The sequence below is a fragment of the Flavobacterium sp. CECT 9288 genome (assembly GCF_918731615.1).
Taxonomy (GTDB): Bacteria; Bacteroidota; Bacteroidia; order Flavobacteriales; family Flavobacteriaceae; genus Flavobacterium.
The window spans coordinates 288,358-519,043 of the sequence record NZ_OU957226.1 but is presented as its reverse complement, the minus strand read 5'-3'; the positions used below and the strand labels follow the sequence as shown (position 1 = coordinate 519,043).

Sequence of the window (230,686 nt, the reverse complement as noted above, 5' to 3'; positions counted from 1 at the left end):
CGGTGTCCTTATTACAGGAGAACGGCATCACGCAACCCTTTAAGGCTGCAGCAGAGTACCTGATGGACGACCAGTTTGTCACACTCTTTAAAGAAAAGTCTTTACTAACCTTGAAAGACAATTACGTGCTGGTAGAGATGTCTTACATCAATGCCCCTATTCAACTGTATAGTATTTTATTTGATTTACAGGTTGCTGGATACATTCCCGTTTTGGCACATCCTGAACGATATCTTTTCTATCACAATAATATGAAGGAATACGACAAACTTATTAAAGCAGGTTGTTTGTTTCAGCTTAATTTATTATCCGTTGTAGGCTATTATGGATCAGGTATTGCTCAAATTGCCGAACAATTACTTCAAAAAGGAATGTATACGTATGTGGGTACCGATGCGCATCACGCCAAACACATTGCTGCTTTTGATCAAAAAATCTTAATTAAAGACAGCGCACCTTTAAAAGAAGCAATTGCCAACAATCAATTTTTTAAACAATAACATAAACACTGAACTGTTAGTCTTAACGACTCACTTACCCCAAATAAAAAAAGCTTACAGAGTACGATACTCAGTAAGCTTTTTTTATTTAAGATATGTCTAGTCCTGAAAAAGTGATACAGGATTAATAAAAAATAAAAGTACAATTTTAGACAGTAGCAAGCTCTGGTTTGCTACTGTTTTTTGTTTTATAGGTTCTCATTTTAATTTTGTTTTGGTGATGCATCTGATTTGGAGTAAGCATGTAATTAGAATAATGAGGTCTGATTTCATTATAGATATCAATAGCTTCTTTTACAATTTTTTGCATGATTTCTGCTTTTTGATTGTATTTGTCAATCCTAAATTCCTGTTTTAAAATACCATTGATCCTTTCTGCCACTGCATTTTCATAAGGGTCAGAGTTTTGTGTCATACTGCATAGAATTTTATTTTTATTAAGTTGCATTTGGTAGTCATTAGCACAATATTGAATCCCTCTGTCTGAATGATGTATCAATGGTAAGTTTTTGTTGTTTCTGTGTTTAAGAGCCATTTTAAAAGCCTTCAAACTGCTTTCTGTATTCATGTTATCGGCAACATAATATCCCATAATCTTTTTAGAATAAGCATCTGTGACTAAGCTTAAATAGCAAGGATTATCTCTTTTACCTATATAGGTTATATCAGAGACCCAAACTTGCTCTGGTCTGTTAATTTCTAAATCTAGAATTCGATTTTGATGTTTATTAAATCGATGATGTGAGTTAGTCGTTACATGATAACTTCGTTTAGGATGTATCAATAATTGATTGGCTCTGAGTATATCAAAGAACTTATCTCTTCCAATTTTCATTAATTGAAGTTTATCCAACAAAAGATAATATAGTTTTCGAGTACCTATTCTAGGCATTGTCTTCCTGATATTATTCACCATCAAAATCACTTCTTTGGCTTTGTTTTGTTTGGATGCTATTCTTCTAGTCTTTCGATAATAAACCTGTCTGTCTATCCCGAACAAATAACAGGTAAACGCTACTGTTTTTTGTTCTTTTGCTCTAAAGCGGGTGATTGTTCGGGTGCAGAGTTTTTTCGGATATCGATATGATATTCTTTCTCAGCTAAATCAATCATCATGTCAAACAAGATTGCTTTTTTATCTGCAACGTAAGCTTGTCGTTCTAAAAGAGCCTTTTGTTTTTCTAATAGCTTGACTTGGGCTTCAAGTTCCATAATTTTTTGTTCGGGTGACTTTGCCATATTCAAAGGGGATTGGTTTTCCCAATCAAAGTTACCAAATTTTCGTAACCAGCCCAAAACTGTAGCATGGCTTTGAATGCCATATTGTTTTCTAATTTGGGTAATTGATGAACTACCTTGCTCAACTTCTCTAACGATTTGAAGTTTTAAGGACATGCTGTAATCTCGCTGGGTGCGCTTTACATAATTCGTGTATTCTTCCATAACGATTGTTTTTGTGTATCGCTATTTCAGGACGGGACAATATGTATTTTGACTACTTCATATTTAACAGCCTTTTATACCATGCTTTTTGTTCTACTTGCATACCGTATCCATAGCCGTAACCATAGCCTTTAGACGAATCGGTATCATTTAACAACAAACACATGTTAGGTAATTTATGTTCTTTATATAAAGTATTTGGAATGTTCAACATTCTTTTTTCTAAGACATTCGCACGTGCTACATAAATAAAACAATCTGCATTATTAGCAATTAACAACGTATCAGTAACCAAAGCTACAGGAGCCGTATCTACAATGATATAATCGTATTTCTTTTTAAGATTCTCAAACATCGTTTCTACCTTTTGGCTCATTAATAGTTCAGCTGGATTAGGCGGAACGATACCTGCAGGAAGAATATCAAAATGTTGAAATCCATCATACTTTACAATAAAATCCTCTACTTTTAAATCTTTAGACGATAAATAGTTTGTTACTCCGTCATCTGGAATCGTTAAATAATCGTCCAAACGCGGGCTTCTGATATCCATTCCTATCAACAGCACTTTTTTACCAGAAAGTGCAAAAGTAGCTGCCAAATTTACGGATACAAACGTTTTTCCTTCTGATGGAAAAGTCGAGGTTAAAAATATGGTTTTAGCTTGACCATCAGGAACACGACTCAGCATAAACTCTAAGTTAGTTCTAATGATTCGCAACGCTTCAGCACTACTCGTTCTGCTTTCGGAACGAATCAACTCGTTTGGAGAATCAGAGGAAGGAACATCACCAATAAAAGGAATCAATGTTTTGCCTTCCAAATCCAAACGACTTTTAATTTTAGTATCTAACAAATCTTTGACATATATCACTCCAAAAGGAACTAAGAGTCCTAGCAACAAAGCCGCCAAATAAATGATACTCTTTTTAGGCGATACAGGAACTTCAGATCCTTTTGCCTCATCCACAACACGTGCAATAGCCTCTGTGGCCGCCATGGCAATAGCCGTTTCTTCACGTTTTTGCAACAAGTACAAATACAGTTCTTCCTTCACTTTTTGCTGTCTCGCTATTACGCGAAACTGTCGTTCTTGTACCGGAATTTTACCAATTTTACTATTTAACAATCCTTCTTGACCGTTCAAATCTCTTTTCTGGATTTGTAAATTGGACTTCATTCGAGTCAAACTAGCTGATACATTAGACTTTAAAGACTCAATTTGCGCGTCAAGTTTAATAACAGATGGATTCGACTCTGTAGCCGATTTTAAAATTCTATTGCGGTCTAATACCAATTTGTTGTATTCACCAATCAACTCCGTAGCTTCACCACTGATAATATTGTTTGGCAACAAATCTGCCTTTTTGCTTTTTTTCATAAAATCAAGCATAGAACCGATCATGTTCAACTGTATATCGGCTTCAACTCCTTTTTTATCGTACTCGCTAGATCCCTCTATAAAAAGCTTGGCTTCAGTTTCAATATCCGTCAACCTATTAGAATTTTTGAAGTCTTGAACATTTTGCTCTACTCCATCCAATTCTTCTGTAATCAACGCCAAACGATTGGCAATAAAACGAGAGGTGTTTTCTGAGATGAAATTTTTATCTGCTGCAGCGTCTTCGTTGTAATTTTTAACCAATTTATTTAAGAAATCCTCTGCTTTTTCCAACACTGGATCTGAGATAGAAAGCTCTACTACACTACTTGTCTTGCTTAACGGATTTACAGTCAACCGAGACCTGTAGCTGTTTACTACTTTCTCCAGAGGTGTAATGACAATCTGAATCGTAGTGGCCGATTCTCCATGAGATAACGGATTCACCAGTGATTTGTTAATCACAAAAGCACCTAACTTAGAAGGAATAGATTCTCCATAACGGAACGTCTTTTTGGATGTAAGTAACATTTTATTATCTGCTTCTTCTTGTAATTCAAATGAATTGGTTGCAGTCGCCTTAAATTCAAAGGCAGCAGTCCTATCTTCAAAATCTTGCTTCTTATTTAAAAAAGTAACAATGATGGGTGCATTTTTATACAAATCACTGCTGATGATTTTTCCTTGTGACACTAAGGTAACCGCAAGATTCATTTTCCTCAGCGTACTTTCTACAAGGGTGCGTGACTTTAAAATCTCAATTTCATTATCTAAATTATTTTTTGCTCCACCAATTCCCATATCTGCAAAAGCTGACAACTCAGAAGAAAGTCCGCCTTTTTTTTCATCTTTAACTAATATGGTAGTGGCCGCTTTGTATTGGGGTGTCGTGTATCTTAAATAAACGTATGCAATTGATAAACTGATCATCATGCCCAACAAAAACCACCTCCAATGCGCAGCATATTGATCTACAATGGCTCTAATATTAAAATCTTGTTCTGTGTTATCAGTTTGAATACTATTTTCCATTCGGGTTTAATTTGAACTTGAAACGATAAGCGTTATTAAAGTAATTAGTAAAGAAGAAATAGAGATGATTACTCCTGTATTAGGCCCTACTGCAGCTGCATTGATGCGGCTTTTATTAGGCTCTACATAGACCACATCATTTTGTGCTAAGTAATAAAAAGGAGAATTCAAAAAGGCAGCATTGGTAATATCCACCCGATTGAATGATTTCACTCCATTCGTTTCTCTAATAATCAGGATGTTGTTTCTCTTTCCATATATGGTTAAATCTCCAGCCAAAGCAAGTGCCTCGATCAGCGTGATACGCTCGGAGTTTACAGGAAAAGAGCCAGGATTAATTACTTCACCTTGTATGGATACTTTAAAATTAGCAATACGTAAGTTGATAATAGGATTTTTAATATAAGTTGAAATTTTCTCATGTAGCATTTGCATGACCTCAGTACGGGTAAGTCCACTCACTTTTAACTTTCCTAAAAAGGGAAATTCAATATTGCCTTGAGTATCTACTAAATACAATTGCATAGTCATTTGACCACCAACATTGTTCAAATTATTACTTTGTTGTGTAATAACCGAACTCAAGTTAAAGGGTGCAGCAATTTCAGGATCTTCTGCTGACACAATAATAGACAACAAATCATCTTGTTGGATCTTGATCTCATAAGAGCTGCTGTTGGATTGGGGGGTCATGGCATCAATATCTTGGTAGTAGACCACGTCTTTTCTTTGGGCACAAGAAAACAACAAGCCTATAATCAGGAAAGGTATGGCCCGTTGGAGTACATAATAATATTTCATTTTCAATGATTTGGGTATTAACGGTGCAAATATAAGAAAACACTACTTAAATCGCCCTTTTAATGCTACTAATTTAAAATCTTCTACAAACCAATGCCACGGTATCAACAAACACTTACACGCTGAAGCTTTACCTTAGATTACCATCAAAAACGCAAAAAAGGGTATAAAATTGCCTTCCTGATTTCGTATTCCAAATAATACTGGAGTTTATCTAACGTAGTTGTTAATACCTCTTATTATTTAGCTGCAAAAATACCGTAACCGTCTAAACTTAAGAAATTTAATATTGTAAAGAATCCCTTAAAGAAGTGCCACCGAACGTATACCATAAAAAAAACACTCGAATTGACTATTTCTTTAATCGAAATGGACTGCTCGAGTGCTTGTTTGCTTTGTATATCACTATGCTATTAAGGATGTACTTCTACCGTATCTAGCGTTTCAAAAGTAGAGTTCATACTTTTAAACTCAGGTACAATTTTTTTCATCTGCGCCACCATGGCATCATTGGTATACCTTTCTGCAATTTGAATCAAATCACTCACATCTTGATGTAAGGTCTCGTATTCTTCTTGCAATTCTTGGGCAATCATAATTTTAGAATGGTAGGTTGGTAAGGACTTGGAGGTGTCATTTAACAATTCTTCGTAAAGTTTTTCACCTGGCCTCAACCCCACAACCTGTATTTTAATATCTCGTTCTGGTATAAAACCAGCTAACTTGATCATTTTTCGAGCCAAATCTATAATTTTCACAGGCTTGCCCATATCAAATATATAAATTTCGCCACCCTTGCCCATAGCTCCAGCTTCTAAAACTAGTTGGCATGCCTCTGGAATCGTCATGAAATACCGAATAATATCCTTGTGAGTAATGGTAACAGGCCCACCTTCAGCAATTTGTTTTGTAAAAAGCGGCACTACAGAGCCATTGGAACCCAATACATTTCCAAAACGAGTGGTAATAAATTTGGTGGCTTGCTCCCCTTTTTCTTGTTGGTTTTTCAAATGTAAGGACTGTACGTACTTCTCTGCAATGCGTTTGCTGGCCCCCATTACATTACTTGGGTTTACCGCTTTATCAGTAGAGACCATTACAAATTTTTTGACGTTATAGGCGCAAGCTAAATCCGCTAAATTTTTAGTTCCTTTGATATTCGTAAAAATAGCTTGACACGGATTATCCTCCATCAACGGAACGTGCTTGTAGGCAGCTGCGTGAAAAACAACATGCGGTTTGTAGGTTTTAAAAACCACATCCATCGCTTCCCGGTTTCTAATATCTGCAATTACAGTTCTAATTTTAACGTCGGTACTAATTGCGTCCGTTTCCAATTGCAAATGGTGTAAAGGGGTTTCAGCTTGGTCTAGTATAATTACTTTTTTAGGATTAAAAGTCAATACTTGTCTCACAATTTCACTACCAATAGAGCCCGCTGCACCACTAATCAAAACCACTTTGTCTTTCAATTGTTTGGAAATGGATTTGTTGTCCAAAACAATTGGTTTCCGCTCCAGCAAATCTTCAATTTGAATGGTTTTAACCTTTTGAGAAATCTCGCGTTGGTTCTCCCAATCCGAAATCAAAGGCACGGTAAAGACTTTTAAATTGTACTCCAAACATTGATCTACGATCACAATTTGCTCCTCTCTCGTCAATGCTTTGTCAGCCAAAATCACACTGGTTGCTCCCACAGAACGCATCATAGCAGGTAATTTCTTTTTCTGAACCAAAATAGGCAAATCCAACATCCTTTTAGAAGCATTTTGATTGTTTTTGTCTATGAAACCTACAATTTTAAAACGCGTTGGCGTTTCAAATTTTAACGCATTCGCTACCGATATCGCATTGGCATCTGTACCATAAATAACGGTTCGAATCAAGTTGGTGTTTTTATTTTCAGAAAAATAGAGTTCAAAAGTTTGTTTTACAATCACACGGTATAAAAACAACCCACAAAAAGACAGTACTATATTAATGAATAAGGCCGTATTCAAAAAAACTTTTTCACCTTGAGCAAATTCAAACAAAAAATTAACAATCAAAAAGATGATTAAAACGGATAGTTGTGAAAACAATAATTTTACTGCATCAATATTTGAGGAATGTCGAATGATACCTGAATACGTTCGGAAAAGCCAAAAGAAAAAGATATTGCACAGCACTAGTGAAGAGAAATACCATCCGGAATGACTGGTTATCACATAATCCAAACCGGTACCTTTAAAAATAAGGTAGGTAAAAAAGAACGATAAAATAAGAACTACCAAATCAATGGAAACAATAATCCATCGTGGTAAATATCCCAAGTTGTGAATATTCAAACGCAAATTCAAATTGGAATAATATTCACTAAACAATGCGGCAATTTTTTTAGTTAATGGACGACTCAAATTCGTAGGTTTTAAAATGGTATTATTATCATTCGTATAGTAAAATCAAAGATAAGGAAAATTTTGTTCTTACAAGTTTCCTTCAAAAAATGTGTTTTCGATTTTTACTGTTCAGTTTACAGTGTTCAGATTACAGTGTTCGGTTCACAGAGTTCACAGTTTTTAGTGTTTAGTAGACAGTTATCAGTAATTAATCGATAATTTAGACCATAAATTCTCTGGAAATCATTTTGAAAAACCCGCCCTAAATTCAAACATCAAAAAAAACGAGAAAAAGCAATGGTAGCACTCTGCGAGCTAAGGGAGAAAAGTGTGCGGTATTCAGTACTCAGTGATCAGTAATTAGTTCTTAGTAAAGAAAGCTTAGTTTCAGGTTTCAGGGTTAAAGTTTGAAGGTTAAAGTTTCAGGTTAAAGAATAACGTCTACTGAAAGCAATACGGAAAAAACGCCCTTAAATAAAAGTCGTCTATAACTAATACTTAAAAGCTTTGTTTCTCATTAACTTGCTATTAATTATAAAAAGGTTCTAAAATCGCAGTCAATACCTTTGTAATCCGTTCTCTATCCGCATCAGATAAATTAGATCCTGACGGCATACACAATCCCGTATCAAACAAGGTTTCAGAAACAGAACCTCCATAATACGGATACTTTTCAAAAATAGGTTGCAAATGCATCGGTTTCCATAATGGTCTTGATTCTATATTTTCAGCTTCTAATGCCAATCGCAAGGTCTCACGTGTTAACCCATTTGCTAAAAGAGGATCTACAACAATAGCACTCAACCAATAATTCGCAAAATAATCTTCATTAGGTACAGTAAAAACCGAAATCCCTTTATAATTCTGAAAGAAATCAGCATAAAAATCATGCATCGCTCTGCGTTTGGCCACGTGTGCCTCCAGCACTTCCATTTGCCCTCTTCCAATTCCGGCACAAATATTACTCATGCGGTAGTTGTACCCAATGGCACTGTGCTGGTAATGTGGTGCATCATCTCTAGATTGAGTCGCATAGAAAACGGCTTTTTGCTTTAGGGCTGCGGTAGGAGTCACAATAGCACCGCCGCCAGAAGTAGTTATGATTTTATTACCGTTAAAAGACAATACCCCAATATCTCCAAAAGTACCGCATTTTTGTCCTTTGTAGGCGCTCCCTAGTGCTTCCGCACTGTCCTCTAAAATTGGGATTTGGTAGGCATCGGCAACCGCACGCACCGCTTCAATTTGATACGGAACCCCATACAAGTGCACGGCAATAATGGCTTTTGGTTTTTTGCCTTTGCCCATTTCACTAACGATGGCTTGCTCAAGAGCAATCGGGCAAAGATTCCAGGTTTGTATTTCACTATCTATAAAAACAGGTGTAGCACCTTGATACAAAATAGGATTTGCAGATGCTGAAAAGGTCATGCTTTGACACAACACCACATCCCCTGTTTGAACTCCTAATAAAATCAAACCTAAATGAATTGCCGCCGTACCCGAACTTAATCCTGTTACAAAAATAGGTAGCTTAAAAAAGTGTTGCAACGCAATTTCAAAGGCATTAACATCTGGTCCTCCAGAAGTTACCCAATTATTATTTATAGCATCTTGCACAAATTGAAGTTCTGAACCACTGCACTGACCTAATGACAAATAAATGCGTGGATTAGTCCCCAATTTTCCAGTTATTAACATCGAATCTCACGTCATCACTAGAAACTTGATCCAAGGGAAGCGTAGAAAAAGACAACAATCTAGAACCTTTCTCTAAAGATTTTATAGCATTAGCATAACCACAGGGTATATTTAAGACGGCACTAACTCCTGCTGATAAAACCACTGATTCCACTATTAAATCAGAGGAAGGATTTTCCCAATTATCAACTTTTACAAATGAAATTTGAAAGGAACCTGCAATGCAATAAAAATTTTTAGAATCAAGCTTGTGACCTTGCCAAGCTCGTATTGGATGCATTTCTGAGTTTTCTATAATATAAAAACGTTCAATCCCTAAAAATTTAAAATCATTTACAAAAGAGACAGATCCTCTTTGATCAGTAAAAATATTTCCTTCTATTATAGTAGCCTCCATTAGTACTTAATTTTTTTTAAGAGATAAAATTTTACAGAATATAGTACTAGCAAAGGCAAAAGAACCAATGCAAATAGGATAAAATCTTCAATATGTGAATAACCATAAATAACTACAACAGATACTAAACCTTGAAGACCAGCATAAATCATAGCAACAATACGATGTTGTATTTTATAGCCGTTACTCAAAACTTGGTACAAATGCCAACGATGTGCCTCAAAAATATTCTCTTTCAAATGAATTCTATGGGCAATCGTAGTAATTGTTTCAACACCATAAACTCCTAAAAATAAAAGCCATACTAACGATTCCGTTTTTAAAATCAATTGCAATAGTAAATAAATAATCCAAAAAGCGATAGAAATACTTCCTACATCACCTGCAAAACATTTTGCTTTTTTTCTAAAATTGAAAAATAAGAAAACTGCACTTGCTACCATAGGGTACACAATAAAATCAAAAGAAGTAAAACCAGCTACGTATTCGTTTACATATAACAAAGAACTTAATACAGCTAAAGTGTATAAACCTGTGATACCATTAATGCCATCCATAAAATTATAGGCATTAATTATGCCAATAGCCAATATATAGGTTAACACAATACCCCAAACCGGAACTATATCAAAGAAACCTAAACTATACAGTACAAGACTGATTGCTAAAAATTGTGTAATTAATCTAATTTTATTCGGAAGACTTCGAATATCATCCCAAAAACTGACTAAACTTACTGAAGTGATTCCAACAAAAAATAAATAATGTCCCTCGAAATGTTGAAGAAAATACAGAACAGCTGCAAACCAAAAAACAACTCCACCGCCGCGAAGTGTAATTTCGGTATGGGCACTTCTATGATTGGGTTTGTCTACAATATTATAGCGGTCTGCTATTTTAAAATAAAGCAACATAAGAGCAAATAATACACTTATTAAAATTAAGTATTCCATCTTATTTCATAAAGCTTTTAATCGTTTTTTTTAATCCCTCAGAAGCACTTATTGGTAAATTTTCAATACCAATAGCCTTTTTAATTTTATCATTTGAAACCCTATAATTTTCAGTAAGCTTCTTGACCGTTTCAGAGTTCAAGGGCAATTTAATCTTATCTCCAATCTTTGCTCCTGTAGTGATAAGTACTTTTGGGATTTTAAGCAAATGAGCCTTTTTACCCGATACTTCTGCAATGATCTCTACTAATCTATTGGTTGAAACTGCGTCATCATCAGCGAAATTATATACTCCAGAAAGTATATTTTTATCTGACAAAATAGCATCTATCATAAAATTAAGATTGTCTATGCCTAAAAAAGAGCGTTGGTTTTGAAAGGAAGCTAAGGGATATGGAATACCTTTTTTTACAATATTATATAATAAATTTAAATTTCCTTTATTTCCAGGACCATGGATCATGCAGGGACGAATGATAAAAACTCTCTTATCTTGTGGTAATTTCTGCTCTAAAATATATTCCTCCGCTTGATGTTTAGCAATGCCATAATGGGTTTGGGGATTTGGTATTTTGTCCTCGCTAAGTATTCCTTTAACCTCATCGGCCACAGCCTTTACCGTGCTCATGAAAATAAACACAGTAGCCTCCGAAATTAAAAAAGCATTAAACAGTTGCTTGGTTAACTCATAATTAGCTTCGTAATAATCTTGAGGATAGGCTACTTTTTTTAAATCATGAGCTTTGCCGGCAAGATGAATAATCACATCTCCCTTTATTTCAAACTGCTGATTTGATAAGTAACGAACGCTCATAGTTTCGATTTCGTGTGAAGTCTTCAAATAATCTTGAAGATTCTTACCAACAAAGCCAGTGGCTCCTGTTATTGCTATTTTCATTTATTTAAATTGAGACAATGCCTTCTTATTTATTTTCTTTCTCTCTAAATCAAAAAACCATCCCCATTTATTGAAGTAGGTTATGGCAGAATTTAAAAATATTTTAAATAATTTTTTACTTTTATTGGCTCCTGATTCATATGCGTGTATCACCGAAACCTGAGGAAAATAAATCGTTTTGTAATATTCATGCATTCTTCTTGATAAATCCCAATCTTCAAAATACATAAAAAAAGAATCATCATACATCCCCACTTTTTTTATTGCATCTATATTCAACAAGGTAAAACAACCCGAAAGTACTGGAGCATTATAAATAACATCTTTCGACACGAATCTCAACTCATATTCGTTGATGAATTTTTGATACGCTTTCGCAGGTATTTTAATTTTTCGTTTTAATATGCTAAAAGGACTTGGTAAAAGTTTAGGCAAATTCTGAATTGTCCCATTTTCATTTAAAATCTGTGGCATCATCATTCCAATTGTTGAATCATTTTCCATATACTCTAACATTGGTGCAATCACATTACCCTCAAAATAAATATCAGGATTTACTATAAAATGATATTTTGACCCCAGCTCAATAGCCTTCTGAATTGCCACATTGTGAGAAGCACCAAATCCAGGATTAGCCGGATTGTGGATATATTTTATCTTTGAATCGGTAACCAATATATTTAATTCGTTAGTAGGCGAATTATCTACCAAAAAAACTTTCCCTATATCATCTAATTTCAAAATAGATTGAACTGCATTCTGTAACATAATGAGGTCATTTCTGTACAAAACAATACAAGCTGTAATATTTTTTTTATCCATTTTTTTTATTAACACAAATAAAATGTAGTTAATATAACTTATATTACCACAATAGATTATAACTTCAATCTATTAATACTAATATAAGTTATATTAAATAATATTTTAATTGAAAGCATAAATGTTAAAAACCTATTTTTTATAAATGTGCTTTGTCTCTACAATTCTCTTCCCAGTAATACTTCTAATAGTCTGTCTTAAGAAGGCATCTGCTCTCAAAAAAATATTCTTGACAGCTTCTTCTGGTCTACCATAAAAAGAAGTTACATGGAAATACTCAGAAGCCTCAGCTGGTTTTTTAGAAAAATAATAATTTGACACGCAACATCTTTTACCTAAGGCTGTAACTTTACTTACTGAGTGTATTGAAGTTTTATTGGTAATCATTAGTACTAAACGATTAAATTTCGAATGAATCACTCTTTGAACTTCACCCATACCGTTATCCCACAGTTCCAAATTTCCACCGTTATTTAAGTCCCATTCTGGAGTTACATAATACAGCAAATTCAAAACACGGTAATTTTCTCTATCATTATCATGTGAATTATCTAAATGGGGATTTAAAAAATTACCTGTAGCCATCAAACTAATTCCTCCTGCATAAAGATGCTCATCTGGAGTCATTTCTTTTAAGCCTGTTATCTCTTCAACTATTCTTACTATTTTTTCATCCTGGAAAGCAAAAACCGCTTCTTCTAACAAAGGATTATATAAGTCCATTTGAGCTGCAATTCGCTTATTTTCTCTCAATGATTTATGCAATGCCATTTCCTCTGGAGAAGGATATGCTTCATAAATTTCTCTAGCTACAGCTTCTGGCAATAGATTATCAATAACACATGAATTAATTCTTCCACTTTGATTGAATTCTTTCTTTAATTCCTCTTTGTGAATTAATAATTTATCAAATATCAATTCAGCTAAATGAGACCTAGTTAGTTGCATAATAATTTTATTTTTTTATCCATTTATTAATTTCAAAATCGTACTCTTTTATAACTTTGGCAGGGCTTCCAACCGCTATTGAATATGGAGGTATTGACTTAGTGACTACTGATAATGCGCCCACAACGCATCCTTCCCCAATGGTTACTCCTGGCAACACACAAACGGATTCTCCCAACCAAACATTATCTCCAATTACTACTGGCTTACAAATTGCTTTTCTATCAACTGGTAAACTCATAGGGTGATCACTTAATAACTCATCATAACTACCGTGGTTATGATCAGAAATATAAATCTTACTTGCCATCAAAACATTATCTCCAATTGTAATAGACCCAACAGCTCCAATATGAACATAATCATTTATTTGTACATTATTACCAATTGAAATACAAATTTGACTTTCTTTATTCAACGGGAAAGCTTCGACTCTACAACCAAAACCTGATGTGAAATTTTTACCAATTTTTATATTTCTTTTATTTCTTATATCAAATGGCAAACGAATAAGCCTCGCTTGTCTGTAAAATATTTTTGTGTATAATAATGATACCAGTAATCGCAACGAACCTAAAATCCCATATCTCTTTACCATAATTAGCCTTATCTTGTTTTAACAATCACTATTCTTCTGAAATATTTCAAGATTGAAAACACAACCAAACACGAATATTCCAAAACATTAATAATTTTTAAATTTAATGCGTCTTTTAAATTCTTCAACTCTCCTTTTTCCATTTCTTTTAAATTCCCCGAAAGTCCTGAATGTCCAAAATGTGCTTTACCATCTCCAGTTAGTACTAAACTTTCGTTCAAAAGAAAACAATTATATTTTTGAGCAATTCGTATAAAATAATTTCCTTCTTCAGCATACTTTTGAGTTTCATCAAAATAACCAACATCAGAAATAATCTCTTTTTTAAAAATTACTGTAGGAACAACAAAAATAAACTTAATCATTAACAACTTAGGAGAAATTCTTGTTAAGACACTAAGCTTTTTCCACAAAATTTTATCAAAATATTCTCCATTACGATTAGTTCCTAAAAAATCAATTTCAGGATTCTCGCTTAGTACTTGAATTTGTCTTTCTAGTTTATTAATTAACCATTCATCATCGCTATCTAATAAAGCAATCCAATCTCCCTTCGCTAATTTAATCCCTGCGTTTCTTGCTGTAGAGACACCACCATTTGTTTTTTTGACTAACTGAATATTCAAAGTTGAATTATTGGAAATAAAATCTTCAACAATAGTCGATGATTCATCCAAACTGCCATCGTCAATTATTATTACTTCATAAGGAAGTATTGTTTGCTTTTTTATTGAATTTAATGTCATCAAGATAGTCTTACTTGAATTGTACATTGGTATTACTACAGAAATCTTCATGTTTAATTATTGAATTCCATTAATCCTAACTTTCAAATACTTTATCTAAACTATTTAACTGATTTTCTTCTGTAAAACTTGTTTTTACAAGATTGTAACCATTGTCAGCTATAAAATTGTATAGTTTTTCATTCCCGATAAGTTTTTCAACATATTCGGCATATTCCTCTGCAGAATTGTGATGTGGTAAAAACCCTGTAAAACCGTTTAATATGTAATCCGAAACACCACCAACAGCATTGGCCACAACAGGTTTTTTCAATATCATAGCTTCCATTATAACTCTTGGCAAACCCTCAGTTTCTGATGGATGTACTAAGATATCACAAGCATTAAAATATGTTATTACATTCGGTTTGTTTTTAACAATTTCAACAACGTCATCTAATTTATACAGTCGTACCAAATCAACTACCTTATTGTAAAAAACTTCCGATTCACCTCCTTTATATACTAATCCAGCAAGAACCAGTTTGAAATCTACTCCTTTGCCTTTTAATATTTTCGCCATTTCTAATGACACTAATTGACCTTTGTCTTTTAAAAAACCTCCAGCATGCAATATTATCTTGGTATTTTCTCCTTTTTCAATAACAGCAACTTCTTTAGATAATGCAACTTCTGAAATGGCATTATGCACAACATACAAATTATCTAATGAAGTAAGACCTCCACAAAAAAGTGCCTGTTTAGTAGCATTTGAAACACATACAAATTTATCGACTAGATATTTATAAAGCAATTTATCAAGTTTGGAAATTTGACTTAGAATAAACCAACCTCTGGCGAAAAACAAAACCTTAAATTTTTTATTTGGAAAGTAAACCAATGACGACAAAACCTTAGAATTATTAAGAACAATATAATCAGGTTGTATTTCCTTTATTATATTTTGAACTTTTTTTCTTATCCCAATTAAATGAGGAATAAACAACAGTGAGTTAATTATTTTTATTAATAAAACAGGTGAAGTGTTAATAATATAAGGAGTCTCTCTTTTCTCAATAATACGCAAGTCTATTCCTCGCTTTGTCACATTCTCTACAAAAGGAGTACAAGAACCATAAAAGTCAATTATTGTTACCTTATGCTTCCTAGACAATCTTTCAGCTAACTCTACAGCACTAATTCTAGCGCCACCATAATCTTGTACAGCCTCTAAAAAAACAATTTTTTTTATTTGTTCCAAATCAAAATAACTTTTATAATAAATTTAAACTTCACTTGCATGATGAAGCATTTTTTTTCTTTTAAAAAAACTTTCAAGCAAAAGGATGTTCCATATTCTTTCAGTATGATCAACTTTATGTTCTTGATGTTCATCCCATATTTTAAATACCAATTTTCTATCCCAAAAAGTTGAGTCAAATGGTATTTGCTCTATAATCTTAAGACCCCAATCTTTCAAATCATTTCTCAACCAAAATGTTAGAGGAATTGAGAAACCTTGTTTTGGTCTATCAACAATTGATTTTGGAACATAATCATATAGGATGTCTTTTAAAATTCTTTTCGAAATATTATTTTCGTATTTAAATTCTTTGGGTAGGCTTATTAAAAACTCAAGTACTCTATGGTCAAGAAAAGGCGCACGAGACTCTAAGCTTACCGCCATAGCTGCTCTATCAACTTTAACAAGAATGTCGTCTGGCAAATAAGCAAGAGCATCGTAATAACCCGCAAAATTAAATCCTAAATCTTTTGTCTTTAAAAAATCATCTGAGAATGAAATCAAGTTGTTTTTCAAAGGTAATGGATTATTTCTGAATTTGTTTCTCCATTCTGCATGAGCTTCATTTAGATTTTTGCTGTTTTTTAAAATAGTAGTTAGAGACAGAAAATTTTGAATTCTATTTAAAATTCCTATTTTGCGAAATGGCTCAAATTTCATAACAAAACCAAAAAATTTATCCACCCCTAAAATAGATGCTATTTTAAAACTTGCATATTTATCATAAATAGGATGGTCAGAATAACCATAGACAAACTCGTCTGCACCATCACCACTCAAAGAAACCGTTACTTCATTTTTTGCCAATTCTGAAACAAAAAAAGTTGGAATTTGTGAACTGTCTGCAAAAGGTTCGTCCCAATAGCTGATAATCTCATCTACTCGACTAATAATTTCATCAGTATTTAATTCTTTTGATTTGTGAATTGTTCCTAGGCTATTGGCTACTTTTTCCGCGTGTACAGATTCATTTTGCCCAGGTTCTGGCATTGCAATTGTATAAGTATGCAAATCGCTTTTTACATACTTTTTTAATATTGCACAAACCAAAGAAGAATCAATCCCTCCAGATAAAAAAGCTCCTAATGGTACATCTGAAATAGACTGATTTTTAACAGCCTGAATTAGTAATTGTTCTAATTTATCTTTTGCTTCTTGATACGTTCCTTTGAAATTATTCTTCTCTAATTCCTTAACTTTATCAACTAAAGACCAATAAACAATTGGTTCAGGTAAAGTTTGTTTTTGAATTATATCAAAATCAAATTCCATGATTGTACCTGGAATAACTTTGTAAATATTTTTATATATTGAAAGGTTTTGAGGCACGCAACTTCTAAGTAAAAAACCAACTGCAGCGTCAATATTTAAAACTTTTTCAAAGTTTGAATGCACTTCAAATGCTTTCAATTCAGACGCAAAGACAAATTGACCTCCTTGAAACCCATAATACAATGGTTTTTCTCCAATTCTATCACGAACTAAGCAAAACTTCTGCAGTTCATTGTCCCAAAGGCCGAAAGCAAACATTCCGACTAATTTAGAAACACACTCTTGCAAGCCAAAAAGTTCAAATCCTGCCAGAAGTACTTCTGTATCAGAACTTCCTTTCCATAAAATTTCGGGCAATCTTTCTTCTATTTCTTTCTTAATGTCTAAGAAATTATAGATTTCTCCATTGAAAACAATCGTAAACCTTCCACTTTGGCTATTCATAGGCTGGTTACCCGCGCTAGATGTATCAATTATTGAAAGTCTAACGTGTCCTAAATTAACAGAATACTCCTTATTTATTTCTAAACTAGAAAAATCAAAGTGATCTGGACCTCTATGATTCAGGCTGTTTTTCATAACCAGTAAATCCTCTCTACTCCCCTGATATTTTTTTCCTAAAAAACCAAAAATTCCACACATTAATATATATTTTTTTTTACACAATTAACACTTAACTATTCAATGTATAATCTACTATCACTATTTATTTTTATCTTATTACTAACTAAAATAATACTTAGCACAAAAAAAGGAAAAACATACTGAAAAATAAATGGTTCTTTAATTTCAATCGTAAACATTATGAATAAGAGAATATAAAGAGATTTACTGCTTGTTCTATTAATCTGATTCCTTAAAAAAAGAATATATATAGTGTAAAAAAATACTGAAATTAATAAGCCTAAAGAATAATACGTTTGAATGTATCCCGAGTCGTTGCCTGAAGCATTTCCGATTCCTGATTCATGAACAACTCGACCCGTCCCTATTATTGTCTGAAGATTAATTGGAGGAATAGGCATACTAGCAAGCGCTTCACTAGTATCATTATTCTTTAATTTAAATGCATTCTCTATCCATTCTGTAAAAACATCAACACTAAAACCATTAATTCCTGAAGTAAGATTCTCTAAGATACTAATTAAATTTACTTGATAAATAGTAACGCTAATCAAACTAATTAATACTATGTTTTTAATTTTTTTTATTTGATTGATAAAATATATTATGAGACTAAAAAATGAAATAAACAAACCTGTCCGACCAATCAAAACAATTGAAACAATTATAATAATTATAATAAACCAAAGTAAAATAGTCCTATAAAAACCATTATTATTTATTTTTAAAAGTACTAATGATGATATTACTCCTATGCTTTGAATTACAGACAAGCCAGCACCACCAATTGAAGCAAATGCAACAGCTCTTAATACTTGATCTTCGTCAAAATTAGAGGTAAATATTATTAAATTATAAAATAATGCTTTTATTGATGGATTTATAAAAGAAAGTATAGTAAGGATAGCTTGTAATGCAACAGTAAAACTAATTAAGTATAATAGCTCATTTCTACTTTTAATAAAACTAATAAAAAGAAAAGGAGCAATTATACTATAAAGCGTAAACCATAACAGTCTTGAAAGTTGAGCCGAGTCAGATGAAAAAGAATACTGAATTAAAGCAACTAAGAACACTAAAGATAAAGAAAATAAAAAATTGTAAAATGTTTTGGCAAACACTTTTTTTTTATTGACACTTACTAAAAGTAAAACTAGAAAACATATTCTTGCTGTTGTAATGCTTGGTAAAAAAGTAAAATTTATATCAAAAAATATTGAAAATATAAAAATAAACTTCAAAAGAAAATTTAGTTTTCCATGAGGAAAAATGGTTTTATTTATTTGAGATTCGATCACTACTTACTAATTTTTTTTAACGAGACAAAGTATAAAATATAAGCAACTAAACTTTTCATATTAAATCCAGCACAAAAACTAACTTTTATCCAATTGAGATAATTTTCTTTTTCTTTATACCTTAATGCTCGTAAATTTTCAGAATATCTATATAAAATTACATTTTGTAAGTAAGGATACTTAGTTAAAAGTATGTTACAAGAATTAAGATGGTCTATATATGCATTGTAATTCTGCTGTGACGTAACATTATTACCATGACGTCTGTATCTTCCTAACACTTCATCAAGATATCTAATTTCACCGCCGTTACCAAGTGCTTCAACCCAATACATCCAATCGCTAGCTATTGGCAATCTTTCATCAAATCCATATTGAGGAGCCTTACTCCTTCTAAGCATTGTTGAAGAACCTCCATTAAAAGAACCATATTTGATTAAGGTCTCAACATCTCCTTCTTTGGCATTTCTTTTTGAGTTTAATAGATATGATTTTTGAATGCCATCTGAAAAAAAAACTTCTAAATTGTGATATAACAAGGTACAGTTTGGATGAGCCTCCATAAAGCCTACCTGCTTAATAATTTTCCCAGGCATCATTAAATCATCACCTCCCATCCAAGAAATATATTTTCCTTTACATGCGTAATGTGCAACATTATGATTTTTCGTTATACCTAAATTATTTTTTGCCAATTTTAAGATAAATAAATTTGGATATTCCTGTTCATATTTCAATAACATCTCTTGTGTCCCATCGGTCGAACCATCATCGGCAACAATTATTTCTTTATTTTCATAATCTTGCTTTAATATAGATTCTATACATTCTTTTAAATATTCTTTTTGGTTATAGGTAACAATTGCAATACTTACTAGTGGAGTCATAATTAATAATTTTTATTGAATATTAACTTTCTAAATATGAACAACATAGTTAAAAAATATAATATATAGTTTAAGGCAAAAGCAATTGTTATACCTATTAATTCTAAATGATGAACAAATACAAAACCAAGGACAACATATAATACTGTGAATAATACTTCTGTGAATATAAAAATTTTAACCATAGCCTTTGCCAACATCAAATATGATAATATCCACGCTGCCATCTTAAAAAAATCACCAACCAATTGCCAAAAAAATAATGTTTCCATCTGTAAAAACGAAGGAGTATATAAAATTTTTATTATAAAAAACCTCAAGTAATAAATTATAACACAACCAAAAAATACTATTGGCAAAATAATTTTATATCCTTTAAAAATTTCATTTCGCAATTCTTTATTTGTTTTTAAAGATGATAATTTAGGTAAATAATATGTACTGAGCGATGTAACAATTAGTAACAAGTATCCATCAGAAACTTTCATCATTCCTTGCCAATAACCGGCTCCATCAATTCCAACTTTATCAATTATTAAGTTTCTTAATAAAATCTGCGAAACTGGAACCAAAATTGCAGTAACGATAGCCATTAGGCTAAATCCCCCTAATTTTTTGGCTAGTACTTTATTAAATGGCTGAGTGAAATAACTCCACGAAAACCAAGGGCTTTTTACAATTAATGATAATGTAATAAAGAAAACTATTGACTGAGATAAAACTAATGCATATAATGCACCATCAACTTTAAAAAAATATACTAGAAAAATTGTAAATAACAATCCTACTATACTTCCTATTGTATTTACTATGGTATATGTTTTAATTTGATGCCTTCCATTTAAAATGGCTATTAATAAACTATTTAAAGAATATAAAACAATACTAATTCCTAAAACACGAATCGCATTTGTATATATATTATTTGTCAATATCCAAGTTGAAAAAATTGGGGCGAAAATAATTAATATTGGTCCAAAGATTATGGAACAATAAATAGAAATTTTAAAGGAGGTACTAACCAGTAATTTTTGTTGCACCTCATTTCCCTCATATTCTGAAGTATACTTTATTACACCATTATTAATTGCTCCATTAGCAAAAGTTAATGCTATAGCAATAAAATTTGTAAAAGCACCTATTAGCGCTACTCCTCCTGGACCAGTGTATATGGCTACCACTTTATTAGCAATAAAACCAGACGCTAATCTAATCACAGTAATTATTGCTGAAAAAAAAGAAGTCTTTAATAATTTCAAAATAATTAAAATTTATTTAAAGCCATTACCACTTTCTCTATTTCATCAATATTCATCACAGGACTGATAGGTAAACTCAACACTTCCTGATGTATCTGCTCTGTTATAGGCAAAGAAATATCCACCATATAGGAGTAACATTCCTGTTTGTACAAAGGAATAGGATAATGAATTAATGTTTGAATTCCATTTTCTTGCAAATAGTCTTGCAATTCATCCCGTTTATTGGTACGAATTACAAAAAGATGCCAAACATGTTCATGAAGATCCCCAGCATTTGGCAAGACTAATTTATCACTCTTGATATTCTCAATGTAGTAGTTTGCAATCTCTTGACGACGTAGAGTTTCATTCTCCAAATAGCGTAATTTAACATTTAAAAATGCAGCCTGCATTTCATCCATACGACTATTTAAACCTTGGTATTGATTCACATATTTCTTAGAAGAACCATAATTTGCCAAAATGCGAACGGCTTTAGCTAATTCTGCATCTTTTGTGGTTACAGCTCCAGAATCTCCTAATGCTCCCAGATTCTTACCCGGGTAAAAACTAAAACCGGCAGCATCCCCTAAATTTCCAGAACGGGTACCATTCCATAGCGCTCCTATGGCTTGTGCATTATCTTCAATAATTTTTAAATTGTGTTTCTTAGCCAACGAAACTAATTCGTTACTCCAACATACACGCCCATAGAGGTGAACCACCATAATAGCTTTGGTCTTTGAAGTAATTTTACTTTCAATTAAATTCAAATCTAAATTGAACGTGTTCAAATCAGGCTCAACTAAAACTGGAATTAATTTATTATCTGTGATCCCCAATACAGTAGCGATGTAAGTATTTGCAGGTACAATTACTTCGTCTCCTTCCTGCATAAACCCTAACTCCATATAGGCTCTTAAGATAAGACGCAAAGCGTCTAATCCATTAGCTACTGCAACAGCATGTCCTCCTTCTTGAAAAACTTCTAAACCAGCTTCAAACTGTTTCACTTGTTCACCCTGCAAATACCACCCACTATCAATAACTTCAGCCGCTACTTGTTTCAAATCAACTGAATACTGTGCATTTACTTTTTGTAAATCTAAAAACTTAACCATCTATTTACTTTTTATTAGAATCTTCAAGCCACTTTTCATAACCAATATTAGCCCAAGGCATACCTCTTTCAAATCTTTGAGGCCATGGATAATGAGGCTCATCGGTCTTCCTTGATTTAATTTCTCTTACATCTTTAATAAATTTAGCAGGACTACCTAATACTAATTGATAATCCCCAACATCTTTACCTACTATACTTCCTGCTCCTACAAGACAATGCTCACCTATCTTCACCCCAGGTAATAAAACGCTAAAAACAGCAATTTGTGAATAATCCCCAACTGTTGGTCCATTGCAAATGTCTGAGGGTGGAGTAGGGTCATTTGTAAGAACTACATAGGGATAAATAAACACAAAATTCCCAATCGTAGAACCTTGACCAATGTGAACATTTGAATGCAACCAACAATAATTCCCAAATTGAACAAATCCTTGTATATCAGATAATGTCCCTACTCTACAATTATTACCAAATTTTGAATTTTCTCTAATAGTAACTCTATGTCCTGATGAAAAGTTTTCTCCAAAAACGGATCCAGCATAAAATAAACAATGGCTTCTAATAAAAGAGTTTTTCATTATCTTCGTAACTGGATTATCATACAAAGCATCAACATAATAATCATTTAATGGTTCGCCTATGATACAATCATTACAAATTGTAACATTATCTTCAATTTCTACATTATCATAGATTACCGTATTATCACCAATTCGAACATTTTTACCTATTTTAGCTTTAGCACTAATTCTTACATTTACATTATTAAATTTCATGATTTTTTGTAGTTTAACTATTAATTATATTTTCTGATGTAATTTAACTGAATACAAAATTATATGTCTAATGGAAAAATTTCTAATTTCTCTCCAAAAACTGGGCTAAATTTATGATTCTTTTGCATATTTAATCATAAGGTTAAAATATTTTTCGCATTATTATACTACCATTTTCATTACTAACTGCTTGAAAATCAAAATTCACATATAGCTTAATTGCCTCATTGTTTTCCTCCAATACTTTTAGATAAATACTTTCTAGCTTTAACTCATGATAAGCTATTTGAAGTAATTCGCTTAAAATAAATTTACCTAAACCTTTACCCCAATATTGTTTTTCTCCAATATATCCCCAATACTCAGCCCTTCGCTCTAAATAATTTATATTTTTAAACCCAAAAACCCCAATAGGGATTCCATTGAAACTTACACCCCAAATTTTGTAACTTGGGTTTTCATCAATACCTTCAAACCATTTTTTTTGTTGTTCCTGTGTAAAATCAGCAGTATCAGTTAAAGATTTTATCTGAGGATCATTCAGCCACCTCCATGATTTTTTTAAATATTTCTCATCATATTTCTCAAGTTGAATCATTTTTTATAATCTAAAAATTCATTATAATCTCTAATATAATCAGATTCTACATATTCATGCGATGCTAAAACTAAACAAATAGAACCACTAGAAAAATTTTTTATTTCTCTCCAAATACCTGATTTTATATGCAATGCTTTTGAAGGGTCATTCAAGAAAAATTCTTTTTTGTTAATTCCATCGTCGAGAACAAAAGTAAAAGATCCACTTGCGGCTACAATATATTGTTGCAGTTCATAATGTCCATGTCCTCCTCTTTCAGACCCCATAGGTACATCATATAAATAATAAATTCTTTTAACATCGAAAGGGATATTATTATTATTTTCTAATGCTGTAATATTACCCGATTCATTGTGAATTTTAGGCAACTCAACTATCTCACAATCAATCACACTATACATTCCTTAATATTTTAAACTCTTCAAAATTTCTTACGTAATCATTTTCGTCAAAATTTTTATCAGATACAATAAGCGCCAAAGCGTTCGTTGAGAAATTCTCTAATCTTCTCCAATACCTTTTTGGTATAAAAAGTCCATAATAAGAACGGTTTAATGAATATTTAATTTCCTTAAAGCCATCATGGAGAACAATATCAAAGCTTCCAGATAGAGCAATGATAAACTCTTGTTGTTCTTTAAACGCATGACTACCTCTTATTTCTCCACCAGGAACATCATAAATCCAATAGGTTCTTTTAATTTTAAAAGGCAATTGGCTTGGGCTTTCAAAAAAAGACAAATTACCTCTCAAATCATGTATTTTAGGTAATTCAATAATCTTTGGTTCCATAAATAATATGAATTATAAATTATAATTTCCCATCAACTACATTACCAATAATACCTTTAACATCATACAAAACACTATTATCATTTAGCAATGATGAAAAATCTACATTTAAAAATTCTTTATGTGCTACACCTAAAACTACAGCCTGAAATTTTTTAATAGGCAAAGTTATAGTGGTATTTAGCCCATATTCATGTTTTACTTCATTTGGGTTTGCCCAAGGATCGAAAATAGTAACTTTAATTCCATAATCAGCTAAAGCCCCAATTACATCTACAATTTTAGTATTACGTACATCAGGACAGTTTTCTTTGAAAGTAATTCCTAACATCAACAGATCCGCACCATTAATGGTAATTCCTTTTTTAATCATTAACTTAACCACTTGTGAGGCTACATACTCTCCCATAGAGTCATTCAAACGGCGTCCAGCCAAAATTATCTCTGGATGATACCCCATTTCTTGTGCTTTTTGTGCTAAATAATAAGGATCTACTCCTATACAATGTCCACCAACCAATCCAGGCTTGAATGGTAGAAAATTCCATTTGGTGCCCGCTGCTTCCAAAACAGCATGCGTATCAATATCCATTAAGTTAAATATTTTTGCAAGTTCATTAACAAAGGCAATATTGATATCACGTTGTGAGTTTTCAATTACTTTGGCAGCTTCAGCAACCTTAATGCAAGGAGCTAAATGCGTTCCTGCAGTTATGACACTTTTGTATAAATCGTTTACTTTCTGTCCTATTTTAGGAGTTGATCCTGCTGTTACTTTCAGTATTTTTTCTACAGTATGTTCTTTGTCTCCCGGATTGATTCTTTCTGGCGAATATCCTGCAAAAAAGTCTACATTGAATTTTAAACCTGATATTTTTTCTAAGACTGGCACACATTCCTCTTCAGTTACTCCCGGATAAACCGTAGATTCATAAATAACAATGTCTCCTTTTTTTAGAACTTTACCTACCGTTTCACTTGATTTGTACAAGGGTGTCAAATCTGGGCGATTATTTTTATCTACAGGAGTAGGAACAGTAACGATATAATAATTACAGTCCGCAATATCATTTAGCGTAGCCGAACATAATAATCCATTTTGATTATTATTAAAGTCATCGACCAATACTTGTTGCAAAACTTCATCCGAAACCTCCAAAGTGCTATCCGTTCCAGAACGCAATCCATCAATTCTGTTTTGATTGATGTCAAATCCAACCACTGGATACTTAGTTGCAAACAACCTCGCCAATGGAAGCCCCACATAGCCTAAGCCTATAATTGCAATTTTTATACTCATTCTTGTTTTTGTTAATTAGTTGATTCGCTTATTTTAGTAAACAAAATTGCTTTTATACTTTGCCCTTTATTTTAAATTTTCCCAATACCAATTAACAGCCTGCTCTAAACCCTCTTGCATCGAAAATTCAGGATCATAGCCTAATAACTGTTTCGCTTTATCGATACTGGCCAAAGAATGCGGTATATCTCCGGCTCTATTTGGTCCATATATAGTCTCAACATTTGCAATAGCAGGATCAAAAACGGATAAGTATTTTTTTAACGAAGCCATCAGATCATTTAATGTGGTTCGATCACCAAAGGCAGTATTGTATACCGTGTTAAGAGCTACTGGATTTTCCGTAACCATAGCAAGTACATTCATCTGAATCACATTGTCGATATAGGTAAAATCTCTTGAAAAATTACCGTCGCCATTGATTATCGGACTTTCGTGTTTCATTAGCTGCATCACAAACTTTGGGATTACCGCAGCATATGCACCATCAGGATCTTGTTTTCTTCCAAATACATTGAAATAACGCAATCCGATTGTATCTAGGCTATAAGTACGCTGAAATATATCAGCATACAATTCATTAACGTATTTAGTGATTGCATAGGGCGATAATGGTTTACCAATCGTATCTTCAACTTTTGGTAATGCTTCAGAATCTCCGTAAGTTGAAGAACTGGCGGCATAGATAAAGCGTTTCACTTTGGCATCCCTTGCCGCAACAAGCATGTTTAAAAATCCAGAGACATTAACATCATTACTGGTAATAGGATCATTTATCGATCGTGGAACAGAACCCAAAGCTGCTTCGTGCAGAATATAATCAACTCCTTGAGCGGCTTTGTGACAATCAGCAAGATTGCGGATATCTCCAATTATTAATGTAAAATTAGGATTTGTCAATAAATGCTGTATGTTCTGGGTTCTGCCTGTAGCAAAATTATCAAGACACACCACTTTATTATTAAATTCTAACAAATGTTCACATAAGTTCGAACCGATAAAACCGGCACCACCTGTCACTAAAATTGTTTTATTTTCTATTTGTAGCATAAGTTTATTTTATAGCATTCTTTTCGCCAAACGCAACAAATACTGACCATACTCATTTTTACGCAATAACGTTGCCTGCTCAATTAATTTTTCTGCAGAAATGTAACCTTTTTCAAAAGCTATTTCTTCTAAGCATGCTACTTTAAGCCCTTGTCTTTTTTCTATGGTTTGTATAAAATTACTCGCTTCAAGTAAGGATTCATGAGTTCCAGTGTCTAACCACGCATACCCACGCCCCATTAACTCTACCTTTAAATCTTGTGAAGCCAAATACACTTGATTGACAGTGGTAATTTCTAACTCCCCTCGGTCACTAGGCTTAATTTTTTTGGCTATTTCTACCACAGAATTGGGATAAAAATACAATCCTACCACGGCATAATTACTTTTGGGTACTTTTGGCTTTTCTTCAATACTCACCACAGTACCAGTGGTATCAAATTCAGCCACACCATATCGCTCAGGATCTTGTACATAATATCCAAAAACAGTGGCCTTATTGTCAACGGTGACATTATTTACGGCTGTTTTGAGCAAAGCAGTCAATCCATGACCATAAAATATATTGTCTCCTAAAATCAAACAAACTGGATCGGTACCAATAAAATCAGCTCCAATAATAAAAGCTTGTGCCAATCCGTCTGGACTGGGCTGTTCAGCGTACTGAATGGTAATCCCAAAATCACTTCCATCTCCCAACAGGTTTTGAAAATGAGGCAAATCATGAGGGGTGGAAATTAACAACACTTCAGTAATCCCCGCCAACATCAAAACCGATAATGGATAATACACCATTGGTTTGTCATAGATGGGCATTAACTGCTTGGATATCGACTTGGTTAAGGGATACAACCGGGTCCCGGACCCGCCTGCTAATATGATTCCTTTCATAATGTTTTAGTATTAGATAACATTTACTTGATTAATTGCTTTATACATTTTTCAAGACTATCTCTATAATGAGGTATGGTGATACCAAAGGTGTTTTTTATTTTTGAGGTATTTAATAAAGAGTAGGCTGGTCTTGTAGCTGGTGTGGGATAGGATGCTGATGGAATTCCAAAAAGTTCACATTTTCTTCCTGCTATTTCTTTGATGGCTTTAGCAAACTCAAACCAACTGATGATTCCTTCATTAGCATAATGAAAGATTCCCGGCTTCCATTCATCTGAATTGATAATTTTCAGTATCACTTCAGCAAGATCTTTGGCATAGGTAGGACTTCCTATTTGGTCTTGAACCACATTCAAATGATCTCGCTCTTGCATCAAGCGCAACATGGTTTTGACAAAATTAGCTCCAAATTGAGAGTATACCCAAGAAGTCCTAATAATAATCGTTTCTGGATTGGCATTTATTGCCGCAAGTTCCCCTTTTAACTTTGATTTCCCGTATTCGTTTTGCGGATTGGTCGCATCTTCTTCTTTCAAAGGAAATGTTGCTATACCCTCAAATACATAATCGGTGGAAACATGTAAAAATTGTGTGTTGTGCTGAAAACTCCATTCTGCCAATACGCCCACTGCTAGATGGTTGATGGAGTCGGCCTTTTCGGGCTCTTGCTCCGCTTTGTCTACTGCAGTATAGGCAGCGCAATTGATGATACAATCGGGTTGTAAATCCTGAAGAAATGATACTATACTTTCTGGCTGCTCTAAGTTTAATTGCGAACGGTCAGGGAAAATAAATTCATTTTGGGAAAACCCCATTGACAATACCTTCAATTCACTACCCAGTTGCCCAGAGCCTCCTGTGATGAGTATCTTTTTCATCCTTTATTTCAAATCATTAAAAGGACACAGAACACGGTCTTTATCCGATACTATTGCCTCAGCTGCATTTACTTGCCAATTGATGGCTAAAGTGGGATCATTATATTGGATTCCGCTTTCGCTTTCTTTATGGTAGACTTCATCTACTTTATAAGAGACAATAGCATTCGCACTTAAGACCGAAAAGCCATGTGCAAATCCCTTAGGAACTAGGAGTTGTTTTTTATTTTCGGCTGACAATTGAATACTAAAATGCTGTCCATAGGTTACCGAATCTTTCCTAAGGTCTACGGCCACATCTAAAATTTCGCCTTTTAATACTCGTACCAACTTGGTTTGTGCATAAGGTGCTTTTTGAAAATGCAGTCCGCGGATCACGCCTCTTTTAGAAAACGATTGATTGTCTTGTATGAATGCGTAAGATAATCCATTCTTCGCAAACGACGCCTCACTATAGGACTCAAAAAAATAACCTCTTTCGTCCTCAAAAATAGTGGGAGTTAGTACTAAAAGATCTTTGATAAATGTGGTTTCGACTGTCATTATTTAATTACTATATACTTGTTCTTGCTCTCGCAAAATTATATTTTTTATCTTGTTCTAAATGAATTTGCTTGTGATGGTTTTGCTTCTTTTTAAAGCTTAACGATACACTACGATTCGTATTGTTTTTGATAATAGGTAGCATAATTGCCAGAAGTCACGTTTTTCAGCCATTCTTCATTGGACAAATACCAATCTATAGTTCGTTCTAATCCTTGTTCAAAAGTTACAGAAGGCTTCCACCCCAACTCTGTATTTATTTTAGAGGCATCGATAGCGTAACGCAAATCATGACCTGGACGATCTTTCACGTATGTAATCAGCTTTTCAGAAGTACCATCTGGTCGCCCTAATTTATGATCCATTTGCTGACACAGCAGTTTCACTAAATCAATGTTCTTCCATTCGTTAAAACCTCCTATGTTGTAGGTTTCGTGATTTTTACCTTCGTGAAAAACCAAATCGATTGCTACCGCATGATCTTCTACAAAAAGCCAATCACGGGTGTAATTACCGTCTCCATATACGGGCAAGGCTTTGTTGTTGATGATATTGTTAATAAACAACGGAATTAATTTTTCAGGAAAATGAAACGGCCCGTAGTTGTTCGAACAATTGGTTAATACATACGGTAATCCGTAAGTTTCACCATAGGCACGCACAAAATGATCGGAACTGGCTTTTGAGGCCGAATAGGGTGAATTAGGATCATAGGCTGTACTCTCTGTAAACAAGCCTGTTGCTCCTAAGGAACCGTATACCTCATCCGTGCTGATGTGATAAAAACGCTTGCCTTCGCTATTGTTTTTCCACAATTCCTTGCACGCATTTAAGAGATTCATAGTTCCAATTACATTGGTTTTCACAAACGCTAAAGGGTCTTTAATGGAGCGGTCCACATGAGACTCCGCTGCCAAATGGACTACCGCATCAAATTGATACTGTTGAAACAAATTATCCACAAAAGTAGCATCTACAATATCCCCTTTTACAAAAGTATAATTGGTATGATTCTCAATATCTTTGATGTTTTCTAGATTCCCAGCATACGTCAAAGCATCTAGATTTACGATTGTATATTCTGGATATTTAGTCACAAAACGACGTACCACATGCGACCCTATAAATCCTGCACCTCCTGTAATTAGTATTTTCATAACACTATAATTTATATATTTTTTATATGCCTCTTACAAATTTCATTTATAAGGATTGGTCTATTCTATTTTTATAAAATCTATTGGCATTTGTTAATAACGTGCTGCCTACTTCCAAATAAAAAACTAATTAACACTCCAAAATGCAACTAGTAAACATGGCTTCGCCATTGCAAGTCCCATTTGAGATTGCTTTTTTTCTAGTTGTGGCAAATTTATAGTAAATTATCCAACAAAGTGAAGATTATCTAAGAAAAATATGCTTGACTCCCTAAATTTAACTTACAAATTACATAGTCTTTTCTTGCAAATTGTATAGTAATTGGTACTTAGTAGTTAGTCCTCAGTAATTAGTCTTTAGCGCAGCGGGCTCAGTTTTAAGTTTTTGGTTTCAGGTTTCAGGTTTCAAGTTTACAATTCACAGTTTACAGTTCACAGTTTTAAATTAAGAAAAAGAACTACTTCACAAATCAGGTCGAAAAAACCGTACCTCTTTTAACATTAAATTTATAAATAACACCGCCACATATTGAAACTTTTCGCTACATTTGAACTCTGATTTAACGAATAACTGGAATTATTCGAGGTCTTAAATTCACTCCATTGCTCAAAAAAACAGGGTTCTAGTCCGTATTTTTGAGCTTTTTTTATGGCTAAAACCCATCCATTTGACCTAATTTAAACAAATAATCTTACATAAAATCTTCCAGTTTTATGGGATACAACAGAAATACAGACACTACTAAATATTTTTTTGATACAAAAAGACTTAAAAAGGATATCAAACACTTTTTAATAAATCAACTTGACGGTATTTTCACATCGTCTTGATGAACTTTTTACTTCGTCAAGACGATTCTTTTGTTCCATCAAGACGATTTGAACGTTATTTTGACATTATTGAGCATAAAAAAACCTCGAATACTGGAATATTCGAGGTCTTAAACTCAGTCTTTTACTACTGAACAGGGTTCTAGCCCACTTTTCTAAAAGATAAATCCTTTAGCATACTGCGCATTTTCTTACCAGGACGGAAGAGCACACGCGTTTTTTTGATGGCTGCTGTTGATACCTCATCAGCAACATCTTTACCTTCAGAGCTAATGCCCACTTGAAAGTTGCCTAAGCGGCCTAACTTCACAATGCGACCTTGACCTAGTTCGCCAATGATGTTGTGTTCTAAAGAAGCGAGCACGGCATAACAATCAGAAGCAGTTAAGGTACTCTGATACGAAATCAACTCTGCTAGTCTTTCGAAATCAACATCGCCATCTGCAACTGCAGCAGCATAAAACTTTTCCGGAGCCACTAAGTCTCTCGGGTTCTTCCTTGGAAGAATTTTGTATTTAATAGCCATAATTTTTGGTATTAAATTAATAAATAAGTTTGTCTTAGTATACGTACTAAAGTATCTAACTGACTTTACAAACATAACATACTTTTACTGTAAGTAAAAGCCAAACTTATTCACAATTGAGGCTTGTTTTTAACAACAAAAAGAAAAGTGTAAATAAATACAAAAACCTCAACAACAGTATTTTAATTTTATAAAAAACTCGTTAAGCCCTGTCAAATATAGGTTTTCCCGCAAAGACGATCAAGAAACGTATTTGAGGCAGCATAATGACATTACCACTTACAGCATAAAAAATCTAGAGCATTTTTAAGTTACTTGCATCAAACGTATTCAAACACACTGAAAACCTACCACAGGAACTTAAGCGAGAGCCCCCAGAACCTGAAATAGATTCAATTCACATACTTGTTTTACTTCTTTATCTCATAAAAAACACTAGATTTTAAACATTTTTACACCATGATTTCTAAATGTCCCATATGTCATTTTTCAATCATCTTTTAGAGCGTGTTTAGTTGATTAGTCCTTAGTGCAGCGTGTTCAGTTTCAAGTTTCAGGTTTAAAGTTTAAAGTTTAAAGTTTAAAGTTTCAGGTTTCAGGTTTCAGGTTTCAGGTTTCAGGTTTCAAGTTTTAGTTCACAGTTCACAGTTCACAGTTCACAATTTACAGTTCACAACTTACAGTTCACAACTTATAAATAGAACTGCTACATAAACGAATTCGAAAAAGCGCCCTTAAATTAAAAACGTAAAAAACAACGAAAAAACGCAGTGGCAGCAGTCCGCGAGTTGAGGCTGAAAGCCGAACGGCTCGGGCTGCGGAACGTAGTTTTGAGGTAGTTTTTAAGTTTTTAATTTTTAGGCTTGATCTTTTGTTTCTTTTGCATCAAGGCAAAAGAAAAGAATAAACTCGAAAAATGAAATCGTCTGCTACAATGAAGAATATGTAGAAATGCTTCGTCCCTCAGCATGAGAGAATGGGGAGAGTTGACAGTTGAAAGTCATCAGTATTCAGTTTTCAGTAAATAGTCCTTAATGCAGCATGTTCAGTTTCAAGTTTAAAGTTTAAAGTTTCAGGTTTAAAGTTTCAGTTTACAGTTCACAATTTACAGTTCACAACTTACAGTTCACAACTTATAAATAGAACTGCTACATAAACGAATTCGAAAAAACGCCCTTAAATTAAAAACGAAAAAAACAACGAAAAAACGCAGTGGCAGCAGTCCGCGAGTTGAGGACGAAGGACGAACGGCTCGGGCTGCGGAACGTAGTTTTGAGGTAGTTTTTAATTTTCAGGCTTGATCTTTTGTTTCTTTTGCATCAAGGCAAAAGAAAAGAATAAACTCGAAAAATGAAATCGTCTGCTACAATGAAGAATAAGTAGAAATGCTTCGTCCCTCAGCATGACAGAATGGGGAGAGTTGACAGTTGAAAGTCATCAGTGATCAGTAATTAGTAGTTAGTCCTTAGTGCAGCGTGTTCAGTTTCAGGTTTCAAGTTTCAGGTTTCAGTTCACAGTTCACAGTTCACAGCTCACAGTTCACAGTTCACAATTTACAGTTCACAATTTACAAATAGAATTGCTACATAAACGAATTCGAAAAAACGCCCTTAAATTAAAAATGTAAAAAACAACGAAAAAACGCAGTGGCAGCAGTCCGCGAGTTGAGGACGAAGGACGAACGGCTCGGGCTGCGGAACGTAGTTTTGAGGTAGTTTTTAAGTTTTTAATTTTCAGGCTTGAAATCGAAGATTCATGAATACCAAAAAAACAATATTAACCCGTGAATAATTTTTGTTTCTTTTGCATCAAGGCTAAAGAAAAGAACAAACTTGAAAATATAAATTTCCTAATTAAAGCAAGACACTTGAAAAAAAACTTATTTCTTCTCTACTTTTAGCACACAACCCAAAGATTCCAACACCAGCAAATAATGGTTTTGTTTGACTTCTTGAACTGTAGCCTCTTGATCTATAAATGGCCCAGACTCTAAAACAACTTTATCTCCTTTTCTCCACGTATCAATGACAACATCAAATGTATCTGGGGCAGAAAGCCAGTTCTGAATCGTTTCAATCTCTTTGTCTTTAACAATTGCAGGTTTCCCTAACCAGAACAAGTAACGCACAACACCTGGAACATCAAAAACACTATTTCGCTCTTTTTCTGTAAGTCGAACAAAAATATAGGAATTGAACAAGGGTAGCTGTACCTTTTTTTTTCGATCAGACCATTGCGTAATTTTAGTAATTATTGGACAATAGGCATTAATTCCCATTTCCGTCAAACGTTCTGCTACTTTTTTTTCCGATTTTGGTTTGGTATACAGTACATACCAATTCATCATTACATCCATATCCATTGTACAATTCAAGAATGAACAAATATAATACTCCAATTGCGATAATATAGCAGTTGTAGTTGTTTTTTAAGATGAATATACTGAGATTTTGAACACTTCTATAAATACCTGGGGTTTAAGTAAAAAGTTTTCAGTATGCAGTAGTTAGTACTTAGTACTTAGTCCATTGTTCAGTTTCAGGTTTCAGGTTTCAAGTTTCAAGTTTCAAGTTTCAGTTTACAGTTTACAGTTTACAGTTCACAATTTACAAATAGAATTGCTACATAAACGAATTCAGGAAAAGCGCCCTTAAATTAAAAACGTAAAAAACAACAAATAACGGAGTGGCAGCAGTCCGCGAGTTGAGGCTGAAAGCCGAACGGCTCGGGTTGCGGAACGTAGTTTTGAGGTAGTTTTTAAGTTTTTAATTTTCAAGTTTCAAGTTTCAGGTTTCAGTTCACAGTTCACAGCTCACAGTTCACAATTTACAGTTCACAATTTACAAATAGAATTGTTACATAAACGAATTCAGGAAAAACGCCCTTAAATTAAAAACGTAAAAAACAACGAAAAAACGGAGTGGCAGCAGTCCGCGAGTTGAGGCTGAAAGCCGAACGGCTCGGGCTGCGGAACGTAGTTTTGAGGTAGTTTTTAAGTTTTTAATTTTTAGGCTTGATCTTTTGTTTCTTTTGCATCAAGGCAAAAGAAAAGAATAAACTCGAAAAATGAAATCGTCTGCTACAATGAAGAATATGTAGAGATGCTTCGTCCCTCAGCATGACAGAATGGGGAGAGTTGACAGTTGAAAGTCATCAGTTTTCAGTAAATAGTCCTTAGCGCAGCATGTTCAGTTTCAAGTTTCAAGTTTCAAGTTTCAGATCACAGTTCACAGTTTACAGTTTACAGTTTACAGTTTACAGTATATAGTTCACAATTTACAAATAGAACTGCTACATAAACGAATTCAGGAAAAGCGCCCTTAAATTAAAAACGTAAAAAACAACTAATAACGGAGTGGCAGCAGTCCGCGAGTTGAGGCTGAAAGCCGAACGGCTCGGGTTGCGGAACGTAGTTTTGAGGTAGTTTTTAAGTTTTTAATTTTCAAGTTTCAAGTTTCAAGTTTCAGGTTTCAGGTTTCAGTTCACAGTTCACAGCTCACAGTTCACAATTTACAGTTCACAATTTACAAATAGAATTGTTACATAAACGAATTCAGGAAAAACGCCCTTAAATTAAAAACGTAAAAAACAACGAAAAAACGGAGTGGCAGCAGTCCGCGAGTTGAGGCTGAAAGCCGAACGGCTCGGGCTGCGGAACGTAGTTTTTAAGTTTTTAAGTTTTAGGCTTGATCTTTTGTTTCTTTTGCATCAAGGCAAAAGAAAAGAATAAACTCGAAAAATGAAATCGTCTGCTACAATGAAGAATATGTAGAGATGCTTCGTCCCTCAGCATGACAGAATGGGGAGAGTTGACAGTTGAAAGTCATCAGTTTTCAGTAAATAGTCCTTAGCGCAGCATGTTCAGTTTCAGGTTTCAGGTTTCAGGTTTCAGATCACAGTTCACAGTTTACAGTTTATAGTTCACAATTTACAAATAGAACTGCTACATAAACGAATTCAGGAAAAGCGCCCTTAAAATAAAATGTAAAAAACAACGAAAAAACGGAGTGGCAGCAGTCCGCAAGTTGAGGCTGAAAGCCGAACGGCTCGGGCTGCGGAACGAAGTTTTGAGGTAGTTTTTAAGTTTTTAATTTTTAGGCTTGATCTTTTGTTTCTTTTGCATCAAGGCAAAAGAAAAGAATAAACTCGAAAAATGAAATCGTCTGCTACAATGAAGAATATGTAGAGATGCTTCGTTCCTCATCATAACAAAAGCTCTCCATAACAAAACAACCCGACAATCAAAACGAAAAATTTAATCGCTTGATTATTCCATAAACATGCATAAAAAAAATGTACCGAAAACAACTTATTAAAAAAAGTCTTTTCGGTACATTTTGATAAAGAGAAAAATATTACTCTAATAAATCAGAATTACTTTTTTCTAATTCCGTATAAATATTTTTTACTTCTTGTGAGCTTTCTTTTTGCAAAATCAAATTGGCATTCTCCGTATGTACAAAAATTGCATTCTTTAACCCCACAAAAGCAGTATATACATCTGTTCCAATAACCATATTCCCGTTGCTATCAACCACCTGTCCTTTTGAAACCAAATAATCATAAACAGATTCAAAAGACCCTAAATCAGACCATTTAAACTCAGACGAAACCACTTTAATTTTCTTACTGCGTTCCATCACCGCATAATCCACACTAATGGACGGAATAGCCATTGACAATTCTAAATCCAATTGCCCTGCTTTGTTGGCTTCCCAAACCTGCTTGGATTTTTCATATACTTCTGCATTATATACTTTCAACTCTTCTAAAAATACAGCAGCTTTAAAACAAAACATTCCACTGTTCCATAAAAAGTTACCATTCTTTATAAAATCTTTAGCAGACACTTTATTGGGTTTTTCTCTAAACGAAATTACATCATCTCCAGAGCGCTCTATATAGCCGTAGCCGGTTTCGGGTTTAGTAGGAACTATACCAAAAGTAACAATATACCCTTGTAATGCCTTTTCCACTGCTTGGTTAATCGCACTTTCATAGGCTTCCGTCCCGTCTATAATATGATCGGATGGGGTAACGATTAAAATTGTGTCAGGTTCTGAGGCAAATGCTGCAAAAGCAATTGCGGCAGAAGTATTTCTTGGCGTCGCTTCAATAATATCAATATATGAAGTACCTGACTTATCTAAAACTTTTTTACTTAAATGACAATTATCTGTGTTTCCAACCACCATCACGGTGTCTGCCAAAGACCGGTTTCGATCTACGGTCATTTCAAACAAAGACTTACCATCAAACAAATCCAAATATTGTTTGGGTTGGCTTTTACGTGATAAAGGCCATAGCCTGCTTCCCACTCCTCCTGTAAGGATTACATGTGTAACTGAATTTGCATTTTTCATAATTAAAGTATATTTAATTGGTAATCTTTATTTTTTTCGAATAATACTAAACTTTATTCTTTCAAACACCTCACATTTACAGCGATTTTACCCCCTTACAAACGTCCATCCGCTCGCTCTCCTAAAATGCCTTTCACATCGTACAGCAAACTTTTTTCACATTGCAAAGAAGAAAAATCCAGATCTATAAAAACAGTATGTGCTACCCCCAATACCAGAGCATCAAAACGTTCTGTTGGTAAAGTAGTTGTAGTGGTTAAATTGTATTCTCTTGACACCTCAACAGGGTTTGCCCATGGATCATAAATTGTAATTTGAATGCCATAATCGGCTAAAGCCTTTATAACATCCACAATCTTAGTATTGCGTACATCAGGACAATTCTCTTTGAAAGTAATGCCTAACATCAATAATCTAGCACCATTGACAATAACTCCTTTTTTAATCATTAACTTCACCACTTGCGAGGCCACATATTCTCCCATACTGTCATTCAAGCGGCGTCCTGCCAAAATAATTTCGGGATGATAACCAAACTCTTGTGCGCGTTGTGCCAAATAATACGGATCAACCCCTATGCAATGCCCACCTACCAATCCGGGTTTGAAAGGTAAGAAATTCCATTTGGTACCAGCTGCTTCTAGTACTGCTTGAGTATCTATTTGCATCAAGTTGAAAATTTTGGCCAACTCGTTTACAAATGCAATGTTGATGTCCCGCTGGGAATTCTCTATTACTTTTGCTGCCTCGGCCACTTTAATGGATGGTGCCAAGTGTGTGCCTGCAGTTATCACCGATTGATACAATTCATTTACTTTCTGACCAATGACAGGAGTCGAACCTGATGTCACTTTTAGAATTTTTTCAACCGTATGCTCTTTGTCGCCTGGATTAATTCGTTCTGGAGAATACCCTGCAAAAAAGTCCACATTGAACTTCAATCCAGACTTTTTTTCCAATACAGGAACACATTCCTCCTCGGTCACACCAGGATAAACCGTTGATTCATAAATGACAATATCTCCTTTTTTTAAAACTGAACCTACCGTTTCACTGGATTTAAACAAAGGCGTTAAATCAGGTCGGTTGTTTTTATCAACTGGAGTCGGCACGGTAATGATAAAATAATTACAATCGGCTATAGCTGCTATATCCGCTGTGCAATACAGTCCGTTTTCATCACTTGGTGCGGTTCGCAAAACCTGTTGCAAGGTGTTATCATCTACTTCTAAAGTACTATCAGTGCCCGCAGACAGACTTGCTATACGCGACTGATTGATATCAAAACCTACAACAGAGTACTGGGTAGCAAACAATCTTGCCAAAGGAAGACCGACATACCCCAAACCAATTACCGCTATTTTTATGTGTTCGCTCAACTTATTCCTAACTATTTATTATTTAAAAGTACGCTTTTTAGCGTTGCCATACTCGGCTTTATGTTTTTTAGGGTTGCACTTTCGCATCATTCATTGCTTTTCCTTAAAGAAAAAACTCAACTAGCCGTTCCCTTTTATTATTACTTTCGAAAAAAAGCCTTAAAAAGCATTTCAATTTTGTTTCTTGGTACACAAATGTAGCTAAAATAAGGTCTATTTCTGATACCGTTCAACGATGCTTTATGATACTTGGTGTCTACAAAAGAACAAACAACCGTTTAGGAGCCGATTCCTTGGTACACAAATCCAATGGCACGAAGTTGTGCTGCATCCAGCACATTGCGTCCATCAAAAATAAATGCTGGTTTTTGCATCCCTTCAAATATTTTTTGCCAATCATAATTCGCAAATTCATCCCACTCGGTAAGAATGGCTACCGCATGGGCATTTGCACAAGCCTCATAAGGATTTGAAAAAGTAGTCACACACTCGCTATTTTGCTCTGGACTGCGTGTTTCTAAATAATTAAGATCCTCTAGTATCTTTTTAGAGGATACTTTTGGATCATATACCGCAATTTTTGCATGCTCATTGATCAAATCATCGGCCACAAATATTGCTGCCGATTCTCTAGTATCATTGGTATCTTTCTTGAAAGCCCAACCCAAAAAAGTAATTTTTTTATCTGAAACCGTATTGTACAGTGTTTGTACAATCCCATTAGAAAAACGTCTTTTTTGATGATCGTTCATGATAATTACTTGTTCCCAATAATCAGCTACTTCATGCAATCCGTATGATTTAGCAATGTATACTAAATTCAAAATGTCTTTTTGAAAACAAGAACCGCCAAAACCAACTGAAGCTTTTAAGAATTTAGGTCCAATCCTACTGTCCATTCCTATTGCTTTAGCCACTTCATTAATATCAGCACCTGTTTTCTCACAAAGTTCAGACATGGCATTTACAGATGAAATACGCTGTGCCAAAAATGCATTGGCAGTAAGCTTAGATAACTCAGAAGACCATACATTTGTAGTTAATATTTTTTCTAAAGGGACCCAATTAGAGTAAACTTGAACCAGTGCCTCCATTGCCTTTTTCCCTTCTGGAGTAGCGTCACCACCAATTAAGATACGATCTGGCTGCAATAAATCAGTTACGGCCGTACCTTCCGCTAAAAACTCAGGGTTGGAAAGAATTTGAAACTGAACCCCGTTTCCGGTATGATCTAAAATACTTTTGATGGCCTCTGCCGTTCGAACCGGAAGTGTTGATTTTTCGACAACAATTTTATTATCTTTAGCTACGCGTGCAATTTGTCGTGCACACAATTCTATGTATTTCAAATCAGCCGCCATTCCCTTCCCTTTACCATAGGTTTTGGTAGGGGTGTTTACAGAAATAAATATGATTTGTGCTTCATCAATGGCTTGTTCCACTGCCGTAGAAAAAAATAAATTTCTACCTCGAGCGGTAGCAACTATTTCGCTCAAACCAGGTTCGTAAATAGGTATATTATCCGTATTTGGGTCGTTCCAAGCGGCAATTCGCTCTTCATTCAAATCCACAACGGTTACTTGTATATGGGGACATTTTTGTGCAATTACAGCCATGGTAGGACCACCTACATACCCTGCTCCAATGCAACAAATTTTTGTAATTTCCATTCTTTATCTATTAAGCGCTTATTTTAATTTTCTTTTTTATTTTTTTTGAAGTTTGAGAAGATTCTATTTTCTCTACTCCATCTTATTTTAGATGCTCCCAATACCACCCCACTGCCTCTTGCAAGCCTTTTTGCAATGAAAATTGCGGATTGTAGTGCAATAATCGTTGTGCTTTTTCAATGCTAGCCAAAGAGTGCGGAATATCTCCTGCGCGGTTAGGACCATATTCCACGGCTACATTTTTAATTTCTGGATCGTAAACGGATAAATACTGTTTTAAATAAGTGACCAAATTATTCAACGTATTCCTATCCCCGAAAGCAGTATTGTATACCGTATTAACGGCTTCTGGATTTTGTGTGAGCATGGCCAACTCATTCATTTGTATCACATTATCAATATACGTGAAATCTCTAGAATAGTTGCCATCCCCATTTATTTTAGGACTTTCGTGTTGCATCAACTGCATAACAAACTTAGGAATCACAGCAGCATAAGCGCCATTAGGATCTTGTTTCCTCCCAAAAACATTGAAATAACGCAAGCCTATGGTTTCTAAACCGTATGATTTGCTAAATATTTCGGCATACAATTCGTTGACATATTTAGTAATGGCATAAGGTGACAAAGGCTTTCCGATAGTTCCCTCTACTTTTGGAAGGCCTTCTGAGTCTCCATAGGTAGACGAGCTGGCTGCATACACAAAACGTTTTACTTTATGATCTCGAGCAGCGACTAACATATTCAAAAAACCAGAAACATTTACTTCATTACTGGTAACAGGATCGTTTAATGATCTTGGTACCGAGCCTAAAGCAGCTTGGTGCAACACATAATCCACTCCGTTTACGGCTTCCATACAAGTGGTTGCGTTACGAATATCACCTTCTATCAATTGAAAACTAGGATTATTTAAACAGTTTTTTAAATTATGCAGGTGTCCCGTGGCAAAATTGTCCAAACATACTACTTGGTACTTTTTATCTAAAAAATACTCGCATAAGTTAGATCCAATAAAACCCGCTCCACCGGTAACCAATATCTTTTTTTGCACTTCGTTTGCCATGCTATATTTTATTTCACTGCTATTATACGTTGTTCTTTTTGGCAATGTCTTTTATTTTTTGGAACCAACTTTTCGGCTTTTCCTCTTCATAATAAGATTTATCATAAGAGCCATAACCGTAGCCATAGCCTGTTCCGTATTTAGCTTTGTTTTCTTGACCGTTTAAGATGATACTTGTATTGTTCAATTCCCCGCGCTTAATGCGGTTATTCAATAAAGCAATCATGTCTTTTTTAGTGTAATTTTGACGAACGATATATAAAGTAACATCACAATATTGTGCTAATTCAAGCGCATCCGAAACTAATCCTACTGGTGGCGTATCCAATATTATATAATCGTATTCTTGCTTCAAGGCGTTAATCAAGTCCTCCATTCCCTGACTTATGATCATTTCTGAAGGGTTAGGCGGTATTGGTCCAGATAATATTACATCTAAATAAGGTATGTGCGTTTTATTGACAATCTCTTGAATTGATTTTTGTTTGATAATGTAATTCACTACCCCTACATCATTTGACAAATTAAACTCTGTTGCAAGTCTAGGTTTACGTAAATCCAATCCAATTATAACGGTCTTTTTTTCGCTCAAAGCAAAAACCGTAGCGATGTTTATGGAACAAAACGTTTTTCCTTCACCACTTATGGAAGAGGTAATCATCAACGTTTTAGCACCATCTACATTTTGTTGTTTGTACAAAAACTGCAAAGAAGATCGAATGGCCCTAAAGGATTCTGACAATGCTGATTTTGGTTTGTCAAAAACTGCCAAGTTAGATTTCTCTTTATTAACCCCAACCACTCCTATCAATGGGATCTTAGTCATCTTATTAACATCATCGCTATTTTGAATTGCATCATTAATAAAGAAAATAAAAAAAACGGCTATTAACGGAATCAGGATTCCAAGGAAAAGTGCCAAAATATAATTTACAGATGTTTTAGGACCCACTAATCCGCCACCTACATCTTTAGCAGGATCAATAAAATGAATGTCTGATAAGTTGGCTGCTTTTACAATATCTGCCTCAGAACGTTTTTGTAAAAAAGTATTGTATATGTTATCACTTAAGTCATACTTTCTTTTTATTTTTATAAGCTCTTGTTGGTCATCGGGTAGTTTTTTGATAGTACCTTCTGTGGCATTGATCTTACTGCTTACTAAAGCCAAATCATATTGTAAAGAAGATTTAGCTGTGATAATATTTTCTAGCAGTACTTTTTTTATAGCTTCCATTTGGATATCAAACTCTTGAAAAATCTTCTCGCTTTTTACCGCATAGGCCATCTCAGACCTTTGTGTAGACAAAGCAATTAATTTGGAAACATTTACTACTATGTTAGGATCATCAATTCCTGCCACAGATGGTGCTGGTAGTTTTGCGTAATTCACACTGCTATTTAAATACGATTTAAGGGAATTGTAATAAACAATCTTACGATTGATTTCATCCTTCCTAACATCGTATTCTAAAATTTGTTCCGAAAACTTAGTCCCTCCATCCTCAACATCGTAAATATTTTTACCTTTTCGAAATGATTTCAACTCATTGCCTGTTTCTTTCAGTTGAGACTCCATGGCTATCAAAGTACTGTCGATGAAAGCAATTGTATTGGTTGCAAATTTATTTTTGCTATCCAACTGTCTTTTAATTAACATCTTGACTGTAGCATTCAAATATTCAACCAAGCGGACTTTATTAGTTCCTTGCATGCTCAAAGTAATAATTGACCCTGCTTTTTCATTGGTTTGAACGTTAATTCCTTTGTATGCAGAAACTGTTCCGTCAAAATCATTGAATTGAACAAAGTATTCATTTCCCTTGTACATTCCTGGATTTTCATTTAGTTCCAATTGCCAGTTGAGGAAAGGCAAAACTACTTTTTGTCCTACTTTATATCGCTTTACAAACTCACCCGCAACTACATTAGTATTGCCATACGTGTGGGTATCGTATTGAATAACCCCTACGCTTGTGTTTTCAAAAGGAATTTTGATTTCATATTCATTCTCAGTCAAAAATTTAATACCGATTCGTTGACCTGCCAGTTGTCCTTTGGTTTTGTCAATACGTACAAAAAAAGGAACTGCTCCGTAGGCATCTGTAAAATTATATTCTCCTTGAACTAAATAACTAATATAGTACTGCAATTGATCTACAACGAGCTCATTGTGAGATCTTGATTGCAGTGTAGTGGCAATGGTTTGTACTTGATCTGAGGTGCCTCCCCAATTAAATACCAAACTCGTATTTGAGGTAAACAAAGGATTACTTTCTTCTTTGATGGCAATCATGGTTTCCATGCCATAGATTTTCTCTTTTCGAATGTTGACTTGATAAGCAATAGTCAATGCGATGGCTAGACTGATTAAAAACCAACGCCAATAACTGCCAATTTTAATCAGAAAGCCTTTAAAATCAAAACTGACTTGGTTTTCGAAAATTGAAAAATCCTTAATATCTAACATGTATCTTGTACCTAATTAATTTCTTAACAATAAAAAAGTAGTTGTTGCTAATGACAACAAGGTTATGATTGTCCCTAAGGATTCTATACCTGTTTTCCCGGTACCCCAGGTTTTCTGTTTGAGCGGTTTGACATAAATATAGTCATTGGGTTGCAAATAAAAATAAGGAGATTGCATGACATTAATATCCGTAAGATCAATATCAGCCATTTGTACTCCGGTAGGCGTTTTTCGGATTACAGTAACAGCCTTCCTGTCTCCCGTTATGGTAATATCCCCAGCATTAGCAATGGCTTCCATAATATTTACCTGCTCTTGAAATAATATTTTGGTACCCGGAGCACCTATTTCTCCATTCATAGTAAAACGCAAACCTGCTAATTTTACAGTTACAAACACATTAGCTTCTTTAGTAAAATAGTCGGATAAAAGTTGTTTCTCTATTCGAAGTCGAATGTCATCAAGGGTGTACCCAATAACATTTAGCTCTCCCAAAACCGGGATACGAATGTTTCCATGGTCATCTACCGTAAATCCATCAAAATACAAGCCTGTATCGGACTGACTTGGTTTTCCCCCATCATTTGCAATCGTAAAAATAGATGCTAGCTTTGGATCAATGGTTTTTATAGAAATGCTCAATACATCATTTACTTGTAAACGGTACGGTTTAGAAGCCACCATAGCAATAGGAACTTCTACTGATCCGTCTTTTTTTTGCAAATAAATTAAATCTTGCGTAGAGATGCATGACGTCATCAAAACACTGACTAACAATATTAAACAGCCTACAAATTTGTTCATTATTACTATTTTTATCCACAAATATAGCTTTTCATTTACGATATAAAAAGCCTCCTTATGGGATTGCGTTTATTAATTATTTTTTAATGATTTCTCAAAAGGTACTCGATGTAAAATACTGCGTCCCAACGTCACTTCATCAGCATATTCTAACTCATCACCCACAGCTATCCCTCTAGCAATCGTTGATACTATAATATTGCTCGATGCAATTTGCTTGAAAATATAAAAATTGGTTGTATCCCCTTCCATAGTAGAGCTCAAGGCAAATATAATTTCCTGTACTGCTCCCGATTTGACTTTTTCAACTAATGCTGTAATGTGCAACTGGCTGGGACCTACACCATCAATAGGAGAAATTTTTCCACCCAAAACATGATAAATACCCCTAAACTGATTCGTGTTTTCAATAGCCATAACATCTCTAATGTCCTCTACCACACAAATCACGTGGTGATTTCTACTACTATTAGAGCAAATCTCACACAGATCACTATCCGAAATGTTATTACAACTCACACAGTATTTGATATCTTGCCTCATTGAAAGTAGGGCTTGCGCCAAAAATCCAGTTTGCTCCTTAGGCTGTTTTAACAAATGCAAGACCAATCGCAATGCCGTTCGCTTACCAATTCCCGGAAGTTGCGACATTTCGTTGACTGCCTTTTCTAAAAGTTTTGATGAAAATTCCATACCTGCAAATGTAGCAATTTGTTTATTTGTTCCGCGCCATTATTCCCAATTCCTAAACATTGATCAAGCTATATTGAAGGTTTTATTTCTCCAGGAACACACAGTCAAAAACTTTACAAAAAAAATATAAAACCTGCCCTTACATTCCATTTCACAATATCCTACTGTTGACAGTTTATGACAGCGTCGCATTGGCTTAAAGCCAAAAAAAACGGAAATAGACAATAAGTAGTTTCTATACCCTTTATGTAAACAATAGTCTTTTTAAAGACTTAATTTAATTTCGTACTAAGGGATAAACCGGAACGATACAATCTTAAGACTTGAAATGTACGGCAAAAAGCTCTCTTTTTGATTAAAAAAAATTCCGTAACCGATTAACTAATTAAAATCAATATAACTTGCGACTATTAGTACTGATTGGTAGCCAATAAAACCAATGTACAAGCCACTTCAACCTTAATATTGTTCAATTGTAACAACTGGTAAAACTCGGGATTCTCTGTTCCTGGATTAAAAATGACACGTTTGGGTTGTGCCTCAACTATATAATTGTAATAATCGCGTTGACGTGTTGGGTTAAGATATAACGTAACAGTGTCTATGTTTTTAAGTGGAATGGCTTTCGTTTGGATTTTGATTCCAGCTACTTCTCCTGCATTTTGTCCTACTGCTAGTACTGAATGTCCTTTTTCAACTAACTTCTGTACTGCTTTGAACGCGTAACGATCCGTTTTGGTCGTGGCACCCAGTACCAATGTTTTTTTATTCTTCATCCTTATCATCCTTTTATGAGTGACAAAAGTAAGCAAAAAGGTTCACCTTATGTAGTGATTATGGTAATTGTTACGGTGCAATAAAAAAACATTGCGGTAACAGTCCCAAACAAAAAATGAGTATTTTTGTGGTACTAAACAACAATTATGGATCTCTTTATTTATCTTTTTGTCGCGCTTTTCTCTGTATTAAATCCTATAGGTACGGTTCCTATATTTGTAGGCCTGACTCAAAATGACCCCAAAAAAGAACGCTCGCGTATTTCTTTATGGACAGCCATAAACGTTTTCATCATATTAATAGTTTCTTTTTTTATCGGACAATATGTTTTGCTTTTTTTTGGAATCAGCATTGATGCCCTTCGCATTGCAGGAGGCCTTATCATTGTAAGTTCTGGATTTTCATTGCTCTCTGGTAAGTTTACCAAAAAACGAGGTATCAACAAAAAAGCCGAAACGGAAGCGCAACAGCGAAACGATATTGCACTAACCCCACTTGCCATCCCTATGCTGGCAGGCCCAGGATCCATATCGCTCCTGATTGCTTTTTATCAAGAACACAACAGCACCACAGAAATCATTATTTCTACGCTAGCTATTTTAGCCATTGCAGTAACTATTTTTATCATCTTACGCAGCGCCCATTACCTTGCCAAAATATTAGGTGCTTCTGGGATTATTGCTATTTCCAGAATTGTAGGCTTTATTGTAATCGCCATTGGGATACAATACATTGTAAGCGCCATCATTAACATCATCAAAGTGAATCTTTCATAAAAATATGAAGCGGATTATTCAGTGAATAATCCGCTTCTTTTTTAAAGTGTGTTTTTTTTAGCTTCTTGGCAAGAAAATCTCAGCCATCATACATCGGGCGCTTCCGCCACCACAAGCTTCAATGGTATCTAGACTTGAACTCAGTATTGTAGCATGCTTTTCTAGTTGCGCCACCTGCTTCTCTGTAAGCGCTTGATGAGCAGCAGCACTCATAATCAAGAATCTTTTACCAGCAGTTCCTTGCACTTCAAGCATGTTCCCTGCAAAACTATTCATTTGATCTTCTGTTATTAAGACAATCTCTTTATTGTTTTCTTTTAAATTATCCAAAACCATTTTGCGTTCTTTTTTGTCGTCTATGCAATCCGCACAAATCACTGCGAAGGTTTCGCCCAAACACATCATGACATTGGTATGGTAAATCAATTTTCTTTCGCCATCAACAGTCTGAAACGCTTCAAAAAGAACTGGAGCATAATCAAAATCTTCACAGAACTCAATAAACAGCTCCTCATCTGCACGAGGTGATAAAGCACAATACGCTTTAGAATTGGTTCTATCCAAAAGAATACTACCCGTACCTTCTAAGAAAAAACCATCCTCTTCTGCTGATGTGTAATCTACTATATTGTGTATGACAAAACCTTTATCTTCTAACAGGTCTAATAAATCCTCACGGCGTTCTTGACGTCTGTTCTCAGCAAACATTGGATATAATGCTACATCCCCATTTTCATGAAAAGATATCCAGTTGTTTGGAAAAATACTATCTGGCGTATCTGGATCTAGCGTATCGTTAACTACGGTAACATCTATACCTGCAGCAACCAATTTGGCTACAAAATCATCAAATTCTTGCTGTGCTTTCGCATTTACAGTTGCCGGTAATAAGCCATCTAGCACTTTTTGATAGTAATTATTCACAGCCGTTTGCTCGTTCATTCTAAATGCTACGGGCCTAATCATCAAGATGGAATTGGTAGTTTGTTTCATGTATTTTTAGTTTAAAGTTGAGTTGTTTAAAGTTGAATATTGCAATCTGTTTCACTTTAAACTTCAAAACAAATATTTATTCTCTAATTAAAGGTAAGGTCGAGCATCGCAACAAGCCTTCTTGTTTTGCAATCTCGGCATAAGGAATTTCTTCTACTGTAAAGCCGTTTTCTCGAAGCCAATTGTTGAGTCTCGTAAAATTCCTTTCCGAAACTACAACACGAGTATCAATTGAAAAAACATTGGAGTTCATGTGGTACATTTCTTCGCGGGTTAAATGAAAAAGATTTTCTTTACCAAAAAGATCTACAAGAAACATATAATCGGCTTCTTCTCTAAACCCGTTTTTGTAGATAATTCCTTTATTATTTCCCAAAGGTTGAAAACAACAATCCAAATGTAAGGCATTGTCTCGAGCTTCAATTTTTGATTTAACCAAATCGAATTCTTTGACAATCTTATTTGGAAATAAATCTCTAATATACTGAACTCCTTGCGCATTGGTTCTTGCCGTAATGTAATCTTTATAATCACTTCCTTTATAAGTTCCAATAAAAATATAATCGTTCCACAACATAACATCACCGCCTTCTATATGCACTTCTTCTGGTGGTCGTACAACATTTTCTGGTTTTATTTGATCAATTACATATTGAATTGCATCGAGCTCTCGCTCCCTATCTGGCAAAATATTAGACTTGACAAAAGTGTTTTCGATCACAAAACCAATATCTCTAGTAAAAATTTGGTTGTAATTCTCAATCATTTCAGGTCGATACACCTGTACGTCATACTTTTCCAACACCTGCTTGAAAGCATCCATTTCCTGTATCATGTCCTGCTCAAGTGGATAGGTACCGGCTAGAATATGCTCTAGCGATTTTGGATCATAAGCTTCTTCTGCTGTGGGAGTCGGTCCATTGTGAAGTGCTGATCCCAGTACTACAGCACGGAGTCTTGCTGTTTCATTTTTAACATTAATTGGTAACATGTGTGTTTTCCCTTTTTAGCAAATATAAAAAAAAGCTTCACTAAATAGTGAAGCTTTTAAAGTGTTTTTATCTTTTATCTGCGGTAACAAAATCACGTAATGGATGACCTGTATAAACTTGTCTTGGCCTACCAATAGGTTCTTTATTTTCACGCATTTCTTTCCATTGTGCAATCCATCCTGGCAAACGTCCTATGGCAAACATTACCGTGAACATATCTGTAGGAATACCTAAAGCTCTGTAAATAATTCCAGAATAAAAATCTACGTTAGGGTATAAATTTCTAGATTTGAAATACTCGTCTTCTAGCGCTGCCTCTTCTAGTTTTTTAGCAATAGCAAGAATTGGATCTTCAACTCCTAAAGTTGCTAAAACTTCATTAGCTGCTTTTTTGATGATTTTAGCTCTTGGATCAAAGTTTTTATACACTCTGTGACCAAATCCCATCAAACGGAATGGATCATTTTTGTCTTTGGCTTTAGCCATATACTTATCAGCATCACCACCGGTTGCGTGAATTTCTTCTAGCATTTCAAGTACTGCTTGATTAGCACCACCATGTAACGGACCCCATAATGCTGATACTCCAGCTGAGATAGAAGCAAATAAACCTGCATGAGAAGAACCTACCATTCTTACTGTAGAAGTAGAACAATTTTGCTCGTGATCTCCGTGAAGAATAAATAATTTATCTAACGCATCAATAACAATTGGATTTGCTTTGTAAGGCTCTGTAGGTAATTCAAACATCAAATGCATGAAATTCTCAACGTATCCTTTCGTATTATCATAATAATTCAAAGGATAGCCCATGCTTTTTCTGTACGTCCAAGTTGCAATCACAAGGAATTTCCCCATGGTTTTACAAACCGCTTCATACATTTCTTTTTCATTGTCAACATTTACCGATTTAGGGTTAAATGCTGTCAAAGCACTAGTTAAAGCAGATAAAACACCCATTGGGTGAGCTGTTTTTGGAAAACCGTCGATGATGTTTTTCATCTCTTCGTTTACCAAGGTATATTTTCTAATATCCGTTTCAAACTGAGCCAACTGTTCTTTACTTGGTAATTCTCCAAAAATTAAAAGATATGATACCTCAAGAAAATCAGCTTTATCTGCAAGATCTTCAATAGCATATCCTCTATAACGAAGAATTCCTAATTCTCCATCAAGAAAAGTAATATCACTTTTACAAGATCCTGAATTTTTGTATCCTGGATCAATAGTAATGATACCAGATAAATCACGTAATTTGTTAATATCAATGGCAACTTCATTCTCACTACCTACTACAACAGGAAGTTCAAACTTTTTTCCATCAATCTCTAATGTGGCTATTTTTGACATAATATAATTGGAAATAAACTTTTAAAATAATAATTTCCCAAATCTATGAAAATTAACACTAATTAAAAAGAGAATACCGGAATGAAATTGTTAAATATTATACAAAAAGCCATTCACAAAATGTGAATGGCTTCCCATCATTTAGCAAAAAAGCTATTATTTTATTTTAAAAGCATTCTTTCCAGGAAAATAGGCAGATGTACCCAATTCTTCTTCAATGCGTAACAATTGGTTGTATTTTGCCATACGATCAGATCTAGATGCCGATCCTGTTTTAATTTGTCCACAGTTTAATGCTACAGCTAAGTCAGCAATAGTATTATCCTCTGTCTCTCCAGAACGGTGTGACATTACCGAGGTATACCCTGCATTCTTGGCCATATTTACAGCAGCAATCGTTTCTGTTAAAGTTCCAATTTGATTTACTTTAATCAAAATTGAATTTGCAATACCTTTTTCAATACCTGTTGACAAACGCTCTACATTAGTTACAAACAAATCATCCCCAACCAATTGCACTTTGTCACCTATTTTTTCGGTAAGCAATTTCCAACCGTCCCAATCGTTTTCATCCATACCATCCTCAATAGATATAATTGGATATTTAGCAACCAATTCGGCTAAATATTCAACTTGCTCAGCAGATGTTCTTACTTTACCTGTCTCACCTTCAAACTTTGAGTAATCGTATTTTCCGTTTACATAAAATTCTGCAGCAGCACAATCTAAAGCGATCATGATTTCATCGCCAAAAGAATAACCCGCAGCTTCAACTGCTTTTTTAATGGTATCCAAAGCATCCTCTGTTCCGCCAGCAAGATTTGGTGCAAAACCACCTTCATCCCCTACAGCTGTTGAAAGACCTCTATCATGTAAAACCTTTTTTAAACTATGAAAAATCTCCGTTCCCATTTGCATGGCTTGTGAAAAAGTAGTTGCTTTCACCGGGAAAATCATAAACTCTTGAAATGCAATAGGAGCATCAGAATGTGAACCTCCATTGATAATGTTCATCATTGGTACCGGTAAAGTATTCGCAGAAACACCACCCACGTAACGATATAATGGCAATCCAAGTTCATTTGCCGCTGCTTTGGCTACAGCCAAAGAAACACCAAGAATAGCATTGGCACCCAAACTAGATTTATTAGGAGTTCCGTCTAAGTCTATCATCATTTGATCAATCTGATTTTGTTCAAATACAGAAACACCAACAAGTTCTTCAGCAATTACAGTATTTACATTGTTCACTGCATTCATAACTCCTTTTCCAAGATACGCTTTACCACCATCTCGTAACTCAACAGCTTCATGCTCTCCGGTTGAAGCTCCTGATGGAACTGCAGCTCTACCCAATACACCATTATCTGTAATTACATCTACCTCAATAGTAGGGTTACCTCTTGAATCAAAAATTTGTCTCGCGTGAATTTTTATAATAATACTCATAAACTGAATTTTTTAAATTTTACATTACAAATATATTCTAAGTTTTGGAATGATTTTATGAAAATACTGAATGTTATTAACGAAAACGTTATAATTTGATTTCCAAAGAATCAATTTAATAACTAGAATAGCATAACAAGTCAAATTCTTGTATTTATAGTCTCTAACTGAATGTACGAAACAAGGAACGGGTTTGACTTTTTAAATGTCAAACCCGTTTCTTATTTATCAGCAAAAATTGAATCTATCTTTTTAAGTTATCAACAAATTGATCAAATAAGTAAGAAGAATCATGCGGTCCCGGACTAGCCTCAGGATGGTATTGAACTGAAAAACAATTCTTGTTTTTCATACGCATACCTGCAACCGTTCCGTCGTTAAGGTGTACATGTGTGATTTCCACCGCATCATTTGAGTCAAGATCTTCTTTACTAACTGCAAAACCATGATTTTGCGAAGTAATTTCACCTTTTCCAGTAATTAAGTTTTTAACAGGATGATTGATCCCTCTATGCCCATTAAACATTTTATAGGTCGAAATACCATTCGCCAAACCAATAATTTGGTGCCCTAAACATATACCGAATAAAGGAGCGTTAGCGTCTAAAATATCTTTAGCAACCTGAATAGCTCCTGCTAATGGTTCCGGATCTCCAGGTCCATTAGAAAGGAAATAACCGTCAGGATTGAAAGACTTTAAATCCTCAAAAGTGGCATCATATGGAAAGACTTTGATATAGCAATCTCTTTTAGCAAAATTGCGTAGAATATTTTTCTTAATACCTAAATCTAAAGCAGCAATTTTATATTTTGAATTTTCGTCTCCATAAAAATAAGGAACAGTCGTAGAAACTTTAGAAGCCAATTCTAATCCTTTCATATCAGGAACATTAGCCAAAGCTACTTTTAAATCTTCAAGCGGTGTTCCATCTGTACAAATCACAGCATTCATAGCTCCATTATCTCTGATATAGTTAACTAAAGCTCTCGTATCTACATCCGAAATACAGATCAAATTTTGCTTCTTAAAATAATCTTCCAAACTTTCTGAAGCATCTGATCGAGAATAATTGAAACTGAAATTCTTGCAAATCAAACCAGATATTTTGATAGATTCTGATTCTACTTCGTTTTCATTTACACCATAATTACCAATGTGAGCATTGGTAGTAACCATTAACTGTCCAAAATATGATGGATCAGTAAAAATCTCTTGATATCCAGTCATGCCCGTATTAAAGCAAACTTCTCCAAAAGTAGTTCCACTAATCCCGATTGATTTCCCATGAAAAATAGTTCCATCACTTAGTAAAAGGATTGCAGATTGTCGTGTTGTGTATTTCATTAGTATAGTGTTTGTGTAATATACTAACCTAAGTTAGCATGTATTGATAATAAATACTTCATAAAGAAGTACAACTATTCACCCCTTTATAACATCATTACAAAATTATAAAAAGGATAAAAAAAAAGGATAAACTATAAATAGCTTATCCTTGATTTTATTGAATCATTATTTTCATAATTACTCAGCAGTCTCAGTAGTAGAATCCGTTTCAGCAACAGGAGCTTCAGTAGCCTCATCAGCTTTTTTAGCTTTTCCACCACGACGGCTTTTAGCTTTTTTCACTTCTTTTTTACCACCATTGTAAAGTTCATTAAAATCAACAAGTTCGATCATTGCCATATCAGCATTATCTCCCAAACGATTTCCAACTTTAATGATACGTGTGTATCCACCTGGACGGTCTCCTACCTTAGCAGCTACGTCTCTGAATAAATCAGTTACAGCATATTTACTACGTAAGTAAGCAAAAACAATACGACGATTGTGAGTCGTATCCGCTTTAGATTTTGTTATTAATGGCTCAACAAATTGTTTAAGCGCTTTTGCTTTAGCAACAGTAGTATTAATACGTTTGTGCTCAATAAGAGAACAAGCCATATTAGCTAACATAGATTTTCTATGAGCTGTCTGTCTGCTTAAGTGATTGAATTTTTTTCCGTGTCTCATGACGTGTTTTTTTTAAACCTTCATCTTGCTACAATCCTCTTTGGAGAGCAAAATACGAAGTGGTTTATTCTTTATCTAATTTGTATTTTGCTAAATCCATACCGAAGTTTAAATTTTTAACTGCAACAAGTTCATCAAGTTCAGTTAAAGATTTTTTACCAAAATTTCGGAATTTCATTAAATCATTTTTATTGAAAGATACTAAATCACCAAGTGTATCAACTTCAGCCGCTTTCAAGCAATTTAATGCTCTAACAGAAAGATCCATATCAACAAGCTTAGTTTTAAGCAACTGTCTCATGTGTAATGACTCTTCATCATAAGATTCTGTTTGTGCAATTTCGTCAGCCTCGAGTGTAATTCTTTCATCAGAAAACAACATAAAGTGATGAATCAAAACTTTAGCTGCTTCAGTAAGCGCATCTTTAGGATTTATAGAACCATCAGTTTTAATTTCAAAAACTAATTTTTCATAATCTGTTTTTTGCTCTACACGGAAGTTTTCAATAGCATACTTTACATTTTTAACAGGCGTAAAAATAGAGTCTGTAAAAATAGTTCCTATTGCAGCATTCTGCTTCTTGTTTTCTTCAGCAGGAACATAACCTCTACCTTTTTCGATAGTTAAATCGAAATTTAGTTTGATTTTGCTATCTAAATTACAAATTACAAGATCTGGATTTAGAACTTGAAAACCTGAAATAAATTTTTGAAAATCACCAGCAGTTAACTGATCTTTACCTGAAACAGAAATAGTAACTGATTCATTATCTATATCTTCTATTTGACGTTTGAAACGTACTTGCTTAAGATTAAGTATAATTTCGGTAACGTCTTCAACAACTCCTGAAATAGTAGAAAACTCATGATCTACACCTTCAATACGAACAGATGTAATTGCATAACCTTCTAATGCAGAAAGCAAAACTCTTCTAAGTGCATTACCAACGGTCAATCCATATCCTGGTTCTAAAGGTCTAAATTCAAATTTACCTTCAAAATCGGTTGAATCGATCATGATAACTTTATCGGGCTTCTGAAAATTAAATATTGCCATAAATTTCGACTAAGTCAATTATTATTTGTTGTACAACTCTACGATTAATTGTTCTTTAATGTTTTCTGGAATTTGAAGTCTTGCAGGAACAGATACAAAAGTACCTTCTTTAAGATCGCTATTCCATGTAATCCATTCATAAACATGACTTGAATTAGATAAAGAACGTTCGATAGCCTCTAATGATTTAGATTTTTCACGAACAGCAACTTTATCACCAGGCTTAAGGTGGTAAGAAGGAATATTTACAACTTCACCATTAACGGTAACGTGTCTGTGAGAAACTATTTGACGAGCACCTCTTCTAGAAGGAGCAATACCCATTCTAAAAACAACGTTATCTAATCTTGCTTCACATAATTGTAATAAAACTTCACCAGTAACCCCTTTAGTAGCTGATGCTTTTTCGAATAAGTTTCTGAATTGTTTTTCTAAAATTCCATAAGAATATTTAGCTTTTTGCTTTTCCATTAACTGAACAGCATACTCAGACTTTTTTCCTCTTTTTTTAGCCATCCCGTGTTGTCCAGGAGGGTAATTTCTTTTTTCGAATGCTTTATCATCACCGAAAATTGCTTCGCCAAATTTACGAGCTATTCTTGTACTAGGACCAGTATATCTTGCCATTTTAAATTGTTTAAGATTGAGATTATGAATTCAGGTCAAATCCTTCGATAATCGAAATTCAATCTAGGTTATACTATAAATATTATTTTTGAGTATTATACTCTACGTCTTTTAGGAGGACGACATCCATTGTGAGGCATTGGAGTAACGTCAATAATTTCAGTAACTTCAATACCACCATTGTGTAAAGAACGAATTGCAGACTCACGTCCGTTTCCTGGTCCTTTTACATAAACTTTAACTTTTTTAAGTCCAGCTTCAAGAGCTACTTTACTACAATCTTCTGCCGCCATTTGAGCTGCGTACGGAGTATTCTTTTTAGAACCTCTGAAACCCATTTTACCAGCTGAAGACCATGAAATAACTTCACCTTTTTTATTAGTCAAAGAAATGATAATGTTATTGAAGGTAGCAGAAATATGAGCTTCACCCGTTGATTCAACGATAACTTTACGTTTTTTTGCTGTTGCTTTAGCCATATTACTTATTATTTAGTTGCTTTTTTCTTGTTAGCAACAGTTTTTCTTTTACCTTTTCTTGTTCTAGAGTTGTTCTTAGTTCTTTGTCCTCTTAAAGGAAGACCAGTTCTATGACGAATACCTCTGTAACATCCAATATCCATTAAACGTTTGATGTTTAAAGAAACTTCTGAACGCAATTCACCTTCAATTTTGAAAGTAGATACCGCGTCACGAATTGCTCCGATCTCTTCATCATTCCAATCTTGAACTTTTTTGTCTTGGCTAACTTGAGCTTTTTCTAAAATCTCAACAGCTCTACTTCTACCTAATCCGAAGATATAGGTTAGTGCAATAACACCTCTCTTATTTTTTGGGATATCTACCCCTGCTATTCTTGCCATAATTATCCTTGTCTTTGTTTAAATCTAGGATTCTTTTTGTTTATTACGTACAATCTCCCTTTTCTTCGCACAATTTTGCACTCGGGACTTCTCTTTTTTACTGAAGCTCTAACTTTCATTTTTGAATATCCTTTAATATCTATAAGTAATTCTCGCTTTTGACAAATCGTAAGGACTCATTTCTAGTTTCACCTTATCACCAGGTAATAATTTAATGTAATGCATACGCATTTTACCAGAAATATGTGCAATTACAATATGTCCATTCTCTAACTCTACACGGAACATTGCATTTGATAATGCTTCAATGATTGAACCGTCTTGTTCTATTGCTGATTGTTTTGCCATAAATTAAGCTACTGCTTTTCTATTTTTACCACTTTTCATTAATCCATCATAATGCTTATTCAACAAGTATGAATTGATTTGCTGTACAGTGTCAATGGCTACTCCAACCATAATAATTAATGAAGTACCTCCAAAAAACATTGCCCAAGATTGTTGAACATCCATTACGCTTACAATTATCGCAGGGAACACAGCGATCAAAGCAAGAAATATTGACCCAGGGAATGTGATTAAAGACATCACTTTATCAAGATAGTCAGAAGTCTCAACACCAGGTTTAACACCAGGAATAAAACCACCACTTCTCTTTAAATCATCAGACATTTTGTTTGTTGGAACCGTAATGGCTGTATAGAAAAATGTAAATACAATAATTAAAGTTGCAAATACAAAATTATACCAAAAACCAAACATGTTACTAAATGCACCCACTATTGACTGTGAAGTATCTGAATCAGATAAACCAGCTAAAGCAGCAGGAATAAACATAATTGCTTGCGCAAAAATAATTGGCATCACTCCAGAAGCATTAAGCTTCAAAGGTATCCACTGTCTATTACCATTCATCATGTCTTGTTCAAAATCACCTGATGTAGTACGTCTTGCGTATTGAACAGGTATCCTACGAACAGCCATAACTAATAGTACACAACTAATAATTACCAATAACCAAATAATAATTTCGATAACCAATAACATTGGCCCTCCATTGTTATTTGAAACTCTTGAAGTGAACTCTTGCATAAACGCCTGAGGCAATCTAGCAAGTATCCCTACCATGATCAATAAAGAAATACCATTACCAATTCCTTTGTCAGTAATCTTTTCACCAAGCCACATTGCAAAAATGGTACCTGTAACAAGAATTACAACAGAAGAGAATAAAAACTCAAAAGAATTAAAACCTAATAAAAAAGCATTACCAGGAAGAGTTCTATATAAGTTATAGATGTAGGTAGGACCTTGAACTAAAGTAATTCCAATTGTCAACCAACGTGTAATTTGATTTATTTTTTTTCTACCACTCTCTCCATCACTTTGTAGTTTTTGCAAATAAGGAATAGCAATTCCCATCAGCTGAACCACAATAGATGCAGAAATGTATGGCATAATCCCAAGTGCAAAAACAGAAGCTTGAGAAAATGCACCACCAGTAAACATGTCAAGAATTGAACCAATTCCTTCTTTGGTTTGTCCGGCTAAATTAGCCAATTGAGTTGCATCAATACCCGGTAAGGTCACTTGAGCACCAAAACGATAAACTAAAAGAAGACCAAAAGTAATTAGAATTCTATTTTTTAGTTCTTCAATTTTCCAAACATTACCTATTGATTCAATAAATTTCTTCATATTAACAGAAAATTACATTACTATAGCTTCTCCACCAGCAGCTTCAATAGCAGCTTTTGCAGTAGCAGTAAATTTGTGAGCGGTTACTTTTAATTTTGCTTTCAATTCACCTCTACCTAAAATCTTAACGATCTCATTTTTGGTAGCCAAACGGTTAGCAACATAAACTGACATATCAACGGTATCTTGAACAATTCCATTTTCAACTAAAAGTTGAAGAGTATCAAGATTAACACCTTCGTAATCTTTACGATTAATGTTTGTAAAACCAAACTTAGGTACACGTCTTTGAAGTGGCATTTGCCCTCCTTCAAAACCAATCTTTTTAGAATAACCAGAACGAGATTTTGCTCCTTTATGTCCTCTTGCAGAGGTACCACCTTTTCCAGAACCTTCTCCTCTACCTAATCTTTTGTTTTGATTGTGCGTAGAACCTTCAGCAGGTTGTAAGTTACTTAAATTCATAACAGTATTTGTTATTTAGCTTCTTCAACAGAAACTAAGTGTTTAACTTTATTTATCATACCAAGGATTGTAGGATTTGAATCATGCGCTACAACTTGTCCCATTTTACGTAGACCTAAAGCTTCTAATCCTCTTTTTTGTGAAAGTGGACAGTTGATTTTGCTTCTAACTTGTTTTACTAATAATTTAGCCATAATTTCCTTGTATTAACCTTTAAAAACTTTCTCTAAAGAAACACCTCTTTGTTTTGCAACAGTGTAAGCACTTCTCATTTGTAATAAAGCATCAAAAGTTGCTTTTACCACGTTGTGTGGATTTGAAGATCCTTGTGATTTTGAAAGTACATCATGTATACCAACTGATTCTAAAACTGAACGAACAGCTCCACCAGCAATAACTCCAGTACCATGAGATGCAGGAATTAAAAATACGCGTGCACCACCAAATTTACCTTTTTGTTCGTGAGGTACAGATTGACCATTTAAAGGGATCTTTACTAGATTTTTCTTAGCATCTTCTACTGCTTTAGCAATAGCCTCAGAAACATCTTTAGATTTACCTAAACCGTGACCAACAACACCGTTTTCATCACCTACAACTACAATAGCAGAAAAACCAAAAGCTCTACCACCCTTTGTAACTTTAGTAACACGATTTACACTCACCAAACGATCTTTTAATTCAAGACCACTAGGTTTTACCAACTCTACATTTTTGTATTTACTATTAGACATACTATATTAGAATTTAAGTCCAGCCGCTCTCGCGCCTTCTGCTAATGATTTAATACGCCCGTGATATAAGTAACCTCCTCTATCAAAAGTTACAACTTCTATCCCAGCTTTTAAAGCTTTTTCAGCAACTAATTTCCCAACTGCTGTAGCAACTTCAATATTCGTACCCTTACCTATTTCTTTTTCTCTTGAAGAAGCTGCTAGCAAAGTAACTCCGTTTACATCATCAATTAATTGAGCGTAAATTTCTTTGTTACTTCTAAAAACAGATAGTCTTGGATTAGTAGCAGTACCACTAATTGTCTTTCTAATTCTGAATCTAATTCTTTGTCTTCTTTCAGGTTTTGTTAATGACATAATCTTATTTTTTAAGCTGATTTACCTGCTTTTCTTCTTAATACTTCACCCACGAATTTAACTCCTTTTCCTTTGTATGGCTCTGGCTTACGGAAACCTCTAATTTTCGCAGCTACTTGTCCTAAAAGTTGTTTATCAAATGATGTTAACTTTACAATTGGGTTTTTACCTTTCTCAGATATAGTTTCTAAAGTAACTTCAGGAGCAATCTCTAAAATAATATTGTGTGAAAAACCAAGAGCTAAATCTAATTTTTGTCCTTGATTTGAAGCTCTATAACCAACTCCAACCAATTCTAATGATTTAGTAAAACCATCTGTAACACCAACTATCATGTTGTTGATAAGTGAACGATACAAACCATGTTTTGCTCTTTGATCCTTATGATCAGATGACCTGTCAACTTGAACTTGACCATCTTCAACTGTTACAGTAACGTCCGAAAACTCCTGAGTTAGTTGACCGTTTTTTCCCTTTACTGTAATAATTCCATTTGCTACTTCAACAGTAACACCTGCAGGAACTATTATAGGATTTTTACCTATTCTTGACATCTTATTATAGTCTTTAAATTAGTATACGTAACAAATTACTTCACCACCTACATTCAATTGCTTTGCTTGTTTACCAGTCATCAAACCTTTTGAAGTAGAAACAATAGCAATACCTAAACCATTTAAGATTCTTGGTATATTAGCAGAACTTGAATATTTACGTAAACCTGGTTTACTAATTCTCTGAATATCTTTGATTACAGACTCTTTAGTATCTTTATCATACTTCAAAGCGATTTTGATAGACCCCTGAACAGCGTTGTCTTCAAATTTGTAACTCAAAATATAACCTTGATCAAATAAGATCTTAGTTATTTCTTTTTTTAGATTAGATGCAGGAATTTCAACAACTTTGTGGTTTGCAGCCACAGCGTTACGAACTCTTGTCAAATAATCAGCAATAGGATCTGTATACATGTGTATTAATTTGCGGTCTTGGTTTTCAACAAACAATTTATTGAACCTTAAACCAATTTATAAATATTAAAGATACAGACTAAACAAATGTTAAGTCTGTATCTGAAAGCAAAACTATGCTATTACCAAGATGCTTTTTTTACACCAGGAATTAATCCGTTATTTGCCATTTCACGAAATGTAACACGTGAAATACCAAATTGACGCATATAACCTCTTGGTCTTCCAGTTAATTTACAACGATTGTGTAAACGAACAGGTGAAGCATTTTTTGGTAACTTTTGCAAACCTACGAAATCTCCAGCTTCTAACAAAGCTTTTCTTTTCTCTGCATACTTTGCAACCGTTTTTTCTCTCTTAACCTCACGGGCTTTCATTGATTCTTTAGCCATGTCTTAGTTCTTTTTAAAAGGTAAACCTAATTCTGTTAATAACGACTTAGCTTCTTTGTCAGTCTTTGCGGTAGTTACGAAGGTAATATCCATACCAGAGATTTTATTAACTTTGTCAATATCAATTTCTGGAAAAATAATTTGTTCTAAAACACCAAGGTTATAATTTCCTCTACCATCAAAACCTGTAGCTTTAATTCCGCTGAAATCTCTTACGCGAGGTAACGCAGAAGTAATAAGTCTATCAAGAAACTCATACATTCTTTCTCCACGCAAAGTAACTTTAGCACCAATTGGCATTCCTTTTCTCAATTTAAAAGACGCAACGTCTTTCTTAGAGATAGTTGAAACTGCTTTCTGTCCAGTGATCTTAGTTAACTCATCAACTGCATAGTCAATAAGTTTTTTATCAGATACAGCTGCACCAACTCCTTTACTTAAAACGATTTTGTCCAATTTAGGAACTTGCATTACGTTTACGTATCCGAATTCCTCTTTAAGAGCAGCAATTACTCTGCTCTTATATTCTTCTTTTAGTCTAGGTATATACGCCATTACTATAGTACTTGATTAGATTTTTTTGAAAATCTTACTTTCTTATCTCCTTCTACTCTAACCCCTACTCTTGTTGTTTCCTTAGTTTTAGGATCAATTAAAGAGATGTTAGATATTTGTATTGGAGCTTCTTTCTTTACAATACCACCTTGAGGGCTTTTTGCACTTGGTTTCGTATGCTTAGAAACCATATTAACACCTTCAACAATTGCTTTGTTCTTTTCACGATCAACGCTTAATACTTTACCTTCAGCACCTTTATGGTCTCCAGCAATTACTCTAACGATGTCACCTGATTTTATTTTTAGCTTTATCATCTTAAAACGAATTAAAGCACTTCTGGTGCTAATGATACAATTTTCATGAATTGTTTTTCACGAAGTTCTCTTGCTACCGGACCAAAAACACGAGTTCCTCTCATTTCACCAGCAGCATTCAATAATACGCAAGCGTTATCATCAAATCTAATGTATGAACCATCGGCTCTTCTTACTTCTTTTTTGGTACGTACAACAACTGCAGTTGAAACAGCTCCTTTTTTAACGCTTCCGTTTGGAGCAGTATCTTTGATAGAAACTACAATCTTGTCACCAACAGAGGCATACCTTCTTTTGGTACCTCCTAAAACACGGATAGTTAAAACTTCCTTTGCTCCAGTGTTATCTGCTACTTTTAGTCTTGATTCTTGTTGTACCATAATTATTTAGCTCTTTCTAAGATTTCAACTAACCTCCAACATTTTGTTTTACTTAAAGGACGAGTCTCGCTAATCCTTACAGTATCTCCAACGTTACAGTCGTTCATTTCGTCGTGTGCGTGATACTTTTTAGTTTTCAACACGAACTTACCGTATAATGGGTGTTTTACTTTACGAACTTCAGCAACAACAATAGATTTATCCATTTTGTCTGAAGTTACAACACCAATTCTCTCTTTTCTTAAATTTCTTTTTTCTTCCATCTTTCAGCAGACTACAGTTATTGTCTTTTAGTAAGTTCAGTAGCTAATCTTGCAACAGTTCTTCTCACACCTCTAATTTGAAGTGGATTCTCAATTGGTGAAATAGCGTGAGCCATTTTAAGATCAGCATATGTTTTCTTAGTCTGGCTAAGTTTCTCTTGCAACTCTGCTGCAGAAAGATTTTTTATTTCTGATTGTTTCATAATATAGTATAAATTATGCTTCGAAATCTCTTGCAACAACAAATTTAGTTTTTACTGGAAGCTTTTGTGCTGCTAGACGTAACGCCTCTTTAGCAACTGACAAAGGTACTCCTCCAACTTCAAACATAATTCTTCCGGGTTTAACAACGGCTGCCCAGTATTCAACTGCACCTTTACCTTTACCCATACGTACCTCAAGAGGTTTCTTTGTGATTGGTTTGTCTGGAAATATTTTAATCCATAATTGTCCCTCTCTTTTCATAAAACGAGTGGCAGCAATACGAGCTGCTTCTATTTGACGAGAAGTTAAAAACATTCCATCTTCATGTACAGATTTAATACCAAACATTCCATTAGAAAGTTCATGCCCTCTTTGAGAGTTCCCTTTCATTTTACCTTTCTGTACCTTACGGTATTTTGTTCTTTTAGGCTGTAACATTTTTCTTTACTTTAAAAATTACTTTCGTTTACGAGCGTCTGGTTTTCCACCTTTGTTAAAAGGTTTTCTATCTCCTCTAGGAGAATCACCACCTTTACCTCCAGCACCAGATTGTTTTTTGTCCATTCCGGCTAGTGGAGAAAGATCTCTCTTTCCATAAACTTCACCTTTCATGATCCATACTTTGATACCCATTCTACCATAAGTAGTATGAGCTTCAGCCAAAGCATAATCAATATCAGCTCTGAAAGTTGATAGAGGAATTCTACCTTCTTTGAAACCCTCTGAACGAGCCATCTCAGCACCATTCAAACGACCCGAAATCAAAACTTTGATACCTTCTGCGTTCATACGCATAGAAGCAGCAATAGCCATTTTGATTGCACGTCTGTAAGAAATTCTGCTTTCGATTTGACGACAGATGCTTGTAGCAACTAGATACGCGTCAAGTTCAGGTCTTTTAATTTCAAAGATGTTAATTTGAACCTCTTTGTCAGTAATTTTCTTAAGTTCTTCTTTTAACTTGTCTACCTCTTGTCCACCTTTACCGATAATAATACCAGGTCTAGCAGTAGTGATAGTAACGGTTACAAGTTTTAAAGTTCTCTCGATTATTACTTTTGATACACTAGCTTTTGATAAACGAGCATGGATGTACTTTCTGATTTTGTGATCTTCGGCAAGTTTATCACCGTAATCATTTCCACCATACCAGTTTGAGTCCCATCCTCTGATGATACCAAGTCTGTTTCCAATTGGATTTGTCTTTTGTCCCATGCTGCTTAAGAATTGCTTTGTGTGTTATTGATAGCCCCTAACACGATTGTAACGTGATTAGAACGTTTTCTTATTCTATGTGCTCTTCCTTGTGGAGCTGGACGAAGTCTTTTCAACATCATACCACCATCTACACGGATTTCCTTAACAAATAAACCAGCTTCTTCCATATTAGCTTCAGGGTTTTTTGCTTGCCAGTTAGCAATTACAGATAAAACCAATTTTTCTAATTTTCTTGAAGCTTCTTTAGAACTAAATCTTAGTATGTTAAGTGCTCTTTCTACCTTCTGACCTCTTACTAGATCTGCTACTAAGCGCATTTTTCTAGGTGAAGTAGGGCAGTTATTTAACTTTGCGAAGGCCAAAGACTTATTTGCCTCTTTTCTTGCATCTGCTGTTTCTCTTTTACGAACTCCCATTGCTTCTTATTTTTTACCTTTATTTTTTGCTCCAGCATGACCTCTAAAAGATCTAGTTGGTGAAAATTCTCCTAATTTGTGACCTACCATGTTTTCAGTTACATAAACCGGTACAAATTGACGACCGTTGTGAACTGCAATAGTTTGTCCAACAAAATCTGGAGTAATCATAGAAGCTCTAGACCAAGTCTTAACCACTCCTTTATTTCCACCTGCAATATTTTCTTGAACTTTTTTGTCTAATTTATAATGAACAAAAGGTCCTTTTTTTAATGAACGTGCCATATCTTATTATTTCTTTCTACGTTCTACGATATACTTGTTACTCGGGTTTTTCTTAGAACGTGTTCTATAACCTTTTGCTGGTATTCCATTTCTTGAACGTGGATGTCCACCAGAAGAACGTCCTTCACCACCTCCCATTGGGTGATCTACAGGGTTCATTGCTACAGGTCTTGTTCTAGGTCTTCTACCTAACCATCTAGTTCTACCAGCTTTACCAGAAACAACTAATTGATGATCAGAGTTAGATACTGCTCCAATTGTTGCAGAACAAGTTAACAAAATCAATCTTGTTTCACCTGAAGGCATTTTAATTGTAGCGTATTTACCATCTCTTGCCATTAATTGAGCAAAAGTTCCAGCAGAACGTGCAATAACTGCACCTTGACCAGGTCTCAATTCAATACAAGAAATTACAGTTCCTAGCGGAACTCTACTTAAAGGTAAAGTATTACCAATCTCAGGTTGAGACTCTGGACCTGAAACAAGTTTCTGACCAACTTTCAATCCGTTTTGAGCGATAATATAAGTTTTCTCACCATCAGCATAAGCTAATAAAGCGATAAATGCAGTTCTGTTTGGATCATATTCGATTGATTTTACCGTAGCAGGAATTCCTTCTTTAGTACGTTTAAAATCAATAATACGATATCTCTGCTTGTGACCACCACCCGTATAACGCATGGTCATCTTTCCCTGACTATTTCTACCACCAGAGTTTTTTATCGGCGCTATCAAAGAGCGTTCCGGCTTATCAGTTGTAATGGCGTCATAACCATTCACAACTCTAAATCGCTGACCTGGGGTAATAGGTTTTAATTTTCTTACTGACATTTTATCTTAGATATTGTTGTAAAAATCAATTGTTTCTCCTTCTTGTACTTGAACAATCGCTTTTTTAATTGCATTTGTCTTTCCACTGATTAAACCACTTTTAGTGTATTTAGTAGTTCTATCTGGTCTCACATTCATTGTGTTAACACTAACAATAGTTACACCATAAGCAGCCTCAACAGCTTTCTTAATTTGAACTTTGTTTGCTTTTCTGTCAACAACGAATCCGAAGCGATTTAAAACTTCACTTTCTTTGGTTACTTTTTCCGTTACTATAGGCTTAATAATGATGCTCATACCCTATTATTTACTTAAATTTTCTTCAATTATCTCCAAAGAACTCTCTAAAAGTACTAAATTATTAGCGTTTAATATAGCATAAGTACTTAATTCTAAGCTACTTACAACGCTAGAGCTTTTCAAATTACGTGACGACAAATATACATTTTTATTTGAATCACCCAATACAAAAAGGGATTTTTTATTCTCTAACTCTAAAGCTTTCAAAACGTTGATGAAATTTTTAGTGTTTGGAGTTTCAAAATTAAAGTCTTCAAGAACGATAATGTTTGACTCTTTAGCTTTGATAGAAAAAGCAGATTTTCTAGCTAAACGCTTTAAGTTTTTATTCAATTTGAAAGAATAACTTCTTGGTCTTGGACCAAAAACAGTTCCCCCGCCTTTAAATAAAGGGTTTTTAGCACTACCAGCACGGGCTGTACCTGTACCTTTTTGCTTTTTTATCTTACGAGTACTTCCCGCTACTTCAGCTCTTTCTTTAGCTTTGTGCGTTCCTTGTCTTTGATTAGCAAGATATTGCTTTACATCAAGATATACTGCGTGATTGTTTGGCTCTATACCAAATACTGAATCAGAAAGTTGCACTTTTCTTCCAGTATCTTTTCCGTTGAAATCTAATACTTTTGCTTCCATTACTTCTGAATGATTACATAAGAGTTGTTATGACCAGGAACACATCCTTTAATAACAAGTAGGTTCTTTTCAGCCACTACTTTTAAAACTCTAAGGTTTTGAACTTTTACATTGTCTCCTCCCATACGTCCAGCCATACGCATTCCTTTGAATACTCTAGATGGATAAGAAGAAGCTCCCACAGAACCTGGCGCTCTTAAACGGTTGTGCTGACCGTGAGTTGCTTGACCAACACCACCAAAACCGTGACGTTTTACAACCCCTTGGAAACCTTTACCTTTAGATACACCTTGTACATCTACAAATTCACCTTCAGCAAAAATAGAAACATCAATAAGATCTCCTAATTTTTGTTCAGTTGCAAAATCTTGGAATTCAACGACTTTTTTCTTAGCTACAGTTCCAGCTTTTTTAAAGTGACCTAAAGCCGCTTTTGTGGAATGTTTCTCGTTTTTGTCATCGAAACCTAGTTGCAACGCTTCGTACCCGTCAACACCTTTGGTTCTGACTTGGGTAACAACACATGGACCTGCTTCGATTACCGTACAAGGAATATTCTTCCCGTTTTCGTCGAAAATACTAGTCATGCCGATTTTTCTACCAATTAACCCAGACATAAATATTAATTATTAATTACTAAAACTCCCTTCAATTTAAAAACAACAGCTGTTCTCAAACAGGGAGTGCAAAAGTATACATTAAAATCGAATATACCAAACAGTTACAAAAATTAAATAACTCATTATCAAAAAACAAACTTTTCGAAATTAAATAATCAATAGATCCATCATACAACACATAATTAGATTGATGCTATATTCAAGAATTAAATACTAAAAAATATTCTATGAGAATATCCAATATAATATGCTCATACCTTATAAATCAAAACATTTGGCTTTATTCCAAAAAAAAAGCGGAACAAAATGTTCCGCTTTATAATAAAAATATACTTATACTTTAATTTCAACTTCTACTCCACTAGGCAATTCTAGTTTCATCAAAGCATCAATAGTTTTTGAAGAAGAAGAGTAAATATCAATCAATCTCTTGTAAGACATTACTTCAAACTGCTCTCTAGCTTTCTTGTTTACGTGCGGTGAACGCAATACTGTAAACAATTTTTTGTGAGTTGGCAACGGAATAGGACCAGTTACAACAGCACCAGTAGTTTTTACTGTTTTTACAATCTTCTCAGCAGACTTGTCTACTAACATGTGATCGTAAGATTTTAATTTTATTCTGATTTTTTGACTCATTTTCTTAAAGATTAAGCGTTTCCTTTTGCTTTTTTAATTACTGCTTCTGAAATATTAGAAGGCGTCTCTGCATAGTGAGAGAATTCCATTGTAGAAGTTGCTCTACCAGAAGATAACGTCCTTAATGTTGTAACATATCCAAACATCTCTGATAAAGGTACATCTGCCTTAATAGTTTTCGCACCATTTCTATCTCCCATGTCACTCACCTGACCTCTACGACGGTTAATATCACCAACGATATCTCCCATGTTCTCTTCTGGTGTAATAACCTCCATTTTCATGATTGGCTCTAAAATTACAGCACCAGCAGCTTTCGCTACCTCTCTATAACCCATTCTTGCTGCTAACTCAAAAGAAAGCGCATCAGAATCCACAGGGTGGAAAGATCCGTCTAATAAAGTAACCTTTAAACTATCTACTTGATATCCTGCTAAAGGACCTTGTTTCATTGCTTCACGGAAACCTTTTTCAACTGAAGGAATATATTCTTTAGGTACATTACCACCTTTAACAGCGTTAATAAATTGCAAACCTACAGGAACTTTACCATCAACTTCATCAGCTGGCTCCAATAAAAATACGATATCACCGAATTTACCACGACCTCCAGATTGTTTCTTGTAAGTTTCTCTGTGTTGCGCTGATTTTGTAAACGCTTCCTTGTATTCAACTTGAGGCTCACCTTGGTTTACTTCAACTTTAAATTCACGCTTCATACGATCTACCAAGATATCTAAGTGAAGCTCACCCATACCAGAAATAATCGTTTGCCCAGAAGCTTCATCAGTTCTAACAGTAAAGGTTGGATCCTCTTCAGCTAATTTAGCCAAAGCCATACCCATTTTATCTACGTCAGCCTTAGTTTTAGGCTCGATAGCAATACCAATTACTGGCGCAGGGAATTTCATTGACTCAAGAATAATTGGGTGTTTTTCATCACACAATGTATCTCCAGTTTTGATATCTTTAAATCCAACTGCCGCTCCAATATCCCCAGCCTCGATATACTCAATTGGGTTTTGTTTGTTTGCGTGCATTTGGTAGATACGAGAAATTCTTTCTTTGTTTCCAGAACGAGTGTTCAGAACATAAGAACCAGCATCTAAACGTCCTGAATAAGCACGGAAGAAAGCTAAACGACCTACGAATGGGTCAGTAGCAATTTTAAATGCCAAAGCAGCGAAAGGCTCTTTAACATCTGGCTTACGCAAGATTTTTGTTTGATCTTCTTCTAAAAGTTCAGCATCATCAGGATGAATCCCTTCAATACCTTCTTTATCCATTGGAGATGGCAAGTATTTACATACTGCATCTAACATGAATTGAACTCCTTTATTTTTGAAAGATGAACCAGCAATCATAGGAATAATTGCCATATCCATTACAGCTGCTCTTAAAGCGATGTTGATTTCTTCTTCCGTGATAGAATCTGGATCTTCCATATACTTATCAAGCAAGTTTTCATCATAATCAGCAACTGCCTCAATAAGGATATCTCTATACTCTTTTACTTCATCAACCATATCAGCAGGAATATCAACAACTTCATAAGTTGCTCCCATTCCAGCATCATCCCAAACAATAGCTTGGTTTCTTACTAAATCTACAACACCTTTAAAATCATTTTCTTCACCAATTGGCAAAGTGATTGCAACTGCGTTTGATTTTAACATATCTCTTACTTGCTGACATACTGCCAAGAAGTTAGAACCTTGTCTATCCATTTTATTAACAAAACCAATACGAGGAACTCTATATTGATCAGCTAATCTCCAGTTCGTTTCTGATTGAGGCTCAACACCATCAACAGCACTAAACAAGAATACTAAACCATCAAGTACACGCAAAGAACGATTTACTTCAACTGTAAAGTCAACGTGTCCTGGAGTATCAATGATATTAAAGTGATAAGGCAAGGTCTCAGGTAAAATCTTACCTTGAGTAGTTGGAAAATTCCATTCACAAGTTGTAGCTGCAGATGTAATAGTAATACCTCTTTCTTGCTCTTGTGCCATCCAGTCCATTGTTGCAGCACCATCATGCACTTCACCAATTTTATGTGATTTTCCTGTATAGAATAATATACGCTCCGTTGTTGTTGTTTTACCAGCATCAATGTGAGCAGCAATACCTATGTTTCTTGTATATTTAAGTTCTCTAGCCATTTCTTAAGGATTAAAATCTAAAGTGAGAGAAAGCTTTGTTAGCTTCAGCCATTTTGTGAGTATCCATTCTTTTCTTAACAGCAGCACCTTCCTCTTTAGCAGCAGCTAAACACTCTGATGCTAATCTTTGAGCCATTGATTTTTCGTTTCTTCTTCTTGAATAAAGAATTAACCATTTCATCGCCATAGAAATTTTTCTATCTGGACGAATTTGCATTGGAATTTGAAATGTAGCTCCACCCACTCTACGTGAACGAACTTCTACGTGAGGCATAACGTTTGTTAATGCATCTTTCCAAATTTCTAATGATGGTTTTTCAGCATCTTGTTTTTTAGATTCAATAATGTCAATTGCATCATAAAATACTTTAAACGCTGTAGATTTTTTTCCATCCCACATTAAGTTGTTTACAAAACGTGTTACCAGTTGGTCATTAAACCTTGGATCTGGTAAAAGTGGTCTTTTCTTTGCCGCTCTTTTTCTCATGTCTTTTTTTTAATTTGTTGTCATTAACACATAACTTAGTTATAGAATTAAAAATTCTAAATTAGTTACAAGCAATTAACTTTTTAAATTACTTTTTTGCTTCCTTTGGGCGTTTAGCTCCGTACTTAGATCTTCTTTGCGTTCTTCCTGCTACTCCTGACGTATCAAGTGCACCACGAACGATGTGATATCTAACTCCTGGTAAATCTTTTACCCTTCCACCCCTAACTAATACTATCGAGTGCTCTTGTAAATTGTGTCCTTCACCTGGGATGTAAGCATTCACTTCATTACCATTTGTCAAACGTACACGCGCTACTTTACGCATTGCAGAGTTTGGTTTTTTTGGTGTTGTAGTGTAAACACGCGTACAAACCCCTCTTCTTTGAGGACAAGAATCTAAAGCAACCGATTTACTCTTCTTAGTTATCTGAGTTCTTCCTGTTCTTACTAATTGTTGAATTGTTGGCATAATTAATACTAAAAATTTCTTATTATATTAAATTCCCGCTTTTTACGGGGTTGCAAATGTAGAAAATATTTTTTACTCTACAAACGTTAAACTATTAATTTTCAATTAGATTATTTAGAACTTTGAAAATCATTACAAAGATCTCATATTTGTATCACTAAATTTGCACAATGAGCAATAAAAAAAAAAAACTTCTTTTATTTATATTTCTAATATTAGAAAGCTCATGTTACGCTCAAGAGTTTCGATTACAAATCATTGGGAATTCAAAAGAAGAAACCAAAATAATAGACTCCTTAAATTACCAAACCAAACATAAAAATGTAAGTTCTATAAATGATGAAGTAGAAAACTTTCTCAAAAAAGCTTCTTTTATAGGTTATATTGAAGTAAAAACATTTCAACTAATTAAAATTAACGACTCTACTTTTCAAAAAAAAATTAATTTAGAACAAAGAATTAAAAAAATCATCTTAACCATTCCAGATCTTGAAACAATAGGGTTATTAAGACTACAAAAAAATACAATTGAAATTCCTTATCCTGAAATCGAGACATTTCTAATTCAAACGATACACTTATTACAGGATAACGGATATGTTTTTGCAAAAGCAAAACTCAAAAACATAATTCGACAGCAATCTCTTTTACTTGCTGAATTAGACATTCAAAAAAACTCCACCCGAAACATCAATGCAATAGTCATAAAACAGGAAGAAAAAAATAAATTCCCAAGAGGTCATCTAAGTCAAATAAACCGAAAATATAAAAACAAACTATTTAATTTAAAAAGTCTTGAACAAATCCATTCTGATTTTAATAAACTCAACTTTGTCAATCAAATAAAATACCCTGAATTTTTAGTAACCAAAGATACAACCAAGGTATATGTGTATCTAGAAAAGAAAAATTCGAATACATTTGATGGATTTATTGGCTTTAGCAATAACGAAAGTCGTTTTACACTAAATGGCTACTTAGACATACAACTTGAAAATATTTTAAATAAAGGAGAACAAATACAAATATTTTGGAAGAGCGACGGCAATGATCAAAAAACATTCAAAGCGAGTTTAGCTTTACCCTATCTTTTTAATTCTCCGATAGGAATTCAAACAGACTTAAAAATTTTCAGGCAGGATAGCACTTTTCAGAATACAAAAACAACTTTAGGCTTAAATTATAGATTAAAAAACAATTCTGAAATAAAGTTAGGATACCATTCCACACAGTCCAGCGTAATTCAAAACAGCAATTCCAACTTAAATGGCTTTAATAACAATTTCATCACAATAGGATTTGAAAATAAAGATCTCTTAATAAGAAAAAATAGTTTTACACCTCGATTTAGCTTTTATGCTTTACTGGGAGCTGGCAAAAGATTCATAGAAACAGAATCAAAACCGATCAAACAAATTCAAATAGAGATTAAAAACATTATTCACTTAGAAATTAACACCAAAAACTCCTTTCACATTAACAATCATAACTATTATCTTAGTAGTAAGATATATGTAGAAAATGAGCTGTATCGTTTTGGAGGATTTAAAAGCGTACGAGGTTTTAGAGAAAACAGCCTTTCAGCTTTTTTGTCATCTACATTTATAACAGAATACCGTTATGCATTGACTAGTAAGTTTTATGTTCACACCATTGCAGATTTAGCTTATTTCAAAACCAATACACTCAATGTTACAAGAAACAACCAACTGATAGGCGTTGGCTTAGGTTTAGGCGCACAAACAAAAAACGGACTACTACGTATTGCAGTTGCAAGTGGTGCTTTAAATTCTCAGAGAATTAAAACTGAAAACGGAATCATGCATCTAAGCTACAACATCACATTCTAAATTTTAACATTTTAAAACGATTTTTCATTAGGAATGTTAAGATAATATTAAGATGTTTGTAAGACTAATTCAAAATATTAAAAAATGAAACTAAAGTTTAATGGATTACTAGTACTACTTTTAGTATTGGTGGCGCAAATTACATTTGCCCAAGAAAGATCTGTTTCAGGAACTGTTTCTGATAATGCAGGATTGCCTTTACCAGGCGTGAGTGTATTAGTGAAAGGAACTAAAACTGGAACGCAAAGTAATTTTGATGGAACTTATACTATCAAAGTTAGTCCAACACAAATACTAGTGTTTAGCTACATTGGTATGAAAACCCAAGAAGTAAAAGCTACTTCAACTAAAGTTAATGTCATTCTTAAAGACGAAGCAAACGAACTTGAAGCTGTTGTAGTAACGGCATTGGGAATCAAAAAACAAGAAAGAGCTTTAGGTTATGCTACTTCTGCTGTAGGAAGTAACGACATCACGAAAGGTGGAAGTCAGAATTTTGTAAATGCACTCGGTGGAAAAGTCGCTGGTTTACAAGTAATTGCATCTGGAGGTGCTCCAGGTCAAGCAAGTAGACTAGTTATTAGAGGTGGAAACAAATCACTTACTAACTCTAATGAACCATTGTATGTTATCGATGGTGTTCCAATTTCAAATTCAAATGATGGAAATGGAGATACAGTTACTGGCTTTGCAAGTCCAAACAGAGCATCAGATGTTAATCCAAACGATATAGAAACCGTAACAGTACTTAAAGGTTCTGCTGGAGCAGTGCTATACGGTAATAGAGGTTCTAACGGTGTAATTTTAATAACTACTAAAAGTGGTAAAAATAATAGTGGAGGACCAGTAATTGAATTTACTAGCCAAGTTGCAGTTGATGAGGCTTTAGTTTTGCCAGACTATCAAACTGAATTTGCTCAAGGAAATAATGGCGTAACTTATGCCGAAGGAGGATCTCGTTCTTTTGGACCACGTATTACAGGACAAACTGTAAATAGTGCGGGAGCTGGAGCAGCAAGAGGATTAGGACCGCAATCAATTCAATTAAAAGCATTTGATCCAAGAAAAGATTTCTTAAATACAGGTTTCACAAACAATAATAATGTATCATTATCTAATTCTTCAGATAAGTACAGCATGTTTGTATCATTGGGAAATTCAAGACAAACTTCTATTATACCAAATCAAGGTTTCAATAAAATCAACGCTCGTTTTAATGGAAATTATAAGTTTAACGATAAATTTAGCGCTGGTGTTAACTTCTCATATAACATTTCTAATGGAGATTTACCTTTTACTGGTCAAGATGGAAACAATCCAATTTTTGCCTTGTTCCATACACCTGTATCATGGAACCTTTCTGGATATGGATATGAAAGACCTGACGGACGCCAGATAAACTCTCGTGGTGGGTCATTTGACAACCCATATTGGACAGTTAATAAAAACTCTGCATTAAGTGACAGTAAGAGATATATAATGAGCTTAAATTTAGCTTACAATGTTGCAAGCTGGATGAAAGTTAACTACAGATTGGGTAATGACAACTTAATAGACAACAGAAAACTTTTCAGAGATAAAAATAGCGGAAGTGCTCCTAATGGTTTCCTATCATTTGATGACGTATCAAGAAATGAAATTACATCAACATTGTCATCAACATTCAACAAGAAATTTGCCGATAAATTTGAGGCGACGTTATTAATAGGTCAAGACATAAACACGCGAACATTTAGACAAACTATTATTACGGGATCTCAGCTGGTTTTACCTGGAATTCAAAACACTAATAACATTCAAACTTTTGACCCTGCATTCAATTCTACTAGTAAGCGCAACTTGATTGGAGCATTCGGAAATTTAACATTAAGCTATAATAATTATTTATTTCTAGATGTTGTAGGAAGAAATGAGTGGAGTTCAACACTTCCACAACAAAATAGAAGCTTCTTTTATCCAGGAGCAAGTGCATCGTTCATATTTTCAGATGCACTGAACATAAAAGGAGACGTTTTTAATTATGGTAAATTACGTGTAGGAGCATCAAAAACTGCTCGTGACGCGGGAGTTTACTTAACACAACAAACATTTCAACTAGGTCAATTTGCAGATGGATTTACAGATGGAATAGTTTTCCCTTTCAATGGCCTACCAGGTTACACGGTAAACAACACAATTGCCAACGCTAATTTAAAACCAGAATTTACTACAGAATACGAGATTGGGATCGAATTAAAAATGTTAAAAAACAGACTTGGTTTCGACGCATCTTATTTTAGAAATGTAAACACAGGAGGAATTATTCCTTTAGATATTTCTCCAACTACGGGAGCTCAACAAACTATTATAAACAGTGGTCAAACCAATTCTAGAGGTATTGAATTGGCTTTAAAAGCAACACCTATTCAAACTAAAGATTTTAAATGGGACATAAACGTAAACTTTAGCAAGATAAAATCCAACGTTGACCAAACTTTTCCAGGAATTGACAAAATATTCGTAGGAGGATTTGCAGGAAATCCTGCCATTTTTGCGGTACAAGGTGAACGTTACGGAAGTATCATTGGATCTGCATACGCAAGAAATGAAAGCGGAAAAATACTTACGGATGATGATGGCTACCCAGTTTTTGAAGATGGTAAAAATCTAGGATATGTTGAACCAGATTGGACAGGTGGATTAACTAATACCTTTACTTATAAAAATCTTTATATTTCTGCTCAATTTGATACTAGGCAAGGTGGATCAATTTACAGCGGAACTGAAGAATTATTGGATTTTTACGGAGTTAGTGCTAAAACTGCAAGTAGAGAAGATGACTACACATTCCCTGGGGTTAACCAAACAACCGGAAACCCAAATGATGTTGTTCTTAAACGCGATGCTGTTTGGTACGGTAGCGCATACCCTAACGAAGAATACGTTTACGAGAATAACTGGATCAAATTACGTGAAGCTTCAATCGGTTATACATTCAAATTAACTAAGAGTAGTATAAAAACATTAGATGTAAGTTTATACGGACGCAACTTAGCTTTATGGACGAAAGTTCCTCATATCGATCCAGAATCAAGTTCATTCGGTACAGGAAATGCACAAGGTGTTTCGAGATTCGCTTTTCCTACAACTAGAACAATTGGTTTTAATCTAAGAGTTCAATTTTAAAAATATAAAAAGATGAAAAAAATAAAATTTTTTGATCAGATAATAAATACTAAAAATCTTTTTGTTGGATTTTTTACAGGTATATTATTACTCTCTTCATGTACAAGCGAACTAGATATAAACAGTGATCCTAATGCTCCTACTGCAGTTCCTAATTCTACATTACTTACTTCTTCTGAAGTCAATTTAGGATACATTATTGGGGGAGAGGCTACACGTATCCCTTCAAATATAGTACAGTATTATGCCGGACATAGAGGTCAACCAAACGAATATGCTCGTTATGATATTACACCTTCATCTACAGATGGACTATGGACTAATATGTACAATGTGTTAATTGATTTAAAAACTATCGAAAATAACACAAGTGCAACCAATGATAAATTATATCTAGGAATATCACAATTACTGCAGGTGTATTCTTTTAGTGTTTTAACAGATGCTTTTGGAGATATTCCTTATTCAGATGCTTTAAAATTGTCATCTACTTTGACTCCTGCTTATGATAAACAAGAAGATATTTACAATGATCTGTTAAGAAGAGTTGATCTTGGAATTGCAAATGTAATTACAAACACGGGAGCTAATCCGGGTACAGCGGATGTAATTTATCGCGGATCAGCAACAAAATGGGCTGCTTTTGGTAACTCTCTTAAGTTACGATTATTAAACCATTTAAGTTTAAGAAGACCAACAGCGGCTTTAAATTTTCTACAAACAAACCCTACATTAATTAATGATACTGCTAATGATGCAAAATTAGTTTTTGGAATAAGCGCTTCAAACTCTAACCCAATCTATCAGTTTGACGTACTATCTGGAAGAAAAGACAATGCTGTTGCAAATACTCTTGTTAATAAAATGAAATCATTGTCTGATCCAAGAATATCGGTATATTTCAAACCGATAGTAAATGGTGCATTAGCTGGACAAATTTTAGGTAATATTCCAGGCGATGATACTGACGACTCAGGTGAAAGTTTATTTTCAAGAACTGGATCTGCATATGCATCGACTGATTCACCAGTTATTTTAATAAGTGCAGCTGAAGTAAATTTTATCAAGGCAGAAATTTATTTCAGAGCTTCTGACGCAACTAACGCTCTATTAAATTATAACAACGCAATTACTCAAGATTTAACATCCCTTGGTCTAGCAGCATCAGCAACTACATACCTAGGTAATCCTCTTGTAGCATACAATAATACATTGGAAAGAATTATGGAACAGAAATGGATCACTATGTACCAAGGTGCATATGAATCATTTGTTGATTGGAGAAGAACTGGTTTCCCAGTACTAACTCCTTCAGTTAATAACAGAACATCAAATGCTATTCCAGTTAGGTTATCTTATCCTCAAATTGAGATTAATGTGAACACTGCATCACTTCAAGCAGGTCCTGGTATTCCGTTACCATATGTATCATTAAGCAACAAAGTTTGGTGGGATTTGTAATCAAATCTTAACTATAAAAAACCATCAGCGCAGCTGGTGGTTTTTTTTTTACAAACCTTTTACCTAACTTTGAGCCATGGAAAAAGAACATCAAATATTCGGGATTAGAGCAATTATAGAAGCAATTCAATCTGGCGCAACTGTTGACAAAGTGTATATTCAGAAAGAAGCGAGCAGCGAACTTATGAAAGACTTGATGAAAGTAATGAAGCGCGGTAATATTAACTTCTCCTATGTTCCAGTTGAAAAACTAAACAGATTGACCCCCAATAACCATCAAGGTGCTGTGGCTACCATCTCTCCTATTTCGTTTTTTGATTTAGAGACCTTAATTGATACTGTACTTGAAAATGGTAAAAAACCTTTGTTTTTAATTCTGGACCAAATTTCAGATGCTAGAAATTTTGGAGCCATCATAAGAACTGCTGAATGTACAGGAGTAAATGGAATTATTGTTCAAAAAGCTGGATCGGCGCCTGTGAATGGAGATACTGTTAAAACATCTGCGGGAGCAGTTTTTAATATTCCTATTTGTAAAGTAGAACACATCAAGGATGCGATATTTTTATTGCAAGCTAACGGAATTAAAACAGTTGCTGCTACAGAAAAGACGGAGCAAAACATATATGACATCTCTTTGAACGAACCTGTTGCAATAATTATGGGATCAGAAGACAGAGGTGTAAATCCATCTGTATTGAAAATTGTAGATGAAAAAGCTAAGCTACCTATGTTTGGGACAATTGGCTCCTTAAATGTATCTGTAGCATGTGGCGCTTTTTTATATGAAGCTGTAAGACAACGTTCTTAAGAAGATATACGCTTTAAAATTTTAAATGAGTTGAAACTATGGTTTTAACTCATTTTTTTTAATTAAATCATACTGGACAGGTATACTTGAAGTGTAATATTCATAAATAGGAGATTCCTCAATGGGGATTTCAACGGGTAAATTCACGAAGTTTCCATTTTCGTCAAATCGTTGCATGAATTTATCTTGAGAAGGATCATAATCTGGATGTTCCCAATCGTATTTTATAGTTCTCTTTAACTCGGGGGTAGTATATAGAAAAGACAACAGCAAACCCGAAATTAAACCTCCTAAATGACCTTCCCACGAAATTGACTTTTCAGTTATTAGCTCTGGACTTGGAAAAACATACCATACTAAACCACCGTAAATAATAATCACTGTGAGAGATAATGCTACTAGTCTATGGTTTTTAGTTTGAATTCCTTTGAAAAAAATAAAACTAAAGAGTACATAAATTAGACTGCTAGCGCCTATATGAAAACTCTCTCTACCGATAATCCAAGTAATCATTCCTGATAATAAAACTCCATAAACAACAACTTGAACAGACTGTCTAGCATAAAAAAACTGCAAAGCTGCGAGTAAAATAAATAGTGGTATACTGTTATTATACAAATGTTCTAAATCACCATGGATGAATGGACTTAAAAAAATACCTTGAAGTCCTGAAAAGGTTCTGGGATAGATACCGTTTTGATAAAAATCAAAGTCAAATTTTATTTGCAACCAATAAACGAACCACAATAACACTATTGCAAAAAATGGAAATAATACAACTGCATTTGTAAACTTAAAATGTTTGTCTAAAGAGGCTTCTGGAATCATTTAATACTATTGTAGGTGTTTACCATTTAAGTACAAAAATGCAACCAAATAAAATAGGATGAAATTTTGTCATGCTGAAACATCCTCCTCTACTTACGATACACCCTAGCCCAGATGGGAATGACATCCTTTTATATCTTGTTTTTTACAAGATATAAAAGATAGAATGTACAGCTGGAAAAAGCTCCAAATAAAACTGTAATTTTGTATTCATAATAAATAGGTAATTGCCAACTGAATTTAAAATATGGAAGCACCACTTGCAGAACGAATACGCCCTCAAAAACTGGAAGATTATGTAAGTCAGTCCCATCTTGTGGGACCAAACGGTTCATTAACACAGCAAATTAACAAGGGAATAATTCCGTCTTTGATTTTCTGGGGACCTCCTGGCACTGGAAAAACTACTTTGTCCCAAATTATTGCGCAAGAATCTAAGCGTCCGTTTTATATTTTAAGTGCTATTAATTCTGGGGTTAAAGACATCAGGGAAGTTATTGAAAAGGCAAAACAAAGTGGCGGATTATTTACTGCCAAAAATCCTATTTTATTTATTGACGAGATTCACCGCTTTAGTAAATCGCAACAGGATTCCCTACTTGCTGCTGTTGAGAAAGGCTGGGTTACCCTTATAGGCGCCACAACTGAAAATCCTAGTTTTGAGGTAATTCCCGCCTTACTGTCAAGATGTCAAGTCTATGTGTTAAATCCGTTTACAAAAATAGATTTAGAGACCTTGCTGGAACGTGCCATGAAGAAAGACGTACTGATGTCTCAAAAAAATATTGAGCTCAAAGAAACAGAAGCTCTATTAAGGCTTTCGGGCGGTGATGGCAGAAAATTATTGAATGTTTTTGAACTTGTGGTAAATGCATCTCTTGATGACAAAATAATCATTACTAATGAACGTGTGTTTGAAGTAGTACAGCAAAATACGGTGCTGTATGACAAAACGGGCGAACAACATTATGATATAGTGTCGGCATTTATAAAATCTATTCGTGGTAGTGATCCTAATGGAGCTGTGTACTGGCTGGCACGTATGATTGAAGGCGGCGAAGATGTAAAATTTATTGCAAGAAGAATGCTTATTTTGAGTAGTGAAGATATTGGCAACGCCAATCCTACAGCTTTTATCATGGCAAACAACACTTTTCAAGCTGTAGCAACGATAGGTTATCCTGAGAGTAGAATTATTTTGAGTCAATGTGCAGTATATCTAGCAACTTCACCTAAAAGCAATGCCTCTTACTTAGCTATAGGCACCGCGCAACAGCTTGTAAAACAAACTGGAGATTTACCCGTACCGATTCATTTGCGAAATGCCCCAACTAAACTCATGAAAGAACTAGGCTATGGCGAGGAGTACAAATACTCTCATGATTACGCTAATAATTTTGCAGAACAAGAATTTTTACCTGATGATTTGAGCAATACTCCAATTTATGTACCTGGGAATAATTCAAGAGAAAACAGCATTCGTGAATTTTTAAAAAACCGTTGGCAAGATAAATACGGTTATTAAAAAATGCCTCTGCAACATGGTCACAGAGGCATTAAAAAATTTAGATTCCATTTAAAACTTGACAGCAACCTTTTCTGAAATTAGCTGATCATTTTTATAATACTCAAAAAACCATTGATTGTCCTTAAGAATCAAAGATCCTTGCAAATCATCTTTGACAGCAATAAATGAATTCTGCTGAGAAGTTTTTAGCAATTTCATAACCACTTTTGGAGTTTTATCAATCAATTGATAGCCTGTAGCTGTAGGTTGAGCATACAAAAGATCAGCTGTATCTACTGTTGCTGGTGGCGCACTGGTTACCAAGGCAGAAGAAGCTGGACTTGATACGATTTTTTGTTCGCTTTGCGGAGCTATTACTGGATTAGCTTGGATATTATTTTGTTGTACTGCAACGCCACTGTACTTGTATTTTAAAGAATTTACAGATAAAAAAGCTTCATTTATAGCTTCGGCATATGCCGCATTAAAATCTTTCTCTCTACTTTTACCAACTTCCGATTTAAAAACAAGCTTCTCATTACAATCTTTAAGAGTTACAAAAAGTTTAGTAATTAAAAATCCATTCTCTTTTTCCACATTTGCATAGAGCAAATCACACCTGTTACTATATTCATTAGGTAGATTTTCTTTATTATAAAAAGCTGTAAATCCAGCTTTTTCTAGATTGAACTTTGTTAAAGTATTCACTCGGTATTTATTTTCAGTTTTTAACCACTCAAACTTTAAGGGAACAATTACCGCTTTATAATTGTTTACCGATTGGCCAAAAGAAATACTTACGAATAAAAGTAAAATGCTTACTGCTAATTTTTTCATCTTATAAAAATTTTTTAAGTTCTAATAAATTGTTGATCTGCTTGATGCTCTGGTCAACACTTGCATTGCTTTCGTTAAAATAAATTGCATCTAATCCTGCATTGAGCGCTCCTAAAACATCGGCATCATAGCTATCTCCTATCATAATGCTAGATGCAACAGCTGCATTAGCTTGTTTTAGCGCAAAATTAAAAATTGCTGGATTAGGTTTTTTTACACCAGCCATTTCAGAGTTTGTTACGGTTTGAAAATAACTTTGAATTTTTGCATTGTACATTTTTCTAGATTGCACTTCGGCAAAGCCATTAGTAATGATATGCAAGTTGTATTTTGGCTTTAAATACTCTAAAATTTCAAAAGTCCCGTCAAATAGGTGATTGTTATCCGGTAAAAGTCTGATGTATTCATCGGAAATTTTATTTATTTGGGCATCCGAAATGGAGTAGTCAATAGCATCAAATGAATGTTTCAATCTGTTGTAACGCAATTCCTCATGCGTAATTTTGTCAAACTGATATAATTTCCAACATTCTTGATTTATAGGTACATATTTATCAATGAATAGCTTAGCATCAACTTCGGGGTGATTGTTTTTAAAAATAGTATTGAAAGTAAGTTCTGAATTTTTATCGAAATCCCATAATGTATGGTCTAGGTCAAAAAAAACATCCGTTAATTTTGTTTTCATATTTTGCGATTAAATTATGCCTTCATCGGCAAAGCTAAAATAACTGTTTTCAGTCACTATAAGATGATCTAGGACTTTAATTTCTAAACTTTCTCCTGCTTGTTTTAATTTTTTGGTGATGTGTTTGTCTGCATCACTGGGTACAAGTGTTCCTGAGGGATGGTTATGACATAAAATTAAGGCAGTTGCACCATTTTCTAAGGCTGTTTTAAAAACAAGTCGCACATCAACTAGTGTTCCAGTAATACCTCCTTTACTCAGTTGAGATTTCGCAATAATTTTATTAGAATTATTCAAAAAAATAATCCAAAACTCCTCATGTGGCAGCTCTCCTATTACGGGTTGCATGATTTCAAAAATCACTTTACTTGAGGTTACTTTTTTTAACTCCACAGTATCCTCTGCTCTACGTCGTCGACCCAATTCAAGAGCTGCAATAATTGCAATAGCCTTTGCTTCTCCCATCCCCTTAAAAGTGGTTAATTGTGCTAAGGATAATTTTCCTAATGCATTTAAATTATTGTCAACACTGGATAAAATTCGTTTGCTTAAATCAACAGCGGACTCATTCCGACTACCTGATCCTATCAATATAGCTATTAACTCCGCATCGCTAAGAGCACTTTTACCTTTGAGCATCAATTTTTCACGTGGTCTATCATCTTCGGACCAATTTGTGATGGGAAAATTAGTTTGTTCCAAGTCGTAACTTTTTAAAATTAAGCATAATACAATAGTAAAAATAGCGTTATTTTAATTAAAGATAAAAGATGAAGGCAATTTATTTCTTACTAATTATTAGCATTTTAATGCCTTATGAATCAAAGGCGCAGCAAGCCAGACCAAATATTTCGTTTGAAACACGACTTTCAAATGCGGCTTTATCCATTATAAACCCCAAAATCATTTATGATCCAACGTATAAATCCATACCCTATCCTAAAGGAGATGTATCTAAAAACAAAGGAGTTTGTACGGATGTAGTCATTAGAACTTACCGAAAGTTGAATATTGATTTACAAAAAGAAGTACATGAGGATATGAAAAATCATTTTTCGAAATATCCCAACCTTAAAAAATGGGGCATGAAAGGGACTGATACAAATATAGATCACAGAAGAGTTCCAAACTTAGAGGTTTTCTTTGAAAGAAAAGGTAAAAAACTACTGGTAACCGATGAAGCTCAAGATTATAAAACAGGTGATATTGTTACTTGGATAATTAACGGAAAACTACCCCACATAGGCATTGTAACTCATAAAAAAACGAGTGACGGCATGCGCCCACTACTTGTACATAACGTGGGAGCTGGACAAGTACTAGAAGACTGTTTATTTAAATATAAAATAGTGGGGCATTATCAATATGAAAAATAAAAGGCGCCATAATAATGGCGCCTTAAAGTTTATTACTGCATTAGATTTTTAACCTCATCAAAATTTAATCCGCCATAATTTCCAGAACTCATCAACAACAAAGCTGAATTGTCTAAATCAAGATTAAACAAATAGTTTTTAAAATCTTGTGGATTGGTATAAATAATCAAATCTTCTCTGTTAAAAGCTTTGGCTATTTGATCATAAGTTACTTCTTCCAGTTGTTTGATTTTTACAGCATCAGGCGAGTAAAACACAACTGCTACATCAGCATATTCCAGCGCTCCTTCATATTCTTTTAAAAACTCCGCATTCAAACTACTGTAGGTGTGCAATTCTAAACAGGCTACTAATTTACGATTTGGGTATTGTTCTTTTACTGCTTTAGTTGTGGCTGCTACTTTACTTGGTGAGTGTGCAAAATCTTTGTAGGCTACTTTTCCTTTTCCTTCGGCTATTTTCTCTAGACGCTTACTTGCTCCTTTAAAACTAGCGATTGCTTCGTAAAAATCAGCTTCATCAACACCCATGTTTTGGCAAATCCATTTGGCACCAGCCAAATTATTTAAATTGTGCGCACCAAACACTTCAATCGGCATGTCCCCTTCTGGAGTTTCTAAAAGTGTTACTCCATCACTAACTATATATTGAGGTGTAGCATAGGCTAATTTACGGATCGGATTTGTTGCAGCCTCAGCAACGCGCTTCACTTCGGCATCGTCTTCGTTGTACACTAATATTCCACCGTTCGTAATTTTATCAATAAAAATTTCAAACTGCTCCACGTAATTTTCATAAGTCGGGAAAACATTTATGTGATCCCAAGCAATACCTGAAATTAGAGCAATATTAGGCTGATACAAATGAAATTTAGGACGCCTGTCTATAGGTGACGACAAATACTCATCCCCTTCAAGTACCATAAAATCATTTTCTTCTGTCAAGTGCACCATCGTATCAAAACCCTCAAGTTGCGCTCCTACCATATAATCTACAGCAATATTATGATAATGCATCACGTGCAAAATCATAGATGTTATAGTAGTCTTTCCGTGAGAACCTCCTATCACTACGCGAGTTTTGTTTTTTGATTGCTCGTATAAAAATTCTGGATAAGAATATATTTTTAACCCTAAAGCTTGTGCTTGTAGTAATTCAGGATTATCAGCTTTGGCATGCATACCCAAAATAATTGCTTCAATATCTTGTGTTATTTTTTCGGGAAACCAACCCATCTCTTGCGGAAGTAATCCTTTTTTTTCTAACCGTGATTTCGAAGGCTCAAAAACTGCATCGTCACTACCTGTAACTTTATATCCCTTGTTGTGCAAAGCAAGTGCCAAGTTATGCATGGCGCTACCTCCTATTGCTATGAAATGGAGATGGTTGGATGTATTTGAACTTAATACTGATTGGTTAGAATTTGGATGTGTAGTTTCCATATTTATATTTTTCTGAATTTTATTTGCGCATTGGCCACAGCCAAATAACGGAGTGAGATTATTACGTTTTCTTTAATTTATGTTTGTATAAATTGTCTAATTTTTGGGAACCTACTTTTGTACTACCCGCCTGAATGGCTTTTTTATATTGATTTTCTGCAGCAGCGTATCGTTCAAAATATTCATCAATATGCCCTCTTGAAAGGTAGCCGTCTACAGGTGATAATTTTGCTAATTCATTGGAATATTTAATCGCTTTAGACTCGCTTCCGCCAACAATTCCAGGCAACTGAATATACAATTCTATCAATGCCCATCGGGAGTCAATATGCTTTGGGTTTAATACAATGGCTTTTTCAAATGAAGATTTAACCTCATCAATCATTCCAAGCGCTTTAAACTTATTCACGGTCTTGGCTTTCATACCAAGCGCACCACCATATTTATAATGATAATCTGCCTCAGTAGGCTTAAGCACTTTGAGCTTTTTATAATAGACTATCGCTTTATCCCATGATTTAGATTGACCCGCAATATCGCCTAGGTATTCTATAACCTTAGTATCAGTAGGATTGGTTTTCAAAATACCTTCAAAAAGAACTTCTGCCTGACTGTATTTTTCATCCTTGAAAAGTTTCTCTGCTTTTTCAAAATTGGATTGAGACCACATCATCATTGGTAGCAATAAAAAAGAATAAAGAATTTGTTTCATTTTTCAAAAATAAGAAATTTATATAAGGATGTGAAAAGATTATGAGCCAACATTACAACTAAAAGTATAATGAAATAGAAAACTTAAAAAAACTTTCCCATAACATGTTACTATTACTTTAGCTAGAGATTATATGTCATGTTATTAATACTGCTATTTCACAAACAAAGTTCTTGCCACAAAGCCAACTTAGGATAAATGAATTAGTAATGAGGGTCTATTTTTCGCAACCAAAAAAACAATATGAAAATATTTTATGCCATTCAAGCCACAGGAAACGGCCACATCAGTAGAGCTACACAATTATACCCATATTTACTTCAATACGGCACAGTAGATTTCTTCTTGAGTGGCAACAATGCAAGCTTAGATCTTAAAATACCTATTCGCTATAAAAGCAATGGTTGCAGTTTGTACTACAGTAAGTGTGGCGGACTCGATTACTGGAATATTGCAAAAAACATAAAACCACGCCAAATCTATAAAGACGCTGATGCACTACCACTTAAAGACTACGATGTGGTAATCAATGATTTTGACGCCATCACATCTCTAGCTTGTAAAATGCAAAACGTCCATTCGGTTCAATTGGGACATCAAGCCAGTTTCCTCTCTAAAAACACTCCCAGACCCGATAAAAAAAACATCATGGGCGAACTCATTTTACAGCATTATGCTAAAGCGCCAAAGAACATTGGCTTGCACTTTGAAAACTACGACAGCTTCATAAGGCCTCCCATGATCAAGGACAAAATAATTGAAGCCAATCCCCAAAATTTACAACATATCACTGTTTATTTACCATCTTTTGACCAAGACTGTCTCGAAAAAGCGTTTCAAAAGTTACACGATGTAACATTTCATTGGTTCCTTAGCAGCGTAACTCACAAACACACCATTCAAAATATTACCTATTATCCCGTTAACCAAAAACAATTCAATAAGAGCCTCATCACTTGTGACGGAATTATTACGGGCGGCGGTTTTGAAACTCCTGCCGAAGCACTATACCTCAAGAAGAAAGTATTGAGTATCCCAATTCGCAATCATTACGAGCAAGAATGTAACGCCGCAGCATTAAAAAAACTTGGCGTTCCGGTAGTGTATACCGTCGATAAAGAATTTGATAGTATAATTTCAAACTGGCTAAACCTCAAAATTACCTATCCCGAAATGCAGGCCAATAATATTCCCGAAACGCTTCAATACCTTTTTGATACCTATCGAGATTAAAATTAATTTTGGGGAATGCCCCGCAAAAAAAGCGGGTCGGGCTATACAGTACAATCTTTTTTGCGAAAAAAACGCAAAAAAGGATTTCCCTTTCTATCCCTCATTCAAAAACGGCAATAAATAGCTATAACAACCTTATATCCAAACAGCAAAAAATAAAATATTTTAGCAAAATCTAATTTTTTTATTACTTTAGTAAAAAATAAATTATGAAAACACTAGCAGAATGGTTTGAGGAATATAGCGTAAGCCACAAGAACCTGACCAATAAAAAGATTCATTATATCTGTGTACCACTTATCTTTTTCTCGGTGGTAGGTTTGTTCATGAGTATCCCAAGTGGCGTTTTATCTCCCCTAGCCTCCCTAAATCCTGCGCTTGCCAATTGGGCTTTTGTAGCATTACTACTTGTTTTGTTTTTTTACTTTAGACTTTCCTTAGTAATGGGTTTAAAAATGACCTTCTTTACAGCTATTTGTCTCATCGGAAATTATTTAGTTTCCCAATACGTACCACTAGTTTGGTTTTCTATAATTGTATTCACCGTAGGATGGATTGGACAGTTTTATGGCCACAAAATCGAAGGTAAAAAACCATCCTTTATCAAAGATCTACAATTCTTATTAATTGGTCCTGCATGGGTAATACACTCGGTGTTTAGCACCAAATAAGAATAATATAAAAAAGAAATTTTTCTACTTTGTTTCTTCAAAAGAGTAAATGGAGAGGATCAAAAAATTATAAAACAGCAACTTAAACAATAAAGTTGCTGTTTTTTTTATGCCTAGCAGTCCCAAAAAAAATCTAGTAAACTCTTTATAAATTGCATTCAAAAAAAGTGTAATTTGTAGCGCAATTCAATCAAGACAAAACTTTAATAGACACAGCCATTTACAATGAAAAAATACATCTTAATTTTATTTTTTATGACAGTAACCGCCTTCTCTCAGCAATATGAAAAGAAATGGTCACAGATCCTAGTCCAAGAAAATAAAGGCAAAATAAAAACATCAACTGAACTTGTTGATGCTATTTACAAAAAAGCAAAGAAAGAGAATAATGAAGTTCAAATCATTAAATGTTTTTTTTACAAGTCAAAATACCTGCAAGTTCTTGAAGAAGATGCACAAAGTAAAATCATTCGCAATCTTAAAGCCGAAATAAATACCGCAACGATACCTTCAAAAGCAATTTTGAATTTAGTGTATGCGAAGTGTTTAATAGCGTATAAAAATAAAAACTCCTATTTGATATACAATAGAACAAATACGACTAGTCTTGAGGATGATTTTCTGACTTGGACTGCTAAAGACTTCGAAAAAGAGATCTCTTCTTCGATATCAAAAACGCTAGCAGACGAAACCATTTTAAAAAAAACACCATTAACACAATATGAAGCAGTATTTGATTTTTCGAAAAACCAAGACACAAATGAATCCTTATATGCTTATATATTGGGTGAAAACATAGACTATCTTAAAACAAATCTTAATTATTGGCAAAGCAGAAATAACAAACAGCTGCAAGCCATGAAGGAAGAACTTTTTCAGGATTCAGAAAAATTTGTACAATTAAATTTTGATTTTTTAGAAAAGGAACCTATAAAACTTGTACTTCAGTTATACCAAGAACTGGAAAAAGAACACAGCACTAGTGAGAAGCAACTCACCCGCATGAAATTCATCCAGGCTTACGTAAATATTTCACATGAATTATATTTGAAATTCATAAACCAAATCAAAACGAAACCCACTGACACCATTAGCAAAGAAAAAATTCAAATAGAAAACGCTAGTATCCTTCTTGCAAATGCCTCAAAAAAGAATTTTCCTGATTACAATAAAAAAGCACTCGCATTACTGGATAGCATTATAAAAAACAACAGCAGGACTAATGCTTTTAAACAAGCAGTACAACTGCACCATGCAACCACATTAAAAACACTGACAGTTCAACTTCAAAAACAGTCTTATACCAATGAAAATACTAGAGCCTTTGTACAATACAAAAACGTAAACAAACTCAAGGTTACATTTTATAAAATAGGCCAAAAAACAAATCAAATTTTACAAAACGCGAGTTATAACAAAGATAGCTTAGTTCAAACCATTAGAGCTAAAAAAGAAATTGCAACTAGAGATTATGATTTAGAAAACAAAAAAGATTATTATGAATACACTACAGAAATCCTCCTGCCACAACTAGAGACAGGAACTTATTTAGTATATCTAGAAAGTGATTCTTTTGATGCAAATGAAAAAGCCTATGCATTTAAAACTCTAACTGTTACTAATATTGCTGTATTGGCCACGCATAAAAATAATATGCATTGGTACCAAGTTTTAGACAGAAAGACAGGGAAACCTCTTGAAAATGTTTCTGTTAAATCACCACGTGAAACACTAACCACTAACAAGAAGGGAATTGCAATCGCACCAAAAGAAAAAGACAATGACAATGATGAAATCATAGAATTCTCCTTTAAGAATGACACTTTATCATTAGAGAAACAATATGTTTACAATACCTATGATTACGAAATTAAAGATGATGCCCCAGAGGCAATGGTAGAATTCTTTTTAGACCGCGCTATTTACAGACCCGGACAAACTGTTTACTACAAAGGGATTGCATTCCAAAAAAACAATAACACCTCTCAAGTTGTATCCAAAACTAGTTTTCATATTCGACTAAAAAATGCAAACTATGAGACTTTCAAAGAATTTGATGTCACTACAAATGAATTTGGTTCTTTTTCTGGAGAATTTAATATCCCAAAAACAGGTTTAACCGGTGAATTTAGGATAGAGGCTGAAGAACCCGATGATTATGAAAAAGATGTAATTTATGACACCATAAAGGACGAACATCCATTTTGGGATGTTGTAGAATTCAACCATAGTGTTGCTACATTTCAAGTTGAAGAATACAAACGTCCCAAATTTGAAGTGACTTTTGAGCCGTTTACCAAAACGTATCAAGTCAATCAAAATATTTTGGCAACAGGTCAAGCCAAAGCTTTTTCGGGGAGTTCAATATCAGATGCTATCGTTAAATACGAAGTGAAATTAATTACTTTGTCTGGCAGAAATGGATACGATTTTAATTTTGATAATGAAATAAAATCCATTTTAATTGGCGATACTAAAACCGATGCTTCAGGAAAATTCGAAATCAATTTCATAGCCAATCCCTCAAACAACATAAGCAAAGAAGAGCTTCCACTTTTTAAATACCTCATCCATGCAACTGTTACTGACATTAATGGTGAAACACACACAACTCAAACAGAAGTGATTGTTGGGTACCACACTTTAAAGTTAACGGCATCGGTACAGCCAAGTATAAAAACTAGTGATAAAAACCAAATCACATTAAACAGCACCAATCTTAACAACGCATTTATTCCCACGCAAGGAGAGATTAAACTGTATTATGTTAGTCCGTTTGCCACTAAATTTAAACCTAGAATTTTTAGTCAACCAGAAATTGTATCTATTCCTGATGAGGAATTTGAAAGACTTTTTCCTTATGAATTGAACGAAAAACAAAATGCAGTAAAGCCAACCGAAACCTTAGTTTTTTCTAAAAAAGTGAATACTGAAAAGGATAAGGAATTAATTTTAGATTTTATTTCTGATTATAAATCTGGTAATTACAGAGTAGTTTTTTCAGCTGTAGACAACTTTAATAATCCAATAGAAACGAGTTCAAATTTTCAAATCATTCAAAGTAAAGACAAATTTGATTCCAGCAAATTATTTACGGCAAAACAACTTAATGAAGATCCAAAAAAAGATGGATTTGTGCTGGTAAAACTATCCTCTACTATACCTGATTTGTACATCAACACAACAGGAAACTATCATGGCTATATCTATTTTGAAGATGTGTTTCATTTAGAAAACAACGAAACTATTATCAAAATTCCTCTAAAAAATGAATTCGAAAATGAAATCTGTATTGGTTTTGAATCTGTATTTGAAAATAACACTTTCCAAGATCGTTTAGAGATTTACTTAAAAAAGGTAGAACCTAGTTTAAATTTCTCCATAGAAAGTTTTAGAAATAAAATAGAGCCTGGAAGTAATGAAAATTGGTCTTTCCAATTAAAATCATCCAATACCATTCAAGAAGCTGAAATTTTAGCCTCAATGTATGACAGCTCTCTTGACCAGTTTACGAAGAAAAACTGGAGTGAATTAAAAATAAATAACTACTACTCGAATTCATTACGCTTCAAAAATAGTTTGGGTTTTGATAAAGAATACATTACACTTTTAAATTTAAATCCCTTTTTGAATCGCATTACCTTTGATATTGAAAACACGAATTTAATGTGGTTTGGTTTTGACTTTAATGACTCCTTTACTTCAAAAAATATTGACGAATACCGCAAGCAAATCAACAATAAAAGTAAAAAACCACTGAATGCCAAAATGATTTCAGGTTATGTTTTTGATAAAAACGAACCTCTTCCAGGAGTTGTAATCCAAATTGACGGAACAAATCGAGGTACACAATCAGATTTTGATGGATATTACCAGATTGAAGCTGCACAAGGGGAAGAATTAACCTTCTCCTATATTGGTTTTGAGGCAAAAAAAATTACCGTAACCACAAAGGTAATTGATGTTCAACTTGAAGAGTCAAGCTCAAGTTTACAAGAAGTAGTGATTACGGGATATGGCAGTCAAAAAGGTAAAGCGTCAACTGGTGTAGCCGCAGTTGTTGAAGAAGCACCAGACAACGCCATTTACGCTACCGCAGGAATAGACAAACAGCTAGCCGGAACCGTAAAAGGTTTACAAGTATCCGGAGCAGCAAATAAAATAATTATTAGAGGTGCGAACAGTACATCTGCATCCATTGACGCACTTTGTATCGTTGACGGAGTACCCATGACCATGGAGCAAATAAAATCAATTGCACCAAATGACATTATTGACATCGAAGTTTTAAAAGCCGACAAAGCCATAGCTTTATATGGCGAAAAAGGCAAAAACGGAGTCATCATCATCACTACCAAAAAAGCACTTGAAGCCTTAACACAAGTAAAAGCAAGAAAAAATCTATCTGAAACTGCTTTCTTTTACCCACATCTAAAAACCGATGACAAAGGGAAACTGAGCTTCAGTTTTAGCACACCAGAGGCTTTAACCAGTTGGAAACTACGTTTGTTAGCTCATAACAAAGCCGCTGTTTCAGGGTATTTAGAAAAAATGACCGTTACTCAAAAAGAACTGATGATTACTCCTAATTTTCCTCGTTTTTTTCGAGAAAAAGATTCAATCGTGATTACAGCCAAAATTGCAAACATCACCAATGAAACTAAAAAAGGAATGGCCGTTTTACAACTTTTTGATGCTACTACCATGCAAGAAGTTGATGTTAAAATGGCAAATAATAACACCGTCAAAAACTTCACTATTGCAGCATTTGGCAATACATCTGTAAATTGGAAAATCTATATTCCTGAAGGTTTACAAGGAGTTCAATATAAAATAGTAGCAAAAGCAGGAGACTTTTCAGATGGCGAGGAAAACATTGTACCCGTTTTAACGAACAACTTGCTTGTCACAGAGAGCATTCCTATTTGGGTAAGAGACAATTCTAAGAAAGAGTTTTCACTTGAAAATTTAAAAAACAACACCTCTACTACTTTAAAAAACCATCAATTTACCTTTGAGTACACCTCAAATCCTACTTGGCTCGCCATACAATCCTTGCCATACTTAATGGAATACGAACACGAATGTGCTGAACAAACATTTGCACGTTTCTATTCGAATGCGTTGGCGTCAGAAATCATTTCAAGCAATCCAAAAATTGAAAGTCTTTTTAAAACTTGGACAGCAAACAAAAAAACTGACTCCAAACTGGAGGAGAATGAAGAATTAAAGTCAATAATTCTAGCCGAAACACCATGGATCAATGATGCAAAAAGTGATGCCGAGAAAAAGAAAAACCTAGCTTTACTTTTTGATTTAGAAAAAATGAAAAGTGCGCAAGAAATTGCTTTTTCCAAATTAAAACAGAAACAAAAACCTTCCGGAGGCTTTGGCTGGTTTGACGGCGGAAATGAAAGCGAATACATTACAAGACATATCTTAGCAGGTCTAGGGCATTTATCAAAATTAAGCACAACTATTAACAGTACTGAAAAAATAGCACAAATTGCTAAAACAGGTATTCCATTTTTAGACCAAAAGTTTTTAGAGCAACATAAGAATAGAATGGCAGCATCAACTCCATCAGAAAAAATAATTTGGCACAATCCGTACTCTGAATTGCATTACCTCTATACGCGTAGTTTTTATGTTGAGCAGCAACCTCTTTCTGATACAATAAAGAAAGTCTCAAAATGGTATATAGAAACCGCAAAAAAAGATTGGCTATCCTATTCCTTATACGAAAAAGGTTTGGCAGCCATAACATTAAATCGATTTGGTGAAAAAGATACCGCAAAAAAAATAATAGAAAGCTTAAAAGAAACAGCCTCTAACAATGAAGATTGGGGCATGTACTGGATTGCTAACAAAGCAGGCTGGTATTGGCATCAAGCACCTATTGAAACGCAAGCTTTGCTCATTGAGGCTTTCGCCGAAGTGACAAACGACAAGAAAGCAGTAGACGAAATGAAAGTTTGGTTGTTAAAAAACAAACAAGTTAAAAATTGGCCTACCACAAAAGCAACGACCGAGGCTGTCTACGCACTACTAATGCAAGGAACCGATTGGTTGAGTGTAAAAGACAATACCGTGATCAAAATTGGTGACGAAAAAATACTTACCAAAAAACTCTCCGAAAACGAAAAAGAGGCCGAAACTGGTTATGTAAAACTCAACTGGAAATCAGATGAAATCAAAAAAGAAATGGGAACTATTAGCATTCAAAACAAATCAAATGTCCCTGGATTTGGCGGAATCTATTGGCAATATTTTGAAGAATTAGATCAAATAAAAAATAATTCGGGAGGTATTTTATCGGTTGCAAAAGAATTGTTCATCAAAAAAAACACAGCTAATGGTGATGTTTTACAAAAAATAAATGCAGCAATTCCATTACAAATTGGAGATTTAGTTACCGTAAGATTAATCATTACGGCAAAGGAAGACATGGAATTTGTTCATTTAAAAGACCTAAGAGCCTCTTGTTTTGAACCCGTAAATGTACTATCTGAATACCAATACAAAGGAGGATTAGGATTTTACAACAGTACAAAAGATGCTGCGACTCATTTCTTTTTTGACTCCATAAACAAAGGAACCTATGTATTAGAATATGATATTCGCGTCAATAATGCGGGAGCATTTTCAAATGGAATTACAACTATTCAAAGTATGTACGCCCCAGAATTCAGTAGTCATACCAAAGGGATTCGTATAAAAGTTAAAAACTAAATATATGCCACAAAAAAAATCCGCTTCAATTTCTTGAAGCGGATTTACAATTTAAAAAAGTGAAATTAGTCGTTCAACATTTTCCACAATTTGTCTTTTAATTCTGTAAGTCCTTGTTGCGCTACAGAAGATATAAACATATACGGAATATCTTTGAAAGACGCATCAAGTTCTGTTTTCAATTCTGCTTTTAACTCATCATCCAGCATGTCGCATTTAGAAATAACTAATAAACGCTCTTTATCTAGCATTTCTGGGTTGTATTTGGTCAACTCATTCACAAGAATATCATATTCTCCTTTGATATCTGGTGTATCAACAGGAACTAAAAATAACAATGTAGAGTTACGCTCAATGTGTCTTAAAAAATAATGTCCAAGACCTTTACCCTCAGCAGCTCCTTCAATAATTCCCGGAATATCAGCAATAACAAAAGATTGAAAATCTCTGTACGCCACAATTCCTAAATTAGGTTTTAAAGTTGTAAAAGGATAATCAGCAATTTTTGGCTTAGCCGAAGTCAAAACAGATAATAAAGTTGACTTACCTGCATTAGGAAAACCAACTAAACCTACATCAGCAAGTACCTTCAATTCTAAAATAACATCCATTTCTACTCCTGGCAAACCTGGCTGAGAGTATCGTGGCGTTTGATTGGTTGAGCTTCTAAAATGCCAGTTTCCTAATCCACCTTTGCCACCGCGTGAAAGGACTTGTTTTTCGCCATCCTCAGTAATTTCAAATAAAATTTCTCCTGTTTCCTTATCTTTAACTACAGTACCAAGTGGCACCTCAATGTATTTATCTTCCCCATCAGCTCCAGTACTCCTATCTCCACTTCCATCGCCGCCATTTCCTGCTTTGATATGTCTTGCAAATTTCAAATGAAAAAGCGTCCATAAACTTTTATTCCCTACAAGATAAACGTGTCCACCTCTTCCACCATCACCACCATCTGGTCCACCATATTGTATGAACTTTTCTCTATGCAAGTGCGTAGATCCTTTTCCACCTTTTCCAGATGAAACATATATTTTAACGTAATCTACAAAATTTCCCTCAGTCATTTTTTTTAGTATTCAGTTTTAATTCTAGTTTAAATAGTAATTAACTAACTAGCGTAAAACTATTTTAATCTTTTAAGGCTTTCACCATTACTTTATCAATCTTCACACCATCCATATCGATAACCTCCAATTCAAATTTTTGCCAAATCAATTTCTCACCTTGTTTGGGTATGTGTGACAGTTCAGTCATTATTAAACCACTTAGCGTAGTTACTTCATAATCATTTATTAATTCGTCCAATTCAAAATAAGTCAAGAAGTCATGTAACGAATAATGGCCATCTACAAGCCAAGAACCATCTTCTCTTTCTATCAATTGAAAATCATCCTTATAAAAATCAGAAGCATCACCTACCAATGCTTCAAGAATATCATTCAATGTAATTACTCCTTGAAAAACACCATATTCATCAGACACAAATGCATAATGAATCCCTGATTTCTTGAAATTTTCTAGCGCGACATAGGCAGTTGTTTGCTCCATCATAAAAGGAGCTTCGGTCATGATTGATGCTAAATTAAACTCATCGTTTTCAAAATGAGCAAAAATATTTTTTAAGTTAACCACACCTACTATGTCATCGTAATTTTCATTAAAAACAGGATAGATTGAGTGTAATTCCTTGAGCATAAACTCTCTTACCTTTTCCTTATCTGCATGCAATGGCAAGAAAACCACTGACTTGCGATGTGTCATTAAAGAATTGATTTTTCGGTCGCCAATATGAAAAACACGCTCCACAATATCTTGTTCAATTTCTTGAACTTCTCCGCCCTCAGTTCCCTCCTTAATAATAGCTTTTATTTCTTCCTCGGTTACTTTTCCATCAGCTGTTGGTTTAATTTGCAAAACATCTAATAAAAAATCTGTAGATGTAGTAAGAAGCCAAATAAAAGGAGCTGTCACAATAGATACCATTTTCATTGGCAAAGCAACTGCCTTAGCAATCCCTTCTGGATGATTTAGTCCTATTCGTTTAGGTAATAATTCCCCTAAAACCAAAGAGAAAAAAGTCAATACTACCACAACTAAACCTACTGAAACTGGCTGTGCGTAGGGTTTTAAAAATTCAAAACCACTTACAAAAATTTCTACATCTTGAGTAATCTTATCACCACTGTAAATACCCGTTAAAATCCCAATCAGAGTAATACCTATTTGTACCGTTGATAAAAATTTATTGGGAGAATTTGCAAGATCCAATGCTATTTTAGCACTTTTATTGCCTTTTTTTGCTGCTGTCTCTAATCGGTTTTTTCGAGCTGAAATCAATGCTATTTCTGACATTGAGAACACTCCGTTTAGTAATATCAGAAAAAATATTATTAGTATTTCCAATTTTTTAATGGATTCGTTTATATCTCTTGTTCTGCGTATTTGAAATTATCAATTATAAATTATCAATCACTGCACTTACTCTTTCCGTAATTTCAGCAATGGAACCAATCCCGTCTACGATGAAAAACTTGTTTTGATTTTTATAAAAATCCATCAAAGGAGCGGTTTTTTCATTGTACTCTTGGTATCTGTTTCTGATTTTTTCTTCGTCTTGATCATCAACTCTACCACTTGTTTTACCTCTTTCAAGTAAACGCTGAATTAAAATCTCGTCGTCAGCCTCTAGCGCTACTGTAGCTGCAACTTTTGACCCAATAGATTCTAAAAAAACATCTAATGCTTCTGCTTGAGAAAGTGTTCTTGGATACCCGTCAAATAAAACACCATTTGTATCTGGATGTTTATTGACTTCATCAATTAGCATTTTAGTAGTTAATTCATCAGGCACAAGATCTCCTGCATCCATATAAACACGGGCTTGTTTGCCTAACTCGGTATCATTTTTTAAATTAAATCTAAAAACATCACCAGTTGAAATGTGAGTTAACTTATATTTTTCTTTTAAAAACTCTGCTTGAGTTCCTTTTCCAGCTCCTGGTTTGCCAAATAAAACGATATTAATCATGTTGTTTTGTAGTTATTCTTTTAATTTATATACTTCAGGTAAGTTTCTTCCAAGTCCGTCATAATCTAAACCGTATCCTACAATAAATTTATTAGGAATTCGAATTCCGATGTAATCAATTTTGATGTCTTTCTGATATGCTTCAGGCTTAAAAAAAAGTGTTGCAATTTTAAAATGTTTCACATTTTGTTTTTTAAACAATTCTTTTAGTTCAACCAAAGTATTCCCAGTATCTACTATATCCTCAATAATAACAACAGATCTACCAGTAAAATCTTGATTAATTCCTATCAATTGCTTTACCTCATTCGTTGTTGAAGTACCCTCATACGAAGCCATTTTTATAAACGAAACCTCACATGGTTTTTTATATTGTTTTACAAAATCAGCTACTACCATAAAAGCACCGTTAAGCACTCCTACAAAAATAGGCGTTTCATCAGCAAAATCTGCCTCAACTTGTGATACCATTTTAGCTATAGCAAAATCAATTTCTTTTGCCGAAATAAATGGAACAAATTGTTTATCGTGAAGTTGTATCATTATTTTTGTATTTAAAATAATGGGCAAAGATAGCAATTTCTCACTTTACATCTTAGAATAATTGTTACAAGAATAGGTATACTTTAAAAATTAAAATAATTCATTTATGGTAAATCAAGAGTTATATCAAAAAATACAAGAAAGCACGGCTCATGTAGCTAGCAGAGCAGTAAATTCTCAATACATTTTGAGTAATCCAGACTTGATGCCAGATTTTTTTGAAATTGTTCTTTCAACATCAGACAAAAATCATCACAAAGCTTGTTGGATCCTGGAAATGATTTTAGAAAAAGACTTGCATCTACTTTTTAATTATTTAGATCAATTTTGTGAGACCTTACCTTTATATACAAACTACAGTGCTTTAAGATCCATATCAAAAATTTGCATGTTTCTATCACTGCATGCTTCCCTTAACGAGAAACAAGAAAAACTCTTGATAGAAAGTAGCTATGACTGGCTCATAGACCCTGATGGAAAAGTAGCCACAAAGGCTTATGCCATAAGAACACTTTACCAAATGGGTAAAAAAAATACAGAAATCCATGCTAATCTGGCCAGAATACTAACTGATGATTACACTAAATTCTCTTCCGCTTACAAAGCCGTTGCAAGAGAAATCATGAAGAAAATTGCTTAGCATTTTTCGGTTTGACCTTTTACAAGTATCTTTGCGACACACACAACTACTACTTACTAATAACCGCAACACGTTATTTGTAAAGAAATAAAACAACAACACAATGAACTACTTTTCATCTGATTTTAAATTAGGAATTCTAGGAGGTGGACAATTAGGCAAAATGCTATTGACCGATACCCGAAAGTTTGACATACAAACCTTGGTTTTAGAACCAAATGAAGAATCACCTGCAAGATACAGTTGCAATGCTTTTTACCAAGGAAGTTTAATGGATTATGATACCGTTTATCAATTTGGAAAAATGGCAAATCTATTAACTATTGAAATTGAAAATGTAAACCTAGATGCTTTAGACGCACTAGAATCAGAAGGTTTACCAATATTCCCATCGCCAAAAACATTGCGAATGATTCAGAATAAAGGTCATCAAAAAGATTTTTATGTCGAAAATAACATTCCAACTTCACCTCATCAACGATTTGTAGATTTAAATGATTTGAGAAAATCATTAGAGAAAGACCAATTAGAATTTCCTTTTGTATGGAAATGTGCTCAATTTGGCTATGATGGAAACGGTGTAAAAGTGTGCCGTTCAGCAATAGACTTAGTTAAATTACCAGATGTTGAATGCATAGCGGAACAAATGGTTCCGTTCAAAAATGAGTTGGCAGTTATTGTTGTTCGCTCTGCTTCGGGCGAAGTAAAAACGTATCCTGTTGTTGAAATGGAATTCCATCCCGAAGCCAATCAAGTTGAATATGTGATTTGTCCCGCCAGAATTGATTCGACAGTTGCCCAAAAAGCAATCGAAATAGCGTTAAAAGTTTCTGAAGCGTTTGATCACGTTGGATTATTAGCTGTAGAAATGTTTCAAACCGAAGACGATGAAATTTTAGTCAATGAAGTCGCTCCAAGACCACACAATTCAGGGCATTATTCTATTGAAGCAAGTTACACCTCTCAATTTGAAAATCATTTACGCGCCATTTTAGACTTACCTTTAGGAAATACGGATAGCAAAGTCGCCGGAATTATGGTAAATTTGGTTGGCGAAGAAGGTTTTTCGGGTCAAGTAGTTTATGAAAATATCGAAAAAATAATGGCAATTGACGGCGTTACACCTCACATTTACGGCAAAAGAGAAACAAGACCCTTCCGAAAAATGGGTCATGTTACGATTGTAAATGCAAACATGGTTGAAGCGAGAAGAATTGCGGAAGAAGTTAAGAATAGTATAAGAGTGATTAGTTTTTAGTTTCAGTTGATAGTCTCAGTTTGTTGTAGTAATAAAAAGTAGCACTAATCAGTTTTTCAGCATCAGTTACAACACTTTACAAAAGCTATTGTTTTTTAATTAAATTTGTAAAAATCCAATAAATGAAAATTACAAAATTACATATTGACCAGTTTAGACATTTAGAAAATCTAGATTTTGATTTTACGTATCAAAGTGGCGAACGCAAAGGTCAACCTTTGGATAAAATATGTTTTATTGGACAAAGTGCTACTGGGAAGACTAGTCTGTTGGAGTTGATTTATGAACAGTTTTCTTTCATAAATAATTTATTCGTTGACGACGAATTTTATTCCGATTCAATTGGTACAAAATCCATTAATGGGATTATAAATTTCAATTCAGACGATTATTCCATTATTTTAAATAACAAAAATTTAAAAATTAACAAAAAAACTTACATAAATAGAAAGCCAAAATTAGAACATTTATACCAATCAGGTGAATTATTTAAAACACCTGATGAAAAAAAACGAATTTTCTATTTTAAAGCTAATATAATTTCCGAGCAGAATTTACAATTTTTCACAAAGAATCCGTTGGATTTGATTGAAAAATACAACAATGAGATAGAAGATACAATCCGATTTTTCAAGTATGACCATAATAAGGAATACCTATTCAATGAACAAATTAATGAAAGTATATGGCTTTCTATTTTAAGTGAAATTTTACGCTATCGTAAAAACCACTATCAAAAAATGTCTGAACTTATCCATAAAGGTCTGCTTGGCAATACAAATAAATTAACCTCAGAATTCAATAAATGGCAAAACGATAACCCAAATACTTTAGAATCATTTGCAAAAGTGTTCAACCCTCTTTTAGAAAAATTAAATTTAGAGGTTGATATGATTAATACAGAATATTCTATTCCAATTAAAAATAAAAAAAATGACGAAATAATTCCAATCCAAAATACAAGTACAGGAACAAAAGGATTATTATTATCATTCTTGCCCTTATTCAAATTTAACACTGTAGATTCAATTATTCTAATAGACGAACCTGAACGTTCCTTATATCCTGATATGCAAATGGATTTAATGGATCATTACCAGAATCTTGCTCCGGATGCCCAATTTATTGTTGCTACTCATTCTCCATTTATAGCAGCATCATTTCAACCTGAAGAGCGTTTTATTTTGTATTTTAATGAAGAAGGAAAAGTTGCCGTTAGAAGAGGCACCTCCCCTATTGGTGACGATCCAAATGATATGCTTTATAACGATTTTGGCATCAATTACATAAATAAATTTGGTCAAGCAAAATATGATGAATATTTAGACTTAAAGCAAAAGATATATTTTGAGAAAGATGAAAACATCAAAAAAGAATATTCTGAAAAACTAGAAAAAATTGGGGAAGAATATAATTTTTAAGATATGAAGAGAATTTTAAAAAATCCTGATTCTGAAATCATTACCTCCGCCATTATTTACAAAAAAAGTAATAACAAAAAATTAGCTGCCATTTTATTAAAAGAACAAAAGAGCTTCTGTGCTTATACCGAAGAACACATTGGTCCTAATGATGCCGTAGACATTGAACACTTCAATCCTTTACTTAAATATTTAGAAATAGATAATTACCAAAATTGGTTTATGGTAAAACACAAACCAAACAATTTAAAAAGAACCACTTGGATTGAACCTATTTTACATCCAACTTCCGTAGATTTCGAACGAAGATTAATATATTTTGATGGCTATTTTCTAAACCAACCCGAAGATATTGAAACTAAAAATCTAATTGATTTATTAAATCTTAATGATGAAATCTTTGTGAAAAACAGAAAAAAATATATTGAAAGAAGAAAAGAGAGAATCAAAGAAAAAGCTATTTCTGAAAAAGAATATTTTCAAGAAAAAATCAATTCGGAACTCGATTCTATTAAATATTTAAGAGCCATTCAAGAAGAATTCAAAATTGAAATTTGGGATATGATTCCAGAACCAAAATAAATAAAACAAAATGAGCAAAGTAGCCATAATAATGGGAAGCATTTCGGATATGCCGGTAATGCAAGAAGCCATCGACATATTAAAAGGATTTGACATCGAAACTGAGGTTGATATCGTTTCAGCACACAGAACACCTGAAAAATTATTTGATTTTAGTAAAAATGCTCACAACCGAGGTATCTCAGTAATCATTGCTGGTGCTGGTGGTGCGGCGCATTTACCCGGAATGGTGGCTTCCATGTCGCCACTTCCTGTTATTGGCGTTCCTGTAAAATCGAGTAATTCTATTGATGGTTGGGATTCGGTTTTGTCAATACTGCAAATGCCCGGTGGCGTTCCAGTAGCAACAGTTGCGCTTAATGGAGCCAAAAATGCCGGAATCCTTGCCGCACAAATCATTGGAAGTCACGATCAATGTGTGTTAGACAAAATCATTTTTTATAAAGAAGGATTAAAACAAGCTGTTGATAAAGCGGCATCTGAATTGAAAAAATAATTATCTTTAATAAAAAGAAAACTATGAATATTCAAACTTCAAAAATTGAGTTAGCCAAAGTTATTTTGGATATTGAAAACCCAAAATTGATTGAAGAAATTATTCATTTGATTCAATCTAAATCTACTTTAACCGAAAAACAAAAGAATGCCATTGATGAAGCTATTATTTCTTTAGAAAACAAGGAAGGGATTGCTCATGATATGGTCATGGAGGAAACCAGAAATCGCTATTCAAAATATTTCAAATAGTGATTGTTATTTGGTCGCCACAAGCTAAAAAAGACTATTGGCAAAACATTGATTATCTTGAAGCTGAATGGTCATTTCAAGATGTTGTAAATTTTATAGACAAAGTAGACAACACAATTGCTCTATTAGTAAATAACAACATTGAATTTATTTCTACAAATTACAAAAGCGCAAACAAAGTTGTAATTACGAAACAAATAACGGTTTACTACAGAATAAATTCTAATACCATCGAATTACTCCGATTTTGGAATACGTACCAAGATTTAGAAAATTTAAAACTTTAAAACGTAAGGACAGTTCCGACTTGTCCCTTCAAATAAAATTATGAAAACACTTACCTCAACATTCAATACCAAACACAATACAGCCCCATTTTCGGCAATAAAACTAGAAGATTACAAACCTGCTTTTATCGAAAACATCGCTGCCGCAAAAGCTGAAATTGATGCCATCACTACTAATTCTGATGTTCCAACCTTTGAAAACACGATTGTTGCTTTAGATTTTGCTGGTGAACAATTGGATAGATTATCTTCGATTTTCTTCAATTTGAATTCAGCTGAAACTAATGACGAAATGCAAAAAATCGCTCAAGAGGTTTCTCCGTTGTTGACAGAATTTAGTAATGATATTGCCTTAAACGAAGATTTATTCAAACGAGTAAAAGCCGTTTATGATCAAAAAGATTCGTTGATATTAACTACGGAACAAGCTACTTTATTAGACAAAAAATTCAAAGGATTTTCTAGAAATGGAGCCTTATTGAATGAAAACGACAAGTTAAAATTACGAGAAATCGATACCGAATTAGCCAAAATTAAATTGACGTATGGCGAAAATGTTTTGGCTGAAACCAATAATTATCAATTGCATATTACTAACGAAGATGATTTAAAAGGCTTACCGGATGGCGCCAAAGAAATGGCCGCAAGTTTGGCTAAATCAAAAGAATTGGAAGGTTGGGTTTTTACTCTTGATTTCCCGAGTTACTTGCCTTTTGTGACCTATGTTGACAATCGTGAATTACGAAAAGAAATTGCCATTGCTGCCGGAAAAAAATCATTTCAGGACAACGAATTCGACAATAAAGAGAACGTAAAACGTATTGTTGAATTACGTCATAAACGCGCTAATTTATTGGGATACAAATCACATTCTGATTTTATTTTGGAAGAAAGAATGGCTCAAAATCCTGAAAAAGTACTTTCGTTTTTGAATGATTTGTTAGAAAAAGCAAAACCAGCAGCCCAAAAAGAATTTGCTCAATTAACCGCTTTCGCAAAAGAATTAGACGGAATTGATCAATTAGAAAAATGGGATGGCGCTTACTATTCAGAAAAATTAAAACAAAAATTATTCAACTTTGATGATGAGATTTTAAAACCTTATTTCAAATTGGAAAATGTTTTAAATGGAGCTTTCACTATTGCTGAAAAACTATTCGGAATTACTTTTAAAGAAGTTTTTGATATTGACAAATATCATGAAGATGTTCAAACTTTTGAGGTTTTGGATTTCGAAGGACAATTAGTTTCTGTTTTCTATGCTGATTTTTTCCCGAGAAAAGGAAAACGTAATGGCGCTTGGATGACTTCTTATAAATCGCAAGCCATCAAAAACGGCATCAATGAAAGGCCACATATTTCTATCGTTTGTAATTTCACACCGCCAACAGAGACTAAACCTTCACTCCTAACTTTCAATGAAGTAACCACTTTATTCCACGAATTTGGTCACGCATTACACGGAATGTTAGCCAATACGACTTATCCGAGTTTATCTGGAACTTCAGTTTATTGGGATTTTGTAGAATTGCCAAGCCAAGTAATGGAAAACTGGTGCTACGAACCAGAAGCATTGGCTTTGTTTGCAAAACATTATGAAACGGGTGAAGTTATCCCTCAAGAATACGTAGAAAAAATCAAAGAAAGCGCGAGTTTCTTAGAAGGAATGGCAACTTTAAGACAGATTAGTTTTGGACTTTTAGACATGACTTATCACGGCAAATCTCAAACCATTGAAGATGTAAAAGCCTTTGAAAAACAAGCTATGGCAGGCACAAGTTTGTATCCTGATGTGGCTGAGAATTGCATGAGCACCTCGTTTTCGCATATTTTTCAAGGCGGTTATTCCTCAGGATATTACAGTTACAAATGGGCCGAAGTTCTAGATGCCGATGCGTTTGCTTATTTCCAAGAAAAAGGAATTTTCAATAAAGAAGTTGCTACAAAATTCAAAGACAACGTACTTTCAAAAGGTGGCACCGAATTACCGATGGAATTGTACAAACGTTTTAGAGGTCAGGAACCAAAAGCAGATGCGTTGTTGAAGCGTGCTGGGTTGCTATAGATCAATGTTAAAACACATAGTAAGTTATAAAAGGAAGTCGAGGTAGCAATATCTCGACTTTTTTAATGGAATTTGCGTTAGGGATTGCAGTGAAAAGCCCACAGCAAGGAGGAACGACGCAGCGAGGACTTGCAACGAAAAGCCCGACCTGAAAGGGAACGCCAAAAAAGAAAATAAACTTTCATTTTTTATTGAAAGTTCGAAAACATTATTTATCTTTACATTATTTATCTTTACATTATGACAATGAGCATTTATGCGATTTGCATTTGACCGTTTGAAAAACAATAAAATCCACAAATGAAATTCAAAGAAGCAAAAAATAAATTCGTTCAAACCTGGGGTGCATTAGGCAGTCAATGGGGTATTAACAAAACCATGGCTCAAATTCATGCGCTTTTGATGGTTTCACACGAAGCCGTTTCGATGGAAGACATTATGGAGGAATTGCAAATTTCGCGCGGCAACGCATCTATGAATTTACGTGCCCTGATGGATTGGGGAATTGTTTACAAAGAATACAAAGCGGGCGAACGACGCGAATTTTTTACAGCTGAAAAAGACTTAGACGAATTGGCTGTGAAAATTTCAAGAGAAAGAAGCAAACGCGAAATCAAACCTGCGTTAAAGGTTTTAAAAGAAGTGTCCTCCATAACATCAGACAATACTCCAGAAGAAAAACATTTTGTAGATCAAACAACTAAATTGTATGATTTTGTTCTAAAAGCAGATAATGTTTTGGACAAAATGACGGAATACAAAGACAATTGGTTGGCAAAATTGGTTGTAAAAATAATGAAATAGAGTAAAAAAATTTAATCAAAACTTTCATTTTTTTCTGAAAGTTTAAAAATAAAACCAATATGAAAACGATAAAAAAGATAAATACTTTCGCAATTGCATTGCCTTTCATAATAGGTGTCTTTGCAGTTTTAAATGAAAACTTGTTAATAATTGCACTATTATCAACTATGGTTACTGGTTTTATTCAAGTACTAATTTCTCTGTATTTGTTAGTACAAGAACCTAGAAACAAGCACTTACAAATTTATTTGGGTATCGTTTTATTATTTTTTGGCTTGTGGTTTATCAACGTAAATTATCATTATTCGGATAAACTGATATTTTTACTTTTTGCATTACCAGTTGCATTAGCTTTTTACCTTTCACTTATTATCCACAAAAATTTAAAATTATGAGCTTCTTAACCGCAGAATGGAATGATTTAGCGATGTTCAATTACGAAATCGATCCGAAAATTTTAGAAAGTTATGTTCCAAAAGGAACTGAACTCGATTTATGGAACGGCAAATGCTACATCAGTTTAATCGGATTTATGTTTGAAAACGTGAAAGTATTAGGAATTAAAGTTCCGTTTCATGTCAATTTTGAGGAAGTCAATTTACGCTTTTATGTAAAAAGATATGAAGATGGCATTTGGAAACGTGGCGTAGTTTTCGTTAAAGAAATTGTTCCGAAGCATGCTATTACGATAGTAGCAAATACTTTATACAACGAACATTACCAAACCTTGAAAATGCGTCATTCAAGAACTGAAAACGAAACTTCTAAATCTTTTCAATACGAATGGTTCAAGGATGCAAAATGGAATTCCATCTCCATGATTACTGGAAAAAATCCGATTCCGATTGAACTAAATTCAGAAGCCGAGTTTATTACTGAGCATTATTTTGGGTACACCAACTACAATAACGATAAATCAATTGAATATGCTGTTTCGCACCCAAGATGGGAACAATTACAAGTAATTGAATCCAAAATTGATGTCGATTTTGAGAGTATTTACGGCAAGAATTTTAAATTTTTACAAGACCTAAAACCTACCTCTGAATTTCTTGCAATTGGTTCAAAAATAACGATTGAAGGTAAAAAAACGATACGATGAAAACCTTAACTAACCAAACCTTATTATATGATGAAGATTGTCCGCTTTGTCGCGTGTATACTTCTGGATTTATAAAAGCTGGAATGTTGGACAAAAATGGCAAGAAACCATACTGTCAATTATCTGATGAAGAACAAAACTTTATTGATGTCCAACGCGCCTCAAACGAAATTGCATTAGTCGATAACAAAAACAAAACCGTCATTTATGGAATTGACAGTTTGCTAAAAGTAATCGGATTTTCATTTCCGTGGATGGAGAAAATCGGAAATCTAAAACCAATAAAGTTTTTTCTGAAAAAATTATATTCCTTCATTTCTTATAATCGTAAAGTAATCATTCCGAGTAAGATTAAAAAAGAAATCAAATTGCAATGAATTCCTGATTTTAATTATCAGTATCGAATTTTGTACATTTTGTTTGCAACGACAATTACCACATTTGTCTTGTATAATTTTTCAGATTCTATTAGCATTTTACCGAATTCTACTATTACAAGAGAACTTATTCTTGTATTTGGTCAAATAGTTTTTCAAAGTTTATTTTTGATAAAATTTGACAAGAAAATAATCTTGAATTACATTGGAAACTTAATGACTGTTTCGTTAATGGGCTCTTTATCGTTACTTCCTATATCGATTCTGAATTTAATTTTTAATGTCTCAGATTCATTAACTTTAGGTTGGTTTGGAATAACAGTTTTACTAATGTTTGTAGAACATTCACGAAGAATCAAATTATTGGAATTGCCTTTCTACTTATCTATAACTTGGGTTATTTATCGAATAATTGCCTTGGTAATCATATTAAATTTAAACTAATGAAAAAGCTAATCATTGCAGCAGGAACAGGATTTTTAGGTCAAGTTTTAGTAACACATTTTAAAGATAAATTTGATGAAATTGTAATTCTAACTCGAGGAACATCTAAAAGTATTAATTCCATAAAATATGTGAATTGGGATGCCAAAACGCTTTCTGGTTGGGAAAATGAATTAGAAAACGCTTCTGTTTTAATAAATCTTGCCGGAAAATCTGTTGATTGCAGATATACCACAGCCAACAAAAAAGAGATTTACGATTCTAGAATTGACAGCACAAAAATTTTAAATGAAGCGGTTTTAAGTTGTAAAAATCCACCCAAACACTGGCTGAATTCATCAACATCTACCATATATAGGTTTTCATTAGACAAACAAATGGATGAAGTTACTGGTGAAACTGGCGATGATTTTTCCATGAATATTGCAAAAAGTTGGGAGAAAGTATTTTTTGAAACTGAAACTACAAAGACATTAAAAACGGCTTTGCGAACTTCCATAGTTCTAGGAAAAAATGGCGGCGCTTTTGTTCCGATAAAAATGCTTGCGCAATTTGGACTTGGTGGAAAACAAGGAAAAGGAAATCAATTTATAAGTTGGATTCACGAAAAAGATTTTGCAAGAGCAATTGAATTTGTTGTAGAAAAAGAGCTAGTAGGAGTTGCAAACATTGTTTCTCCAAAACCAAGCACTAATTCTGACTTCATGACAACGCTTAGAAAAACAATTGAAATACCATTTGGCATACCAACAAATAAATTATTGCTAGAAATCGGATCTTTTTTCATTAGAACGGAAACAGAATTGGTATTGAAAAGCCGGAATGTAATTCCGAGAAGATTACAGGAAAATGGTTTTACATTTGAGTATGATACTTTAGAAAAAGCATTTAAAAACTTAACCAAGAAATGACAACCATACAACTAACAACTAAAATAAACGCACCAATTGAAATCATTTTCGATTTATCAAGAAACATTGATGTCCATCAACAATCCACTTCTAAATCAAATGAAACCGCTATTGATGGAATAACTTCGGGTTTGATCAATTTAAACGAAACCGTTACCTGGCGTGGCAAACATTTTGGCGTTTATCTGAAACATAAAAGTTTAATATCAGCGATGGAAAATCCAACGTACTTTGTGGATGAAATGCTTGAAGGCAAGTTTAAATCCTTCAAACACCAGCATACTTTTATTCAAAAAAACGGATTTGTTATCATGGAAGATAAAATTCAATACGAAACACCGTATGGTATTTTTGGAAAACTGTTTGACCTGTTAGTATTAAAAAACCATTTAAGCACGTTCATTGCTGAAAGGAATTCTTTTATCAAAACACTAGCTGAAAAGCATTAAAAATAACCACCAAAAAACAGGAATACTTTCCACCCAAAAAGAAGCGTAATATCTGGAACGGTTCTGATTTGCGTATACTAAAAATAATACTGTCGTGATTGCCAATCCTGTTTTTAAAGCTAAAAATTCGATTCTAAAATCATTGGATAAAAACTCTAACAGTACAAATAAAAACATCAATACAACTCCTACTCTCTTTGTCTGCGATACTCCTATTTGTTGCGGAACGGTTTTTAAATGTGGGTCATCCCATTTTAGATCAACTATTTCAAAAATTAAAATCAAAACGAAAATCAGGATATATCGTTGTATTGCGACTAAAAAAACAAAACTTGTGCATTCCACATTATTATTAACGATGGGTAAAAAAAGCGTCACTCCTACCCAACATAAAGCCACAATATAGATTTTAATTCCAGCCCAGTTTCGGGCATTTTTCTTATTCGGAAAGAAAGGCAACGTATAGAGCAATACGATAATTAGAAAAACAAGACCAATAATTTGTGTGAATCTTTCTAATTGAAAAAAATAATAACCCGTAGCTATCAAGGATAGAAAACTGAGAAACGCAATCCATTGGATCTGAGCATTAACTTTTACTATTTTATCTCTAACCAAAGCATCATATTTTACAAAATTATAGCCCACTATGGTTCCAAAAAAAGTGAAGAAAGCCACGCTGGTGTTATTAGAAATGTGGAACATACTAAAGGTGAGATGAACCAGCGCAAAACAAGATAATGCCACGTGAATGCTGCTATTGATGTAAAACTCAAAAATGTTTTTAAAATATCGCATTAGACAAAATTAATCAATGTGTTAATAAGAAAGGCTTTTAGTTGAAAAATTCATAGAAAATCAACTTAAAAAAGGTTATTTATAGCATATTAATATTTAATTTTACAGCCTTAAATTAAGAAACACACAACCCATTAGACATACAATGAAAACAGACGCTTTTGCTTTAAGACACATTGGCCCTAGAGAGAATGATTTAACGCATATGTTAAAAACAATTGGTGCCGACTCACTAGATCAATTGATTGATGAAACCATTCCGAGTGACATCCGATTAAAAGCTGATTTGGACTTAGAACCTGCCATGACAGAGTACGAGTTTGCAAACCACATTTTTAACTTAGGAAACAAAAATAAAGTATTCAAATCATATATAGGTTTAGGATACAACGCTGCTATTATTCCTGCGGTTATTCAAAGAAATATCTTTGAAAATCCAGGTTGGTATACGGCATACACGCCTTATCAAGCAGAGATTGCTCAAGGTCGTTTAGAGGCTATTTTAAATTTCCAAACAACAGTAATTGAACTTACGGGAATGGAAATTGCAAACGCATCTTTACTTGATGAAAGTACAGCTGCAGCCGAGGCAATGGCGCTTTTATTCGATGTTCGCTCTCGTGATCAAAAGAAAAACAATGTTAATAAATTCTTCGTTTCTGAAGAAATTTTACCACAAACCCTATCGGTATTGCAAACTCGTTCTACTCCTATTGGCGTTGAGCTTGTTGTAGGAAACCATGAAGATTTTGATTTCTCAAAAGAATTTTATGGTGCAATTTTACAATATCCAGGGAAATTTGGTCAAGTAAATGATTATGCTGGTTTTATTGCTAAGGCAAAACTAAATGAAATTAAAGTTGCAGTTGCTGCTGATATATTGAGTTTGGTAAAACTGACTCCACCGGGAGAAATGGGAGCCGATGTTGTACTAGGAACTACACAACGTTTTGGAATTCCGTTAGGATACGGCGGACCGCACGCTGCTTACTTTGCAACTAAAGAAGAATACAAACGCAGCATGCCTGGTCGTATTATCGGTGTAACTGTTGATACTGACGGAAATCGTGCTTTACGTATGGCTTTGCAAACGAGAGAACAACATATAAAACGTGACAAGGCAACATCAAATATTTGTACTGCTCAAGTATTATTGTCTGTGATGGCAGGAATGTACGCTGTTTATCATGGTCCAAAAGGATTACAATACATAGCTGATAAAGTTCATGCTTCGGCAGTAACATTGGCAAACGAAATAGAAAAACTGGGCTTGTACCAAACCAACACTTCGTTTTTTGACACTATCGTTATCAAAACTAACGCTCAAAAAATTAAAGAAATAGCAGAATCAAAAGAAGTAAATTTCTTTTATGCTGACGAAAATACTGTTTCAATTTCTTTAAACGAAACAACTAGCATTGCTGATTTGAATACCATCGTTTCTATATTTGCTGAAGCTACTGGAAAACCAGCTACAACAATTTCAGAATTAGCAACCGAAAATCAAATTCCGTCTCAATTAGAAAGAACATCTACGTTTTTAACACATGATGTTTTCAATAAACACCATTCAGAAACGGCTTTGATGCGTTACATTAAAATGTTAGAGCGTAAAGATTTAGCGTTAAACCATTCCATGATTTCATTAGGATCTTGCACGATGAAATTGAATGCAGCCTCTGAAATGTTGCCTTTAAGTATGGCACAATGGAACAACATTCACCCGTTTGCACCATTAGATCAAGCAAAAGGATACCAAGAAATGCTAGCTAAATTAGAGCAACAACTTAACGTAGTAACTGGATTTGCAGGAACTACATTGCAACCTAATTCTGGTGCTCAAGGAGAATACGCCGGTTTAATGGTTATTCGTGCCTACCACCAATCTCGCGGTGATCACCACCGTAATATTGCTTTGATTCCATCATCAGCTCACGGTACAAACCCTGCATCTGCTGCAATGGCTGGAATGAAAGTAGTGGTTACTAAAACTCTTGAAAACGGAAATATCGATATTGATGATTTACGTGAAAAAGCCATTCTTCATAAAGATAATCTGTCTTGCTTGATGGTTACTTATCCTTCAACGCATGGTGTTTTTGAAAGTGCTATTAAAGAAATTACCCAATTGATTCACGATAATGGTGGACAAGTATATATGGATGGTGCTAACATGAATGCACAAGTAGGATTGACAAATCCTGCAACCATTGGTGCTGATGTTTGCCACTTAAATTTACACAAAACGTTTGCAATACCTCACGGTGGTGGTGGTCCTGGTGTAGGTCCTATTTGCGTTGCACCACAATTGGTTCCATTTTTACCTACAAATCCAATAATACCTACAGGTGGCGAAAATGCAATTACAGCAATATCTGCTGCTCCTTGGGGTTCTGCGTTGGTTTGCTTGATTTCGTACGGATACATTTGCATGCTTGGTGCTGAAGGTTTGAAAAAATCTACTGAGTACGCTATATTAAATGCAAACTACATCAAAGAAAAACTAAACGGTCATTTTGATACGTTATATTCTGGAGAAATGGGTCGCGCTGCACACGAAATGATTTTAGAGTGCCGTCCGTTTAAAGAAAAAGGAATTGAAGTAACTGATATTGCAAAACGTTTGATGGATTATGGCTTCCATGCTCCTACCGTTTCATTCCCAGTTGCAGGAACTCTTATGATTGAACCTACTGAAAGTGAAAACTTAGAGGAACTGGATCGTTTTTGTGATGCTATGATTTCTATTCGTAAAGAAATTGAAGTAGCAACATTGGAGAATCCAAACAACGTATTGAAAAATGCACCGCACACCTTGACAATGGTAACTTCTGACACTTGGATTTATCCTTATACACGTGAGCAAGCTGCATTCCCATTAGAATACATTGCCGATAATAAATTTTGGCCAACTGTACGTCGTGCCGATGAAGCTTACGGAGATAGAAACCTAGTATGCTCTTGCGCTCCAATTGAAGCGTATATGGAAAGTTAATTTTCTAATAATATATAAATAATAAAAATACCTCGATATATCGGGGTATTTTTATTACTATTGCATTGGAAAATAATTCTTACAACTAGATTTTGAAAACAAACCTATTATTATTTTTATTGCTATCCTATTTTGGAACATGTCAAGCCCAGAATTCTGGATTTAAATATTCCCCTGAAAGTATTGATTCACTGGAAAATTACATTACTAAAATAACGAATAATAAAATAAACGAGTTCAGCTCTATTCAACAAAAAAAGGCAAAAGAAATACTTTCAGATCGTAAAGTATCTTTCTTAAAAGATATAAAAGACAGCACATTTATTTTTGACAAAACCATCAATGGATTTCTTAAAAAAATACTTGTCGAAGTATACCAATCTAATCCACAAATTGATTCAAAAGATTTTTATTTTCTGATTAACAAATCCTTAATACCTAATGCTGGATGTTATGGAAACGGTATATTCTCTATCAATTTAGGCTTATTTTCACTTATTGAAAATAATGATGAAATGGCATTTATTATTTGTCATGAATTAGCACATTACATCTTAAAACATAATGACAAAGCACTTATAGAGCATCTCGAAACATTCAACTCTAAGGACTTCAAACAACAACTAAATACCGCCTCCAATAAAAAATATGGTCGAAGGTCTGCTGTAACTTTATTATTAAAGGATTTAAAATTTAATTTTATGAAACGAAGCAGAAGTGCAGAGACACAAGCTGACTCACTTGGTTTTATAATGTTTAATAATACTAAATACAACAAGCAGGCTTCCATAAACATTCTAAAAAAACTAGATTTGACTGATGGGATAATTTTTAATAATCCAACCGATTTAAAACAAAATTTCACCTTTGAAGAATATCCATTTAAAGAAGTTTGGATTGAAAAAGAAGAAAAAATGTTTGATACTACTGAAAGTGCAAATGATTTAGAAATTGACAAAGATTCATTAAAAACACATCCAAACATTCCACTTCGTATAGAAAACTTAATTCACGATCATACTATCACTTCCACAAATGCAACAAAAAACGAAATAGACTTAGTACAGAAAAAAGCATCTGAAAATAGTATTATAACTTTTTTTAACGATTCTAAACTAGACTTTGCTTTGTACCAATTATTATCTCTTCATAAAAAAAATGAATTGGATAGAAAAACCTTTAATAGTTATGTTGCTTACTTATTGAAAAAAGTCTACATCTTAAAAGAAAAACATGTTTTCGGAAAATATGTTGGCCCAGTAAACTCTTTTTCAGAAGAAAAATACATTAATGAAATACGGCTATTTCTAAACAATCTTGAACTAAAAGACCTTAGAAAAATAGGTTATTATTTTTGTCAAAAAAATGAATTGATATCCAAAGATGATACTGAATTCCAAGATGCTTATACTTTTTTCAAGACTTTAAATAAAAATTAATACACTTTAAATACAAACCAATTATGAAAAGAATCTCTACTTTACTTTTAATCTCCTTTGTGGCAAATTTGACTTTTGCACAAGAAAAAAAAATCGACAAAGTCAATACCTTTATAGTGAAGAATTCAGGAGCAATACTTAACAAAGAGAAAGATGTTGATGGTTATTATTTCTTTTATGAATTGGATAAACTAAAAAAAGGCGACCGTGAGTTTGCAATTCAAGTTTTAGATAAAAATCTAGTAGAAGTTGCTAAGAAAACATACATTGATAATAAAAATACTTTTTTAATGAAAAGTAGCTTTAACAATCAAGGAATAATGTTTGCAATGGCTAATTTTAAAGAAAAAAAAATCAGTCTTTTAAGCTACGATAAAAAAGTTAACCAATTACCAACTATTGACATTCCTTTAGAAAGCAAAGAAATTCGCTATATCCAATACATGCAGCAATCAGGTGATTTTAACATTTTATTTCCTGTAGAAAATAAAGGATTCATTTTCAATAAGTTTGAAGACAATAAAAAAATAGGATATTCTTTAAAATACTACCCAACTGATGGTGGAAAATCATGGGAATATAATTCTCCTAGTGATTCAAAAGAAATGTTGTCAATAAATCCTATTGAAGTAAATGATAAAGTAATTGTTGCTTTAGAATCATCAAAATCAAGTCTTTTGTCTAGAAAAATCACTTTAAAGACAAAAATTATTGATGTGAATACAGGACTTTTATTATGCGAAAAAGAATATAATAAAAACAGTAAACCAAGACTGATCAATAATGCATTCCTTGACAATGACAACAATGTTGTTCTAATGGGGGAATATTTTAAAGAAGGTGATAATATTGTTGATGATAAAAGTTTAGGCCTTTTTACTGAGGTTATCGACTTATCAGGAAAAACTTTAAAAGAAAATTTCACTAGCTGGAAAGAAGATGTTGCTAAAATGGCAAAAGTAGACGGAAATTATATTGAAGATAAAGGCTACATCTATTTCCACAATATTGCCAGAACAAAGAACAATGAGTACTATGCCATTGGAGAATTCTATAAAAGAACTGCAAGTGCTGGAGGAATAGCATTAACAACATTGTCTATATTAGGCGGTGGTGGCGGTGGCGCAAGTGTTACACAGCTTACCATTACAAATTCTGTAGTATTTAAGTTCAATTCTGATTTCAAACTTACAGGAATTCAAGAATTTGAAAAAGGAAAATCAAGAGCTCCAAGCTTATCTGATTTTGGAAGCCCTCAATTAAACGCACACGCATTAAAAGCATATGGCGCATTTGATTATGAATATACTCAACTAGACAAAAAAAATGATCGTTTCTACGCTTGTTTCATAGATTATGAAAGATTAAAAGGAGAAAAAAACAAAAGCGCTTTTAAAACTATCATTTATGATAATGGACAATTATCCGAAGATAAAATTTATCTAACAAATGAAAAAAACAATTCTGATTTTAGAGTTTTACCCGCAAAAGTTGGAAATGTTTTATTACTAGAATATGACAAGAAATTAAAAGAAATAAATATACATTTAGAAAAATTAAATATTAAATAATATCTAATGAGCCACTATTAAGTGGCTCATTTTTTTTGCATACACAACAGGATAGTAATTCCCTATTACTATTTTCATCAAAAAAAGCCACACCATTTAAGCAATCGCAATAAGGTATTTTAGCACAAATAAATCCTTAAAATGCAAGCTTTACGAATTGCTAGAATTACAAAATAATTATCTCAACAATCTTCTTGATTTGCAATTGAATTATCAGTTTTTTTGCCAATTATCTATTATTTCATAATTATATGCACGCATAGTAAATTTTGTGAGTGTTCTAAATTAATATTGATTAAATTAGCCTCAAATTTGGAAAATTAACACAATGAAAATAAAAATAGCTGGAATAGGAAGCTATATTCCTGAGAAAAAAGTAAGCAATACTGACTTTGGCGAACATGTATTTTTGAATGAAGATGGAACTCCTTTTGGCTATCCTAACCAAGTTGTTATTAAAAAATTTAAAGGCATTACCGGAATAGAACACAGACGCTATGCCGAAGATCATCTCAATTCATCAGACTTAGCCTTTTTTGCTTGCGAAAAAGCAATAGCAAATGCATCGATCGATCCAGAAACCATTGATTATATCATTTTTGCACACAACTTTGGTGATGTAAAATATGGCACAAACCAATCGGATATGCTACCTAGCTTAGCCACACGTGTAAAAAACAAACTCCAAATAAAGAATCCAAAATGTGTTGCTTACGACATCCTCTTTGGATGCCCAGGCTGGATTGAAGGCGTTTTACAAGCAAATGCATTCATCAAATCTGGAATGGCAAAAAGATGTTTAGTAGTCGGTTCCGAAACACTTTCTAGAGTTGTTGACGTTCATGACAGAGATTCAATGATCTATTCAGACGGAGCTGGTGCTGCCATTATCGAAGCTTCGGATGATGAAACTGGAATGTTAGCCTATGAAAGTGCCACCTACTCCATAGACGAGTCACACTATTTGTTTTTTGGCAAATCATACAATCTTGATTTAGATCCAGATACCCGCTACATCAAAATGTACGGTCGAAAAATCTATGAATTTGCGTTAAACAATGTTCCCTTGGCTATGAAAAACTGTCTTGATGCCAGTGGAATAGGCATTGACGACGTGAAAAAAATCTTGATTCACCAAGCCAACGAAAAAATGGACGAAGCCATTATTCAACGCTTCTATAAATTATTTGACAAAACTGTACCTAAAGACATCATGCCCATGAGCATTCATGAATTAGGAAACAGCAGCGTTGCAACCGTACCGACTCTTTTTGACTTACTAATTCGTGGTCAAATAGAAAATCAATCCATTCAAAAAGGAGATATCCTTCTATTTGCCTCTGTAGGCGCAGGAATGAACATCAATGCCTTTATTTATAGATATTAACTACAACAATTGCACGAGTACATGAAGCTAATCCGGCTGTACACTGCAATTCCTCTTTATAAAACTTGTTTTTCTAAGGGGCAATAAAGCTTCTGTTAGTCGCTTTTTGCCCCTTGAAAAACTACATTTTATACCTCCGGGATTTTCGTTGCCATCCGGGCTAAAAAACAGTGCCCAAAACACATTTATTACTATATTTGTACCTGCGTGCCACAGTGGCAAAATCAAAAAAACATGTACGAAAAAACATTTCCTAATAAAAGATTCAAACATACCTTAGAATTTTTAAAACAACACGTTACCACCTCAGAAACCATCTTTGATTTAGGAGTACCTAATCCGTTTTCTAAAATCATGGAAGAAAATGGATACCAAGTAAAAAACACCAAAGGAGAAGATTTAGATAACGACCAAACGGCATTGCAAACCGAAACTTATTCTGTTTTTACTGCCTTCGAAATATTCGAGCATTTATTAAATCCATATACTGTTTTAGAAAATGTAAACTGCAATAAATTAGTCATTTCTATTCCGTTACGCCTTTGGTTTTCACCAGCGTACCGCAGCAAAACTGATATGTGGGACAGGCATTACCATGAGTTTGAAGATTGGCAATTAGATTGGTTATTAGAAAAAACAGGTTGGGAAATCACCGCTCGAGAAAAGTTTACACATCCAGTAAAAAAAATTGGTTTTAGACCTTTATTACGCTATTTCACACCTAGATATTATATTGTTTGCGCTGTTAGAGAAAATAAATAATTGAATAAAGAAAACAGATTTTTCTAATGAGATATTATATCGTAATTCCATCACATAACGAAGAAGCATTAATTTCTTTGACACTTCAATCCTTAGTGGAGCAAACTGTTTTACCAGCTAAAATTGTAGTGGTAAATGATAATTCTACTGATAATACAGCTGATGTTGTCAATTCATTTATCAGTAAACATCCTTTTATTTCATTGGTTAACAAAACTTCAGATGCTGTTCATTTACCCGGAAGTAAAGTAATTCAAGCCTTTCAAACAGGATTTAATACTTTAGATGAAAACTATGATTTAATTGTAAAAATTGATGCCGACCTAATATTTCCTGCTAATTATTTCGAAACCATTATCAAACATTTCCAGTCCGATGAAAGAATTGGAATGGCAGGTGGATTTTGCTACATCGAAAAAAATGGTGAATGGATACTCGAAAACTTAACAGACAAAGATCATATTCGTGGCGCATTAAAAGCCTATAGAAAAGAAACCTTTCAACAAATTGGCGGACTAAAACCAGCCATGGGTTGGGATACTGTAGATGAATTATTATGCAAATTTTACAACTGGGAAGTAGTCACTGATGAAAGTTTACCCGTTAAACACTTAAAACCAACAGGTGCAAATTACAATCAAAAAGCACGTTACAAGCAAGGCGAGGCTTTTTATACACTTGGTTATGGTTTTGTCATCACAGCGATAGCTTCGATAAAACTAGCTATGATGAAAAAAAAACCACTTCTTTTTATAGATTACATGAACGGTTTTTGGAAAGCAAAAAAATCAAAAACTCCATTGTTAGTTACTGCTGAACAAGCAAAATTCATACGCAATTACCGATTGAAAAAAATGAAAGAAAAACTGTTTTAGTTTTACAGCAGGAAACTATTAATTTACTTGACTCGCAAAATGCTTACAATTTTGTAATTTAGCCCATATTCGTAAACTTATGATGCTCATTCGATATATAACGCAAATAGGAAGATACTTCCTGATGCTTAAAGAAATTTTCAACAAACAGACGAAATGGTCTGTAATGAAAAAATTGATCTTCAAAGAAATTGATGACTTGGTCATTGACTCACTTGGGATTGTTGCTTTTATTTCCTTTTTCGTGGGAGGTGTAGTGGCTATTCAAACTGCATTGAACCTTACAAACCCATTAATTCCAAAATATCTTATTGGCTTTGCCACAAGACAATCTGTGATTCTTGAGTTTGCTCCTACCTTCATATCTGTTATTATGGCTGGAAAAATGGGTTCCTTTATTACATCAAGTATAGGAACAATGCGTGTTACAGAACAAATTGATGCGCTAGAGGTAATGGGTGTAAATTCCTTAAATTACCTTGTTTTTCCAAAAATTATAGCCTTATTACTTTACCCTTTTGTCATAGGAATTGCTATGTTTTTAGGTATTTTAGGCGGTTGGATGGCTGGTGTTTACGGCGGATTTATATCTAGTGACGAATTTATAAATGGAACTCAAATGGAATTCATTCCGTTTCACATTACGTATGCTTTTATAAAAACCTTAATTTTTGCTATGTTACTTGCTACAATTCCCTCTTTTCACGGCTATTATATGAAAGGTGGAGCACTAGAGGTAGGAAAAGCAAGTACAGTGTCATTTGTATGGACATCTGTTTGTATCATACTTATTAATTATATATTAACACAATTGTTATTAGGGTCATGATAGAAGTAAAAAACGTAGAAAAATCATTTAACGGAAATAAAATCCTAAAAGGGATATCGACTGTTTTTGAAACAGGAAAGACCAACCTTATTATAGGACAAAGTGGATCTGGAAAAACTGTTTTATTGAAAAGTCTTTTAGGGATTCATACGCCCGAGACTGGACAAATTTGTTTTGATGGTCGTGTGTACTCTGAACTTGAAGCTGATGAAAAAAGAGAATTACGTACCGAAATTGGAATGGTTTTTCAAGGAAGTGCACTTTTTGATTCTATGACCGTAGCCGAAAATGTTGCATTCCCTTTGAGAATGTTTACCAAAGACAATACTGCAAAAATTAAGGAACGTGTTGATTTTGTTTTAGACAGAGTTGCATTGGTTAAAGCTCATAACAAACTGCCATCTGAAATATCTGGTGGAATGCAAAAACGTGTTGCCATAGCTCGTGCTATTGTTAACAATCCTAAATATTTGTTTTGTGACGAACCTAACTCAGGATTAGATCCAAATACGGCAATTTTGATTGACAACCTCATAAAAGAAATCACCGAAGAATACAACATCACTACTGTAATTAATACACATGACATGAATTCAGTTATGGAAATTGGTGAGAAAATTTTGTTCTTAAAAGATGGTTTAAAAGCTTGGGAAGGCAGCAAAGAAGAAATTTTCAGAACTGATAATGAAGCTGTAGTTGCATTTGTTTACTCCTCAAACTTGTTCAAAAAAGTGAGAGAAGCCTACTTGAAAGAATAAGCAATTATGATTGTAGCAGTTCAACCTCAGCATTTGGATTAAAAAGGTAGAGTTTCCCAGAACTTATTTCGAGACATTCAAAACGCTTCGTTCTTACAGCTATTTTCTTGAATATTTTTCCGTTTTTGATTCGAAAAACACTTCCGTATGGAATTTCAAAAACATAATTTTTATCGTTTTGATTGTCGTACTGTTTCAAGGCTAATGCCAAAGTAGTATCGGTATCACTTGTAGCACTTGGATTTCTAAAATGTCTTGCTAGCAAGGGTAACAAATGATTTGGATAGATCTCTGGCCGAATATAAGGCACCATCAATTGCTGAAAAGTATGTTTCCATTCTTGACCATGCGGTTTAATATTTCGACCATATTTCTCAAAAGCTACAAGATGAGCAATTTCATGAATAAGAGTCATAAGGAACCTATATTTATTTAAGCTCCCATTAACTGTTATTTCATGTTTACCACTTAACCCTTTCCTATAATCGCCATGACGTGTAGCGCGTTCATTCACAATTTTTAGATGAACACCATGTGTCACAATCAATTCAAATGCAGGTTTTACAGCGTGGTCAGGCAGAAATTTAGCAAGCGTTTCTATCAAAATAATTCAGAATTATGGATTTGTAGAGGAAACTTGCAGTACTTTACCGTTAAAATACTTATTGCCATTTAAAGTAAAATCAAAAATATAATTTGCCATTTCATTTGCTTGAATAGGCGCTTGATATCCTGGAAAAGCTTCTTCTAGCATTTCAGTTTGAACAGAACCCAAAGCAAGAACATTAAAAGATATTCCTTGCTCTTTATATTCCTCAGCTAATAATTCAGACAAGGTAATAACAGCTCCTTTACTCGAACTATATGCAGCTAAACCAGCAAATTTTAAGCTTCCTTGAATACCTCCCATAGAACTTATGGTTACAACATGACTCCCTTTTTGCAAGTACGGCAAACAAATGCGAGTTAAATTAGCAACTCCAAAAACATTGACTTTATAAATACTTTCAAAATCTTCTTGAGTTGTTTCAACAAAAGGCTTAAGTAATAAACTTCCTGCGTTATGAATCACAGCATCGACTTGTTTCCAAGATTGGTCAAGAAATTCTTTGACTTTATTTAATTCAGACTCAACAGACAAATCAACTGAGAGACACGTAATATTTTGGTTTGCTAGTAATGCTTGCGGAATGTTTCTAGAAATTGCTAATACTTGATGACCTGCTGTTGCAAACTGCAAGGCCAATTCAAATCCAATTCCTCTGCTAGTTCCCGTAATAATGATATTTTTCATAGGACAAAAATAAACAAAAACAGCAAAAAAATACTGCTTTACTTGGAGATTGTTATCTCAATAAAAATTTAAATTCGTATTATTACGTGTAGTTTTAAATCAAAACATGAACCTTTGAATTCTAAAAATATGACACAGAATCTATCCTATGAAATAGCCCAAATGAGTGATATTGACGGAGTGCTGGCCTTACAAGAATTATACCTCGTTGCAAACTTAACTGAAACTGAAAAAGCTGCTGGATTTGTCACTACTCCTTTTACAATCTCACAATTAAATGACGTTATAGAAAAACAAGAACTATTTATTGCCAAAGACCGTGGTGAAATTATTGGGTACATTTTTGCCGGAGGTTGGGATTTTTTCAAACAATGGCCCATTTTTGAATACATGAGTTCACTACTTCCGGAATTGCACTTTTTAGATCATACTTTTACGCTAACCAATAGTTTTCAATATGGTCCAATTTCAATTCATCAAGAGTATCGCGGAAAAGGACTAATATTCCCTCTATTTGAATTCATGCGCGTACACATGTCGCAAAAGTTTCCGTTAGCCTTAACTTTTATAAACAAAATCAATATTCCTTCTACAAAAGCACATACGCAAAAACTGAATTGGTCAATCATTAGCGAATTTCAATTCAACAATAATGACTATTACATTCTTGCGTATGATATGAATCAAGCTCTTTCTTAACTTTATTTGAGCATGATAATTTCGTGAGTTGCCGTATTTGCCATTTGTGTCACAGCAGGTAATAATTCTTGAATAAACGAGGTCATGTGAGGAACATCCATTGCTTTGAAATCATCGGAAACATGGTGATAGAATTCAAAATTTTCGAAATCAAATGTACTTACAGATTGACATGGCACTTTAAAAACATCATAAAAAGAAAAATTATCAGATCTATAAAACAATTCGTATTCAGCTTCTTTTGGTAAAAAACCAATGGTTTTTTTTCCAGTATATTCATTTATTTTAGCCGCCATGTTAGACTTATCAAAACCAGTAATGTAGGCCAAATAATCTCTTTTCATAGGAACGCCAATCATTTCAATATTAAATTGAGTGTACAAGTTGAAATTTTGTGCTTTTAGTTTTTTAGCCAAATGTTTAGATCCTAACAACCCTTTTTCCTCCCCAGCAAAAAACACGAATAAAATACTACGTTGATTATTTTTATGAAAACTGAAATACTTAGCCATTTCAGCAACAGCAGTACACCCGGAGGCATCATCATTTGCACCGTTGTTTATAAAATCTCCATTTTCTCCTTTTTTATCAATACCTATGTGGTCATAGTGAGCACTTATTATAATAAATTCTTTCTTTAATACGGGGTCATTTCCTTCAACAAAACCCACAACATTAAACGCTGTTCCTTTGAACGTGGTCAAAGTATCTTTATAGGTTTTAAAATAAGGCTGTACATTATTGTCTTTCAAAATTTTCTCTAAAAAATCAGCTGCCTTAACCATACCTGGCTGACCCGTTTCACGACCTTCAAGATCATTTGATGATAAAGTCTTTAGCGTACTAGACACATCACTTTCTTTAACTTGATACTCATATTTAAGGGGAGTTTGCGCAACCAACTCATCGCTTTGCGCAATCATACTGCTAATACATCCTATCATAAACGATAGTGTCCATACAATTTTCTTCATAATTCTAATTGATAATAAATTAATTAATATTTTTTTTAATAAACTACTAAGGCAATGTTTAGCAATCCATGAAAATTACAAACTCCTTTTTTTATAATATTTACGATATACTTTTACCATTTGTACAACTGACATGATTACAAAAAACAAAGGTATACACACAGGAATGATGTACTGAGAAAAACGAAAACTTTGACTTGAAACAGAATCTAACAACAAAATCAAACTTAACATTCCTATAAAAGTACCAATAATTGTTCCGCCTACATAAAAAAATTTATACTTTCTTCCCAATGAGATAAACTTGCCGTTAAGCAAATACAAATTCCAACCTGTCCAGAACGGCAATTGCAAAAAATTAATACAATTTAAGAGTACGCCAATCAAAAATGGAGAATAGGACATGTACTTTTTAAGAACACTTTGATTCCCCACACTGTTATTTGCAGAAGCGTAAAACGAATACGATAAAATCAAAAGAAAAAAAACAGCAAAAACATCAATAGTTTTCATTAACTTTTTATTATTTACTAATGGTGTAGCAAAGACCAATGTAAAATAAATAACAAACATTTCAATACAAATAACACCTGACAAAAATTGGAATAGATTATAAATTCCTAATTTTGAAAAAATTTCATATCCTATAACATTTAAATAACCCAGTGGAATTGAACCAATAAAGCTGACCAAAAAACCAACAAAAATATTTTTTATGGCTCTCATGGAATTAGAAATTTATAATTTTTTTACTTTGTTCTAAGTGCATTCTATATTCCTTCATTCCCTCTTTATGTTCTAAATAAGGAACGCCATTTTTATGATTTGCCACACTTATTTCATACATATATGTAATGTGACGTGCTAATTCTTTCCATGCAAAAAATAGGGAATGTTTCGGGTCATAAATATGAGTTGGCTCACTCCCAGCTCCGTTTAACTCTACAATTGCAAAATTAATTCCTAGTTCTAATTCTTCGATGGTATTGTACATGACATCCAGTCTACCAAAATAAAAACCTGGGATTTGCAAACACATTTCGTTAATCGTTTTAGTCAATTCTGGAGTTATCCAATGGCTACCATCTACAAATTTTGCACCTCGAGCATGATTACCGTAGGGTACTAAATTCAACTTCTCGCCTTTTGGTAAAATTTCGAATAATTTTTTACCGTACTCTTTTTTCAAGACATTCAATTGAAGTTCATAGCGTGGATTCTGCTTGATTAACTCTTGAACGGTTGAAAAACCATCTCCAGTAATAATCAAGAATTCTTTAGATACTATTCCAGTAATTCTACCTGATTTTTCATTAGGATAGCGCACATAAAAAATACCAACCTCATTTGAAAAAGGTATTAAATCTTGAACCAAGTAATTGAAATTTGCTTTTTCAGCATATTCTTTTAAATCCTGAACCGTGTTAATTTTTTTGACTCCAGATCCTCGTAGTCCAACATCTGGTTTTGCAATAAACGGATACTTTATTGCTGCGCTTTCAACTGTTTTTATAACATTTTCTACTGGGGTTACTTCCAAAACTAATTCTGTTTTGGGATAATACTGTTGCGGTATCAAGTCGTAAATTTTTTTCTTAGACTCCATCATAAACCCACCATTTTTTATAGTGGGATTAGAAGCATTAAAGAAAAAAATCGATTTTGCCTTGATCGAATAGTAAGACCACAAAAAATAAATGGGAATATATACAATCTGAAAAGGCCAATATTCCCAATGGGTAATTTTATGAAAAAATAATTTCAAAATGTAGTATTTAGACGGTGATAAATGAGGTTGAAAAATCGAGTTGCTCTACCAAATCATAATGTAAGATACTAACTTTATTTTGATGTACTACAGCCTGAGTAATACTTAAGGTTTTCATCTCGTTGTTTCGATTGATTACTAAACCGTTTTCCTCATTTCCTTCCTGCGTATACCTATGAAAATCATATAGTTTTTCTTTTGAAATAACATCAGTTTCGCTCATAAAGGTATAAAACCAATCAGCTCGTTGTTCCCTCACCAAAGATGGATACAAAGTAGATGAAGACCAAATGTGATTTTTATTGCTATCTAAAGTTAGCGTTTGCTTATTATTCCCATCCCAACGCAATTGAAAAAGCTCCTGATTTTGAAATAACACTAACGTAAATGGCTCTATCGACTCTAAATCAATTTCAATCCAAAAATCTTTTGGCGACGCGCTACTAATCATTTCTAAAACAATCAAGCCACGACTTTTTCGATATGATAATTGGACTTCATGTTTTTCTGCGGCACCATTTAGTAATACCAAAACAGTTCCATCATCTTTGGTCACAAACCAAGTCCCGCCTGCTTTTGGATCCTTTGGAAAAATAAGATTTTGTCCATTTACAGTATAGCTTTTTGGAGGAATGGCGCTAGGCCTTATTGTTTTTTCGTCCCGGTTCGAAGTAATGATAACACTATCATTTGTTGCTACAAAACTTACTGTGCACATTGATTTCTATATTCTATGGTTGATCTTGCTACACCAAAATTTGGATCAATAGTAACGGTTTCACATTGTAATATTGCAACTTTTATAAGCGCCTGGTGGTGAATGCAATGTTCTAAATTATATAACAACTCTCTATTATAATTGCTTTCAATTCGGATTTCTTCGCCGTCAATAATTTGCAATAAGGTTATATTTTTATTTTCCTTCTCCAAATTTTTCTGAACAGCCTTAATATTTTCTATTGCAAAAGTGGTATCCGTTTGAATAAGGGTGTTACGCTCTCTTTTATCATAGTTTACAACTCCTAAATCATATTGATTTTCAAGACATTGAAACATTTCAATAATATGTCTCGTATGCTCACCAATAGTAGCATTGCTTAATTCTGCACAAGAATTTGAATATTCTGTTTGTGACAATTGATCTAGCAAATCTATCAATTCGTTTAAACTACTATGTATCGAAGGTATTAACATAAAAATGTATTAGTTGGGTATTGCAATGGTTAAAAAAAGAAATCCAAAATCACAACTCAACAAAGAAAAGCAATTAGTATCAAATTAAAAAGATTCCCGAAATCATTTTTAAACAATAAAAATATAAAAAAACCTTAAAATCCTAATAAAGACCATAAAAAAACCCTTTTCAATCGAAATTGAAAAGGGTTTAAACTAGATCTGTATAACTTTTAGGAAACCAATCCTCTTGAAATCACGATACGTTGAATCTCTGAAGTTCCTTCGTATATCTGTGTGATTTTAGAGTCACGCATCATACGCTCAACATGATATTCAGCTACGTAACCGTTACCTCCGTGAATTTGAACCGCTTCGTTAGCAACCTCAAGAGCAATTTCTGAAGCATATAATTTTGCCATTGCACCAGAATGTGCGATATCTTTACCTTCATCTTTTTCACAAGCAGCTTTCATTACTAATAATTTAGCAGCAGTCACTTTTACGTACATATCAGCTAATTTAAAGGCAATCGCTTGATGATTAAAAATCTCTTTCCCAAAAGCTTTTCTTTCTTTTGAATATTTCAAAGCTATTTCATAAGCTCCTGTAGCAATTCCTAATGCTTGAGATGCTATACCTATTCTACCACCATTTAAGACGTTCATAGCAAAAGCAAACCCAAAACCATCCTCACCAATTCTATTTTCTTTAGGAACCTTAACATCTGTAAACATTAAAGAGTGGGTATCACTACCACGAATTCCCATTTTCTTTTCTTTTGGTCCAATATCAAAACCAGCCCAACCTTTTTCAACAATAAAAGCATTAATACCCTTATGTCCTTTTTCAACATCTGTTTGTGCAATCACTAAATAGGTAGATGCTGTACTTCCATTTGTAATCCAGTTTTTGGTACCATTTAATAAATAATGGTCGCCTTTATCAATTGCAGTTGTTTTTTGAGAAGTTGCATCACTTCCTGCTTCTGGCTCAGACAAACAAAATGCACCAATAACTTCCCCTTTAGCTAGAGGTACAAGGTATTTCATTTTTTGTTCTTCTGAACAATACTTCTCCATACCTGCACAAACCAAAGAGTTGTTCACAGACATTATAACGGCAGCAGACGCATCTACTTTTGCTATTTCGGTCATTGCCAATACATATGAAATACTATCTAAACCTGACCCACCATACTTAGGATCTACCATCATTCCCATGAAACCCAATTCGGCCATCATCTTCACTTGCTCAGTAGGAAATTTTGAATGTTCATCGCGCTCAATCACTCCTGGTAATAATTCTGCAACAGCAAAATCTCTAGCAGCTTGCTGAATCATTAAATGCTCTTCGGTTAGATTAAAATCCATATTTTTATTGTAAATTAATTGTTCATAAATTTGCCTCCAAAAGTAATTATTAAATATCAGATTTCAAACGATTTCGCAATTTTAGCCAATGTTTAAAGAAAAATACAATATTATAGGTGTCATGTCAGGCACATCGCTAGATGGCATTGATTTGGCACACATTGTTTTTACTACAAAAGACAATAAATGGGAATTTGAAATTTTAGAAACCCAAACTGTTTCATACTCAACAGACTGGTTAAACAAATTAAAAAGTGCCGTTTCTTTCTCTTCTGAAAAATTAACTGAATTAAATGAAGCCTATACACAGTTACTAGGTGAGGTAATCTTAAACTTCATTTTAAAAAACAAGTTGAACACTATTGATGCCGTTTGTTCCCACGGGCATACTATTTTACATCAACCAGATAAGGGCATCACTTTACAAATTGGAAATTTACCACAAATAGCATCTATCGTAAAACAGAAAGTAGTTTGTGATTTTAGAGTTCAAGATGTAGCCCTTGGTGGTCAAGGCGCACCACTTGTACCTATAGGAGATCGGATTTTATTTAGTGAATACGACTATTGCATGAATTTAGGTGGATTTTCAAACTTATCGTTTGAAGTAAATCAAGAACGGATTGCTTTTGATATTTGTCCTGTAAACACGGTGTTCAACCATTATTCAAATTTGTTAGGATTGCCCTATGACAACAAAGGAGCTATCGCAAAGAATGGCTCTCTACAAATCAATTTGTTAAAAGAATTAAACGAATTAGACTATTACCAAAAAAAATATCCTAAATCACTGGGGTTTGAATTTGTAAAAGAAATAATTATTCCCTTGATAGACCACTATGAAATATCAATTGAAGATAAGCTTCACACCTTTACAAAGCATATTGCTATACAAATAGCAAATGTGTTGCCACACAAAACCGGAACATTATTTATTACCGGAGGCGGAGCTTACCATAATTTTTTAATTGAATCCATACAAAATGAATTACCACTTGCAACTATTATAATTCCTTCACCTAAAATTATCGAATTTAAAGAGGCACTGATCTTTGGAATACTTGGAATATTGCGATTAGAAAACAAAATCAATGTATTAAAAAGTGTGACGGGAGCTAAAATGAATCATAGTTCAGGAAAAATTTATGAATAAATAAATATTTTTCATTAATTTTAAGACAAATTAAGCTAGAAATCATAATTTTATAAAGACATTAATCTCAATATCATTACAATGCCTTTTTTGAGCTATATTTGCAGACTGTTTAAAATCCATTTTTTTAATTAAATACCACATTATGAAAAAAGTACTGATAGTATTCGCCTTAATGAGTGCTCTACAATTTAATACCGTAAATGCACAAAAAAACTTTACTGTAAACGGAGTTAACATTCCTAGAACAATTGAATTTAAAGGAACAACCCTAACACTTAATGGAGTGGGACAACGCTCTAAATTTTTTACTGATTTATACATTCAAGCTTTATACTTGACAAAGTTTAGTCAAGATGCTAAACAGATTCTTGAAAGCGGAAACGAAATGGCTGTTGCACTTCATATCACATCTGGATTGATAACCTCAAAAAAACTATCTAAAGCGCTTGCAAAAGGGATGGAAAAATCTGTAGGAGAATCTGGAGTTCTAAAATTTGCCAAAGAACTTCAAGAACTTGAAGACTTATTAAGTACCGAAGAGACTAAATCTGGTGATGTTTTTGAACTTACTTTTAATCCACAAGATGAATCATTATGGATTACAAAGAATAAAATCTACAGAGGTAAAATTAAAGGTATTGAATTCAAAAAAGCATTCTACGGAATTTGGCTATCTGAAAACCCAGTTGACAAAACATTGAAAGAAGATTTATTAGGAAAAGAATAGCAAAAAAAATCTTTACTCTTTTTTTTTTGCAGAATAAACAATTAGCAAAATTGCTTTTTTTATATTTGCAGAAATAAACATATCACAACAAATGAAAGATTTATTAAAGAAATTCGAAAATAAAGAGCCTGAAATTGTTTTTAACTGGAAAGATCCTGAAACCGAAGCCGAAGGCTGGACTGTAATTAATTCTCTTCGCGGAGGTGCTGCAGGTGGAGGGACAAGAATGAGAAAAGGACTTGACATGAACGAGGTTCTATCACTTGCCAAAACAATGGAAGTTAAATTTTCGGTTTCTGGACCTGCCATTGGCGGAGCTAAATCTGGAATAAATTTTGACCCAAATGACCCAAGAAAAAAAGGAGTATTGCAACGCTGGTATAAAGCCGTTTCTCCTTTATTGAAAAGTTATTACGGTACAGGTGGAGATTTGAACGTAGACGAAATTCACGAAGTTATTCCTATGACTGAGGAATGTGGTGTTTGGCACCCGCAAGAAGGTGTATTCAACGGTCATTTCAAACCTACTGAAGCGGATAAAATCAACAGAATAGGTCAGTTGCGTCAAGGTGTTGTAAAAGTAATAGAGAACCCAAAATTCTCTCCAGATGTTTCTAAAAAATATACTGTTGCTGATATGATTACTGGTTACGGCGTAGCGGAAGCTGTTCGTAACTTTTATGCCATTTATGGCGGTGATGTAAAAGGAAAGAAAGCTATTGTTCAAGGTTTTGGCAATGTTGGTTCTGCAGCTGCTTTTTATTTAGCAGAAATGGGTGCCAAAGTAATTGGAATTATTGATAGAGATGGAGGATTGATCAATGAAGAAGGATTCTCTTTTGAAGAAATAAGGGCTTTGTTTTTAGCCAAAGACGGAAATAAACTGGTTGCCGAAAACATGATCCCTTTTGAAGAAATCAACCAAAAGATTTGGACAATTGGTGCTGAGATATTCACTCCATGCGCTGCATCAAGATTGGTGACTCAATCTCAAATTGATAGTTTAATTTCTCATGGTCTTGAAGTAATTTCATGTGGTGCCAATGTACCTTTTGCTGACAAAGAAATATTTTTTGGTCCTATTATGGAAGATGTAGATCATAAAGTGAGCTTAATTCCTGACTTTATTTCTAATTGCGGTATGGCACGTGTATTTGCTTATTTTATGGAAAAGAAAGTTCAAATGACTGATGAAGCTATTTTTCAAGACACTTCTGAAATCATCAAAACGGCTATCGAGAAAGCATACGCAATCAACCCTAGCAAAACAAACATTAGCGCAACTGCATTTGAAATTGCATTGAAACAGCTTACTTAATACAAGCTATCATAATTACACTTATACAAATGGGAATTAGTAGTCATAAAAGCTACTAATTCCCATTTTACTTTTAAAAACCTCCAATTTATATTTGCACACTCGCTTTTTACTCTTGACAATTTTTAGTACTTTTCAACGTTTTTAATTTTACACTTTTACAAACAAAACAAAAATGAGTTCCACCATTTCATCTAATCAAAAGAAATCTTTAATCATCACTACTCTTTTGTATGCGACAATGTTGTTGATTTTATTTTTTATCCGATTTTGGCCTCCTGCAAATGCAGATGAACTTGCTGGCGGTGGTGGCGGTGGCGGAGTTACAGTCAATTTTGGAGATAGTGATCTTGGGTCTGGAGCTGATTATCAAAGTGAAGTACTAGAGGTAAACAACCAATCTAAGCAAACTCCAGTAAATACTACACCTGACGAAGCAATATTGTCACAAGAAAATAGTACTGACGAAAGTGTTGTTATTCCTACCAAAGAGAAAACAAAGAAACCCACAGTTGTAGTAAAAGAAGAAACAAAACCCGTAATAGCAAAACCCAAAGTTTCGAATACTACAAATGATGCATTATCTAGTATTCTTAAAGGATCCAACAAAGGTGGCGATGGTGATGACAAAACAGCTGAAAACAAAGGAAAAGCAAACGGAAGCTTAAACTCTGGTGAATATTATGGCTCTGGAGGTTCTGGTGGTGGAACAGGCGGAGGAAACGGAACTGGAACTGGCATAGGAACTGGGAGTGGTTATGGTTCTGGAAGTGGAGGCGGATCTGGAAGTGGTTCTGGTGGTGGTGTTGGCTATTCCCTAGGAAACAGAAAAGCGGTTGCTAAGCCTGCTCCTAAATATACGTGCAACGAACAAGGCAAAGTAGTAGTAGAAGTAGCCGTTGACCGCAACGGTAGAACAATGAGCGCCATTGCAGGCGTAAAAGGAACTACAAATACGGCAAAATGCCTGCTAGATCAAGCTAGAATTGCTGCCATGAACACCAAATGGGACGCAAGCAGTGACGCTCCTGAGAAACAAGTAGGTAAGATTGTTTATAATTTCAATTTGAATTAGTAGGTTAGTTTATACCAAAATTCCATTATAAAAATAGGATTCAAATATACGTGAGGCCGCGTGAGGGATAGCAGCAAGTACCGAAGTACTGCGAATAGCCCGACCAGAATAAAAAAAGGGGCCAATCACTATAATATACTGCACCCCAAAGTTTAGACAAATTTATAATTAATTTTGATAATAATGAGCTCGATATTGTATCGGGCTCATTCCTTTTAAATTGAGTTTTATTCTTTCATTATTGTAATATTTGATATATTGTATAATTTCAGTTTTTAAGTGGTTTATGTCTCTAAATTTCATAATATAAAACAGTTCTGATTTTAATATTCCAAAGAAGTTTTCAATAATTGCATTATCCAAACAGTTTCCTTTTCTAGACATACTTTGTACTAATCCTTTTTCTTTCAATAGTGTTTGATATTGTTTCATTTGATATTGCCAGCCCTGATCTGAGTGCAGTATTAGATTGGTATTATTAGGTATTCGTTTAAAAGACTTTTTAAGCATGTTGGTTATTTGATTAAAATTAGGTCTTTCAGATAATTCGTAACTTATTATTTCTCCATTATATAAATCAATAATAGGTGATAGATATAATTTGTTGCCTGAAACATTAAACTCTGTTACATCAGTTGCCCATTTTTCATAGGGATTTGCTGCTTTAAAATTGCGTTGTAAAATATTTGGAGTTATTTTTCCTTGTTCGCCTTTGTAGGATTTGTATTTTTTAACTCGTATTAAACTTTTCAATCCTAAACTTTTCATCAATCGTAATACTGTTTTGTGATTAATTATAATTCCCTTTTGTCTGATTACTAAAGTAATACGACGATAACCCAATCTGCCTTTATGGTGATTGTAAATCTGCTTAATCAATTCTTTAATATCCTTGTATTTGTCAACTAATTGACTTCTTTTTTCATAGTAATAATAACTACTTCTGACCATTTTCATACAATTGAGTAGAACCTCTAAATCGTATTTATGCCTTAATTCCATTATGGTTTGAGCCTTTTGTTTTGCTTGGCTTGTTCGGCTTGAACTAAGGCATTGAACTTTTTTAAAATTTCGTTCTCTGCTCGTAAATATTCAAGTTCTTTTAGAAGTTCTTCTTCTCTGGTTAATGGTTTATCTGTTTTTCGTTGCTTTCTCTTAAAATTCATAGTTACAGGTCTGCCTTTAGGTTTATCTTGTAAACCTGCTGCTCCTTCAATTTCGTATTTTCTTTGCCAACTTGTTATAGTTGACTCTCTTGGAATATTAAAAGTTAAACAAGCTTTACTCAAAGATATTGACTTATTTTCAATAGCTCGTAGTACTTTCAGTTTAAAGTTTATACTATAGTTTTTGTTTTTCTGTCTTGGTAAAAGACCCTCATTTCCAAATTCAATATAAAACTTAATCCAGCGATCAAGATTAGAACTTGATATACCATTTTCATAGGCTACCGAATAAACCGAACGATGTTTTCTTAGAACTTCTGCCACACAGCGAAGTTTAAATTCATAATTGTACTTGACTTTTCTTTCCATAAAAATGCCCCCAAATAGCGTCTAACTTTTTGGGGGCAGTTCAATAATTTTGATTAGCCCCTTTTATTTATTGTGGTCACGCCCAAAAATAACAACTTTTAAAAACGTGCCCTAGTATTTATTTAGGACTGGTAGCAATCACAAATTTTAGATTGTTCCTCACTCCTATTTGCAAGACATCGACTAAATCTTGTACTTGTAAGTTAAATGGAATCCTAACAATAACGGTTTGGTCTTTTGCTGAACCCATTTTTGACATTAGCGTAGTCTCGAGTTCTTCAAATGAAACTGGCTGTTTGTCAATATAGAATTTTTTATCCTCCGTGACTGACAAACTGATGTATTGCTTGTTTGTTTTTTCATTTGATTGTGCCTTTGGCAAGGTCATCTTGATTACATTTGGATTAGCAAGTGTTGAAATAATCAAGAAAAAAAGCAGTAAAAAAAACATAATGTCGCTTAACGAAGAAGTCGCGACCTCAGCATGGAACCTTCTTTTTCTTTTTATAGACATGTTATGATCTTTGAATAATATTTACAAACTCAAGAACTTGTTTTTGGATTTTTAATGCAAAATTATCAATTTTTCCGTTCAACAAGTGGTATCCACTGTAGGCAACAATCCCTACTATTAAACCCGCTCCACTACTAATCATTTTTTCGTACAATCCACCAGAAATGTTCCCGATACTAATATTCTCAGTTACTGATATGCTGTAGAAAATTTTAATAACTCCAGAAATTGTCCCAATAAAACCTAAGGTAGGCGCGATACCCGCAATAAGTCCCAAATGGCCCAAGTGCTTTTCCATTTCACCAATTTCAATGTCGGCAGCACGGTCCATATTCGATTCGATTTCACTAATTGGCCTACCAATAACAAGAATACCTTCTTTAATTATATTTCCTGATGCGGTACTGTTGCGCTCAGCAATAGATCTAGCCAAGTCTAAATTGCCCGAATTTAAATGATCCCTTACATCACGAAGCAACAAGCTATCTACCTTTGAAGCTTTACTGATGTATAAATAGCGTTCTACAATGAGATAAAAGGTATAGAACAATAAAATCCCAATAGGAATTAGCCATATTCCTCCTTTTAATAAAAATCCTAAAGTAGAAACCTCAGTATTAGGAGCAATTTTTTCAATAACTACATTTGATGCAGCATTAGTAAGGGTGTCCGCTTGTAATTGTATAAAACTAAACATATAATATTATTGTATTTTAATCATTAATTCTAAAATTTATTTCAATTTTGCAATAAAGATACTTTTCGATGTAATATTAAACTAAAAAAATTGAAAAATATTTTAAACAATTCCTATTTACCATCAAAATGAATTATCAAGACACTATAAACTGGATGTTTAATCAACTCCCAATGTACCAACTTCAGGGAGCACAAGCTTACAAGAAAGATTTAACTAATGCTCATAGACTTGCTGCACACCTTAATCATCCAGAGAAGCAGTTAAAATGCATACATGTGGCAGGAACCAATGGCAAAGGATCAACCTCTCACATGCTAGCATCGGTTTTACAAGAAGCTGGATATAAAGTAGGTTTGTACACTTCGCCACATTTAAAAGATTTTAGAGAACGCATTAAAATAAACGGAATCGAAATATCTGAAAAATTTGTTGAAGATTTCATAACGGAGCATCAGATTTTTTTTGAAGCAAATGACATGAGTTTTTTCGAAATGACAGTAGGATTAGCATTTGACTATTTTGCTACTTCAAAAGTTGACATTGCTATTATTGAAGTAGGAATGGGCGGAAGACTAGATGCAACCAATATTATCACCCCATTAGTTTCGGTTGTGACCAATATAGGACTGGATCACACCCAGTTTTTAGGCAATACACTTGAAGCAATTGCTTTTGAGAAAGCAGGAATTATAAAGCCAAATATTCCCGTGATTATTGGAGAATACACCTCTGAAACAAAACCCGTTTTCTTGACCAAAGCCAAAGAAGGCAATTCAGAAATTTATTTTGCCTCTGATTTAATTACAGAAAGCTATCCTTCAGACCTGATTGGTGATTATCAAATACACAATAAAAAGACGGTATTACAAACCATAGAGGTTTTGAATAAGCAAACTGAATTTGAAATTACTCCTCAAAATACGCAAGCTGGTTTGTTACACGTGGTAAAAAACACAGGACTTCAAGGCAGGTGGCAGCAAATACACACAGCTCCAAAAGTAATTTGCGATACTGCTCATAATAAAAACGGACTTGAAATCGTATTAAAGCAAATTCAAAACGAGAAATTTAACACATTACACTTTGTTTTAGGCGTAGTAAATGATAAAGATCTAGAAGAAATCTTGCCTTTGTTTCCAAAAAATGCAAAATATTATTTTTGTAAGCCCAATATTCCTCGTGGACTAGACGCTTCAATCTTACAACAAAAAGCCGCTTTATTTGCACTTCAAGGCGAAGTATATATTTCTTTTTCAGAAGCTTACCAAAACTCCTTGCAAAATGCAGTAGAGACCGACTTCATTTACATTGGTGGCAGTACCTTTGTAGTTGCAGAAATTTTGTAATTTTTTTTGTTTTTTAGTTGCATATCCAAAAAACAGTCTTATATTTGCACTCGCAATAAGGAAATGAAAATTATCGAATTGCACTAGGGCGATTAGCTCAGCTGGTTCAGAGCACCTCGTTTACACCGAGGGGGTCGGGGGTTCGAACCCCTCATCGCCCACAAAACTTCTCAAGAAATTGAGAAGTTTTTTTTTGCACAAAAATCAAGAGCTTTTTTATAAAATATCTTAATACCTTTTTTTTTCGTTATAGCCTACAGGAATTGCTTCTTTAGGTTTGAAACGAGTTTCGTCAGGATTTTGGTTATTCATCCTTTGCCATTCATTAATTTGGGTTTTCAACAAATCCAACATTTTATCCAAATTTTATCCTATTTATCACCCTCCTATTTCTACACTTTCACAAATATAAAAACCTCAAAAGGATTAGTTTTAGAAACGCCTAACGAAAAACCAAAGGTAAACATAATACTACTTCTAAAACTTGTGTGAAGCATTGCTGCAATTGTTGGCTTATATTTAGAGGCGCTATTTCCAACTATTTGAAATGTAGAATCTTTAACCTTTTATATTTCGTATTCTTGATTTTTATACCAAAATCAAACACGGGACCAAAACTTACACCCTATCTATGCCTTGTCTTACATATTCCATATAAGTATAATCTTTATCATTTTCTTTTATAACAGAGCTTCCTAGTTCGTTATTTTGCTTTATTTTTACTTTAAACTCTATGTAATCTTTGTATAGTTGTACTGGATTTGATACCACAGTAAAGGCTCTTTTTTTTTGATAAAATATTATTGATAATTTCAACATTGTTTAGTTTTTTTCTCAATCCAGTTATATCTACCAATAGATAAAGCACTTCAATATCTCTTTTTAATGTCTCAATTTGTGTCTTTACTAATTTCGCATAACTTCCATCTGAATTATTTATTTTATTAATATCTTTAATTTTTCCGTAAACACAGTTATATTTTGCCAGTAAAGAGTTGGTTTTAATTGTAAATTTCCCTAGATCATCACTTAGCTTTATTAGCTCATTTTTTTTATTTACAAGGGTAGATTGTTCTTCGAGAAAGTTATTTTTTAATGTGAGTATTTCATTTCCAATAGTTGTAATAGTGCTGAAATAGTTAGCGGTTGTTTGACTATCAGCAAGTTCTCCTTTTCTCTGTTCGTCGGCTTTCTTTATTTGATAGTCATTTAATATTTTTTGTTTTTGATCTAAAAGATTTGAATTCAATTGAATTTTATTTTCAAGGCCTGCTATTTCTATACTTAATTGCTTTAATTCTTTTATACTGATGTCAGGGCTGATACTATTTTTTCTATTTTCATCATCATTATCCTTTTTAACCTTATTGGCTACTTTATTTTCATCACCATTTAAAAAATCATGGTTTATTTTTACAACATTTGAAGTGATTTCCACTTTGTTGGCAATTTTATTGATGTTATCTATTTTGAATACAATTGGTTGTTTGTGTTTGGGTTTTAATTGATTTGAAGTATAAGCTTGTGTTTCAAAATCATTAATAACAGTTAGAACATTGCTCTTTTTATTTATTACTGCTATTTTCTGTATTAGTTCTTCGACTTTTTTTGAGTCATGTGGATTTTTATTTAATTCAGTCTTTAGTTCTTTCTCCAATTCTTCCTTTTTTGTCTGTTTATCCTCATGATTAGTTTGAGAATAATTACTTACCCCTGATAAGAGTAATAATGTGAGTAGTAGTTTTTTCATGTTTTTAGTTTTTAGAATTGTAATAATCACCAAATAGAGTTACCAAATCTAATCTTTATTAAAAAGCCAGACATGAGTATAAACACTTGTTTTTCAGATGTAAACGTAAAAATTATTGATAAATATAACTAGGGGAAAAATACCCTTTTTTATCAGTCAGATACATCCTTTAAACCCAAATGAACATTCCTCAGCGTCAAACTCGCAACCATGAAGTAAACTAAAGTATGGAACAAAAAAAAACGACTTCCTACCCACTGGAAGCCGTCTAATCAAATTTTTAATTTAAACTAAACAATTATTATCTCATTATATTTTAGACTATATTTTGAAAAAGTTAAGCCTTAAGCCATTTGAACATTTTGCAAGCTAAATGTAAATGGGGTAGAAGAAGAAACAGGACCGCCGCCAGTCATCACAATATCGGCACTAGAGATCCCTAACAAACTAATCTCAGTGTTTATTTGCGACATAATGGCTGAATTTATTACTTCACCTTCGGTTATTTGAGAAACAACACCAATCCAAATAGTAGGTTTAAATGAAAACACTGCTTTTTGACTTGGCGCTATATTATGAGTTGAAGCATATAAACTACCACTACGATATACATTTCCGCTAATAGAACCCGTAGGTAAATTATTAGCAATCTCTATTTCAGTAGAACTCATAGCAGGTTGCCCACTCAATTGCAAAACATCCCCAGAAGTGTTCTTAATCATCTCAAATTGCTGTCCGTACTGGGCTAATAACTCAGGGGTATAATTCCCATAAGAATCTCCAGCCGAAACATACACATTTAGATCATAATTTAAAGGATGATATTCTCCTATACCGCAATTTTCGATTACTATCCAGGCAATAGCCAGCTCGTCAAAAACCATACACTATTTTTAGAAAATATAACAATACTACTATTATTGATGTCATTTGAATGATTAATGAAATTTAATTTTATTCCCTTCATAAATTATGGTACTGTAAGACAGTGTCTTGGTTATTTCTAAAATTAATATTTTCTTTAGAAATTAATGTGTTTTAAAAGTTAAGTAAGCCCGTTGGGTATAGTTATGATTTCAAGCCCATTATTTCGACCTACTGTTACTCTCTTTACGCTGATTGTAATGTTTACAATCAATTTTAAAATGTTTATTTAATTGCACCCATAGGGTTTGAATAAGCTAAAAGTGTAAGGCTGCCCATAATCTATTGGGATCTATGGAAACCTTACACTTTTAAATTCTTATTCAATCTATTTCTGAATTAACTTAACCTTTCTACCTGAAATAGAATCGCCTCGTCTAATATCAGCATACACGTGACTTAAAAAATTAGGGTCTAAAGTAGGTTTAGACGACTTATAATCATGATGACAACTAAAACAAGAACCATTTGGGTTATAGGCCGTACTTTGATCATAGGTTTCCATTGTGCTATTTGCCAGCTGACTTGTACCTATAGCCACACCGCTTGTGGTATTGGTAGCGGAATAACTTTGACCATTAGGTGCTGCGCCACCATCCGTCCAAGTGGATCCTATAAAAAGATAATTTTTTCGTATATCATTACCAACCAATTGTGATAGCACCGAATTGTTAATCGATATGATCTGACTATTGGAAGCCGCTGCAGTAGCATTCTCAGGGTTTGGAACTCCTTTATTTGCTACACCCCAAGGCTTGGTTCTGGTAGTATTACTCGGGCTAATGGTATTATTTGCCGGTGGTAGAGGATTGGTAGTCCACTGTGCAGAAATAGTATCGTTTTTAAACTTCATGTGCGAGATATTAATGTTGGTCGTATCTGCTGGTACCGAATTCAAAACCCAAAGGCCTTTACTATCTGCCGCAATCTTCTGTTGCTTCTTTGAGGTATCTAAATAGGTGTAACTTAAATTAGGAGCATTGTTTTTATGTTCAAAAGTGGACCACACCATCTCTGGATGTCCAGCCGTACTTCCCACAATGTGTACACCCAACAGGGCTAATTTTATTTTTTGAGTTTTATTAGGAATGATAGTCCACTTTTTTGATGTTTTAATATAAGTAGGTACAAGTGCATCTATAGTAATATATTTACTTAGATCTTTCACAGTACTGGCATCAACCCACGAAGTTTTAAGTTCGATGGCTAAGGCCTTGGCATCTGGTAAAACAATATTTTGGCTTTTAGCATAAGCTACAATAGTATTTAGTTCAGCTTGTGTGGTTGGAAATTGCTTGCCTTTCATTTTGCCTGCATTTACAGCCGCTATAAACTGTGCATACACATCATTTACCATGGTAATATAATAGAGTAAGGCACCATCTTTTGACATCAAAGCATCGCCTGTGGCTTGTCCTTCCTCGCTATCAACACCTCTACTTTTTTCTATATTAGGTAGCGCACTCAACAATATACCAGGTCTATGCGGAATTAATTTTCTTTCATTTACACCAAATTCTGGTGAAACGGTATAGAAAACAGGAGATTCTAAAACCGTCTTACTTTTTCCATAAATACCTGAGCTTGGTGAAGTAATCCACAAAAACATTTGCTCAGACCATCGGTAAAAATCACCATTGTCTTCATGACCAAAAGTCACACTGTTAGCAGGTTCTACAGCTCCGTTCTCAGTAGGATTACCACCCACAAACCAAGTCTTAAACTCAGAAGGAGTGACTACGCAAGAAGGTAAAACATTGATTGGCAAGTAGCTTGAAGCTTCTGTTTTTTCTTGGGTTTTACAAGCTATAAAAATGGTGAGCCCTAAAAAGGCTACGACACTTAATTTGGTAATTGTTTTTTTCATGGGGAGTAATGGTTTCGTTACTATTAGTTTTTGTTAGTAATTGTTTAACCAAAAATATGACAAGCCAAGCAGATAATTTAACGTATAAATACCTGCTTTTTATTTTTTTTTGGTTTGTTCCCGCTATGCCCATTACCTGAGGCTTAACCTTTTTTAAATCAATAGTCTTACTAAAACTGTGCTAGATTAGTATGTGCGTTACAAGTCGGGGAACTTCCTGTGTCATGCCACGAGCTTTCCATTACCATCCTTCACCAAGCAGAAGTAATTAAATTACAGCATTATAATAAGAGATAATCCTTATACAAAATAAGGATGTTAAATTTATTTGACTAAACAAGATGAAAAAGAGTGAAGCCATTAATAGATTTTACTGACTAATACTACTGGTTTTACATTAGTCCCTTTTTGTCTGTTCCAATAAATAGTATTGGCGCCAGATCTTGAAATAAAGAAATGGCTATTTCAATTTGCATTAAAAGTCTACACAGTTTTTGAAGTTCTGAGTTATTTTATAGAGAAATGTATTTATAAAGCAAAGAGCGCTTTTGTACTTGATAAGTTACGACGCTTAACTTAAACTCTAATTTTTATTCATATCTAAATTAAGATCAATTTTCAATCAAACAAATCACAAAAGTAGTTATTCCTTCATCATTTCTATATGCCAAGTAGCCGCCATGCGCCTCTACGATGCTTTTAGATAAAGTTAAACCAATTCCGGCTCCTTCTTTTCGGGTGGTGAAGAAAGGTAAGAATATTTTGTTTTCTATTTCTTTTTCAATTCCGTTCCCTGTATCTGTAATCGTGATAAAAATTCGCTTTTCTTTGACTTCTGCCGATATGATAATTTGTTTTTTTTCTGAATTAGATAAAGCGTATATGCAATTTGTCAAAAGATTGATAAATACTTGCTCCATCTGTTGTGGGTCAATATGGAGTATGCGGTCAAAAGCAATAGTATTTATGACTTCTATGTGTTCCTTTTTAAACAATGGATTCATGATTTGACAACTGTTGTCAATCAATTTTGACAGTTCCATTATTTGTTTTTTGGGCGATGGCAACATGGCCAGTTTTCGGTAACTTTCTACAAATTGCTGCAAGTGGTCACTTCGTCTCAACATTGTGGTAACACTACTTTTCATATCGTCTAAATCTTCTGCCGAAATGGTTTCCTGCTGCACTAGGTCTTGTAAATTCTGAGAAAGCGACCGAATGGGAGTTATCGAATTCAAGAGCTCGTGCGAGATGACTTTCATTAAATTGACCCAAGCTTCTTTCTCTTTTTTCTCAATTACATTTTGAATTGAATCCAGTACAACAATAAAATAATCCCGATTGTAAATTTCGCTTCTAGAAGACTGCATCACAAATATTTGCGTGTCTTGCTGATTGACACGAATTTCTAAAGATGTTTTAATTTCCTGAAAATCCTGTTTTTCGATAATTTCACACAACGCAGGCAAATGATTTTTTAGATACTTCCATTTTGATACTTTTGGGACATCAAAATGTTTCGAAAAAAAATCATTCATCAAAAAAATGTTCCAGTCACTTCCTTCCTTTTGTAAGATAATAATTCCTGTTTCGATAGTATTTAAAATAGAACGGTAAACAATATCTTTTGAAACCTGCTCGTTTTCTTTGTTTTTTAGTGATTCATACAGCTTGAATAAATTAGAATAATTTTGATATGATTTATGTTTCGAAAAATCGGAGGTGAAATCATTTTGCAGAATTGAAGTGATTGTTCTGTCATACAGCTGAAACGTGTTTTTAATGTAAAAATACATTTCGATTAAGAGAATGAAAAGTACGAGTAGCCCAAATAGCGCTGTAAAGACCAATCCTTTTTGAAAAATAAATAAGGAAACTGCAGAAAGGCAAAGAATAAAAATTAATCTAAGAAAAAGGAGTTGGTATATTTTTAAAGATGTAAACATATTAGTTAATGTTATATTTTTCTAAACGTCGGTATAATGCACCTCTAGATAATCCTAGTTCCTCGGCAGTTTTACTAATATTGTTGTTGTTTTTCAATAGGATTTTTTCAATAGCCGTTTTTTCTAATGCCGAAAGTTGAATGTCATCTTGATTATCCTCATAGGTTGTGATTTGTTCCAAATCTAAATCCGAAACGGTAATATAATTGTTCTCACAAAGAATCACAGCACGTTCTATTCGGTTTTCCATTTCACGAATATTTCCATTCCAAGCGTGATTTGCTATTTGTTCCAATGCTTTTTCGTCAAAAGTAATTGTGTCTCGTCCGTATTTTGTAATCATTTTTTGCAAAAGATACTGCGCCAAAGGAATTTTATCTTCGATTCGCTCGCGCAAAGGAGGCAACACAATTTCCATAGTATTGATACGATAATACAAATCTTCACGGAAATTCTTATCTGTAACTTCCTGTTTTAAATTCAGGTTGGTGGCTGTAATAATGCGAACATTCAGCGGCCTTGCTTTTGATTCTCCTAAACGGGTTACCATTTTGGTTTGAATTATCTGCAAGAGTTTAGATTGTAAATGCAATGGGACGTTTCCTATTTCATCCAAAAAAATAGTGCCGTTTTGAGCCATTTCAAAACGTCCTGGCGTATCAACCTTCGCATCTGTAAAAGCTCCTTTAGCATAACCAAATAATTCGCTTTCGAAAATATTAGAATTTAAAGAACCCAAATCAACGTGAATAAAAGGACTATTTTTTCGCTCTGATTGCAGATGGATATGATGTGACAATACAAATTTACCGGTTCCGTTCTCGCCAAGTATTAAAACATTGGCATCGGTTTTGGCCACTTTATCGGCCAGAGAATAAGCTTTTTTTATAACCTCTGAATTACCAACAAAAAATTCGTCTACAATCTCGATATTATTAGATTTCTTTTGCTCTTTCCGGCTTTTGTCAACTGCCTGTTTTACAACGCTAAGTAATTTTTCATTTTCCCAAGGTTTCAAAATATAATCAAAAGCACCTGCTTTTAAACCTTCTACAGCAGTTTCTACTTTACCAAATGCGGTCATCAAAATAACGACCGTTTTTGGCGAAAGCGTTTTTATTTCTTTTAATAAATACAAACCTTCTCTGCCGTCTTCAAATCCTATTCTGTAATTCATATCGAGCAAAACCACATCAATGTTGTTTTGTGATAATAGTTCCACAACATTTTTAGGGTTATTAAGGGTATAAATATTTTCAAAATGCTTTTTAAGTAGCATTTTTGAAGCAAAAAGAATATCTTCTTGGTCGTCTATGACTAATATGGAGGCGCTGGTCTTTTTCATTCTAATGCAATAGCTGTATTTTTTTATTCAGAAAATGGAATCATTGTTCGGTTTCGGACAAATAGTGTTCAATTATGGACACCATGTAAATTTTATTGAAATTAAAAACCTGATAATAAGATTATTATAGTTTTTAATTTTCTGGTACGATTATCCTAATAGACTATACAAACAATAAGCAATGGACACCAAAATCGTACGTAAAACTAACAAAAATAAGTATCTTTTAATCGTTTTGCCAATTATCTTACTCTTTGGGTATTTTGTTTTTACATCAGCTACCAAAAAAAGAAGTTTGAACGTAAAAAAAGTTGAAATTACGATTAAGACCGTTGAAAATAATTTTTTCGAAGATTTTATGTCATTTCAGGCAAAAGTAGTTCCTTTAAATTCCATGTTAGTGAATATCATTGAAGGCGGAGCCATTCAGGAAATATTTGTCGAAAACGGTGACATGGTTATAAAAGGACAACCGTTGGCACGATTGTACAATCCCAATGCAGAACTGTCGTACATGCAACAAGAAACGGCCATTATCGAACAAATTAATAATTTAGATAAAGCCAAACTCGATTTGAGAAATCAGGAATTGAATTTAGAAAAAGACTTGATTGCCATTGAACACGATTATCTAGATTCCAAAAACTCATTTGAATTGAACCAAAAACTTTTTGAACAGGAAATACTTTCTAAAAATGAATGGGAAAAAACCCAAGAGAATTATCGATTTCAAAAAGAACGTATGAACATGATCAAAAAAAGTGTCAAAAAAGAAAAATTAGCAAATCAAGTCCAGATTGGACAATTGAATCAATCCATTGGTTTCATGAATAAAAGTTTGGATATTTTGAGAATGAATAAAAAAAATTTCCTTATTACAGCGCCAATTTCTGGAAGACTTTCTTCCTTTGAACCTATTCTTGGGAAAACCTATGCGCAAAATACAAGTATTGGTTCTATTGATGATAGGAAAGGCTATAAATTGATAGCCGACATCGATGAATTTTATTTGGATAAAATTGCAGCGCAACAAAAAGGAGCAGTAGATTTTGAAAACAAATCCATCGAAGTGCAAATAACCAAAGTGATTCCGGAAATTAAAAACGGAAGGTTTCAATTAGAATTGGATTTTGTTTCAACTGAAAAATTAGATTTAAAACAAGGATTGAGTTTTGGCGTAAAATTAAACCTGTCAGAAAAAACCAAGACGGTAGTCCTTTCTAAAGGAAGCTTTAACGAAGAAACGAGCGGGAAATGGATTTTTGTAGTCAATGGCAACAAAGCAGAGAGAAGAACAATCAAACTGGGAAGAGAAAATCCATTATATTATGAAATACTCGGCGGATTGAAAGCAGGTGAAAAAGTAATTACCTCATCGTATAAAGACTATAAAGAAGTCGAAGTTTTGAATTTGGAATAAGAAAAAGAGTATAGAGGAAAGAGCATAGAAGTAAGACTAAAGAATAAAGAGAAATAAAATAAACATCAATCAAAAAACGAATAGTATGATCACAATTAAAAATCTTTCAAGAGTATTTAGAACCGAAGAAGTGGAGACCATGGCATTAAGCGAAATTTCATTAACCATTAATCAAGGTGATTTTGTTTCGATTATGGGACCATCGGGAAGCGGGAAATCCACTTTATTGAATATTGTTGGGTTGCTAGACAGCGCTTCAAGCGGAAGTTATCAATTACTGAACCAGGAAATGATTGGGCTGAAAGAGAAAGAAAAATCGAAAGCCAGAAAAGAAAATATTGGCTTTATTTTTCAGAATTTCAACCTGATAGACGAATTATCAGTTTATGACAATATCGAATTGCCGCTGATTTACAATAAAGTTCCATCCTCTGACAGAAAGAAAAAAGTAGAAGCAATCGCTGATAAATTAGGAATTTCCCACCGATTGAAACATTTTCCGCAACAGCTTTCTGGAGGACAGCAACAGCGTGTAGCGGTAGCAAGAGCCTTGATTAACGATCCAAAAATTATTCTTGCCGATGAGCCTACAGGAAATCTAGACAGTAAAAACGGAAATGAAGTAATGGAACTTTTAACTGATTTACATGCCAATGGCACCACAATCCTGATGGTGACCCACTCTGATTATGATGCTTCTTTTTCCCAAAAAACCATTTTGATGAAAGATGGAGTTGTCATTTCTGAAAAAACAAATCAAAGAAATGTTGATGTTTTTAAAGTATAAAAATGATAACCATCCTCATATCAATCGCCACAATCATTTTTGAGCTGCTTTGTAAAATACTTTTGTAAATATCTTGAATTTTTCATCAATCAAATCAAAATTAAATCAATCAAAAAAGTTATGATTCTCAACTGGATTAAAATATTTATTTACCACTTAAGGCAAAACAAACTGTTTTCTTTTCTCAACGTTTTGGGTTTGAGCATTGGTATTGCGGGAGTGATTTTCGCCATTTTATATTGGAATGACGAACAAAGTTATGATGCTTGGAATCCTGAAAAAGAAAATGTGTTTTTGGTCGCTAATCAAATGAGCGAAAATACATTTTGGGCATCGAGTTCAGCTCCAATAGGGGCTGCGATAAAAGAGAAATGCTCAGAAGTAGCATCGTATTGTTATTTAAGTGGAAATTATGAAAGCGATCTAATTCAGTTTGAAAACAAAAAAGTGCAATCGAGCAAAATCGTATTAGCTCAAAAGAATTTTTTTGAATTTTTCCCTTTTGAATTTGTAGAAGGAAACCAAAAATCAGCGTTACCAGATGAAAATAGTATCAGTTTATCAGAAGATTTAGCTTTGCAGCTTTTTGGAAAAGAAACCGCTTTGGGAAAAGAAGTTCTTTTTCAGAATAAAAAACTCACTGTAAGAGGCGTTTATAAAATGGATAAAAAATCTTCGTATAATCCCTCCGCTGTCGTTAATTTCATTGATTTAAGAATTAGAAAAACTATTGATCAATGGGGAAACTTTCAGTTTGTATTATTTCTTAAAGTTAAAAATCCTAGTAAAGTTTCATTAGTCGAAAATGATTTGCAAAAACTTTATTACGATAACATGACAGTTCGTTATGCTAAAGAAAATGGAATTTCTCCTGAGCAGTTTATTAAAAAATATGGAGCCACGAAACCCTCTTTAGAACCTTTGTCTACTATTAGGTTACACACTAAAACGAGTGGTCTAATTGAGGAAAATGGTAATTTTCAGTTTTTAATGATTATGGTTGGATTATCTGTTTTAATTCTGCTACTTTCAATTGTAAATTACATCAATTCTGCAACAGCAAATGCTATTAAACGTGCCAAAGAAGTTGGGGTAAGAAAAGTTATAGGTTCTTCAAAAATTAATATAATACAGCAATTTGTTTTTGAAACAGCAATACTATCGTTGTTTTCAATTTTAATTGCTCTTGTAATTGTGGAACTGTCATTACCTTACTACAATGATTTTTTAAGTAAAACCATCGTTGTACAAGGCAGTCAATTTTATTTACAACTTACCATAATATTTATTATTACGGTTTGTCTGGCAGGAGTTTTTCCAGCAATATATGTTTCTAATTTTGAAACATTAAAGGTATTGAAAGGCAATTTTGGAAGAAGTAAAAGTGGCGTATGGTTACGCAACGGAATGTTGATTTTTCAATTTTCAATTGCGACTTTTTTTATCATCGGATCCTATATTGTTTATCAGCAAATTGACCATATCAATAAAAAGGATTTAGGCTTCAAGGCCAATCAAATTTTAAGTATTTCTTATCGCAATGTATATGGAGAAGAGATAACAGATAAATTTAGATTTGATCGCTACTTAACTATCAAAAATGAATTATTGCGGATACCAGGTGTAAAACAAGTGGCAGCGGGTGGCTTTGCTTTTGGAGGGTCTGCTAAATCAACAATAACGCTTCAATATAAAGATATAAGTGTGGATGGAGACAATATTCCAATTGATTTTGGGATGTTAGAAATGATGCAAATAAAACTTGTGAAAGGAAGATTCTTGAGTCCAAAATTTGCCCAGGATACTATTAATTCGATGTTAATAAATGAAACTGCCGCGGGACTACTAAAAGATAAAAACCCAATTGGGAAAAAGGTAAATTGGAATGGTAAAGAGTTAATTATCGTTGGGGTTGTAAAAGATTTCAACATAGGTAATCCAGCCGAAGCTATTCCTCCGATGTCAATATTCCATTTTAAAACAAATTCGTGGTTGACATTTGCTTTAAACAATATTTACATTGATGCCGATACAAAAACTATGGATCAAACAGTAGCTGATCTGGAAAAATTTTGGCTAAAAAAAGTAGATCCTAATTATCCATTTGCATATGATTTTGTAGATAAAGATTACAAAAGATCGTATAGCAGTTATGTGAAGCAAAAAAACCTGTTCACAATACTCAATATTGTAGTGATCCTTATTGCACTTTTTGGTTTATTCTGTCTAGCCTCGTTTTCTATCGAAAGACGCATGAAAGAAATTGCAGTAAGAAAAACACTCGGCGCCGAAACTAATGTTTTACTAAAGGAATTATCCCAACAATACATTATTTATTGTGTTATAGGATTTTTGATCGCAGTCTTTCCAGCATATTATTTACTTAATAAATGGTTAGAGAATTTCGCTTATCGAATTGATATTTCAATCTATCCTTTTCTAATTGGCTTTATTGCCTTATTGTCACTAACATTATTGGTAGTGCTTTCAAAAGCTTATCAGGCCACAAGAGTTGACGTTTTACAATACTTAAAATACGAGTAATCATGTTATTAAACTATATCAAAATATTCCTTTATCATTTAAAGCAAAACAAACTGTTTTCATTTCTCAACGTTTTGGGTTTGAGCATTGGTATTGCAGGCTTGATTTTCGCTATTTTATATTGGAATGACGAACAAAGTTACAACTCTTGGAATCCTGATAAAGATAAAGTTTTTCAATCCATAAGTAAAGTAAGTCGAACTGATTATTGGGCTAGTAACATTTCTCCTTTAGAAGAATATTTTAAAAAAGATTTCAAAGAAATTGAATCCCATTGTTATTTTGAGAATTGGTATTTTGAGGAAATTATTCAATACAAAAAGAAAAAAGGGATCTTTAAAATTACTGACGCACAAAAGACTTTTTTTGAAATGTTTCCATTCAAATTCATAAAGGGAAATGGTAAAACGGCATTAAAAGATAACTCAAGTATTGCAGTCTCTCTTGAAACGGCAATGAAATTATTTGGTCGCGAAGACGTATTGGGAGAAATAGTTACTTATTCAGGAAGAAAACTTATCGTTAGAGGTGTTTATACCATTCCGGGAAAATCATCAATGCAGCCTGAAGCCGTTACAAATCTAATTGATAATAGACTCACCGCAGAAAAGGATAATTGGGGAAATTTTAGTTTTGGTTTACTCATTAAATTAAAAGATGCCAATGATAAAGAGAAAGTAATTGCAAGAATAGAACAGTTGATGCATCAAAATCGAGAGGTAAAATGGGCAAAAGCTGAAGGATTAAGTGTGGAAGAATATTTAAAAAAAAATGGAGGAGTCAGTTATAAAAGTATTTTGGAGCCGTTAAAAGATGCCAGACTTCATTCTATAACTGAGGGGTTTGCAGAAGGTAGAGGGAATTATCAGTTTTTGATGATAATGGTTTCGCTTTCTATTTTAATTTTAATATTGTCTATTGTAAATTATATCAACTTAACGACTGCAAATGCAATAAAAAGAGCCAAAGAAGTTGGAGTAAGAAAGATTATTGGGGCTTCAAAATCAAATGTAGTCAAGCAATTTCTTCTTGAGACATTTTTAATTACGACATTTTCAATTCTTCTTTCTTTGGTTATAGTAGAATTATCCTTGCCATACTACAATGATTTTTTAGATAAAAATCTAATCATTTCCGGAAATCAGTTTTGCCTGTATTTATTACTTGTTTTTGTGGTAACAATTTTAGTTGCCGGCATATTTCCTGCAGTTTATGTATCTAATTTTGAAACTTTAAAAGTACTGAAAGGTAATTTTGGACGAAGTAAAAGGGGAGTTTTGTTACGCAACGGAATGCTCATAATTCAATTTTCAATAGCCACGTTCTTTATTATTGGATCTTATATTGTTAACGAACAAATAAAATATATCAGTACTAAAGATTTAGGTTTTAAAGGAGAACAAATACTTTCTATAGATTATAAAAATAATTACGATTGGAATGAAGAAGGCTATAAGAGCAAAATATATAACAGGTACAACTTGATAAAACAGGAAATTTCTAAAATTAAAGGTGTAGAACAAATAGCTACTGGAGCTTTTAGTTTTGGTTCTGGAAATGGCTCAACTACCGGATTCTCCTACCATAATAGTGAGAACATCCAAAGCAGAAATATGGGTATCGATTTTGGAATGTTGGAAATGATGCAAATCAAAATTAAAGAAGGTAGGTTTCTCTCCGAAAAATTTGCTTCGGATACTATAAATACAATGTTAGTTAATGAAACGGCATTGAAAATGATGAACGAAAAAAATCCAATTGGGAAAGAAATAGATTGGAACGATCGCAAACTAAAAATTGTTGGAGTTGTCAAAGATTTTAATCTGTTCGGGCCACAGGAAAAAATTCCTCCAATGGTGTTTTTTCACTTCAAAACAGTGGATTGGATGCTTCAAAATGTAAGTAAAATTCACGTTAAAATAAATTCTGACAACCCACAACAGACTATTGCTGATATTGAAAAGCTATGGATCAAAAAAGTTGATTCAGAAAATCCTTTTAGTTATGATTTTGTTGATAGACAATACGCTAGAACTTATGAAAATTACGTGAAGCAGAGAAATCTGTTTTCATTATTAAACCTCATAGTAATTCTAATTGCGCTTTTCGGGCTTTTCGCACTGGCATCTTTCTCTATTGAAAGACGCATGAAAGAAATTGCTATTAGAAAAACACTCGGCGCCGAGACTAATGTTTTACTAAAAGAATTATCCAAACAATACATCATTTATTGTGTTATTGGGTTTTTGACTGCGGTATTCCCAGTTTATTATTTACTCAACAAATGGTTAGAAAACTTTGTTTACCGAATTGATATATCCATTTATCCATTTCTAATTGGCTTCATTGCCTTATTGTCACTAACATTATTGGTAGTGCTTTCAAAAGCATATCAGGCCACAAGAGTTGACGTTTTAAAATATTTAAAATATGAATAATTAAAAAGATTTAAACCCTTTTTATAACTAACCAAAACCCAAATCATGTTATTAAACTATATAAAAATATTCCTCTATCATTTAAAGCAAAACAAACTGTTTTCATTTCTCAATGTTTTCGGACTAGCCATAGGAATTGCAGGATTAATTTTCGCTCTACTATATTGGAACGACGAACAAAGTTATGATGAGTGGAATCCTGAAAAGGACAACGTATATCAAGTTTTGATACAATTGAGTGATATGCCTATTTGGTCTGAATGTTCTTTGTTTTTAAAACCTGTATTAGCCAAAGACCCAAATGTTGAAGGTATATTGTATGCTGACAGTTGGTATCAAAAGGATAAAATCATCTACAATGGAAAGAAAATAGTTGAAACTAAAATCATTAATGTTGAAAACAATTTCTTTTCGTTTTTCCCTTTCAAAATAATTAGCGGAGATGCTATCTCAGGATTGAAAGATGATTCTAGTGTCGCTATTTCAGACCTTATCGCTAAACGCATTTTTGGGAACGAAAATCCAATTGGGAAACAAATAAAATGTTTAAATCACATGTTTGTAGTTCGTGCGGTATATCAAATTCCGGGAAACTCATCAATTGCTCCTAATGTTATAGTAAACAGAATGAAGGAATTGACAACAACAAATGTAACAGCTCCTTTTGTATTAAAATTAGTAGTAAAAGTCAAAGATCCATCAAAAATTGAACTTACGAGAAAGAGTCTTGAAAAAGAGTACAATACAAGCTTTGTTGGAAGAATAGCTAAACTTGAAGGATTTACTCAAGAAGAAATGGCTAAGAAAATAGGATACTTTAATGTTGTTATGGAGCCACTTTCAAAAGCAAGATTACATTCTATTACAGATGGTTATCCTGAAGGCAGAGGGAATTATCAATTTTTAGTAATTATGGCTGGATTGTCCGTTTTAATTCTCATTTTATCTCTTGTGAATTATATCAATTTGGCTACTGCCAATGCTATACAGCGTGCCAAAGAAGTGGGTATCCGTAAAGTTGTAGGTGCTTCAAAAAGTACCATTGTAATTCAATTTATTTTTGAAAGTATCCTATTATGTTTGTTTTCTATTTTATTGGCTTTAATGATTGTGGAGTTGTCATTGCCCTACTACAATGATTTTTTAAACAAGAATTTACATATTATTGGGAGTCAATTTTATCTTCAATTGCTACTCATTTTTATTGTTTCCGTTTTGTTAGCAGGAATATTCCCAGCGGTTTATGTCGCTAATTTTGAAACTTTAAAGGTATTAAAAGGAAATTTTGGCAGAAGTAAAAGCGGAATTTGGCTGCGCAATGGAATGCTAATTTTTCAATATGCAATTGCCACTTTTTTTATTGTAGGCTCTTACATTGTCTATCAACAAATCAACTACTTAACTCATAAAGATTTAGGTTTTAAAGGTGACCAAGTGATTACTGTGCCATTGAATTTTTCTAACTCTGACTATGAAGTACAAAATCCAGGGCAACACATTTATAACAAATACAGTACAATCAAGCAAGAATTATCAAAAATAAATGGAGTCAATGCAATATCTACTGGTCTTATTTCATTTGACGGCTCAAATAATGCTATAGTTCCTGTTTTATATAATGACGAACTTTTCAAGGAGCGAGGTATTCCTGTAGATTTTGGGATTTTTGAAATGCTAAATGTTAAGGTAACAAACGGAAGAAATTTTGATTTAAAAATTGCGTCAGACACAATTAATTCAGTTGTACTTAACGAAACTGCTGTGCAATTAATGAAGATAAAAAAACCAATTGGTGAGAGTGTCAGAATCAATAATCAAATTTTAAGAATTATAGGAGTTGTTAAGGATTTTAATATTTTGAGTCCCGAAGAAAAAGTGCCTCCCATCGTTTTTTACCATCTTAAAACAACTGGTAGTACTCAATACATAGATAAAGTATATATAAAACTAAAAGCAGATAACATTGAAAATACGATTGCCGATATTGAAAAACTATGGAGCAAAGTAGATACTGAAAATCCGTTTAAATACGATTTTGTAGACAAACAATACGCTAGAACCTATGAAAATTATGTGAAGCAAAAGAATCTTTTTTCATTGTTAAATATTGTTGTAATTGGTATTGCGCTTTTTGGATTATTTGCCTTGGCCTCGTATTCAATACAAAGGCGCATGAAAGAAATTGCTATTAGAAAAACTTTGGGTGCAGCAACCAATTCTTTGTTGATAGAATTATCCAAACAGTATATTTTGTATTGCACAATCGGATATTTAATCGCTTTGTTTCCTGTGTATTATTTATTGAACAAATGGCTCGAAAATTTTGCTTTTAGGATTCACATGACAGTATTTCCATTCGTATTTGGGTTTATTGTTTTGCTACTTCTAACACTTTTGATAGTGCTTTCAAAAGCCTTTCAAGCAACTAAAACGGATGTTTTAAAATATTTAAAATATGAATAAGAATGCAATTTTTACGGTAGTCTTTTTTTTAATTTTTGCTTTGGTAAGTGCTCAGGAAAATTCTTGGACACTTACTAAATGCATGGAAACAGCTTTGCAAAATAATATCGAAATAAAAATCAGACAACTTGAAATAAAAAAAACAGAAAAGGCCCAAAACTCAGTTTTGAATCGAATGTTACCCAGTATCAATTTATACGGTGAACAAGGCTATAATTTTGGTTCTACCATTGATCCGTCTACTAACGGAAGGGTGAGCTCTAACATTCAGAACAATAACTTTTATCTCAATGCCAGAACAAATTTAATTGATTTCAGTGCTTTTGCAAATGCACAAAAAGACAAATTAAATATTGCACTCGCCAAAGCGGATGTAGAAGTCATAGAAAATGAATACAAACTTCAAATTTTAGAAAGTTATTATCAAGTGCTATACATACAGGAGTTATTAAAAATCCAAAAAGAACAACTCAAGCAGGCTTCATTCAACTTGGACAGGATAACTAAAGAAGTTGCTATTGGGAGTAAACCCCAAAGTGATTTGTATGACATGCAATTGAGCTTTTCGACAGAAGAAATCCGAAATCAGGAAACAGAACAATTGTATGCTATAAAAAAGACAGAATTGTTTCAGTTGATGAATAGTATGGATGTGAAAACTGATGAAGTTGTATTAGAACCTTATTTTAAGGGAGCAACAAAAAATTCTGACTATGCGCTTTTTAACCCTAAAATTAAACTTGCCGAACTCAATTATCAAAATAGTTTGAAGTCAATTCGATTGGAAAGAGCCAGTAATTATCCAGTATTGTCGGCTTATTATGGATATTCTACTTTTTATTATAAAAATCTGAAACAAGTAAATACCAACGCAGATTCTTTTTTCCATCAATTAGAAGATAATAAAAACCAACAAGTTGGAATGCAATTGAGTATCCCTGTTTTCAATGGCTTTAGGAATAACAAAAAAATCAGTGCATCAAAAATAGTGGGGGAAAAGGCAAAACTGCTAATAGAAAAGGAAAAACAACAAGTAGAAAAACAAGTCGTCTTAGAAGAACAAAACAAGAGAAATTATTCACAACTTCAATATAAATTGATCGAGAAGCAAAAGTTTGCTAGAGCTTCTTTTGCTACTACACAATCTAAATTTACAAGCGGTAAAGTGGAAGCTATTGTATATTCCTCAGTGAAAAATCAATCACTTGCTGCTGATTTTGAAGTATTAAAAAATAATCTTCAATTGCAATATATTGATTTGAAAATAAACCTGTTGAGAAGGAATCAGTTGTAAAAATTAACCTAATTATGCAAAGGTGTGTACCCTGCAAACGATTATTTCTTTTAATCTTGCACAAAATGATTCATGTAGAAATTAATTCGGCCCACAAAACTTCTCAAAAAATGGAGAAGTTTTTTTTTTGCACTAAACTTAACACTAACTTTCGGTTTAGCCATGAATGGTTTCACTTGTTCCATAGTTCACAATTATCGAAGTTTCAAAGGCAATCCATTCCTTCCAGCGTTTATCCACATCTACATGATCCGCATATTTTTTGGCAAATCCTAAAAAAGTCGTGTAATGTCCCGCTTCACTAATCATTAAATCTCTATAAAATTTAGCTAATTCCGGATCGGCAATATTTTCCGAAAGCACTTTGAAACGCTCACAACTTCTTGCTTCAATCATAGCCGAAAACAACAAACGTTCACACAAGGCATCATTTCTACTTCCATCTTTTTTCATGAATTTAAACAATTCATTCACATAATGATCCTTGCGCTCGCGCCCTAACGAGAGCCCTTTCTTTTTAATCAAGTCGTGCACCATTTGCAAATGCTCTAATTCTTCCCTAGCAATAATCATCAATTCAGTTACCAGTTCTTCTTTTTCTGAATTTTGAGTAATCAAACTTATTGCGTTCGATGCTGCTTTTTGTTCACACCAAGCGTGGTCAGTCAATATTTCCTCAATATTTGACTCTACTATATTCACCCATCTTGGGTCCGTAACTAATTTTAATCCTAACATTTCAATATCATTTAATGTACTACAAAATTAGTGATTTATTGCATAGACACATCCATCAAGATCAAATTGAACCCTTAATATAAAAAATAATTAGGGCGTGCCACCAAAAAAAATGGCCTAGCAACATTCCACTAAGCCATTTTTTTGCTGTCGGGCTATCCGCTTCAAGTCCTCATTGCGTTTTTGCTACGCGACAACGCCATTGCGGGCTATACGCTACTATCCCTCACGCGGCATCTAACCTGAAATGAAAGCCTTTATTTTCATCAGAATTTACAAGTCCCTAAAGCTACAATACCACATTAAATTAGTATTTTGCAACCGTAATTTTCATCTCTCAAAAAAGTGCAATCACTCTTAATTATTGGTTTTGTTTGGCCTGAACCCAACTCCTCAGCTGCAGGTGGTAGAATGCTACAATTAATTTCGCTGTATCAAAAACAAGGATTTAAAATCACCTTTGCCTCTCCAGCACAAGACAGCGCTTTTAGTACGGATCTTGCGTCCCTAAACGTTGAAAAGAAAACAGTCCTTCTCAACTCGTCTACTTTTGATGCGTTTATCAAAGAGCTAAATCCGGCTGTAGTGCTCTTTGATCGCTTTATGATTGAAGAACAATTTGGCTGGCGTGTTACCGAAAATTGCCCTACTGCAATCCGAATATTAGATACCGAGGATTTACATTGTTTACGTCTTGCCAGACAAAAAGCTTTCAAAGAAAACCGAGTATACACAACCCAAGACTTAGTTGTTGAAGAAGTTGCAAAACGAGAAATTGCTAGTATTTTGCGCTGCGATATCTCCTTAATGATTTCTCAATATGAAATTGAAATTCTAACCACCACATTCAAAATTGATCAATCGCTACTACTCTACTTACCTCTTTTACTTGAACCTGAGGTAATTTTAAATACAGCCACAACACCATCCTTTGAGAACAGAAGCGACTTTACTTTTATTGGTAATTTTCTACACGAACCCAATTGGAATGCGGTTCAGTATTTAAAACAAACCATTTGGCCCTTGATTAAAAAACAAGTACCTGAAGCCGTTTGCAAAATTTACGGTGCCTATCCTTCCCAAAAAGTGCTGCAACTGAACAACACAAAAGAAGGATTCTTAATTTTAGGTCGCGCAGAGGATGCGCAAGAAGTAGTAAAACAAGCCCGAGTTGTTCTAGCACCCTTGCGTTTTGGCGCAGGAATAAAAGGAAAATTGCTCGAAGCCATGCAATGCGGTACACCTAGCGTAACTACTACAATTGGCGCCGAATCAATGCATGGTGATTTGCCATGGAATGGTTTTATCCAGGACAATCCCGAACTTTTTGCCAACCAAGCAGTATCGCTATATCAAAATGAAAAAACGTGGCTAACTTGTCAAGAAAATGGATTTGAAATAATTAAGCAACGCTATGCAAGAACATTATTTGAAACTGAATTCAACGAGCAGATGCAAAGCATACAGAAAAATCTAGTACAACACCGTTTGAACAATTTTATGGGGGCATTGCTACAGCATCACACCTTAAAAAGTACCATGTACATGTCAAAATGGATTACTGAGAAAAATAAAAACTAGAACGAAATTTACTTCTAAACTGATTTATTTCAAGCTGTATTTATTCAATAACAGCGATCGCTTCAATTTCAATGAGCCAATCTCTATTACCCAATACAGAGACGCCAACAAGAGTACTTGCTGGATAATTCTCATTTCCTAAAAATTCATTTCTAATTTTTCTAAAAATCGGTAAATCGGTTTCTGGATTAAAATTTACGATATAGGTATTCATTTTAACCACATCCTTAAATGTAGCATTGCATTTTCGCAATTGCTGTTCAAGGTTTTGAAAAGTAGCAATTACTTGGGCTTCTAGTGTATCCCCAATGCCAATTTGCCCTGAAATATAAAGAGTTTTGAAATCACCCGTTTTTACCAGTACTGTTTGCGAAAAACCTTCACTGGGATCAATGTATTCTTTTTGAATCATTTTGTAGCATATTAGGTCGGTACAAAATTAATAGTTTATCTATTGAAAGTCCTTTAATAAAAACATTTTTTAAACAAGTGATACCGCAACATGAAAACTACTTTGTTTGTCTTTCGTTTTCAAAAACACGTAGACTGCTACACAATTTTCTCTATTAAGATCTCGTGCGCATGAAGGATAGGAGCGGCATACTTTTATGAAGCGGCAGCGTAATAAAAGATATAGCGTATAGCCTGACGCAGCTGTAACGCTAGTGGAAGCTGGGACATGCCCAAAAACACAAAACCCATCAGCTTAAAAAAAAGTGATGGGTTTTGTTATTAGATTGAATCCGTAGTTATGCAAGCATGGTCACTGGATTTTCAATGTATTGTTTTAAGGTTTGCAAGAACTGTGCTCCAGTTGCTCCATCGATGGTACGGTGATCACACGCAAGAGATAACATCATGGTGTTTCCTACTACAATTTGTCCGTTTTTAACAACCGGTTTCTCTACAATTGCTCCTACAGATAGGATTGCAGAATTAGGCTGATTGATAATTGAATTGAATTCAACAATACCAAACATTCCTAAATTAGAAACTGTAAAAGTACTTCCTTCCATTTCTGCGGGTAATAGCTTTTTGTTTTTTGCTCTGCCAGCAAGATCTCTTACACTACCTCCAATTTGAGACAAACTCATAGCATCTGTAAATTTCAATACAGGAACTACCAGACCATCCTCAACTGCTACAGCAACTCCAATATTTACATGGTGATTGATTGTAATAGCATCCTCTTTCCATTGTGAATTTATTTTTGGATGCTTTTTCAAAGCCATTGCACAAGCTTTAATTACCATATCGTTAAAAGACACTTTTGTATCAGGCACTGTGTTAATCACTGCTCTTGAAGCCATTGCATCATCCATAGCTACTTCGATTACTAAGTTGTAATGCGGAGCAGTAAATAAAGATTCAGCCAATCGTTTTGCAATAATCTTGCGCATTTGAGAATTCTTAATTTCCTCTGTAAGTGTTTCTCCTGTAGGAACAAATACCTTTGGTGCAGCAGGTGCAGCAGGTGCCTGAGCAGTTTCAGTTTTAGCAGCTGGTGCATCAGCGGTTGGTTTAGCAACAGCTGGTGTAAAGTTTTCGATATCGCTTTTTACGATTCTACCATTTTCACCAGAACCTTTAACTTGATTCAACTGAATTCCCTTATCACTTGCTATTTTCTTTGCTAATGGCGAAGCCAAAATGCGTTGTCCATCAGCTGCAGCTTCTTGAGCAACTGGCTCAGTCGCTGCCGTTGTTGTTGCAACTTCTTCTTTAACATCTGCAACAGGAGCAGCTGTAGTTGCTCCGCCTGCTTTATAAATTGTAGCAATTCCAGCAACATCGGTTCCTGCGGGACCAATAATTGCTAAAAGACTGTCAACCGGAGCTGTGTTTCCTTCTTCAATACCTACGTATAATAATGTACCCGCATTGAAAGACTCAAACTCCATTGTTGCTTTATCTGTTTCAATTTCAGCAAGAATATCACCTTCGGCAACTGTATCTCCAACTTTTTTCAACCAGGTTGCAACAGTTCCTTCGGTCATTGTATCACTTAAACGAGGCATTGTTATTACCACTACTCCTTTTGGTAAAGAAGCCGCTACTGCAGATGACTCTTTAGTAGTTTCTGGAACAGCCGCCGCTTCTGAAGCAGGTTTTGCTTCGTCTGCAACTGGAGTTGCCTCTGCTGTTTTTCCTGCAAGTAATGCTGAAATATCTTCGCCTTCTTTTCCTATGATGGCTAATAATGAATCTACTGCTGCTGTTTCACCAGCAGGTATACCTATATGCAAAAGAGTTCCTTCGTTAAAAGACTCAAATTCCATTGTTGCTTTATCGGTTTCAATTTCGGCAAGAATATCTCCTTCGCTTACTTTATCACCTACTTTTTTTAGCCAAGTCGCTACCGTTCCTTCCGTCATCGTATCGCTCAAACGAGGCATTGTAATAATTGTTGCCATAATTGATTTATAGTTTATGAGGTATAAAAGGATAGTTTTCTTGTTCGTAGACTACGTCGTACAATTGTTGAATTGGTGGGTAATCAGACTCTTCGGCAAATGTAGCACACTCTTCAACCAAATCTTTAACTCTTTGATCTATAGCTTCTATTTCTTCGCTTGTAGCGTAGTTTTGATCTTTAATTACATCTAAAACTTGTGTAATTGGATCTATTTTTTTGTATTCTTCAACTTCTTCTTTAGAACGGTATAATTGTGCATCCGACATAGAGTGACCTCTATAACGGTATGTTTTCATTTCTAAGAACGTTGGTCCATCTCCGCGACGTGCTCTATCAATTGCTTCTGTCATTGCTTCAGCAACTTTTACTGGATTCATTCCGTCTACAGGTCCGCATGGCATTTCATATCCCAAACCTAGTTTCCAGATATCAGTATGATTTGCTGTTCTTTCTACAGATGTCCCCATAGCGTATCCATTGTTTTCAACAATAAAAACTACAGGTAATTTCCATAACATAGCCATATTAAAAGCTTCGTGTAAAGAACCTTGACGTGCTGCTCCATCCCCAAAATAGGTCATCGTAACACCGCCAGTATTAAAATATTTATCTGCAAATGCTAAACCAGCACCTACTGGAATTTGACCTCCTACAATACCGTGACCTCCATAAAAACGGTGTTCTTTTGAGAAAATGTGCATAGATCCACCCATTCCCTTTGAAGTACCCGTCACTTTGCCAAGTAATTCTGCCATTACACGCTTAGGATCTACACCCATACCTATTGGCTGTACGTGATTTCTATAAGCGGTAATCATTTTGTCTTTAGTCAAATCCATAGCGTGAAGCGCTCCTGCTAATACTGCTTCTTGACCATTGTATAAATGTAAAAAACCTCTAACTTTTTGTTGAATGTATAATGCCGCTAGTTTATCCTCAAACTTTCTCCAAAATAGCATGTCTTCATACCATTTTACATATACTTCTTTTGTAACTTCTTTCATCTGAATTTTTCTTTTGCTTAAGTGTTATTGTTGAATCAATTTGAACCTATAACGCAAAATAGTTTCCTCCCACAAATTTGCGAAACGCAAAAATAAGACATTCCGCGTAAGAACTAAAATATAATGGCTAGTTTTTGGGAATTTTAAAGGAATTTTTTATCGAACATAAATGGCAATAAATTTTTCAAGGAGTCTGATTTGTAAACCAAACCTATTTCACCCATAAAATAAATTTCTATAGGCATTTCTTGTTTGATTTCATATTCTGCAATTGATTGCCTGCAAGATCCACAAGGCGGAATTGGTGCAGTAGTTTGATTGGTATCTGAAGCTGCTGTTATTACCATTTTTAAAACTTTAGCATCGGGATACTTTGCACCAGCATAAAAAATAGCTACACGCTCAGCACACAATCCTGATGGATAAGCTGCATTTTCTTGATTCGAACCTACAATCACCTCTCCATTATCTAATAAAATTGCTACTCCAACTCTAAATTTTGAATAGGGTGCATAAGCATTTTTCCGAACCTCTACGGCCTGTTGCATTAAATCTTGAACATCCGTTGGCATATCTTGCGCAGCTTCGAAAACGGTAAATTGTGTTGAAATTATTATCTCTTTCATATTTGTAAGGGAAAAAAAATCCAAATTACACTTTTAACAAAGGTGCAATTTGGATTATCTATAAGTAATTAATCTAATTTTTAATATTCATCGTATTGATCTCCAAAATTAAATGTCAAGGAGAATCGTAATGTGTTTTCTAGTGGGTTCCTAACCTTGGATGCCGAAAATAAATAAGAGACATCTACTTTGATTGTAGTGTACTTAAATCCTGCTCCTAATGAAAAAAATTGTCGAGCACCTTTTTGTGGACTTTCATGAAAATATCCCATTCGCATGGCAAATGAATCTTGATATAAATACTCTGCACCCACGGCATAGGTCACTTCTTTTAACTCTTCACTGATTCCATCTGGCGCATCACCAAATGATTTAAAAATTCCCGAAGTCCATCCTATGGATCTATAATTTTCTAAATTTTGATTGGCTTCCTCAGGTGTAGTCAGTCCATCACCATTCAAGTCGTTTTTTTGAAAAGTAGGAACTAGCAATTTATTGAACTCCACGTTAAGTGCTACTTTATTAAAATCGTCCAATATAAAATCAAATCCAGTACCTAACTTTAGATTAGCGGGGATAAAATTATTATTAATATCATCGTTATCATAACTAATTTTTGGACCTAAATTCTGAAAATTAAATCCAGCTCTCCATCGTCCGTTAAAATCAGAATAGGCAATTTCTTCTGATTGAAAAAACCCTGCTACATCTACCGCAAAGGTACTTGCAGCGGTTGCATCATTAGCATCCGAAGCTACCTTTAGGTTAGAATTGATAAATCGTCCTCCTACAGCCATCGAAAATTTCTCACTCAATTTTAAGGAGTACGATAAGTCCACTGCAAATTCATTTGGCGAAACTACACGAGCAGCCTCATTAGGATCTCCAGTTTCACGTAATTCAATTTCGCCAAGACCAAAATAACGAATGCTTCCAGCAAACGCACTTTTTTCGTTTAGTTTGTTATAATACGTTAACTGACCTAAGGAAATATCATTTACCAAATCAGTTAAATAAGGTGTATAACTTACCGAGAATCCCTGAGCATCTTTAGAAAATGCATACTTTGCAGGATTCCATTGTTGCGAGAAAGCATCAGCAGATGTCGCTACTCCCATATCAGCCATACCAGCTGCTCTAGCATCAGCAGCGACCAATAAAAATGGTACACCTGGATTTATTGTTCTGTCTTGTGCGGATGTGATGTTCATGCAAAAAAGCAATGCAAGAATTGGTATTATGTTTTTCATTACGAGGCTTCTATTTATTAAACAAATATAGTACATTATTAAAGTATTACAAGTTTTTCGAATTTTTCTGCTTTTTTATTAGTCGCATTCGATTTTACAGTTAGTTTGTACACATAAACTCCTTTTCCTAGCTTATCGCCAAAATCATCTCTTCCATTCCAAGTGAGTTCTTTTGATAAGAAACCGTCCGTTGTTATAATTTGATTTTTTGTCCAAACAATTTTTCCAGTCACTGTCATCACTTGAACTTGAACCTCTAGCGGTTCAAATGGCTTGTTATGTGTAAACCAAAACTCAGTATAATTCACAAATGGGTTAGGATAGTTAAGTACATTACTCAAAGTAAGCGTGTCATTACCTACTACCACAAACTGGATTTCGGCAGTGATTGGGTTGTTGTACACATCCCATGCTTTAAAACTTATGGTGTGTAAACCCGGAGCTAAATTACGCAACGGAAACCTTAATGTTCCATTTGTAAAGTCATCTAAATCAGCTTGGTAATAATCGTTTAATATAAAAGGATTGTTTACATCACCATCTAAAACAGCAACTATATCATGACCTATTCCGCTTGCCGTGTTGATTCCGCTTTCATCACTTAATTTTGCAAGTAAAAAAGGAGATTCATTCGTATTTCCACCAGACACAAAATTTTCATCGTTCATATGCAACTGTACTCTAGGACTTGTTGTATCAAGTGGCGCATTTTCATTAATCCCTCCTATTTTAATGTTGCTATCAAAACCATTTTCGTTTTGTAAAGCGTCTTTCTTTTTTGCATAAAAACTAATTCTTCCGTTTGCAAGTGGTATTCTAATATCTCTAGGCACAATAAAACTGTATTCAAACTGACCGTTTACAACACTAGCGCTTCCGCGAAAAATAGTTTCGCCCAATACATTAAAGTTAATTGGCGGACTATTGCCGTCATTATTAAGCGTTGTTCTGTTGAGCATTTTATCAAAAATCATCGAGGTAACTTCACCATTGTAATTTGAAATAATATTGTTATTTTCATCACTAACTTCACCGGTAATTTTTATTTTTGACAAAGACTTAAAATCTTCTATCGCCTGACTTACAGGAACATCATTAACTTTTGTCAATCTAATTTTAGGCCGAGGAATAGCCAGCATTAAAGCAGGGTCACCAATGTAAAAAACAACATTTGTTGCCGAGTTAGGATTACTATTTTTCGAAATCCTAAGAGCCTCAGCTATAGATGTGTATTGATTAGAACCGTAAGAAAGCAAATTTCTTGTAAAAGTGTCATTAAATGTTTCAGCACTAAACTGCCCAATAGATCTTATGGTGGTAATCATAGCTATCGCACCTCCTTTTGGATTCCAATACGTAAATTCCCCGGCAGTAGGCCGCGAAGGGTTGTCAAATCTTGAAAACTCACAAGTGATAGTTATGAATAAAGGATATTTGAATTGATTACTTAAATTTTGACCATCTGATTTTTCCCAAATACGCTCAACTGATAATCCGTCCTCGCCACCATGACCTAAGTAATTAAAAACTAACGCTCCTTTTTCAAAAGCGTTAAAAAAATCTGTTCTAGCTTTTGGATATCGAGCACCGCCTGCAGCTGCCTCTTGAATATATGAATCCAAAAGAATTTTATTGACATTAAAAAAAGGTTTCTCAGTAGCTATAGTATTCGCAAGATTGTTTTGTTTGTTTTGCAAATTGGCATCGGATAACACATCTGAATCATCTGAAATGAGTACGAAATTATTTCGCCAGCTACCAAAGGATTCTGAGTTATGATATTCCAAAACTTTATTAATCATTTCATTTGCCTGTTTAGCATCGTTAACAAGCATTCTTCCCACAGCAATATCAATACCTCCAAAAGAAGAAGTAATATTACCTTCGTTAGCATCCATCAAGCCGTAAAAATCATCCGACGCATAAGAAGATTCTCCAGAACTACTGCTATTTAAAGCATGATATATAGGTACTACATTAGTATTGTTTGGGATTCTACTTTTGTAGTCATACGAAGAATCTCCAAAAAGATTAACATATTTAAGCCTTTTGTCGGCGCTTGAGGCATTCTGATAAATATATTTAATGCAATTTCTAATAGCCGCAATGTCTTGCTTTCCGGACGAAAACTCGTTATAAATTAACTCCAGCGGAATTACTTTTACATTTAAGCCCGAATTAGTGCGATGAAAATTAGCCAATGTCTCTGCTTGCGGCACGAGTACAGTTGGCGAAATAATTACATAATCTATATCTTGAAAATTCCCTGATCTGTTTAAAAAAAGCGTTCCTTTTAAATTTTGATTAGAAACTCGCGTTTGAGCATCTTTCAATGGCGTAAAAAAATCGGTATCTACAAGCGCAACATATTTTCTAATTTCACCTAAATTGGCTTTAAAATCAATCGTATTTTGATTGGAATTCACAACCGTTTTGACATTATAAATATCCGTTACATCCCAAATCTGCGAAATACCGACTGCATTAGAAACCGTGTAGTTCACAACTCCATTGGCGGCGTTACCGGCATCGTATTGAAATCGGAATTGCTTCCCGTACCCCTGAAGTTTCCTTTTTGCTATAAGTCGAATTTGATCCAAAAAACCTTTAGAACCAGGAACACCATTGTTATTATAATTGAGTTTTATTTTAACATTTTCAGAACCATTTATTGTGGTGTTATTAGGTAAATTACTAACGAAAAACTCCGTACTTGATGTATTACTAAGCGCAGGAAAAGTAAGTGCTGCAAGAGCACTTCCATTTGAAGTCACACTAAATGAAGTTGCTGTAAACGCAGCCGATGCTGCATTCAGCATTATTTTTATAGGAACTGAGGCATCAACATTTGGGAAGTTAAAATCGAATTCTTGCTCGTTTTTAATTTCAAATGACTCCCCAAACCATTGCCTGCCCAATTTACCAATGTTTGTTATATCCTTTTCATAGAATTGGTAATCATCAAATGTATTTAATAATAATGTAGGATTTGCTGTAGGTTGTACCAAGGGAATAATTCTTTTACCATTTTCACCTTGAATATTGACGTAATAATAGGATTTGGAATCATATAAATTAATATTGGTCCGACTTTCTTCGTTCCATGTATCTGTTCCTTCACCATAAAAAAGTACATAGTCCAAGTCATCAAACGTGCCATCATTTTCTCCAATAACTTGGATGGTATTTTCTATTAAATCATTTGGGTATGCAATGTTATTACTAAGAGGTAACATCCTACCGCCATTTCCGAATATTTTAATTTTCCTAGCGTCAACATTTTTAAAATCAATACCAAGTTGCTCTAAAAACCTTTTTGACAATTTATATACTCCCGATTTTTCAATATAAAATTTATACCAATTCCCTGTAGCCAATAAAGAATTAGAGATCCCTGCTGAAGTTTTAAAACTACGCTCGGATAAAGAGGTGCTAGCAATTATAGAATAATTAAAAGAAATAATTTTCTTAAATCCAAAATCATCTTTAATTATAGGTGAAAAAATAATTTGACCAGTTACTAAATCTCTTGCAGTTGAAAGAACAAGATTAAAATCAGCTTTAGTTGGTAAATTATTAAGATTTAAATCTCCCAAGAGTTCTTTATCTATGGATTCATAAACAATAGAATTAACTTGCAAGTCACCATCTTGAAAACCTCTATAACTAGGCACTATATAATGCGCCTTTATAGATTGACTAGAATCATCATAATGAAACTCATCACCAGAAAAATAGGGAATCACTATTTGATTTGTGCCATAATACATCTCTTTTTTTTCAAACCAATTCAATTTTATTTCACCCTTAATTTGTGAAAAACTGACTGCAGGAATGAAGGCCAAAAAAAACAAAATTAATTTTCTCATTCTTTTTTTAACGTGATTTGTGTATTCCTAGTATTAATTGGTAAAAATAAATCAAAACATATCGTTTTAAATAATAATTATTATAAATTTGCGTTGTGATATATAAATTAATGTTAAAACTGAGTTTTACGTTATAACAAATTTTTTACGCTGTTTATCATTTAAACATATATTGCAGCACTAAATTATTACCTACTAAATAATATGAAAGCAAACAGAATTATGGGCCTACAAGTGTTACTCTCAATCATGTTGATTGTGGGTTTCTCTAGTTGTAGTAAAAAATCCAGCTCTAAAAACACATCAAGAGCAACCGGTTGGAACATGGATAGCAAGAAAGGAGCCAGTAAAAAGAAGCAAGAAGCTGGACCAGGATTGGTTTTTGTTGAAGGAGGTACATTTACCATGGGTAAAGTTGAAGATGACGTTATGCACGACTGGAACAACTCACCTACTCAACAACACGTTCAATCCTTTTACATGGACGAAACCGAAGTTACAAACTCTATGTATCTTGATTACTTAGAGTGGTTAAAAAGTGTATACCCTCCAACGGAAGAGAATTACAAAAACATATACGAAGGTGCTTCCCCTGACACATTAGTATGGAGAAATAGATTAGGTTACAATGAGACCATGACCAATAACTACTTGAGACACCCATCATATGCTGAGTATCCAGTTGTTGGTGTAAATTGGATTCAAGCGGTAGAATTTAGCAACTGGAGAACACAACGTGTTAACGAAGCATTGTTAGAGAAAAATGGCTATTTGAAGAAAAATGCCAAAACAAATGACGTATCAGCCGAAAGTAATTTTGACACTGAAACTTATTTGAACTCTCCAACATCTGCATACGGAGGAGACGAGACAATTGTTCTTAAAGGTAGAAATGCTAAAAAACCATCAAAAGGTGGTAAAAATGGTACGGCTATTGAACCAAAAAATGTTTACGCACAAAGATCATCCGGTATTTTACTACCAGAATATAGATTACCAACTGAAGCAGAATGGGAATATGCTGCTGCAGCAGATGCTGGACAAAGAGAATACAACATCTACAAAGGTCAAAAGAAATACCCATGGTCTGGAGGTTACACCCGTTCAGGAAAAAGACAATCAAAAGGTGATCAACTTGCTAATTTCAAACAAGGTAATGGAGATTACGGTGGAATTGCAGGATGGTCAGATGATGGTGCAGACATCACAAATGAGGTAAAAAAGTACCCAGCAAATGATTTTGGTTTATATGATATGGCTGGAAACGTTGCTGAATGGGTACAAGATGTTTACAGACCTATAGTAGATAATGAAGCAAATGATTTTAACTACTTTAGAGGTAACTTATATACCAAAAATATGATTGGTGCCGATGGTAAAATAGTTATTGTAACGAAAGACAATATCAAATATGACACCCTGAGTAATGGTAAAATTGTAGCGAGAAATTTACCAGGTCAAATTACACAAGTTCCTGTAGATGAGCAAGAAACTTATTTGAGACAAAACTTTGATAAAAGCAACAACATCAACTACAGAGATGGAGATAAGCAGTCTACAAGATATTATGATTTTGGAGACTCAGATGATGACAAAGCAAAATCAGAAAGAACAATGTACAATTCTCCTAAACACAATGTAACTACTGACAGTTTAGGTAAAATGGTTCGTAAATTTGATAAATCTAGCAAAAGAACTACTTTAATTAATGATCAATCTAGAGTATATAAAGGTGGTTCTTGGAGAGATAGAGCATATTGGTTAGACCCAGCTCAAAGACGTTATTTCCCACAAGATATGGCTACTGATTATATCGGATTTAGATGTGCTATGTCAAGGGTTGGACCAAAAGCAGATAAGAAAAGATCTGTTAGAAATAAATAAACACATTCAATAATACATATAATAATAGCCCTTTTTAGGGCTATTATTATTTTAAATTATTTCGTATGGATATACAGGAAATTCATAGTTTGTTTTTAAAATGCAGTTCCATTTCAATTGACACTCGAAAAATTGAAGAAAACTCCATGTTTGTAGCTTTAAAAGGAGATCGTTTTGATGCTAATACATTCACTAAAGAAGCATTACAGAAAGGCGCTGCATTTGTCATAATTGACAATTCTGACTACTTTATAGATAATAGAACTATACTAGTTCCGGAAAGTTTAAAAGCACTACAACAACTATCACAATACCACAGAACTTTTTTAGGCTTACCCATTATTGCTCTTACAGGAAGTAATGGCAAAACAACTACAAAAGAACTTATATCAAAAGTTCTTGCCATGAAATTTAATGTAAAATCAACAATTGGGAACTTAAATAACCATATTGGAGTACCTCTAACTTTACTTTCATTTACAAGTAAAACCGAAATAGGTATTGTTGAAATGGGTGCAAATCATCAACAAGAAATTGCTTTTCTTTGCGAGATAGCTAAACCAGATTACGGCTATATCACTAATTTTGGGAAAGCCCATCTTGAAGGATTTGGTGGTATCGAAGGTGTTATTAAAGGTAAAAGCGAAATGTATGATTTTTTACGAAAGAACAATAAAGTTATTTTTGTAAATCTTGATGACACTATTCAAGTAAAACAATCTCACGCAATTACAAATTATACATTTGGAATACAAAACCCTCTAGCCAATGTATCAATTGATGCAGTTACGGCAAATCCACTAGTTACAGTTGTATATAAGAATAAGGTTATAAATTCTCAATTAATAGGTTTGTATAACGCTAACAATATAAATGCAGCATTAACAATTGGAACCTTTTTTAAGATAACAGATGCACAAATTAAGGTAGCACTCGAAAATTACATACCTGAGAACAATAGGTCCCAATTGATTACAAAGAATACAAATTCGATTATTTTGGATGCTTATAACGCTAATCCAAGTAGTATGAAGGTAGCAATTGAAAACTTTTTACAGTTAGAAAACCCAAATAAAATTCTAGTATTAGGTGACATGTTTGAACTAGGTACAGATAGCATGAAGGAACACGAAGGAATTGTTAAAATGCTGTCAAATACTAATAATGTGCATTGTTACTTTGTAGGCAAGGCATTTTACGAAACAAAAATAGATAAGACAAATTTTCTTTTTTATGAAACATTTGAAAATTTTTCTAGCGCTTTTTTAAATGCAAAATTAAAAAATACTTCAATTTTAATAAAAGGGTCCCGAGGAATGGCATTAGAACGTACCTTAGATTTAATATAAATTTAAGATCAGTATTTAGAAAATAGTGAAAGATATTATTTATATCATTCTCTGTTTTCACAAACTAGATGAATAAATACAATTTTAATCTAGTATAGGATTTTACTGCAAGTGTAGTGGTTAGTACTAACTTTTACATAAAATTGTTTTAATTAATTATTTATGGATCACAATGAGTGTTAAATGAAGTAAGAAAAAAGACTAAAAGTTGTGGAGAAATATTAAAAACGGGTTGTTTGTATTTTAAAAAATACAGAAATGCAGGATTCTTTTAAAGAACTTTTCAAGTTGTTATTACCAGAGATTATTGTAGATTATTTTGAATTGACTTCTTATGAAAAAGACCAAGAAATACTTCATCTATACTTAAAAGAAATCAATTCTATTCCTAAAGAATACCGTGAGAGCAAATTAAGTTCAAAAGAATTTTTTGATCAGATAACAGTTCAAGACTTTCCTATTCGAGGTCATCAAGTTTATCTGCATATCACACGCCGAATATGGCTCAACGAAGATACTGGACAAGTAGTTTTTAGAGATTAGAATTTAGTAGCAGACAGGACTCGGATAACACATGAGTTTGCGTCTTTTTTAAAAGAAATCAATAGATTCCAGACAAACCGATTGTAATGCAATTGCTTCTTTCTATGGAGTTAGCGGCAAAAATCTGCAAGATCAATACAAAGATTTTCTCAGTGATTTTAAAACCTGAGATCAACTGCTTCACGCCAAGCAATGGCTAATTTTTCCACAAAACTTAGACAAACATTTATCTATTGACGAAACTTCATTCTCCAATGGGGAACTCTATACTATCTTAACCAACAAAGCAGGTAAAGGGAGAAAAGGAACTATCGTAGCTATGATTGCAGGAACTAAAGCCGATACTATAATTGCTATTCTTGAAAAAATCCCTCTCAAGGCACGTAATCAAGTCACAATAATTACCCTAGATATGGCAGCAAATATGAGACTCGTTGCTAAGAAATGTTTCCCAAATGCTACGCGGGTTACAGGCCGCTTTACTCATATCTTGCATTTTAATTTGGTATTCCTGATACCGCTACGCTAAATTCATGTTCAAAAACTAGCATTGGATGCTTTACAAGAAATCAGTATCAAACACCGATGGAAAGTGATGGAAGAGGAAAATAAAGACATAATAAAAGCTAAATTAGAAAACAAAACGCATTCACCCCGGATTTTAGTTAATGGAGACACACTTAAACAACTACTAGCCCGCAGCCGCTATTTACTCTACAAAAACAAATCTAAATGGTCCGAAAACCAAATAGAACGTGCCACGCTATTATTTGAATTATATCCCGATATCGAAAAAGCATATAATTTAGCACAAGAATTGAGAAATATATTTGAGAAAACAACTGATAAAATCATTGGACTATCAAGATTAGCTAAATGGCATGAAAAAGTAAGTCAATCTGGATTTAAGTCTTTCAATACAATCTCAAGGTCTATAATAAATCAACACTAAACTATTTTGACAATAGAAGTACAAATGCAGTTTTGCAATCTTTTAATGCAAAAATAAAAAACCTTAGAAGTCAGTTTAGAGAAGAAAAGAAAATTGATTTTTTCCTATTCAAATTATCCAATCTTTTTTGCATGATCCCCAACTTTTGAAATTGATGATATTTTAGAACAAGACAACCTTTAAACAAAAAACTCCAACACGAATGTGTTGGAGTTTCAAGAGTACTCAGAGCGGGACTTGAACCCGCACGAACATTGCTGTTCACTGGATTTTAAGTCCAGCGTGTCTACCAATTTCACCATCCGAGCTTTGGTTGTGGTACCTCCAGGGATCGAACCAGGGACACATGGATTTTCAGTCCATTGCTCTACCATCTGAGCTAAGGTACCTTACTTAAATAAGTAAATTAAAAAAAAAGCCCATCTTTTCAGATAGGCTTCTCAAAGAAAGGCGACGACATACTCTCCCACATAACTGCAGTACCATCTGCGCTGGCGGGCTTAACTACTCTGTTCGGGATGGGAAGAGGTGAGCCCCGCCGCAATAACCACCTTAAGGTTGTTAGTCTAAAGTCGAAGATCTTAAAGTCTAAAGTTACCTTTTGGACTTGTGACTTTCGTCTTTGGACTGCTCTTGCGTCGAGCAAATATCTTAACATACTGAGATAAAGAATATAAAAAGTGTATTAGAAAGTTTCTCCCTCCCGATTACTCGGGAGGAAAAGGGTGTACATAAGCTTACGGGTTATTAGTACTACTCGACTATGACATTACTGCCTTTACATCTATAGCCTATCAACGTGGTCATCTCCCACGACCCTTAAAAGAAATCTCATCTTGTGGTGGGTTTCGCGCTTATATGCTTTCAGCGCTTATCCCTTCCAAACGTAGCTACTCTGCGGTGCCACTGGCGTGACAACAGATACACTAGAGGTTTGTCCAATTCGGTCCTCTCGTACTAGAATCAGATCCACTCAAATTTCTTGCGCCCACAGTAGATAGAGACCGAACTGTCTCACGACGTTCTGAACCCAGCTCGCGTGCCACTTTAATGGGCGAACAGCCCAACCCTTGGGACCTTCTCCAGCCCCAGGATGTGACGAGCCGACATCGAGGTGCCAAACCCCCCCGTCGATATGAGCTCTTGGGGGAGATCAGCCTGTTATCCCCGGCGTACCTTTTATCCTTTGAGCGATGGCCCTTCCATGCGGAACCACCGGATCACTATGCTCTACTTTCGTACCTGATCGACCTGTATGTCTCTCAGTCAAGCTCCCTTATGCCATTGCACTCTACGCACGGTTACCAAGCGTACTGAGGGAACCTTTAGAAGCCTCCGTTACTCTTTTGGAGGCGACCACCCCAGTCAAACTACCCACCAAGCAATGTCCCCCACATTATGGGGTTAGGCCTCAGATAAACAAAGGGTTGTATTTCAACAATGACTCCACAACGCCTAGCGACGCCACTTCACAGTCTCCAACCTATCCTACACATCATTTATCCAAGGTCAATACTAAGCTATAGTAAAGGTGCACAGGGTCTTTTCGTCCCACTGCGGGTAAGCGGCATCTTCACCGCTACTACAATTTCACCGAGCTCATGGCTGAGACAGTGTCCAGATCGTTACACCATTCGTGCAGGTCGGAACTTACCCGACAAGGAATTTCGCTACCTTAGGACCGTTATAGTTACGGCCGCCGTTTACTGGGGCTTCAATTCAATGCTTCTCCGAAGATAACATCTCCTCTTAACCTTCCAGCACCGGGCAGGTGTCAGGCCCTATACTTCATCTTACGATTTTGCAGAGCCCTGTGTTTTTGATAAACAGTCGCCTGGACCTCTTCACTGCGGCCCCGATTGCTCGGGGCGACCCTTCTCCCGAAGTTACGGGTCTATTTTGCCTAATTCCTTAGCCATGAATCTCTCGAGCACCTTAGGATTCTCTCCTCGACTACCTGTGTCGGTTTGCGGTACGGGTACTTATTACCTGAAGTTTAGAGGTTTTTCTTGGAAGCCCTTAGGCGCACTATCTCTTCTACCGAAGTATCCGAGTACTATCGTATTTCCCCAAAACCCGTGGATTTGCCTGCGGGTCTTATAGGTAGGTACTTCAACGAACTATTCCGTCAGTTCGCGGCGCTTTCATCACTCCGTCACCCCATCACAGTAATAACTAGTACGGGAATATTAACCCGTTGTCCATCGACTGTCCCTTTCGGGTTCGCCTTAGGTCCCGACTAACCCACAGCTGATTAGCATAGCTGTGGAAACCTTAGTCTTTCGGTGTGCGGGTTTCTCGCCCGCATTATCGTTACTTATGCCTACATTTTCTTTTCTAACCAGTCCAGCATGCCTTACGACACACCTTCAACCCTGTTAGAATGCTCCCCTACCACTCCATAATTTAATATGAAATCCATAGCTTCGGTAATACGCTTATGCCCGATTATTATCCATGCTCGTCCGCTCGACTAGTGAGCTGTTACGCACTCTTTAAATGAATGGCTGCTTCCAAGCCAACATCCTAGCTGTCTGGGCAGACAAACCTCGTTCTTTCAACTTAGCGTATATTTGGGGACCTTAGCTGATGGTCTGGGTTCTTTCCCTCTCGGACTTGGACCTTAGCACCCAAGCCCTCACTGCACGGAAACATTATATAGCATTCGGAGTTTGTCAGGAATTGGTAGGCGGTGAAGCCCCCGCATCCAATCAGTAGCTCTACCTCTATATAACTTTATGCCGTGCGCTGCACCTAAATGCATTTCGGGGAGTACGAGCTATTTCCGAGTTTGATTGGCCTTTCACCCCTACCCACAGGTCATCCGAAGACTTTTCAACGTCAACCGGTTCGGACCTCCACACTGTGTTACCAGCGCTTCATCCTGCCCATGGGTAGATCACACGGTTTCGCGTCTAACACTACTGACTAAAGCGCCCTATTCAGACTCGCTTTCGCTACGGATCCGTGGCTTAACCACTTATCCTTGCCAGCAACGTTAACTCGTAGGCTCATTATGCAAAAGGCACGCCGTCACCCAACGAATGGGCTCCGACCGCTTGTAAGCGTATGGTTTCAGGATCTATTTCACTCCGTTATTCACGGTTCTTTTCACCTTTCCCTCACGGTACTGGTTCACTATCGGTCTCTCAGGAGTATTTAGCCTTAGCGGATGGTCCCGCCAAATTCAGACAGGGTTTCACGTGCCCCGCCCTACTCAGGATACCACTATTTATTATACTCGTTACCCATACGGGACTATCACCCTCTATGGTGTCACTTTCCAGTAACTTCCGGTTCCTTGTACATAAAATGTCGTGGTCCTACAACCCCAACATTGCCGTAACAACATTGGTTTGGGCTAATCCGCGTTCGCTCGCCACTACTTACGGAATCACTTTTGTTTTCTTCTCCTCCGCCTACTTAGATGTTTCAGTTCAGCGGGTTTGCCCACCTATCGGTGTACTATGTCTTCAACATAGTGGGTTGCCCCATTCAGGTATCTACGGATCGTACGATGTGTGCTCGTCCCCGTAGCTTTTCGCAGCTTATCACGCCTTTCATCGCCTCTGAGAGCCTAGGCATCCCCCATACGCCCTTAGTTTGCTTATTGTACAGACACGATTAATCGTGTCTCTACGTTTATGATAAATCACAAACGTGTTCTTTCTACTTTTTATTATTTCTTATCTCAATATGTCAATGAACTTTATTTAGGTCGAAAGTTATAAAGTCTAAGGTCATAAAGTCATACTTTTGACTTTCAGACTTTAGTCTTTCGACTAAATTTGTGGAGAATAACGGAGTCGAACCGTTGACCTCCTGCGTGCAAGGCAGGCGCTCTAGCCAGCTGAGCTAATCCCCCTTTTTAATTAAAAATTAAAAATTACGAATTAAAAATTATGAACTTCTTGATCCTTAATCTCTCAACTTCTAAAATTTCCTTCTCTAAGAGTAAATAGTTGTCTCGGACAGACTCGAACTGTCGACCCCTACATTATCAGTGTAGTACTCTAACCAGCTGAGCTACGAGACACTCTTTATTTTGAGTAAAGAATAAAGATTTAAGATTATAGACTACATCTATACTCCATTTTCTATCTTCTTTCCTCTCTTTTTTTTTAAATTAACAGCAAGAGTAATAAAATGTTGGTATCTGTTTCCAACTTGAACTTTCGTCTTCTTTCCCTAGCGTGTATTACTACTAACACTAAGGCTCTAGAAAGGAGGTGTTCCAGCCGCACCTTCCGGTACGGCTACCTTGTTACGACTTAGCCCTAGTTACCAGTTTTACCCTAGGCAGCTCCTTGCGGTCACCGACTTCAGGCACCCCCAGCTTCCATGGCTTGACGGGCGGTGTGTACAAGGCCCGGGAACGTATTCACCGGATCATGGCTGATATCCGATTACTAGCGATTCCAGCTTCACGGAGTCGAGTTGCAGACTCCGATCCGAACTGTGACCGGTTTTATAGATTCGCTCCTGGTCGCCCAGTGGCTGCTCTCTGTACCGGCCATTGTAGCACGTGTGTAGCCCAAGGCGTAAGGGCCGTGATGATTTGACGTCATCCCCACCTTCCTCACAGTTTGCACTGGCAGTCTTGTTAGAGTTCCCGACTTGACTCGCTGGCAACTAACAACAGGGGTTGCGCTCGTTATAGGACTTAACCTGACACCTCACGGCACGAGCTGACGACAACCATGCAGCACCTTGTAAATTGTCTTGCGAAAAGTCTGTTTCCAAACCGGTCAATCTACATTTAAGCCTTGGTAAGGTTCCTCGCGTATCATCGAATTAAACCACATGCTCCACCGCTTGTGCGGGCCCCCGTCAATTCCTTTGAGTTTCATTCTTGCGAACGTACTCCCCAGGTGGGATACTTATCACTTTCGCTTAGCCACTGAAATTGCTCCCAACAGCTAGTATCCATCGTTTACGGCGTGGACTACCAGGGTATCTAATCCTGTTCGCTACCCACGCTTTCGTCCATCAGCGTCAATCCATTAGTAGTAACCTGCCTTCGCAATTGGTATTCCATGTAATCTCTAAGCATTTCACCGCTACACTACATATTCTAGTTACTTCCTAATAATTCAAGTTTAGCAGTATCAATGGCCGTTCCACCGTTGAGCGATGGGCTTTCACCACTGACTTACTAAACCGCCTACGGACCCTTTAAACCCAATGATTCCGGATAACGCTTGGATCCTCCGTATTACCGCGGCTGCTGGCACGGAGTTAGCCGATCCTTATTCTTACAGTACCGTCAAGCTCCCTCACGAGGGAGTGTTTCTTCCTGTACAAAAGCAGTTTACAATCCATAGGACCGTCATCCTGCACGCGGCATGGCTGGATCAGGCTTGCGCCCATTGTCCAATATTCCTCACTGCTGCCTCCCGTAGGAGTCTGGTCCGTGTCTCAGTACCAGTGTGGGGGATCTCCCTCTCAGGACCCCTACCCATCGTTGCCTTGGTAAGCCGTTACCTTACCAACTAGCTAATGGGACGCATGCTCATCTTTCACCGTTGTGACTTTAATAGTGGTTTCATGCGAAACTGCTATACTATGAGGTATTAATCCAAATTTCTCTGGGCTATCCCTCTGTGAAAGGTAGATTGCATACGCGTTACGCACCCGTGCGCCGGTCTCTAGATCCGAAAACCTATACCCCTCGACTTGCATGTGTTAAGCCTGCCGCTAGCGTTCATCCTGAGCCAGGATCAAACTCTTCATCGTATATTGTTTGTTCGCCGTGGCGAACTATTGTTATTCGACTCTGTTCTAGTGGTTTTTTCAAATCTTCCGATTCTATTACTCTTATTCTTTATGTTCTGTTCTTGCGAACAAAACGGCTGTCAATTCAATATGTCTAGGAACGTGTCTTACTATTTTTTCGCCTTTCGTTTGTTTCTCAAAGCGGATGCAAAAGTAGTTATTCTTTTTTTAACTGGCAAGAAAATTTTAAAGTTTTTTTGAGATAATTTTTATCTCGTTTACTTCTCTTTTTCTCATCAATCTTTCAAGGAACTTCCAGCGTTTTGCGGGGTGCAAAGATAACTTTCGTTTTTAAATCTCACAAGCTTTTTTTAAAGTTTTTTTTAAAGAGTAAATCTCTATTCACTTTGTTTTTCTTGCCAGTATTTTAAAGAACGTCTGCGCTATTGCGGGTGCAAAACTACAACCTTTATTCGCTTTTACAAGCTTTTTTTGAACCTTTTTTTAATCTTTTCTTAACTTTTAAACTAAAGCGTTGATTAAACGACTCTTAAAACTTAAACTTTTTTTCAGCTAATTTGAATTAAGATAGTTATTCAGTGAAATGATAACATTATTGGGCAGTTCATACCATTCTTTCTACAATGACTCCTAGTTTTTCTAGTATTGATATTAGTAAACCCTACTCTATTATATATAGGTAGTGTTCTTTTTGCTACTATAACAACACAATACACCTTTATATAATAGGTAATGTTTTTACTTCTCTAACAAAAAGCGTCTTCTACATTCTCAAACCGCGTTAGGGATAGCAGCGGAAAGCCCACAGTGACGACCGAAAGGAAGGAACGAGGACTTGCAGCGAAGAGCCCGACCTTATCTAAAACAACAAGAGTAGCAGGATCAACTGCTACTCTTGTTGTTTTAGATAAGGGAACGCCCAAATAAAATTTAATATTCCCATCTACGGGTTTTGTTTAATTCCTCTTGCTCTTGGATGATCTCTGCTGGTATTACTTTTAAGAACGATGCATGTTGTTCTATTGTATATTCTACTTTTTCTACAATTTCATCGATGGTGTCATTTTCATAATCGATATCAAGTGGTTCTTTGATTATAAACGATTGAAGAATGCCTTTCTTTTTTATGCGTTATCCTTTATTTTAAAATTGACACCAAGATTTGATTAAAATAAATATGTAAATCAATCATAACGAATTGCACGTACTGGAGATATCTTTGTAATTATATAGGACGGAATTACAAGTACAATTAAACAAACTATGACAGTAAGAACATTTAAAGCCATTATATAGGTCCAGTTGATATATACGGGTGCTTGATTGACATAATAGTTTTCAGGTGGAAGTTGAATTACACCAAAGTGTTGCTGAATTAACAACAACGTAATCCCTATGAAATTACCCCAAAACAAACCTTTTACAATAAGGTATGAAGCATTGTACAAAAATATTTTTCTAACTGACCAGTTATTTGCTCCAAGCGCTTTAAGAATACCTATCATTTGCATTCGCTCTAAAATTAAAACTAAAAGAGCAACAACCATGTTTATGGTAGCAACAAGAATCATGACAATAAGTATGACAATGATATTAAAATCAAATAATTTAAGCCATTCAAATATATAACTGTATTTCTCAGTAATGGTTTTTGAATCGAGCGTAGAACCTGTTTGTTCGTAAACTTGCTCGCCAATTGTTTCAATAGCATCAAAATCATCCACAAAAACTTCAAATGAACCAACTTGACTTGACTTCCATTTGTTGATTTTTTGCATGTGCCTTATATCTCCCAAAATATAAGTGGCATCAAATTCCTGAAATCCCGAATTAAATATTCCAACAATATTAAAGTTCCGTAAGTTATACCCATTGTCTTTCATGAAAAAGGTATTAAAAGAATCCCCTACTTTTAAATTTAACCGGTTGGCTATAAATTGAGAGATCACAACCTCTTCATTTAAAGCTGCAATTGTATTCGGTATTCTTCCTTGAACCAAATACTCTTTTATATTATCCCACTTATAATCTTTTCCTACCCCTTTGAAAATAACACCCTCAAAAGCACTCTCAGTCCTAATGATTCCTGCTTTACTTACTACAGCTTGAATGTGTGTAACAGCGGGAACTGCTGAGAAATTTGGATAAAAGTCGTGTTTATTGGTAATAGGTACCAAAGTCATATCAGATTGATTGCTATCATAATTAGAAATCACGATATGACCATTAAAAGCGGCTACTTTCTCACGGATTTTTTGTTGCAACCCAATACCTGTGGCTACAGATACAATCATCATAATCATACCAATTGCAATTGCCGAAATAGCAATTTTTATGATAGGCGATGAAATGCTACTTTTATAATCCTTAGATAAAACGAGACGCTTAGCGATGAAATATTCTAAATTCAAAGTAAAATGGACTTTTATGGGTTGAGAAACTAGTTTGGAATAAAATTATTACCTAGGACTATACTATAAAGGTAATTTTTTTTTCATCTCTTCTACAATATTGAAGGCAGCTGGACAAATAGTAACATTCACTAAAGTAAGATCGGTGATTTGCTGAAATTTTTTTCGATCAGTGTGCGGAAACTCCCTGCATGCTTTAGGACGAACATCATAAATCATACAAGCATTATCATTATCTAAAAATGTACAAGGAACGCTTTGTAAAACATAATCTTTATCCTCATCTATTCGCAGATATTGATCAATGAACTGTTGTGGTTTTTGCCGTAAATATTTTGAAACTCGTTCAATATCGGCATCTGTAAATAATGGCCCCGTGGTTTTACAGCAATTAGCACATTTTAAACAGTCCGTTTTTTTAAATTCAGCGTTGTGCAGGTCTTGCATTAAATAATCTAAATTCTTTGGAATCTTCTTTTTTAACTTATCAAAATACTTTTTGTTTTCGATATGCTTATCTTTGGCCTCTTTGGGAAGATTGATTATTATATTTTTCAAGTTGCAGATTTATAATTTGAATTACAAAAGTAACAAACTTGACATCTGAAAATGATAAAGATTTAAAAAAATGATGAAAGACCTTTTTGGCAGAGCCATTCTCGATTATGTTACAAATAATTCACCTGAAGATTTAATTACGGAAACTTCAATATCCGAAGAAGATGAAATGAATATTGCTTACCTGTTTCGTTCTCATGATGAGCTGCCTCTTATTGAACAAAAAGCAATGCAATTATCCAAAGGTTTGGTACTAGATGTGGGCTGCGGTGCCGGAAGTCATAGTTTGTATCTACAAAACGAATGTAAACTCAATGTACAATCAATTGATATTTCAAATAACGCCATTGAGGCCTGCAAGTTAAGAGGTCTACATAATGCAAGCGTACAGAATATATTAGATTTAAACATCTATGAAAATGAAACACTGTACGATACCATTTTATTATTAATGAATGGAACAGGTATTTTTGGAACTATAAAAGAAATCCCTAAATACCTAAAGCAACTAAAAAGATTACTGAGCCATAATGGTCAAATTTTAATAGATTCTTCAGATATCATTTATATGTTTGATAACGATGAAGACGGAGGGAAATGGATACCTAGCAATGGCTATTATGGCGAAATTACATTTAAAATAAAATATAAAAACGAGATAGAGAACCCATTTCCTTGGCTCTATTTAGATTACAATACGTTACAAAATGCTGCGTACGCAAATGGATTTAAATGTGAATTAATTCAAGAAGGAGAACATTTTGATTATTTAGCAAAACTCACACATTTACCTTAAAAAAAAATCTAATCAAACTAAAAAAACTGCATTATCAAATGCATGTTCTTATGGGATATTCAAATATTTATGTGTTTGCAAAGAAACGCGCCATTTTGGATTTTGCATCACATAATCTACGATTAATGGAGTCATTTCTTCTTTTTTACTCCATTCTGGTTGAAGAAATAAAATAGCATTAGCCGACACTTTTTCTGCTTGTTCTTCAGCAAAAATAAAATCATGCTTGTTATAAATTATTACTTTTAACTCATGAGCAGCCTCATAGACTGTTGAAGTCGGTAGTTTATTCTTCTTTGGCGATAAGCAAATCCAATCCCAAGAACCTGTTAAAGGATACGCACCAGAAGTTTCAATATGAACTTTTCTATTATTGTCATGCAATTTTTGCGTCAATAAAGTCATGTCCCACATTAAAGGTTCACCCCCTGTAACCACAACAGTTTCTGCATATTTACTAGCATTACTTACAATTAAATCTACTGAAGTAGGCGGATGCAACTCTGCATTCCAACTTTCCTTAACATCACACCAATGACAACCTACATCACAACCGCCAATTCTAATAAAATAGGCAGCAGTTCCTGTATGAGAGCCCTCTCCTTGAATGGTGTAAAATTCTTCCATCAACGGGAGCATTGCCCCTTTATTAACCTCTAACTGTATTTCTTTTGATAACATTCTGATTTTTTAAAGTGCAAAGATAACGAATTTGAAAAGAGAAGTTTTAAAAACAATTGTCTAATATAAATTGTAATTAATGAAACCTAATCATTGTTAATGAACAAAGATAAAGGCATAAAAAAACCGGTAGCAATTGCTACCGGTTTATACCATTATTTTGAAAAATTATTTTAAAATTTTCAAAGACTCAGATGCGTAACTATTTGCAGCATCAAGAGCAAGTGTTTTGTTGAAATATTCAATAGCTTTAGCTTTATCAGTATTTGCAAAACTTGCAGCTATATTATTGTAAGCTTCAATAAACTTAGTCTTAACAGCTGGTTTTGCAAGTTCAGCATCACCAAGAGCAGTTGTTTTAGCTACATAATCCTCGTAGTTTTTAACCATGACATCATCTTTTTCAAGCAATCTATTTGCTCTAGCTCTGTAAAGGTAAGCTTCCAAATACGTTGGTGAAGCTACTAAAACTCTTTCAAATGCAGCATCAGCTTTTTGTAATGAAGCAGCATCAGCTTTACCTTCTTTTGCTTTGTTGATGTTTGCATAATAAATAGCTAAACCATAATACACGTTGTCATCAAGATAAGTAGTAGACTCTTTAGTATTTGCTCCAAACTCAAAGATACCAGAAGCTTCATTATACAATTTTTGAGAGAACATTTTTTTACCTACTTCACTTAAACTTTGAACAGCAAGCGGTTCCATTTCAACACCTTTTTTAATATCGGCTAAACCTTGAGTATATCCTGCTGGATCAACTGAAAGCCCGTCAGCACTAGTTGCTTTTTTAATTCTACTTAAACCTAAATTCAAATAATCTAAAGCAATAATTTTATTACCTGGTGTTCCAATAAAATCCTCTAAAGCTTTAATTGCAACATCTAAATTACCATTCTTATAAGCCGCATAACCTAAATAACGGTAAATTCTTGGATTCACTTTATCCAATTCAATCATTTTATTCGCTTCCACTTCAAGTGCAGCATAATCCTCAATTAAGATTAAGAAATCTGCTCGACGCATTCTTGAGTTAAGTGAATAATCTGTCAAAGACATATACTTATCATAGTGACCTAATGCAATTTTATAATTTGCAGCAGCTTGTGATGGCTTATTACGTGCAATTTTATAATACGTTTCAGCTAATTCTCTGTAAACTGGACCGTAATTTGGGTTTAAAGCAATTACTTCATCATACGCTTTTAAAGCTTCGTCATAAGACTTTGCACCTTTTAACAAAACACCTAACTGCATTTTTGCTTTTAATAGTGTATTATCTAACTGAAAAGCGCTTCTGTAAGCAACATAAGCCTCATTTTGCTTTCCATCACCATAATAAGCATCTCCAAGAGCTAATTGCAATTGCGCATCCTGATTATTTTTAATAGCTGGATTGGTCAAAGTTGTAATAGCTGTTTTATAATCTGGTTTTTCAGCATTCATATATGCTCTTGCCACATAAATAAACTCCTGAATATCCTTCTTTTTCATATCCTTTAATGCAAGAGCAAACTTTGCTTGCGCTGCAGTTAAATCATTTTTATCCAAATCCATTTGGCCAAGACCAATATTATTTAGTCTTCCATCTTCTGAGGCAGTTAACCCTTTGTCAAAAAATATTTTTGCAGAATCCTGAATATTTTGTTCTAAATATACATTACCAAGAGTAAAAAACGCAGAACCATTTGTTGGTTTTGCTTTGATAATTGATTTCAAGATAGACTTAGCACTTTCGAATTGCTCTGCATCGATAGCTTTTTTTGCTTGATTAATATCTTGAGCTTGTGTAGTAAAAGCTGTTGCTAAAATAGCCACGCTCAATGTTGAGAATTTATTCATCTTAATTGTAGTTAATTTATTTTTCATCTTTTTGACTATTAGTTATTGTAAATTTCCTTGTGGGAATACGTACAGGTAACAAACCTGATTTTAATACTATTCTTTGTCCAATATCTCCACCAACGAAGGATGCAAATCCCATACCCAAACCAGAGAATCCCTGACAATTTATTATATACAAATCACGTGCCAAAGGATACTTCTTCTCTGCTATATCATTTTGAGAAGGATAAAAATACCCATTACTTTTTAATCCTTTTACACTAAGGATACGTACCTTATCTATAAAATCAACCATGGCAGGTTTAGGCTGCGTGAGCCAGTTAACACCTACAACACCTATCAAGCCATCGTTTGAAGCAACATGTTTAATTACTTCATCGTTTGTTTTAAATGAAAAAACACCATTTTCAGGAATTGATTTAATTCCTGCTAAATCGCTTAAATACCTAACCGTACTTGAATTTAAATTATCAAATACCAAACCCTTAATTTTAGTCCCTGTTTTACCTTGCATAAAATGCAATACATCTTGTAACACTACAAGAGAATCTTTATTATTTGCATTTGAAATAAAAGCAATTGCATCAGTAGCAAAGGGAGTAATTTTAGGATTGATTTTCCTTTGTTTAAATATCTTAATTTCTTCAGGAGTAAGATTCCTTGAAAGAATTGCAATAGTAGAAGTTTTATTGAAAAGTGTATTCAAAGTTTCAGCTTCAGATTTTGAAACCAAATTAATTTTTGCATCATACTCGCTTTCAAAAACAGCCACTTGGTCTTCAACAATAGGAGTTAATGTCTCATCTACATAAATTGTGGCATTACCCTTTAAGATAGTCTCTTCTTTATTTGACTTATTACACGAATAAAGCACCGCTACAAGAACCACTAAAGACAATAATAAAATAGATAATTTTTTCATAGACTAATTGTTGCTGTTTATAATTCTAAAAAACCTAAAGGATGCATACGCTATCAATATAACACCAAATGCAACCCGATAAATCCTATCCATAGCTAACGGAAAGTTATTCATGAATATTATAAACAAACCTAAAATTAGATAAAGTAGAAAAAACAAAATTCCTAAAACAAGAAGAAATCGCTCTCTAAGCGATTTCTTCTTAATATTGTTTACTATGTTATTCAACATTATTCTGCAGATTGAATAGTAATAGGTAAAGAATATAAAACCCTTACTGGCTTACCATTTTGAACACCTGGAGACCATCTTGGTGATTTTTTCAATACACGAATTGCTTCTTTTCCAGTACCATAACCAATATCTCTAATAACTTTGATATCAGTTAAAGACCCATCTTTTTCAACAACAAATGATACGAAAACTTTACCTTTTAAACCTTCTTCTTCCGGTGTTACGTAATTTGTACCAACAAATTTGTAAAACTTATCCATCCCACCAGGAAAGTCAGGTTTCACTTCGATACCTGCAGTGCTATATACAGTGTTATCTGGAGCTTCCTCAACTACTGCAGCAGTACCTGTACCTACAGGCTCAACACTAAGAACAGCATCTGGATCTCCTTTGATTGTCTCAGCACCTAGCTTTTTATCTTTAATTTCCTCTGTTTTTGGTGGCTCCTCAGTAACTTCTTCTGCTTTAGCCACAACTGGCTTAACAAACTTCACTTGATCCACTTTTGGTGGAGGTGGTGGAGGTGGCGGAAGGTTTTTCTTTACTTCTTCTTTTTTAGGAGGCAACTTGATACTAACAATTTTAGTATCTAAAGTGTCATCACCATCTGAAGAATCAGGAAGTAAACCTAAAATAAGTGGCATACTAACCGCAAAAGAAAATACTATTGCTCCTATTATAAGTGCTTTAGTAGCAGTACTGTTATTTGTTTTTCTAAGTTCGTAAGCACCGTATGCTTTGTTACGACCTTCGAAAACAATATCAAGCCATTGGTTTGTGAATATATCTAATTTCATTTTTCTTACTTATTAGGTTATTGAGTAATTGAAAATATTAATTACTTTCTAACAATTTTAATTCTTCTGGAGAGAAATCATTAACGATAGCGTTTGTAGGTACACCTACAATAGCCATTTCATCAAGTATATCTACTAAATTACGGTAATTTGATTTTTTACCCGGCTTAATGATAACGATTAAACCTTTGTCTTTATCTCCTGTATATTCAACTACTGATTTTTTTCTTTTTAATAACTCAGCACGAATACCTTCTTTACCGTAAGCAATCTCTTTAGGACCAGCTATAGGTGTAGCTAACAATCCCATGTAATACACCATTTTATTGTTGTCACCTAACATTACTGTTAACGTACGATTTTCATCTACTTTAATTGGTTTTTCCTTGGTTTTATCCTCTTCTTTATCTGGTAAACCCAGAGGCATCGATTGTGGTTTTGACAGAGTAGTTGTCAACATAAAGAACGTAATTAATAAGAAAGCTAAATCCACCATAGCAGTTAAATCTACTTTTGAATTGGATTTTTTACTTCTTACTTTACCACCTTTTTTGCCATCACCGTCGCCAGTATTTAATTCAGCCATTTTAGTGTATTTTTTTAATTATTTCTCAGTTGCTCTCAAACCAGTAACCAAATTGAAGTTATTGATTTTTTGTTCTTGTAAAATATCCATTACTTTTTTAATAGCAGGATATTCTTCTTTTGAATCACCTTTTATAGCTATTTGCAATTCTTTGTCATTCACTTTGATATTTGCAATTCTAGAATTGTAAATCCATTCTTTTAATTGATTATCAAGAGAATCTTTAGGCACACCTGGCTGAACACCTGGTTTGTTTCTATCCGCAGTTTTCATTGCAATAAGCTGTTTCAAGTTAGCGATTGGAACTCCAATACCTTCCATCAAAGCAAATGTTTCAGTTTCACTATCAGTAAATTCAACACCATATTTTTGACCCATCAATTGCAAAGCTTCTTTACGAACTTCTCTACCTTTTAAATCATAAAATACTTTTCCTTTACCTATGGTAACGGTTGCTAAATTATCTTCTGGCAATTTAGACTGAACTGTTGATGCAGGGGTATCAACTGGCAATGCTTCAGGGATTTTTGCAGTTGCAGTCATTACGAAGAAAGACAACAATAAAAAAGCCACATCACACATAGCAGTCATGTCCGTAGACCCTGCTTTTTTCTTCATTTTTATAGCCATTAATATATTTTTTAAAATTTACAAGAAAGCAGCAGCAAAAATCGAGCTACTTTCTTGTAAAATAAATTATTAATTATTTTTGAGCACTTCTGAAGTGTCTGTATGTGTTCACAATTGTATTACCAGCCTCATCAATAGAATAAGTCAAAGTATCAATTTTTGAAGTAAAGAAGTTGTAAGCAATAATTGCCAAAGCAGAAGTAGAGATACCTGTAGCCGTGTTAATCAAGGCCTCAGAGATACCATTTGCAAGAGCAGCTTGATCAGGAGTACCTGCAGCAGATAATGCACTAAATGCTTTGATCATCCCCGTTACTGTTCCTAACAATCCTGCAAGAGTTCCTAAAGATACCATTGTAGAAAGTACAGTCATGTGTTTCTCTAACATTGGCATTTCTAATGAAGTAACTTCTTCAATTTCTTTGTGAATTGTTTCAGCAGCAGCTTCACTATCAAAACCTTCTCTTTTAACCTCTTGGTATTTCAATAAAGCAGATTTTATTGGGTTAGCAACAGAACCTTTTTGTTTGTCACAAGCAGCAATAGCTCCTTCAATATTTCCAGCTTTAATATCTTTTTGTAAATTAGTCATGAACTGATCAAGATTTCCTTTACCAGCTGCTTTTGAAATTACAGCATAACGCTCAAATGAGAATACAACAACCATTAAAAGTAATCCTAACAAAACTGGTACAATTGGACCTCCTTTGTATACCATTGCTAACATGTTTCCTGGCAGTGGATGACCTGTATTAACACCACCTTCAAAGTTAGAGCCATCACCCATTATGAAATTCCAAATTAACCATCCAACAAAGATACATGCTACAATAATGATTCCTGAAATCATTCCTCCTCCGTTCGCCGCTTTTTCTTTTTTAACGTTTGCCATTTTTTTTTAATTTTAATAGTTTTAAATAAATTTATCTTAGTTATATTAAACTTGTAGTTAGGCAAATTTATATTTTTAGTTCAAATAAAAAAACTTTTTTTTATTTAATTGTAATTAAATTTATTTCAATAACACATTCTAAAGCCTAATATCTTCATTTCACTCCATATTCATATACAATTGAATGTTTTTATGAAAAATAATTTACTTTTTTAAGAAAATTTATTACAATATTTCAAAAATATCACATTCAATAAAAAAAATATATTTTACCTTTTTTATAACAAAATACCTTTAACACTGCAGTAAACACTAAAATTGTTCGTTTTATAAAAAAATAATACCTTGCATTAGAATTAAATTCAGATACATTATGAGCAAAAAAGATGATTTTACATCGTACATATCCCAAGGTTTTCAATCAAAAGGCGAAAGCATCACTCTAGGTGGCGCTATTTTAGATGGAGAAGCAGTACCTAATACTTATGTAAAAATACCGTTAAAAACACTTAACCGCCACGGATTAATTGCTGGCGCTACGGGTACTGGGAAAACTAAAACAATACAAGTTCTATCTGAACAACTTTCCTCTTTTGGTATTCCCGTATTAATGATGGATATAAAAGGCGATTTTAGTGGAATTGCTAGAGAAGGAGAAGAAAAAGATTTTATAACTGATCGACATACTAAAATAAACATTCCTTACAATACAGAAAGTTTTCCAGTTGAACTATTAACCTTGTCTGAGCAAAACGGAGTGCGATTGCGAGCCACTGTATCAGAATTTGGCCCAGTACTTTTTTCTAGAATACTCAATTTAAATGATACGCAAGCTGGAGTTGTAGCTGTAATTTTTAAATATTGTGATGATAATAAAATGCCATTACTTGATTTAAAAGACATCAAAAAGGTTATCAACTACATCACCGAAGAAGGGAAAGAAGAGATTGAGGAATTATACGGAAAGATATCTACTGCAACAACGGGGACTATCCTGCGAAAAATAATTGAACTTGAACAACAAGGAGCCGATTTGTTTTTTGGTGAAATGTCGTTTGACATCAATGATTTGATGCGCATAGATGAAAAAGGCAAAGGCTACGTGAATATATTACGCCTTACAGACATACAAGACAAACCGAAATTGTTTTCGACTTTTATGTTAAGTTTATTAGCCGAGATCTACCAACAAATGCCTGAACAAGGAGATGCTGAACAACCTGAACTTGTCATTTTTATAGACGAAGCGCATTTGATATTTAACGAAGCTAGCAAAACATTATTAGAACAAATTGAAACTATTGTAAAACTAGTTCGATCAAAAGGTATTGGAGTTTATTTCATAACTCAAAACCCTATGGACATCCCTAGTGGTGTTCTTGCTCAATTAGGTTTAAAAATACAACATGCATTAAGAGCTTTTACTGCCAATGATAGAAAGGCCATCAAACAAACTGCTGATAATTATCCTACCTCTGAATATTACACCACTGAAGATGTCCTTACAAGTTTGGGTATTGGAGAAGCGCTTGTTACAGCCTTAAATGAAAAGGGTATCCCTACTCCTCTTGCTGCAACCATGATGCGAGCACCTATGAGTCGAATGAATATTTTGACCGATAGTGAAATTGAAACTATCAACAACAACTCTAAACTTGTAAATAAGTACAATAGTGTAATAGACAGAGAAAGCGCCTATGAAATGCTACAAAAAAAGATTACCGAGGTTAATGAAAGTGTAGCTAAAAACACAGAGGAAGAAACAGTTGAAAAAGAGAAAAATGAAGGGCCAAGTACTGCCAGCGTTGTGGGTAAATCTGTTTTAAAAGTGCTTACAAGTGCCACTTTCATCAGAGGAGTTTTTGGAGTTTTGACCAAGATATTTAAAAAGTAATGCTATAAAATCTATTTATGAAAAAATATTTAGTCCAAAAAAATCCTTTTGTAGTCCCAACAACCGATGGTAAATTGATTGAAGAACACCATGGCCTGATTGCAACTCAAAACAATGAGATCTCAATTGCACACATGGTTGCTCCCCCTAAGTGGAGTGAACCATTTCAAACCCCAAAATTTGATGAGTATACCTATATTATACATGGTAAAAAACAATTCATTATAGAAGACGAAGTTGTTATTCTTGAAGCGGGTCAATCTATAAAAATTGAAAAAAATACACGAGTGCAATATTCCAACCCTTTTGACGAGCCTTGTGAATATATGGCTATTTGCAAACCTGCTTTTTCAATAGAAAACGTTAATAGAGAAGAATAAACCGTATACTATTATTATCTTTAAGTCTTAAAATACGATATTTATGTCCACTCCAAAAAAAATTGTTATTGTAGGCGCAGGATTTGCAGGTTTGCGTCTAGCCCAAGATTTAGAAAACACCAATTATGATGTATTATTAATAGACAAGAACAATTACCATCAATTTCAACCTTTGATGTATCAAGTAGCCACTGCTAGACTGGAGCCTGCAAGTATTTCTTTTCCGTTGAGAAAAGTATTTCAACATTCAAAAAATGTTCGTATCCGAATTGCTGATGTTATTAGTGTGGATACTCAAAATAGAACTCTCCAAACCTCCATTGCTGATTTTGATTATGATTACTTAGTGGTTGCTTTTGGTTGTACCACAAATTATTTTGGCAATACTGAAATTGAGAAACATGCATTCCCAATGAAATCAGTACCTGAAGCTATACAATTGAGAAACCAAATTTTGCAAACCTTTGAGGACGCCTTGATTGCACCTGCTGAAGAATTACAATCTTTAATGAATTTTATTGTAGTAGGTGGTGGACCGACTGGCGTTGAGCTAGCTGGAGCTCTTGCTGAGATGAAAAAAAACATACTCCCAAAGGATTATCCTGATAAAGATTTTTCAAAACTTACCATTTATTTACTGGAGGGTTCACCCAATGTTTTGAATCCAATGAGTGTTGACTCCCAAAAAATGTCTAAGAAATATCTTGAGGATTTAGGAGTAATTGTAATGACCAATACCCTTGTAAGTCATTATGACGGGGAAACGGTAAGCTTACAAAATGGAGAAATCATCCGTTCAAAAAATGTAATATGGGCTGCAGGTATTACTGGAAATACTCTAGAAGGAATACCAACAAGTGCATTAACAAGAGGTAATCGTTTTCTAGTGGACCGTTTTAATGGTATCACTGGATTAAATTCTGTTTATGCCCTAGGGGATATTGCGTTTATGACTACACCTAAATATCCCAACGGCCACCCACAAGTAGCAAGTGTAGCGATAGAACAAGCTAAAATTCTCGCTAAAAATTTTAAATTAGACTTAAAGAATACGTCAAGAATTGAATATGAATACCACGACAAAGGCTCCATGGCTACCGTAGGTAAAAGAAAAGCAGTTGTAGATTTACCAAAATTTAGTTTTCAAGGACGATTGGCCTGGTTCACTTGGATGTTTATTCACCTCATGCTAATATTGAGTGTAAAGAATAAACTCTCTATTTTTGTAAACTGGATGTTTAGTTACTTTAATAATGACAGTACGTTGCGTGTGTTACTAAAACCCGCCACAAAAAAATAACTAAAAAAACAACAAAGGACTCTAAAAAAGAGTCCTTTGTTTTATTGTAAAAGTTCCAGTATTTTATCTTCTACTTTTTTGGAATCCCATATAGTAGCAATTTCATCCATCTTTAAAATTTCTTCCATTATTTTGTTTTGGTATTCACCAAGAGCCAGCGCTTCGGCATAAGGCGTAAGACTAAAAGTAACCAAACTATAAAGAGGTGTCCATTTATCAGGATGTTTGTCTGAGAACCATTTTTCAATTTTCTTTTGCAATAAAAAATTCTCGTCAGCAGTTTTTGAGCTCATTTCCATGAAGTTTCTTTCTGCTAATTCTGCAATTGCATCCGCATTTGGTTTGCGAAGTTGCTCATACTCTAAGAAAATTGCTCGCCAGTTGTCTCCATGTTTATCAATACAGTCTTGTAAAATCGTAATATCTTCAAAACCTGCATTCATCCCTTGACCATAAAAAGGTACAATTGCATGAGCAGCATCACCTATTAAAGCAACTTTATCATCATAGGTCCAAGGATAGCATTTCATTTTAACCAAATAACTGGTTGGGTTTTTAAAAAAATCTTCCACCAGATTTGGGATTACAGCCTTAGTATCAGGGAAAAATTTAGCAAAAAAATCAACCAAGTCTTTCTCCGTTTTTAGCTTTTCGAATGAATTATCTCCCTCAAAAGGCATAAAAAGAGTACATGTAAAACTACCATCAAGATTCGATAAACCCATTAACATAAAATCTCCTCTTGGCCAAATGTGTAATGAGTTGGCATCTATTTTATGTGAACCATCAGGATTTGCAGGAATATGTAATTCCTTGTATCCTATTTTCATGAACTCTTGAGAATAATTGAACATCGATTGACGTTGCATTTTATGCCTAATGCGTGAAAAAGCACCATCAGCTCCAAAAACTTTATCAAATTTAACTTCTGTCCACTCCCCACGCTCCGTTTCACCTATGTGTAACGTAGCGTCACTCAAGGTAACGTCCCATATTTTTTGGTTAAAAAAGAATTCAACGCCTTCTTTTTCAGCAAGATCAATCATTTTACGATTTAAGATTCCTCTTGAAAGTGAAAAAATGGCCTCCCCTTCTTTTCCGTAATTTTGGGTCACATAAGTTCCGTCTTGCAAATGTATCCCGCGTTTGTCTACGGGAATACCAATAGCACGAATTTCATCATCAAGCCCTATATCTTCTAATGTTTTCCATCCTCTATTAGACATTACCAAGTTGATAGATCGACCTGAAAATTGAATATTTCGAATATCAGGACTTCTATCGTACACGTGAACCGTATGACCTAATTTTTTTAGATATATCGCCAATAGTGTTCCTACTAAACCTGAACCTACTACGGCAATTTTTTGAGGTGTTTGCATTATTTTCATGATATGTTAAGCAAAACTAGTCATTAATTAGCGGAAGCTCTTTAAAAAGTGACATTATTTACTGGGCTTGAAAGTTAATTTAGTAGAAGTCCTTTGAATTTCCTCTTTATTTAAAAGCATCCTCCTAAATTTACCTGTATTGTACAACTCTGCTTGGTCATCATAATGGGCACTCATGGGATTCCCTGATTGTCCAGTAGGCAAAATGCTCAAACTGTTTTCAATATCCGAAAAATCAATTACTCTTCGTGTAGAAGGCCCGCCTTTTACTTGATATTCACCGCTACCACTAAAACTAAAGAACAAATTATTTATAACTTCACTAGAACCTGATACCTCAAAAGGACCCACATTGAAAATATTTTTCAAAATTGCGACTTTACTCAAAGGATGTTGATGTTCTAAAGTATGTACTCTGTTCCAAGTCCAAGCCAATACATCTGGGCCTAATTGTTTTTCAAGCTCTGATATAGCCTCCTTAAATGACTGCAACACTATATTTGCTCTGGTTTCTTTATTGTTTTTAGTATTGATGTTATCCCACCAAACAGAATTTTTATTTTGTATTTGATTCGCAATAGTCTGTTTCATGACATGGGTGCCTAGGAACATTTCAAACTTTTCCTTTCCTAACTCATCTTCAAAAGTGTTTTTCATATATTGAAAGATCCATTTGTTGTAGATTGTAGGAGCTACATCATCCAGATTATTAGAGCCTTTCCAATCTTTTAAAATAGAAATTACTTGTTTTTGAGTACCCGAAAGTGCTTTAGAACTACAATTTGCAATCAACTCCTTGACTACATTTGGCGCAACCGATGAAACGTTATCAAAAATCATATTTCCAACAGCTTCCTTATCCCAAGAGGAATTAGCATCTAATAATTGAGAAATTCTTTTGGCGCGATCTTCTGGTAAATAATATCCAGGATAATTAAATCCATCTATAGGTTCCGGCTGATTATTTGCTGAATAAACGTAATTCCATCTTGGGTTTACTGCCGAAGGATTTTTGGAAAAATCCAAAAAAGAAACAATATCATCTTTTCCAGAAGCTCCGTCTAAGATGAAGTTTGGATTTACTCCTTTATTATGCTTGTACAACTTACCCGTAGCCCACCATGCCACATTTCCTTTAGCATCGCCGTACATTACATTTAATCCTGGAGCTGCTATTAATGCTACCCCTTTTCTAAAATCAGCTTTGCTTTTTGCATGTGAAAGAGAATAAACCGCGTCTAGAATATTGATGGGTTGTTGGATATAAATCCAAGACAAAGCAACAGGCTTATTAGGCTCTAAGCCATCCATCAAGTTATTCATTATAGGTCCATGTCGTGATATTTTTACGCTCAAAACACAATCTGTGGAGTCTTTAATTTTTATTGTTTTTTTTCTAATTTCATATGTCCCATAACCACTAGGAGTTTTATACTCTTTATCATTCTTAGGATTAGATTGTTCTTGATACAAATCGATATCATCATTTTCAAACATGGTTAATCCATAAGCATAATCTCTATTGTGTCCTAATAAAGGATAGGGTGTTCCTGCTAGATAACAACCATACAATTCAAAATCTGGCACTACAATATGAGCTTCATACCACGTGCCCGGTTGCGAAAACCCAATATGAGGATCATTAGCAAAAATAACTTTTCCGTTTTTAGTTTTCTTAGGTGCAATCACCCAACTGTTACTTCCTATAAAAGGAGACACAGGTGATTTGTCTAAAAGTTGCGCAATAGATTTAGATATAGCGGCATACTCTTGAGGATTTTCGGATGCGTTTTTTATTTTGGTAGTATTGAATTCACCATTTATCCCTAAATCCTTAAGATATTCGGCACCATATTTATTGCGAATATCTGTTAACAAAGGATCTGATTTTTGAGCCATTGCAAAACTAAAAGACATGTATCCAAAAATATTATAGACATCTTTTATAGTAAACTTCTCTTTCTTAACACCTATCAAACTAAACTCTATTGGCGTTTTACCCTCGTCTAAATACTGATTGATCCCATCAAGATAAGACATTGTCAGTTGGTAACTTGGACTATTTTTATCTAATGCTGCTATTGCTTTGGCTGAAGCTTCTTCAATCCCTAAGCCGGCAAAAAATTTATCATTTTTTAACGCTACTGATCCAAAGATTTCTGACAACCTGCCTGGAGCTATGCGGCGCATTAATTCCATTTGCCATAATCGATCTTGTGCATGTAGATAACCTAACGCAACCATGGCATCTTTTGAATTTTCAGCATAGATATGAGGAATACCAAATTCATCAAAATGAACTGTTGTTTCTTTTTGAATGTTTTTTAACGCTAGCTCACCCTCATATGTAGGCTTTAAATAGAGTGCATAGATAAAAATAGAACCTGCTAAAACAGCTATTAGAGCAAGTAAAATAAAAAGAGTTTTCTTTAGTGTTTTCATCATGGGATAAATTGAAAAACAAATATATAGGATTTGGAAGTGATATGAAACAAATAATTATAACAGGAGTACTCTCGAATTTAACAACACAACCTATTTATATTTTGTTTAATTTATTTCGTAATTAATTAAACAAAAAGTATCTTTGTGTGAAAATAAAGCAACTTATGAAACATATTTCAAGAGATATCATCTCTCAAATGGAAAAAATAGAAAGATTAAACTTAATCAATTCGTGTACAGGATATAAATCAGCAAATTTATTGGGGACAAAATCTATTGACGGAAAATCAAATGTTGCTATTTTTAGTAGCGTAACCCACTTGGGGAGTAATCCAGCGATGATTGGATTTATTATGCGCCCCACTACGGTTCCAAGAGATACGTACAAAAACATTAAAGATACTGGCTACTTTACAGTAAATCACATCACAGCAGATATGATTGAAGCTGCGCATCATACCTCAGCTAATTATGAATTAGGAGTTTCTGAGTTTGACAAAACAACACTTGAAGAGGAATTCAAAGAAGGTATCTCTACGCCTTTTGTTAAGGGAAGTCCAGTACAATTATTGTGTAAATATGTTAATGAATATCATATTGTAGAAAATGACACCATACATGTTATTGCTTCTATTGAACATATCTTCTATCAAGAAGAATTAGAACATAAAGATGGCTGGTTGCAAATAGATTGTGGAAATGTTGTGGCTATAAATGGTTTAGACGGATATTGTTTACCCAAATTATTGGACCGTTTCCAGTACGCACGTAAAGAAATTCCAACTACTTCCTTTTTCAAAAAATAAAAATGAATAAACTACGGTTAATCCTTGGTGATCAATTGAATGCGACGCACTCTTGGTTTCAAGAAAAAGATGATACTACCATTTATTTACTTGCCGAAATGCGTCAAGAAACAGATTATGTGAAGCACCACATACAGAAGGTTGTGGCATTTTTTCAATCCATGAGGCATTTTTACACAGACCTTAAAGACAAAGGGCATCAAGTGATTTATTTTGAAATTACAGCCTTGGACAATCCTCAAAATTTAGATCAACTGATTGCCTCTTGTATTGAAAAATATGGCATTACCAAATTTGAATACCAACTACCTGACGAATACCGTCTGGATCAGCAATTAAAATTGATTTGCTCAAAACTTACCATTGAGACCCAAGCATTCGATACGGAACATTTTTACACCAAGCGAGAGGAGTTGACTGATTTTTTTGAAGGTAAGAAGTTATTGTTGATGGAAAATTTTTACCGACACATGCGCAAGCAACACCATGTTCTAATGGATGGCTCAACACCAGTTGGTAATCAATGGAACTTTGATGCTGATAATCGAAAAAAATACAAAGGAGAAGTTCCAGTTCCTGCAGCAAAAAAATTTGGGACCGATATTGAAGCGCTTCTCTCTCAAATTGAAAAAGCTGGCATCAATACATTTGGTACAATTGACCCGAAAAACTTTGACTGGCCTACCAGCCGAGTGCAAGCATTAGAGCAACTTGATTATTTTTGTGATAATTTGCTTCGCCACTTTGGAGATTACGAAGACGCCATGCATACAGATGAAAAATATCTGTTTCATTCGCGTTTATCGTTTGCTATGAACAGCAAAATGCTTTCGCCAAAAGAAGTTATCGAAACTGTAGTTGCATATTATCATGAACATGAATCCAGCATTTCCATTTCACAGGTTGAAGGTTTTGTTCGGCAAATTTTAGGTTGGCGTGAATACATAAGAGGAATTTACTGGAAAGAAATGCCGAACTATTCTAAAATGAATGCTTTAAACAACACCAATATACTTCCGAATTTTTTCTGGACCGGTCAAACTAAAATGAATTGCATGAGTCATGCCATTAATCAAAGTTTGAAGGATGCCTATGCACATCATATACAGCGCCTCATGGTGATTGGGAATTTTACTTTGTTAACGCAAATTCATCCTGACGAAGTAGACAATTGGTATCTAGGTGTGTATATTGATGCAATCGAATGGGTAGAAATGCCTAATACAAGAGGTATGTCACAATACGCAGATGGAGGAATTATTGCAACAAAACCTTACGTTTCCTCAGGGAGTTATATCAATAAAATGAGTAACAATTGTGCAAAATGCCATTATAATGTAAAAGAAAAATTTGGAGATAAAGGCTGCCCATTTAATACGCTGTACTGGAATTTTCTGGACGAAAAGAAAGAATACTTTAAAGGAAATCAGCGTATGGGAATGATGCTCAACCTTCTTAAAAAAATTGATCCCGAAGATTTATACAAAATTAAGCTCAAAGCAAATGAGATTATAAACAATATGGATGCTTATTAAAAAAAGGATTCTTTTCAATTGAAAAGAATCCTTTTTTTTAAATCTAAAAATACATTTAGTTTTTCTTACTACCGTCAATAATGGCACCTGTTCCTGCACCCACTCCGGCACCTGCAACACCGCCAATAATAGCTCCTTGAACTTTTTTCTTACTGATAATTGCTCCGGTTGCTGCTCCAACTCCTGCACCAATAACTGCTCCTTTCGCAGTGCTACTCCAACCTTTCTTTTTAGTTGTGGTAGTTGTAGTTGTAGTCCCTTGAGGAGCTTGCTGATTAACTACAACAACTTCTTTTTGGGTTTCGACTTTAGCCTCTTCCATTTTCACCATTACTTGCTGCATAGAGTCAATTACTCTTTGCTTTTCTATTTCTACTTTCATAGAATCAACTGTTGCTGCTTTAGCTTTTGCAACATCCATTTTACCTTGATTTTGACAAGAAACTACCGCCATAGCAAGTAGCATAAAGTATACTATTTTCATAATTTTGATATATTAAATTTATAGTACAAAGATGAGATGTACCAAACTTAAATTTATTATGAAATTCAAATTAATAGTTACATAATTATGAGTTCGTATTTTCTAGAATTCCTTTTTTTAAAACTTGACCAAAGTCATACATATCTACGTAAGAGGTATACAAAGGCACTGGTGCTAAACGAATCACATTAGGTTCGCGCCAATCTGTAATCACTCCATTTTTCATTAAATAATCAAACAAACTGCGTCCTTCACCATGCAGTAAGACAGAAAGTTGAGAAGCTCTTTCTAAAGGATTTTGAGGAGTTATGATTTCAAAAGTACTCTCAACTTCTTTATCGATTTCATGTAAAATAAACTCTAAATACGATGTGATACTATCTCTTTTTTGAATTAGAGCATCCATTCCTACTTCGTCAAACATAGTCACTGATGCCAAATAAGGAGCTAATGACAATATGGGTAAATTACTTATTTGCCAACCATCGGCACCATGAACGGGATCAAAAGTTTGTTCCATCTTAAAACGACGTTCTTTGTTATGTCCCCACCATCCTGCAAATCTAGGAAGCTCACTATTGTTATGATGTTTTTCATGAATAAAACAACCTGATGCATTCCCTGGTCCTGAATTCATGTATTTATAACTGCACCATGAAGCAAAGTCTACATTCCAATTGTGCAATTCTAGCTTTACATTTCCTGCAGCATGTGCCAAATCCCATCCTACATAAGCACCTGCTTTGTGCCCTGCAGCAGTTATCGTTTTCATGTCAAAAACTTGGCCGGTGTAATAATTGACTCCACCAATGAGAACCAAAGCCAACTCATCGCCTACTTCTTCTATTTTTGCTAACACATCTTCAAGACGGATGTTATGTTCGCCTTCGCGTCTTTTAATTTCTACTAATGCTTCATTGGGATCAAAGCCTACCGATCTTGAATGAAAATCAACTTGGCTTTGAAACATATATTGATCTGAAGGAAATGCTTTCTCCTCACAAATAATTTTGAATCTGGTTTTTGTAGGTTGGTAAAAAGAAACCATCAATAAATGAAGGTTCACGGTCAAGGTATTCATCACGGTGACCTCTGTAGGAAGTGCTCCAACAATTTTACTCAACGGACTAGCAAAACGTTCGTGGTAATCCCACCAAGGTTTATCACTATAAAAATGTCCTTCTACAGCTAGGTTTGCCCAATCATCCATTACTTCGTCTACAAAAGCTTTGGTGCGTTTGGGTTGTAAACCAAGTGAATTTCCGGTAAAATAAATTACTTTTTTTCCGTTTACTTGAGGAAAAATAAATTCCTCTTGGTATTTATTTAAAGGATCTTGAATATCTAGTTGCCTTGCAAATTCAAGGGTATTTTGAAATTTCATACGTTCAGTTTAGATTTGTAAATGTACAAAAAATGCAGCGATAGTAGCAAGTGTTTAAACGAATTAGGAACTTCTTGAAATCCCAAAAACGAGATAATGAACCGGGCTTTATCCTTAAAAATCCTGATAGAAGAGGATCGAGATTGACGGACGAGTTTGTGTGAGGGGTTGTAGCGGCATCCTTTATTTTCTTTCTTTAAGAAAATAAAGATATAGCGTAAAACCCGACCCGACCTTTTTCTGGGAGGGTCACACCAAAAAAAATCTCGCCACGAATGACGAGATTTAATACTTATGATATGATTTTGTTGTATTATAAAATCAACATGGCGTCACCGTAAGAGTAAAATTTATATTTCTCCTCGATTGCTTCAGCATACGCTCTCTTCATTAAATCGTGACCACAAAAAGCAGAAATCATCATTAATAAAGTTGATTTTGGAGTATGAAAATTAGTGATCATACACGTTGGGATAGCAAAATCGTGCGGTGGAAAAACAAATTTATTTGTCCATCCGTCAAACGGATTAAGTGTGTTTTGTGATGAAACAGAACTTTCTACAGCGCGCATAGAAGTTGTCCCTACGCAACATATACGTTTCCTTTTAGCTTTGGCTGCGTTTACGATATCACAGGCTCCTTGAGTAATTTTTAATTCTTCAGAATCCATTTTGTGTTTCGATAAATCTTCAACCTCAACAGGATTAAAAGTTCCTAAGCCTACGTGAAGCGTAACCTCAGCAAAATTAATTCCTTTTATTTCTAGTTTTTTCAATAAATGTTTAGAGAAATGCAAACCAGCTGTAGGTGCTGCAACAGAACCTTCTTCTTTTGCATAAATAGTTTGATAACGCTCTGCATCCTCTGGAGTTACATCTCTAGAAATGTATTTAGGGATTGGAGTTTCACCAAGTTCTGTTAATTTATTACGGAATTCCTCGTATGAACCGTCATATAAAAAACGTAGGGTTCTACCACGAGAAGTAGTATTGTCAATAACCTCAGCAACTAGAGAGTCATCGTCACCAAAATATAGTTTGTTTCCAATTCTAATTTTACGCGCTGGATCAACAAGAACATCCCAAAGTCTTTGCTCAGAGTTTAATTCTCTCAATAAAAACACTTCAATTCTTGCTCCAGTTTTTTCTTTATTTCCGTATAAACGAGCTGGAAAAACTTTAGTATTATTTAAAATTAAGACATCGCCTTCGTCAAAATAATCAATAACATCTTTGAACATTTTGTGTTCTATGGTTTGTTTTTTACGGTCAATAACCATTAAACGTGCTTCGTCTCTGTTTTCGGCAGGATATTCTGCAAGAAGTTCTTTTGGTAAATCGAATTGAAAATGTGATAATTTCATTTGAAAAAGTTATATGTTATGATTTATAGCGTTTCTCTTTGTGAGATGCTGTTTATAAATCGTGTGCAAATATACGATTGTGAGAGAGGCGTTGTCAAGTGTTTTAGGGTTTATTTTTAAAAGTCGTTGTTTAGCGGGCACTTAGAGGGCTATTTCATCTTGACACTGCAACCCAATGGTTCTTAAATCATCCCAAAAATCAGGATATGATTTTGAAACTACTTCGGCATTTTCAATAATTATGGGAACCTTTATGGCAAGCGGAGCAAATGCCATTGCCATGCGGTGATCATTATAAGTGGCTATAGCTACATTTGGGATACATTCCTTTGTTGCTATAAGCGTTAAACTATCTTGTGTTACTGAAATAGTTGCTCCTAATTTTGTTAATTCAATTCGCAGTGCTTCTAGCCTATCTGTTTCTTTAATTTTTAAGGTATGAAGCCCCGTAAGGTGACAGCCAATTCCTAAACCAAGACAGGTAACAACAATGGTTTGAGCTATATCAGGAGTGTTGTTTAATTCGAAATTGATTTGTTCTGACAACTTAAAATCAGGTTGCTTGCTCAAGGTCATCTGGTCCCCGTTAAAATGGGTAACAACTCCAAGTTCTTTGTAAATTTCGACCAAAGCTGAATCACCTTGAAGACTATCTTGTTTGTAACTTTTTAAGGTTATTGAAGCCTTACTGGAAAGTGCTACTAGACTGAAGAAATAGGATGCCGAACTCCAATCAGATTCGACTGTCATAGACTTTACAGCTACTTCTTTCTTAGGATAAACGGTAATTACATTGCCTTCGAACTTAGTTTTGACCTCTAAATCATGCAATAACGCTAATGTCATTTTGATGTAGGGAACGGAGGTGATTTCACCTACCAATGTAATTTCGATTCCGTTCTCTAGTTTTGGTGCCACCAATAACAAAGCAGAAATATACTGACTACTTACATTAGCCGGGATAGACACTTTTGAGACCGTTATTTTTTGACCACTGATTTTGATGGGCGGATAACCTACTTCTTTCTCGTATGTTATTTCGGCTCCTAACTGTTGTAGCGCTTCGACCAAAACTTGTATTGGCCGTTCCGTCATGCGTTGAGAACCGGTCAGTATTACCTCATGACCTTCATGTACTGCATAATAAGCCGTCAAGAATCTCATGGCCGTTCCTGCATGATGAATATCAACTATTTCTGCATTGCCTTTCAAGGCTTTTTGCATCACCTCGCTATCATCAGAATTAGAGGTGTTGTTGAGCGTAATAGTAGGAAACAAAGCCTGCAACAATAGTAGGCGGTTCGTTTCGCTTTTGGAACCTGTTATGTTTAATTGTACATCGTCAATCGTGAAAGGTGAATTCGTAGTTACTTTTAAATTCATTTTTGTAATTATAAGTTGTAAATTATGAGTTATGAATTAAATAACCCAAATGCGCAATTTACTACTACTCATTCACAATTCATAATTTACAATTGACAATTTATTTTAGTTTTTCATTGTTTTTGTGACGGTCTTTATCTCTAACAGATTTTAGATCCATTTTTTTATCAAAGGCGGCTTGTAAATCGATCCCCGTTTGATTGGCTAAACACAACACTACAAACACCACATCTGCTAATTCTTCGCCTAGGTCTTTGTTCTTATCACTTTCTTTTTCGGACTGTTCCCCGTAACGGCGGGCAATAATTCGGGCTACTTCACCTACTTCTTCGGTAAGTTGAGCCATATTAGTTAATTCGTTAAAGTAACGAACACCATGTTCTTTTATCCATGTGTCTACTTCGAGTTGTGCGTTTTTTATGTTCATGATTAGCTTATTTTGTTCCAAAGGTAAATAAACTCAATAAAAGATTAGAACGAATAATTATGGTAACAAAAATCATTAAACTTTTTTCAAAACTATTTTTTCGTTTTGTTTATCTATCATCTTTTGAAAGAACTCTTTTAAGGCAGGATAGTAGTCAGCTCCTATTATTGAAGCGTTTATCTGGTATAAAAATGATATTTGAACTGAGTTGTCTGTCGCACTCGTTAAAAATTTAAAGGTGGCTAGTCCATCTTGCATAGAAACAACCTCGGTTTTAGGATAGGAATCTATCTTAAATCCATCAGGAACTTGAATATTTACAACATATTTATCCATGAGTGGAAAAGCAAAATCAACTGGATATTCTCTAATTTCTTGCTTAAAAGGATTTACACTTGTGGTAAAAGACAACAATGGTTTAATGTAAATGGCATCACCTACTTTTTCGCTAAAATTGCCCCCTTTAAAAGAAAGTGTTTCAACTACAGGTAACTTAATATCTGTTTCGTTTGTTCTTATATATTCACTTACTTCAATATTATTGTTATCATTTTCAAATTTTTCCAAGTAAGCATCTTCTTTAGTTCCCTTAAATGAAGATCGAAATAACATTGCATGATGATTTGTTCTTTGACGTCTCAACTTGCCTAAAACCTCCCCTTTTTCATCGACACTATAATTCATAGAAATAAGATCATTTGCTGTTTGCTGTGGCATCAAATCTACTTCTATGGAACTTCCATCTTTTCGAATTAGCCTACCCACCCAATTTAAATCGCGTATAGGCAATATATTAGGAGCAGAAAAAGCATCTGTAGCATCTAAAAGAATTAGGTTCTGACCATCTTCAACGGCAGCAATAACATAATTAAAGGCAGTTCTATTTGGAAATAGAGCTATCCCATTAGAACGCGTACTAACTAAAACAGGATTTGCAGTTAAACCGGCATATCGCAGCATAGCTGTTAACATTAAGTTTATTTCGGCAACATTACCTGATTTCTTATTATAAGCCTGCCTTACACCATCATTACAAGAATACCCATAATACTCGTCCCATTTTACAGTAGCTTTAACAAATTGTAGAATTGCAGTGATTTTATCCTCGGGAGCGTTTAAACCCGCTATTACACCTTGTAAATCTTGTTCAAAATAACCTGTTTTATTTAATTCTGGTCCAAAATCATCATAATTATAAATCGTCTTTACAACCGAATTCCAATCTGTAGAATACATTTCAGGAATAGAATTTGGAAATTTAGTCATAGCCAATTCATGTGTAACACTTGCCGTATAATTTTCAATATTATTCACAAAAGACTCTTCTTTCATTGCGGGCAAATTTTTAGCTAAATAAGTCGTCTTTGTTTCCTGATAATCTATTTTATCTTGAGAAAAGGTAGTTTTCGTAGTATAAATCCCTGACCTTTCTTTACTACTTATTATTATGGATTTTTGACTTTTTTCCACGGTAACCTTAGGAAATATATAGCCTTTTGGATTCGGATTATAAACGTAAAACTCCGGGACATAAGTTATAAATTCCGAATAATTGACAGGAATACTGGTTTGAAAGAACCATTCTTTCAATTCACTTGCACGTGGCGATCTAATTGTATATTCGTATTCTATAACCGAACCCTCCTTAACATTAGGCATTGTTATCTTCTTTCTGCCCCAATATTTATTAATTTTTTCATCAAATTCACCCTCAGTTTTTAATTTAGTTTTCTCTATTTTACCTCCTATTAAATTAAACGTCACTGCGTCAGAAAAAAAAACGCTTTCCTTTACATTACTTGCTAAATAATATTGTACCGCTTGATTTGCCCAATCGGAACCTTCTTTTTTATAAATCTTGACGCGTGTTTTGACTACAGTAACCATCTCAAAACCTTTATCTTGACTGTATTCAAATCGAACATCCCCTTTTTTAAACAAAATAGCCGCAGCTGCGGAAGGATCTTGAGGATGTGACTTTTCCTCCAATTCTGCCACGGAGACTTTTCCTAATTTAAATTCCTGAGCATTTGTTTTTAAAACAATTGCAATCAGAAACAATGCACTGATAAGTTGGTTAAATTTCATTTTATGATTAGTTTTTAGTTAGTATAATTTTAGCATTGTCATTTCTGGAAATTTGCTCCATAAACAATCGGTAATCCTCGTATTCCTTGTTGGAATACAAACCTTTTTTCAAGAACAAAGAGCGTTTGTAAATCAATTTAGAAACATCTTTTATTATTATTTCCGTTTTATATTCGCCAAACTTAGTATTTAATTCAAAACCATTTGGTAAAAAATCAACCGAAAAGCCAGGCGGTAAATGAACTTCTATTTCATCTACATCTATATATCCTCTTGGAATTTCAAAGGGATGTTTACGATTTCTAATCCGTTTAACACTTCCTGAATATTGATTATAAGCGTTTAACACCATCATCATTTTGCCACCAATTACACTAGTATAATTGCTTGAACTAAAAGCTACATTTTCAGTAAATTGAACGCTATCCTTATTGTTTACAAGATCTATTGTCTCTATTTTCAAATTATTTATAACACTCCAATAATTTTTATAATGTGCATCTTTTTCAATAGCTGACAACTTTTCAATTCCTTGTTTTTGGTGGTATTGTGTACCTCTAGATACAATTTCTACTTTACCGAAAAAATCACCATTAGCATCAATACTGTAACTTCCTTTAGAGATCTGACTGTTGTCCTTATCTTGATATTTTTTAGTATGAATGATATGACCTCCATCTGGTTTCATAACTACTACGTCTCTGTCATCGGTAAAATTAGCTTGAAAACCAAAAGGATCTGTTTGACTTGTACATTCAAGAAATATATTTTCAGGGCCGTTAGGAATACACAAAATTGCATGATTGCCTTGAATAGAGAAAAAATCTGCTTCAATGTCTCGAATATTGCTATCTCCATAAAGTTCAGTGTAGTAAGACGGTACTCCAACTACCTCAAGTAAAGCCCTTGTATAATTAGACAGAGCTTTGCAATCTCCATATCCTAAACGGTCTACATCATTAGCAGGCATTGGTTTAAACCCACCTATTCCCACTTGAACACTTACATATCTTGATTTTTCTTGAACAAATTTATATACTATTTTAGCCTTTTTAATAGGATCGGATTCAGCACCTACTAATGTTTTTATTTTGGACTTAGTATCCTCATTAAGAATATCTGTTCCTTTTAAAATATTTTCTGAAAACCACTTTCCATACTCATTCCAGTTTTTAGCACTACCATCAACGCCTTCTAAATTAAAATGTTCCAGCCCCATCATCACCTTTGGAAATATTCTTGAAACAGGGGTATAGTCTTCGTGTTTTTGTGCTAGAATATTTCGGACTACATAAGATAGTTGAGTATCTGTCTCTTTCTCTTTACTGATCTTGAAATTTTCGAAATTAAATTCTTTCTTTCTAAAACCAAGATCAGCGGGAAACGTTACGTTTAAAATACTTTTTTCAACACTTACATAAAAATCCGTTATCAAAAACCAGGAAGGAATAAAAGCAGTATTTGATGTCTCAATTTCACTTTCATAAACTATTGTAAATGGGTATTGTGAAGGAGTATAATCAAGGGTTAAGTACCTGCCATCAGAAAAAAGTGTACCTCCACCAGAGGCGCTTTCATCTTTAAAATCTTTTCGTTTTATTTTTTTAATTTCATTACCAAAAGCATCATATACAACTGCTTCAATAGATTTTACTGTTTTTCTTTTATCATAACTTTCAATTGCATGTATTGCATTTAGCCCGTTCTGGTTACATACTGTTACCACTCTTTTTTCCTTTACGGTCATGTTTCGTTGTGAAGAGATAGCAATGTCTATTTGATTTAAGCGAATCACGGCATTAGCATTTTCTTTTAAGCTATCTGAAATAATGAGGGAAACATACTCTCTTTTTTGAGCTGAAACTTGAAATGTTAATGCAATAAATAAAAGACAAACAAGCGATGTTATTTTCATTGTGATGAATAAATGTTGGGGGAAAGTGAACCAAAATTAGATAAATAAGAGACCTTAACAAAAAAAGTCTTTTTTTTTTGGTTTTGAAAATAATATTCGTGGTGCTCAAAAATATATTAAATCTAAGAAGTAGCAAAGTAATTACTCTTTATTTTTACTATCAATTACAATAGTTACAGGGCCATCATTTAGGAGTTGTACCTTCATGTCGGCACCAAAAACTCCGGTTTGTATTTTTTTACCGAGATCTTGTTCTATTTGGGCTACAAATTGTTCATACAGAGGAACTGCTATTTCTGGCTTTGATGCTTTAATATAGGATGGGCGATTGCCTTTTTTGGTCAAGGCATGAAGGGTAAATTGAGAGACCACAATAAGATCTCCACTGATATCTTTTATAGAAAGATTCATAACATCGTTTTCATCTCCAAAAATACGGAGATTGACGATTTTAGAACTCAGCCAGCTGCTATCTTCACGCGTATCCGCATCTTCAATACCAACCAAGACCAACAATCCTTTTTGAATATTGGCTACAATTTGATTTTCAATTGTAACTGAAGCTTGAGAAACTCTTTGGATTACTACTTTCATAGCCCCCTAGCCCCCGAAGGGGGAACCTTAAATATTTTAAAAAGAAACTCTGATCTCATATCCCGATAAATTTATATTTGAATCTTTATAATTCCCCATTTGGGGGTCAGGGCGCTTTTACTCCCTCGTTTTATCACTTGCTTTTCTATCTTCGTCGTACATATCGGTGCGGTAATGTTCATCGTCACCTTCTAAAATTTTAAGATAACTATTGTAGCGTGACCAAGCAATTTCATCTCTATCTAAAGCTTCTTTTATGGCGCACTTAGGCTCTTCTTTGTGCAAACAATTATTGAACTTGCATTGCTCTTTCAATTTAAAAAACTCGGGAAAATAACCACTAATTTCAGCCGGCTCCATATCTACCATCCCAAATCCTTTGATTCCGGGTGTGTCTATAATACTGGCGCCAAAAGACAAGTCATACATTTCAGCAAAAGTTGTGGTATGCTGTCCTTGCTTGCTGGCATCTGAAATAGTTTTTGTTTTCAAATGCAACGCAGGTTCCATAGCATTTACCAATGTAGATTTCCCCACGCCGGAGTGTCCAGAGAACATACTAACTTTACCAATCATCAAGGCTTTTAATTCCTCAATTCCTTTCATTTCAGTTGAGGATACGCGCAAACAAGTATATCCTATTTGCTGGTACACATGCTGCATGTACAATTGCTCGTCTAAGGTTTCCTCATCAAAAGTGTCAATTTTATTAAACACCAAGACCGTTTCTATTCCGTACGCCTCTGCAGTTACAAGAAATCGATCAATAAAGTTAAATGTTGTTGGCGGATTGTTCACAGTGATCAATAAAAAAACACGATCAATATTTGACGCGATAATATGCATTTGATGCGATAAATTAACCGACTTGCGTACGATGTAATTCTTTCTGTCATGAATATTAAAAATGGTACCCGTAACTGCATCTGAAGTTTCCTCAAGCTCATAATCTACCACATCGCCTACTGCAATGGGATTGGTACTTTTTATTCCCTTAATCCGAAATTTCCCTTTCATACGGCATTCTATAAAATCTCCTTGTTCAGATTTTACGGTGTACCAACTTCCTGTAGATTTATAAACGATTCCTGTCATAGGGCAAAGGTAAAATTTTGTTTCAAGTTTATCCCGACACTTCGGGATAAAATTTGGCGTTTTTTTGTACTATCCTAAAAGAAAAATCCCTTTAACTATATTATGTCAAAGGGATATAAATTTTAAAAAACTGATTTTACTTTTGATAAGGAAAATTCCTCCCCACTTTTCGCATCATTCTTTCCATCATAGCTGCTGGTGAACTCATAACATCTTCAGCCATTTGTTTATAAAATCTCCACACTAATCCTCCATCAGTTCCATTATTAATTTGCATTGTTAATCCTCCTGTAGCAACCTTTCCAGTACCAAAACCTATTAGTAGTGTTTTTACAATTGCTACGCCTTCACTTCCAGTTTTTTCATATGCGTAAGAACATTTAATAACAGCATCAACACCTAATGTTTTTGCTAAATCCTCAGGAGCAATTTCTGAAAAATTTTCATATTGATTTGCTTTTTTTAATAACATATTTGTTCTTTCAACATCTTGAACTTCTACGGTAAAATCTGAAGATTTTCTTAACAAATAAGTATAAAGTCCACTTTGCATTTGAAAACTCATACTTTTTTCTTCCTCTTTTCTTGATTCTTCAGTATATCCCTTTGGCAATTTTTTGTAGGCAATTGTTGCGTTTACAGGCAAAATAGCCACTGTTTTGTGGTTTGCAATAAGTGCTGCCATGTTAGGGGATTCATAAATTTGTTTTTCCTGTGAGAAACTCTGTGCAGTAAGTATTAAACAAATAAAAACAAAAAGAGTTTTAAAACTAAGGTTCAAAGGCAATAATGAAAGCTTCATAAATTATATTTTTTTAATTTAATATTGGTGCACCAATATTACAAAAAAAACCTACAAGTAAATTGTAGGTTTTTATTATTTATACTAAAAAAAATTAAGCATTCAACACCTTATCTTGATGGCTGATACTTTCTTGGTGAATGGCCTTGAATAATTTTAAAACAAATTCTTCTGAAAGTCCTTTGGTTTCTCCATCTAAAATCATTTTACCTAAAATTTCGTTCCAACGGTTGTTTTGCAAAACAGCTACGTTAGCTGCTTTTTTCACCACACCAATTTCATCAGCTACTTTCATACGTTTGCCTAAAAGCTCTAGCAAAGTGGCATCTAAAACGTCAATGTTAGCACGTAGTTTTTTCATTTTTTGAGTGAAATCATCTGATACATCATCAATTTTACGAACTTTCAAATCAATAAAAATTTGTTTCAATGCATCTGGTGTTACTTGCTGTGCGGCATCACTCCAAGCATTATCTGGATCAATGTGCGTTTCAATAATCATTCCGTCATAATTCAAATCTAAGGCTTCTTGCGTTACCTCTAAAATCATTTTGCGATCACCAGTAATGTGCGAAGGATCTATAATTAATGGCAAATCAGGGAATTTATTTTGCAATTCAATAGCAATTTGCCATTCTGGAATATTGCGGTATTTTGTTTTCTCATACGTCGAGAAACCTCTGTGAATTACTCCTAATTTCTCAATTCCTGCATTGTACAAACGTTCTACTCCACCTAACCACAAAGATAAATCTGGATTTACAGGATTTTTTACCAAAACAATTTTATCTGTTCCTGCTAATGCATCAGCAATTTCCTGAACTGCAAAAGGGTTTACCGTTGTTCTAGCTCCTATCCACAGCACATCAATGTCATATTCTAAAGCTAATTTCACGTGAGCAGCATTGGCTACTTCAGTTCCCATTAGCAAACCTGTTTCTTCTTTGGCTTTCTTCAACCACTTCAAACCTATTTCGCCCACTCCTTCAAATCCTCCCGGACGCGTTCTTGGTTTCCAGATTCCTGCTCTAAAAACACTTACATCTGAATCCTTTAACTCATGTGCAATTTTCAATACTTGGTCTTCGGTTTCAGCACTGCATGGCCCTGCTATCACTAATGGGTGGGTCAAATTAAATGCTTCCAACCAGTTTCTCATTTCTTTTTTATTTTCCATCTTTTCTAAATTTTTCCCCACCCCAGCCCTTTCGCCGTGGCGAATAAGGGAGCCGAAAATGGATGATTGTTGTTAATTATTTTTAGTTGTTTTCTAGTTCCCCCTTCGGGGGTTAGGGGGCTTTCATGCCATTCAATATTTCTTTAATCTTATTTACGCTTTCCATTTCATTGTAAATCGCCTCGTAATCCTCATTCTCTAAAAGCTCCTTAAATTTAGATAAATTCAAGATATATTCATTCAAAGTTTTTACGACTTGCTTTCTATTTTGCTTAAAAATGGGTGTCCACATCGCTGGCGAACTTTTAGCGAGACGCACGGTACTTTCAAAACCAGAACCTGCCATATCAAAAATATCCTGCTCGTGTTTTTCCTTGTCAATGACTGTTTTTCCTAACATAAAAGCACTGATGTGGGACAAATGCGACACATACGCAATGTGTTTATCGTGTGATTTTGGATCCATGTACCGAATGCGCATTCCCATTTCTTGAAACAAGGCCAAGGCGCGCTCTTGTAATTTAAAAGTCGTTTTCTCTACCTCACAAATAATGTTTGTTTTGCCTTGAAACAACCCTTTTATCGCTGCCGATGGTCCCGAAAACTCCGTTCCAGCAATAGGATGCGTAGCTATAAAATTTCTCCTTTTGGCGTGGTTGGCTATAGCTTCACAAATAGGTAATTTTGTCGAACCCACCTCAAAAACAATCGTTTGGTCTCCTATTGACTCCAAAACTTGTGGTACAACCGTGAGCGCTATATCTACAGGAACCGAAACAATCACAAAATCAGCATGTATTAAATCTGTAAATGTTGCCATTTCATCAATAACACCCAATTCAATTGCCTGATCCAAATGCTTTTCATTGGTGTCAATCCCATAAATTGTGGCATTAGGATACAAATCTTTAATATCCAACACCATCGAACCACCTATCAAGCCTATGCCTATTACAAATACTTTCATTTTTCTGTTTTTTATCCGAAGCTTATCCTGCTATCCGTTGCAATCTTTCCTGCCGAACACCGGCAGCAAAGGATTTCCACTACTATCAGGGCTAAGGAATTTCGTTCTCGAGAACATTTTTTTCTTAAAATGATCTTTATTTTCAACTCTACGACATGAAAGATTAATCAAGTCCTTACTAAAATCGACTGATAGCTTCCCTAATTTTTTCTTCTTCAACACACAAAGCAAACCGAATGTACCCTTCTCCATTACTCCCAAAAATAGTTCCCGGTGTAATAAAAATTGATTTCTCATGCAAGATTTTATCAATAAACACCTCTGCTGATGTAACTCCAGCGGGTAACTTTGCCCAAACAAATAAACCAACACCTTCTTTATACACTTTACAACCCAATTTTTCAGCGAGTTCCTCTGTTACAATTCGTCTTTTTTTATAGATTTCATTCATAGCATCAAACCAAGCCTTATCACTTTTTAAAGCTTCAACAGCTCCTTTTTGAATTCCGTAAAACATGCCGCTATCCATATTGCTTTTTACTTTCAAAACCGCATCAATAGCATTGGCGTTTCCTAACACCATTCCTACTCTCCAACCCGCCATGTTAAAAGTTTTACTCAAAGAATTCAGTTCTAAAGCTACATCCTTTGCTCCTTCTACTTGCAACAAACTCATCGGCTTGTCATTCAAAACAAAACTATATGGATTGTCGTTCACCAATAAAATTTCATGTTTTACAGCAAAAGCGACTAATTTTTCAAACAATTCTAAGCTACCACGAGCTCCCGTTGGCATGTGCGGATAGCCAATCCACATGATTTTTACCTTGGTTAAATCCAATTGCTCCAAAGCTTCAAAGTCCGGCTCCCACTGGTTTCCTTCTTTCAAATCATAATATACTGGAACCGCTCCAACTAAATTGGTCACTGATGTGTACGTAGGATAACCTGGATTCGGAATCAAAACATGATCGCCTTCATTCAAAAATGCCAGCGAAATGTGCATAATTCCTTCCTTAGAACCCATCAAAGGCAAAATTTCTGTTATAGGGTTGAGTGTTACACCATAATTTTTGGCATAAAAAGCAGCCATGCCCTCGCGCAACTCTGGTAAACCTTGATAACTCTGGTATTGATGTGCGTTTTCATCTCGCATCGCAGCTACAATTGCAGCTACAATTGCAGGCGCCGGTTGTAAATCTGGACTGCCAATTCCCATATTAATGATGGGTTTGCCTTCGGCTGCAAGTTGCCTTACTTCTCTCAATTTGGAGGAGAAATAGTATTCTTCAATAATATGGAGACGCTTTGCTGTGGTAATCATGTGTAAATTTTTATATCTGTGTAACTTGGTAACTCGAGGCTCTTTATATTTTAGTATTCTTGTATTCGCCCAAGACTTTAAAGTATTCGGCCATAATATTCAATAACGATTTTGCTTTAGCATAATCTTCGTATTTCTCAAATGTGACATCCACAAAAAAGGAATATTTCCATGGTGTTTCAATTTTGGGCAAAGATTGAATCTTAGTTAAATTCAATTTACAATCACTCATTACGTTTAAAACTGCTGCTAAACTCCCGCGTTTGTGATCCAGTTCAAATTTTATCGATGCTCTGTTAATTTCACTTTCAGGAACAAATGAATTTTCTTTTTTGATAATCACAAAGCGCGTCATGTTGTTCTTAATCGTCTGGATTTCTGGTGCAATAATTTCCAAATCATACATTTCCGAAGCTGTTTTACTTGCAATTGCCGCTATTCCTTTCAGTTGTTTTTCTTGAATTCTTCGTGCTGTCTCAGCAGTATCTTTATCCTCAACCAATTTGATATTGGGATATTTTTTCAAGAAATCCATACATTGTAATAATGCCATCGGATGCGAATGTACTTCGAGAATATCTTCAATTTTTTGACCTTTCAACGCCATTAAATTTTGATGAATATTCAAATAATGCTCACCAATTATGTGTAAATTATTCTTGTCAATTAAGGCATAATTGGGAATAATTGGACCCGCAATAGAGTTTTCGATGGCCATAATTGCTTGCTCTGACTTGCCTGCTAACAAGCTGTCTACCAATTCCTCAAAAGACAAACACTCGTCAAGAACAAATTCATGATTGAAATATTCTTGTGCCACTTGATGATGAAACGAGCCCGTAATGCCTTGTATTCCTATTATTGTATTCATTTTACACACTTTTAAGCAAAAAAAAATCCCGATTTGCATCGGGATTGTATATCTATAATATTAATTTAATTTTTAATTAAATAACCATACAACAATCCCTTTCTACCTTCCAGAAGAAAAAATAAGAGTTGCTAAAATAAAATCGGTTATTCAACATGATGTTGTCTTTTTTTGTATTTATTACTTTGCGAATATATACATATTTTTTTACTGCACCCAAAAAAAAGTTGATTTTATGTCACAAAAAAGAGATTCGCTAAAAAGTTGGTTATTAATTATGTAATGTTTAAAAAAAGGCTTTAAAAATACCATTCATACAACGGTAATTCTTGCATTGTAAGGTAAAAACAAGCCTTAGTAATGCTGCAACACACAATATTGAAAGTGATTTACACTAGAACTTTTTCAGAAAGCCACTTTTTCCCTTCAGCAATTCTTGCCACTAACATTGCCGAAATCAAATCTCCATTAGCATTTAATAAAGTTGCCATTGGATCCACCAAAGTTCCAATAATCATTGCTGCTGGCAAAGCTTGTTCCATAGGGAAACCATAAACTGTTATGGCTAGGATTTCGCCTATGTAGCCGCCATTAGGAATTCCGCCCTCTACAACAGAAACCACAACTGTAATTCCCAAAGCGGTGAGAATCGTAATTGGATCCGTAAAATCCTTACCAAACATGGCAAAAATAACGGCTATCTTGATAATGGAGGACATACTCGAACCATCTTTATGCAAGGGTGCACCCAATGGAATAACGACATTCCTAATGTGAGCAGGAATATTCATTTTTTCGGCACCGTCAAGATTGGCAGGAATGGTAGCAATACTACTGCACGTACCAATGGCTGTTAACGAAGGTGTTATGTTGTTTTTCCAAAACACTTTAAACCCTAATTTGCCACCCGCCATGTAGGCATACAAACTAAAGAATACGATGAAGTAAAAAGCACAAACAGCATAATAAAGCCCTAGCGGCTTGGCATAAGCACCAAACAATTGCGGACCAAAAATACCCACCTGATAAGCAAAATAGGCACCTAAACCTACAGGCGCTGTTTGCATAATAATGTGAAGCAATTGTTTCATTACTTCGTTACCAGATTGTAAAAACCTACTGAAATCATTGCCTTTTTCACCAGATTGTAAGCTGGCAAAGCCTACTAAAAAGGAAAAAAGAATGAGTGCCAACATGTTTTTCCGGGACAACAATTCATAAAAATCTCCTGTGGTTAGCAATTGGGTTATCTGGGAGCCAGTACTATTTTCGGCTACAATTTCTAACGGAATTTTAGAAATGATAATATCTTGATGGATTGGAAAAATCAAAACTCCAACTACCATAAGGATTGCAGAAACCAAGACCGTAAACAAAAAGACTCCAATTACGATTAAGAATAACTTTCCTAGTTTTTCGGTTTTTTCTAAAGTAGCAATTGATGCCGATATGGTAAAAAACACTAATGGAATGATAGCCGTAAACAACAAATTTAGAAAAATGTCTCCCAAAGGTTTCAAAACCTCCACCTCTTTACCAAAAACCAAACCTAATATACTTCCTGCAAGGATACCACCAAGAAGCAACATAATACTTTTGTAATTTTTCAAGAAACCTCCTGATCCTATGTCTTTCATGTGTCTTTTGAGCTATTTTTAGTAAATATAGAAATCTAAATGATAGCGGTGCAATCACAATGCTACTTTTTTATCATTTCGAATAGAAGTACTCGCAACTATTCGTGAAAAAATTATTCATGAATTAGTAGGCAATCGAACAACAAATCCATTCATTTTCTGTTTACTTTTGCAACAAATAATTCATCATGTCAATAGCAGTAAATAACATTTCCAAAAGCTACGGTGCTCAAAAAGCATTAGATAACATTTCATTTTCAATTAACAAAGGAGAAATTGTTGGTTTTTTAGGTCCAAATGGAGCTGGAAAATCGACTTTGATGAAAATTTTAACTACCTACATTACCGCTGATGAAGGAACTGCCACGGTAAACGGGCAGGATGTAAACACCAATCCAAAAGCCGTACAACTTTCTATTGGGTACTTGCCGGAGCACAATCCGTTGTATTTGGATTTGTATGTTCGTGAATATTTAGCCTTTAACGCTGATGTGTACAAAGTTGCCAAATCTCGAATCGAAGAGGTAATTCAATTGACTGGTTTAAGTACCGAAAGCCACAAAAAAATAGGCCAACTCTCTAAAGGGTACCGCCAGCGTGTGGGATTGGCCAATGCGTTACTGCATAATCCTGATGTTTTAATCCTGGATGAGCCTACAACTGGTTTAGATCCGAATCAGTTGATGGAGATTAGAAACGTAATTAAAAACGTGGGAAAAGACAAGACTGTTTTTCTTTCTACACACATTATGCAAGAGGTTGAGGCAATTTGTGATCGCGTAATCATCATCAACAATGGAAAAATTGTTACTGATAAAAAACTAGACAACTTAATTTCTGAAGATAAAGAACAAGTCATTGAAGTGGAATTTGATTTTCAAGTCGAGGAACAATTGATTTCTAAAATTGAAAATCTTGTTTCGTATGTAAATGTTCACGATATGATGTGGGAACTGACTTTTAAATCAGATAAAGACATGCGTTCTGTAGTCTTTGATTTTGCTCAAAACAATGGTTTGAAAACTTTACAACTCAATCAAAAGAATAAAAATTTAGAAGCGGTGTTTAGAGAGATTACGAAATAGTTGGCAGTGTTCAGTTATATTCTCGAATAAAATACAAATTATAAAAAAAGCTTCCAGTTCTCCAAGGCGAACTGGAAGCTTTTAAACTATAAAGAATAAATTGCTAAAAAAGTTGACTCGCAATTTGGCGAATATTTTCTGATTTACCCATCGAATAATAATGCAAAACAGGAACTCCTGCAGCCTTTAGTTCGCGGGATTGCTGAATAGCCCATTCAATTCCCACTTGTTTCACATCGGCATTTGTTTTGCATTTGTCTACTGCATCAATTAAATCTTCTGGCAAATCAATTCGGAATATTTGCGGCAAAATTTGCAAATGCCTTTGTACCGCCAGTGGCTTAATGCCCGGAATAATAGGTACTGTAATTCCCATTTCTCTGGCTTTGGCAACAAATTCAAAATATTTAGCATTATCAAAAAACATTTGTGTCACCACATAATCAGCACCCGCATCCACTTTTTCTTTTAACCTTTTCAAATCGGACAGTAAGGATGGAGATTCCAAATGTTTTTCAGGATATCCAGCCACACCAATACAAAAATCAGCCTTATTATCCACATGCATCACTTCATGCAAATACTTGCCTTCGTTCAATAATTTGATTTGCTGCACTAGATCAATAGCAAAGTGATTACCTCCCACTTTTGGAACAAAGGATTGTTCGTCCTTCATAGCATCACCACGCAACGCCATCACATTATTGATGCCCAGATAATGACAATCTACTAGTAAGTACTCTGTTTCTTCTTTGGTAAAACCACCGCACAATACATGAGGCACCGTATCTACGTTGTATTTGTGTGTTATCGAAGCGCAAATTCCAAGGGTTCCTGGTCGCATTCTGGTTAGCTTTTTATCCAATAAACCATTGCCTTTATCCACATAAATAAACTCCTCACGTGAGGTAGTCACATCAATAAATGGCGGTTTGAACTCCATCAGCGGGTCAATGTTGTCATACAATTCTTGAATACTTTTCCCTTTTTGAGGAGGGATAATTTCAAATGAAAACAAAGTTTCTCCTTTTGCTTTTTCTATATGTTGTGTTACTTTCATTTTAAGTCTTAAAGTTTGAGAGTCAAAAGTCGAAAGCCAAGTCTGTTTTAGACTTTATGACTTTTGACTTTATGACTAAATTAGTCTGCTATATTCGGGTTCAACCATTTCATGGCTACATCGGTCGAAACATTTCTTCGTTTGGCGTAGTCAATTACTTGGTCTTCTTTAATTTTTCCGAGTCCAAAATACTTACTTTCTGGATTCCCAAAGTAATAACCCGATACTGATGAAGCCGGCCACATAGCCATACTTTCGGTTAAGGTTACTCCAATTTCTTCCGCAACATTTAATAACTTCCAAATCGTGGGTTTCTCTAAATGATCCGGACAAGCTGGATATCCTGGTGCTGGTCGAATTCCTTTATAAACCTCATCAATCATATCTTCGGTAGATAAATCTTCGTTTGCGGCATAACCCCAAAATTCTTTACGCACTTTCTCGTGCAAATATTCAGCAAAAGCCTCTGCGAAACGATCAGCAAGCGCTTTCACCATAATCGAATTATAATCATCTAAATCCTTTTCAAATTCTGCCGCCCATTCGTCCACACCAAAACCAGTGGTTACACAAAAAGCTCCCATATAATCCACTTTCCCACTTTCTTTTGGCGCAATAAAATCAGACAAAGCGATGTTAGGCGCACCTTTGGTTTTTTGAGATTGTTGGCGAAGGGTTAAAAAAGTTATCGGTTGTGAGTTATCGGTTATTGGTTGCAACTCAATATCATCATCATTGATTTGATTCGCCGGAAAAATTCCGTAAACGCCTTTCGCTGTTAACTTTTTCTCCTCCAAAATCACTTTCAACATTGCTTGTGCATCCGCAAAAACCGAAGTCGCTTGTTCGCCTACTACCTCATCAGTTAAAATAGCTGGATATTTTCCAAACAATTCCCAAGTTCTAAAAAACGGCGTCCAATCGATATATGGTACTAAAGTTTCTAAATCTACTTCTACGATTTGCTTGCCAATTACTTTAGGTTTCACGGGCGTAAAATTATCCCAATCCAATTGCAATTTATTCTTTCGGGCTTGCTCAATGGTCAAGAAATTCTTGTCGCGGGAACGATTCAAAAACGTTTCTCTAAACGCATCGTATTCGGCACGAATATCACTTGCATATATTTTTCGGTTGTGATCCAATAAATTACCCGCTACCGTTACCGCTCTCGATGCATCGTTAACGTGAATTACCGTTTGGCTGTATTGAGGCGCAATTTTCACGGCTGTATGCGCACGCGAAGTTGTAGCACCGCCAATCATGACTGGAATTTTCAATCCTCTTTTATCCAATTCCTTAGCGAGATACACCATTTCGTCAAGAGATGGCGTAATTAATCCACTCAATCCAATAATATCTACTTCGTGCTCAATAGCTGCAGCAATGATTTTTTCTGGAGGCACCATTACACCTAAATCGACAATCTCATAATTATTACAAGCCAGTACCACCGAAACTATATTTTTTCCAATATCATGAACATCACCTTTTACGGTAGCCATCAGGATTTTTCCGTTCCCAGATTTGTCCCCAACTTGCTTTGCCGCTTCAATAAACGGCAAAAGATAAGCTACTGCTTTTTTCATCACACGTGCCGATTTCACCACTTGTGGCAAAAACATTTTACCCGAACCAAACAAATCACCCACAACATTCATTCCCGTCATCAAGTTGATTTCGATCACCTCAATGGGTTTTGTAGCAGCTTGCCGCGCTTCTTCAACATCTTCTTCAATAAACGCATCCACTCCTTTTACTAATGAGTGCGTGATTCTTTCTTGAACGGTTCCTGAACGCCATTCTTGAACTACTGCTTCATTGGTTTTTGTACCATCTCCTTTTACATTCTCGGCAAAATCAAGCAAACGCTCAGTCGCATCGTCGCGACGATCCAGAATCACATCTTCAACATGTTCCAATAAATCCTTTGGAATATCGTCATAAATAGTCAACATTTCTGGGTTTACAATCCCCATTGTCATTCCGTTTTGAATGGCGTGGTACAAGAAAACCGAGTGCATCGCTTCCCGAACCGTGTCGTTCCCTCTAAATGAAAACGAAACGTTACTCACCCCACCACTGATGTGAGCGTGTGGTAAATTTTCGCGAACCCACTTGGTTCCTCTAAAGAAATCCAACGCATTCAAGCGGTGCTCTTCCATACCTGTTGCTACTGGAAAAATATTCAAATCGAAGATGATATCTTGCGGCGGAAATCCAATTCCCACCAAAATATCATACGAACGCTGACAAATTTCAACACGCCTTTCGTAATTATCCGCCTGACCCACTTCGTCAAAAGCCATCACAATTACCGCCGCTCCGTAACGCTTGATCAATTTAGCATGGTGAATAAAAGCTTCTTCGCCTTCTTTCAACGAAATCGAATTCACTACACATTTCCCTTGTACGACTTTCAAACCGGCCTCAATGATTTCCCATTTTGAGCTGTCAATCATAATCGGCACACGCGAAATATCCGGTTCAGCCGCAATTAAATTCAGGAATTTTGTCATCGCATATGCGCCATCAAGCATTCCTTCATCCATATTGATATCGATGATTTGTGCACCGCCTTCTACTTGCTGGCGCGCAATATCAAGCGCGTCATCGTATTTTTCTTCCTTAATCAATCGAAGAAATTTTCTCGAACCCGTCACATTGGTTCGTTCCCCTACATTCACAAATACACTTTCCGGCGTAATGATTAAGGGTTCTAATCCTGATAATACTAGGTTTCTTCTTTTTTCTGCCATTTCTTTATTTTGAGTTACTCCGTTACTAAGAAACTTAGACTGAGTTTTTATTTTTTTATTTATTGCAAAGTTTTCGAAACCTTACCATTTTATTTCAATTCATTTTTGGGCGTGTCCCTCCAAAAAAAGTCGGGTCGGGCTATTCGTTTCAAGTCCTCAATCAATTCCGTTAGCACTCCATTGACCAGCGGGCTTTCCACTACTATCCCTCACGCGGGCATTATGCTAACAACACACTTCTTTTTTATATTGATTCTTCCGTTTCTTTATTCTTCATTTTTTTATATTCTTCATTTTTGTCATTCTGAGGAACGAAGAATCTAAACAAGTCGCTCACATAATAAAGATTATTCATTCAGTTCGCTATCACTTGGGCGTTCGTTCCTCAAAATTGCAAGCTGTACTTTAAATAAGTTTTATCGCTGAATAAAACTATTTTACTTACCTATACTTCCTTTGACTTGCGTAATAGATGCATTGGAATAAAATATCATAATCGCTATCACTGCCATTTTGATTTTTCTAGATATCGACTAGTTACATTTCCATCGTATACATAATATTTAGTCCAAGTAAAACCATTTTTAACAAGAGTAAGGGAATCGGGCTTCAATTCTTTATCTAAAAAAATATAATTCCCTTTCGGATTATTTAAATCATACTTCACTTTGTAAAACTTATTTAAAATTTCATCTCCTCCCATCGTATTTCTCTGAGAGATAAACTTACCATCCACATAAAAGCAATAGATTAATAATCTTTGTCTACCGACCTTTTTAAACTTCGTTGTTAAACCAATTGCTTCGCCCTTAAATGTTTCTTTGTAGGTATCAAACTTTGTTTTTCTCGAGATATCAAATAAAATATATATTATTGCCAAGGTAAGAGAACATAGCAGTATCCATTTCAAATTCTTAAAATTATCAATAGTCTTTTCCTCCATTTTTTAATAAACTAAATTATCTTAACATTACATCACCGCGGTCGAAACCCTCGGTTTGTATTCCTTGGCGATATCGGCAATTAATTTGATGTGTGCTGGTGTTGTTCCGCAACAACCGCCTATAATGTTGACCAAATTATCATCGAGATATTCTTTGATAAAAGCTTGCATCTGTTCTGGTGTTTCGTCGTATTCTCCAAAGGCATTAGGTAAACCTGCATTAGGATGCGCCGACACGTTGAAAGACGTGTTTTGCGACAAGGTTTGTAAATACGGCTTGAGCAAATCGGCACCGAGGGCGCAATTGAATCCTACACTCAACAACGGTATGTGCGATACTGAAACTAAAAAAGCCTCAACGGTTTGTCCCGAAAGTGTTCTTCCGGAAGCATCGGTTATCGTACCAGAGACCATAATAGGAATATCAAGATTGCGTTCGTCTTTTACTTCTTCAATGGCAAAAAGTGCTGCTTTGGCATTTAAGGTATCAAAAATAGTTTCTACCAAAAGTAAATCGCAACCACCATCCATAAGCGCTTCTACTTGTTGCTTGTACGCAATGCGCAAATCATCAAAAGTTACAGCTCTGTAACCGGGATCGTTTACATCTGGTGACATGCTTGCTGTTCTGTTCGTGGGTCCAATGGAACCCGCTACAAAACGAGGTTTATCTGGATTTTTAGCGGTAAATTCATCGGCTACTTCGCGGGCTATTTTGGCCGACTCATAGTTCAATTCATACACATATTCTTCCAGATAGTAATCGGCCATACCGATGGTGGTTCCTGAGAAGGTATTGGTTTCAACAATATCAGCTCCGGCTTCAAAATATGCGGCGTGAACGTCTTTTATAGCTTGTGGCTGCGTGAGCGACAATAAATCATTGTTTCCTTTTAGCGAATGCGGAAAATCCTTGAAACGTTCTCCTCTAAAATCTTCTTCGGAGAAATTGTAACGTTGCAACATGGTTCCCATAGCTCCATCAAGGATGAGTATGTTTTTTGTAATGGCTTCGTGAATGCTTGACATAACTTTTTATTTCTTGTATATCACAATTTGAAATGGTGATTTTTACTTTTGATTAGTATTTCCAAAAGTTCCCAATTTTTCTTTATAGCCCTGATGGCAGCGGCATCCTTTTTATTCGCCTTTTTTCGGCGAATAAAAAGATATAGCGAACAGCAGGAACGATCATGGCTGAAAAGCGCCATTAATCTGCTCTAAAAAATTCGATATGTTGTCAAGAAAAGGTTTGAGAAATACTGTAGAAGTATTCTTGTGTTATCTATCTTTGATACTGGTTGTATAAAGTAGAATGTAGCACCTTCTTTAAAAATAAAGGGTTGCTAAGGTTTCATTGGGTCTTTTCCCTCCGCCTTTCGTGATAACTTTCAATAAATATAGGAACAGTGCAAAGGAACGACATAGCGCTAACAATTGCAAGTATTTTTTTTAAAGATTGTAGCTTAGTTTGTTGCAAAACTTTAAAATAAAAAAAGGTTCTGAATTGCTAAGATTTTAACCAACCTTAGCAATTCAGAACCTTTGTGACGCTGCAACTTTATTTACACGATTGCTTTTACAACCGCTTTTGGAGCTTCTTTACGAGTTCCGTCAAAACCATCTACACCAGAAACGGTAGTGTATTTTAACACATAACGCTTTCCTGGATTAATGATTTGGTAGGCCGCTTGACACATTAATGTGGCTTCGTGGAATCCGCACAAGATTAATTTTAATTTTCCTGGATAGGTATTTACGTCACCAATGGCGAAAATTCCAGGAATATTGGTTTGGTAATCTAAGGAGTTGTTTACTTTGATGGCGTTCTTTTCGATTTCTAATCCCCAGTCGCCGATAGGACCTAACTTTGGCGTAAGACCAAAAAGCGGAATAAAATAATCGGTTTCGATGGTGCGTTGTGCTCCATTTTCCTCGACTACAACTGCCTCAAGATGCTCAGCTCCTTTTAAGCCAACTACTTCACCTGGCGTAATCATTTTTATTTTACCTGAAGACTTAAGCTCTTGTACTTTTTCTACCGAGTCTAAAGCACCACGAAACTCATTGCGACGGTGAATCAAAGTCACTTCTGAAGCTACATTTGACAAAAAGATACTCCAATCTAGAGCTGAATCACCACCTCCAGCGATAACCACACGCTTGTCACGGAATTTCTCTGGATTTTTAATGAAGTATTTAATTCCTTTGTCTTCGTAAAATTCGATATCCTCAATCAATGGCTTTCTTGGTTCAAAACTACCTAATCCACCAGCAATAGCAATAACTGGAGCATGGAATTTCTTGCCTTTGTTTGAAGTCACAATAAATGTTCCGTCTTCTTGTTTTTCGATGGTTTCTGCACGTTCACCTAAGGTAAAACCTGGTTCGAACTGCTTGATTTGCTCCATTAAATTATCTACTAAATCACCAGCCAATACTTCTGGAAATCCAGGAATATCATAAATAGGCTTTTTAGGATATAACTCTGATAACTGCCCACCCGCTTGTGGTAAAGCATCTAAAATATGGCATTTTAATTTTAATAATCCTGCTTCAAAAACTGCAAATAAACCTGTTGGCCCCGCGCCAATAATGAGTATGTCTGTTTTAATCATTTTGATTTAATTTAGTATCCTTTGTTTTGCTTCCAATTGTAATTGTAGGCTGTTATGGAAATTGTTAATTGTGTTTATCTATGTTATTGTAATGAACCTAGGTGCTCAATCCTTTAAATTTTAATTGAGTACAAATATCACCATTCTGTTTAGTTAAAAAAACAGAAATCGATTATTAAGAACTATTACATCTTATCTTTTTTCTAGGAACTTAAGATTGTGTCTTGTGCTTACTTTGCTTTAAGCGTCTCTGTGATTTCATTCATTTTCTGAACTTTTTCCTCAAAATTTCCTTTCAGTGTTTTGCGATATTCATTGAGGTTTTCGACCATTTTATTAATATCGTCTGGAATTATTTCTTCAAAAAATTCTCGCAGTCGTTTGGCTGTAGTGGGTGATTTCCCGTTGGTTGAAATGGCAATTTTCACATTCCCTTTGGTTACAATTCCGCCCAAATAATAATCACACAATGGCGGTGTATCAGCAATGTTGCAAATCAAATATCTTTTTCGGGACAAATCATAAATCCTCTTGTTCACCTTTAAATCATCGGTACAGGCAATCACCATGTGGCGTTTACGGAGCATCCAGCGATTGAATTTTTTATAGGTCAACTTCACTGTTGGGTGACTTGCAGCCAAGGTTTCTAACTCTGGTAAAAACCAAGGCGCCACTACCTCAACATTGGCATTGGGACTGGATTTCAACAGAAACGATAGTTTTTCTAAACCCACATTTCCGCCACCCACAATGAGCACATTGAGGTTGTGTAATTTTAAAAAAATTGGATATAATTCGTTTCTCTCCACTGTTATTTCAATTCTTTGGCTATGAATTCTTCGTAAAAGCCTTTTAATTTATTGCTCTCTTTAACAACCTCGCCAATGACGATAATGGCAGGCGAACTTAATTGTTGTTGCGCCACCACTTGCTCAATGGTGTTGATGGTTCCAACCCCAATTTTTTCCTGAGGAGTGGTTCCATTTTGAATAATAGCAACCGGTGTTTCACCTTTAGATTCTTTTTGGAACAAATCGATAATCTGAGTGAGTTTGCTCATTCCCATTAAAATAACCACCGTTGCTGATGATTGTGCAGCCAAAGCCACATCATTTGATAATTTTCGATCAGAAGTTGTACCTGTAATTACCCAAAAACTTTCAGAAACGCCTCTTTTGGTCAATGAAATCCCTTGATAAGCCGGAACAGCAATCGAGGATGATATTCCAGGCACCACCGATGTAGGGATACCAAAACTTTCTATAAAATCAATTTCTTCACTTCCGCGTCCAAAAATAAAAGGATCGCCTCCTTTTAGTCGAACCACATGCCCGTACGTTAAGGCATTGTCTACAATCAATTGGTTGATTTGATCTTGCGAATATTCATGACAGCCTTTGCGTTTCCCTACAAAAATCTTAATCGCTTTTTTGGGAGCATACGTCAAAATCTCCTCGTTAGCCAAGGCGTCGTACAATACCACATCCGCTTCTGCTAATGCTTTGGCTCCTTTGATCGTCAGTAAATCCGGATCTCCAGGACCCGCACCAACTAATGTTACGATGGGTAGTTTCTTTTTAAGCATCAGCTAAGTCTTTATTTCTATACGCTTCGATGGCATCAAAAAACACAATGGCATCTTGAATGTACTTTTTAGCAAATTCAGCAGAAGGTTCATTTTGATTGATTTGATACACAAGTTCACGCAAAGAAGATTGCAATTGAATTGTATTTGTAGCCACAAAAACGGTATCAAACAAGTCGATAATTCCCGCTTGGTGGTTTGTTTTTTGGTTTTCAGCCAGTAATAATGCTTTGGCTCCATTGACAAATCCGGCGTACGCCAAATAAATTGCATCCGACCATTTTGCATCTTCAAAAGCTTCTTGAGCAAAAGTCAATTTTTCTTTCGCTTCAAATAATAAGGTTGCTACCAAGTCAATTACAACTCCCGCACATTCTCCTACTCCAACTGCTTTTACATAATTATCTGCATTTCCCCAGTCAATAAAATCAGCTTCGGTTAGATTGGTTACATCAGCTAATGGTTTCAAAAATTCGTAAAAATATTTTTCGCCTTGAGCGTCATAATAATTCAAGAACGATTGTCCGTTTGCATTGGCTTCGAAATCATTTAAAATCAATCGCAAAGCATCTGGTCCTCTTCGGCTCGGGATTTTGATTACTTTATCAGAGAATCTTCCGTTTCCATTTCCTAAATTTCCTCCTCCTAATAAAACTTGCAAGGCTGGGGCTACTAATTTACCCGCATTGATTGACATTCCTTGAAAGCCAATTTCGGCCATATTGTGTTGCCCGCAAGCGTTCATACAACCACTAATTTTAATAGTAATTTCGCGGTTGTTGCTGTACTGCGGATATTCAGCAGTTAAAACACGTTCTAACTCTACTGCAATTCCGGTACTGCTCGCAATTCCTAAGTTACACGTATCAGTTCCAGGACAAGCTGTAATATCAGCAATCGTGTTGTAGCCTGTGGTTACAAAATCTAATTTGGCTAATTCTTGGTAAAAGAAAGGAAGGTTTTCCTCTTTTACGTGACGAATTAAAATATCTTGACGCAACGTAAAACGCAATTCGTTTGCTGCATAATTTTTTATCAAATGCGCTAATTCTCTCGCTTTATCGGTATAAAAATCACCTAATTGAACTTTGATTCCTATAGCTACATAACCCACTTGTTTTTGCGGAATTACATTTGTTTTTTTCCACGCTTCAAAAGCTGCTGTATCTTCAATTTCGACTTTTGGAACTTCTAATAATGGTGTTCCAATAGCACCCTCAAAAGCAGTAGTATCGATTTCAACAGTTTGGTGAGACAAGGCTTTTTTCTCTTCGTCTACCAATCGTAAAAATTCGTCTTTCCCTATTTCTTTCAACAAAAATTTCAATCGTGCTTTTAAACGTTTGGCTCTTTCACCGTAGCGGTCAAAAATTCTTAAAATTCCTTCGGTAGTAGGAATGATTTGATTGGCCGGAATAAACTCTGTCAGCAATTCGGCATGACTCGGTTGTGAACCTAAACCTCCGCCTAACATTACTTTGAAACCTTTTATACCGTCTACAATTTTTGGAATAAATCCTAAATCATGTAAATAACTCAATCCCGTATCTTTATCAGATGATGAAAAAGACATTTTGAATTTACGTCCCATTTCTTGACAAACCGGATTTCTCAAGAAAAACTGAAACATCGCATGCGCATACGGAGACACATCAAAAGGTTCCTCTGGATCAATTCCTGCTGTTTCACTAGCGGTAATATTTCGAACTGTATTTCCACAAGCTTCTCTCAGGGTAACATCGTCTTTTTCTAACTCAGCCCAAAGTTGCGGTGTTCTATCTAAACTCACATAATGAATTTGGATATCTTGACGCGTCGTAATGTGCAAACGCCCTGTTGAATACTCATCAGAAACTTTTGTGATGCGCAGGAGTTGCTCGCTAGTTACTTTACCAAAAGGCAACTTGATACGAATCATTTGTACGCCTTCCTGACGCTGCCCGTAAACGCCACGTGCTAAACGCAGACTACGAAAACGCTCGTCGTCAATTTTTCCGTCACGGAATAAAGCAATTTTTCTTTCTAAATCGATTATGTCTTTTTGAACAATCGGATCTTCAATTTCGGTTCTAAAACTTTCCATTTGTTATAAGCTATTAGCTATTAGCTTTGGGCTGTTAGCTGTTTATGAAATTCATTTTACAATTTTGCTGAAGGCTTAAAGCCAATAGCTAAAGGTTATTTTATAAATCCTACTCCTGCTGTTGTGTTGGTTGTAGCATCAATTAAGATGAAGGCGCCATTTGATTTATTATCGTTATACGCATCAAAATAAATGGCTTTGCTTAACTTAATATTTACTTCGCCAATTTCGTTGATGGCTAGTTGAGAAGCTTCTGTTGTTCCTGAGAAATCAGTTGCAATCACATTTTTCACACTGTCAATCTTAGCCAAAACTCTATTGGTATTGTGTTGTACAAAATATTTAGCACCAGGAACTAACTTTTTACTGTCCATCCAGCATACGGTGGTGTTGATGTCTTTCTCTACTTTTGGCAATTCAGATGATTTTACAATCATGTCGCCTCTAGTTACATTGATATCATTTTCTAATTCGATGGTGATCGAAGAGCCCACAGCTGCTTCCTCAAATTGCTTGTCAAAAAAGTGAATATTTGTCACCACTGATTCTGTTAAAGATGGCAGTACCGTTACTGCATCACCCACTTTGATATTATTTCCGTACAATTTTCCGGCATAGCCTCTAAAATCGTGGTATTCTTCTGTTTTTGGTCGGATAACGGTTTGAACAGGGAAACGCGCTTTTCCTTTTTCATACACATCAGCTGGCTCTAACGCTTCTAGATGCTCCAAAATGGTTTGTCCTTGGTACCAAGGCATTCCGCCTATTGATTCTACAACATTATCACCTGTCAAAGCACTTAACGGAATGTAACTCACGTTCTGCTCTTTGAAAGTACTTTTAGCATTTAAGGCTTCAAAATCCGCTTTGATTTTATTAAAAACTTCTTCTGAATAATCCACCAAATCCATTTTGTTGATCGCCACAATGACCTCTTTTACTCTCAATAAATTATTGATAAAAAAGTGGCGGTAGGTTTGCTCAATTACGCCTTTACGAGCATCAATTAAAATGATTGACACTTGCGAGGTCGAAGCTCCGGTAACCATGTTACGCGTATATTCTACGTGACCAGGAGTATCTGCAATGATGTAACTTTTTTTAGCTGTCGAAAAATAAATATGCGCCACATCAATGGTAATTCCTTGTTCTCTTTCGGCTACTAAACCGTCTGTAGCCAAAGAAAAATCCAAATAATCATATCCTTTTTGCTTGCTGCTTTTTTCTATTGCTTCTAATTTATCTGTTGTCAACGATTGCGTATCATACAATAACCTCCCAATCAAGGTACTCTTACCGTCATCTACACTTCCTGCTGTTGCTATTTTTAAAACTTCCATCTGAATTTTGTTTAAAGTTTAAAAGTTTAAGGTTTCAAGTTTCCTCAAATTACCCTACCTACACTTTTAAATTTGATTTTTTTATTTTAAATGTTGAATTATAAATTCTAGGAACTTTTGAAAAATTCATAATTTATAATTTATAATTCTTTTAAAAGTATCCCTGTTGTTTTCTTTTTTCCATCGCTGCTTCCGAACGTTTGTCGTCAATTCTAGCGCCTCTTTCTGAAATTGTTGAAGATCTAATTTCACCCACTACTTCAGAAATTGTTGCAGCGTATGAATCAACTGCTGCCGTACAACTCATGTCTCCTACCGTTCTAAAACGAACAATGCGTTCCACGATTTCTTCGTTTTCTTCTTGGTACACAAATGGAGAGTGGGACCAAATCATTCCATCTCGTAAGAACACTTTACGCTTGTGCGAAAAATAAATCGATGGAATTTCAATTTGCTCTTGTTCGATGTAACTCCATACATCTAGCTCGGTCCAGTTCGAAATTGGAAAAACACGTACGTTTTGACCGTTCTCTATTTTTCCGTTCAACAAATCGAACAATTCAGGACGCTGATTTTTTTCGTCCCATTGACCAAAATCATCACGCACCGAAAATATACGCTCTTTGGCTCTGGCTTTTTCCTCGTCACGACGTGCTCCACCAATACACGCATCAAATTTGAATTCTTCGATAGCATCTAAAAGTGTTGTGGTTTGCAAGCTATTTCTGCTGGAATATTTTCCGGTTTCTTCAACCACTTTTCCTTGATCAATGGCGTCTTGCACATTGCGCACGATTAGTTCTAAACCTAGTTCAGCCACCAATTTATCTCTGAACTCAATGGTTTCCGGAAAATTATGCCCAGTGTCTACGTGTAACAACGGGAACGGAATCTTAGCTGGAAAAAAAGCTTTTTGCGCCAAGCGAACTAACGTAATCGAATCTTTTCCGCCTGAAAAAAGTAATACAGGTTTGTCAAACTGAGAAATTACCTCTCTGAAAATGTATATTGCTTCGCTTTCTAAAGCGTTTGTTTTTAATTGTGCACTCATATCTATCGGCCCCCTAACCCCCGAAGGGGGAACTGTTGGGGTATTTATTTTGTTATTATTAATTTTTCACTTCGTTAATTCCCCCTTTGGGGGCTAGGGGGCTATGCAACCCACATTCTTTATGACTGGATTCCCACCACCATCGTCCGGCTCTGATGTCTTCATCTGGAGTGATGGCTCTTGTACAAGGTGCACAACCTATACTTACAAATCCTTTTTTGTGCAATGCATTTTGTGGTACATTATTTTTTTCTAAATACTCTTCTACTTCTTGCAAAGTCCATTTTAATAATGGATTGAATTTGATAATTTCAAAATGCGCATCATATTCAAATAGTGCCAAATCATTTCTGTTTTCGGATTGCTCTGCTCTTAAGCCTGTAATCCAGACCGAATTTCCTTTTAAAGCTTTGCGCAAAGGCACTACTTTACGGATGGAGCAACATTCTTTTCTATTCTCAACTGATTCGTAGAAACTATTAGGTCCTTTAGTCTCTAATAAATTTTCTACTGCAGCTGCCTCGGGAAAAAATACTTTGATGTGTTGGTTGTATTTCTTTTGAGTTTTATGAAAAACATCATACGTTTCTTGAAACAATCGACCGGTATCCAATGTGAAAATTTGAATTTCAGCACCACTATTGGCAATCATTGCTGTAACTACTTGGTCTTCTTGACCAAAAGAGGTCGAAAAAACCACTTTATCTTTATACTCGGCAGCTAAATAAACAAACGTTTCCTCTAAACTAAGGTTTTTTGAATGCTCTACTAATGCCGCTACTAATTCTTTACTCATAATCTTATTTCGTTTTACAGCAGTTTTGATAAGGTTTTTAAACTCAAAAGAATAATTAAAACACCTACTAATATCATCATTGATTTCCTTGGAATCTTATTCACTAAAAATGCAGCTAATGGAGCTGCCATTACGCCTCCTAAAATCAATCCAATAATTACTTGCCATCCTTGAATACCTCCAAAAAGCATAAATGTTACTCCACTTGAAAAAGCTACTGCAAACTCTGCTGCGTTCACCGAGCCAATTGTATATCTGGGATTTCTTCCATTTCCTAATAAAGTAGAAGTCACTATCGGTCCCCATCCTCCGCCTCCTACAGCATCCATAAAACCTCCAAAAGTTGCCAAAATACCTAGTTTTTTAGTTTTCTTTTTTACCAGATTCTTTTTTAATGCTTTCCTAATAATGATCACTGCCAATCCAATCATGTACAAAGCAATAAATGGTTTTATTACTTCTCCATCAATCACATCCGACAACAAATAGGCACCTGTAACAGAACCCAAAACACCCGGAATTAACAAATGTCTTACTAGTTTTTTGTTGATGTTTCCAAAACGATGATGCGAAATTGCCGAAGCTCCTGTTGTAAACATTTCAGCCACGTGAACACCTGTACTACTGATGGCAGGCGGAATTCCGTACGCTAATAAAAATGAAGTTGAAGTTGCTCCATAACCCATTCCTAAGGTTCCATCTACTAACTGTGCAAAAACTCCAATACAGAAAAAAATTAAAAACTCTTGATCAAAACCGGCTATCAAGCCATCCACTGAAAATTCATCATGGTGGTTGTACACTAATGTTGCCAATAATCCTATCAACAAAATTGCAGGAACGAGCACCCATAACCGCTCTACAAAACTTGTTGCAGGGCTTTCGGTATTATTATTCACTTTTAATTCTTTATTCATTCCTTTCAATTCAACAAAATTCAATTTAAAAACTTTTACCCTATCGGGTTACTAGATTATTGTGTAAAAATAATATATTTACTTTAATTACAAAACATTATTTCTAATTAAAACTTAAAATGCAATATCTGCTAAACTATTATTTTCCAAAACCATAAGCGTATTATCACGCACTTCGGTCATTAATTTACGAACGGCGCAAGTGGCTTCATCAGTACAATCGTCACAAGGCTCGTAAAAATTATGACTGGCACACGGCAATAAGGCTATAGGCCCTTCCAGAATGCGATATACTTTAGCCATGCTGATGTCCTTCGGTTCTTTTATCAAATAATAACCGCCGCCTTTTCCTTTTTTGGCTCCCAGAAAACCAGAATGGCGCAACAACAATAAAATACTCTCTAAAAATTTGAGTGAGATATTTTCAGATTTGGCAATATCAGCAATAGCAACAGGCGTTTGGTCCTCTTGGCGAGCCAAGAAGGTCAAAGCCTTGATACCGTATTTTGTTTTTTTTGAGAGCATTTTACTGTTTTAGAATTGTATAAAAATATTCGCAAGTAATAAACCTAGCGTTGTTTGAACCAAAACTACAATCTAAAATCGTTAATCCCAAATCTATCCGTTACGAAAGCGCCTGCTCCAAATC

Annotated in this window: 207 protein-coding genes, 5 tRNA genes, 3 rRNA genes, 2 pseudogenes and 1 riboswitch (2 of these 218 running past the window's edge); of the genes and pseudogenes, 58 read left to right on the top strand and 159 right to left on the bottom strand. The window is 34.5% G+C overall.

Annotated features, from left to right (window positions below; genetic code table 11):
• Positions 1-500, top strand: partial view of a tyrosine-protein phosphatase gene (locus LQ189_RS02330; protein ID WP_086454872.1) — the 3' portion only. It extends 238 nt beyond the left edge of the window; the window shows 500 of its 738 coding nt (coding positions 239-738); its start codon lies beyond the left edge, outside the window; it ends in the stop codon at positions 498-500.
• 148 nt (positions 501-648) lie between these two features.
• Here LQ189_RS02330 and LQ189_RS02325 read toward each other — a convergent pair whose 3' ends face one another.
• The 39 genes from LQ189_RS02325 to LQ189_RS02135 all read right to left on the bottom strand — a co-directional run bounded on the left by LQ189_RS02325 (position 649) and on the right by LQ189_RS02135 (position 45,894).
• Entirely contained in the window at positions 649-1,500 is an 852-nt protein-coding gene (locus tag LQ189_RS02325; protein ID WP_230154083.1) for an IS3 family transposase, read from the bottom strand.
• Between the two features lie 14 nt (positions 1,501-1,514).
• On the bottom strand, positions 1,515-1,943 hold the full coding sequence (locus LQ189_RS02320; protein WP_221916217.1) for a hypothetical protein: 429 nt from the start codon (positions 1,941-1,943) through the stop codon (positions 1,515-1,517).
• Positions 1,944-1,995: 52 nt separating this feature from the next.
• Positions 1,996-4,356 (bottom strand): tyrosine-protein kinase, encoded by a 2,361-nt coding sequence (locus LQ189_RS02315; protein WP_230154082.1) that lies wholly within the window; start codon positions 4,354-4,356, stop codon positions 1,996-1,998.
• A 6-nt stretch (positions 4,357-4,362) separates the two neighbouring features.
• Positions 4,363-5,157, bottom strand: coding sequence for a polysaccharide biosynthesis/export family protein (locus LQ189_RS02310; protein ID WP_230154081.1), 795 nt, complete (start codon positions 5,155-5,157; stop codon positions 4,363-4,365).
• A gap of 413 nt (positions 5,158-5,570) precedes the next feature.
• Complete coding sequence (locus LQ189_RS02305; protein ID WP_230154080.1) at positions 5,571-7,553, bottom strand: nucleoside-diphosphate sugar epimerase/dehydratase; 1,983 nt, start codon at positions 7,551-7,553, stop codon at positions 5,571-5,573.
• 510 nt (positions 7,554-8,063) lie between these two features.
• Positions 8,064-9,218, bottom strand: coding sequence for a DegT/DnrJ/EryC1/StrS aminotransferase family protein (locus tag LQ189_RS02300; RefSeq protein WP_230154079.1), 1,155 nt, complete (start codon positions 9,216-9,218; stop codon positions 8,064-8,066).
• Positions 9,208-9,633, bottom strand: coding sequence for a hypothetical protein (locus tag LQ189_RS02295; protein ID WP_230154078.1), 426 nt, complete (start codon positions 9,631-9,633; stop codon positions 9,208-9,210). The genes LQ189_RS02300 and LQ189_RS02295 overlap by 11 nt, the downstream gene beginning before the upstream one ends.
• Positions 9,633-10,586 carry a glycosyltransferase family 4 protein gene (locus tag LQ189_RS02290; protein ID WP_230154077.1) on the bottom strand — a complete coding sequence of 318 codons (954 nt, stop codon included), beginning with the start codon at positions 10,584-10,586 and terminating at the stop codon, positions 9,633-9,635. Before LQ189_RS02290 ends, LQ189_RS02295 begins: the two co-directional genes overlap by 1 nt.
• A gap of 1 nt (position 10,587) precedes the next feature.
• Entirely contained in the window at positions 10,588-11,484 is an 897-nt protein-coding gene (locus LQ189_RS02285; RefSeq protein WP_230154076.1) for an NAD-dependent epimerase/dehydratase family protein, read from the bottom strand.
• Positions 11,485-12,306, bottom strand: a complete 822-nt coding sequence (locus LQ189_RS02280; protein WP_230154075.1) for a glycosyltransferase — start codon at positions 12,304-12,306, stop codon at positions 11,485-11,487.
• 132 nt (positions 12,307-12,438) lie between these two features.
• Positions 12,439-13,254, bottom strand: a complete 816-nt coding sequence (locus tag LQ189_RS02275) for a 2OG-Fe(II) oxygenase (protein WP_230154074.1) — start codon at positions 13,252-13,254, stop codon at positions 12,439-12,441.
• 7 nt (positions 13,255-13,261) lie between these two features.
• On the bottom strand, positions 13,262-13,852 hold the full coding sequence (locus LQ189_RS02270; protein WP_230154073.1) for a DapH/DapD/GlmU-related protein: 591 nt from the start codon (positions 13,850-13,852) through the stop codon (positions 13,262-13,264).
• A gap of 8 nt (positions 13,853-13,860) precedes the next feature.
• On the bottom strand, positions 13,861-14,649 hold the full coding sequence (locus LQ189_RS02265; protein WP_230154072.1) for a glycosyltransferase family 2 protein: 789 nt from the start codon (positions 14,647-14,649) through the stop codon (positions 13,861-13,863).
• A 25-nt stretch (positions 14,650-14,674) separates the two neighbouring features.
• On the bottom strand, positions 14,675-15,838 hold the full coding sequence (locus tag LQ189_RS02260; RefSeq protein ID WP_230154071.1) for a glycosyltransferase family 4 protein: 1,164 nt from the start codon (positions 15,836-15,838) through the stop codon (positions 14,675-14,677).
• 24 nt (positions 15,839-15,862) lie between these two features.
• Positions 15,863-17,794, bottom strand: coding sequence for an asparagine synthase (glutamine-hydrolyzing) (gene asnB, locus LQ189_RS02255; RefSeq protein WP_230154070.1), 1,932 nt, complete (start codon positions 17,792-17,794; stop codon positions 15,863-15,865).
• 35 nt (positions 17,795-17,829) lie between these two features.
• Positions 17,830-19,074, bottom strand: coding sequence for a hypothetical protein (locus LQ189_RS02250; protein WP_230154069.1), 1,245 nt, complete (start codon positions 19,072-19,074; stop codon positions 17,830-17,832).
• On the bottom strand, positions 19,074-19,961 hold the full coding sequence (locus LQ189_RS02245; RefSeq protein WP_230154068.1) for a glycosyltransferase: 888 nt from the start codon (positions 19,959-19,961) through the stop codon (positions 19,074-19,076). The genes LQ189_RS02250 and LQ189_RS02245 overlap by 1 nt, the downstream gene beginning before the upstream one ends.
• 2 nt (positions 19,962-19,963) lie before the next feature.
• On the bottom strand, positions 19,964-21,220 hold the full coding sequence (locus LQ189_RS02240) for an O-antigen translocase (RefSeq protein ID WP_230154067.1): 1,257 nt from the start codon (positions 21,218-21,220) through the stop codon (positions 19,964-19,966).
• A gap of 5 nt (positions 21,221-21,225) precedes the next feature.
• A complete protein-coding gene (locus LQ189_RS02235; protein WP_230154066.1) occupies positions 21,226-22,323 on the bottom strand; it encodes a DegT/DnrJ/EryC1/StrS aminotransferase family protein in 1,098 nt (365 codons plus the stop codon).
• A 4-nt stretch (positions 22,324-22,327) separates the two neighbouring features.
• Entirely contained in the window at positions 22,328-23,101 is a 774-nt protein-coding gene (locus LQ189_RS02230; protein ID WP_230154065.1) for an acyltransferase, read from the bottom strand.
• 142 nt (positions 23,102-23,243) lie between these two features.
• Entirely contained in the window at positions 23,244-23,699 is a 456-nt protein-coding gene (locus tag LQ189_RS02225; protein WP_230154064.1) for a GNAT family N-acetyltransferase, read from the bottom strand.
• Positions 23,696-24,103, bottom strand: a complete 408-nt coding sequence (locus tag LQ189_RS02220; protein ID WP_230154063.1) for an FdtA/QdtA family cupin domain-containing protein — start codon at positions 24,101-24,103, stop codon at positions 23,696-23,698. The genes LQ189_RS02225 and LQ189_RS02220 overlap by 4 nt, the downstream gene beginning before the upstream one ends.
• Positions 24,096-24,494: an FdtA/QdtA family cupin domain-containing protein gene (locus tag LQ189_RS02215; protein ID WP_230154062.1), complete on the bottom strand. Its 399-nt coding sequence runs from the start codon at positions 24,492-24,494 to the stop codon at positions 24,096-24,098. The genes LQ189_RS02220 and LQ189_RS02215 overlap by 8 nt, the downstream gene beginning before the upstream one ends.
• A 19-nt stretch (positions 24,495-24,513) precedes the next feature.
• Positions 24,514-25,794, bottom strand: coding sequence for a nucleotide sugar dehydrogenase (locus LQ189_RS02210; RefSeq protein ID WP_230154061.1), 1,281 nt, complete (start codon positions 25,792-25,794; stop codon positions 24,514-24,516).
• A gap of 66 nt (positions 25,795-25,860) precedes the next feature.
• Positions 25,861-26,844, bottom strand: a complete 984-nt coding sequence (locus LQ189_RS02205) for an SDR family oxidoreductase (protein WP_230154060.1) — start codon at positions 26,842-26,844, stop codon at positions 25,861-25,863.
• Between the two features lie 9 nt (positions 26,845-26,853).
• Positions 26,854-27,735, bottom strand: a complete 882-nt coding sequence (rfbA, locus tag LQ189_RS02200; RefSeq protein ID WP_230154059.1) for a glucose-1-phosphate thymidylyltransferase RfbA — start codon at positions 27,733-27,735, stop codon at positions 26,854-26,856.
• 23 nt (positions 27,736-27,758) lie between these two features.
• Complete coding sequence (gene rfbD, locus LQ189_RS02195) at positions 27,759-28,616, bottom strand: dTDP-4-dehydrorhamnose reductase (protein ID WP_230154058.1); 858 nt, start codon at positions 28,614-28,616, stop codon at positions 27,759-27,761.
• 3 nt (positions 28,617-28,619) lie between these two features.
• Positions 28,620-29,159, bottom strand: coding sequence for a dTDP-4-dehydrorhamnose 3,5-epimerase (rfbC, locus tag LQ189_RS02190; protein ID WP_230154057.1), 540 nt, complete (start codon positions 29,157-29,159; stop codon positions 28,620-28,622).
• A gap of 110 nt (positions 29,160-29,269) precedes the next feature.
• Complete coding sequence (gene rfbB / locus LQ189_RS02185; protein ID WP_230154056.1) at positions 29,270-30,316, bottom strand: dTDP-glucose 4,6-dehydratase; 1,047 nt, start codon at positions 30,314-30,316, stop codon at positions 29,270-29,272.
• A gap of 973 nt (positions 30,317-31,289) precedes the next feature.
• Positions 31,290-31,748 (bottom strand): HU family DNA-binding protein, encoded by a 459-nt coding sequence (locus LQ189_RS02180; RefSeq protein ID WP_230154055.1) that lies wholly within the window; start codon positions 31,746-31,748, stop codon positions 31,290-31,292.
• A 1,804-nt stretch (positions 31,749-33,552) separates the two neighbouring features.
• Complete coding sequence (locus tag LQ189_RS02175; RefSeq protein WP_314839998.1) at positions 33,553-34,047, bottom strand: UpxY family transcription antiterminator; 495 nt, start codon at positions 34,045-34,047, stop codon at positions 33,553-33,555.
• A gap of 1,981 nt (positions 34,048-36,028) precedes the next feature.
• Positions 36,029-37,036 carry a mannose-1-phosphate guanylyltransferase gene (locus LQ189_RS02170; protein WP_230154054.1) on the bottom strand — a complete coding sequence of 336 codons (1,008 nt, stop codon included), beginning with the start codon at positions 37,034-37,036 and terminating at the stop codon, positions 36,029-36,031.
• A gap of 95 nt (positions 37,037-37,131) precedes the next feature.
• Entirely contained in the window at positions 37,132-38,415 is a 1,284-nt protein-coding gene (locus LQ189_RS02165; RefSeq protein WP_230154053.1) for a nucleotide sugar dehydrogenase, read from the bottom strand.
• Positions 38,416-38,693: 278 nt separating this feature from the next.
• Positions 38,694-40,085, bottom strand: coding sequence for a UDP-glucose 6-dehydrogenase (locus LQ189_RS02160; RefSeq protein ID WP_230154052.1), 1,392 nt, complete (start codon positions 40,083-40,085; stop codon positions 38,694-38,696).
• Between the two features lie 82 nt (positions 40,086-40,167).
• Entirely contained in the window at positions 40,168-41,151 is a 984-nt protein-coding gene (locus tag LQ189_RS02155; RefSeq protein WP_230154051.1) for an SDR family oxidoreductase, read from the bottom strand.
• A 22-nt stretch (positions 41,152-41,173) separates the two neighbouring features.
• On the bottom strand, positions 41,174-43,621 hold the full coding sequence (locus LQ189_RS02150) for an exopolysaccharide transport family protein (RefSeq protein WP_221916375.1): 2,448 nt from the start codon (positions 43,619-43,621) through the stop codon (positions 41,174-41,176).
• A gap of 15 nt (positions 43,622-43,636) precedes the next feature.
• Positions 43,637-44,425, bottom strand: coding sequence for a polysaccharide biosynthesis/export family protein (locus LQ189_RS02145; RefSeq protein ID WP_221916374.1), 789 nt, complete (start codon positions 44,423-44,425; stop codon positions 43,637-43,639).
• 72 nt (positions 44,426-44,497) lie between these two features.
• Positions 44,498-45,118 carry a recombination mediator RecR gene (gene recR / locus LQ189_RS02140; protein WP_086452739.1) on the bottom strand — a complete coding sequence of 207 codons (621 nt, stop codon included), beginning with the start codon at positions 45,116-45,118 and terminating at the stop codon, positions 44,498-44,500.
• 410 nt (positions 45,119-45,528) lie between these two features.
• Complete coding sequence (locus LQ189_RS02135) at positions 45,529-45,894, bottom strand: CoA-binding protein (protein ID WP_230154050.1); 366 nt, start codon at positions 45,892-45,894, stop codon at positions 45,529-45,531.
• A 147-nt stretch (positions 45,895-46,041) separates the two neighbouring features.
• Here LQ189_RS02135 and LQ189_RS02130 point away from each other — a divergent pair, with 147 nt between their 5' ends.
• The gene (locus LQ189_RS02130; RefSeq protein ID WP_086452741.1) at positions 46,042-46,671 is read left to right on the top strand and encodes a MarC family NAAT transporter; all 630 of its coding nucleotides are present in this window, start codon (positions 46,042-46,044) and stop codon (positions 46,669-46,671) included.
• A gap of 57 nt (positions 46,672-46,728) precedes the next feature.
• Here the strand turns inward: LQ189_RS02130 and ctlX are convergent, their stop codons facing one another.
• From ctlX to rpsL, 37 genes are all read right to left on the bottom strand, one after another.
• Positions 46,729-47,664 carry a citrulline utilization hydrolase CtlX gene (gene ctlX, locus LQ189_RS02125; RefSeq protein WP_230154049.1) on the bottom strand — a complete coding sequence of 312 codons (936 nt, stop codon included), beginning with the start codon at positions 47,662-47,664 and terminating at the stop codon, positions 46,729-46,731.
• A 76-nt stretch (positions 47,665-47,740) separates the two neighbouring features.
• A complete protein-coding gene (locus LQ189_RS02120) occupies positions 47,741-48,655 on the bottom strand; it encodes a dimethylarginine dimethylaminohydrolase family protein (protein WP_230154048.1) in 915 nt (304 codons plus the stop codon).
• 67 nt (positions 48,656-48,722) lie between these two features.
• Entirely contained in the window at positions 48,723-50,006 is a 1,284-nt protein-coding gene (locus tag LQ189_RS02115) for a citrate synthase (protein WP_086452744.1), read from the bottom strand.
• 156 nt (positions 50,007-50,162) lie between these two features.
• Positions 50,163-51,455, bottom strand: coding sequence for a phosphopyruvate hydratase (gene eno / locus LQ189_RS02110; RefSeq protein ID WP_158729282.1), 1,293 nt, complete (start codon positions 51,453-51,455; stop codon positions 50,163-50,165).
• Positions 51,456-51,699: 244 nt separating this feature from the next.
• On the bottom strand, positions 51,700-52,800 hold the full coding sequence (carA, locus tag LQ189_RS02105) for a glutamine-hydrolyzing carbamoyl-phosphate synthase small subunit (protein ID WP_086452746.1): 1,101 nt from the start codon (positions 52,798-52,800) through the stop codon (positions 51,700-51,702).
• Between the two features lie 180 nt (positions 52,801-52,980).
• Positions 52,981-53,469, bottom strand: coding sequence for a 50S ribosomal protein L17 (rplQ, locus tag LQ189_RS02100; protein ID WP_086452747.1), 489 nt, complete (start codon positions 53,467-53,469; stop codon positions 52,981-52,983).
• 64 nt (positions 53,470-53,533) lie between these two features.
• Positions 53,534-54,526, bottom strand: a complete 993-nt coding sequence (locus tag LQ189_RS02095) for a DNA-directed RNA polymerase subunit alpha (RefSeq protein WP_086452748.1) — start codon at positions 54,524-54,526, stop codon at positions 53,534-53,536.
• 21 nt (positions 54,527-54,547) lie between these two features.
• On the bottom strand, positions 54,548-55,153 hold the full coding sequence (rpsD, locus tag LQ189_RS02090; protein ID WP_086452749.1) for a 30S ribosomal protein S4: 606 nt from the start codon (positions 55,151-55,153) through the stop codon (positions 54,548-54,550).
• 95 nt (positions 55,154-55,248) lie between these two features.
• On the bottom strand, positions 55,249-55,632 hold the full coding sequence (rpsK, locus tag LQ189_RS02085) for a 30S ribosomal protein S11 (protein WP_024981527.1): 384 nt from the start codon (positions 55,630-55,632) through the stop codon (positions 55,249-55,251).
• A gap of 8 nt (positions 55,633-55,640) precedes the next feature.
• Positions 55,641-56,015, bottom strand: a complete 375-nt coding sequence (rpsM, locus tag LQ189_RS02080) for a 30S ribosomal protein S13 (protein ID WP_086452750.1) — start codon at positions 56,013-56,015, stop codon at positions 55,641-55,643.
• Between the two features lie 2 nt (positions 56,016-56,017).
• Positions 56,018-56,134 carry a type B 50S ribosomal protein L36 gene (gene ykgO / locus LQ189_RS02075; protein WP_008992256.1) on the bottom strand — a complete coding sequence of 39 codons (117 nt, stop codon included), beginning with the start codon at positions 56,132-56,134 and terminating at the stop codon, positions 56,018-56,020.
• 13 nt (positions 56,135-56,147) lie between these two features.
• Complete coding sequence (gene infA, locus LQ189_RS02070) at positions 56,148-56,363, bottom strand: translation initiation factor IF-1 (RefSeq protein ID WP_007136545.1); 216 nt, start codon at positions 56,361-56,363, stop codon at positions 56,148-56,150.
• Between the two features lie 3 nt (positions 56,364-56,366).
• On the bottom strand, positions 56,367-57,713 hold the full coding sequence (secY, locus tag LQ189_RS02065) for a preprotein translocase subunit SecY (RefSeq protein WP_086452751.1): 1,347 nt from the start codon (positions 57,711-57,713) through the stop codon (positions 56,367-56,369).
• Positions 57,714-57,725: 12 nt separating this feature from the next.
• A complete protein-coding gene (gene rplO / locus LQ189_RS02060) occupies positions 57,726-58,178 on the bottom strand; it encodes a 50S ribosomal protein L15 (RefSeq protein ID WP_086452752.1) in 453 nt (150 codons plus the stop codon).
• 11 nt (positions 58,179-58,189) lie between these two features.
• Complete coding sequence (gene rpmD, locus LQ189_RS02055) at positions 58,190-58,372, bottom strand: 50S ribosomal protein L30 (RefSeq protein ID WP_086452753.1); 183 nt, start codon at positions 58,370-58,372, stop codon at positions 58,190-58,192.
• Positions 58,373-58,384: 12 nt separating this feature from the next.
• A complete protein-coding gene (rpsE, locus tag LQ189_RS02050; RefSeq protein WP_035668102.1) occupies positions 58,385-58,912 on the bottom strand; it encodes a 30S ribosomal protein S5 in 528 nt (175 codons plus the stop codon).
• A gap of 6 nt (positions 58,913-58,918) precedes the next feature.
• Positions 58,919-59,269 carry a 50S ribosomal protein L18 gene (gene rplR, locus LQ189_RS02045; protein ID WP_086452754.1) on the bottom strand — a complete coding sequence of 117 codons (351 nt, stop codon included), beginning with the start codon at positions 59,267-59,269 and terminating at the stop codon, positions 58,919-58,921.
• A gap of 11 nt (positions 59,270-59,280) precedes the next feature.
• On the bottom strand, positions 59,281-59,823 hold the full coding sequence (rplF, locus tag LQ189_RS02040) for a 50S ribosomal protein L6 (protein WP_086452755.1): 543 nt from the start codon (positions 59,821-59,823) through the stop codon (positions 59,281-59,283).
• Positions 59,824-59,841: 18 nt separating this feature from the next.
• The gene (gene rpsH / locus LQ189_RS02035) at positions 59,842-60,240 is read right to left on the bottom strand and encodes a 30S ribosomal protein S8 (RefSeq protein WP_086452756.1); all 399 of its coding nucleotides are present in this window, start codon (positions 60,238-60,240) and stop codon (positions 59,842-59,844) included.
• A 122-nt stretch (positions 60,241-60,362) separates the two neighbouring features.
• A complete protein-coding gene (gene rpsN / locus LQ189_RS02030; protein ID WP_026707007.1) occupies positions 60,363-60,632 on the bottom strand; it encodes a 30S ribosomal protein S14 in 270 nt (89 codons plus the stop codon).
• Positions 60,633-60,635: 3 nt separating this feature from the next.
• Entirely contained in the window at positions 60,636-61,187 is a 552-nt protein-coding gene (rplE, locus tag LQ189_RS02025) for a 50S ribosomal protein L5 (RefSeq protein ID WP_086452757.1), read from the bottom strand.
• Positions 61,188-61,189: 2 nt separating this feature from the next.
• Positions 61,190-61,504 carry a 50S ribosomal protein L24 gene (gene rplX, locus LQ189_RS02020; RefSeq protein ID WP_086452758.1) on the bottom strand — a complete coding sequence of 105 codons (315 nt, stop codon included), beginning with the start codon at positions 61,502-61,504 and terminating at the stop codon, positions 61,190-61,192.
• Positions 61,505-61,515: 11 nt separating this feature from the next.
• Positions 61,516-61,884: a 50S ribosomal protein L14 gene (gene rplN, locus LQ189_RS02015; protein WP_026717863.1), complete on the bottom strand. Its 369-nt coding sequence runs from the start codon at positions 61,882-61,884 to the stop codon at positions 61,516-61,518.
• A gap of 2 nt (positions 61,885-61,886) precedes the next feature.
• Positions 61,887-62,147: a 30S ribosomal protein S17 gene (rpsQ, locus tag LQ189_RS02010; protein WP_086452759.1), complete on the bottom strand. Its 261-nt coding sequence runs from the start codon at positions 62,145-62,147 to the stop codon at positions 61,887-61,889.
• Between the two features lie 17 nt (positions 62,148-62,164).
• Positions 62,165-62,350 carry a 50S ribosomal protein L29 gene (gene rpmC / locus LQ189_RS02005; protein ID WP_086452760.1) on the bottom strand — a complete coding sequence of 62 codons (186 nt, stop codon included), beginning with the start codon at positions 62,348-62,350 and terminating at the stop codon, positions 62,165-62,167.
• A gap of 13 nt (positions 62,351-62,363) precedes the next feature.
• The gene (gene rplP / locus LQ189_RS02000; protein ID WP_007803637.1) at positions 62,364-62,789 is read right to left on the bottom strand and encodes a 50S ribosomal protein L16; all 426 of its coding nucleotides are present in this window, start codon (positions 62,787-62,789) and stop codon (positions 62,364-62,366) included.
• Between the two features lie 18 nt (positions 62,790-62,807).
• Complete coding sequence (gene rpsC, locus LQ189_RS01995) at positions 62,808-63,566, bottom strand: 30S ribosomal protein S3 (protein WP_035668118.1); 759 nt, start codon at positions 63,564-63,566, stop codon at positions 62,808-62,810.
• Between the two features lie 5 nt (positions 63,567-63,571).
• Positions 63,572-63,985 (bottom strand): 50S ribosomal protein L22, encoded by a 414-nt coding sequence (gene rplV / locus LQ189_RS01990; RefSeq protein ID WP_035668120.1) that lies wholly within the window; start codon positions 63,983-63,985, stop codon positions 63,572-63,574.
• A gap of 6 nt (positions 63,986-63,991) precedes the next feature.
• A complete protein-coding gene (gene rpsS / locus LQ189_RS01985) occupies positions 63,992-64,270 on the bottom strand; it encodes a 30S ribosomal protein S19 (protein WP_007136562.1) in 279 nt (92 codons plus the stop codon).
• Between the two features lie 6 nt (positions 64,271-64,276).
• On the bottom strand, positions 64,277-65,101 hold the full coding sequence (rplB, locus tag LQ189_RS01980; RefSeq protein WP_144893902.1) for a 50S ribosomal protein L2: 825 nt from the start codon (positions 65,099-65,101) through the stop codon (positions 64,277-64,279).
• 6 nt (positions 65,102-65,107) lie between these two features.
• Positions 65,108-65,398 carry a 50S ribosomal protein L23 gene (gene rplW, locus LQ189_RS01975; RefSeq protein ID WP_073370568.1) on the bottom strand — a complete coding sequence of 97 codons (291 nt, stop codon included), beginning with the start codon at positions 65,396-65,398 and terminating at the stop codon, positions 65,108-65,110.
• A gap of 6 nt (positions 65,399-65,404) precedes the next feature.
• Positions 65,405-66,034 (bottom strand): 50S ribosomal protein L4, encoded by a 630-nt coding sequence (gene rplD, locus LQ189_RS01970; protein WP_144893904.1) that lies wholly within the window; start codon positions 66,032-66,034, stop codon positions 65,405-65,407.
• Complete coding sequence (gene rplC / locus LQ189_RS01965; RefSeq protein ID WP_072945403.1) at positions 66,034-66,651, bottom strand: 50S ribosomal protein L3; 618 nt, start codon at positions 66,649-66,651, stop codon at positions 66,034-66,036. Before rplC ends, rplD begins: the two co-directional genes overlap by 1 nt.
• 336 nt (positions 66,652-66,987) lie before the next feature.
• Positions 66,988-67,293 carry a 30S ribosomal protein S10 gene (gene rpsJ, locus LQ189_RS01960; RefSeq protein WP_007803605.1) on the bottom strand — a complete coding sequence of 102 codons (306 nt, stop codon included), beginning with the start codon at positions 67,291-67,293 and terminating at the stop codon, positions 66,988-66,990.
• Positions 67,294-67,304: 11 nt separating this feature from the next.
• The gene (gene fusA / locus LQ189_RS01955) at positions 67,305-69,461 is read right to left on the bottom strand and encodes an elongation factor G (protein WP_086452764.1); all 2,157 of its coding nucleotides are present in this window, start codon (positions 69,459-69,461) and stop codon (positions 67,305-67,307) included.
• A gap of 10 nt (positions 69,462-69,471) precedes the next feature.
• Positions 69,472-69,948 carry a 30S ribosomal protein S7 gene (rpsG, locus tag LQ189_RS01950; protein WP_035668130.1) on the bottom strand — a complete coding sequence of 159 codons (477 nt, stop codon included), beginning with the start codon at positions 69,946-69,948 and terminating at the stop codon, positions 69,472-69,474.
• Between the two features lie 88 nt (positions 69,949-70,036).
• Entirely contained in the window at positions 70,037-70,420 is a 384-nt protein-coding gene (rpsL, locus tag LQ189_RS01945; protein ID WP_007136570.1) for a 30S ribosomal protein S12, read from the bottom strand.
• A 170-nt stretch (positions 70,421-70,590) separates the two neighbouring features.
• Here rpsL and LQ189_RS01940 point away from each other — a divergent pair, with 170 nt between their 5' ends.
• The 4 genes from LQ189_RS01940 (at position 70,591) to rlmB (ending at position 77,707) form a co-directional block, all read left to right on the top strand.
• Positions 70,591-72,270, top strand: a complete 1,680-nt coding sequence (locus tag LQ189_RS01940; RefSeq protein ID WP_230154047.1) for a hypothetical protein — start codon at positions 70,591-70,593, stop codon at positions 72,268-72,270.
• A gap of 84 nt (positions 72,271-72,354) precedes the next feature.
• Positions 72,355-75,435, top strand: coding sequence for a SusC/RagA family TonB-linked outer membrane protein (locus tag LQ189_RS01935; RefSeq protein WP_230154046.1), 3,081 nt, complete (start codon positions 72,355-72,357; stop codon positions 75,433-75,435).
• Between the two features lie 12 nt (positions 75,436-75,447).
• Complete coding sequence (locus tag LQ189_RS01930) at positions 75,448-76,896, top strand: SusD/RagB family nutrient-binding outer membrane lipoprotein (RefSeq protein WP_230154045.1); 1,449 nt, start codon at positions 75,448-75,450, stop codon at positions 76,894-76,896.
• 76 nt (positions 76,897-76,972) lie between these two features.
• Positions 76,973-77,707 carry a 23S rRNA (guanosine(2251)-2'-O)-methyltransferase RlmB gene (rlmB, locus tag LQ189_RS01925; RefSeq protein WP_086452768.1) on the top strand — a complete coding sequence of 245 codons (735 nt, stop codon included), beginning with the start codon at positions 76,973-76,975 and terminating at the stop codon, positions 77,705-77,707.
• A 36-nt stretch (positions 77,708-77,743) separates the two neighbouring features.
• Here rlmB and LQ189_RS01920 read toward each other — a convergent pair whose 3' ends face one another.
• On the bottom strand, positions 77,744-78,535 hold the full coding sequence (locus LQ189_RS01920; RefSeq protein ID WP_230154044.1) for a rhomboid family intramembrane serine protease: 792 nt from the start codon (positions 78,533-78,535) through the stop codon (positions 77,744-77,746).
• A gap of 247 nt (positions 78,536-78,782) precedes the next feature.
• Here LQ189_RS01920 and LQ189_RS01915 point away from each other — a divergent pair, with 247 nt between their 5' ends.
• Positions 78,783-80,060 carry a replication-associated recombination protein A gene (locus LQ189_RS01915; RefSeq protein ID WP_086452770.1) on the top strand — a complete coding sequence of 426 codons (1,278 nt, stop codon included), beginning with the start codon at positions 78,783-78,785 and terminating at the stop codon, positions 80,058-80,060.
• 51 nt (positions 80,061-80,111) lie between these two features.
• On the opposite strand, the gene LQ189_RS01910 is transcribed toward LQ189_RS01915, so the two are convergent.
• Genes LQ189_RS01910 through radC form a run of 3 tightly spaced genes read right to left on the bottom strand, consistent with a single transcriptional unit; the run spans position 80,112 to position 82,269 of the window.
• Entirely contained in the window at positions 80,112-80,879 is a 768-nt protein-coding gene (locus tag LQ189_RS01910; RefSeq protein WP_230154043.1) for a hypothetical protein, read from the bottom strand.
• A 1-nt stretch (position 80,880) separates the two neighbouring features.
• A complete protein-coding gene (locus LQ189_RS01905) occupies positions 80,881-81,567 on the bottom strand; it encodes a YjjG family noncanonical pyrimidine nucleotidase (RefSeq protein ID WP_230154042.1) in 687 nt (228 codons plus the stop codon).
• A 9-nt stretch (positions 81,568-81,576) separates the two neighbouring features.
• The gene (gene radC / locus LQ189_RS01900; protein ID WP_230154041.1) at positions 81,577-82,269 is read right to left on the bottom strand and encodes a DNA repair protein RadC; all 693 of its coding nucleotides are present in this window, start codon (positions 82,267-82,269) and stop codon (positions 81,577-81,579) included.
• A gap of 107 nt (positions 82,270-82,376) precedes the next feature.
• Here radC and LQ189_RS01895 point away from each other — a divergent pair, with 107 nt between their 5' ends.
• On the top strand, positions 82,377-82,943 hold the full coding sequence (locus tag LQ189_RS01895; RefSeq protein ID WP_230158612.1) for a DUF1287 domain-containing protein: 567 nt from the start codon (positions 82,377-82,379) through the stop codon (positions 82,941-82,943).
• A gap of 32 nt (positions 82,944-82,975) precedes the next feature.
• Here the strand turns inward: LQ189_RS01895 and murC are convergent, their stop codons facing one another.
• Entirely contained in the window at positions 82,976-84,385 is a 1,410-nt protein-coding gene (murC, locus tag LQ189_RS01890) for a UDP-N-acetylmuramate--L-alanine ligase (RefSeq protein WP_255667776.1), read from the bottom strand.
• 61 nt (positions 84,386-84,446) lie between these two features.
• Entirely contained in the window at positions 84,447-85,097 is a 651-nt protein-coding gene (locus LQ189_RS01885) for a lipopolysaccharide assembly protein LapB (RefSeq protein ID WP_230154040.1), read from the bottom strand.
• A gap of 243 nt (positions 85,098-85,340) precedes the next feature.
• Between LQ189_RS01885 and LQ189_RS01880 the strand changes: the two genes are divergently transcribed.
• The 3 genes from LQ189_RS01880 to LQ189_RS01870 all read left to right on the top strand — a co-directional run bounded on the left by LQ189_RS01880 (position 85,341) and on the right by LQ189_RS01870 (position 93,733).
• Positions 85,341-86,330 (top strand): glycosyltransferase family protein, encoded by a 990-nt coding sequence (locus tag LQ189_RS01880; protein ID WP_230154039.1) that lies wholly within the window; start codon positions 85,341-85,343, stop codon positions 86,328-86,330.
• A 209-nt stretch (positions 86,331-86,539) separates the two neighbouring features.
• Positions 86,540-87,001 (top strand): DUF962 domain-containing protein, encoded by a 462-nt coding sequence (locus LQ189_RS01875; protein ID WP_230154038.1) that lies wholly within the window; start codon positions 86,540-86,542, stop codon positions 86,999-87,001.
• A gap of 225 nt (positions 87,002-87,226) precedes the next feature.
• Positions 87,227-93,733 carry a carboxypeptidase-like regulatory domain-containing protein gene (locus LQ189_RS01870; protein WP_230154037.1) on the top strand — a complete coding sequence of 2,169 codons (6,507 nt, stop codon included), beginning with the start codon at positions 87,227-87,229 and terminating at the stop codon, positions 93,731-93,733.
• Between the two features lie 65 nt (positions 93,734-93,798).
• Here the strand turns inward: LQ189_RS01870 and obgE are convergent, their stop codons facing one another.
• The 4 genes from obgE to hpt all read right to left on the bottom strand — a co-directional run bounded on the left by obgE (position 93,799) and on the right by hpt (position 97,307).
• A complete protein-coding gene (gene obgE, locus LQ189_RS01865; RefSeq protein WP_230154036.1) occupies positions 93,799-94,800 on the bottom strand; it encodes a GTPase ObgE in 1,002 nt (333 codons plus the stop codon).
• A gap of 64 nt (positions 94,801-94,864) precedes the next feature.
• Positions 94,865-96,139 carry a hemolysin family protein gene (locus LQ189_RS01860; RefSeq protein ID WP_255667775.1) on the bottom strand — a complete coding sequence of 425 codons (1,275 nt, stop codon included), beginning with the start codon at positions 96,137-96,139 and terminating at the stop codon, positions 94,865-94,867.
• A gap of 52 nt (positions 96,140-96,191) precedes the next feature.
• Positions 96,192-96,764, bottom strand: coding sequence for an adenylate kinase (locus tag LQ189_RS01855; RefSeq protein WP_221916351.1), 573 nt, complete (start codon positions 96,762-96,764; stop codon positions 96,192-96,194).
• A gap of 12 nt (positions 96,765-96,776) precedes the next feature.
• Entirely contained in the window at positions 96,777-97,307 is a 531-nt protein-coding gene (gene hpt / locus LQ189_RS01850; protein ID WP_230154034.1) for a hypoxanthine phosphoribosyltransferase, read from the bottom strand.
• A gap of 106 nt (positions 97,308-97,413) precedes the next feature.
• Here hpt and LQ189_RS01845 point away from each other — a divergent pair, with 106 nt between their 5' ends.
• From LQ189_RS01845 to LQ189_RS01780, 14 genes are all read left to right on the top strand, one after another.
• A complete protein-coding gene (locus LQ189_RS01845) occupies positions 97,414-97,947 on the top strand; it encodes a hypothetical protein (RefSeq protein WP_230154033.1) in 534 nt (177 codons plus the stop codon).
• Positions 97,948-98,050: 103 nt separating this feature from the next.
• Positions 98,051-99,205 carry a 5-(carboxyamino)imidazole ribonucleotide synthase gene (locus tag LQ189_RS01840; protein ID WP_230154032.1) on the top strand — a complete coding sequence of 385 codons (1,155 nt, stop codon included), beginning with the start codon at positions 98,051-98,053 and terminating at the stop codon, positions 99,203-99,205.
• Positions 99,206-99,327: 122 nt separating this feature from the next.
• Positions 99,328-100,626: an AAA family ATPase gene (locus tag LQ189_RS01835; RefSeq protein WP_230154031.1), complete on the top strand. Its 1,299-nt coding sequence runs from the start codon at positions 99,328-99,330 to the stop codon at positions 100,624-100,626.
• A gap of 3 nt (positions 100,627-100,629) precedes the next feature.
• The gene (locus tag LQ189_RS01830) at positions 100,630-101,208 is read left to right on the top strand and encodes a hypothetical protein (RefSeq protein ID WP_230154030.1); all 579 of its coding nucleotides are present in this window, start codon (positions 100,630-100,632) and stop codon (positions 101,206-101,208) included.
• 10 nt (positions 101,209-101,218) lie between these two features.
• Entirely contained in the window at positions 101,219-101,704 is a 486-nt protein-coding gene (purE, locus tag LQ189_RS01825) for a 5-(carboxyamino)imidazole ribonucleotide mutase (protein WP_221916346.1), read from the top strand.
• Positions 101,705-101,727: 23 nt separating this feature from the next.
• Positions 101,728-101,955, top strand: coding sequence for a hypothetical protein (locus LQ189_RS01820; protein ID WP_230154029.1), 228 nt, complete (start codon positions 101,728-101,730; stop codon positions 101,953-101,955).
• Positions 101,955-102,242 carry a type II toxin-antitoxin system RelE/ParE family toxin gene (locus LQ189_RS01815; protein ID WP_230154028.1) on the top strand — a complete coding sequence of 96 codons (288 nt, stop codon included), beginning with the start codon at positions 101,955-101,957 and terminating at the stop codon, positions 102,240-102,242. Before LQ189_RS01820 ends, LQ189_RS01815 begins: the two co-directional genes overlap by 1 nt.
• 40 nt (positions 102,243-102,282) lie before the next feature.
• Positions 102,283-104,307 carry a M3 family metallopeptidase gene (locus LQ189_RS01810; RefSeq protein ID WP_230154027.1) on the top strand — a complete coding sequence of 675 codons (2,025 nt, stop codon included), beginning with the start codon at positions 102,283-102,285 and terminating at the stop codon, positions 104,305-104,307.
• Positions 104,308-104,607: 300 nt separating this feature from the next.
• Entirely contained in the window at positions 104,608-105,111 is a 504-nt protein-coding gene (locus tag LQ189_RS01805; protein WP_086453480.1) for a GbsR/MarR family transcriptional regulator, read from the top strand.
• Positions 105,112-105,170: 59 nt separating this feature from the next.
• Complete coding sequence (locus tag LQ189_RS01800; protein ID WP_230154026.1) at positions 105,171-105,506, top strand: hypothetical protein; 336 nt, start codon at positions 105,171-105,173, stop codon at positions 105,504-105,506.
• The gene (locus LQ189_RS01795; RefSeq protein ID WP_230154025.1) at positions 105,503-106,213 is read left to right on the top strand and encodes a YqjF family protein; all 711 of its coding nucleotides are present in this window, start codon (positions 105,503-105,505) and stop codon (positions 106,211-106,213) included. The genes LQ189_RS01800 and LQ189_RS01795 overlap by 4 nt, the downstream gene beginning before the upstream one ends.
• Positions 106,210-106,590, top strand: a complete 381-nt coding sequence (locus tag LQ189_RS01790; protein ID WP_230154024.1) for a DUF393 domain-containing protein — start codon at positions 106,210-106,212, stop codon at positions 106,588-106,590. Before LQ189_RS01795 ends, LQ189_RS01790 begins: the two co-directional genes overlap by 4 nt.
• Before the next feature lie 443 nt (positions 106,591-107,033).
• On the top strand, positions 107,034-107,945 hold the full coding sequence (locus LQ189_RS01785) for a TIGR01777 family oxidoreductase (RefSeq protein ID WP_230154023.1): 912 nt from the start codon (positions 107,034-107,036) through the stop codon (positions 107,943-107,945).
• Positions 107,942-108,394 (top strand): SRPBCC family protein, encoded by a 453-nt coding sequence (locus LQ189_RS01780; RefSeq protein WP_230154022.1) that lies wholly within the window; start codon positions 107,942-107,944, stop codon positions 108,392-108,394. The genes LQ189_RS01785 and LQ189_RS01780 overlap by 4 nt, the downstream gene beginning before the upstream one ends.
• On the opposite strand, the gene LQ189_RS01775 is transcribed toward LQ189_RS01780, so the two are convergent.
• Positions 108,377-109,192 carry a hypothetical protein gene (locus LQ189_RS01775; RefSeq protein ID WP_230154021.1) on the bottom strand — a complete coding sequence of 272 codons (816 nt, stop codon included), beginning with the start codon at positions 109,190-109,192 and terminating at the stop codon, positions 108,377-108,379. The genes LQ189_RS01780 and LQ189_RS01775 overlap by 18 nt on opposite strands.
• A gap of 145 nt (positions 109,193-109,337) precedes the next feature.
• Here LQ189_RS01775 and gcvP point away from each other — a divergent pair, with 145 nt between their 5' ends.
• The 8 genes from gcvP to LQ189_RS01735 all read left to right on the top strand — a co-directional run bounded on the left by gcvP (position 109,338) and on the right by LQ189_RS01735 (position 119,808).
• Positions 109,338-112,187: an aminomethyl-transferring glycine dehydrogenase gene (gene gcvP, locus LQ189_RS01770; protein ID WP_230154020.1), complete on the top strand. Its 2,850-nt coding sequence runs from the start codon at positions 109,338-109,340 to the stop codon at positions 112,185-112,187.
• 92 nt (positions 112,188-112,279) lie between these two features.
• Positions 112,280-113,626, top strand: coding sequence for a M48 family metalloprotease (locus tag LQ189_RS01765; protein ID WP_230154019.1), 1,347 nt, complete (start codon positions 112,280-112,282; stop codon positions 113,624-113,626).
• 23 nt (positions 113,627-113,649) lie between these two features.
• Positions 113,650-115,197 carry a DUF6770 family protein gene (locus LQ189_RS01760; protein WP_230154018.1) on the top strand — a complete coding sequence of 516 codons (1,548 nt, stop codon included), beginning with the start codon at positions 113,650-113,652 and terminating at the stop codon, positions 115,195-115,197.
• A gap of 328 nt (positions 115,198-115,525) precedes the next feature.
• Positions 115,526-116,584 carry a 3-oxoacyl-ACP synthase III family protein gene (locus LQ189_RS01755; protein WP_230154017.1) on the top strand — a complete coding sequence of 353 codons (1,059 nt, stop codon included), beginning with the start codon at positions 115,526-115,528 and terminating at the stop codon, positions 116,582-116,584.
• A 234-nt stretch (positions 116,585-116,818) separates the two neighbouring features.
• Positions 116,819-117,346, top strand: a complete 528-nt coding sequence (locus LQ189_RS01750) for a methyltransferase (protein WP_230154016.1) — start codon at positions 116,819-116,821, stop codon at positions 117,344-117,346.
• Between the two features lie 26 nt (positions 117,347-117,372).
• Positions 117,373-118,221 carry a glycosyltransferase family 2 protein gene (locus tag LQ189_RS01745; RefSeq protein ID WP_230154015.1) on the top strand — a complete coding sequence of 283 codons (849 nt, stop codon included), beginning with the start codon at positions 117,373-117,375 and terminating at the stop codon, positions 118,219-118,221.
• Between the two features lie 79 nt (positions 118,222-118,300).
• The gene (locus LQ189_RS01740) at positions 118,301-119,050 is read left to right on the top strand and encodes an ABC transporter permease (RefSeq protein WP_086453470.1); all 750 of its coding nucleotides are present in this window, start codon (positions 118,301-118,303) and stop codon (positions 119,048-119,050) included.
• Positions 119,047-119,808 (top strand): ABC transporter ATP-binding protein, encoded by a 762-nt coding sequence (locus LQ189_RS01735; protein WP_086453469.1) that lies wholly within the window; start codon positions 119,047-119,049, stop codon positions 119,806-119,808. The genes LQ189_RS01740 and LQ189_RS01735 overlap by 4 nt, the downstream gene beginning before the upstream one ends.
• Positions 119,809-119,812: 4 nt before the next feature.
• On the opposite strand, the gene LQ189_RS01730 is transcribed toward LQ189_RS01735, so the two are convergent.
• Positions 119,813-120,412, bottom strand: a complete 600-nt coding sequence (locus LQ189_RS01730; protein ID WP_144893978.1) for a SprT-like domain-containing protein — start codon at positions 120,410-120,412, stop codon at positions 119,813-119,815.
• 12 nt (positions 120,413-120,424) lie between these two features.
• Positions 120,425-121,102: an SDR family oxidoreductase gene (locus LQ189_RS01725; protein WP_230154014.1), complete on the bottom strand. Its 678-nt coding sequence runs from the start codon at positions 121,100-121,102 to the stop codon at positions 120,425-120,427.
• A 129-nt stretch (positions 121,103-121,231) separates the two neighbouring features.
• Here LQ189_RS01725 and LQ189_RS01720 point away from each other — a divergent pair, with 129 nt between their 5' ends.
• A complete protein-coding gene (locus LQ189_RS01720; protein WP_230154013.1) occupies positions 121,232-121,801 on the top strand; it encodes a GNAT family acetyltransferase in 570 nt (189 codons plus the stop codon).
• Positions 121,802-121,803: 2 nt separating this feature from the next.
• Here LQ189_RS01720 and LQ189_RS01715 read toward each other — a convergent pair whose 3' ends face one another.
• From LQ189_RS01715 to LQ189_RS01690, 6 genes are all read right to left on the bottom strand, one after another.
• A complete protein-coding gene (locus LQ189_RS01715; RefSeq protein WP_230154012.1) occupies positions 121,804-122,775 on the bottom strand; it encodes a M28 family peptidase in 972 nt (323 codons plus the stop codon).
• A 75-nt stretch (positions 122,776-122,850) separates the two neighbouring features.
• Entirely contained in the window at positions 122,851-123,501 is a 651-nt protein-coding gene (locus LQ189_RS01710; RefSeq protein WP_230154011.1) for a hypothetical protein, read from the bottom strand.
• A 4-nt stretch (positions 123,502-123,505) separates the two neighbouring features.
• On the bottom strand, positions 123,506-124,540 hold the full coding sequence (locus tag LQ189_RS01705) for an ATP-grasp domain-containing protein (RefSeq protein WP_230154010.1): 1,035 nt from the start codon (positions 124,538-124,540) through the stop codon (positions 123,506-123,508).
• Between the two features lie 10 nt (positions 124,541-124,550).
• Positions 124,551-125,261, bottom strand: coding sequence for an NRDE family protein (locus tag LQ189_RS01700; RefSeq protein WP_230154009.1), 711 nt, complete (start codon positions 125,259-125,261; stop codon positions 124,551-124,553).
• A complete protein-coding gene (locus tag LQ189_RS01695) occupies positions 125,249-125,737 on the bottom strand; it encodes a DinB family protein (RefSeq protein WP_230154008.1) in 489 nt (162 codons plus the stop codon). The genes LQ189_RS01700 and LQ189_RS01695 overlap by 13 nt, the downstream gene beginning before the upstream one ends.
• Before the next feature lie 212 nt (positions 125,738-125,949).
• Entirely contained in the window at positions 125,950-127,089 is a 1,140-nt protein-coding gene (locus LQ189_RS01690) for an acyl-CoA dehydrogenase family protein (RefSeq protein WP_086453460.1), read from the bottom strand.
• A gap of 88 nt (positions 127,090-127,177) precedes the next feature.
• Between LQ189_RS01690 and LQ189_RS01685 the strand changes: the two genes are divergently transcribed.
• The 4 genes from LQ189_RS01685 to LQ189_RS01670 all read left to right on the top strand — a co-directional run bounded on the left by LQ189_RS01685 (position 127,178) and on the right by LQ189_RS01670 (position 131,365).
• A complete protein-coding gene (locus LQ189_RS01685) occupies positions 127,178-128,242 on the top strand; it encodes an anhydro-N-acetylmuramic acid kinase (RefSeq protein WP_230154007.1) in 1,065 nt (354 codons plus the stop codon).
• Positions 128,243-128,387: 145 nt separating this feature from the next.
• Positions 128,388-128,972, top strand: a complete 585-nt coding sequence (locus tag LQ189_RS01680; protein WP_230154006.1) for a chalcone isomerase family protein — start codon at positions 128,388-128,390, stop codon at positions 128,970-128,972.
• Positions 128,973-129,063: 91 nt separating this feature from the next.
• Positions 129,064-130,290: a Glu/Leu/Phe/Val dehydrogenase dimerization domain-containing protein gene (locus LQ189_RS01675; RefSeq protein WP_182648518.1), complete on the top strand. Its 1,227-nt coding sequence runs from the start codon at positions 129,064-129,066 to the stop codon at positions 130,288-130,290.
• Between the two features lie 175 nt (positions 130,291-130,465).
• Entirely contained in the window at positions 130,466-131,365 is a 900-nt protein-coding gene (locus LQ189_RS01670) for an energy transducer TonB (RefSeq protein WP_230154005.1), read from the top strand.
• A 168-nt stretch (positions 131,366-131,533) separates the two neighbouring features.
• Here the strand turns inward: LQ189_RS01670 and LQ189_RS01665 are convergent, their stop codons facing one another.
• The 4 genes from LQ189_RS01665 to LQ189_RS01650 form a co-directional block, all read right to left on the bottom strand.
• On the bottom strand, positions 131,534-132,457 hold the full coding sequence (locus LQ189_RS01665) for an IS3 family transposase (protein WP_230158597.1): 924 nt from the start codon (positions 132,455-132,457) through the stop codon (positions 131,534-131,536).
• On the bottom strand, positions 132,367-132,900 hold the full coding sequence (locus LQ189_RS01660; RefSeq protein ID WP_255667772.1) for a helix-turn-helix domain-containing protein: 534 nt from the start codon (positions 132,898-132,900) through the stop codon (positions 132,367-132,369). Before LQ189_RS01660 ends, LQ189_RS01665 begins: the two co-directional genes overlap by 91 nt.
• Positions 132,901-133,018: 118 nt before the next feature.
• Positions 133,019-133,414 carry a biopolymer transporter ExbD gene (locus LQ189_RS01655; RefSeq protein WP_086453455.1) on the bottom strand — a complete coding sequence of 132 codons (396 nt, stop codon included), beginning with the start codon at positions 133,412-133,414 and terminating at the stop codon, positions 133,019-133,021.
• 1 nt (position 133,415) lies between these two features.
• Positions 133,416-134,111 (bottom strand): MotA/TolQ/ExbB proton channel family protein, encoded by a 696-nt coding sequence (locus LQ189_RS01650; protein ID WP_230154004.1) that lies wholly within the window; start codon positions 134,109-134,111, stop codon positions 133,416-133,418.
• A gap of 128 nt (positions 134,112-134,239) precedes the next feature.
• On the opposite strand from LQ189_RS01650, the gene LQ189_RS01645 reads away from it, so the two are divergent.
• Positions 134,240-135,460, top strand: coding sequence for a folylpolyglutamate synthase/dihydrofolate synthase family protein (locus LQ189_RS01645; protein ID WP_230154003.1), 1,221 nt, complete (start codon positions 134,240-134,242; stop codon positions 135,458-135,460).
• A gap of 86 nt (positions 135,461-135,546) precedes the next feature.
• Positions 135,547-135,621 (top strand) — tRNA-Val (locus tag LQ189_RS01640).
• 563 nt (positions 135,622-136,184) lie between these two features.
• On the opposite strand, the gene LQ189_RS01635 is transcribed toward LQ189_RS01640, so the two are convergent.
• The 5 genes from LQ189_RS01635 to LQ189_RS01615 form a co-directional block, all read right to left on the bottom strand.
• A complete protein-coding gene (locus LQ189_RS01635; RefSeq protein WP_230154002.1) occupies positions 136,185-137,210 on the bottom strand; it encodes a hypothetical protein in 1,026 nt (341 codons plus the stop codon).
• Positions 137,211-137,554: 344 nt separating this feature from the next.
• Complete coding sequence (locus tag LQ189_RS01630; RefSeq protein ID WP_230154001.1) at positions 137,555-138,094, bottom strand: hypothetical protein; 540 nt, start codon at positions 138,092-138,094, stop codon at positions 137,555-137,557.
• A 368-nt stretch (positions 138,095-138,462) separates the two neighbouring features.
• Positions 138,463-140,001 (bottom strand): hypothetical protein, encoded by a 1,539-nt coding sequence (locus LQ189_RS01625; protein WP_230154000.1) that lies wholly within the window; start codon positions 139,999-140,001, stop codon positions 138,463-138,465.
• 611 nt (positions 140,002-140,612) lie between these two features.
• The gene (locus LQ189_RS01620) at positions 140,613-141,947 is read right to left on the bottom strand and encodes a PAS domain-containing sensor histidine kinase (protein ID WP_230153999.1); all 1,335 of its coding nucleotides are present in this window, start codon (positions 141,945-141,947) and stop codon (positions 140,613-140,615) included.
• Position 141,948: 1 nt separating this feature from the next.
• Complete coding sequence (locus LQ189_RS01615; protein WP_230153998.1) at positions 141,949-143,292, bottom strand: sigma-54 dependent transcriptional regulator; 1,344 nt, start codon at positions 143,290-143,292, stop codon at positions 141,949-141,951.
• A 181-nt stretch (positions 143,293-143,473) separates the two neighbouring features.
• On the opposite strand from LQ189_RS01615, the gene LQ189_RS01610 reads away from it, so the two are divergent.
• The 6 genes from LQ189_RS01610 to LQ189_RS01585 all read left to right on the top strand — a co-directional run bounded on the left by LQ189_RS01610 (position 143,474) and on the right by LQ189_RS01585 (position 154,238).
• A complete protein-coding gene (locus LQ189_RS01610; protein WP_230153997.1) occupies positions 143,474-144,712 on the top strand; it encodes an efflux RND transporter periplasmic adaptor subunit in 1,239 nt (412 codons plus the stop codon).
• Positions 144,713-144,797: 85 nt separating this feature from the next.
• Complete coding sequence (locus LQ189_RS01605; RefSeq protein ID WP_230153996.1) at positions 144,798-145,499, top strand: ABC transporter ATP-binding protein; 702 nt, start codon at positions 144,798-144,800, stop codon at positions 145,497-145,499.
• A gap of 120 nt (positions 145,500-145,619) precedes the next feature.
• Positions 145,620-148,043 carry an ABC transporter permease gene (locus LQ189_RS01600; RefSeq protein ID WP_230153995.1) on the top strand — a complete coding sequence of 808 codons (2,424 nt, stop codon included), beginning with the start codon at positions 145,620-145,622 and terminating at the stop codon, positions 148,041-148,043.
• A 2-nt stretch (positions 148,044-148,045) separates the two neighbouring features.
• Entirely contained in the window at positions 148,046-150,481 is a 2,436-nt protein-coding gene (locus tag LQ189_RS01595) for an ABC transporter permease (RefSeq protein ID WP_230153994.1), read from the top strand.
• Positions 150,482-150,526: 45 nt separating this feature from the next.
• Positions 150,527-152,944 (top strand): ABC transporter permease, encoded by a 2,418-nt coding sequence (locus LQ189_RS01590; RefSeq protein ID WP_230153993.1) that lies wholly within the window; start codon positions 150,527-150,529, stop codon positions 152,942-152,944.
• Positions 152,937-154,238: a TolC family protein gene (locus tag LQ189_RS01585; protein ID WP_230153992.1), complete on the top strand. Its 1,302-nt coding sequence runs from the start codon at positions 152,937-152,939 to the stop codon at positions 154,236-154,238. The genes LQ189_RS01590 and LQ189_RS01585 overlap by 8 nt, the downstream gene beginning before the upstream one ends.
• A 156-nt stretch (positions 154,239-154,394) precedes the next feature.
• On the opposite strand, the gene LQ189_RS01580 is transcribed toward LQ189_RS01585, so the two are convergent.
• Positions 154,395-154,976 (bottom strand): tRNA-(ms[2]io[6]A)-hydroxylase, encoded by a 582-nt coding sequence (locus LQ189_RS01580; RefSeq protein WP_230153991.1) that lies wholly within the window; start codon positions 154,974-154,976, stop codon positions 154,395-154,397.
• A gap of 345 nt (positions 154,977-155,321) precedes the next feature.
• Here LQ189_RS01580 and LQ189_RS01575 point away from each other — a divergent pair, with 345 nt between their 5' ends.
• Complete coding sequence (locus LQ189_RS01575) at positions 155,322-156,557, top strand: glycosyltransferase family 4 protein (protein ID WP_230153990.1); 1,236 nt, start codon at positions 155,322-155,324, stop codon at positions 156,555-156,557.
• Between the two features lie 40 nt (positions 156,558-156,597).
• Here the strand turns inward: LQ189_RS01575 and LQ189_RS01570 are convergent, their stop codons facing one another.
• The 6 genes from LQ189_RS01570 to porU form a co-directional block, all read right to left on the bottom strand.
• Entirely contained in the window at positions 156,598-156,969 is a 372-nt protein-coding gene (locus LQ189_RS01570) for a RidA family protein (protein WP_230153989.1), read from the bottom strand.
• A gap of 337 nt (positions 156,970-157,306) precedes the next feature.
• On the bottom strand, positions 157,307-158,971 hold the full coding sequence (locus tag LQ189_RS01565; RefSeq protein WP_230153988.1) for a pyruvate dehydrogenase complex dihydrolipoamide acetyltransferase: 1,665 nt from the start codon (positions 158,969-158,971) through the stop codon (positions 157,307-157,309).
• Positions 158,972-158,978: 7 nt separating this feature from the next.
• Complete coding sequence (pdhA, locus tag LQ189_RS01560) at positions 158,979-159,977, bottom strand: pyruvate dehydrogenase (acetyl-transferring) E1 component subunit alpha (RefSeq protein ID WP_230153987.1); 999 nt, start codon at positions 159,975-159,977, stop codon at positions 158,979-158,981.
• Positions 159,978-160,120: 143 nt separating this feature from the next.
• Positions 160,121-160,603: a cytidine deaminase gene (cdd, locus tag LQ189_RS01555; RefSeq protein ID WP_230153986.1), complete on the bottom strand. Its 483-nt coding sequence runs from the start codon at positions 160,601-160,603 to the stop codon at positions 160,121-160,123.
• An 80-nt stretch (positions 160,604-160,683) separates the two neighbouring features.
• On the bottom strand, positions 160,684-161,853 hold the full coding sequence (gene porV, locus LQ189_RS01550; RefSeq protein ID WP_182648538.1) for a type IX secretion system outer membrane channel protein PorV: 1,170 nt from the start codon (positions 161,851-161,853) through the stop codon (positions 160,684-160,686).
• 38 nt (positions 161,854-161,891) lie between these two features.
• On the bottom strand, positions 161,892-165,722 hold the full coding sequence (gene porU / locus LQ189_RS01545) for a type IX secretion system sortase PorU (RefSeq protein ID WP_230153985.1): 3,831 nt from the start codon (positions 165,720-165,722) through the stop codon (positions 161,892-161,894).
• 204 nt (positions 165,723-165,926) lie between these two features.
• On the opposite strand from porU, the gene gldJ reads away from it, so the two are divergent.
• The 4 genes and pseudogenes from gldJ (at position 165,927) to LQ189_RS16290 (ending at position 170,450) form a co-directional block, all read left to right on the top strand.
• Positions 165,927-167,606, top strand: coding sequence for a gliding motility lipoprotein GldJ (gene gldJ / locus LQ189_RS01540; RefSeq protein ID WP_086455345.1), 1,680 nt, complete (start codon positions 165,927-165,929; stop codon positions 167,604-167,606).
• 65 nt (positions 167,607-167,671) lie between these two features.
• Complete coding sequence (murF, locus tag LQ189_RS01535) at positions 167,672-168,955, top strand: UDP-N-acetylmuramoyl-tripeptide--D-alanyl-D-alanine ligase (RefSeq protein WP_230153984.1); 1,284 nt, start codon at positions 167,672-167,674, stop codon at positions 168,953-168,955.
• Positions 168,956-169,213: 258 nt separating this feature from the next.
• Positions 169,214-169,498: a transposase gene (locus LQ189_RS01530; RefSeq protein WP_230153983.1), complete on the top strand. Its 285-nt coding sequence runs from the start codon at positions 169,214-169,216 to the stop codon at positions 169,496-169,498.
• 175 nt (positions 169,499-169,673) lie between these two features.
• Positions 169,674-170,450 (top strand): annotated as a pseudogene (locus LQ189_RS16290) (transposase).
• A 222-nt stretch (positions 170,451-170,672) separates the two neighbouring features.
• Here the strand turns inward: LQ189_RS16290 and LQ189_RS01515 are convergent.
• The 10 genes and pseudogenes from LQ189_RS01515 to LQ189_RS01470 form a co-directional block, all read right to left on the bottom strand.
• Positions 170,673-170,758, bottom strand: a tRNA-Leu gene (locus LQ189_RS01515).
• Positions 170,759-170,766: 8 nt separating this feature from the next.
• Positions 170,767-170,839: transfer RNA gene (locus LQ189_RS01510), tRNA-Phe, on the bottom strand.
• A gap of 56 nt (positions 170,840-170,895) precedes the next feature.
• A 5S ribosomal RNA gene (gene rrf / locus LQ189_RS01505) occupies positions 170,896-171,005 on the bottom strand.
• 172 nt (positions 171,006-171,177) lie between these two features.
• Positions 171,178-174,063 (bottom strand): 23S ribosomal RNA (locus LQ189_RS01500).
• 178 nt (positions 174,064-174,241) lie between these two features.
• Positions 174,242-174,315 (bottom strand) — tRNA-Ala (locus tag LQ189_RS01495).
• Between the two features lie 97 nt (positions 174,316-174,412).
• Positions 174,413-174,486: transfer RNA gene (locus LQ189_RS01490), tRNA-Ile, on the bottom strand.
• 186 nt (positions 174,487-174,672) lie between these two features.
• Positions 174,673-176,186: ribosomal RNA gene (locus LQ189_RS01485) — 16S ribosomal RNA — on the bottom strand.
• The 16S, 23S and 5S rRNA genes sit together here with 4 tRNA genes alongside, the layout of an rRNA operon.
• A gap of 930 nt (positions 176,187-177,116) precedes the next feature.
• Positions 177,117-177,317 (bottom strand): annotated as a pseudogene (locus tag LQ189_RS01480) (1-acyl-sn-glycerol-3-phosphate acyltransferase); the annotation flags it as partial.
• A gap of 53 nt (positions 177,318-177,370) precedes the next feature.
• A complete protein-coding gene (locus LQ189_RS01475) occupies positions 177,371-178,597 on the bottom strand; it encodes an ABC transporter permease (RefSeq protein WP_230153981.1) in 1,227 nt (408 codons plus the stop codon).
• A gap of 63 nt (positions 178,598-178,660) precedes the next feature.
• Positions 178,661-179,155 (bottom strand): YkgJ family cysteine cluster protein, encoded by a 495-nt coding sequence (locus tag LQ189_RS01470; RefSeq protein WP_144891661.1) that lies wholly within the window; start codon positions 179,153-179,155, stop codon positions 178,661-178,663.
• A gap of 73 nt (positions 179,156-179,228) precedes the next feature.
• Here LQ189_RS01470 and LQ189_RS01465 point away from each other — a divergent pair, with 73 nt between their 5' ends.
• A complete protein-coding gene (locus tag LQ189_RS01465) occupies positions 179,229-179,951 on the top strand; it encodes a bifunctional 2-polyprenyl-6-hydroxyphenol methylase/3-demethylubiquinol 3-O-methyltransferase UbiG (protein WP_230158605.1) in 723 nt (240 codons plus the stop codon).
• 48 nt (positions 179,952-179,999) lie between these two features.
• On the opposite strand, the gene LQ189_RS01460 is transcribed toward LQ189_RS01465, so the two are convergent.
• The 7 genes from LQ189_RS01460 to LQ189_RS01425 form a co-directional block, all read right to left on the bottom strand.
• Positions 180,000-180,632 carry a 7-carboxy-7-deazaguanine synthase QueE gene (locus LQ189_RS01460; RefSeq protein WP_230153980.1) on the bottom strand — a complete coding sequence of 211 codons (633 nt, stop codon included), beginning with the start codon at positions 180,630-180,632 and terminating at the stop codon, positions 180,000-180,002.
• A gap of 168 nt (positions 180,633-180,800) precedes the next feature.
• The gene (locus LQ189_RS01455; RefSeq protein WP_370634831.1) at positions 180,801-182,501 is read right to left on the bottom strand and encodes a tetratricopeptide repeat protein; all 1,701 of its coding nucleotides are present in this window, start codon (positions 182,499-182,501) and stop codon (positions 180,801-180,803) included.
• The gene (locus LQ189_RS01450; protein ID WP_230153979.1) at positions 182,491-183,399 is read right to left on the bottom strand and encodes a PstS family phosphate ABC transporter substrate-binding protein; all 909 of its coding nucleotides are present in this window, start codon (positions 183,397-183,399) and stop codon (positions 182,491-182,493) included. Before LQ189_RS01450 ends, LQ189_RS01455 begins: the two co-directional genes overlap by 11 nt.
• A 230-nt stretch (positions 183,400-183,629) precedes the next feature.
• Positions 183,630-184,430, bottom strand: coding sequence for an energy transducer TonB (locus tag LQ189_RS01440; RefSeq protein ID WP_086454534.1), 801 nt, complete (start codon positions 184,428-184,430; stop codon positions 183,630-183,632).
• A gap of 37 nt (positions 184,431-184,467) precedes the next feature.
• A complete protein-coding gene (locus LQ189_RS01435; protein ID WP_086454535.1) occupies positions 184,468-185,016 on the bottom strand; it encodes a biopolymer transporter ExbD in 549 nt (182 codons plus the stop codon).
• Positions 185,017-185,034: 18 nt separating this feature from the next.
• Entirely contained in the window at positions 185,035-185,634 is a 600-nt protein-coding gene (locus tag LQ189_RS01430) for a biopolymer transporter ExbD (RefSeq protein WP_230153977.1), read from the bottom strand.
• A gap of 85 nt (positions 185,635-185,719) precedes the next feature.
• Entirely contained in the window at positions 185,720-186,538 is an 819-nt protein-coding gene (locus LQ189_RS01425) for a MotA/TolQ/ExbB proton channel family protein (RefSeq protein WP_144891645.1), read from the bottom strand.
• A gap of 373 nt (positions 186,539-186,911) precedes the next feature.
• On the opposite strand from LQ189_RS01425, the gene LQ189_RS01420 reads away from it, so the two are divergent.
• From LQ189_RS01420 to LQ189_RS01410, 3 genes are read left to right on the top strand one after another with little or no spacing between them, the layout of a single operon-like run.
• Positions 186,912-188,432: a helicase HerA-like domain-containing protein gene (locus LQ189_RS01420; RefSeq protein ID WP_230153976.1), complete on the top strand. Its 1,521-nt coding sequence runs from the start codon at positions 186,912-186,914 to the stop codon at positions 188,430-188,432.
• Between the two features lie 17 nt (positions 188,433-188,449).
• Positions 188,450-188,812 (top strand): cupin domain-containing protein, encoded by a 363-nt coding sequence (locus tag LQ189_RS01415; RefSeq protein ID WP_230153975.1) that lies wholly within the window; start codon positions 188,450-188,452, stop codon positions 188,810-188,812.
• Positions 188,813-188,855: 43 nt separating this feature from the next.
• Positions 188,856-190,112 carry an NAD(P)/FAD-dependent oxidoreductase gene (locus tag LQ189_RS01410; protein ID WP_230153974.1) on the top strand — a complete coding sequence of 419 codons (1,257 nt, stop codon included), beginning with the start codon at positions 188,856-188,858 and terminating at the stop codon, positions 190,110-190,112.
• 41 nt (positions 190,113-190,153) lie between these two features.
• Here the strand turns inward: LQ189_RS01410 and LQ189_RS01405 are convergent, their stop codons facing one another.
• Together LQ189_RS01405 and LQ189_RS01400 are read right to left on the bottom strand one after the other, a co-directional pair.
• Positions 190,154-191,494, bottom strand: coding sequence for an NAD(P)/FAD-dependent oxidoreductase (locus tag LQ189_RS01405; RefSeq protein WP_230158602.1), 1,341 nt, complete (start codon positions 191,492-191,494; stop codon positions 190,154-190,156).
• A gap of 63 nt (positions 191,495-191,557) precedes the next feature.
• A complete protein-coding gene (locus LQ189_RS01400; protein WP_230158599.1) occupies positions 191,558-193,945 on the bottom strand; it encodes a penicillin acylase family protein in 2,388 nt (795 codons plus the stop codon).
• A gap of 167 nt (positions 193,946-194,112) precedes the next feature.
• On the opposite strand from LQ189_RS01400, the gene LQ189_RS01395 reads away from it, so the two are divergent.
• Positions 194,113-194,754, top strand: a complete 642-nt coding sequence (locus LQ189_RS01395) for a flavin reductase family protein (protein WP_230153973.1) — start codon at positions 194,113-194,115, stop codon at positions 194,752-194,754.
• A gap of 2 nt (positions 194,755-194,756) precedes the next feature.
• Positions 194,757-196,289: a cryptochrome/photolyase family protein gene (locus LQ189_RS01390; protein ID WP_230153972.1), complete on the top strand. Its 1,533-nt coding sequence runs from the start codon at positions 194,757-194,759 to the stop codon at positions 196,287-196,289.
• Between the two features lie 55 nt (positions 196,290-196,344).
• Here the strand turns inward: LQ189_RS01390 and LQ189_RS01385 are convergent, their stop codons facing one another.
• The 15 genes from LQ189_RS01385 to LQ189_RS01315 form a co-directional block, all read right to left on the bottom strand.
• Complete coding sequence (locus tag LQ189_RS01385; protein ID WP_086452953.1) at positions 196,345-196,773, bottom strand: YMGG-like glycine zipper-containing protein; 429 nt, start codon at positions 196,771-196,773, stop codon at positions 196,345-196,347.
• Positions 196,774-196,858: 85 nt separating this feature from the next.
• Complete coding sequence (kynU, locus tag LQ189_RS01380; RefSeq protein WP_230153971.1) at positions 196,859-198,157, bottom strand: kynureninase; 1,299 nt, start codon at positions 198,155-198,157, stop codon at positions 196,859-196,861.
• A gap of 313 nt (positions 198,158-198,470) precedes the next feature.
• Complete coding sequence (queA, locus tag LQ189_RS01375; protein ID WP_086452951.1) at positions 198,471-199,520, bottom strand: tRNA preQ1(34) S-adenosylmethionine ribosyltransferase-isomerase QueA; 1,050 nt, start codon at positions 199,518-199,520, stop codon at positions 198,471-198,473.
• A gap of 141 nt (positions 199,521-199,661) precedes the next feature.
• Positions 199,662-200,903: a 3-phosphoshikimate 1-carboxyvinyltransferase gene (locus tag LQ189_RS01370; protein ID WP_230153970.1), complete on the bottom strand. Its 1,242-nt coding sequence runs from the start codon at positions 200,901-200,903 to the stop codon at positions 199,662-199,664.
• A gap of 100 nt (positions 200,904-201,003) precedes the next feature.
• Entirely contained in the window at positions 201,004-201,330 is a 327-nt protein-coding gene (locus LQ189_RS01365; RefSeq protein ID WP_086452949.1) for a nucleotide pyrophosphohydrolase, read from the bottom strand.
• 75 nt (positions 201,331-201,405) lie between these two features.
• Positions 201,406-203,418, bottom strand: a complete 2,013-nt coding sequence (locus LQ189_RS01360; RefSeq protein ID WP_230153969.1) for a DUF3857 domain-containing protein — start codon at positions 203,416-203,418, stop codon at positions 201,406-201,408.
• A 7-nt stretch (positions 203,419-203,425) separates the two neighbouring features.
• Positions 203,426-205,333 (bottom strand): DUF3857 domain-containing transglutaminase family protein, encoded by a 1,908-nt coding sequence (locus tag LQ189_RS01355; RefSeq protein WP_230153968.1) that lies wholly within the window; start codon positions 205,331-205,333, stop codon positions 203,426-203,428.
• A gap of 141 nt (positions 205,334-205,474) precedes the next feature.
• Positions 205,475-205,927 (bottom strand): D-aminoacyl-tRNA deacylase, encoded by a 453-nt coding sequence (gene dtd, locus LQ189_RS01350; RefSeq protein ID WP_230153967.1) that lies wholly within the window; start codon positions 205,925-205,927, stop codon positions 205,475-205,477.
• A gap of 117 nt (positions 205,928-206,044) precedes the next feature.
• A complete protein-coding gene (gene rsgA, locus LQ189_RS01345) occupies positions 206,045-207,022 on the bottom strand; it encodes a ribosome small subunit-dependent GTPase A (RefSeq protein WP_230153966.1) in 978 nt (325 codons plus the stop codon).
• Positions 207,023-207,158: 136 nt separating this feature from the next.
• Positions 207,159-207,824, bottom strand: coding sequence for a hypothetical protein (locus LQ189_RS01340; protein ID WP_230153965.1), 666 nt, complete (start codon positions 207,822-207,824; stop codon positions 207,159-207,161).
• Between the two features lie 94 nt (positions 207,825-207,918).
• Positions 207,919-209,001, bottom strand: coding sequence for a bifunctional 3-deoxy-7-phosphoheptulonate synthase/chorismate mutase type II (locus LQ189_RS01335; protein WP_230153964.1), 1,083 nt, complete (start codon positions 208,999-209,001; stop codon positions 207,919-207,921).
• Between the two features lie 112 nt (positions 209,002-209,113).
• Positions 209,114-209,968 carry a prephenate dehydrogenase gene (locus tag LQ189_RS01330; RefSeq protein WP_230153963.1) on the bottom strand — a complete coding sequence of 285 codons (855 nt, stop codon included), beginning with the start codon at positions 209,966-209,968 and terminating at the stop codon, positions 209,114-209,116.
• A gap of 178 nt (positions 209,969-210,146) precedes the next feature.
• Entirely contained in the window at positions 210,147-211,292 is a 1,146-nt protein-coding gene (locus tag LQ189_RS01325) for an aminotransferase class I/II-fold pyridoxal phosphate-dependent enzyme (RefSeq protein ID WP_230153962.1), read from the bottom strand.
• A 43-nt stretch (positions 211,293-211,335) separates the two neighbouring features.
• Positions 211,336-212,163 (bottom strand): prephenate dehydratase, encoded by an 828-nt coding sequence (locus tag LQ189_RS01320; protein ID WP_230153961.1) that lies wholly within the window; start codon positions 212,161-212,163, stop codon positions 211,336-211,338.
• 389 nt (positions 212,164-212,552) lie between these two features.
• Positions 212,553-213,800, bottom strand: coding sequence for a dicarboxylate/amino acid:cation symporter (locus LQ189_RS01315; protein ID WP_230153960.1), 1,248 nt, complete (start codon positions 213,798-213,800; stop codon positions 212,553-212,555).
• 188 nt (positions 213,801-213,988) lie between these two features.
• On the opposite strand from LQ189_RS01315, the gene gldA reads away from it, so the two are divergent.
• Positions 213,989-214,885: a gliding motility-associated ABC transporter ATP-binding subunit GldA gene (gldA, locus tag LQ189_RS01310; protein WP_166136147.1), complete on the top strand. Its 897-nt coding sequence runs from the start codon at positions 213,989-213,991 to the stop codon at positions 214,883-214,885.
• A gap of 103 nt (positions 214,886-214,988) precedes the next feature.
• On the opposite strand, the gene metF is transcribed toward gldA, so the two are convergent.
• From metF to LQ189_RS01240, 14 genes are all read right to left on the bottom strand, one after another.
• Positions 214,989-215,945 carry a methylenetetrahydrofolate reductase [NAD(P)H] gene (metF, locus tag LQ189_RS01305; RefSeq protein WP_230153959.1) on the bottom strand — a complete coding sequence of 319 codons (957 nt, stop codon included), beginning with the start codon at positions 215,943-215,945 and terminating at the stop codon, positions 214,989-214,991.
• Positions 215,946-216,025: 80 nt separating this feature from the next.
• The gene (gene metH, locus LQ189_RS01300) at positions 216,026-218,704 is read right to left on the bottom strand and encodes a methionine synthase (RefSeq protein ID WP_230153958.1); all 2,679 of its coding nucleotides are present in this window, start codon (positions 218,702-218,704) and stop codon (positions 216,026-216,028) included.
• 502 nt (positions 218,705-219,206) lie between these two features.
• Positions 219,207-219,647 (bottom strand): hypothetical protein, encoded by a 441-nt coding sequence (locus LQ189_RS01295; RefSeq protein WP_166136135.1) that lies wholly within the window; start codon positions 219,645-219,647, stop codon positions 219,207-219,209.
• Positions 219,648-219,674: 27 nt separating this feature from the next.
• Positions 219,675-220,676 (bottom strand): homocysteine S-methyltransferase family protein, encoded by a 1,002-nt coding sequence (locus tag LQ189_RS01290; RefSeq protein ID WP_230153957.1) that lies wholly within the window; start codon positions 220,674-220,676, stop codon positions 219,675-219,677.
• A 249-nt stretch (positions 220,677-220,925) separates the two neighbouring features.
• A riboswitch (SAM riboswitch) is annotated at positions 220,926-221,038 on the bottom strand.
• 174 nt (positions 221,039-221,212) lie between these two features.
• A complete protein-coding gene (locus LQ189_RS01285; RefSeq protein WP_230153956.1) occupies positions 221,213-222,265 on the bottom strand; it encodes an NAD(P)/FAD-dependent oxidoreductase in 1,053 nt (350 codons plus the stop codon).
• Between the two features lie 230 nt (positions 222,266-222,495).
• Positions 222,496-223,074 carry a bifunctional precorrin-2 dehydrogenase/sirohydrochlorin ferrochelatase gene (locus LQ189_RS01280; protein ID WP_166136126.1) on the bottom strand — a complete coding sequence of 193 codons (579 nt, stop codon included), beginning with the start codon at positions 223,072-223,074 and terminating at the stop codon, positions 222,496-222,498.
• Between the two features lie 2 nt (positions 223,075-223,076).
• Positions 223,077-223,850 carry a uroporphyrinogen-III C-methyltransferase gene (gene cobA, locus LQ189_RS01275; RefSeq protein WP_230153955.1) on the bottom strand — a complete coding sequence of 258 codons (774 nt, stop codon included), beginning with the start codon at positions 223,848-223,850 and terminating at the stop codon, positions 223,077-223,079.
• A complete protein-coding gene (locus LQ189_RS01270; RefSeq protein WP_230153954.1) occupies positions 223,843-225,933 on the bottom strand; it encodes a nitrite reductase in 2,091 nt (696 codons plus the stop codon). The genes cobA and LQ189_RS01270 overlap by 8 nt, the downstream gene beginning before the upstream one ends.
• A gap of 95 nt (positions 225,934-226,028) precedes the next feature.
• Positions 226,029-227,273 (bottom strand): sulfate adenylyltransferase subunit 1, encoded by a 1,245-nt coding sequence (locus LQ189_RS01265; protein ID WP_230153953.1) that lies wholly within the window; start codon positions 227,271-227,273, stop codon positions 226,029-226,031.
• A gap of 151 nt (positions 227,274-227,424) precedes the next feature.
• Entirely contained in the window at positions 227,425-228,324 is a 900-nt protein-coding gene (gene cysD / locus LQ189_RS01260) for a sulfate adenylyltransferase subunit CysD (RefSeq protein ID WP_144891585.1), read from the bottom strand.
• A 58-nt stretch (positions 228,325-228,382) separates the two neighbouring features.
• The gene (locus LQ189_RS01255; RefSeq protein ID WP_255667911.1) at positions 228,383-229,123 is read right to left on the bottom strand and encodes a phosphoadenylyl-sulfate reductase; all 741 of its coding nucleotides are present in this window, start codon (positions 229,121-229,123) and stop codon (positions 228,383-228,385) included.
• Between the two features lie 11 nt (positions 229,124-229,134).
• Positions 229,135-230,037 carry a sulfite exporter TauE/SafE family protein gene (locus tag LQ189_RS01250; protein WP_086453339.1) on the bottom strand — a complete coding sequence of 301 codons (903 nt, stop codon included), beginning with the start codon at positions 230,035-230,037 and terminating at the stop codon, positions 229,135-229,137.
• Between the two features lie 114 nt (positions 230,038-230,151).
• On the bottom strand, positions 230,152-230,562 hold the full coding sequence (locus LQ189_RS01245; protein WP_086453336.1) for an Rrf2 family transcriptional regulator: 411 nt from the start codon (positions 230,560-230,562) through the stop codon (positions 230,152-230,154).
• A 100-nt stretch (positions 230,563-230,662) separates the two neighbouring features.
• Positions 230,663-230,686: the end of a PLP-dependent aspartate aminotransferase family protein gene (locus LQ189_RS01240; protein ID WP_230153951.1), read on the bottom strand. It continues 1,149 nt past the right edge of the window; 24 of the gene's 1,173 nt are visible here — the last part of the coding sequence; the start codon falls outside the window, past its right edge — the gene reads right to left on this strand; its stop codon occupies positions 230,663-230,665.

Coding starts and splice junctions, on each gene's coding strand:
- rplE (WP_086452757.1), bottom strand. CDS start 61,187: ATGGCGTATATACCTAGACTAAAAGAAGAATATAAGAGCAGAGTAATT.
- LQ189_RS02235 (WP_230154066.1), bottom strand. CDS start 22,323: ATGGTTAAGTTTTTAGATTTACAAAAAGTAAATGCACAGTATTCAGTT.
- kynU (WP_230153971.1), bottom strand. CDS start 198,157: ATGAAATTTCAAAATACCCTTGAATTTGCAAGGCAACTAGATATTCAA.
- LQ189_RS01340 (WP_230153965.1), bottom strand. CDS start 207,824: ATGAAGCTTTCATTATTGCCTTTGAACCTTAGTTTTAAAACTCTTTTT.
- LQ189_RS02205 (WP_230154060.1), bottom strand. CDS start 26,844: ATGCTACAAATAGAAAATAAAACAATTTTAGTGACAGGTGGTGCCGGT.
- infA (WP_007136545.1), bottom strand. CDS start 56,363: ATGGCAAAACAATCAGCAATAGAACAAGACGGTTCAATCATTGAAGCA.
- rplB (WP_144893902.1), bottom strand. CDS start 65,101: ATGTCAGTAAGAAAATTAAAACCTATTACCCCAGGTCAGCGATTTAGA.
- LQ189_RS01595 (WP_230153994.1), top strand. CDS start 148,046: ATGTTATTAAACTATATCAAAATATTCCTTTATCATTTAAAGCAAAAC.
- LQ189_RS01440 (WP_086454534.1), bottom strand. CDS start 184,430: ATGAAATTAGATATATTCACAAACCAATGGCTTGATATTGTTTTCGAA.
- hpt (WP_230154034.1), bottom strand. CDS start 97,307: ATGATACAACTTCACGATAAACAATTTGTTCCATTTATTTCGGCAAAA.
- LQ189_RS01530 (WP_230153983.1), top strand. CDS start 169,214: ATGCAGGATTCTTTTAAAGAACTTTTCAAGTTGTTATTACCAGAGATT.
- LQ189_RS01320 (WP_230153961.1), bottom strand. CDS start 212,163: ATGAATACAATAATAGGAATACAAGGCATTACGGGCTCGTTTCATCAT.
- rfbC (WP_230154057.1), bottom strand. CDS start 29,159: ATGACAGTCGAAACCACATTTATCAAAGATCTTTTAGTACTAACTCCC.
- recR (WP_086452739.1), bottom strand. CDS start 45,118: ATGGAATTTTCATCAAAACTTTTAGAAAAGGCAGTCAACGAAATGTCG.
- LQ189_RS01680 (WP_230154006.1), top strand. CDS start 128,388: ATGAAAAAAGTACTGATAGTATTCGCCTTAATGAGTGCTCTACAATTT.
- LQ189_RS02265 (WP_230154072.1), bottom strand. CDS start 14,649: ATGAAGATTTCTGTAGTAATACCAATGTACAATTCAAGTAAGACTATC.
- LQ189_RS02245 (WP_230154068.1), bottom strand. CDS start 19,961: ATGACTCCACTAGTAAGTATTGCAATTGTTACCTATAACCAAAAAGAA.
- LQ189_RS02220 (WP_230154063.1), bottom strand. CDS start 24,103: ATGTATAGTGTGATTGATTGTGAGATAGTTGAGTTGCCTAAAATTCAC.
- metF (WP_230153959.1), bottom strand. CDS start 215,945: ATGAAAGTAACACAACATATAGAAAAAGCAAAAGGAGAAACTTTGTTT.
- LQ189_RS01330 (WP_230153963.1), bottom strand. CDS start 209,968: ATGAAAGTATTTGTAATAGGCATAGGCTTGATAGGTGGTTCGATGGTG.
- rpsH (WP_086452756.1), bottom strand. CDS start 60,240: ATGTATACAGATCCTATTGCTGATTATTTGACAAGAGTTCGTAACGCT.
- gldA (WP_166136147.1), top strand. CDS start 213,989: ATGTCAATAGCAGTAAATAACATTTCCAAAAGCTACGGTGCTCAAAAA.
- LQ189_RS01410 (WP_230153974.1), top strand. CDS start 188,856: ATGTCCACTCCAAAAAAAATTGTTATTGTAGGCGCAGGATTTGCAGGT.
- rplX (WP_086452758.1), bottom strand. CDS start 61,504: ATGATAAAGCTAAAAATAAAATCAGGTGACATCGTTAGAGTAATTGCT.
- rpsE (WP_035668102.1), bottom strand. CDS start 58,912: ATGTCTAATAGTAAATACAAAAATGTAGAGTTGGTAAAACCTAGTGGT.
- LQ189_RS01360 (WP_230153969.1), bottom strand. CDS start 203,418: ATGAAATTTAACCAACTTATCAGTGCATTGTTTCTGATTGCAATTGTT.
- LQ189_RS01420 (WP_230153976.1), top strand. CDS start 186,912: ATGAGCAAAAAAGATGATTTTACATCGTACATATCCCAAGGTTTTCAA.
- cobA (WP_230153955.1), bottom strand. CDS start 223,850: ATGCTTAAAAAGAAACTACCCATCGTAACATTAGTTGGTGCGGGTCCT.
- rplW (WP_073370568.1), bottom strand. CDS start 65,398: ATGAGCATCATTATTAAGCCTATAGTAACGGAAAAAGTAACCAAAGAA.
- cdd (WP_230153986.1), bottom strand. CDS start 160,603: ATGAAAGAGATAATAATTTCAACACAATTTACCGTTTTCGAAGCTGCG.
- purE (WP_221916346.1), top strand. CDS start 101,219: ATGAGCAAAGTAGCCATAATAATGGGAAGCATTTCGGATATGCCGGTA.
- LQ189_RS02320 (WP_221916217.1), bottom strand. CDS start 1,943: ATGGAAGAATACACGAATTATGTAAAGCGCACCCAGCGAGATTACAGC.
- LQ189_RS01565 (WP_230153988.1), bottom strand. CDS start 158,971: ATGGCAACAATTATTACAATGCCTCGTTTGAGCGATACGATGACGGAA.
- carA (WP_086452746.1), bottom strand. CDS start 52,800: ATGAAATACACAACACGACAATCTGCAATCCTTTTACTAAGTGATGGA.
- LQ189_RS01720 (WP_230154013.1), top strand. CDS start 121,232: ATGACACAGAATCTATCCTATGAAATAGCCCAAATGAGTGATATTGAC.
- rpsQ (WP_086452759.1), bottom strand. CDS start 62,147: ATGGAAGAAAAAAGAAATTTAAGAAAAGAGAGAATTGGTGTTGTAACT.
- LQ189_RS02180 (WP_230154055.1), bottom strand. CDS start 31,748: ATGTTTGTAAAGTCAGTTAGATACTTTAGTACGTATACTAAGACAAAC.
- LQ189_RS02230 (WP_230154065.1), bottom strand. CDS start 23,101: ATGAAATTTAATAATGTAAATGTAAGAATTAGTGCTAAAGCTAAAATA.
- ykgO (WP_008992256.1), bottom strand. CDS start 56,134: ATGAAAGTTAGAGCTTCAGTAAAAAAGAGAAGTCCCGAGTGCAAAATT.
- LQ189_RS01335 (WP_230153964.1), bottom strand. CDS start 209,001: ATGGAAAATAAAAAAGAAATGAGAAACTGGTTGGAAGCATTTAATTTG.
- LQ189_RS01775 (WP_230154021.1), bottom strand. CDS start 109,192: ATGCGATATTTTAAAAACATTTTTGAGTTTTACATCAATAGCAGCATT.
- eno (WP_158729282.1), bottom strand. CDS start 51,455: ATGAGTATTATTATAAAAATTCACGCGAGACAAATTTTTGATTCAAGA.
- LQ189_RS02135 (WP_230154050.1), bottom strand. CDS start 45,894: ATGAAGAATAAAAAAACATTGGTACTGGGTGCCACGACCAAAACGGAT.
- LQ189_RS01785 (WP_230154023.1), top strand. CDS start 107,034: ATGAAAAAGCTAATCATTGCAGCAGGAACAGGATTTTTAGGTCAAGTT.
- secY (WP_086452751.1), bottom strand. CDS start 57,713: ATGAAGAAATTTATTGAATCAATAGGTAATGTTTGGAAAATTGAAGAA.
- LQ189_RS01675 (WP_182648518.1), top strand. CDS start 129,064: ATGAAAGATTTATTAAAGAAATTCGAAAATAAAGAGCCTGAAATTGTT.
- rpsK (WP_024981527.1), bottom strand. CDS start 55,632: ATGGCTAAAGCAACAGCAAAAAAACGTAAAGTTATCGTTGAATCAACG.
- LQ189_RS01800 (WP_230154026.1), top strand. CDS start 105,171: ATGAAAACGATAAAAAAGATAAATACTTTCGCAATTGCATTGCCTTTC.
- LQ189_RS01630 (WP_230154001.1), bottom strand. CDS start 138,094: ATGGTTTTTGACGAGCTGGCTATTGCCTGGATAGTAATCGAAAATTGC.
- LQ189_RS01835 (WP_230154031.1), top strand. CDS start 99,328: ATGAAAATTACAAAATTACATATTGACCAGTTTAGACATTTAGAAAAT.
- LQ189_RS02145 (WP_221916374.1), bottom strand. CDS start 44,425: ATGAACAAATTTGTAGGCTGTTTAATATTGTTAGTCAGTGTTTTGATG.
- LQ189_RS02095 (WP_086452748.1), bottom strand. CDS start 54,526: ATGGCAATATTTAATTTTCAGAAGCCCGATAAAGTTATCATGATCGAT.
- LQ189_RS01270 (WP_230153954.1), bottom strand. CDS start 225,933: ATGGAAAGTTTTAGAACCGAAATTGAAGATCCGATTGTTCAAAAAGAC.
- LQ189_RS01290 (WP_230153957.1), bottom strand. CDS start 220,676: ATGTCAAGCATTCACGAAGCCATTACAAAAAACATACTCATCCTTGAT.
- LQ189_RS01590 (WP_230153993.1), top strand. CDS start 150,527: ATGTTATTAAACTATATAAAAATATTCCTCTATCATTTAAAGCAAAAC.
- rfbA (WP_230154059.1), bottom strand. CDS start 27,735: ATGAAAGGAATCATATTAGCAGGCGGGTCCGGGACCCGGTTGTATCCC.
- LQ189_RS01585 (WP_230153992.1), top strand. CDS start 152,937: ATGAATAAGAATGCAATTTTTACGGTAGTCTTTTTTTTAATTTTTGCT.
- rfbB (WP_230154056.1), bottom strand. CDS start 30,316: ATGAAAATACTAATTACAGGAGGTGCAGGATTTATAGGGTCGCATGTG.
- LQ189_RS01670 (WP_230154005.1), top strand. CDS start 130,466: ATGAGTTCCACCATTTCATCTAATCAAAAGAAATCTTTAATCATCACT.
- LQ189_RS01365 (WP_086452949.1), bottom strand. CDS start 201,330: ATGAACATAAAAAACGCACAACTCGAAGTAGACACATGGATAAAAGAA.
- LQ189_RS02160 (WP_230154052.1), bottom strand. CDS start 40,085: ATGGAAATTACAAAAATTTGTTGCATTGGAGCAGGGTATGTAGGTGGT.
- LQ189_RS01265 (WP_230153953.1), bottom strand. CDS start 227,273: ATGGAAGTTTTAAAAATAGCAACAGCAGGAAGTGTAGATGACGGTAAG.
- LQ189_RS01285 (WP_230153956.1), bottom strand. CDS start 222,265: ATGATTAAAACAGACATACTCATTATTGGCGCGGGGCCAACAGGTTTA.
- LQ189_RS01805 (WP_086453480.1), top strand. CDS start 104,608: ATGAAATTCAAAGAAGCAAAAAATAAATTCGTTCAAACCTGGGGTGCA.
- LQ189_RS01660 (WP_255667772.1), bottom strand. CDS start 132,900: ATGGAAAGAAAAGTCAAGTACAATTATGAATTTAAACTTCGCTGTGTG.
- LQ189_RS01910 (WP_230154043.1), bottom strand. CDS start 80,879: ATGAAAAAATTAGCAGTAAGCATTTTACTTTTATTCGTAAGTATTTCT.
- porU (WP_230153985.1), bottom strand. CDS start 165,722: ATGAGAAAATTAATTTTGTTTTTTTTGGCCTTCATTCCTGCAGTCAGT.
- LQ189_RS01935 (WP_230154046.1), top strand. CDS start 72,355: ATGAAACTAAAGTTTAATGGATTACTAGTACTACTTTTAGTATTGGTG.
- LQ189_RS01460 (WP_230153980.1), bottom strand. CDS start 180,632: ATGTTATCAAAAGAAATACAGTTAGAGGTTAATAAAGGGGCAATGCTC.
- LQ189_RS01880 (WP_230154039.1), top strand. CDS start 85,341: ATGAAAATATTTTATGCCATTCAAGCCACAGGAAACGGCCACATCAGT.
- LQ189_RS01325 (WP_230153962.1), bottom strand. CDS start 211,292: ATGATTACCACAGCAAAGCGTCTCCATATTATTGAAGAATACTATTTC.
- LQ189_RS01650 (WP_230154004.1), bottom strand. CDS start 134,111: ATGTTTAGTTTTATACAATTACAAGCGGACACCCTTACTAATGCTGCA.
- LQ189_RS01425 (WP_144891645.1), bottom strand. CDS start 186,538: ATGGCAAACGTTAAAAAAGAAAAAGCGGCGAACGGAGGAGGAATGATT.
- LQ189_RS01610 (WP_230153997.1), top strand. CDS start 143,474: ATGGACACCAAAATCGTACGTAAAACTAACAAAAATAAGTATCTTTTA.
- LQ189_RS01885 (WP_230154040.1), bottom strand. CDS start 85,097: ATGAAACAAATTCTTTATTCTTTTTTATTGCTACCAATGATGATGTGG.
- LQ189_RS01760 (WP_230154018.1), top strand. CDS start 113,650: ATGAAAAGAATCTCTACTTTACTTTTAATCTCCTTTGTGGCAAATTTG.
- rlmB (WP_086452768.1), top strand. CDS start 76,973: ATGGAAAAAGAACATCAAATATTCGGGATTAGAGCAATTATAGAAGCA.
- LQ189_RS01905 (WP_230154042.1), bottom strand. CDS start 81,567: ATGAAAACAAAATTAACGGATGTTTTTTTTGACCTAGACCATACATTA.
- LQ189_RS01315 (WP_230153960.1), bottom strand. CDS start 213,800: ATGAAAGACATAGGATCAGGAGGTTTCTTGAAAAATTACAAAAGTATT.
- rplR (WP_086452754.1), bottom strand. CDS start 59,269: ATGTCATTAACAAAACCTGAAAGAAGACAAAGAATTAGATTCAGAATT.
- murC (WP_255667776.1), bottom strand. CDS start 84,385: ATGGAAACTACACATCCAAATTCTAACCAATCAGTATTAAGTTCAAAT.
- rplC (WP_072945403.1), bottom strand. CDS start 66,651: ATGTCTGGGTTAATTGGTAGAAAAATCGGCATGACTAGTATTTTCGAC.
- LQ189_RS01690 (WP_086453460.1), bottom strand. CDS start 127,089: ATGGATTTTAATCTAACCGAAGAGCATTTAATGATTCAGCAAGCTGCT.
- LQ189_RS01810 (WP_230154027.1), top strand. CDS start 102,283: ATGAAAACACTTACCTCAACATTCAATACCAAACACAATACAGCCCCA.
- LQ189_RS01930 (WP_230154045.1), top strand. CDS start 75,448: ATGAAAAAAATAAAATTTTTTGATCAGATAATAAATACTAAAAATCTT.
- LQ189_RS02155 (WP_230154051.1), bottom strand. CDS start 41,151: ATGGCAAACGAAGTGCAAAAAAAGATATTGGTTACCGGTGGAGCGGGT.
- LQ189_RS01620 (WP_230153999.1), bottom strand. CDS start 141,947: ATGTTTACATCTTTAAAAATATACCAACTCCTTTTTCTTAGATTAATT.
- LQ189_RS01635 (WP_230154002.1), bottom strand. CDS start 137,210: ATGAAAAAACTACTACTCACATTATTACTCTTATCAGGGGTAAGTAAT.
- rplQ (WP_086452747.1), bottom strand. CDS start 53,469: ATGAGACACGGAAAAAAATTCAATCACTTAAGCAGACAGACAGCTCAT.
- LQ189_RS01790 (WP_230154024.1), top strand. CDS start 106,210: ATGAAAACCTTAACTAACCAAACCTTATTATATGATGAAGATTGTCCG.
- LQ189_RS02310 (WP_230154081.1), bottom strand. CDS start 5,157: ATGAAATATTATTATGTACTCCAACGGGCCATACCTTTCCTGATTATA.
- LQ189_RS02120 (WP_230154048.1), bottom strand. CDS start 48,655: ATGTTACCAATTAATGTTAAAAATGAAACAGCAAGACTCCGTGCTGTA.
- LQ189_RS02280 (WP_230154075.1), bottom strand. CDS start 12,306: ATGGATAAAAAAAATATTACAGCTTGTATTGTTTTGTACAGAAATGAC.
- LQ189_RS01820 (WP_230154029.1), top strand. CDS start 101,728: ATGAATATTCAAACTTCAAAAATTGAGTTAGCCAAAGTTATTTTGGAT.
- LQ189_RS01600 (WP_230153995.1), top strand. CDS start 145,620: ATGATTCTCAACTGGATTAAAATATTTATTTACCACTTAAGGCAAAAC.
- rpsC (WP_035668118.1), bottom strand. CDS start 63,566: ATGGGACAAAAGACAAATCCAATTGGAAACAGACTTGGTATCATCAGA.
- LQ189_RS01915 (WP_086452770.1), top strand. CDS start 78,783: ATGGAAGCACCACTTGCAGAACGAATACGCCCTCAAAAACTGGAAGAT.
- rpsJ (WP_007803605.1), bottom strand. CDS start 67,293: ATGAGTCAAAAAATCAGAATAAAATTAAAATCTTACGATCACATGTTA.
- gcvP (WP_230154020.1), top strand. CDS start 109,338: ATGAAAACAGACGCTTTTGCTTTAAGACACATTGGCCCTAGAGAGAAT.
- LQ189_RS01725 (WP_230154014.1), bottom strand. CDS start 121,102: ATGAAAAATATCATTATTACGGGAACTAGCAGAGGAATTGGATTTGAA.
- LQ189_RS02285 (WP_230154076.1), bottom strand. CDS start 11,484: ATGAAAATAGCAATAACAGGAGCCACTGGCTTTGTTGGTAAGAATCTT.
- LQ189_RS02150 (WP_221916375.1), bottom strand. CDS start 43,621: ATGTTAGATATTAAGGATTTTTCAATTTTCGAAAACCAAGTCAGTTTT.
- LQ189_RS01250 (WP_086453339.1), bottom strand. CDS start 230,037: ATGAATAAAGAATTAAAAGTGAATAATAATACCGAAAGCCCTGCAACA.
- LQ189_RS01570 (WP_230153989.1), bottom strand. CDS start 156,969: ATGATTCAAAAAGAATACATTGATCCCAGTGAAGGTTTTTCGCAAACA.
- LQ189_RS01735 (WP_086453469.1), top strand. CDS start 119,047: ATGATAGAAGTAAAAAACGTAGAAAAATCATTTAACGGAAATAAAATC.
- rpsS (WP_007136562.1), bottom strand. CDS start 64,270: ATGGCACGTTCATTAAAAAAAGGACCTTTTGTTCATTATAAATTAGAC.
- LQ189_RS01750 (WP_230154016.1), top strand. CDS start 116,819: ATGTACGAAAAAACATTTCCTAATAAAAGATTCAAACATACCTTAGAA.
- LQ189_RS01370 (WP_230153970.1), bottom strand. CDS start 200,903: ATGAATTTAAAAGTAACTACGAATTCACCTTTCACGATTGACGATGTA.
- LQ189_RS02315 (WP_230154082.1), bottom strand. CDS start 4,356: ATGGAAAATAGTATTCAAACTGATAACACAGAACAAGATTTTAATATT.
- LQ189_RS01615 (WP_230153998.1), bottom strand. CDS start 143,292: ATGAAAAAGACCAGCGCCTCCATATTAGTCATAGACGACCAAGAAGAT.
- rpmC (WP_086452760.1), bottom strand. CDS start 62,350: ATGAAACAATCAGAAATAAAAAATCTTTCTGCAGCAGAGTTGCAAGAG.
- LQ189_RS01710 (WP_230154011.1), bottom strand. CDS start 123,501: ATGAGAGCCATAAAAAATATTTTTGTTGGTTTTTTGGTCAGCTTTATT.
- LQ189_RS01415 (WP_230153975.1), top strand. CDS start 188,450: ATGAAAAAATATTTAGTCCAAAAAAATCCTTTTGTAGTCCCAACAACC.
- LQ189_RS02275 (WP_230154074.1), bottom strand. CDS start 13,254: ATGCAACTAACTAGGTCTCATTTAGCTGAATTGATATTTGATAAATTA.
- LQ189_RS01465 (WP_230158605.1), top strand. CDS start 179,229: ATGAAAGACCTTTTTGGCAGAGCCATTCTCGATTATGTTACAAATAAT.
- LQ189_RS01830 (WP_230154030.1), top strand. CDS start 100,630: ATGAAGAGAATTTTAAAAAATCCTGATTCTGAAATCATTACCTCCGCC.
- LQ189_RS01700 (WP_230154009.1), bottom strand. CDS start 125,261: ATGTGCACAGTAAGTTTTGTAGCAACAAATGATAGTGTTATCATTACT.
- rpsM (WP_086452750.1), bottom strand. CDS start 56,015: ATGGCAAGAATAGCAGGGGTAGATATCCCAAAAAATAAGAGAGGTGTT.
- LQ189_RS01400 (WP_230158599.1), bottom strand. CDS start 193,945: ATGAAAACACTAAAGAAAACTCTTTTTATTTTACTTGCTCTAATAGCT.
- rplN (WP_026717863.1), bottom strand. CDS start 61,884: ATGGTACAACAAGAATCAAGACTAAAAGTAGCAGATAACACTGGAGCA.
- LQ189_RS01940 (WP_230154047.1), top strand. CDS start 70,591: ATGAGCAATAAAAAAAAAAAACTTCTTTTATTTATATTTCTAATATTA.
- rfbD (WP_230154058.1), bottom strand. CDS start 28,616: ATGAAAAAGATACTCATCACAGGAGGCTCTGGGCAACTGGGTAGTGAA.
- rsgA (WP_230153966.1), bottom strand. CDS start 207,022: ATGACAGGAATCGTTTATAAATCTACAGGAAGTTGGTACACCGTAAAA.
- LQ189_RS02270 (WP_230154073.1), bottom strand. CDS start 13,852: ATGGTAAAGAGATATGGGATTTTAGGTTCGTTGCGATTACTGGTATCA.
- gldJ (WP_086455345.1), top strand. CDS start 165,927: ATGAAAGCAAACAGAATTATGGGCCTACAAGTGTTACTCTCAATCATG.
- LQ189_RS01430 (WP_230153977.1), bottom strand. CDS start 185,634: ATGAAGAAAAAAGCAGGGTCTACGGACATGACTGCTATGTGTGATGTG.
- LQ189_RS01870 (WP_230154037.1), top strand. CDS start 87,227: ATGAAAAAATACATCTTAATTTTATTTTTTATGACAGTAACCGCCTTC.
- LQ189_RS01755 (WP_230154017.1), top strand. CDS start 115,526: ATGAAAATAAAAATAGCTGGAATAGGAAGCTATATTCCTGAGAAAAAA.
- porV (WP_182648538.1), bottom strand. CDS start 161,853: ATGAAAAACATAATACCAATTCTTGCATTGCTTTTTTGCATGAACATC.
- LQ189_RS02225 (WP_230154064.1), bottom strand. CDS start 23,699: ATGATTCAACTTGAGAAATATGATGAGAAATATTTAAAAAAATCATGG.
- LQ189_RS01390 (WP_230153972.1), top strand. CDS start 194,757: ATGAATAAACTACGGTTAATCCTTGGTGATCAATTGAATGCGACGCAC.
- LQ189_RS01355 (WP_230153968.1), bottom strand. CDS start 205,333: ATGAAAATAACATCGCTTGTTTGTCTTTTATTTATTGCATTAACATTT.
- LQ189_RS02215 (WP_230154062.1), bottom strand. CDS start 24,494: ATGGAACCAAAGATTATTGAATTACCTAAAATACATGATTTGAGAGGT.
- LQ189_RS01245 (WP_086453336.1), bottom strand. CDS start 230,562: ATGCTCTCAAAAAAAACAAAATACGGTATCAAGGCTTTGACCTTCTTG.
- rplO (WP_086452752.1), bottom strand. CDS start 58,178: ATGAATTTAAGTAACTTACAACCTGCTGAAGGTTCTACGCACAATCAA.
- rpsL (WP_007136570.1), bottom strand. CDS start 70,420: ATGCCAACAATTCAACAATTAGTAAGAACAGGAAGAACTCAGATAACT.
- pdhA (WP_230153987.1), bottom strand. CDS start 159,977: ATGAAAGAAGTTACAAAAGAAGTATATGTAAAATGGTATGAAGACATG.
- LQ189_RS01385 (WP_086452953.1), bottom strand. CDS start 196,773: ATGAAAATAGTATACTTTATGCTACTTGCTATGGCGGTAGTTTCTTGT.
- LQ189_RS01655 (WP_086453455.1), bottom strand. CDS start 133,414: ATGTCTATAAAAAGAAAAAGAAGGTTCCATGCTGAGGTCGCGACTTCT.
- LQ189_RS01855 (WP_221916351.1), bottom strand. CDS start 96,764: ATGATTAATATCGTTTTATTTGGCAAACCAGGAGCTGGAAAAGGAACT.
- LQ189_RS01840 (WP_230154032.1), top strand. CDS start 98,051: ATGAACTACTTTTCATCTGATTTTAAATTAGGAATTCTAGGAGGTGGA.
- rplV (WP_035668120.1), bottom strand. CDS start 63,985: ATGGGAGTTCGTAAAAGAGAAACAGCAGATGCAAGAAAAGAGGCAAAT.
- LQ189_RS02130 (WP_086452741.1), top strand. CDS start 46,042: ATGGATCTCTTTATTTATCTTTTTGTCGCGCTTTTCTCTGTATTAAAT.
- LQ189_RS01795 (WP_230154025.1), top strand. CDS start 105,503: ATGAGCTTCTTAACCGCAGAATGGAATGATTTAGCGATGTTCAATTAC.
- LQ189_RS01625 (WP_230154000.1), bottom strand. CDS start 140,001: ATGAAAAAAACAATTACCAAATTAAGTGTCGTAGCCTTTTTAGGGCTC.
- LQ189_RS01695 (WP_230154008.1), bottom strand. CDS start 125,737: ATGTTAATACCTTCGATACATAGTAGTTTAAACGAATTGATAGATTTG.
- LQ189_RS02170 (WP_230154054.1), bottom strand. CDS start 37,036: ATGAAAAATGCAAATTCAGTTACACATGTAATCCTTACAGGAGGAGTG.
- LQ189_RS01740 (WP_086453470.1), top strand. CDS start 118,301: ATGATGCTCATTCGATATATAACGCAAATAGGAAGATACTTCCTGATG.
- dtd (WP_230153967.1), bottom strand. CDS start 205,927: ATGAAAGTAGTAATCCAAAGAGTTTCTCAAGCTTCAGTTACAATTGAA.
- fusA (WP_086452764.1), bottom strand. CDS start 69,461: ATGGCTAGAGAACTTAAATATACAAGAAACATAGGTATTGCTGCTCAC.
- LQ189_RS01645 (WP_230154003.1), top strand. CDS start 134,240: ATGAATTATCAAGACACTATAAACTGGATGTTTAATCAACTCCCAATG.
- murF (WP_230153984.1), top strand. CDS start 167,672: ATGGATATACAGGAAATTCATAGTTTGTTTTTAAAATGCAGTTCCATT.
- LQ189_RS01605 (WP_230153996.1), top strand. CDS start 144,798: ATGATCACAATTAAAAATCTTTCAAGAGTATTTAGAACCGAAGAAGTG.
- LQ189_RS01295 (WP_166136135.1), bottom strand. CDS start 219,647: ATGGAGGAAAAGACTATTGATAATTTTAAGAATTTGAAATGGATACTG.
- LQ189_RS02295 (WP_230154078.1), bottom strand. CDS start 9,633: ATGGAGGCTACTATAATAGAAGGAAATATTTTTACTGATCAAAGAGGA.
- LQ189_RS01450 (WP_230153979.1), bottom strand. CDS start 183,399: ATGAAAAAATTATCTATTTTATTATTGTCTTTAGTGGTTCTTGTAGCG.
- metH (WP_230153958.1), bottom strand. CDS start 218,704: ATGGCAGAAAAAAGAAGAAACCTAGTATTATCAGGATTAGAACCCTTA.
- LQ189_RS01715 (WP_230154012.1), bottom strand. CDS start 122,775: ATGAAGAAAATTGTATGGACACTATCGTTTATGATAGGATGTATTAGC.
- rplP (WP_007803637.1), bottom strand. CDS start 62,789: ATGTTACAGCCTAAAAGAACAAAATACCGTAAGGTACAGAAAGGTAAA.
- rpsG (WP_035668130.1), bottom strand. CDS start 69,948: ATGAGAAAAAGAGCGGCAAAGAAAAGACCACTTTTACCAGATCCAAGG.
- asnB (WP_230154070.1), bottom strand. CDS start 17,794: ATGTGTGGAATTTTTGGTTTTTTAGGAAAAAAATATCAGGGGAGTAGA.
- LQ189_RS01405 (WP_230158602.1), bottom strand. CDS start 191,494: ATGCAAACACCTCAAAAAATTGCCGTAGTAGGTTCAGGTTTAGTAGGA.
- LQ189_RS02210 (WP_230154061.1), bottom strand. CDS start 25,794: ATGAGTATAAAAATTGCAATTATAGGCTTAGGCTATGTGGGGCTTCCA.
- rplF (WP_086452755.1), bottom strand. CDS start 59,823: ATGTCAAGAATAGGTAAAAATCCTATAATAGTTCCTGCAGGTGTTACT.
- LQ189_RS01435 (WP_086454535.1), bottom strand. CDS start 185,016: ATGGCTGAATTAAATACTGGCGACGGTGATGGCAAAAAAGGTGGTAAA.
- cysD (WP_144891585.1), bottom strand. CDS start 228,324: ATGAGTGCACAATTAAAAACAAACGCTTTAGAAAGCGAAGCAATATAC.
- rpmD (WP_086452753.1), bottom strand. CDS start 58,372: ATGGCTAAATTATTAGTAAAACAAGTTAGAAGCAAAATCAACTGTCCA.
- queA (WP_086452951.1), bottom strand. CDS start 199,520: ATGAAATTATCACATTTTCAATTCGATTTACCAAAAGAACTTCTTGCA.
- LQ189_RS01745 (WP_230154015.1), top strand. CDS start 117,373: ATGAGATATTATATCGTAATTCCATCACATAACGAAGAAGCATTAATT.
- LQ189_RS01845 (WP_230154033.1), top strand. CDS start 97,414: ATGGTAAATCAAGAGTTATATCAAAAAATACAAGAAAGCACGGCTCAT.
- LQ189_RS02290 (WP_230154077.1), bottom strand. CDS start 10,586: ATGGAATACTTAATTTTAATAAGTGTATTATTTGCTCTTATGTTGCTT.
- LQ189_RS01455 (WP_370634831.1), bottom strand. CDS start 182,501: ATGAAAAATAAATTAACTACAATTAAGATGAATAAATTCTCAACATTG.
- obgE (WP_230154036.1), bottom strand. CDS start 94,800: ATGACTGAGGGAAATTTTGTAGATTACGTTAAAATATATGTTTCATCT.
- rplD (WP_144893904.1), bottom strand. CDS start 66,034: ATGGAAGCAAAAGTATTAGATTTCAACGGAAAAGATACTGGAAGAAAA.
- LQ189_RS01395 (WP_230153973.1), top strand. CDS start 194,113: ATGAAACATATTTCAAGAGATATCATCTCTCAAATGGAAAAAATAGAA.
- LQ189_RS02115 (WP_086452744.1), bottom strand. CDS start 50,006: ATGTCAAAAATAGCCACATTAGAGATTGATGGAAAAAAGTTTGAACTT.
- LQ189_RS01875 (WP_230154038.1), top strand. CDS start 86,540: ATGAAAACACTAGCAGAATGGTTTGAGGAATATAGCGTAAGCCACAAG.
- rpsD (WP_086452749.1), bottom strand. CDS start 55,153: ATGGCAAGATATACTGGTCCTAGTACAAGAATAGCTCGTAAATTTGGC.
- LQ189_RS01780 (WP_230154022.1), top strand. CDS start 107,942: ATGACAACCATACAACTAACAACTAAAATAAACGCACCAATTGAAATC.
- LQ189_RS01920 (WP_230154044.1), bottom strand. CDS start 78,535: ATGATTCCAGAAGCCTCTTTAGACAAACATTTTAAGTTTACAAATGCA.
- LQ189_RS01895 (WP_230158612.1), top strand. CDS start 82,377: ATGCCTTATGAATCAAAGGCGCAGCAAGCCAGACCAAATATTTCGTTT.
- LQ189_RS01580 (WP_230153991.1), bottom strand. CDS start 154,976: ATGTTAGGATTAAAATTAGTTACGGACCCAAGATGGGTGAATATAGTA.
- LQ189_RS01685 (WP_230154007.1), top strand. CDS start 127,178: ATGTTTAAAGAAAAATACAATATTATAGGTGTCATGTCAGGCACATCG.
- rpsN (WP_026707007.1), bottom strand. CDS start 60,632: ATGGCTAAAGAATCAATGAAAGCCCGTGAGGTTAAGAGAGAAAAAACG.
- ctlX (WP_230154049.1), bottom strand. CDS start 47,664: ATGAAACAAACTACCAATTCCATCTTGATGATTAGGCCCGTAGCATTT.